This window comes from Streptomyces sp. S465, assembly GCF_026898115.1.
GTDB classification, from domain to species: Bacteria; Actinomycetota; Actinomycetes; order Streptomycetales; family Streptomycetaceae; genus Streptomyces; species Streptomyces luomodiensis.
Window position 1 is genome coordinate 1,087,628 of the sequence record NZ_CP114036.1, and the last position, 224,823, is coordinate 1,312,450.

Below are 224,823 nucleotides of genomic sequence, written 5' to 3' on the forward strand. Positions count from 1 at the left end.
TCGTCATCGGCTTCGCCATGTTCGGGATGTCGCTGGTGCTGCCTCAGCTGCTCCAGATGCCCGAGGCGACGGGGTACGGGCTGGGCCAGTCGATGATGGCCGCCGGGCTGTGCCTGGGCCCGTCCGGTCTGGTGATGATGGCGATCTCGCCGCTGTCGGCGCGGATCACCAGCACCTGGGGCCCCAAGGTGTCGCTGATGCTCGGCGCGGGGGTGATCGCCGCCGGGTACGGGGCGGGTGTCTTCCTGATGGACGCCGTGTGGCAGATCCTGATCGTGTCGTGTGTGATCGGCGCCGGGATCGGCCTCGCGTACTCGGCCATGCCCGCACTGATCATGTCGGCCGTACCGGTGTCCGAGACCGGCGCGGCCAACGGCCTCAACACCCTGATGCGGTCCATCGGCACCTCGACCGCCAGTGCGGTGGTGGGCGTCGTGCTCGCCCATATGACCACCGCCTTCGGACCCGTCGACCTCCCGTCCCTGAACGGCTTCCGCACCGCCTTCGTGATCGGCGGCATCGCCGCGCTGGTGGCGCTCGCGGTCGCCGCGCTGCTGCCGGGCCGCCGCCCGGCCCGGGTCACCGCCGCGCCGGAACGGCCCGGCACCCCGCAGACGGTGGCGGGCGGCTGACCGCGAAACCGGCGGACGAGGTCACTCCGCGGCCGCCCGTATCACCCCGTCCGCTCGCGGGCGCCGGGCTGGTACGGGCGGCTTTGTCGTGGCGGGGTCGCATACGGGCCATCATGTGGACAGCGGTTGACGGAACGGGCTCGTGCGGTGCTGAATGATGCGAGTGAGGACTGAGCTGCCCCTGGTCACGCGCGACCACATCGACTTCGGTCGGGTGTGGTCCGCTTCCTGTTCCGGCTGACCCCGGCAGCGGGCCGTCCCACCGGCCCCTCGCTCTCCCGGTCCCAGGCCCCCTCGCCTGTCTCCCGCGCCTGACGCGCCATCACCCCCGGTACCACGCCCGGACACGCCCGGCGTGTTCCCGCGTCCGGGGCGTCACCCCCTTCCCGCCTTTCCTGCCTTTTCCGCCTTCCGAAAGGTCACCCCATGCCCGTGGAGTTCCTCGGCATCGCCGCCACCAACGACGGCTCGGAGACACATCCGCGCTCCGGCGCGGCCTTCGACAAGGAGTACACCCTGCGGCTCGCCAGGGCCCATGAGGACCACGGCTGGGACCGGGTGCTGTTCGCCTACGGCTCCGGCTCGCCCGATCCCGCGCCCGCCGCCGCGTACATCGCCAGCAGGCTGGACCGGCTCCAGATCCTGCTGGCCCACCGGCCCAACGTGTCGTATCCGACGTACGCCGCCAAGACGTTCGCGACGCTCGACCGGATCAGCGACGGCCGGCTCACCGTGCACTTCATCACCGGCGGCAACGACCATGAGCAGCGGCGCGAGGGCGACACCCGCACCAAGGACGAGCGCTACGCGCGCACCCGTGAGTACATCCGGATCGTCAAGAAGATCTGGACCACCCATGAGCCCTTCGACCACGAGGGCGAGCACTACCGCTTCCACGACTTCGTCAGCGATGTCTTCCCGGTCCAGCAGCCGCGCCCGAACGTCTCCTTCGGCGGCTCCTCCCCCGCGGCCTACGCGGCGGGCGGCGCCGAGGCCGACATCTACTGCCTGTGGGGCGAGCCGCTGGAGCGGACCGCCGAGCAGATCGCGGCGGTGAAGGCGGCGGCCGCCGCGGCCGGGCGGACCGATGTGCCGCGGATCCAGGTGGCGTTCCGGCCGATCATCGCCCCGACCGAGGAGCTGGCCTGGGAGAAGGCGCACCGCACGGTGGACGCCATCCGGACCCGTAAGGAGCGGGGCGATGCGACGACCGTGCGCCACCACCGCCGGGGGGCTCCGGAAAACGTCGGTTCACAGCGGCTGATCTCCATCGCCGAGGCGGGTGAGCGCTACGACCGGGCGCTGTGGACCCCGACCGCCGCCGTCACCGGTGGCGCGGGCAACTCCAACGCGCTGGTGGGCACGCCGGAGACGGTGGCGCAGGCCCTGCTGGACTACTACGACCTGGGCGTGGACATCCTCTCCGCACGCGGCTACGACCTGCTGGACGACGCGATCGACTTCGGCCGGTACGTCATCCCGATCGTCCGCGAAGAGGTCGCCAAACGCGACGCCGAGCGCGCGGCCCGGGGCCCGCAGACCCTCGCGGCGGTGCGGTGATGACCTCCGTGGCCGAACCCCCGCCACAGCTGACGGTGGTCCGGGTGACCGTGGACGATCCGCGGGTCGAACCGCTGCTGCGGGAGCTGGCGTACGAGTACTCCACCCGCTACGGCAGGGCGGCCGACGGTGAGCTGAACCGCTATCCGGCCGAGGAGTTCGCCCCGCCGCACGGGGAGCTGCTGCTGTTGGTGGAGGGCGGCGAGCCGGTCGCCGGGGGCGCGTACCGGCGGTACGACGCGCACACGGCGGAGCTCAAGCGGATCTGGACGCACTCGGGCCATCGGCGGCGCGGGCTGGCCCGCCGGGTGGTGGCGGAGCTGGAGCGGTCGGCCGCCGAGCGCGGCTACCGCCGGATCTACCTCACCACCGGGCCCCGCCAGCCGGAGGCGCGCGGGCTGTACCTGGCCACCGGCTACACCCCGCTGTTCGATATCTCGGCCGATCCGGAGACCATCGGCCCGCTTCCCTTCGAAAAGGCGTTGTAGACCCGGCGGGCCCCGTCCGTGGGCCCATCCGCACACGCATCCGCACGCCCATCCGTCCGCCCGCCCGGCCGCTCCGGGCGGGCGGACGCATTCCCCCGTTTACGGTTGACAGTTCTGTGTCAACTGTTCGCGGACGTCCGCGAACACGGTTTTAGGATGCGGTAATTCTGCCGCGTCCGCGACCGTCCGAAGGCCTGCCATGACCAAAGCCCTGAACGTCGACGCACTCCCCGATCCGGCCGTGCTCAAGCGCGCCCGGCGACGGCGTCCCGGACTGCTGGTGGCCAATGCGATCGTGCTGGTACTGGCCGCGATGGCGGTGACCACGATATGCACCAACCCGCGCTTCGAATGGCATACGGTCGCGAAGTACTTCTTCGAGATCAGGGTATTGAAGGGCATCGGCGTCAGTATCGGAATGACCGCGGCGACCATGGCGCTCTCCCTGGTGTCCGGCACCGTGGTCGCTCTGATGCGCATGGGCGAATCCCGGCTCATGTCCATGGTCGCGGCCGCCTTCATCTGGGTTTTCCGCAGCATTCCGATGCTGGTGCAGCTGCTTTTCTGGTACAACCTGGCGGCTCTTTTTCCCACGCTGTCCCTCGGAATTCCCTGGGGACCGCGTTTCATCACCTTCGACTCGAACACCGTCATCGGCCCGCTGACCGCCGCGGTCATCGGCCTGACGCTCCACGAGACCGCCTACATCGCGGAGTTGATCCGCTCGGGACTGCTCTCCGTGCCCGATGGACAGCGACAGGCGGCGTCCGCACTGGGATTGACGCCGACTCAGGTCTTCTTCCGCATCACCCTTCCCCAGGCGCTGCGGGTGATCGTCCCGCCGATGGGAAATGAGCTGATATCTCTCCTCAAGGCCACCTCCCTGGTCAGCGTGATCACCCTGGCCGACCTGCTCTACTCGGTACAGCTGATTTACGCCAAGAACTTCCAGACCGTTCCCCTGTTGATTGTGGCCGCCATCTGGTACATGATCATCACCGGCGCCATCACCCTTCTACAGCAGCGCCTGGAGCGACGTCTGGGACGACACACCCTGATTGCGGCCGACAAGGCCGGGAAAGTGAAGAGGATCGAGCACTCGGTATGACCATGGCACCGGAAATGACATCGCAGGCCATCGTCTCCCTGCGCGGGATCCGCAAGTCGTTCCGCGGCACCGAGGTGCTGCACGGTATCTCCCTGGATATCCACCGGGGTGAGACGGTCTGCCTCATCGGCCCCTCCGGATCGGGCAAGAGCACGCTGCTGCGCTGCGTCAACCACCTGGAGGTGCCGGACCAGGGCGTGGTGGTGGTCGACGGCAGCGTCATCGGCTACCAGCTGCGCGGCCGCACCCTGCATGAGCTGGGCCCCCGGGAGCTGGCCACCCAGCGTTCGACGATGGGCATGGTGTTCCAGAGCTTCAATCTGTTCCCGCATCTCACCGCCCGCGAGAACATCGTGGAGGCCCCGCGCCGGGTGCTCGGCCTGTCCAAGGCCACGGCCGACGCCCGCGCCGAGGAGCTGATGACCCGGGTGGGGCTCGCGCACAAGCTCGACAGCTATCCGGAGAAGCTCTCGGGCGGCCAGCAACAGCGGGTGGCGATCGCCCGCGCCCTGGCGATGCGCCCCAAGGTGATGCTCTTCGACGAGCCGACCTCCGCCCTCGACCCCGAGATGGTGCAGGAGGTGCTCGGCGTCATCAGGGACCTGGCCCGCGAGGGCATGACGCTGATCGTCGTCACCCATGAGATGCGCTTCGCCGCCGATGTCGCCGACCGGATCGTCTTCATGGACGACGGCCGCATCGTCGAGGAGGGCGCCCCGGAGCGGCTGCTCCGCGCCCCCTCCCACGACCGCACCCGTACGTTCCTGTCGAAGGTCAGCGCATGAGTACCGAACTCCCCCTGCCCGCCAAGACCGTCGAGCGCCTGAAGCTGTGGGACTCCTACCGCTCGTACCAGTACCTGGAGGCCGGGCAGGACTTCCGCGCCTTCGAGCTGGCGCCCGCGCTCGGCCGGGTCCCCGGGGCCGCGCTGGAGTGGAGCGAGGACGTGGAGTCCCGCGCGCGGGACTTCGAGGAGCGTCATCCGGTGGTCTCCGCCCATGACCACCTCTCGCTGCGCCCCGCCGACCCCGGGGACTTCGCCGAGTACCGCCGCCAGGGCCGGGAGTCGATTCCCTACGAGGGCATCGCGCACTCGGGGGTGGACCTGTTCTTCGACGGCGGTCCGGCCGCGGTGAGCATGATCCGCTCCCATGCCCCCTGGGACTGGGACGACACGGTCAGCGATCTGGCCATGCGCCAGGCCGACCTCGCCCACCAGCGGCTGGTGGCGCCCGTCCGCACGCTTCAGGACGCCGATCGGGCGCGGGCCGGCCACCAGGTGGGGGTGGTGCTGACCCTGGAGTCCGCCTCCCCCATCGGCAATGACGTCGACCGGCTGGATCTGCTCTACGGCCTGGGCGTGCGGCTGCTCGGCCTGGTCTACAGCGAGAGCAACCAGCTCGGTTCGGGGCTCGCCGACACCGGCGACACCGGTCTGACCCTGCTCGGCCGCCGCGCGCTGCGCCGGATGAACGACCTCGGCATCATCGTCGACGTCTCGCACAGCGGGGACGCGACGGCCCTGGACGCCGTGCGCCGCTCCACCGCGCCCGTAGTGATCACCCATGCCGGGTCCCGGGCGCTGTGGCCGACCCCGCGGATGAAGCCGGACGATGTGATCCGGGCCTGCGCCGGGTCCGGGGGGTTCATCGGCGTCGAGGCGGCGCCGCACACGACCATCACCGCCCGGCACCCCCGGCACAGCCTGGACTCGGTGATGGAACACGTCGAGCGCTGCATCGATCTGGTCGGCATCGACCATGTGGCCTTCGGCCCGGACACCAACTTCGGCGATCACACGGCCTGGCACCGGACGTTCGCCCCGCTCTTCGGCAAGGACGACGCACACGACGGCAAGGCACCGGAACTGCCGCCGCACGAGCAGGTCGACTACGTACGCGGCTGCGAGAACCCCGCGGAGGCCGTCGGCAACATGATCCGGTGGCTGTTCGACCACGGCTACTCCGAGGCGGACGTGGCCAAGCTGGCCGGGGGCAACGTACGGCGCGTCGCCGAGACCGTGTGGGGTCGCTGACCGGTCCCGCCCTTCCGCTTCCGCTGTCCCCCACCCCCGGAAATGGAGCAAGCCATGCGCAACCGTCCTCATGCCGCCGCGTGCGCCCTGCTGGCCTCGCTGACGCTCACGCTGTCCGCCTGTTCGGTGGACGACACCCCCGGCGACGGCAAGGCCAAGAAGAGCGGTGCGGCGGCGACGCTCGCCCCCGAGCCCAAGGACAGCGCCCTGGCCGCGCAGGTGCCCGCGGCGTACACCAAGAAGACGCTGGTCATGGGCGTCAGCGAGTACGCGCCGTATGTCACCTTCGGCTCCGACGGGAAGATCACCGGGCTGATCCCCGATCTGTCCGCGCAGCTCTCCTCGCTGCTCGATGTGAAGATCAAGGTGGAGCGGACCACCTTCGACGCGGTCATCCCCGGGCTGAAGTCCGGCCGGATCGACCTCAGCGCGCCCTCCGGCGACTTCACCGAGCGCCAGCGGGAGGTCGACTTCGCCGACTTCGCGCAGAGCAGTGTGACGCTGATGGTGACCAAGGACGGCTCCTTCCACCCCGGAAACGGTCTGGAGGTGTGCGGGCACAAGGTCGGCGTGGAGAAGGGCGCCGGAACGCAGAACGTGCTCGCGGCGCAGAACAAGCGGTGTGCCGCGAAGGGCAAGCCGTCGGTGGACGCGAAGCTCTACACCGATCTGCCCGCCGCGACGCTGGCGCTCCAGAGCAAGCGGATCGACGCGGTGGCCGCGCCCAGCGCCTCCAACACCTCGGTGAGCCAGAACTCCGATGACCGCTTCGAGACCATCGAGCTCAAGGACATGCTCGACCTGCCCGCCGCGACGGCCATCTACGGCATCCAGGCCAAGAAGGACTCCGGACTCGCCCCGGTGATCGTCAAGGCGCTGCGGAAGATGTACGAATCGGGCACCTACGCCAAGCTCTTCGGCCAGTGGGGGCTGCCGCTGTCCACGGTCACCAAGGACCAGATCGCCCTCAACGGCTCCACGCAATCCCAGACCCAGTGAGGTCGTCCATGGCACGAACCCGTCAGACCGAACCGGCCGGAGACAGAGCGCGGGCGGCCCGGGAGGAGCCCGCCCGGCTGCTGGACGAGCGGGTGTGGCGACGCACCCTGCGCGTCCCCGTGCGGGACGGAATCGTCCTGGCCGCCGACCTGTTCAGCGCCGAGGAGCACCCCGGGCCCCGCCCGGTCATCCTGGAGCGCACCCCGTACGGCCGGCGCGAGATCCGCGGCTCGGACCGCAGCCGCCACGACGAGCCGGTGCCGACGCCGGAGGAGACCTCCGCGTTCTTCGTCCGCGCGGGCTACCACGTGGTCCGGCAGGACTGCCGGGGCCGCGGCGATTCGCAGGGCACCTTCGTGAAGTACCTGGGCGAGGGGCCGGACGGCGCGGACACCATCGACTGGATCGCCGCCCAGCCCTGGTGCGACGGCCGGGTGGCCATGATGGGGGTGTCCTATTCGGCACACGCCCAGACGGCGGCCGCGGCCGAGTCCCCCGCCGGGCTGGCCGCGATGTTCCTGGACTCCGGCGGCTTCGCCAGCGCGTACGAGGCCGGTATGCGCATGGGCGGCGCCTTTGAGCTGAAGCAGGTCACCTGGGCCTTCCGGCACGGTGAGGAGAGCCCGGAGGCGGCGCGGGACCCGCTGGTCCGCGCGGCGTTCGCGGGGACGGATCTGCGCGACTGGTTCACCGTGCTGCCGTGGCGGACGGGCGTCTCGCCGCTGCGTCAGGTCGGAAGTTACGAGCGCTATCTGCTCGACCAGTGGCGGCATGACGCCTTCGGGGCGTACTGGCGGCAGCCGGCCATCTACGGACGCGGCCACTACGACCGCTTCCCCGATGTGCCGACCCTGCACATGTCGAGCTGGTACGACCCCTATGTGCGCTCCACGATCGAGAACTTCACCGCCATGGGCCGTCTCAAGCGGTCCCCGGCCTATCTGGTGATGGGGCCGTGGACGCACGGGCTGCGCTGTGTCACCTTCGCCGGCGATGTGGACTTCGGCCCCGCCGCCACCTTCAGCGGCAATGTGGACACCTCGTATCTGTCCTTCCGGCAGCGCTGGTTCGACGCGGTGCTGCGGGCCGGCGATCCGGAGTCGATCCCGCGGGTCCAGTACTTCCTGATGGGCGGTGGCGACGGCCGGCGGGACGAGGCCGGGCGGATGCGGCACGGCGGCCGGTGGCACACCGACACCCAGTGGCCCCCGGCCGGGACCCGGGAGACCGCGTTCTACTGCCACCCCTCGGGCGAGCTGAGCCGGGAGCGGCCGACGGCCGAACACGCCTGGGTGGAGTACGACTTCGACCCCAGCGATCCGGTGCCGACCCTGGGCGGTCAGGTCACCTCCGGGGAACCGGTGATGGTCGGCGGCGCCTTCGACCAGGTGCCGGACGAGCGGTTCTACGGCGCCCGCCCGCCCTATCTGCCGCTGAACTCCCGGCCCGATGTGATCTCGCTGGTCACCCCGCCCCTGGCGGAGCCGCTGGAGGTGGCCGGGCCGGTCACGGCGCGGCTGTTCGTGTCCTCGTCCGCGCCGGACACCGACTTCACGGTGAAGCTGGTCGATGTGCACCCGCCGAACGAGGACTATCCGCACGGCTTCGCCATGAACCTCACCGAGGGCATCTTCCGCTGCCGCTTCCACGCGTCGTTCGAGCACCCGGAGCCGCTGGAGCCGGGCGAGGTGTACGAGATCGAGATCCCGGCGCCGGACACCGCCAACCGCTTCGAGGCCGGGCACCGGCTGCGGGTGGACATCTCCTCCAGCGACTTCCCCCGGTTCGACGTCAATTCCAACACCGGGGTGCCGGAAGCGGTGAGCCGCCGCAAGGTGGTCGCCACCAACCGCGTCCACATGGACGCCGGGCGCCCCTCGGCGGTGCTGCTGTGGACCCGGCCGGGCTGAGGGACCTCAGCGCATGATGGTCGCCAGCACGTCCTGCCCCAGCCGGAGCAGAGTGCTGGTGGCCAGCCGGTGGTAGACGTACTTGCCCTCGCGCTCGGACTCGATGAGCCCCGCGTCCCGCAGCTGGCGCAGGGTGCGGGAGACCTGCGTATCGGCGAGCCCCAGCCGCTGGGCCAGTTCGGAGGTGGTGATGGGCTCGCCCAGCAGATGGCGGCACAGCTCCATGCGGCCCAGTGACGCCAGCGCGGACATCCGGGCCCGCAGCTCCGCCTGGGTGAGCTGATCGGCCGCCCCGCCCTCCTGGGCGGCGAACTGGAGCACCACCGGGTGGGACTCCTCGTCCTTGACGGTCAGATGCGGCCAGACGTGGACGGAGGGGATCAGGAAGAGCGGGCGCGGGCCGATCTCGATCTCGGCGACGGCCAGCTTGTCGTAGCGCACCCGCGAGCCGCCCCGGGAGACCACCGCGGTGGGGCTGAGCCCGGCCAGCACCTCGGCCAGACCGCGCCGCCGCACATCGGTGCGCACCTGGGCGGCGGCCGACTCCAGCCGGTCGCGGACGGTGCGCCACTCGGAGGCGAAGAACGCCCCGGCGCAGGAGTCCAGGAAGTCCAGCAGCCGGCCGCGCAGCCCCTCGGGCGAGGCCACCAGGTCATGGGCCAGCTCCCCGCGCCGGAAGGACCGCCGCTCGCACTGGGCCACATAGCGGCCGGCGGCCTCCGGATCGGTGAGCAGACAGCGGGCCGGGGGCACGGCCTCGCGGAAGCCGAGCACTCCTTGTGAGCACAGCCCCACGAACTCCTCGAGCGGCAGCTTCTCCAGATGGCGCAGCTCGTCCTCGAAGGGCTGGTCCAGCGGGAGCTCCAGCGGGAACAGCAGCCGGCAGCGAAGGCGGGCCCACAGCGGCGACAGCGCGCTCATCTCATGGGCGAGGGAGGGGGCGAGCGCCGTCCCGAGCCGCTGCGTCCAGCGCTGGGCCTCGGGGTGGTGATCGGGCTCGGCCATGATGTGCAGCACCGACATGAGCTCGGCCAGCGCCGAGCGGCCGACGTGCACATCGGCCGCTCGTGCGGACTGGAGGTTGAGCGTGATCCCCACACCGGCACATTACTCGGCGGGTGTCTCAGGGGCTGTTCACGGGGCCCGGTCGCGGGGCAGCAGGGGGCCCAGCGGGCCGAGGTCCAGATTCAGGTCGTCCTCGGTCAGCCCGAAGTGTTCCCGCAGCTCGGCCATGTTCCGCTCCAGGGCCATCAGCGTCAGCCCGAGCTTCTCGATCTGCTCGTCGCTGATGCCGCCCTGGTCGACGCGGCGCAGCGCCTGCCGCTCCATGAGCTGCCGCAGCAGCTCCACGATGGTGAGCACCAGACCGGCCAGGCTCTTGCGGACCGACTCCTCGTCCACTTCGATCCGCCGGCCGGGCCGGGGAGCGCGGTCAGCCGTCATAGCGATCCCCCCTCCCCTCGTGCGCCTCCCGTGCCTCGTCCTCCACCCGTACGGAGGCGATCAGGGCGCGCAGGGAGATGCGCACCAGGTCGATGTCGGCGATGGTCAGGGTGATCTCCCCGGCGATCACCACGCCTCCGGCGAGCACCCGGTCGAGCAGATCGACCAGGGCCACCTCGCGCCGCTCGATCGCGCGGGTCATGACGGCGTCTCCGCCCGCCGGACCTCGCCCGCCGGCTGCGGCGGGGCGGTGAAGGAGTACGGCGGCCAGGGGCCGCTGAGCTCCAGGGTGACGGTGGGGTGGCGCTCCTTCAGCGCGGTCACCGCGTCGGTGAACTCCTCGGTGCGGTCGTCGGGCACCAGATAGGAGTTGTTCAGCACCATCCACCCCTCGTACGCGGCCAGCGCGGCGTCCTGCGGTGGGTGCGCGGCCGTGGCCACCGCCAGCGCGGCGAGGGAGGCGTGGATCTCCTCCGCCCGCTCGGTCGCGCGCAGATGCGCGGTCTCCTGGTCCTGCCGCTGGGCCCGCCGGCGCATCAGATAGGCGGTTCCGGGGCTGTCCCCGCCGCTTTCGCCCTCGTCCGGATCGGGCAGGAAGGACGCGGGGTCGACATACGCCTTGACGCCCCACTCGGTGCGGCCCGTCACCCGCCGCAGCGTGGCCGTGAAGTCCTCCCGGCGCTCCTGGAGCATCGCGCGGACCCGGTCGTCGTCGTGGTAGAGCGTGGCGAAGCGCAGCGGGATGACCTGGCCGAGGCGGGCCGCGCCGTTGATCACCCGGTGGTGGGCGCGGGCGGTGCGCTCCAGCCACTCCAGGTCCTCCAGATGGTCGCGCAGCGCGTCCTCGTCGAAGTCCGCCAGCGGTACGGAGCCCACGACGGCGGCCAGTCCCGCGCGCTCGACCAGGCGCACCGGCTCGTCCGCCACACCGGTGAGCCCGTGCGGGGGTGCGCCGCCCACCGGGGCGGCCGTCACCGCGTACAGCCAGGTGGCGAAAGGTTCGGTCACGGTCCGTCCTCCCGCTCCGCGCCGCGCTCTTCCGCTCGCCGTGCGCCGCTTCCGTCCTCCAACTCGCCGACGCGGCGCCGCAGCTGTTCGTTCTCCTCCAGGACGTCCCGGGCGTGGGAGGAGAGCGTGGGATCGTGCTCCCACCAGTCGATGCCCATCTCCTTGGCCCGGTCCACGGAGGCGACCAGCAGCCGGATCTTGATCGTCAGCAGTTCGATGTCCAGCAGGTTGATCTGGATGTCACCGGCGATGACGATGCCCTTGTCCAGCACCCGCTCCAGGATGTCGGCCAGGCTGGAGGGTTCGGCGCCGCGGCCGGCGGGTTCGGGTGCGGCGCCGGCGCGCCGGGCCGGCGCGTTCCAGCCGGGACTCTGGGTCATGTCCGGTTCTCCGCCCTGCCTCGGGGATAGCGCTCGGTGCGGCGGTAGGTGACCAGCTCGCCGTGGTCGTCCAGTTCGACGCGGTACTCGGCGAGGATGTCGGTGGAGTCCGGTATCCGGTGGGTCTCCACGACCTCGATGCCGATGGCCCAGCCGTCCTCCCGGTGCTCCAGCGAGGTGACGCCCTCCGGGTCCCGCCCGGTCAGCTGCGCCACATGGTGCGCGGCGCGCCGCGCGGCGGCGCGGGCGTCCAGCGCGGGGCGGCGCGGGGGCCGCTCCCGCTCCGGGTCGCGGGGCCGTTCCTCGCGGTGGACCTCCTGGCGGGGCCGTTCCTCGCGGTGGCGCTCCTCGCGGTGGCGCTCCTCGTGCGGCCGTTCCTCGCGGGGCACGGTCATACCTCCATGCCCCCGCCGGGCGGGCCCTGGGACATCAGCCTGCGGACCAGTTCGTCCTCCTCCCGGGCCGCCTCCTCCTCGGTGAGCTCTCCGCTCTCCCGCGCCTCCGCGACCTCTTCCAGCCGCTCCTTGATCACCTCGGGGTCGTACAGCTGCCGGTGGGCCTCCTCCCGGAGCCGCTCGGCGACCCAGGCGACCCCGCGCACCGGGGCCAGCGGCAGCGTGGCCAGTCCGGTGAACAGTCCCATGGCTAATCGTCGCCTTCCTTGCGTTCGAGCAGGGCCTCGGCCACGAAGTCGTACGGCGCCAGCGGACCGAGCAGGCGCATCCGCACCCGGCCGTGCCAGTGTTCGGCCAGCTCCTCGGCCGCCGCCTCGAATGCCCGCCGCCTCGCGTCCGCCACCAGGAACGAGGCGTTGACCAGCCCCTCGGCGGACGCCGGCTCCGCCGACGCCGAGGCCAGCGCGTGCGGCGCCAGCCGGCTCTCGACCTCCAGCGCGTCCACGCTCCGCTTCGCGGCGATGCTGTCCATGACGAGCCGGCCGAGCTGGATCCGCTGCTCGTAGCCCGCCTCCTCCGGCAGCCCCCGCAGCTCCTCGCGGAGCCGTGCGGCCTCCGGCTGTTCGGTCACCACCTCGCGCAGCACCGCGTCCTCCTCGTACCGGGCCCGCACGGTGAACTGCGCACTGCCCCGGAGGTGGTTGAGGCCGCGGGCGAAGTCGTCGTGCCCCTCGGTCAGCAGCTCGTCGGTCACCGCGCCGGTGTCGCGCACCACGGTGCCGAACCGGAACGGCAGCACGGGGGGACCCTGCGCGGCCAGGGTGTCCAGCACCCTGGCGTGGGCGCGCAGATCGTCGGGGGTGCCCAGCGGTTTGTCGACGGGCACCTCGCTGACCACGGCGGCCTGGCCGCCGTAGCGGACCAGGGTCACCGGGGCCTCCTGGTCGCCGACCGCGGGCAGGTCCTTGACCGACTCATCGGCCCGGTCGTCCGTGACGACCCCGTAGACGTAGCAGGCACGCTTCTCCTCGGCCATCACCGCTCGCGCTCCCTGTGGCTGGTGGAACCCCTCGTGCGCCGGGGCCGCGCCCGCTCCCCGGCCTCGGGTTCCCGGTCCTCGTCGGCATCGCCCTGGAGCAGATCCGAGACCGACTCCTTGACGCCTTCCAGGGCGCCCTTGGTCTTCTTCTTGCCGCCGCTCTCCTGGAGCTGGTCCATGAGGCCGGGCAGGCCATGGGTCTCGGTGCCGCTGCGGGCGATGTCGAGACGGTTGGTCGCCTCCGCGAACCGCAGATACGTGTCCACGCTGGCGACGACGATCCGGGCGTCGATGGTCAGGATCTCGATGCCCACCAGGGACACCCGCACGTACACATCGATGACCAGGCCCTTGTCCAGGATGAGGTCGACCACGTCGACCAGGGCGCTGGAGCTCGCCCGGTCCAGATACTGGCTCTGCTGCTGGCGTGCTACGGTCACCGCGCTCACCCGTTCCGGGGGCGGGGTCCGTCAGCGGCGGGTGCGCCGCCGCACGGGCTCCTCCTCGTACTCCTCCTCGTCGTATTCGTCCTCGGGCTCCTCGCCCTCCTCGTACTCCTCCTCCGGCTCCTCGTCGTATTCCTCGGACCCCTCGGGCTCCTCGCCCTCCCCCTCGCGTTCCTCTTCGCGGTCCTCGGCGGGCTCCCGCCCCTCTTGGTCCCGCTCGTCCTCCTCCACAACCTCGCCGTCGCGCACCACGCCGCGCCAGCCCACGACCTCGTCGGGGGCGAGCAGCACCTCGCGCATGAGATGACGGCGGAAGTGCTTCATCTCCAGCCGCACCCGGCGGCCCTGGGCGCGCCAGAGGTTGCCGGTGCGCTCCATGAACCCCTGCGGCCAGTACTCCAGGACGAACAGGATCCGGGTGAGCTCCGGGGCCAGCTCGTGGAAGGTGATCGTGCCGTCCACATGGCCCTTGTCGGCCCGCGACGTCCAGATGATCCGCTTGTCCGGCACCTGCTCGACGACCTCCGCCCGCCACTTGCGGTGCGACCAGAAGACCTGGGCCTTCCACTCGGACTCGGTCCGGGCCTCCTCGTCGTCCTCGTTCTCGACGGCTTCGACCTTCTTCATGTACGAGGGGAAGTTCTCCCACTCCGTCCAGAGGTTGTAGGTGAGGGAGAGGGGCGCACCCACATCGATCTGCTCCACGATGTTGGTGACCTTGAGCTTCTTCCCGCCCTTGCCACCACCGTCGCCGCCGCCACCGCCGAGGCCCGGGATCACGCTCTTGACCTTGTCGACGACCTTCTCCTTGACCTGCCCCTTGACCTGTTCCTTGGCCTTGTCGACGACCTTGCCCCTGACCTCGTCCTTGACCTGCTCCAGTCCGCCCTTCAGGGGTTTCAGCGGTCCTTGGAGCCCGCCGCCACCGGGGTTCTTGCCCAGGTGGGTGACCGATTCCAGGGCTCTTTCGCCCAGGGCGGCCAGCAGGCCTTCCGCTTCCTTCAGCAGCCGGTCGGTGGGCAGGTCCCGGGCGCCGCGCCCACCGGCCCGCCCCTTGTGGGTTTCCTCAGCCATGGCCCTCACCTCTGGCGTCGCCGCGCGGACCCTTCGGAGCCGGTCCGCTTCCTGGCCCGCGGCTCCTCCTTGTGCTCTTCAGGTTCCTCGTGTCCCTCGTGTCCCTCGTGCTCCTCGTGCTCCTGGTGCTCCTCGTGCTCCTCGTGCGTCCCGGCCTCCGGCTCGCGGACGCCCGCGGCGTGGCTGCGCAGCGACGATGCGCGCTGCTCCAGCCGGTCGCTCAAGGAGTCGATGCGGTTACTGGCCGCCGACATGGCCGCCTCCCGGCCCGCGGCCACCAGCCGGCCGCCGATCTCCTGGCCGAGCCTGCCGAGCTCGGAGGACTTCAGCTGCTCGGCGCCCGGCGGACTGATACCGGAGGTGAGGCGCTTTCCCGCGGCGAGACCGGCGAGGGCGAGGACCAAGGTCCCCTTATGGCCGCGTCCGAAGAGATAACCGCTGATGAAAGCCAGTGTCACATGGCAGTTCTTCATGATCGCTCCTCCTCCCGGCGGAGAACAGGGAGCCACTTGAGGGCATATAACCGAGTATGGAGCATTTCACCCTATTCAGTGACCTTCTGGATCACGGACGAGGATCCGTCAGGCCGCGAGCACCGGGTGCAGCACCACCTTGGTGTAGCCCTCGACGCGCTTGTCGAACTTCTCGTACGCCTGCGGCGCCTGATCGAGCGGGAGTTCATGCGAGACCACGAAGCTCGGCCTGGCCCGGCCGGCGATGATCAGGTCGCGCAGCTGGCGGTTGTAGCGCTTGACGTTGCACTGGCCCGTGCCCATCCGCTGACCCTTTTCGAACATCCGCCCGATGGAGACCAGCAGCTGACCGTGTTTGGCGTGCTCATCGGGGGCACCGGGGTCGGAGGGGACGTACAGCCCCGGCACGCCGAGCCGTCCGGTCGCCCGCACCGTCTCGACCAGCGAGTTGAGCACCACCGCGGGTTCCTCATGACCGGCGTCGCGCGCCTGGGCCTGGTACCCCACGGCGTCGATGCCCTTGTCGGTGCCCTCGCCCCCGGTGCGGTCCTTGATCTGCGCCACCGGATCGCCCTGGGTGAAGTCGATGGGGATGGCGCCGATCTCCTTGGCCTTGTCCAGCCGCTCGGGGACCCGGTCGACCACGAACACCTTGGCCGCGCCGCGCAGCAGCGCGGAGTAGGCGGCCATCAGTCCGACCGGCCCCGCGCCGTAGACGACCACGCTCTCGCCCGGGGAGACCTCGGCCAGTTCACAGCCGTGGTAGCCGGTCGGGAAGATGTCGGCGAGCAGGATGAAGTCGCTCTCGAACTCCTCGCCCGGGGGCAGTCTCAGGCAGTTGAAGTCGGCGAACGGCACCCGCAGCCGCTCGGCCTGACCACCCGTGTAGGGGCCCATCGCCACATAGCCGTAGGCCCCGCCCGCGAAACCGGGGTTGACGGTGAGGCAGAAGCCGGTGTCGCCCGCGAGGCAGTTCTTGCAGAATCCGCAGGCCACGTTGAACGGCATGACCACGCGATCGCCCTTGGACAGCGAGGTGACGCCGGAACCGGTCTCCTCGACGACGCCGAGGTTCTCATGGCCGAAGACGATGCCGGGCTCGGCCGACGTACGGCCCTCGTACATATGCAGATCCGAGCCGCAGATCGCGCTGGACGTCACGCGCACGATCACATCGTTCGGACGCTCGATCCGGGGATCGTCGACATCCCTCACGGCCACCGAGTAGGGCTTCTCATAGACGACGGCCTTCACCTGGATCACCTCCGCGTCGATCGCCGGCGAGCGGTGGTGGCGGACGTGCCGTAGGTCCCAGGGTGTCTCGGCCACCACCGGGTACTTCCAGCGAACCGCCGTCGGACGCCCGGCGCAAGCGGGTCCCGCCACGGCCCCGACACGGCCCCGCCAGGTCCGCTAGTCGACCGTGACCCAGCCCAGGGTGCGCTGGACGGCCTTCTGCCAGCCCGCGTAGCCCTCCTCCCGGGCCTCCTCGCCCCACTGGGGCTCCCAGCGCCTGGCCTCCCTCCAGTGCGAACGCAGCTCATCGGTGTCCCGCCAGAATCCCGTGGCCAGCCCCGCGGCGTAGGCGGCGCCCAGGGCCGTGGTCTCGGCGATCACCGGGCGGCTGACCGGTACGCCCAGCACATCGGCCTGGATCTGCATGCACAGCTCGTTGTCGGTGACCCCGCCGTCCACCCGCAGCACGTCGAGGTGGATGTCGGCGTCCCGCTCCATGGCCTCCACCACGTCCCGGCTCTGGTAGCAGATCGACTCCAGGGTGGCCCGCGCCAGATGGCCGTTGGTGTTGTAGCGGGTGAGACCGACGATCGCGCCCCGCGCGTCGGAGCGCCAGTACGGCGCGAAGAGGCCGGAGAACGCTGGCACGAAGTACACCCCGCCGTTGTCCTCGACGGTGCGGGCGAGCCGTTCGCTCCCGGCGGCGTCGTCGATCATCTTCATCTGGTCGCGCAGCCACTGGACGGCCGAGCCGGTGACGGCGATCGAGCCCTCCAGGGCGTAGACGGGAGGGCTGTCGCCGAACTGGTACGCCACGGTCGTGAGCAGTCCGCTGGTCGAGCGGATCAGCTCCCGCCCGGTGTTGAGCAGCAGGAAGTTACCGGTGCCGTAGGTGTTCTTGGCCTCGCCGGGGGCGAAGCAGACCTGGCCGACCGTGGCCGCGTGCTGATCGCCGAGGACACCGGTGATGGGGGTCGCGGTGCGCAGCGGACGGGAGGTGCGGGCCTTGCCGTACGCCTCGGGATGGGAGGAGGGGTTGATCGTGGGCAGCATGGCCCGCGGGATCCGGAAGAGCTCCAGCAGCTCGTCGTCCCAGTCCAGCGTCTCCAGGTTCATCAGCATGGTGCGGCTGGCGTTGGTGACATCGGTGGCGTGGATGCCGGCGTTGGGACCACCGGTGAGGTTCCACAGCACCCAGGCGTCGGTGTTGCCGAAGAGGGCGTGGCCGCGCTCGGCGGCCTCGCGGACGCCGTCGACGTTCTCCAGAATCCATTGGATCTTGCCGGCCGAGAAGTAGGTGGCCGGCGGCAGTCCCGCCTTGCGGCGGATGACCTCGCCCTTGCCCTCCCGTTCGAGGGCGGCCGCGATGGCGTCGGTGCGGGTGTCCTGCCAGACGATGGCGTTGTAGTACGGGCGGCCGTCGCGCGGATCCCAGATCACCGTGGTCTCGCGCTGATTGGTGATGCCGATGGCGGCCAGGTCGGTGGGGGAGAGTCCGCAGGCACGGATGGCGTTCTGCATCACGGAGTTGGTGCGCTCGTAGATCTCCACCGGGTCGTGCTCGACCCAGCCGGCGCGCGGCAGGATCTGGCGGTGCTCCAGCTGGTACCGCGACACCTCGTCGCCGTCGTGGTTGAAGATCATGAAACGGGTGCTGGTGGTTCCCTGGTCCACCGCACCGACGAATTCCGGCATGCTGCCGCCTCTCGTGGGTGGGTCCGGCCGGACCGGCTACTCGGGCGCGGGCGCGCGGCCCGGCTCCGGCGGTGCGGGCAACGGGAGGTAGCGGCTGATCAGGACCTTGTACAGGGCGGCACCGACGAGCCCGCCGACCAGCGGGCCCACGATGGGCACCCAGAAGTAGAAGTTCCCGTACTGGTCCCGCCAGGCGCTGTGGTAGCCGGTGATGAAGCTGGCGAGCCGGGGACCGAAGTCACGGGCCGGGTTGATGGCGTACCCCGCGTCGGCGCCGAACGCCATGCCGATCGCGACCACGATCAGGCCGGTGATGAAGGGGCCCATGTTGGCCTTCGGCGCCGCGTTCAGCACATCGGTGACGGCGAAGATGAGCAGCACCAGGATCGCGGTGCCGATGATCTGGTCGCGCAGCGCCCCCCATTCGCTCACCGGGAGTGAGCCGTTGCCGGGCAGGGTGGAGAAGACGAACTGGGTCTTGAAGGTGTGCCCCGGGTCGGCGGCCGCCAGCACCTCGGTGTAGTTCCAGCGCACCAGCAGGGCCGCGACGAACGCGCCCAGCGTCTGGGCCACCGCGTACGGCAGGACCTTGGGCCAGGGGAAGTCCTTGAAGGCCGCCAGCGAGAGGGTGACCGCCGGGTTGATATGGGCCCCGCTGAGCCGCGCCGCCACATACACACCCAAGGTGACGCCCAGACCCCAGGCCCAGGAGATGGAGTCGTGGTCGCCGAGCGCCCCCGGTGGCTTGGTGAGCGCGCCCCCGGCCACGACCTGGGCCACCACGCCGCAGCCGAACAGGATCAGGATCATCGTGCCCGCGAACTCCGCGCAGAGCTCGCCGAGCAGTCCCGGCATCGAGCGGTTTCGCTTGGGGGCCGTCATGGGCCCATCGTGGTCCCGCGGTGATGCGGTGGCCCGTCCTGCTGGGCCGTCCGGGGCACGGACGGCGAAACCGGGTCTGTACGGACCGGGGTGCCGCCCTGTACCAAGGTCATGACAACATCATCATCGCCCTTCCAGACCATCGCCATCATCGCCCTCCAGCGGGAACAGGACGACACGGATGCCGACCACCGGAGCCCCGACGAACTGGGCGGGGAACATCACCTTCGCCGCCGCCCGGCTGCACCGCCCGGACACCGCCGACGAGCTGCGGCGGATCGTCGGCTCCGCCGACCGGGTGCGGGTGCTGGGCACGGGCCACTCCTTCAACCGCATCGCCGACACCGACGGCGATCTGGTGAGCCTGGACCGGCTGCCGCACCGGGTGGAGATCGACCCCGGGAAGCGCACGGCGACCATCGCGGCCGGTATGCGCTACGCCCATGTGGCCGAGGCCCTGCACGCGGAGGGTTTCGCGCTGGCCAACCTGGCCTCGCTGCCGCACATCACGGTCGCGGGGGCCTGTGCCACCGCCACCCACGGCTCGGGGAGCACCCAGCGCTGTCTGGCGGCGGCCGTCGCCGGGCTGGAGATCGTCGGCCCCGGGGGCGAGGTGACCCTGCTGAGCCGGGACGAGGACCCGGACCGGCTGAACGGGGCCGTGGTCGGGCTCGGCGGGCTGGGCGTCGTCACCGCCATGACGCTGGACATCGAGCCCACCTACGACGTGGCCCAGTGGGTGTGGACCGGGCTTCCGCTGGACCGGCTGGACGACAGCTTCGAGGAGATATTCGGCGCCGCCTACAGCGTCAGCGTCTTCACCGACTGGCGCTCGGGCGAGGGGGTGGTGTGGCTGAAGTGCCGCACCGACCTGCCCGACCCCCCGGAGCCGGGGCAGCCGTGGCTGGGGGCCCGCCCGGCCGACCGCCATCACCACCCGGTGCCCGCGATGCCGCCGCGGCACTGCACCGAGCAGTTGGGCGCGCCGGGGCCGTGGCATGAGCGGCTGCCGCACTTCCGCCCGGACTTCACCCCGAGCAACGGCGATGAGCTCCAGTCGGAGCTGCTGCTGCCACGCGAGGCCGCCTCGGCGGCGTTCGCGGCGCTGCGCGGCCTCGGTGACCGGATCGCGCCCGTGGTGCAGGTGTCCGAGATCCGTACGGTGGCGGCGGACGAGCTGTGGCTGAGCCCCGCGTACGGCCGGGACAGCGTCGCCTTCCACTTCACCTGGGTCCCCGACCACGAGGCGGTGATCGAGGTGGTGGCCGCGATGGAGGCGGAGCTGCTGCCGCTGGGTGCGCGGCCGCACTGGGGCAAGCTGACGGCGGCCGCGCCGGAGCGGATCCTCTCCTCCTACGACCGGGCCGCCGACTTCGCCCGGCTGCTGGCCGACCACGACCCGGCGGGGAAGTTCCGCAACGCCTATCTGGAGGACTACTTCCCCACCGGGTGACGCCGCCGGTCCGCCGGGGGACGGCGGCGCCACGCGGCCCTCAGCCGGTCCAGGACCACTCGGCGACCTCGGGCATATCGGTGCCGTGCTCGCGGATCCAGGCGTGGTGGCGGGTGCGGGCGTCCTGCATCCGCTGCCGTACGGCCGTGGCGCGCACCGCGAGGCCCGGGGTCCGGTCGATGACGTCCATCACCAGCCGGTAGCGGTCCAGATCGTTGCGCACCACCATGTCGAACGGCGTGGTGGTGGTGCCCGCCTCCTTGTAGCCGCGCACATGCAGATGCGGGTGGACGGCGCGGCGGTAGGCCAGCCGGTGCACCAGCCACGGATAACCGTGGTAGGCGAAGATGACCGGCCGGTCGCGGGTGAACAGGGCGTCGAACTCGTGGTCCGTCATCCCGTGCGGATGCTCCTCCTTGGGCAGCAGCCGGGTCATGTCGACGACGTTGACCACACGCACGGCCACGTCGGGCAGGTGGCGGCGGAGGATCCCGGCGGCCGCGAGGACCTCCTGGGTGGGCACGTCGCCCGCGGCGGCCAGCACCACGTCCGGCTCCGCCGCGCCGTTCTCGGTGCCGGCCCACTCCCAGGTCCCGGCGCCCCGGGCGCAGTGGGCGCGCGCCTGGTCCAGGTCGAGCCAGTCGAAGCAGGGCTGCTTGCCCGCGACGACCACATTGACGTAGTCACGGGTGCGCAGGATGTGGTCGGTCACGCAGAGCAGGGTGTTGGCGTCCGGCGGCAGATAGACGCGCACCACCGCGGGGCTCTTGTTGAGCACATGGTCGACGAACCCGGGGTCCTGGTGGGAGAAGCCGTTGTGGTCCTGGCGCCACACATGCGAGGTCAGCAGGTAGTTCAGGGAGGCCACCGGGCGCCGCCACGGCAGTGCGCGGGAGGTCTTCAGCCATTTGATGTGCTGGTTGACCATGGAGTCGACGATGTGCACGAACGCCTCGTAGCAGGAGAAGAGGCCGTGCCGCCCGGTCAGCAGATAGCCCTCCAGCCAGCCCTGGCACAGGTGTTCGGAGAGGACCTCCATGACCCGGCCGTGCCGGCCGAGGTGCTCGTCGGTGGGGAGGGTGGCCTCCTGCCACGCCTTGCCGGTGGCCTGGAAGACGGCCTCCAGCCGGTTGGAGGCGGTCTCGTCCGGGCCGACGATCCGGAAGTCGCGGCGGGCCTCGGTGTCCGCCATGACCTTCGCCAGCAGCCCGCCGAGCACCCGGGTCGGCTCGTGCAGGGTCGCCCCGGGGCTGTCGACGGGGACCGCGTACCGCTCCAGGCCGGGCAGCGGCAACGAGCGCAGGCGCAGCCCGCCGTTGGCGTGCGGATTGGCGCCCAGCCGGCGGTCGCCCCGCGGGACCTCGGCGAGGACCTCCGGTACGGGCCGCCCGTCGGCGTCGAAGAGCTCCTCGGGACGGTACGAGCGCAGCCAGCGCTCCAGCTGCCGCAGATGCTCCGGGTTCTCCCGGACGCCCGGCAGGGGCACCTGGTGGGCACGCCAGGTGCCCGCCACGGGAAGTCCGTCGACCTCCTCGGGGCCGGTCCAGCCCTTGGGCGTACGGAGCACGAGCACCGGCCAGCGGGGCCGCTCGGCGATGCCCTCCTCGCGGGCGGTGCGCTGGAGCAGGGCGATCCGGTCCAGCGCCTCGTCCAGGGCGCGCGCCATGGCCCGGTGCACGGCGAACGGTTCGTCCCCGGCGACATGGATCGGCTCATGGCCGTACCCGCGCAGCAGCTCGTCGAGTTCGGTCCGGGGCAGCCGGGCGAGCACCGTGGGGTTGGCGATCTTGTAGCCGTTGAGGTGGAGGATCGGCAGCACGGCGCCGTCATGGACCGGGTCCAGGAACTTGTTCGCGTGCCAGGAGCCGGCCAGCGGCCCGGTCTCGGCCTCGCCGTCGCCGATGACGCAGGCGACCAGCAGCCCGGGGTTGTCCAGCGCGGCCCCGTAGGCGTGGGCGAGGGAGTAGCCGAGCTCGCCGCCCTCGTGGATGGAGCCGGGCGTCTCGGGGGCGACGTGGCTGGGCACCCCGCCGGGGAAGGAGAACTGGCCGAAGAGCCGGGCCATGCCCGCCGCGTCCCGGCCGACGTCCGGGTAGGTCTCGGAGTAGCTGCCGTCCAGCCAGGAGCCGGCGAGCACCGCGGGACCGCCGTGGCCGGGGCCCCAGACGCAGATGGCGTCCAGGTCGCGGTCCTTGATGACGCGGTTCAGGTGGGTGTGGATCAGGTTCAGCCCCGGTGAGGTGCCCCAGTGGCCCAGCAGCCGGGGCTTGATGTGGTCCGGGCGCAGCGGCTCGGTGAGCAGTGGATTGGCCAGCAGGTAGATCTGGCCCGCGGCGAGGTAGTTGGCGGCGCGCCAGTGGGCGTCCAGGGCGCGGATCCGGTCGTCGGAGAGTCCACTTCCCGGCGCGGCCGTCGTGGCCGTCGCGGTCGTCGTGGTCGTCGTGGTCGGTGCGTCTGGCATGGACCCCTCTTTCCCTCGTGGGGTGTACGGACTCGTGGGCGGGGTGTGGTGGGACTGATGTACGGATGTGGGCCGGCTGGTCGCGCCACCGGCCCTTCAGACCCGCTCCGGCACGATCACCACCGGGCAGGGCGCGTGGTGCAGGGCCGCGTGGGCGATGCGGCCGAGTTGCAGTCCGAAGGTGCGACCGTGGCCGCGGCGGGCGCCGAGGACCAGCAGATCGGCGGTGGCCGCCGCCTGGAGCAGCACCTTGCGGGCCGGTCCCTCGGCCGTCTCGGGGTGGACCGTGACCTCGGGGTGGTCCCGTCGGGAGGTCCGCAGGGCGTCGTCCAGCGTCCGCTCCGCCCGTGCCCAGTGGGCACGGACCGGGTCCCCGTCGATCAGCAGATCATCCGTCACCTCGCCGGCCGGGCAGCGCCACGCCCGAACGGCCTCCAGCACTCCGCCGCGCGCCGCGGCCTCGCGGAAGGCGAACCGGGTCGCGGCCGACGGACCGGCCGTCTCGCCCACGCCCAGCACGATCCGGCCGAAGGCGCCGCGCCGGTTGGGCTCCCCGCCGCGTACGACGGTCACCGGGCACGCGGCGCGGCCGGCGAGCGCCAGGCTCACCGAGCCGAGCAGCAGCCCGGCGAGTTCGCCGCGCCCGCGGGAGCCGGTGACCAGGCCCGAGGCGTCCCGGCCCGCGCGCAGCAGCGCGGCGACCGGGTCCTCCGGCAGCACCTCGGCCAGGAGCTTCACATCGGGTCCGTACCGGCGGGCGCGTTCCGCCGCGCAGGCGGCGATCTCCTCGGCCCTGACCTGCTCCCAGGGGCGCTCGGGACCGGCGGCGGGCGCGATGCCCTCGTACCGCTCCCACAGGGAGGCATGGATCAGCCGCAGTGGCACCCCGTACCGGGCCGCCGCGGCCACCGCCCAGTCCACTGCCCGGAGGCTGTGGTGCGAGCCGTCGACGCCCACCACCAGGGGGTGCTCCACCGTTCCCACCACCTTCCGCGCGGCAGTGCCCGTGCTGTCCCGGGGACGCGGTCTCCCGCCCTCGCCCCACCCTCGCGCCCGTGCGGGACCGGGCGCGAGAGGCGGTTCGGCCCCGCCGAGGGTCGTTCGGCCCAGGGCGCCCATGCGGGCCGAACGGTCCCGAGCGGACCCCGGGCAGCCCAAGAGAACCGCCGGGGCGCCGTCCGAAGCTGGGACCGGATCGGGGAGGCAGGGATGAAGCACCGCAAAATCGGCAACGTGATGACCGACGATGTGGTCCGGGTGAGCTCCGGGACCTCGTTCGACGAGGTCGACGCGCTGCTCTCGCGGCACCGCATCAACGGACTGCCGGTGGTGGACGAGGACGACAAGGTGGTCGGCGTGATCACCGGGACCGATCTCAGCGCTCCCGCCCCGACGGCCGGGCAGCTGATGTCCCGGCCCGCGATCACCGTGCGGCCCCAGGACAGCATCGTGGACGCGGCCCGCGCGATGGACCGCCATCGCGTCGAGCGGCTTCCCGTGGTGGACGAGGAGAACCGGCTCATCGGCATCGTCACCCGCCGGGACCTGCTGCGCGTCTTCCTCCGCCCGGACGACGAGATCCGCGCCGAGGTGATCGACGAGGTGCTGGTCCGCTCGCTGTGGCTCGGCCCGCAGTCGGTCGCGGTCACCGTGACCGACGGGGTCGTCCGGCTGGAGGGACAGCTCGACCGGCACAGCGAGATCCCCATCGCGGTCCGGATGGCCGGACAGGTGGACGGCGTGGTGGCCGTCGTCGACCGGCTCACCTACCGGATCGACGACTCCGCCGACCGGGGAGGCGCACGGCGATGACCGATCCGGCCGGGCCGGTGCGGAACGGGCGGGTGCGGTACGGGCGGGTGGTGATCGGCCTGGACGGCTCCGACAGCGCTTGGGCCGCGCTGGACCGCGCGGTCACCGAGGCGCGGAGCCGTGGCGCCGTGCTGGAGATCGTGCACGCCTGGCCGTGGGCCCGTACCGACCCGCTCGCGTTCGACCCGGAGAGCGAACCGCGGCGGCCCCCGGTGGAGATCGCCAGGACCGTGCTGCGGCTGGCCGAGGCGCGGGCCCGGGAGCGGGAGCCGGGGCTGCGGATCGTCCCCACGTTGACCGCGCGGGACGCGGTGCCCGAACTGCTGCGGATCGGCGCGGACGCGGCGCTGATCGTCATCGGCACCCGGGGGCTGGGCGGCTTCACCGGACTGCTGCTCGGCTCGGTCGGACTGCGGCTGGCCGCCCACACCCGGCGCCCACTGCTGGTGGTGCGCGGCGGGGCACCGGCGGCGTACGGGCCCGAGGGCCACGGCAAGGTGCTGGTCGGGCTGGAGAGCGGCACGGACGGGGCGGCGGCCCGGTTCGCCTTCGAGGAGGCGGTCCGGCGCCGGGCCCGGCTGCGAGTGCTCTACGCCTGGTCGCGGCCGCGGGTCCGCGCGGGCAGCGTCGCCGCGGGCGATCACACCCTGCCCGTACCGGGGGTGGCGGCGCCGGGAGCCGAGCCGGAGCAGACGGTGCCCCAGGGCGTGGTGGCCGCCCTGCGCGAGGAGTTCGGCCAGGTACGGGTGCGGGAACACACCGCCCACGGCACCCCCGCGCAGGCGCTGGTGGAGGCGTCACGGGCGGCGGACGTCCTGGTGCTCGCCGTACGACGGCGAACGGCCCGCCTCGGCATGCGCCTCGACCCGGTCACCCACGCGGTACTGCACCACGCGCACTGCCCGGTACTGCTGGTGCCGGTCGCGTAGGCGGGGGCGGGGGCGCGGGCGACGAGGCCAGGGCGAGCTGGGGGGCGGGGCGCGGGTGACGAGGCCGAGGCTGGGGGCGGGGCTGGCGGGGCGACGAGGCTCGCCGGCGGTGTCCGGTGGCACGCTACGCTCCCGGGCGGGGCGACGACGCTTGCCGCGCGGTGCCCGGTGGCACGCGCCCTGGCCGGAGGCGGCGAGGCCGGGGCGACGGCCCGGTGGCACGCGCCCGGTCCCGGGGCGACGAGACCGGGGCGATGGCCCGGTGGCACGCTCCGGACCCAGACCGACCAGGCCGGAGCGGTGCCCGGCGGCGGGCTCCGGGCCGGGGACGGCGAGACCGGAACCGTCCGGCAGCGCGCTCCGGGCCCAAGCCGACCAGACCGGGACGGTGCCCGGCGGCGGGCTCCGGGCCGGGGACGGCGAGACCGGAACCGTCCGGCAGCGCGCTCCGGGCCCAAGCCGACCAGACCGGGACGGTGTCCGGCGGCGGGCTCCGGGTTTCGGAAAGGGCCGGATGACCTGGCCCCGGGGGCTGCCGCGGGACCGGTCGGCCCTGTCGGGCAGGGCCCGGTCATGGTCCGCTGGAAGTGGCACCGGGGGCATCCGGCAGACGCGGAGAAGCGGACGTCCGAGTGCCGCGCACCGCGCAATCAGGGCCCGCGAGAAGCGGGCGCCCCCGGCGTCCCCGGGTGGGCACTTCCCGGCGGTGGCCGGGGGCGAGCCGAAGGGCGGCGCGCCGCCGTCGCCGAGGGGAGCGCGCGGGCCGACGAGGGCCGTGGCCGGTGTGGCAGCGCCGCCGCGTGCGTGGCGGGCACGTCCGACCGGCGGCGCACGGCGGGCTGGAACTCCCCCGGAGGCGAACCGGGCCGCCGAGCCGCCGAGTGGCCCGTGCCGGGAAGAAGGAGGCAGCGATGGCGCGTCCCGTCACCGTCGGACTGGACGGTTCCCCCGAGAGTATGGCCGCCGCCGGCTGGGCGGCCCGCGAAGCCCGTTCGCGCGGGGCGCCGCTGCGGCTGGTGAACGCCTGGCCGGGGCCCGACCAGATGGAGCTGACCCCGGGCCGGGAGGCGGCCTGGCACTACTGGGCCGAGCGCGCCCTGCGTTCGGCGCGCGCCGAGCTGGACGCCGACCACCCGGAGCTGGCGATCCTCACCGACCAGATCCCCGGCTGGCCCGCGCCCGTTCTGCTGGCCGAGGCGGAGCGGGCCCAGCTGCTGGTGGTGGGGTCCCGCTCGATCGGCGCGGTCGCCGGCTTCTTCCTCGGCTCCGTCGGCCTGGAGCTCGCCGCTCGTGCGGTGACCCCCGTGGTCCTGGTGCGGTCGGACGGGCACGAGGCGCGGGACGGCGATGTGGTGGTCGGGGTGGAGCCGGGCGAGCCGGGCGAGGACATCCTGGAGTTCGCCTTCGACGCCGCCGCCCGGCGCGGCGGTGTGCTGCGGGCCGTGTACGCCAGCCGGGTCCCCGCCATCCGGGGCGACGCCCCCTGGGTGGTGGACGTGGGGCTGAACGATGCGCGCAAGGAGGCGGAGCACGCGCTGAACGAGGTGCTGGCGCCGTGGCGGAATACGTTCCCCGAGGTGCGGATCTTCGAGGAGATCGCCTCGGACAGCCCGGCCCGGCGGCTGGTGGGCGCGGCGGCGGGGACGGCGTTGATGGTCGTGGGCCGCGGTCCGCGCCATGTGGGGTTCGGCCCCCGGCTGGGGCCGGTCACCCAGGCGGTGGCACACCACGCCGCCTGCCCGGTGGCGGTGGTGCCCCAGCGATGACACCTCGGGGCGGGCGGCGGCGGACGAACGGCGGGAAGCAGCGACGGCGAACGGCGACGTACAGCGAAGGCAACCGGAGGAAACGGCCATGAAAGCACTCGTCTTCCACGGGCCGGGGCAGTGCGCCTGGCAGGAAGTGCCCGACCCCGAACTCCAGGCCCCCACCGACGCGATCGTACGGATCGGCACCGTGACCGTCTGCGGCACCGATCTGCACATCCTCCGCGGCGAACTGCCGGAGGTGAGCCCCGGCAGGGTGCTCGGCCACGAGGGGGTCGGCGAGGTGGTCGAGACCGGCGCCGACGTCCGCGGGATCCGCCCCGGCGAGCGGGTGCTCATCTCGTGCGTGTCGGCCTGCGGCCACTGCCGCTTCTGCCGGGAGCGCGCCTACGGGCAGTGCCATGGCGGCGGGGGCTGGGTCCTGGGGCGTACGGTCGACGGCACGCAGGCCGAGTACGTCCGGGTGCCGTTCGCCGATCTGTCCACGCATCCGCTGACGGGCGCGGCCGAGCGCCCTGACGCCGTGCTGCTGTCGGATGTCTTCCCCACCGCCTACGAGGTGGGCGTCCTCAACGGCCGGGTGGAGCCGGGCGATACGGTCGTGGTGGTGGGCGCCGGGCCGGTCGGGCTGGCCTCGATCGCCACCGCGCAGTTCTTCTCCCCCGGCCGGATCATCGCCGTCGATCCGGTCCCGGCCCGGCTGGACGCCGCCAAGCGGATCGGCGCCGACGCGGTGGCGGATTCCGCCGAGGGCCCGGAGCGGCTGGTGGACGACCTCACCGAGGGGCTCGGGGCCGATGTGGTGATCGAGGCCGTGGGGAGTCCACGGAGCTTCGAGAGCTGCACCCGTATGGTGCGGCCGGGCGGCAGGATCGCCAACGTCGGGGTGCACTCCCGGCCCGCGACGCTCCACCTCGAAAAGCTGTGGTCCCAGAACGTGACGATCACTACCGGGCTGGTCGACACCTACTCCACCGCCACCCTGCTCTCCCAGCTGGCCGCCGGGCGGCTGCCCGCCGCCATGCTGATCACCCATCTCCTGGAGCTGGACCAGATGGAGGAGGCGTACGACGTCTTCGCCCGCGCGACCGACACCGGCGCGATCAAGATCGCGCTGGGTGAGGCGGCCCGTCCGCTGGTGGCGCGGGAGCGGTGAGCGCGGAGGCGATGCGCATGGGAACGCCCATCACCGTCGGCGTCGACGGTTTCCCCGAGAGCCCGCGGGCCGCGCACTGGGCGGCGCGCGAGGCGCTGCTGCGCGATCTGCGGCTGCGTCTGGTGCACGCCTGGAGCCTGCTGTCGCCCGCGGCCCCGGCCTTCTCCCCCGAGGAGGACCGCAACTACTGGGCGCAGCGCCTGCTGACCGACCTGGTGGGCGAGTTGCGCGACGCCCATCCGGGGCTGCGGGTCACGGCCGAGCTGGTGCCGCGGGAGACCGTGCCGGCGCTGCTGGCCGCGGCCCGGGACGCGGAGATGCTGGTGCTCGGATCGCGCGGGCGCGGCATCCCCGGCGGCTTCCTCCTCGGTTCGACCGGCCGTCACCTCCTGGCGTACGGGGAACGGCCGGTGGTCATGGTGCACGCCGACGACAGCCCGCTGACCGCCGATGTGACCGTCGGGGTGTCCCTGCGGCGGCCGGACGAGGCGGCGCTGCGCTTCGCCTTCGACGCGGCGGCGCGGCGCGGCGGTGTGCTGCGCGCCGTGCACGCGGGCGACGTGCACACGGGCGCCGACGCGGCGGCGGCCGAGGAATCAGGACCGGCGGACGCGGCAAGGGGGCCGACGGACGCGCTCGACGCGGCGCTGCGCCCCTGGCGGGAGAAGTACCCGGGGGTTCCGGTGGCGGAGGTGCTGGTCCCGGAGCGTCCGCCGCCCGGTGTGGTGCACGCCGCACGGGGCTCGGGACTGCTGGTGCTGGGCCGCGAGGAGAGGGAGCCGGGCCCCGTCCCGTATCTGGGCTCGGTGATCCACGCGGCGGTGCACCACGCCCCGTGCCCGGTGGCGGTCGTGCCGTGCGGCTGACGTCCGAAGGGAGCTGATGTCCCAAGGCCCGAAGGAAGCTGATGTCCCAAGCCCGAAGGGAGCCGACGTCCAAGGGGAGCCGATGTTCGCAGGGAGGCGAGAGCGGCCATGTCGGAGGCGATGACCACCGACCTCTACGAGGTCACGATGGCCCTGTCGTATCTGCGCGAGGGCATGACCGCCCCGGCCACCTTCGACCTCTACGCCCGCCGACTGCCGCCCGAGCGGGGCTTCCTGGTCGCCGCGGGCCTGGAGCCCGCGCTGGAGTACCTGTCCGGCTTCCGCGTGGAACCGGAGGACGTGGCGGCGTTCGCCGAGGCGATGCACCGTCCGTACGAGGACCTGGAACCCTTGCTGGGGCTCGGTTTCGACGGCGAGGTGCGCGCGGTGCCCGAGGGGCGGATCGTGCTCGCCGGGGAGCCGCTGCTGGAGCTGACCGCGCCGCTGCCGCAGGCCCAGCTGGTCGAGACGTATCTGTTGGGGCAGCTGAGCCATCAGACCACGATCGCCTCCAAGGCCGCCCGGTGTGTGCTCGCGGCGCGCGGGCGCCCGGTGGTGGACTTCTCTCTGCGCCGCACCCACGGCCCCGGGGCCGGGATGCAGTCGGCGCGGCTGGGCGCGATGGCCGGGTTCACGGCGACCAGCAATGTCGCGGCGGCCCACGCCTACGGGATCGCCGCCACCGGGACGATGGCGCATTCGTACATCGAGGCGTTCCCGGACGAGGAGACCGCGTTCCGCGCGTTCGCCCGGACCCATCCCGGCCCGGTCACCTTCCTGGTGGACACCTACGACACGGCGACCGGAGTGGCCACCGCCGCGCGGGTGCTGCGCGAGCTGGCTCCCGGTCCCGGCAGCGCGATCCGCCTGGACAGCGGCGACCTGGGCGAGCAGGCGGTACGGGCGCGGGAGATCCTCGACGCGGCGGGGCTGCCCGAGGTGCGGATCGTGGCGAGCGGCGGGCTCGACGAATACGCCGTGGCGGAGCTGATCGACTCACAGGCGCCGATCGACGTCTTCGCCGTGGGCACCCGGGTCGGGGTGTCGGCCGACGCCGCCTACCTCGACACCGCGTACAAGCTGGTCGTCTACGACGCGGAACCGGTGATGAAACTGTCCTCGGCCAAGGCCACGGCCCCCGGTACCAAACAGGTGTGGCGCCGCCCCGGCTACGCCGATGTGATCGGCGAGCGGGACGAACTCCCGCCCCACGGCGGGGCGCCGCTGCTGGAGACCGTGATGCGGGAGGGCCGGCGGACCGGAGCGCCCGACACCCTCGACCGCGCGCGGCGGCGGTTCGACGCCGACCTCGCGGGGCTGCCGCCGCAGGCCCGGCGGATCCGCCACCCGGTCCCGCCCCGGCCGGCCACCTCCGCCCGGCTGGCCCGGCTCGCGGGACAGGTGCGGCACCGGCTCGAGCACCGCATCGAGCACCGCATCGAGCACCGGTCGGCGGCCGGCGGCGAGGCCGGCGGACAACAGGCAGCGTGACCAAGGAGGATGCCGTGCCCCGGAGTGCGCACATCGTGAGCGATGTGATGACCCATACCGTCGTCGCCGTCGGCCGCGAAGCGCCGTTCAAGGAGATCGTCAGAACGCTGGAGCAGTGGCGGGTGAGCGCCCTGCCGGTGCTGGAGGGCGAGGGCCGGGTCATCGGCGTGGTCTCCGAGGCCGATCTGCTGCCCAAGGAGGAGTTCCGCGACAGCGACCCGTCCCGGGTGGAGCGGCTGCGCGATCTCCCGGGCGTCGCCAAGGCGGGCGCGGTGACGGCCGACGAGCTGATGACGGCCCCCGCCGTCACCGTGCACGCGGGCGCGACCCTCGCCGAGGCCGCACGGATCATGACCCATCAGCGGGTCAAGCGGCTCCCGGTGGTGGACGAGGAAGGCCGTCTCGAGGGCATCGTCAGCCGCGCCGACCTGCTGAAGGTGTTTCTGCGGCCGGACGAGGACATCGAGGAGGAGGTGCGCCACGAGGTGGTGGCCCACCTCTTCCCGGCCACGGGGGAAACCGTCCGGGTGAGCGTGAACGAGGGCGTGGTCACGCTCACCGGACGGGTCAGGGAAGCCGTCCTCATCCCGGCGGCGGCCCGCCTCATCCGGGCGATCGAGGGCGTGGTGGACTTCGACAACCAGCTCACGGCCGCGCCCCCGGCGACCCGGCGGGACTAAGGTCTGCCGATCTCCGCGAGCCCGCCCCCGACTGGGGGCGCCCAGGTGCCCAGGGCTCCTGGGCCAGGCTCTCGACCGGTCCCCGGCGGCGAGGCGGGCGATCCGCGCGCGGTGCCGCTGCCGCTCCCAGATCTCCGCCCGTAGCCGCTGGTCGATGTCTGCGACTGCCGCGGCGAACTCCGCCTCGTCTGTAGCAGCTCCCGCACACGCGCCGGCGGGACCCCGGCCTCGGCGAGGGTCGGATCCTGATTCGGCGTGATAGTGCCGCACCGCGCGCACCGGCCAGCATGCGCGTGCTCAAGGCGATCGGCCATGATCAATTCCTTGATCGGGAAGAGAAGCGTCGGCGTGAGCGCCCACCCACAACCGGGCCGGACCCCCATGCGTGGTGTCCCGCACGCCGACGGGTCACCCCATGTGGCGGCTCCAGCGTGGGCCGACCTCGGCCCAGGCGCGTCCCCACTCCTGTGCGCGGGCGCGGTCCAGCCGCCAGCGCACCATGCCGCGCCCGGCCAGCGACACCGCGCCCACGCCCGCCGCGGCCGATGTCCCGGCGAGCACCGCGCGGGTCGCGATCTGCTCGGGGGTGGGCGGCTGCTGGACCAGCCGGCCCCGTCCGTCGGTCCACACCTCGGCGGCCGTGCCCGCCCTGCTCCCCTCGTGGACCTTCGCCGCGCCGGTGTGGACGGCGCCGTCCGGGCCGGTCCAGCGGACGACCGCGCGCACCTGGCCGGTGGTGGACCCGTCGGCGGCGGGCTGGGCGGCGGGCGCGTCCTCCTTCAGCACCGCGGGCACCCGGTGCCGGTCCGCCCGCTCCTGCCGCAGTGACGCGTCCACGGCGGTGCCCGCGGCCACCCCGGCCGCCGGGCCGCCGACCGCCATCACCAGGCCGGTCACGAGCACGACCCACGCCTCGATCACGTCCGAGCGGCGTCTGAGCGGATTGCGCCGCCACCGCCACATGCGCCGCCCCCGCACTTCCGTGCCCATGCCGCGACCGTCGCACGAGCGAGGAGGGCGGGACGAGGGCCGGGCAGCCCTCTTGGGGGCCCGTTCGGCCCTGGTACCGCCCTGACCTGCTGCGCCACGATTCCCACCGGGGGCCGGGCGGACGGCGGACGAACAGTGCGAGAGCCATGACCGAGACACGAGGGACACGAGGAACACGGGCGGCACCGGCGACACCCATCAGGGTGTTCGTACTGGACGACCATGAGGTCGTCCGGCGCGGACTGCACGATCTGCTGGACGCCGAACCGGACATCGAGGTGGTCGGCGACGCCGGAACCGTCGACCACGCACTGGCCCGGGGCCCGGCGCTGCGCCCCGACGTGGCCATCCTGGACGTCCGGCTGCCGGACGGGGACGGCGTCACGGTCTGCCGTGAACTGCGCTCCCGCATGCCCCGTCTGGCCTGTCTGATGCTGACCTCGTTCGACGACGACGATGCGCTGCTGGACGCGATCATGGCCGGGGCGGCGGGTTATGTGCTCAAGCAGATCAAGGGGTCGGACCTGGTTTCGGCGGTGCGCACGGTGGCCTCCGGCCAGTCGATGCTGGACCCGGCCACCACCGCCCGGCTGATGAGCACCCTGCGCGGTGACGCCACCCCGCCGGAGCCCAGGGACGAGGTGCTGGCCGGACTGTCACCGCGCGAGCGGGAGATCCTGGTGCTGATCGGTGACGGGCTCACCAACCGGGAGATCGGCAAGCGGCTCTTCCTGTCCGAGAAGACGGTCAAGAACCACATCTCCCGGCTGCTGGCCAAGCTCGGCGTGGAGCGCCGTATCCAGGCGGCGGTGCTGGCGACCCACTCGGCCCCGCACCCGGCCGACGACCATCCCGGATGACCCGGCCCGGGACCGTACGACCCGTACGAGCTGTTCGACCCGCACGATCTGTTCAACCCGTACGACCTGTTCAACCGTACGACCTGTTCAACCCGTTCGACCGTACCGCCAACGGCCCACCCGCGAGGAGGGGACCCCATGCAGCCCGCAGCGCTCGACGCGGCGATCCTGGAGAAGCTCATCTCCGCGGCCGTGGCCGCTCCGTCGATGCACAACACCCAGCCGTGGCGCTACCGGCTGAACCCCGACACCGTCACCCTGGAGGTCCGGGCCGCCCCGGAGCGGGGGCTGCGGTTCACCGACCCCATGGGGCGGGGTCTGAGCGTCTCCGCCGGGGCCGCCGTGTTCAATCTGCGGGTCGCCGTGGCCCACTTCGGCTGGGACCCGGTGGTCCGGCTGCTGCCGTGCCGCTCGCAGCCCGATCTGCTGGCCACGGTGCGCCTGGCCGCCTCTCCTCGTGACGGGGCCGGACGCCACGACGACCCGCACCAGGAGCTGTACGACGTCATCTGGCGGCGGCACAGCAGCCGCTCCCCCTTCTCCGGACGCCGGCTGCCGCCACGGGTGCTGGGCGAGCTGGCGGAGGCGGCGCGGGCAGGCGGCACCACGCTCCGGGTGGCGGACCCCGAGGAGACCGCGCGGCTGTTGCGGCTGACCGTGGAGGCGGAGCGGCGCGCCCACGAGGACCCGCGCCGGCTCGCCGAGAGCCGCGACTGGGTCCGCGACACCGGACCGTACGGAATCCCCCCGGCCGCCCTCGGCCCACGGGACGCCACCGGACGGCTGCCGATGCGCGACTACCTCGGCTATCCGGGCGCGGGACCGGACGGCCACCGGGACAGCCACCAGGACGGCCGTCCGCCCGCCGCGGTCTTCGAGAGCCGCCCGACCATCGCGGTGCTGACCACCGACCAGGACCGGCGCACCGACTGGCTGCGGGCCGGACAGGCGCTGGAACACGTGCTGCTGCTGGCCACCTCGCACACGGTCCGGGCATCCCTGCTGCACCAGGCGCTGGAGTGGTCCGACCTGCGGTGGTCGCTGAGCGACGGCCACCGGACACCGGGCCATGTGCAGATGCTGATCCGGCTGGGTTACGGACCGTCCGGAGCAGCCACCCCTCGTACGGGGGCGGCCGATGTACTCGAGGGAGAGACTCCGGCGCGGGCCGACGACCGGGTCGGCTGAGCGACGGACACCGACACGACCAGGCACGGAGCACCCTCGGGCAACCGGAAGCGCCAGGGTTGGCCGGGTGCCGCCGAAGCCTGCCGAGTCGGCCCAACGCGGCCGGATGCGGCCCGTACGGCCCACGCGGCCGAAAACGCCCCCGAACCGCCGGAGCACCAGGGTCGGCACGGGAACGCCGCCCTCAGGCAGCCGGGAGCGCCAGTGTCAGCCGGAGTCGGCCGGGAGCGGACAGTACGGCAGGAGCGGCGGGAAGCCGGGGTGGCGAGGAGGAGCGGGGCGGGGGCGGCCGCGGCCGCCCCCGCGGTGGGGGCTCGCCGCGGCGGGCGTGTCCTACCGCTCGGCGGGCCCTGTCACTCCGGGAGCGGGACGGCCCACACCAGGCGGGTGCCACCGTTGGGGGGCTCGCCCAGCTTCAGCTCGCCGCCCAGCTTCTCGGCGCGCTCGGCCAGGTTCCGCAGTCCGCTGCGCCGGCCGCCCCCGGGGATGCCCACCCCGTCGTCCGTGACCGTGAGGGTCAGCCGACCGGACGCCACGACCAGCGATATCTCGGCGGCACCGGCCCGTGCGTGGCGTGCGACGTTGGACAGCGCCTCGGCGAGGACGGCCACCATGTCGTCCGCGACCGAGTGCGGCACATCGGTGTCGACCAGTCCCTCGGTGCGCAGCGAGGGGGTGAAGCCGAGCGCGGGCACGGCCTCCTCGATGGTCTTGGCCGTACGGACCCGCAGCCCCTGGACGGCGGGGCCCGCCTCGTGCGAGCGCAGTCCGAAGATGGTCGAGCGGATGATCTTGATGGTGTCGTCCAGGTCGTCCACCACCCGCAGCAGCCGTTCGGAGCCCTCCGGGTGCTGGACGAAGCGCAGGGTGGACTGGAGCGTCATCCCGGCGGCGAACAGCCGCTGGATGGCCAGGTCGTGCAGATCGCGGGCGATCCGGTCGCGGTCCTCGAGCAGGGCGAGCTGCTCGGCGTCACGCCGCCGTTCGGCCAGTTTCATCGCGATCGCCGCCTGGCCGGCGAAGCCCAGCAGGGTGTCGGTCTCGATCTGGGTGAAGGCGGGGCTGTCCGCCGTACGGGCCAGCGAGAGCACCCCGCCCACTCCGTCGCTCGTCCGCATCGGTACCGCGACGGCCGGGCCGAGCCCCTCCCAGCGCTGCGGACCGGCGGTGATCCGCGGATCGTTCTGGACATCGGTGCTGGTGACCGGCTCGGAGGCGGTGAAGGCCGCCCCACCGAAGGTGCCCTCGCGGGGCAGCACCAGACCGCGGTGGGCCTCGGCCTCGGTCCCCGCCGCCAGCGCGACCTGGAGCTCGTCCGAGCCGGCCACCGGCAGCATCAGCACGCCCAGATCGGCGGAGAGGATCCGGCGGGCGTGCTCGACGATCAGCTCCAGGACCGTGGTCTCGTCCACTCCGGACAGCAGACTGCGGGTGACCTCGGCGTTCGCCTCCAGCCAGCGCTGGCGGTGGCGGGTCTCCTCGTACAGCCGGGCGTTCTCGATGGCCACTCCGGCGGCCACGGCCAGGGTGGAGAGCACCGTCTCGTCCTCGCCGTCGAACTCCTCACCGTCCCGCTTCCCGGTGAGGTGGAGATGGCCGAAGACCTCGTCCCGCACCCGGATGGGCACCTCCAAGGAGGAGCGCGCCGGCGGGCGGTTCGGCGGAAGGCCGTGGCAGGCCGGATGCTCCGAGTTCCCGTCCGGCGGCAGCGGATGTGGCAGCGGCTGCGGGTGGCGGATCAGCTCCCCCAGGACGCCGTGGCCGGACGGCAGCCGCCCGGTCGGCTCGGTCCGCTCCTCGACCACGCCCGCCGGTACGGACCCGGCCAGCCGCTGATCGTCGCCGATCACGCCCAGCGCCCCGTGTTCGGCGTCCACCAGCACCACGGCGGCCTCGACGATCCTCCGCAGCACATGCGACAGATCCAGCTCCCGGCCCACCGAAAGAACCGCCTCCAGCAGGCTGTGCACCCGGTCCTGCGTGCCGCGCACACCGTCGATGCGCCCCTGTAGCTCTTCCAGCAGTTCGTCCAGCCGCAGCCGGGGCGGGTACTCCGTACTCCTCGCGCTCTCCATACCCACGGTGCCTCCGTCGGCCTCACCGCGCTCGGCGCGGCATTCCGCACGGCCCTCACTCTCTTCACGGTAGCCGCGCCCGGCGGCCGGTGAGTGCCGTGAACCGGAATGACCTGGTCGTCCGGGTCGCGCCCCCGGTCACCCGAGCGCGGGGCCCGCCCCCTCCGGCCCCTGGACCAGCTCTTCGAGCCGGTCCAGGAAGATCCGCTGCTTCGCCACGATCTTCCGGCGGGCCTCCTCCGGACCGAACCAGGCGACCCGGTCGACCTCGGGGAACTCCCGCATCCGGCCGGAACCCCTCGGCCACTCCATGGCGAACGTGCCGGGAGTGATCCCCTCCGGATCGAGATCGCCCTTCAGCGCCCAGACGGTGACGTACTTGCCCCCGGTCTGGGTCACGGAACCGAGCGGCATCAGCCCACCGTCGGGCGGCGGCGTGCCGAGTTCCTCCTCGAACTCCCGGCGCGCGGCGGCCTCCGGGGTCTCGTCCCCGTCGTACTCCCCCTTGGGCACCGTCCAGGCGCCCTCGTCCTTCGCGGCCCAGAACGGGCCGCCCATATGGGCGAGCAGAACCTCAACGGCCGGGTCGGCCGGGCCCGTACCCCGGTACAGCAGGATTCCGGCACTGCGCTTACGCGTCACAGCGCCCAGTGTGCGCCCACGCGCCCACACGCCACACGTCGGCGGGCCGGGTCCGCCGGTCAGCCCTTGCGGGCGTATCCGAGGTAGGTGACCAGCGGCCGGGCGTCCGGGGCGAGGACGAAGTCGACGATCGGCGGGATCTGCTCATCGCTGATCCGCCCCCGGCGGCGCGCCATGGTGGCCTTGACCAGGCTGCGCGGGTCCTTGGGCTTGAAGTCGCAGATGTCCTCGTTGCGCAGGCCGTGCCGGTCCAGGGCGGCGGTCAGCTCGGCGGGGGTGCGCAGCCGCGCCGCCGTGTAGCGGCCGGCCGGCATGATCCGGGTCATCGGGAGGCGCTGGAAGGCGCCGAGGTAGATCAGCCGGGAGAGCAGGGTGCGGTTGACGGTGTCGTAGATCAGCACACCGCCGGGCCGCAGCACCCGGGCGGCCTCCGCCAGCACCCGGTCCAGCTCCGGGGTGATCTCGAAGGTGTCGGCGTAGTAGGCGAGGTCGAACGCGCCGTCGGCGAGGCCGAGTTCCTCGGCGGGCGCGGTGCGGTACTCGATCCCCGGGCGCCCGCCCTCGCCCGCCTCGCGCGCCATCTCGGTGGCGGTGGCGGAGGGGTCGACGGCGACGACGCCGAAGCCGAGACCGGCCAGCCCGCGGGCCAGCAGCCCGCGGCCGCTGCCCACGGCCAGGGCACGGCTGCCGGACGCGGACAGGCCCACGCGCTCGACGGTGGTGCGGACGTATTCCAGGCGGGTGTCCTGGAAGGAGACGGCCCTGATCTGACGGCCGTCGACGGCCTCGGGCGACCGTGAGTCCAGTTCGATGTGCGGGGCGGCGGCCATCGTCTTCTCCCTCACGCGTGTGCGACACGGGTGTGCGGATTCACCGGTACCCGGGGTCGCCGCCCGGACGGACCGGACGGGTTCCCCGAAGAAACCTAACATCATGAGTTCCCTCAGGGAACTCGGGTAGGCTCGTGTCATGACCCGTACTCCGCTCGCCGACGTGGCCTGTTCGATCGCCCGCGCCACCGATCTGTTCGGCGACGCCTGGACGGCGCTGATCATGCGAGATGTGCTCACCGGGGTCACCCGCTTCGACGACCTCGCCCATGACCTGGGCATTTCGCGCAAAGTCCTGGCCGCCCGGCTGTCCCGGCTGGTCGAGGAGGGGGTGCTGGTCCGGGAGCGGTACCAGGAGCGGCCGCCGCGTGAGCACTACCGCGCCACGCTCAAGGGCGAGGAGCTCTATCCGGTGCTGCTCGCCCTGATGGAGTGGGGCGACCGCTGGTACGCCGGCCCGGCCGGCCCGCCGGCCCGGATCCGTCACCTCGGCTGCGGCCTCGACACCACGCCGGTGTCCGTGTGCGCCCACTGCGGCGAGCCGCTGACGGTGGGCAACACCACCCAGCTCCCGGGCCCCGGCGGGCGCACCGGACCCGGCACCCGCGTCCTGGGGCCGCTGCTGGCCGCCCGGGAGGACGAGGCGTGACCGCGCACCCGGCGGCGACGGAGGTTTGAGACAACGGCAGGGGGCACTCGGCACAGCAGCCGGGCACCCGACCACGAGGAGCGCCGACCATGCGCTACGAAGAACTGACGGGCCTGGTCCAGGCCCGCGCCCAGCTCCCCGACCGTCAGTCGGCCGAACGGACGGTACGGGCGACGCTCGAAACCCTCGCCGAGCGCATCCCGGGCGGGCTGGCGAACCATATGGCCGCACAGCTGCCGCAGGAGGCGGGCGAGCCCCTGCGCCGGATCGCCGCCTCCCAGGAGGGCACCCCTGAGGAGCGGGAATACCGGCGGGAGCACGGCGAGCGGTTCGACCTCACCGGTTTCGCCGGCCGGATCGCCTGGCGCACCGAGCACACCGAGGAGGAGGCGCTGCGCGAGGCGGCCGCCTTCTTCGAGGTGCTGGACTCGGCCGTGGACCCGGAGCTGATGGAGAAGCTCTACGGCGTGCTGCCGAGCGACATCCGGGAGCTGCTGCCGGAGGCGGGGGCCGAACAGGGCACGCGGCGCGAGCAGACGTAAGCACCCCGCGCCACGGCGGGAGCAGACGTAAGTAAGCACCCCGCGCCACGGCGCGAACGGAAGGAAGCACCCCGCGACACCCTCGGCAGGAGTCATCAGCCCGCCGCGAGGAGCAGGCACCGCGCCACCCCGCAGCCTCGCCCCGCCCCTGGTCCCGGGCGTCGTGCCCCTCACTCCGTCTGCCCCGGGTGGTCGGGGTGGCCGTGGCGCGGCGGGGGGCTCGGCTCGGCCGCCGTCTGCGGCGTCACCGGCGAACCGCCGCGCGGCGGCGAGGGCCGTTCGGGGAGCGGCTCGGCACCCGGCTCGCCCGGCGAGGGGGTGGCGCCGCTCTCCAGCTGGCGCAGGCGCGCCGTGAGCACCTCGACGACCGGAAGGCGGTCGGCGTGGGAGCGCTCGTACTCCAGCAGTTGCCCCAGCTGCTCCGCACCGAGGCCGCGGATGCGGTGCTGGAGCGCGCTGAGCGGCAGATGGTCGTAGTCGGCGAGCGGCAGTTCGTCGTGGGTGCTCATCCGTTCTCCTCCCGGGCCCGCCACGGATGGGTGTGCGGGTGGCTTCGCGGACCGGTCTCCGCTGCCGAGGGTCGAGCGGGTACCCGCACACGTCGAACGAAAACGGCATAACGGACGAGCGGTGGCGGGAGGGAACCGCCACCCCGCCGCCCCGCCGCACGCGGCGCGTTGCCGTGGCGTGATCGTCTTGCCAGGCTGTCCCCATGCCGATCACCGACCTGTCCGAGCTCGTCGACGAACTGCTCTCCGGGACCCGCCCGCTGCCGATCATCCCCGCGGGCGTCCCCGTGCTGCGCCAACCGGCCCTGCCGTACGAGGGCCAGCTGCCAGCGGACCAGCTGGACCGGCTGCTGGCGGCGATGCGGGAGGCGATGCACTCCGCGCCCGGCGTGGGGCTCGCCGCCCCGCAGATCGGTGTGCCGCTGCGGCTCGCGGTGATCGAGGACCCGGCGGAGGTGACGGCCGAGGTGCGGGAGGCGCGCGGCCGGGTGCCGCAGCCGTACCGGGTGCTGGTCAACCCCGTGTACGAAGCGGTCGGCGACGGACGGGCAGCGTTCTTCGAGGGGTGTCTGAGCATCCCGGGCTGGCAGGCCGTGGTCAGCCGCCCGGACCGGATCCGGCTGCGCGGGCAGGACGTGAGCGGACGGGAACTGGACGAGGAGTTCACCGGCTGGCCCGCGCGGATCGTCCAGCACGAGACCGACCACCTCGACGGCGTCCTCTATCTGGACCTGGCCGAAACCCGTTCCCTGTCCTCGGCCCAGGCCGTCAGCGACTACTGGTCCCAGCCCACCCCCGCCGCCGCGGCCCGCTCACTGGACTTCCCGCTCCGGACCGCCGCCGACGACGACAGCGGCAACGGCAATGACAACAGGGGTGCTACCGCTCCGTAACCACGGGCCGACCCGCGGCATGTGTTCGTCATCGGCTGGCAGTCGCCGAATCACCACGCGGACACTGTGACGTACGTCGCCACGGCAAGACTGGTGAACGCCGGCGGTACGCGCCGCCTCCGCGTACCGCATCGGCGAGTGAGGCGTTTCTTCCTGCGTTCCTCCCCGCGTTTTTCCGCTGTTCCCCAGTCCCCACCGCTCCTGACGTCCCTCGAACGGAGAACAGGAATGTCCGGAATACCCGTGCTGACGACGTCCACCGCAACGCCGCCCACCAGCTCGTACGTCACCTCGATCGCCCACACCCAGGAGCAGGTCCACGCCGCGCAGCGACTGCGCTACCAGGTGTTCGGTGAGGAGCGGGGAGGCACGCTGGACACGGCGGTCGACGGCCGCGACGTGGACGAGTTCGACGAGGTCATGGACCACCTGATCGTCACGGACACGGCGACGGACACCGTGGTCGGCACCTATCGGCTGCTCCCCCCGGGGCGCAGCGAACGGCTCTACTCGGACACCGAGTTCGATCTGCGCGGGCTTCCGGCCGAGGTCCGCTCGTCCATGGTCGAGGCGGGCCGCGCCTGTGTGCACGCCGACCACCGCTCGGGCGCCGTCATCAACCTCATGTGGGCCGGGCTGGCCCGCTACGTCCTGCTGTCCGGCCACCGCTATCTCGCGGGCTGCGCCTCGGTCCCGCTGGCCGAGGGCGAGCGGGCCGCCGCGGGCGCCTGGCTGCTCGGTACCACCAAGCACGCCGCCCCGCCCGAGTTGCGGGTCCACCCGCACGACCCGTGGGTTCCCTCGCGGCCGCTGGACACCGAGGCCGGCTACGCCGAGCTGCCGCCGCTGCTCCGCGGCTATCTGCGGATCGGCGCCTGGATGTGCGGCTCCCCGCAGCACGACCGGGCCTTCAACGACGCCGACTTCTTCGTGCTGCTGGACACCGAGCGGATGAACGACCGCTACCGACGCTATTTCCTGGGCGCGTCACGGTGACCGTGCCACTCGGGACGCATCTGCCCGCGCACGCCTGGGCGGCCTGGTCACCGTGCACCACCGGCTGTGTCACCCACGCCGCCCGGCGCGTCCCCGCCACCCGCGTCGCCCGGCGGGCCGCGGTCTTCGGCCGGTCGGTGCTGGGCGCGCTGCTGTGCGGCCGGCGGATCGCCGAGCCCGAGACGCTGCGCATCCGTGCGGCGGCGGTCCTGGACTCCCTCGGCATCCGGCTGGAGGTGGCGGGCGGCACCACGCTCAGCGCCCCCGGCGGCACCGGCACGCTCGTCGTGGCGAACCACATCTCCTGGCTGGACATCGTCGCGCTGCTCGCGGTCGAGCCGGTGGTCATGCTGGCCAAACGGGAGATCGCGGGCTGGCCGCTGGTCGGTCCGCTGGCCACCCGTGCGGGAACGCTCTACATCGACCGCGGATCGCTGCGCGAACTCCCCCGTACCGTACGGGAGATGGCGGCGCTGCTGCGCGCGGGCCGGTCGGTGATGGCCTTCCCGCAGGGGATCACCTGGTGTGCGGGGACGGGCGGCAGCTTCCGGCGGGCCACCTTCCAGGCCGCGCTGGACGCGGGCGCGCCGGTGCGTCCGGTGACGCTGGACTACGTCCAGCACGGTGTCCCGACCACGGTGGCCGCCTTCGTCGGCGAGGACGACTTCGGCACCTCGCTGCGCCGGGTGATCCGCGCCGACGGGCTCACGGTGCGGGTGGCCGTGCACCGGCCGCTGCGGCCGGTGCACTCAGCCGACGACCGGCGCGTCCTGGCCGCGCGGGCGCAGGCCACCGTGTGCGGGGCGCGGCTGCCCGTGCACGGCTGACGGTCCGTATGTGCCCCGGACACCGGGTGTCCGGGGCATACCGGCACGGCGGCGGCGAACCGCGCATGCGGAAGGGGATGGGCCCATGGGCCCGCCCCCTTCCGCATGTGGTCACGGCTTCTCGTCCGACTCCGTGACGGTGGGCGCGTCGCCCGAGCCGAAGTCCACCACGACGTCCGCGCCGTCCGGCAGCCGTACGGTGACCGTGAGCCCCTTCACCTCGGCGGTGGCGAGACCGGCGAGGGGGGCGGGGTCGCGTTCCCCGGTGAGCGAGGCCAGTGCCACGAAGAGGGTGCCGGCGGGGTCCTCGGGGCCGGCCGGCTCCTCGCCGACGGTGCCGGTGAGCTCGGGCACGAGGGCCCACGGCCCGTACGCGGTGCCCTGCGGCGCCCGGACCGCGCCGGCGGTCTGCCAGCCGTGCAGTCCGAGGAGCTGGCCGGTCACCTCTTCCCCGGCCAGGCGTATCTCGGGGCCCCGCTCGGTCTCCGCCGGGGTGCCCGGGGGCAGGGCGACGGCCCAGCCGCTGTGGTGGATCCGGGTTCCGGCGGGGACGCCCACGGTGCGGTGGACGCGTACTTCGAGCCGGCCGCGGACGAGGGTGAGGCTGTCGATGCGGGCCGAGGGCAGGATGGGGCCGCCGCCGGGGAACAGCGGGACCTGGGAGGAGGCGATCCAGTCGGGGCCCGCGGCCAGCGGCTGGATGCGCGGCCGCTTGCTGCGCGCTCCGCGCACCTCGAGGGCGATGTGGTTGTCGGGGGTGTTGTCCGCGCTGGTGGGGCCGGTGCGGGTGGAGTAGGCGAGCCGGGCGTAGAGGGGGTCGGGCGCGCTGTCGGCGCCCCAGGTGTAGCTGCCGTGGTTGTGCAGCCGCACCAGCCCGTCCCGTCCCGTGGTCTGGATGAGGAATCCGGCGGCGGGCAGCGCCAGCGCCCGGTCCGGCCCCTCGACGGGCGCGGCCTCCTCGGGCGCGGTCCACACCGGGTGGTCGGGCGGGAGCAGCAGGGCGAGGAACCCCTTCGAGGCCCAGTAGGGCGAGCCGGGCCCGGAGTAGCGCTGGAGAGTGGCCGCGTGCGGCCCGTACCAGCCAAGGCTCAGCACCCCGTCCCGGGTCAGCGCGCCACGGTCCAGGAAGTGGCGCAGCGCGCCGCTGAGGACACGGCGGGTGGCGCCGGGGGCGAGGGGGGTGTGGCCGGTGAGGGCGCCGAGGCCCACCGCGGCACCGGCGGCGAAGCGGTAGGTGAGGGAGCGGCCGTGGTGGATGGGGGCGCCATTGGCGTCGAAGAGCAGCGAGAAGCTCTCGAGGAAGGTGTGCAGCCGGGGGCCGAGCCGGTCCAGCAGCGCGCCGTCGGCGGCGAGATGGGCGTGCAGCAGCGGATACATGTGCAGCGCCCAGCCGTTGTAGTGGTCGAACGACCGGGCGTCGCCGTCGGAGTACCAGCCCTGGCCCCGGTACCAGCCCTCCAGGAGGTCGAGCCCCCGCTCGATGGCGCGCGCCGTCTCGGTGTCGCCGCGGCCGACGGACTCCAGGAAACCGGCGACGGTGAGGGGGAAGAGGTACCAGTTGTTGGGGGCGGGCTGGTGGCGGAGCGCGCCGCGCAGCCATTCCTCGGTGCGGTCCTGGGCGTCGGACGACAGGGCCTGCCAGGTCCACGGCGCGGTGAGCCGCAGGCCCAGGGCCACGGACGCGGACTCCACCATGGGCTGGCCGTGGGCGGGGAAATGGCCGATCACCGGCCAGGACTCGGCGTCGTTCCGTCCGGGGGTGAGGGTGCCGCGGGCGATCCCGGCGGTGTAGCGCTCCAGGACGGAGTGCGGGTCGCTGCCCGCGGACCCGGCGGCGCGTAAGGCGGCGAGGAGGAAGGTGCGGGCGAACCCTTCGAGTCCGTCGGAGCGCACACCGGACTGCGACGGGGGGCCGGGGAGGTCGATCAGGCCGTGGCCGGGGGTGGCGTAGCGGAGGGCGGCGTGCAGCAGACCGTCGGCGACGGCCTCCCAGTGGGCGCGGGTGTAGCCGGTGTGGGGGCTGAGGGCGCGGTCGTCGGCGGGGAGCGGAAAGGGCAGTTCGGGCATGGCGGGGTGGGCCTCCTGGGGGTCGGGCGGGTGACGCCGATCAGTGGATCATCCCCGAGCGTACGGGGTGGGCGCGCTGCACGACCGGCGATGTGGTGCTCAGCGGGTGGTGACACCACGTGCCCGCAGGGCCGTTCGCAGGGCCCGGATCGCGTAGTAACTCCGCGATTTGACGGTTCCGGGTGGCACCCCCAGCACCCGGGCCGCCTGATCGACGCTGCGGCCCAGGTAGTACAGGTGCAGCAGCACCTCCCGCTGCCGGGGCGTCAGATCGGCCATCGCGTCCGTCACCACCTGGGCGGTGAGCGTCCGATCGACCGCGTCCGGTGCGGTCACCCGCGCCATGTCCGCCTCACCGGCCGTCTCCACCGGCCGCCACGCCTGGGACCGGTGGCCGTCGGTCACCAGATCGCCGACCACGGCGAGCAGCCGGGATCGGGCGGTGTCGTCCATGGGGCCGATGTCCGTGGGACGCTGCCAGGCGCGGATGGCCACCTCCTGCACGATGTCCTCGGCCCGGTGCCAGTCCCCGCCCAGCATCCGGGCGGCCAGGCGGTGCAGCGCCGAGCCGTGCCGTTGGTAGAGCGTCCGTAACGACGTGTCGGCGTCGGTCGTCGTGGCCGCCACACGGATGTTCATCGTCCCCCCGGGGTTGATACGTCGGTGGCGCGAGAGTAAAAGGGGCACGACGCCGATTGAGTGACGAAAGACTGACGCCGTCCCGCGGCCGGAAGCACGCCGTGCCCGAAACGGGCTCCACTACGATCCCCCCTTGTGCGATTTACGGTGTTAGGCCCGGTCAGGGCGTGGCGTGCGGACGCCGAACTGGAGCTGGGGCCGCCCAAGCAGCGAGCGCTGCTGGCGTTGTTGCTGGTGCGGGCGGGACAACCGGTGGCGCTCAGCGAGATCGTCGACGTGCTCTGGGGGCAGACTCCGCCGAGCACCGCGGTGAACGTGGTGCACCGCCATGTGGGGTCGGTGCGCCGGCTGCTGGAACCCGGTCTGCCGGCCCGGACCGAGGGCAGCCGGCTGGTGCGCAGCTCCGGCGGCTACCGGCTGAACACGGAGCCGGACACGCTGGATCTGCTGCGCTTCCGGCAGATGAGCGAAACGGCCCGGCGCACCGCCGCCGCGGGGGCACCGGAGCGGGCGGCCGCTCTCTTCACCCAGGCACTCGGCCTGTGGCGGGGGCCGACCGCCACCGGGGTTCCCGCCGACATCCAGGCACATCCGGTCTTCTCCGGCGTCGACCGCGAACTTCTGGCCGTCGCCAAGGAGGCCGCCACGACGGCGCTGGACTCCGAGGTCCCGCAGCGGCTGCCCGCCGTCCTCCAGCAGTTCGCCGCCCACCACGCACTGGACGAGACCCTTCAGGCCCAGCTGATCCGGGTGCTCGCCGCCACCGGACGGCGGGCCGAGGCGCTGGAGGTCTTCGCGGCCGCACGGGACGGGCTGGCGGAGCAGCTCGGCGTGGCCCCCGGCCCCGAACTGCGCGCCGCCCACCGCCGGCTGCTGTCCCGGTCGGCCCCAGCGGTCCCCCTCGCGCCGGCCGAGCCGAGCCATCCGGCGGCGCCGGGCCCTGTGGCCGGGCCGAGCCACCCCGCCGAGCCGAGTCATCCCGCCGAGCCGAGCCGTCCGGCGGCGCCGGCCGCCCCGGCCGTACGGCCCGCCCAACTGCCGCCCGATCTCACGGCGTTCAGCGGACGGCGGGCCGAACTCGCCGGCATCCACGCCCTGCTGCCCGAGGGCGCCGAGACCGGGTCACCGGCTCCCTTGGTGATCAGCGCGATCGACGGGATGGCCGGGGTCGGCAAGACCACGCTGGCCGTGCACTGGGCCCACCGCATCGCCCACCGTTTTCCGGACGGACAGCTCTACGCCAATCTGCGCGGCTTCGATCCGGCCGGTTCGATGGTGTCGCCGAACGAGGCGCTGCGGACGTTCCTGCACGCCCTCGGGATTCCGCCGAACCGGGTGCCCACGGACCTGGACGCCAAGACCGCGCTGTACCGCAGTCTGCTGGCGGGGCGGCGGACGCTGGTCCTGCTGGACAATGTGGTGGACTCCAGCCACGTCCGGCCGCTGCTGCCCGGCTCCCCCGGTTGTCTGACCATCGTCACCAGCCGCAATCAACTCCACGGTCTGATCGCGAGCGAGGGGGCCCGTTCCCTTACTCTGGGCCCGCTGTCCGCCGCCGAGTCCCATGAGGCGCTGGCCCGGCGGCTGGGCGCGGACCGGGTCGGCGCGGAGCCGCGGGCCGTGGCGACCATCGTCCGGCTGTGCGGGCGGCTGCCGCTCGCACTGGCGGTGGTGGCCGCCCGCGCCGCGACCCGCCCGTCCTTTCCCCTTTCTGCCGTCGCCGCGGAGCTGCTCGCAAGCCAGGGAAACCTCGACGCGTTCGCGGGCGCCGATCCGCACACCGACGCGCGGACCGTCTTCTCCTGGTCCTACCGGGCCCTGGACCCGGAGGCCGCCCGGCTGTTCCGGCTGCTGGCCCTGCATCCTGGCCCGGATGTCTCCACGGCGGCGGCCGCGAGCGTGGCCGGGCGCCCGCTCCGCGCCACCCGGGCCCTGCTGGCCGCGCTCACCGGCGCCCATCTGCTGGCCGAGCACGCCCCGGGCCGCTACACCTGCCACGACCTGCTGCGCGCCTACGCCATGGAACTCGTCCAGGACCACGACACGGACGAGACCCGCCGGGCCGCCCGGCACCGCATGTTCGACCACTATCTGCACACCGCGCGCACCGCCGCCACGCTGCTCGCCCCGCACCGGACCGAACCCTTGCCCCTGTCCCCGCCCCGGCCCGACGCCGCACCCGAGCACCTCGACGGCCAGGACCGCGCCGAGGCATGGCTCGCGGCCGAGCGGACCGTTCTGCTGGCGGCCGTCGAGCACGCACGGGATCACCAATTCCCCCGCCACGCCTGGCAGTTGGCCGTGACACTGGAGCTCTTCCTGGACCGGCGCGGCCACTGGCAGGAGCAGACCGCCATCCAGCGCACCGCGCTGGCAGCGGCCCGCGCCCTGTCCGACCGGCTCGGCCAGGCGCACACCCACCGCACCCTGGGGTTCGCCGAGGGCCGGCTGGGCCGGTACGACGAGGCGGACGGCCATCTGGAGCGGGCCCTGGAGCTGTTCGGGAAGCTCGGCGAGGGGGACGGCCGGGCCCGCACCCTGCGCGCCATGGCCTTTCTGGCCAACGCCCGCGGCCGCCACCAGCGGGCGCTGGACCACTACGGGCCCGCGCTCGACCACTACCGCGCCTCGGCACACCTCAGTGGCCAGGCCAGTGTGCTCAATGAGATCGGCTGGACCCATATTCTCCGCGGTGCGTACGAGCGCGCCCTGACCCACTGCCGGCAGGCGGTCGAACTGCACCGGCGGATCGGCGACTCGGCCGGCGAGGCCGCCGCGCTGGACAGCGTGGGATACGCGTACCACCACATGGGCCGGTATGAGCACGCCCTCACCTCCTACCGCCGGGCGGTCGCCATCTACCGGGAGATCAGCGACCGGTATCTGGAGGCCGACACCCTGACCCACCAGGGGGACACCCGGCTGGCCCAGGGCGACCTGGCCACCGCCCTCGCCGACTGGCGGCTGGCCCTGGAGATCCTCCAGGAGCTGAACCACCCCGATGCCCGGGTCCTCGGCGGCAAACTGCGGCAGTACCGGCAGTGGCCGCATCCGGCTCCGGCGCGCGGCGGATGACGGGGCTGGGGGGCGTGGTGTTCCTCGCTGTCGCGGCCACGGCGGGGGCCTTCGGATCGTCGGGACGGTGTGCGACCGGCCCGCTCGGGGCCCGGCCGTGCACCGGGTTCTCCCTGTCGTACGGACGCGCCCGGCGCATCGCTCAACCGGGCGCGGAAAAAACCGTACGGCCCTCCGTACAACCCTCCGGACGGCGGCCGCGCAGAGTACCAGCGATCGATGATCTCTGTCCCGGCTTTATTCACTGGTGATGAGGTCTCCACGGCCAGGCCACACAAGGCACTAGCGTCCGGTGTCACTCCGAACCAAGGAGGGCGCTGTGCGATCCGCGAACCTCACCAGATCCATCGCCTCCAGCCGTACCATCGGCACCGGTCTCATCATCGGTGCGCTCGCCGTCACCCTGGCGGCCATCCTCGTCCCGGTGTCGCTGTTCGGCGAGAGCGGCGCCGCCCTGCCGCGCAACGGCGTCACGGACGACGGCGGGGGGACGGTCAGCACGCAGTACGGACCGCTGACGGCCACTGACCGGGACTTCGTCCGCAAGGTCAGGCTCGCCGGCACATGGGAGCTCCCGGCGGGGCGCCTCGCGCAGGAGCGGAGCGACCGGGACGCCGTGAAGACCGCCGGTGAGCATCTCATCGAGGGACACACCGAACTCGACCGCCGGTCCGAGGAGGCCGGCCGGGCGCTCGGCATCCAGCTGCCCACTCAGCCCAACGCGCAGCAGCAGGGCTGGCTGGGCGAGATGACAGGCGCCGGCAGCAGCGCCGAGTTCGAGCGGGTGTTCGCCAACCGGTTGCGCGCCGCCCACGGCAAGGTGTTCAACCTCGTGGCGCAGGTGCGCGCCGAAAGCCGCAACTCCATGGTCAGATCTCTGGCCACCAGGGCCAATGCCATCGTTCTCGACCACATCACGGTCCTCGAGGACACCGGGCTCGTCGACTTCGACGCCCTCTAACGACTAAGTGAAGTGATCTCATGAGGCAACAGACCCACAAACGCGGGTGGTTCACCAACAAGACCGTCGCCGTCGTCGCCGCTGTGGCACTCGGTGGCGGCGGGGCAGCGATCGTCGCCGCGAACGCGTCGGCCCATGGCGACAGGGGCGGCTCCGGCCGGAACACCACCGTGTCCGCGCGGGCGGGGACGATCCAGTGCCCCGATGTGGGCCAGAAGCTGAGCCATGTGCCGGCCAAGGCCAGGCCCGAGGTCGACAAGAACCTGGCCGAGCTGGACAACCAGGTGGCCACCGCGTACCGGTGGATGAACCGGCAGCGTGGTGCGAGCGAGGCGGTGCTCTCCCGGCTCAACGACGAGCGCTCCCGGACACTGGACGACATCGGCTCGGCCATCGGCGGCGACAACTCCCCGCTGCGGGGGATGACCGACTGCACCTGGCAGGAGGTCGCCACGACCACGGGTGGCAAGGGCAGGTTCGGCCGGCCGGGCGGCGGGCGCGGCGGTCAGCACCAGGGCGACGGCCGGCAGGGCGACCAGCAAGGCGGCGGGCAGGGCGGCGAGGGCGCCAACGAGGTGCCCGGCAACGCGGGCGGCCAGGCGGGCAACGGGCCCTCGCAGGACGACTTCGTCGACATTACCCAGGTGCGGCCGAACGTCCAGGAGCCGCCGCGGGTCCGGAAGAACGGCTCCACCGGCACCTTCACCTCCGACTGCGGCGTCGGTGACCCGGCCCTGCGCAACAGCGACAATGTCATCGTCGCCCCCGGAGTGGGCAACGGCGCCCACCACATGCACGACTACGTGGGCAACGACAGCAACAGCGCCTTCGCCGACAACCAGACCTTCGAGCAGGCGGGCACCTCCTGCGCCAACGGCGACAAGTCGACCTACTACTGGCCGGTCCTGCGCGCCCAGGACGGTACGGACGAGGCGGACGCCGATCAGCTCGGCGGCGGGCAGGAAGGCAACGTCGGCACGATCCTGACCCCCAAGAGCTCCACGCTCGAGTTCCGGGGCAACCCGCGGAGCAAGGTCACGGCGATGCCGAAGTTCCTGCGGATCATCACCGGTGACGCCAAGGCGTTCACCAACGGCGACGCCAACGCCAACGCCTCCTGGAGCTGCACCGGCTTCGAGGACCGGCAGCTGACCGACAAGTACCCGCTCTGCCCCGAAGGCAGCTCCGTCACCCGCACCTTCGACTTCCAGAGCTGCTGGGACGGCAAGAACACCGACAGCGCCAACCACCGTGACCACGTGGCCTTCGCCGCTGAGGACGGCTCCTGCCCCGACGGCTTCCAGGCCATCCCCCAGCTGGTGAACACGATCACCTACGACGTGCCGGCCAACACCCCGTACGCCGTGGACGGCTTCCCCGAGCAGTTGCACAAGCCCATCACCGACCACGACGACTTCATCAACGTGATGCCGGACGACCTGATGAACAAGGCGGTGAACTGCATCAACCGCGGCAAACAGTGCGGCTGATGGACCAGGAACACCAGGACCACCAGGAACACCAGGCGCGCGCCGGCCGGGAGGCCGGCGCGCGCCGCGCTGCCACCGGACCAGCCCCGCGGGGGGCGTCGCCCGCCGGGGCGAGAGGCTGAACCAACCGCCGCCCCCTCGCGCGCGATCCGCCGGCCCTCGCCGACGACGTGAACCGCCGGCCGCGCGAGCGCGGCCGGCGGTTCGCCGTGTTACCGGTCAGAGTCCGTTGACGCGTGCCTCCCGGGCGATGCCGAGCGGCCGGACGCCGGGGGGCGCACCGGTGCGGACCCGGCGGCTCACCCGGGACGCGTGGCGCCGTATCCGGTCCATCTGCGCCATCAGCCTGCGGCCGCGCAACGCCATCTCCAGCTCGAAGCGTATGCGGGGGTCGCGCAGGCCCGGCCCGAAGAGCTTCTCGATCTGGCGCAGCCGGTACCGCACGGTCTGCGGATGCACCTTGAGGGCCTTGGCCGCCTCGGGCGCGCCGCCGCCCTCCAGCCAGGCCAGCAGCGTCATCTGGAGGCGTTCGCTCTGCCGGGGGGTCAGCCCGGCCAGCGGTTTGAGCCACCGCGCGGCCAGCGCCCGGACCAGTGACTCGTCCTGGAGGAGCAGCAGCGTCGACAGATGGTCGTCGACGAAGAGCACCCGGGCCTCGGGGCCCGAGCGGACGGGTGCCAGGGCCAGCAGGCGCCGTGCCCACCGCACCGACGAGGCCACGTCGCCCAGCGGCACCACATGGCCCACGGCCGCGGTGCGGCCGCGCAGCGCGGTCTCCAGCGCCGCCCGGGTGCCGGGCTCGGCGGAAACGTCCCGCTCCGGGTCCCGGTCGCCTTCCCGGTCGCCTTCCTGGGCGGGGGCGGTGGCGGGGTCCGGGGCGGGTCCGGGGTCGGTGTCCGGGTCGGGGACCAGCAGGCACAGCTCGTCGCCGACCGCACCGATGAGCGTGTCTCCCAGCACGGCGGCCGGCTGCGGTGCCTCGCCCGGCGTGGGCAGGGCGATGGCCAGCACCGTCTCGGGAAGCGGCCACCGGGCGGCCCGGGAGAGCTCCATCAGGGTGCGTTCGGAGACCACCACCTCACCGATGAGGGCCTCGAAGAGGTCGCGCCGGGCCCGCTCGGGCGGCACCTCGGCCAGCGCCTCTGCGCAGGCGCCGTCCTGGCCGGTCCTGTCCTCGCCCACCGTGCGGTGGCCGAGTGCCGTCAGGAGAGCCTGCTCGACTCCCCGTCGGACCTTGTCTCGCCCTAAGTTCTCCACAAGTGCGGCGAATCCCGGAATTCCGTGCCGAAGGCTCTCCATCAACTCATCGGCCAGGGAGGGGAGTTCGTCGCGCGGAACGCGGGTCCACTCGCCACGGGGGCGGGACCGGATGCGGTTCACGAGTTCGCCCATCATTACCTCGTTCTTGCCGGGGGGAGACCTGGCCGTTGGGGGGTCGGCCAGGTCCGTGGAGGTTGTCTCCGTCACCGGTTCGTCCAGTACCGGTCGGGAGTCGAGGGTCCTCCGCTACGTCATAGAGGAACCCACCCCCTCCCGGTCCCGGCACTTTGCTGGATCTTTGCCATGGTGATGACAGTGGATCAGCCGGGGACGGGGTGAGCACGGTGCGTCCACGAGAAGTTGTCACGTTACGACAAATCTTATGGAGATCATGTGTACTTCCGAGAAGCTGCTGCCCCCAACACGACGTTGCCGTATCTCGTCACCCGCGCGAATCCGCGCGATCGGGAGGCTCCCATGTCCATGCCCCAAACGCCGCTCCCCTCCCCGCAGGGGCGCCACGGCGGACGCCGGGCCCGTGGCGGACGACGAGCCGCTCGCCGGACTCAGCAGCGTGATCCATCCGGGCTCGGATGGCCGCGCGATGTCCGGATATACGCCATTATCGGCACCGTCGCGCTGTCCCTGTACGTGGCGTGGGACGCCGGCGCGTTCTCCCGGACCTTCGCGTTCCTGGACTTCGGGGCGGGGGTGCTCGCGCTGGTCTGCCTGACATCGGCGGCGCTGTGGGGGCTCGCCGCGACCGACCAGCTGATCCTGCACACCCACCAGCGGCTGATCGCCCAGGCCATCCACCGGGCGGCCGCGGTCGCCGGTCTGCTGTTCCTGGTCCTTCACATCTGGGTCAAGATCGCGGAGAGCCACACCGACGCCACGGCCGTCGCACTGCCGTTCGCTGACGCAAATCAGCCGGTGCTGATCGGGCTCGGCACCATCGCGGGCTATTTGTTCGTGATCGCGGCGGTGACCGGTGCGGTGCGCGGTTCGTTCGCCTCGGCGGGCCACTCCCGCTGGCGGTACCGCTGGTGGCGCGCGCTGCACGTGGGCGCCTACCCCGCGTGGTGCGCGGCGCTGATCCACGGGCTGAAGGCGGGGCGTGCCGCCAAGACCTGGGCGACCTACGGCTACCTCGCGGCCCTGGCCGGTGTCGCCGTCGCGCTGTGGCTGCGGCTGGTGACCCGGCGGCGCCAGGACATCGACCGGGCGGACGGCATCGAGGTCAGGAACCCTCCCGCCCACAGCATGCGGGCGGGCCGGACCCGGCGGACCGACCCCACCGTGCCGCGCCCCCGCCCGGCCGCATCCGGGCGGCGTGAGGGCCGGCCGCTCGGCGCCTCGCGCGGGTGGGGCCGGTGATCACGACAAAACCCGGACTCGCCTGTGTCGATCCGCCCCGGCTGCTGGCCGGGCTCGACGAGGTGTACCGGCTGGACCGGGTCGGCCATCTGACCGTGCACGGCACCATGCCGGCCCTGCGGGCGGACGAACTCGTGGCGCTCGCGGAGAACATCGATCTGCGCGGGCGCGGCGGGGCCGGTTTCCCCTTCGCCAAGAAGGTCTCGGCCGTCGTCGAGTCGGCCGGCCGGCGCGAGGGCCGCTGTGCCGTCGTGGTCAACGGCAGTGAGGGGGAGCCCAGTTGCCTCAAGGACACCGCGCTGCTGCTGCACACCCCGCATCTGGTGATCGACGGTGCCGTACTGGCCGCCGAGGCGATCGGCGCCGAGGAGGTCGCCATCGCGGTGCACCGCCCGGATGTCGAGGAGTCCCTGGCCGCCGCGATCGCCGAGCGCGGTCCCAGCGGGGTCCCGGTCTCGGTGAACCGCACCCCGGACCGGTTCGTCGCCGGTGAGGGCGGCGCCGTCATCAACGGCATCAGCGGCGCCCCGGCCATCCCCAACGGCCGGAAGATCCGGGCCAGCGACAGCGGGCTCGGCGGTCTGCCCACCCTGCTGTCCAACACCGAGACCTTCGCCCAGCTCGCCGTGGCGGCGCGGATGGGCGCCCTGCCGTACCGCTCGGTGGGACTGCCCACCGAACCGGGCACGACGCTGCTGACGGTCGGTGGCACGTATGTGATGGAGACGCCCACCGGAGTGCCGCTGACCTACATCCTGGAGCTGTGCGGCCTCACCCCCGGCCAGGCGGTCCTGGTGGGCGGCTATCACGGCAAGTGGCTGGACCCGGGCAGCATCAACGCCGCCACCATCTCCCGGGAGTCCATGAAGAGGTACGGCGCCCGGCTGGGCGCCGGGGCGGTGCTGCCCATCCCCGAGAACACCTGCCCGCTGGGTGAGACCGCGCGGGTGGCGCGCTGGCTGGCCGCCGAGACGGCCGGTCAGTGCGGGCCCTGCTTCATCGGGCTGCCGGCGCTCGCGGACGCCCTCGGCCAGGTGGAGCGCGGGGGCGGCCAGTCCTCGATCGACAAGGTGCGCGCCTACGTCAACTCGGTGCGCAAGCGCGGGGCGTGCGGCCATCCCGATGGCACCGCCGGTTTCGTGGCCACCGCGCTGGACGCGTTCCCGGAGGAGTTCGAGGCCCATGCGCGCGGCGCCGGCTGCGGACGGCCGACGGTGGGGGTGCTGCCGCTGCCGCCGGACGCGCCACCGTCCGCGCCGCCGTCCGCCCCGTCGAGCTCCGCGGCGCGCGACCGGCGGCCCCAGCGGGGGCCGGCGGAGAAGCTCCTGGTGGACTGGTCGCTGTGTCAGGGCCATGGGCTGTGCGCGGACATCCTGCCGCCCGAGGTGCTGACGCTCGGGATCGACGGCTATCCGGCCTCGGCCACGATGGATGTGCCCCGGCAGCTGCGTGCGCAGGCGGTCCGCGCGGTCCGCCGCTGCCCCGCCCTGGCGCTGCGCATCGAGGAGTAGCGACAGGGCGACGCGCACTCCTGCGGTTTGTGCGTCCGGTGACAAATTCCGCGGCCGCTGAGCGCCGGCCGGCCCGGTCTCCGTATGCACTGGCGTCGGCGTGATCACCGCCGGACCGGTCGAGACTACAGAGGAATGGTCATGGAGAAGCGGCGTCACATCGCCTACGCCGGGGTGTCGGTAGCGATGGTTCTGCTGACGGCGGCGTGCGGCAGCGGCGAGGACAACACAGCGGGCAGCGCCAACGTGCAGCCGGCGGGTGGCAGCCAGACCGTGGGTGCGGGGACCTCCGCGTCGGCGGGTGCGGGTGCGACGGCCGGTGACATCGGCGCCGGCGCGGGTGACGAGGCCGCGCGCACCGGGCCCGCGAAGCGGTTGACGGTCGAGAAGAACGCCGAGCTCGGCTCGTTCGTCACCGACAGCGAGGGCTGGACGCTCTACCGGTTCGACGAGGACACCCCCAAGCCGGCCAAGTCCACCTGCAACGACGACTGCGCCACCAAGTGGCCCGCGGTGCCCGCGGACGACGCCACGGCCACCGCCGGTATCGACTCCGGCGCACTCGGCTCGGTCACCCGCTCCGACGGCACCCAGCAGCTGACGCTGGCGGGCTGGCCGGTCTACCGCTTCGCGGGCGACACCCAGCCGGGTGACACCAAGGGCCAGGGTGTGGGCGGTACGTGGAACGCGCTGGCGCCCGACGGCAAACCGGCCGGCAAGGCCGCGGCCACGGACGACAGCCTCCAGCTGATGGTCAGGAACGACGCCGAACTCGGCAAGGTCATCGTGGACGGCGACGGCATGACCGTCTACCGGTTCGACAAGGACAGCGCCTGGCCGATGAAGACCGGTTGCCTCGGTGCCTGCCTGGACACCTGGAAGCCGGTCAAGGCCGTGGACACCACCAAGGTCGCCGGGGTCGACGCCGCGAAGATCACCTCGTTCAAGCGCCCCGACGGCACCCGGCAGGCGGCGTTCGACTGCTGGCTGCTCTACACCTTCACCGGGGACGAGAAGCCGGGTGACACCAACGGCCAGGGCGTGAAGGGCACCTGGTTCGCGGTCACCGACAAGGGCAAGAAGGCGGGCCGGTAACGATCCGGGTCCGGACCGCCCCACTTCCACCGGGAGGTTGATGTGTCACTCGCACTCCGTGCCGCCACCGTCTGCGCCGCCTTGCTGGTTCTGGGTGGTTGCGGTGGCGGCGGGGCACACGGCACCGCGCACGAGCGGACGGAGACCTCCCCCCTCGCCAAGGCGTTCGCCGAGCCCGGCACCCCGGCGCCGCTGACGAAGATCGCCGACGCCATCGGCTGCGAGGCCACGGTCATCACCGAGGCGGAGGAGCTGCGCCAGGGCGCCTGCGGGTCCGGTGGGAAACGGTTCACGATGGTCACCTTCGCCACCGACAAGGGGCAGCGTGACTGGCTGGCCACGTCGAAGGACTACGGGGGCATATACCTGGTCGGCAAGCGCTGGTCGGTCACCGGTCTGTCCATGGGCTCGCTGGAGCCCCTGCGCCAGAAGATCGGCGGGTCCCTCGAGAAGGGGATGTCCATGTCCCACGACGGATCCCACGGCGGGAACCCGGGGGGCGCGATGGACGGGACGGGAAGACCGGACGGTTCGTCGGGCCATTCCGGGCACGACGGCCGAGAAGTGACCTGGGCGCCCGCCGACCAGGCGATGGGCGCCTAGCGGCTGGTCAGGCCGCGTGCGAATCCGCCCACTTGACCAGCCCTGGATCGGCGAGAGTGGGGACCCACGCGTCGACCGGCGGGGGCTCGTCCAGCGGTTTCCGCGGTCCGACGCCGAGCACCCTCAGCCCGGCGCGCGAGGCGGACAGAAACCCGCAGTGGGAGTCCTCCACCGCCAGGGCGTCCTCGGGGGCCGCCCCGCACAGCCGGGCGGCCTCCAGATAGACATCCGGGTACGGCTTGGGCCGCACCTCCCCCTCGGGGACCAGCACATGGCCGAAGTACCGCAGCAGCCCGGCCTTGGCGAGCCCGTCCTCCACGACGTCCCGCGGGCAGTTGCTGGCCACGGCCAGCGGCGCGAAGGCCGCCGCCTTGGCGACCAGTTGGGGCGCCCCCGGCATGGTGACCGGGTCGTCGGCCACCAACCGGCGAAACGCGTCCAGGAGTTGTCCGGTCATCTGGTCGGCGAGTTCGGGGCGCCCGGCGAATTCGGCCAGCATACGGCCGCATTCGGTGTAGTGGAGCCCCTTCGTGCGCCGGGCGAATTCCTCGTCGGGGGCGGTTCCGTGGTTTCTGAGCACCACTTCGCGCGCCTCTTCCCAGTGTCGTTCGGAATCCATCAGGGTGCCGTCGCAGTCGAAGACGATGGCGGCTGGGGTCCATCCGAGAAGCTTTTCGGCTGTCATCTGTCTGCCGTTCCATGGGAGGTGGAGGAATCGGCGCAGGAGATACCTGTACCTGCGGGGAGCCGTGCGGTGGAAATGACCTGGCGGCTCAGAAGGGCGCTGTGCGCCGACCGCTGCTGTCGTACAGGCCGAGAGTCTCGCCTGCCCGAAACATAACGATCACTACGTTAGTTAGATGACCCGCAGTAAGCAAGAGGTCACTGAGTGTCGGCGTTTTGTTCGTCGGTCAGGCTGTTCGTCGGTCGGCCTGTTCGTCGCCAAAGAGTTCGTCGCACAGTGCGTTCGCCGGTCAGAGGTACTGGAGCACACCGACCGCCGTGCAGATGTCGGCCTGGCGCAGCCGGAAGACGCAGGTTCTGCCGTGGGAGGTGCACTCGATCACGGCCGGTGGAATCGACTCGGTGAACCGGATCGCCTTCATCCGGCAGCCGACGGGCCGGATCAGCGTGGAACCGGTGGCCAGCGCCGCGGCCTGCCGGGCGCCCTCCAGCAGCACCAGGCCCGGCACATGGTCGCTCCAGTGGTCGAAGAAGAACGGATGGCGGGGGTCGGCGGGGTCGAGGTAGACCACTCCCCCGTCCCGCACCACCAGCACGTCCCGGGCCGAGGGAACGGCCAGTTGCGCAGGTGAGGGCCGCACCGCGGCACGCAGCCTGCGGCGCGCGGTGTGCCCGTGGACGGCGGCCCGGGTCTCCGCGTAGGTGGTGCCATCGAGGAAGCGTGCGGTGCCCCCGGCCCAGGCGAACAGCTTGCCACCGGCCGAGAGCACGACGTCCAGCCGCATCCCCGAGACATAGCGTCCGCAGGGCGAGGTGCGGACGTCGGTCACGGCGGCCCGGCAGGTGATGTCGGAGGCGCCGTACGGGGCCCGGGGCTCGGTCTCGGGGTCGAGGCGGTAGGAGAGGTCCCGGATCAGGAAGTGCGCTCCCGCGGGCACCGCGTAGTACCGCGTGGGGATGTAGATCCCCAGCTCGCGCAGGGTTTCGGCGATCATCAGCGGATGGTGCCGGCCGTCCCCGCCGTGCGGGAAGGTGGGATGGGACCTCGGCCACTGGGCGGCGGCCTCGAACCGGCCGTCACCGTGCGTACGCACATCGGTGAGCAGCACCTCGGCCACCGAGACCCGGTGCACCGCCTCCCGCGCCACGGTGCGGGACCAGCTGAGCGGCCGCCCGACGGGATCGGGCGGCTCCGAAAGTCCATGAGCCTCACGAACGATCACCATAAAATACTAATAATGTTTGACCTATCTCGCCTCATCACCATCGCGGGCCGAAAGTCCGCTAAGTTCTCCCCGTCACATCCGACGGGCTGCTGAAGGACGGCGAACACGTGCAAGAACGGGCCGCGCAAACACGCCGATCCCTTCTGGAGGCCGCCGCGTTCCTTTTCGATGAACGGGGATACGCCGGAACGAGCATCAGCGACATCACCTCCCGGTCGGGCCACACCAGCGGCGCCATCTATTTCCATTACACGAGCAAGGAGCGGCTCGCCCTCGCCGTGGTGGAGGAACACTTCGCCACCTGGCCCCCGCTGATCGAGGGATACGCCGCCCTCGATGTGCCTCCCCTGGAGCAACTCGTCCGGCTCAGCTTCGCGGTGGCCCGCGCCTTCCGCGATGACATCGTGGTCCGGGCCGGGGCCCGGCTGTGGGCCGAGCGCACCCTGATCGAGGCGCCCATGCCACCGCCCTTCGTGGGGTGGATCGACGCCGTGGGGCAGCTGTTGGAGAAGGCGCGGGCCGAGGGCGATCTGGCGCCGCACGTCGAGCCGCTGGCCGCCGCCCGGACCGTCGTATGCGCCTTCTTCGGGCTGCACACCGTGTCCGAGGCCCTCGACGGGCGGCGGCTCGTCGAGGACCATCTGGCCGATCTGTGGACGCTGCTGCTGCCCTCGCTCCAGGCCCGGCCCGGGGACACGGCGAGGCTGCTGGCCCTCGCCCGCCCCGGCACCCCGCCGCCGTCAGAGTGAGGCACCCGCGCACATCACCAGCGTCTGGCCGGTGACCGCGCCGCCCTCCGGGCCCAGCAGGAACGACGTCATCCCCGCCACCTCCTCCGGACGCACCAGCCGGCCCAGCGGCGGCATCACCGGCGGGGTGCGGCTGCGGCCGGGGTCCCGCAGCATGGGGGTGTCCGTCGGCCCCGGCGCCACCACGTTCACCGTGACCGCCCGGGGCGCCAGCTCGGCCGCCCAGGACCGGGCCAGGGCGGGCAGCGCCGCCTTGGTCGCGGCGTACTGGCTCTTGCCCGGGACACCCGTCATCGTCCGGCTGCCCACCAGCACCACCCGGCCGCCGTCCGCGATCCGGTCCACCAGCGTGTCGACCAGGACACTCGCCGCCTGCACATGAATCCGCCACATGAGGGCCCCGTCCTCGGCCGCCAGCTCCCCCAGCCGCGCCGAGCGCTGCACACCCGCCGCGTGCACGATGGCGTCCACCCCGGACACCGGGGCGAGCACCTCGGGCAGCGCCTCGGGCCGGGACAGATCGGCCGGGACCCAGTGCAGCCGGGGAGCGGTGTGCGCGGGGGCCGTACGGCTGATCCCGGTGATCCGCCACCCCTCGTCCAGCAGCCGGGCGGCGACGGCGGCGCCGATACCGGAGCTGACCCCGGTGACCACGGCGTGGCGGGGCTCAGGCATCGGCCGCCCAATCGGCGCCGACCCGCACGTACTTGATGGCTTGGCGGTGGTACGTGTACGCGATGTGCAGCGTGCCGTCGGGCCCCTGCCGGATGGTGGGGTACGACAGCTCGCGGTTGAGCCGGTCGCGTGAGTTGTTGGTCAGGCAGTGGCCGTCACCGGTGTCCAGATCGCGCCGTACGGGCCAGGTCAGGCCGTTGTCCGAAGACAGCGCGAGGGTCATCGGGGCCCGCGGCGCGCCCCAGAAGGCGCCGGGTGCCGCGTCGTCGTGTGCGGCGGCCGGGGCCGGGGTCCGGCCGGTGTGTCCCTCGTCGTCGATCTCGTCGTAGAGGGAGACCCGGCGGGCCGTGGCGTCCGCCCGGCTGCTGTGGTTGTAGACCAGCGCGAGTCGTCCGTCGGCGAGCGGGACGTACTGCACGGAGGAGTTGTTGTTGGGCAGTTCGGTGCGGACCGGCTCGCTCCAGGTCTCCCCGCCGTCGGTGCTGTGCGAGCGGTACACCGCGTCCGCCCAGCGGCTGCGGAAGAGGGCCAGCACAGTGGTGTCCGGCAGCTGGTGGACGTTCATGTGCACACAGCCGGTCGAGCCCGGCACCGGCCGCTCACGCCAGGTCCTCCCCTGGTCGTCGCTGATCATCACCGCGCTGGTGTCATGGTCGCCGACCCATTTGACACCGGGGGTGGCCACGCAGTGGAACACCGGCAGCAGCCACCGCCCCGAGTCCAGGACGGCCACCGGCTGACGGATGAACACCCCACCCGCCTCGGTGGCCGGGAAGAGCGTGCGCGGCGCGTCCCAGGTGGCACCCGCGTCGGCGGACACCCGCAGCCGGACCTCCGCCGTGTCCTGGTCACCGGCGCGCTGGGCGGTGTAGAGCAGCCACAGCTCACCGGCCGGGGTGGGGAACAGCAGCGGGTTCTGCTCCGAGCGGGTAGCGTCATCGGAGAGCCGGACCGGCTCCGTCCAGGTGTCGGAGCCCGGGGCGAGCCGGGAGAACCACACGGAGATGTCCGGCACGCCCTCCTGCGTGCCGCCGAACCACACGCATCCGAGGTCCCCTCCGGGCAGCACGGTGAGGTTGGCGGCGTGGTTCTGTACGGCGGGCGCCGGCAGAAACGCCTCGACCCGGGCCGGATCACCGGCCCGGGGCCGCAGCCGTCCGTCGGCCTGTGCACGGATATCGGTGGACACGGGTTCTCCTCAGCGGTGGGTGTGGGTGGGTGGTGCGGTCATGCTCACGGGCGTGGCCGGGCCGCGGATCGGTTGGTTACGCCGGGTGGGTGGACGGGTGCGTGGACGGGAGGGTGGCTCGGTGGGGGCCCGATGGGCGGCCCGGTAGAGGTCCGGTGCGCGCCGGGCACCATCGCACGGCCAGGCGAGGACCCAGCGGGTGGACCGCCGCATGGCCCGGTGCACGGCTCCGCCGAAACCCGGCACGTGCCCCCGACGGAGCCGGCGGGCGGCTCTCCCCGCTCGGCCCTTCCGGCAACCTGTGCGTACGGCCTGCCACGTGTGACCCCGCTGCGTACGACCTGCCACGGTCCGTGGCCGTCCGGCCGGGACCAGTGCGGACCGGTCCGGCCGCGCCGGGGGCCGCGGCCGCAGCCGGGCGGAGCGTCCCACCTCGAGGCGAAGGCGGCGGTGCACAGGCCCCATGGCCGAACCACGACAGCAGGACACCGTGGCCCACGACCGAACCACGCACGGCGGCGGGCCCACCGGCCCACGACGGTAGGACACTGTGGCCCATGGCCGAGCCACGGTGGCGGCGTGGGACACCGTGGCCCACGACCAAGCCACGACGGCGGCGTGGGACACCGTGGCCCATGACCGAGCCACGTACGGCGGCGGGGGCACCGTGGGCATCGCGTCAGCGGTTGTACGCAGGCATGGGGCCGCGCAGCCGGGCCCCCACCTCGTCGCACGCCGCCGTCACATCCGCCGGCAGCGGATCCGCGGCCGCGGCGGCCAGGTTGGCGCGGAGGTGTTCCACGCGCGAGCCGCCGAGCAGCAGCGCGTCCACCCCGTCCCGGCCGAGCAGCCAGCGCAGTGAGAGGTCCACGAGCGGGATGCCCGCCTCCTCGGCGATCCGGGACAGGCTCCGTACGGCCTCGAAGAGCCCGGGGTCCCAGTAGCGCTGCCGGTACATGGCGGCCAGCCGGGAGTCGCCGAAGCGGCCCGACTCCGGCTGCTCCTCGAAGGCATGACGGCCGGTCAGCAGTCCGCCGCCGAGCGGGTTGTAGACCATCGTGCGCAGTCCGCTGGTGGCCGCGTACTCCAGGTACTCCTCCTCAACACGCCGCGCCAGCAGGTTGTAGAGCTGCTGGGCCACCACCGGGCGCGGCGCGCCGACCCGCTCGGCGGTGTGGGTGAGTTCGGCGATCTGCCAGGCGGCGTAGTTGGAGACGCCGAGCGCCCGGATCTTGCCCTCGGCGACGAACTCGGCGACCGTGCCGAGCGTTTCCTCCAGCGGTGTGGAGCGGTCGGGCTGGTGCAGGTAGAACAGGTCGACGTGGTCGGTGCCCAGGCGGCGCAGGCTGCCTTCCAGTGCCGCGCGCATCCCGCGTGCGGACAGTGGCGCGTGGTCGCCGGTGTCGGGGTGCGGCATCCCGGCCTTGGTGGCGAGCACGATACGGTCGCGGCGGCCGGGGAGCAGCTCGGCCAGGATGGTCTCGGTGGTGCCGCCCGCGTAGGCGTTCGCGGTGTCCACCCCGGTCACCCCGGCGTCCAGCGCGGTGTCCAGCATCGCGGCGGCGCCCGCGCGGTCCACCGTGTCACCGAAGGTCATGGTGCCCAGCACCAGTCGCGACAGCGGCACCGGGATTCCGGGCAGGGCCGTCCCGCCGGGCGCTGCCTGGGTGGTGGTGTGGGTCTGAGGCGCATGCGCGTTCACTGCGTTGCTCCTGGTTCCTGGTCGGTGGCGATCGCGGACACGAGGGCGCGCGGTTTGCGTCCCCGCATGGTCGTCGGGTCGAGCGCGGCGCGCCGCAGCGCCCTGGTGTAGGGGGCGGCGGGCGCGGAGAGCACCGTACGGGTCGGCCCGGACTCGATGATCCGCCCACCGCGCATCACCACCACCTCGGAGCTGATCTCGCGGACCACTCCGAGGTTGTGGGAGATGACGATGCAGGCGAGTCCCTGTTCGGCCTGGAGCTCCCGCAGCAGCTGGAGCACCTGGGCCTGTACGGAGACGTCCAGCGCGGAGGTGGCCTCGTCGCACACCAGCAGCTCGGGGCCGCTGGCCAGGGCGCGGGCGATGCCGATCCGCTGCCGCTGGCCGCCGGAGAACTCGGCGGGGCGCCGCTGGAGGGCGGTGGCGGGCAGCCCCACCTGGTCGATGAGGGCGGCGGCGCGGCGGGCGCGGTCGGCCCGGGAGCGCATGCCGTTCAGCCGCAGCGGCTCGGCCACGATCTCCTCGGCCGTCAGATGCGGGTCCAGGGAGCCGTAGGGATCCTGGAAGACCATCTGGACCCGTTTGCGCAGCGGGCGCAGCCGCCGCTGGGGCAGGCCCGCGATATCGGTCCCGTCGAGGAGGATCCGCCCCTGGGTGGGGCGCAGCAGCCGGACGATGGAGCGGGCCACGGTGGACTTGCCGCAGCCGGACTCGCCGACGACACCGAGCGATCCGCCGGGCGGGACGGTGAAGCTGACGCCGTCCACCGCGCGGAAGACACCGTCGGCGACCGGGTACTCGACCACCAGGTCCTCGACGGCCAGCAGGGGTGCGGTCACAGCGCCTCCTCGGCGGCAGAAGCGGCGGATGCCGGAGCGGCGGATGCGGGAGTGGCGGCGGGGGTCTCGTCCCAGGGGCCCAGGGTGGGCACGGCGGCGAGCAGATCGCGGGTGTACCGCTCGCGGGGGTGGTCCACGATCTGTTCGACCGGTCCGGACTCCACGAACCGGCCGCCGCGCATGACGTGGATGCGGTCGGAGACCAGCCGGGCCACGCCCAGATCGTGGGTGATCATCAGGATGCCGACGCCGGTGCGCTCCTGGAGCTCCATCAACAGGTCCAGGACGCCGGCCTGGACGGTGACGTCGAGCGCCGAGGTCGGCTCGTCGGCCACCAGCAGCTGGGGCTCGGCGGCCAGGGCGATGGCGATGAGGACACGTTGCAGCATGCCGCCGGAGAACTGGTGGGGGTAGGCGCCCCAGCGGGTCTCGGGGCGGGGGATGCGTACCCGGCCGAGCAGTTCGACGCCCTTGGCGCGGGCCTCGGCGCGGGACATCCCCGGGTGGCGCAGCCGGAGCGCCTCGCCCAGCTGACGGCCGATGGTGTGCACCGGGCTGAGCGCGGTCATCGGGTCCTGGGGGATCAGGGAGACCCCGCGGCCGCGGATCCGTCCGGCCGCCTTGGGGTCGGCGATGACGTCGACACCCGAGATCCGGGCCGTCCCCGACAGGACGGCGAGCCCTTCGGGCAGCAGCCGCAGCAGTCCCATGGCGGTGGTGGACTTGCCGGAGCCGGACTCGCCGATGATCGTCACCGTCTCGCCGGCGCCGATGGTGAAGCCGACCCCGTCGACCGCGCGCACCACACCGCGGTCGGTGATCAGCTCGATCTGCAGGTCCTCGACCTCCACCAGGGGGGTCGGGGCGCTGGTGTCCCTGGTGTCGCTGGTGTCGCTCATCGGGAGCCCTCCGTCGTACGTCGGCGGGTGCGGTCGCGCAGTCCGTCGCCCAGCAGGTTGACCCCGACCACCAGCAGCACGATGACGAGGCCGGGCAGGGTCACCAGCCACCAGGAGCTGGTGATGTAGTCCTGGCCGTCGGAGATGATCCGGCCCCAGGTGGCGAACGGCCGCTGGGGGCCCGCGCCCAGGTAGCTGAGGGCGCTCTCCAGCAGCACCGCCTGGGCGAGCAGCAGCAGGACCACGAGCGATGCCTGGCGGACGATGTTGGGGATGACATGGCGGGCCAGGATGGCGATCCGGGGCAGGCCCAGCACCTGGGCCGCGGCCACATATGGCTTCTCCCGCTCGACCAGCACCAGCGACCGGGTCAGCCGGGCCACCTCGGGCCACTGGGCGACGGCGATGACGCAGGTGATGACGGTGACGGAGGGACCGAAGAGGGCGACCACGAGCAGCAGCATCATCAGCAGCGGCAGCGACATCTGGGCCTCCAGCAGCCGGGAGACGACGGCGTCCACCCAGCGGCCGTAGTACCCGGCGGCGGCGCCCGCGACGACGCCGATGAGGCCGGAGACCACGACGGCGAGCACACCGATCGACAGCGACACCTGGCCGCCGTGCAGCACCCGGGAGAGCACATCCCGGCCGAGCTGGTCGGTGCCGAAGAGATGGCCGTCGGTCAGCGGGGCGAGCCGGCGCCGGGAGAGGTCCTGGTCGTTCGCGCCGGGCAGGGGCAGCACCTGGGCGAGGGCGACCGGGACCACCACCAGCGCGGTGCACACCGCGCCCACCCACAGTTTGAGGCTCGCGCTGCGGCGGCGCCGGGTGGCGGTGGCGCGGGCCAGGTGCTTGGCGGTGACCGCGCTGGGGCGGGGCGCGGGGCCTGCTTCGGCGGGGGCCGGGGGTTCGAGGGCGCCTTTCATCTCAGGCCGCCTTTCCCAGGCGCACCCGCGGGTCGAGCAGCGGGTAGGCCAGGTCGATGAGGAGTTGGACGAGGACCGCCAGGGCGGCGGTGACCAGGACGGTCGCCTGGATCAGCGGATAGTCGCGGGTTTCCAGGGCGCGGACGACCAGCGAGCCGACACCGGGCCAGCCGAAGACCACCTCGACCACCACGACGCCGTTGAGCATCGCGGCGAACCGGGTGCCGAGCGCGGTGAGCACCGGGATGGCGGAGTTGCCCATGGCGTAGCGCCAGGTCAGCGCCGATTCGGAGACGCCGCGGGAGCGGGCGACGGTGATGTACGGCGAGGCGAGGGCGGACACCATCTCGCGGCGGACCAGCCGGGAGATCAGCGCCATCTGGAGGATGGCCACGGTCACGGTGGGCAGCACCAGCCCGCCCCAGGTGGTGAAGCCGGAGGCGGGCAGCACCGGTATCAGCACGGCGAAGACGGTCAGCAGCATCACGCCGATCCAGAAGTCCGGCATGGACTGCCCGGCGATGGTCAGCACATTGGCGCCCAGCTCCCGCTTGGTGTCGGCGCGGCGGGCCATCCACACCCCGAGTGGCACGGCCACCAGCGCGGTGAGGGCGATCGCGGAGAGGGAGAGGGTGACGGTGTACGGCACCCGGTCGAGCACCACGTCCAGGGCGGGGGCGTGGAAGGAGTAGCTGGTGCCGAGGTCGCCGGTGACCAGGTCGCGCAGGAAGACCCCGTACTGGGTGAGCAGTCCGCGGTCGAGCCCGAACTGCTCCCGGATCCTGGCGAGGTCGGCGCTGGTGGGGTTGGGCCCGGCCAGGGCCGCGGCGGGGTCGCCGGGGGCCATGCGGACCAGGACGAAGACGGTGGAGAGGGTCAGGAAGACGGTCAGGACGCTCTGGCCCAGGCGGCGTATCAGATAGCGCGTCACGGCTCAGCCCTCCAGACGCACGGCGGCGAGGTCGTAGGAGTTGAGCTGGAGCAGCCGCACCTCGCGCACCCGATTGCGGCGGGCCAGCACCACATCGGGGACGAAGGCCCACAGGCAGGGCCGGGTGTCCCAGATCTGCTTCTGGACGGCGGCGAGCTTGTTGTTCCGCGTCTTCTCATCGGTTTCGGAGGAGGCGTCGGCCAGCCGGGCGGCGATCTCGGGGAAGACATAGCCCTGGTAGGTGTCCCGGGTCCGCTCCTTCTCCGGGGTGCCGCCGTACATGCCCTGGAGGCTGGTGGAGGCGTGGCCGGTGGGGACGGAGAAGCCGTTGCCGAGGACGTCCCAGTCGCCGCGGCGGCCCTGCCGCCACTGGAGGATGTCGCCGCCCGGTTCGAACTGCTGGAGGGTGGCGCGGACGCCGACGTCGCGCAGCATCTCCAGGACGGCCTCCATCACCGAGGTGTCCGCGGGGAACTCCCCGGACTCCCAGATGATCTTCACTTTGAGGTCGCTCGCGCCCAGCGCGGCGAGGCGTTTGCGGGCCTCACCGGGATCGTGGACATAACGGCCGGTGCGCACCGAGCCCTTGAGCGCGAGCGGGACGACGCCCTCGGCCTGCTGGGCGGAGCCGGTGAGCACATCGCGCACCAGGGACTCGCCGTCGATGGCGTAGCTGAGCGCCTCGCGCACCCGGGGGTCGGCCAGCGGGTGTCCGCGCGGTTTGCGGAAGTTGAAGAACAGCTGGTTGACGCGGGTGCCCGAGGTGCGGTCCAGCACCACCCCCGGCAACCCCTTGAGCTGCTCGGCGGAGTCGGGGGTGATGGTGTCGATGACGTCCAGCTCACCGCTGCGCACCGCGACGACACGGCTGGACTCCTCGGGTACGAAGCGCACCCGGACCCGGTCGACGGCGGGGCGCCGCCCCCAGTACCGGGGGTTGGCGGCCAGCGTGTACTCACCGGTGCCGGAGTTGGCCGAGGTGACCACGTACGGGCCGGAGCCCACACCGCCGGACAGCTCCCCGGCCCGGTTGGCGGCGGCGGGGCTGATCAGGATGTTGGCCATGAGCTGGTCGAGGATGGGGACCGGGCGCTTGGTGTGCAGCCGGAAGGTGCGCTCGTCGACCGGCTCGACGGTGGGCAGCTCGGGGAAGAGGCCGACGATGAACGAGCCGTTGACCCCCGCGTACATCGTCAGCGCGGTCGAGACGTCCTTGACGGTGACCGGAGTGCCGTCGGAGTAGCGGGCTCCCTGGCGCAGTCGCACCGTCCAGGTGGTGGGCTCGGTCATCTCGAAGCGGTCGGCGAGCACCAACTCGGGCCGGAGCCCCTCGCCGATCCGGGTGAGCGCCTGGCGCACCGCGCGCTGCACCGTGACCGCCGCGTCGAACTGGTTGAGCTTGTTGTCCAGGCTGACCAGTGAGCGGTTCAGCCCGAGGCTGATGGCGCCGGGCCCGGGGGCGCCGGTGGGGCCCGCGCACCCGGTGAGCGGGGCGAGGGCGATACCTGCTGAGGCGCCTGCTGACAGGCGCAGCACGGACCGGCGGCTGAGTGCCGGACCAATGGGGATACGGGTCATCGTTGACCTCTCGGCGGTTCTGAGGCGAGCGACCGGCTCGCTCGATCCGTGCGGCGCCCGGATGAGGGCCGTACGGGTCAAGGTGTCGCGGCGGTCACCGTGACATGACTGCGCGCTTTACGCAATAGCTCTCGCGCACTTCGCGCAACGTATGCCATCATCGGGACCGCGGAGACGGCATCCACGACATCGGATCGCTCCGTCCGTCATGGTCATTTGAGGAGGTACCGGTATGACGACCGGCCGGAGGCTAGTGGCCATCGCGGATGACCTGTCCGGCGCCGCCGAAACGGCCGCCGCCCTTCACTCGCGCACAACGCGCAGCCAGGTGGTGCTCGTTGGGAGCGGTGAGGGGGTTGACGGTGAACGAGTTCGCCGCCGTGAGCGGGTTGACGGTGAACGGGTTCGCCGTGAGCGGGTTGACCGTGAAGGGGTTGGCCGTGAAGGGGTGGTGGCCCTGCGCCCACCCGGTCCCGGCGAGGCCATCGTCCTGGACCTCGACTCCCGCTACCGCCCGGCCGCCGAGGCGGCCGAGGCGGTCCGCGACGCGCTGCGGCTGTCCTCGCCCGGCGGGGACACCCTGGTGCTGAAGAAGATCGACTCGCTGCTGCGGGGCAACCTCGCCGCCGAGGTCGCCGCCCTCGCCGAGGACGGCGCGGGCGTGGTGCTCGCCCCCGCGCTGCCGGTGGCCGGGCGCGTGGTGCGCTCGGGGGTGGTCCACATCGACGGGGTGGCGCTCCACGAGGGCGACGCGTGGCGTTCGGAGACCACGGCCGCGCCGCGTTCGATCGCGGACGCCCTCGGCGGGCTCCCCACCACACCGATCCCGCTCACGACCGTACGGGCCCCCGGCCGCTCCCTGCTGTCCGCGCTGCGGAAGGCCACGGACGACGGACGGGTGGCGGTGTGCGACGCGGAGACCGACGCCGACCTGACCGCGATCGTCGAGGCGTCACTCGCCGCCGGGCCACGGCTACGGCTGGTCGGCTCCGGCGGACTGGCACTGGCCCTCGGCCGCCACCTGGCGGGCGCGCCCGCAGCCACCACGCCCTCCGCCACCGCGCCGTCACCGGCCACGGCGCCCCCTGCCGCCCCGACACCGCCACCGGCCACCGCGCCCTCGGCCACCACCACTGCGCCCAACACCACCACCTCGACACCGCCACCAGCCACGGCATCCCCCGCCACCACACCCGCACCGCCACCAGACACCGCGCCCTCGGCCACCACCACTACGCCGCCACCAGCCACCGCGCCCCACACCACCACCCCGACACCGACACCAGGCACCGCCACCCCGACACCGCCACCAGCCACGGCATCCCCCGCCACCACACCCGCGCCACCACCAGACACCGCGCCCTCGGCCACCACCACTACGCCGCCACCAGCCACCGCGCCCCACACCACCACCCCGACACCAACACCAGCCACCGGCCGCCACGTGCTGGTCGTCGTCGGTACGGCCGAACCGGCGGCCGTCGAGCAGATCCGGCGCCTGGTCGAGGATGGGGCGATCCACCACCCACTCCCGCTCGCCGAGCTGATCGCGGACGGCCCTCCGGTGCGGCTGCCCCCGATGACGGCCCCGGTCACGGTCGTCTCCCTCGCTGCCCCGACCGGCCCGACCGGCCCGACCGGTTCCCCGCCGGCGGCTCCCGCCCCGGCGACGCCGCACGCGCCCGCCGCCGCACCGACCTCCGCACGCGGGCCCCTGCCCGCCGCGACACCACCGTCCGGCGGCGGATCCGACGACCACACAGAGCCGGATCGCACAGAGTCAGGTCACACCGGGCTGGGTCACACCGGGCCGGGTCACACCGGGCCGGGTACGCGGTCCGGGCCCGTGTCCGCCCGGCGGCTGGTGCACGGCCTCGCCCGTGCCGTCGCCGTTGCCGTCGCCGCGCACCCCGGCGCCGTCGATCTCGTACTGACCGGCGGTGAGACGGCCCGCCGGGTGCTGGACGCGCTGGCGGTGACCGAGCTCGCCCCGGTCGGCCAGGTGCACCACGGCGCCGTCCATCTCTCCACCCCCGACGGGCGATCCGTCGTGACCCGACCGGGCAGCTTCGGGTACCCCGACTCCCTGCGCCACATCGTCCGGGCGCTGCGCCCCCACTCGACCGAACGGAAGGTCAGCCCATGAACGCCTCCACCCATCTCACCTCCACCGGGGCCTCCGGCGCGGACGCCGGTGCCCCGCTCCCGCTGATCGCGGTCACCATGGGCGACGGCGCCGGCATCGGGCCCGAGGTGGTCGTCCCCGCGCTGCTCGACCCGGACACCCTGCGGCGCTGCCGCCCGGTGGTCATCGGGGACGCGGAGCGGCTGCGGCAGGCCGCCCGGCTGCGCGGCATCAGCTGCGAGGTCGTCACCGTGGCCACGCCCGGCGAGGCGGTGTTCACCCCGGGCCGGATCAACGTCATCGACCTCGGGCTGCTCCCGGCCGACCTGCCGTGGGGCACGCTCTCGCCAGTGGCCGGGGACGCGGCCTACCAGTACGTACGCACCGCCGCCGAACTCGCCATGAACGGCGAGGTGCAGGGCATCTGCACCGCGCCGCTCAACAAGGAGGCGCTGCACGCGGGCGGCCACGTCTACCCCGGCCACACCGAACTGCTGGCCCGTCTCACCGGGGTCGAGGAGGTGTCGATGATGCTGGCCACTCCCACGGTGAAGGTCATTCACGTCACCACCCACATCGGGCTCATCGACGCGGTGCGGAAGATCGAGCCCGGCCTGGTCGAGCGCACGGTGCGGCGCGGCCATGAGGCGATGGTGCGCGCCGGCACCCCCGAACCGGTGATCGGGGTGTGCGGGATCAATCCGCACGCCGGTGAGAACGGCCTGTTCGGCTACGGCGAGGAGGAGGAGAAGATCGTGCCCGCACTGGAGGTGCTGCGCGCCGACGGCATCGACGCCCGCGGCCCGCTCCCCGCCGACACCGCCTTCTTCCTGGCCGGGCGCGGCGACTACGACCTGATCGTGGCGATGTACCACGACCAGGGGCACGGCCCGGTCAAGGTGCTGGGCCTGGAGGCCGGGGTCAATCTGACCGTGGGTCTGCCCGTCATCCGCACCTCCGTCGACCACGGCACCGCCTTCGACATCGCCGGTACGGGCACCGCCGACGCCGGTAGCATGATCGAGGCGCTCCGGCAGGCCGCCGAGATGTCGCCGACCCCGGCCCGCTGACACCGAACCTACGTTGAGGAACGCGAGTGATATGCCGGTGAACGGAGCGCGGGCCCGGCGCGACCAGATCGTCCACCTCGCCACGACCACGGGCCTGACCAGTGTGGAGGAGCTGTCCCGCGCTTTCGGTGTCACCGCCTCCACCATCCGCCGCGACCTCGCCCAGCTCACCGCGGACGGGCGGCTGGCGCGTACGTACGGCGGGGCGATGGCCCTGGTCGCCCACCCGGAGGCATCGCTGCGCCAGCGCACCGGCGAGGCGTTCGAGGCCAAGCGGGCCATCGCGCGCTGGGCGGCGTCGAGGGTCCGCGCCGGGGAGACGGTGCTGCTCGACGCCGGGTCGACGGTCGGCGCCCTCGCCCATGAGCTGCGCACCGCCGAGGGGCTCACGGTGGCCACGACCGGGCTCACCGCGCTACAGGAGCTGGCCGATGTGGAGACCGTGCGAGTGGAATGCCTCGGCGGCACGCTCCGGCCGCTGAGCCAGAGCTTCCTCGGCCCGCTCACCGAGGCCGCCCTGGAGCGCATGACCTTCGACCGGGTCTTCCTGGGCGCGGACGGGGTGACGGCGGAGCACGGCATCTGCGAGGCGGAGCTGCGCCAGACCCGGCTCAAGGAACTGATGGCCCGCCGGGCGGAGGCGGTGTACGTGCTGGCGCACTCCGCGAAGATCGGCCGCCGCCCCTTCCACACCTGGGTGCGGCTGCCGCCCGGCTGGACGCTGGTGACCGACGGGGGCGCCGACGCCGACGAGATCCGGGCGCTGCGCGCCCAAGGGGTCGAGGTCGTCGAGGCGGCGTAGCCGGACATAGAGGGCACAGGCCCCAAAAGCGGGCATTTTACCAGATACGATGTGGGTAGCCGCCGGTCCGGAGCTACCGGTCCGGACCAGGAGAACGTCGCATGGCGACGGCGACGCCGGCGACGCCGCTTCCGCCGGGCGGAGGACTTCGTGCCCGCCTTCCCCGCCGCCCCCGCGTTCGGCGCCGAGGCCATGCGTACATCCCAGGGGACCGGGGCACCCGCCCCGGAGATGACGTGGCCACCCGTCGTACAGCATTGGAGGACACCGTGGCACGGCAGACCGACCCGACCCCCATCCACTCGGCGCAGCGAGAACCCGGGCCGCCGTCTCCGACCCCCTCGCCCGGTCCGGGTGGCCCGGAACCGGGTCCCGCACCGGGCCCCGTGCCCGGACCGCCCCCGGGCCCGCCGCCCGACCCGATTCCCACCCCTCCGCCCGAGCCGCCGCCGAACCCCACACCCGGCCCCACCCCGGGCCCGTCCCCCGACCCGGTGCCCAAGCCGCCGGGCCCCGATCCGGTCCCGGACCCCTCACCGGCACCGGGCCCCCTGACCTGACGTCGTCGTCCAGGAGCCCAGGAGTCCAGGAGTCCAGGGACCCGGGGGCCCAGGGAACCCGGACACCCAGGGAGCCCGAGGCCGGAACGCCGAGGTCCAGGGATGCGCCCGAGTGGCGTAACAGCGGTGGGTGCCGTGGCGGCCGAGGTGGGATCGTCGGAGCGGAAAAGGAGGAGCCGATGTCCACCACCGCTCCGGTCCGTCCCGTCCTCGAGCCCGCCGCCGCGGCGTTCGCCGAGGCCACCGCCAAGCCGCCGTACCTGTACCAGATGACGCCCGCCGAGGGCCGTCGCACGGTCGACGAGGTGCAGTCCGGTGAGGTGCCCAAGCCGGAGGTGGACGAGGAGTGGATCAGCGTCGGCGGGATTCCGGCGGGCGGTGTGAAGGCGCGGATCGTCCGTCCGCCGGAGGCCGTCGGCACCCTTCCGGTGATTCTCTACATCCACGGCGCGGGCTGGGTGTTCGGCAACGCCCACACCCATGACCGGCTGGTCCGGGAGCTGGCGGTCCGGGTCGGCGCCGCCGTGGTCTTCCCCGAGTACGACCTCTCCCCCGAGGCCCACTACCCGGTGGCACTGGAGCAGAGCTACGCCGTGGGCCAGTGGATCGTGGCCCACGGCGAGGGGGCGGGGCTCGACGCCTCCCGGATCGCGGTGGCAGGGGACTCGGTGGGCGGCAACATGGCCACCGTCCTCACCCTGCTCGCCAGGGAGCGCGGCGATCTGTCGCTGGTCCGGCAGGTGCTCTTCTACCCGGTGACCGACGCGCGCTTCGACACCGACTCCTACGAGCAGTTCGCCGAGGGCTACTTCCTCACCCGCGAGGCCATGAAGTGGTTCTGGGACCAGTACACCACCGACCCGGCACAGCGCTCCGAGATCACCGCCTCCCCGCTGCGCGCCACCCCCGACCAGCTCGCCGGGCTGCCGCCCGCCCTGGTCATCACCGGTGAGGCGGATGTGCTGCGCGACGAGGGCGAGGCGTACGCGGCGCGGCTGCGGGAGGCCGGGGTACCGGTCACCGCCCTGCGGATGCAGGGGATCATCCATGACTTCCTGATGCTCGACGCGCTCCGCGACACCCGGGCCGCACGGGCCGCGCTCACCCTGGCCGTGGACACCCTGCGGGACGCGCTGGGCACCGCCTCGCCGGACACCCCCGCACCCGGCGCCCCCTGAAAAGTCCCCGCTCAGCTCGCGGCGCCACCCTTGGCCTGCTTGGCCTGCCGTTTGAGCTCCTGCTTGTGGGCGCGGACCTTGTCCAGCGACTCGGGTCCGGTGATGTCGGCCACCGAGCGGTACGCCCCCTCCTCCCCGTAGGCCCCGGCGGCCTCGCGCCAGCCCGTGGGCCGCACCCCCAACCGCTTGCCAGCAGCGCGAGGAAGATCTGCGCCTTCTGCCTGCCGAAACCGGGCAGCTCGTGCAGCCGCTCGAGCAACTCCGCACCGGAGGAGACGTCGCGCCACAGGGCCGTCGGGTCGCCGTCGCAGTGCTCGGCCAGATACCGGCACAGCTGCTGCACGCGCCCCGCCATCGCGCCCGGGTAGCGGTGCACGGCGGGCTTCTCGGACAGCAGCGCGGCGAACCCCTCGGGGTCGTGGGCGGCGATCTCATGGGCGTCCAGATCCTCCCGGCCCAGGCGCCGCGCGATGGTGTACGGACCGGAGAACGCCCACTCCATGGGCACCTGCTGATCGAGCAGCATCCCGATCATCAGGGCCAGCGGGTCGCGTTCGAGCAGGGCGTCCGCCTCGGGCCGCTGGGCGAGACGAAGGCGTACGTTCATCCCCTGCGCATACCCGCCCACAACCGGGCTGAACCGAAGAAAGAACGCATCCAACCCAAAGGCAGGCACTCGGTCACCAATTTGGTCGAATTGCGAGGTGTGAGGGCTCATGCGAACCTGGTGGCGACCGCCGTGACATCGGACCACGGAGGCGAGTGACCATGTCAGCAACCGCGACTCGCCAACGACGCCATGACGACACTCCCGACACCGGCGGTGCCTTCCTGCGTCTGGCCCGGCTCCCGTCCGGGCCCGAACGCGACGCGCTGCGCGAGGCGATCATCTGCGCCTGGCTGCCCGTCGCCAAACGCCTGGCGCTGCGCTTCCGCAACAAGGGCGAGAACATGGAGGACCTCACCCAGGTGGCCTCGCTGGCCCTGGTGAAGGCCGTCGACCGCTACAACCCCGAGCTCGGACACGCCTTCCCCTCCTATGCGATCCCCGTCATCACCGGTGAGCTCAAGCGCCACTTCCGCGACTATCTGTGGACGCTGCACATCCCGCGCAACATCCAGGAGGTCCGCTCCCGCACCCGCTCCGCGCGCGACGCGCTGGAGCAGGAGCTGGGCGGACGCACCCCCACCGTCACCGAGATCTGCGTCCGCACCGGTATGCCCCAGGAGGATGTGAAGGCCGGTCTGGAGGCCAGCGCCTCCTGCACCCCGCTCTCCCTCAACGCCGCCGTCCAGGGCGCGGAGGAGCGGCTGCTCGCCGAGACGGTGGGCGCGGACGACGCCGCGATCGAACGCGTCGTCAACCGCGAGGCGCTGCGGGTGCTGATCGCCGAGCTGTCGGAGCAGGACCGCTACGTCCTCTACCTGCGGTTCTTCGCCGGGCTTTCGCAGAGCCAGATCGGCGAGATCCTGGGCTTCTCGCAGATGCACATATCCCGCAGGCTCTCCCGGCTCTACAGCGAACTGCGGCAAGGGCTCATGGCCTACACGTAGCAGTACCACCAGCCCCGCGACCCCCGGCAGGAGGTGGCCGATGCGCTCCGAGACCGCCCGGATCGCCGCGGACGACGCCACGCTCGTGGGCGATCTGGCCCTTCCCGGCCACCCCCTCGGCGTCGTCGCGTTCGCCCACGGCAGCGGCAGCTCCCGGCACAGTCCGCGCAACCGCGCGGTGGCCCGGGTGCTCCAGGACGCGGATCTGGCCACCTTGCTGTTCGACCTGCTCACCGAGGCCGAGGAGCGGGTGGACGCGATCACCGCCGAGCTGCGCTTCGACATCCCGCTGCTGGGCCGGCGGCTGGTGGCCGCGGTGGACTGGCTCGCCGGGCACCCGGCCGTCTCCGGGCTGCCGGCGGGGCTGTTCGGCGCCAGTACGGGCGCGGCCGCGGCGCTGACGGCCGCGGCGGAGCGGCCGGAGCGGGTGGCCGCGGTGGTCTCCCGCGGCGGCCGGCCCGATCTCGCGGGCGGCGCGCTGAACCGGGTGCGGGCACCGGTGTTGCTGATCGTGGGCGGTGACGACCACGAGGTGCTGCGGCTCAACCAGCAGGCGGCCGCCATGCTCGCCGCCCCGCACGAGATCCATGTGGTGCCCGGGGCGAGCCATCTGTTCGAGGAGCCCGGAACCCTGGAGCAGGCCGCCGAGGCGGCGCGCGACTGGTTCACCCGGATGGCCAAGCGCCCGGCCCGGGGCGCCAAGCGGTGACCCCCGGTCAGGAAGGCTCGGTCAGGAAGGCTGGGACGGGGAAGGTCAGGACCCTGGGGGCCGGGAACCGAGCACCTGGCGCAGGTCGAAGGAGACCGGCTCCTCCAGCTGTTCGTAGGTGCACTGACCGGGCTCCCGGTCCGGCCGCCAGCGCCGGAAGCGGGCGGTGTGCCGGAAGCGGTCGCCCTGCATGTGGTCGTAGGCCACCTCGCACACCCGCTCGGGGCGCAGCGGCACCCACGACAGGTCCTTGACCCCGGTCCAGCGGCTGGGCGCGCCCGGCATCCGGCCCTGGGCATGGGCCTCCTCACGCGCCCAGTCGGCCCACGGGTGGCCTTCGACGGTGTCCATGCGCAGCGGCTCCAGTTCGGCCAGCAGCTCCTGGCGGCGGCGCGTGGAGAAGGCGGCGCAGACGCCCACGTGCTGGAGGCGGCCGGCACCGTCGTGCAGGCCGAGCAGCAGGGAGCCGATGCCCTGGCCGGACTTGTGTATGCGGTAACCGGCCACCACGCAGTCGGCGGTGCGCTCGTGCTTGACCTTGACCATCACGCGTTCACCGGGCCGGTAGCCGAGGTCCGGGCGTTTGGCCACGATTCCGTCCAGCCCCGCCCCCTCGTACTGCTCGAACCACTGCCGGGCCAGGTCCGGATCGTCGGTGCAGGGGGCGATGTGCACCGGGTCCGGGGCGTCGCGCAGCGCCTCGGTCAGCGCCTCGCGGCGCTCGCTCAGCGGGGCGTCCATCAGCGAGGCGTCGCCGAGTGCGAGGAGGTCGAAGGCGACGAAGCTCGCCGGGGTGCGCTCCGCCAGGAGCCGCACCCGGGAGTCGGCGGGGTGGATCCGCTCCAGGAGGGCGTCGAAGTCCAGCCGTGCGCCGCGCACGATGACGATCTCGCCGTCCAGGACGCAGCGCGGCGGGAGGTGGGCGAGCAGCGCCTGGACCAGCTCGGGGAAGTAGCGGGTGAGCGGCTTGGTGGTGCGGCTGCCGATCTCGATCTCGTCGCCGTCGCGGAAGACGATGGCCCGGAAGCCGTCCCATTTGCCCTCGTAACGCATTCCGGGCGGGATCCTGGCCACGGCCTTGGCCAGCATCGGCTCGACGGGAGGCATCACCGGAAGGTCCATGATGTCCGATTGTGCGCCTGTGGCGGGCCGCGCGCCCGTCGCGGCGGTGCGCGCCGGGAGGCGGCCCGGGGCGGGCGGGCCTAGCGTGGCCGTATGGGAGAGTCGGTGGAGCTCACGGTCGGCGGGCGCACGGTGCGGGTGACCAACCCGGGGAAGGTGTACTTCCCGGAGCGCGGGTTCACCAAGCTCGATCTCGCCCGCTACTACCTGGCCGTCGGCGAGGGCGCGCTGCGGGCGCTGCGGGACCGGCCGACGACGCTGGAGCGCTACCCGGACGGGGTGGACGGGGAGTCGTTCTTCCAGAAGCGGGCGCCGAAGAACCTCCCGGAGTGGATTCCGACCGGCCGTATCTCCTTCCCCAGCGGGCGGCACGCGGACGAGATCTGCCCCACCGAGCCGGCCGCCGTCGTATGGGCGGCGAACCTGGGATGTCTGACCTTCCATCCGTGGCCGGTGCGGCGCTGGGACACCGAACACCCCGACGAGCTGCGGATCGACCTGGATCCCCAGCCGGGCACCGACTACGCCGACGCGGTACGGGCCGCCGGCGAGCTGCGCGAGGTGCTGGACGGGCTGGGGCTGCGGGGGTGGCCCAAGACCTCGGGCGGCCGGGGGCTGCACGTCTTCGTCCCGATCGCGCCGGAGTGGACCTTCACCCAGGTGCGGCGGTCCGCGATCGCGATCGCGCGGGAGCTGGAGCGGCGGGCTCCGGAGCGGGTGACCACCGCGTGGTGGAAGGAGGAGCGCGGCCGGAAGATCTTCGTGGACTACAACCAGACCGCCCGGGACCGCACCATCGCCGGCGCCTACTCGGTACGCCCCCGCCCCCATGCCCCGGTCTCCGCGCCGCTGTGCTGGGAGGAGGTGCCCGACGCCCGGCCGCGCGACTTCGACGTGGCCACCATGCCGGTGCGCTACCGCGAGCGGGGCGATGTGCACGCGGACATGGAGCGGCACGCCTTCCGTCTGGAGGCCGCGCTGGAGCTGGCCGCGCGGGACGAGCGGGAGCACGGTCTCGGCGACCTGCCCTATCCGCCGGAGCATCCGAAGATGAAGGGCGAGCCGAAGCGGGTGCAGCCGAGCCGGGCCAAGAAGTGATGGCCGGATCCGCGCGACGGCGGGAATCGCGCCCCTGTCCGTCTTCGCGCGCCCCGGCCGCCATCGGGTGGCGGTGCGTCCGCACACCGCCCCCGGCCTCTCCCCGGGCGCCTACCGCGGCACGTTCCGGGGCGGCGCACCCCGGTCGGCACCGTCCCGGACATGGTCGGTGCGGTGCGCGGTGTCGCGGTCGCTGTCCACCGTGAGCACGGGCCTCTCCGGCGGCCGGGGGCGGCGCAGCCGGGCCAGCAGCAGGGCCACATCGTCGTCGGGTGCCCCGTGCAGCGCGGCCAGCACCTGGTCGCAGATCCGCTCCAGCGGGCCCTGGTGCCGGCGCAGCAGCTGGACCAGGGCGTGCAGTCCGACGTCGAGGGACTGATGGCGTTGTTCCACCAGGCCGTCGGTGAACAGGGCGAGCAGCGCGCCTTCGGCCAGCTCCCGTTCGACCGAGGCGAAGGGAACGCCGCCGACGCCGAGCGGTGCGCCGGTGGGGAGGTCGATGAGCTCGGCGTCGCCGCCGGGCTGCACCAGCACCGGGGGCAGATGGCCGGCGGTGGACATCTCGCACCGCCCGGTGCGCGGGTCGCAGACCGCGTAGAGGCAGGTGGCGATGGACTCCCCCAGGCTGGGCGTGATCTCGTCGAGATGGCACAGCAGCTTGGCCGGGGGCAGATCGAGCCGGGAGAAGGCCCGGGTAGCGGTGCGCAGCTGGCCCATGATCGCCGCGGCGTGGATGCCCTTGCCCATCACATCGCCGACCACCAGCCCGACCTTGCCGTCCGGGAGGGGCAGCACATCGAACCAGTCGCCGCCGGCGGTGCTGACCGCGGGCAGATACCGGGAGGCGATCTCCAGGCCGTCCATATCGCGTGGCTGCTGGGAGAGCAGGCTGCGCTGGAGGGTGAGCGCGGCGTCCCGTTCGCGGGCGTAGAGCCGGGCGTTGTCGATGCACATGGCGGCGCGGATGGCCAGTTCGCAGGCGAGGGTGCGGTCCTCCTCGTCGAAGGGCTTGGGGTTGATGGTGCGGTGCAGGCTGAGGGTGCCGAGCACACTGCCGCGGGCGATCAGCGGGGCGGCGATGTAGGAGTGGACGCCCTCGCGGATCAGCACCTCGGCGGCGGTGTCGTCACGGGCGATCCGCCGCACGTCCCGCTCGGTCACGTACGGCAGCAGCATCGACCGGCCGTCGCGGACGCACTGGGTGATCAGCCGGGTGGGGTCGTAGCGGGCGATCTCCCCGACCGGGTCCGCCGCGTGGACGGCGTCGGTGGGATAGCCGGCGGCGACGGCGAGCGCCCGGAAGCGGGCGGAGCCGTCGGTCCACACCCGGGGCGTGGCCTCGCGGTGCACCACGGAGTCCAGGACGTCGACGGCCGCGAGGTCGGCGAGCCGGGGCACCGTGACATCCGCGAGTTCCTGGGCGGTCTGCCGCAGATCCAGCGTGGTGCCGATGCGGACGCTCGCGTCGGCGATCACGGCGAGCCGCTCCCGCGCCTCGGCGACCTCGCTGGCCTCCCGGTGGCGCCGGGAGATGTCCATGACCGAGGCGGCGATGCCCAGGATCCGGCCGCTGGGGTCCTCCAGCCGGTAGTACGACTCCGACCAGGCGTGGTCATGGTCGGGGTCGGCGGGGGTCCGGCCGACGCTCTGCTGGTCCAGCAGCGGTTGACCGGACTCCAGCACATGCCGCATGGCGGCCTCGATGGCCTCGCTGTCGAGTCCCGGCAGCACCTCCCCGATGCGGCGGCCGCGCACCTGGGACTCGGTGGTGGCGTTCATCTGCTCCAGGGCCGGGTTGGCGCGCAGCCAGCGCAGCTCGGTGTCGAACACCGCGAGTCCCACCGGCGACTGTTTGACCAGAAAACCGGATACGGCCAGATCGGTCTCCAGCCGCCGCACGGTCCCCTCGTCGGCGGCCAGCCCGAGGGCGTAGACATCGCCGTGCACATCGCGCAGCCCCATGGTGCGGAACTCCACCTTGAGGGTGGAGCCGTCCGGGAGGCGGACCGGGAACACACCGGCCCAGGTGTCGCCCGCCCGTACCCGCGCGAAGAGCTCCACGGCCGCCCGCCGGTCCTGCGGGTGGACCAGCAGCTTGTCCGCACGGCGCCCCAGCGCCTCGGCCGCGGAGAAGCCGAACAGCTGCTCGGCCTCCGGGCTCCACAGGGCGATCCGTCCGTCGGCGTCCAGTACCACGGCGGCGACCCGCAGCAGGTCGAGCACCCCTCCCGGGCCGGCCGCCAGGCTGCTGGCGCCCGCCTCGCTCCCCTGGTCAACACGGTCATGCGTGGTCATACCGGCACCTCACCGGCTCGCCGTGTCCTCCTACTGTCATACCTCGCCCGGCGGGCCACCGCACATGGATGGGCCACGGGCGCGGTGCGGATTCCGGGCTCCGGCTCAGATGGTGAAGGGCCGCTGCCGGGCGAAGGCGGTGTTCGGCGCACCCGCCTGGAAGAGGTTGGGCGTCTGGTCGGGCGGCATCCGCTTGACGATCTCCCGGTGCAGTCCGCGGTAGCTTCCCGCGAAGGCGCCGCCCCGCCAGACCTCCAGCAGGGTGCCGGTGAACAGGCCGTTGACGATCCCGTCGGCGGAGGTCTGGTTGTCCTGGCAGCCGGAGATCTCCAGCACGCTGGCGTCGATCCTGGCGAGGTCCTTGGCGGTGCGGGTGTTCTGGATGCGGTCGTAGACCTCGCGGTCGCGCCGGTAGACGGCGGACTGCACCGACTGGGGCATGGCCCGGATCCTGCGGCCGACCTCCTCGGGATCGGTGGTGCTGAAGCGCCGGTCGAGCTCCTGGGGGCTGAGCATCTCGGTCAGCAGCCGGGCCACCGTGCCGCTGTGGCAGCTGTCGGAGAGCAGCCAGATCCGCACCCCCTTGGCGAACTTCCCGAAGAGCTCGAAGAGCTCGTCGTCGACCAGCTGCCGGTCGTAGAGCACCCAGGTCTCGTCGAGGCGGTCGCCGGTCTCGTCGTGGTTGAGATCGGGCACCTGGCCGCCGTGGCCCGAGTAGGTGAGGAAGAGGATGTCCCCCTCGGCCAGCCGCCCGGCGGCGGCCTCCAGGGTGGCGGTGACCGTCTCGGCGGTGGCGGCCTGGCTCAGCAGCGGATCGGTCACATCGAACCCGGCGGCGTCGGCGAGGCGGGCCATGTCCATGGCGTCCTGCTCACAGGCGCCCAACTCACCGTTCCAGCCGCCGTACGCGGCCGCGTCGACCTGGTTGAGTCCGATATGGACGGAGAGACCGGTTGCCATGGGGGGGCTCCTTGGGTCGAGGACGGGCGGCGGCTCACCACCACTCGCCCCGAAGCGATGAGTCGCCACGAAGCGATGATGAGGCGCCGCGCCCCGCCGTGCCCTGTTCTCCGGCCCCATCCGGAGGAGGCCCGCGGTACGGCCTCAGCCCTTCCCGCACCCTTTCCGGACCCTTCGCACGCCCCTCGTACGCCCTCGGCGCCCTCCCGGCCGTCAGGCCCGGCGCGGCCGCAGCACATCCGGGAGGCCGGGCCGGTCGACGGCCTCCTCGAGCGCGGCGCGCAGGGTACGGCTGTCGGTGAGGCCGCCGCCGGGCCGGATCAGCCAGACATGGCCCTGCCGGACGCAGCCGGGCCTGGGGCAGCGCAGCACCCGGCCCGGTCCGGCGGCGGCCACCGTGCGGCGGCGGGCGTACGCCGTCCCGACCAGCCAGCCCTTCCACTCGGCCGCGGCTCCCGGCGGCACGAGGAAGGAGAGCACATGGCTGGCGGTGGCGAGCATCACCGGCCCCGCCGCGTCGCGCCGCCGCAGCGCCTGGACCACCGCGCTGCCGATGTCGCCGGACATCCGCACCAGATCGAAGACCCGGCCCACCGGCAGATCGGCGAGGCCGTTGCCGCTGGCCCACTGCAGCCGCACCCGCCCCGGGTCGTCGCTCGCGGCCAGCAGCCATTCGGCCGCGTCGGCCTCCACCGTGACCCGCATCCGGCGGTCACCATGCGCGCCCGCGGTCATGAGGCGGTCCCCAGCGGCAGGGTGAACCACACCTTCTTCCCCCCGGCTCCCGGATCGGGCGGTTCGGTGCCCCAGTCGCCCGCCAGGTCGTCCACGATGGCCAGCCCCCGTCCGGACTCCTCGGTCGGCTCGGGCTGACGGACGACCGGGATCACGGGCGAGCCATCGGCCACCTCCACCCGCAGCTCACGGCCGTAGCGTTCCAGCGAGACGGTGATGGTGACGGTGTCGGCGGGGCCGGAGCTGCCGTGTTCCACGGCGTTGGCGAACAGTTCGTTGGTGGCGAGGACGACATGGTCCACGACCCCGCCGAGCCGCCAGTCGCGCAGATGCGCGGCGACCATCCGGCGTACGGCGGCGGCGCGGTCGGGGAGGGCGGGGAACTCCGCCCGGAAGAGCCGGCGGGTGTCCAGCGGGATCACCGTCCTCTCCCCTCCGGACAGGGGAACGGGGATCGCCGCACCGGCCGGCCCGGTAACCGGCCCGGTAACCGGAGCGATGACCGGCCCGGTGGCCGAAGGGGTTCGCGGGCGGTTCGCGGAGACCGCGACACCGCGGGTCGCGCCCATCGTCTCGGCCTCCTCATCGGCCGACGCCGGCCGGTGTGACAGTCCTGGAAAGGATCGGCTCACGGTGTCGGTCCTCACGGTCCTCGGCGGTCTGTGGGCTCTGATGGCATACATGCACCTGGAGTGATTGATGTTCCGGCGAGCGGGTAAGCGCATTCTGGCGACCGACGGCGTGGCATCTGGGCTGGTGACAGGTGGTGCGCGCACCCCGCCCGACCCGCCTGGACCAGCTGCCACGGACGGAGACGGCCCGGTCGCGGTGAGTGCCGGATACCGGCATGGTTCCTCCTTCGAAGGCAGCGCAAAGCGCCATCGGTCGCCGTTCATGTAGACAAACGGTTGGACCGGCCGGTGGGGGAGAGGGCATGGGGGTTGTCCGGTTGTACGGGCGTAGTGGTTCGGGCTGTACGGTCCGGACGTGGCAAGCGTGAGCGACGACCGCGAGAGGCGGCTCCGCCCGGGGGAACGGTCCGGTGTGGACGGCAAACGGGTCCTGGTGACCGGAGGCTCCCGGGGACTGGGTGAACAGATCGTACGGCTACTCGCCGCGGACGGGGCGCGGTTGGCCACCTGTGCGCGGACGCCGGAGGGGCTGCGCTCCCTCACGGCGTCCCTGAGCGCCGAGGGACACGGGGAGCTGTTCACCCGTACGCTGGACGTCACCGAGCCGGAGATGCTGGAGGAGTTCGTCACCGCGGCGGCGGAACGTTTCAGCGGGCTGGACGGCGTGGTGGCCTGCGCCGGCGGCGCCCGCGGCCGCGGCATCGAGGAGGCCGACGCCCAGGACTGGTCGCTGACCTGGGAGATGAACGTCGGCCATACGGCCCGGCTGGTGAAGGCCGCGGTACCGCATCTGCGCCGCGCGGGCGGCGGCTCCGTGGTGGTGATCGCCTCCATCTCCGGCTGGAAGCCGGGCCCCCAGGCCCAGTACGGAGCGGCGAAGGCCGCCCAGATCCACCTCGCGGCCTCACTCGCCCGCGAACTGGGCCCGGACGGCATCCGGGTGAACACCGTCTCCCCGGGGTCCATGCTGATCCCGGGGAAGCGGTGGGACCGGATGCGCACCGAAGACCCCGAGGCCTGGGCCCGGTTCACGGCCGAGCTCCCGGGCGGTGAACCGGTCACCCCGCAGGAGGTCGCCCGCGTCGTGGCGTTCCTGCTCTCGGACGCCTCGAGCGGGGTCTCCGGTGCGCATCTGCCGGTGGACCGAGCCCAGAACGCCCCCACACCGGGAGGCTATTGACCCCCTTGTGGGGAACGAGGGAGGCCCAACCCCTCAGGCGGCCGCCCCCAGCACCGTCCGGGAGCGCTGCTCGAAGTCCCGGACCATGGGCTCCCCGCGGTGTGGCCGCAGCCGGGTGCGGAAGTCGCGCAGGGCCTGGATCGAGCGCTCGCTGTGCACCCCGCTGAGCGTGTCCAGCGCCTCGCCCGCGGTGCCGATGGCCTCGTCCAGCCGGTTCTGCTGGAGATAGGCCGTGGCCAGCACGGATCTGCTGATGGCCTGGCGCCGGCGCCGATCGGCGTTGGCGCGTACGGACTCGGCGGCGGAGTGCTCGGCCGCGGACGCGTTGCCCAGGTCGCGGAAGCACAGCGCCGCCTCGGCCGCCAGATAGTGGTGGTCGAGGAAGCGCACCCAGGGCGACTCCTGTTCGGGGCCCTGGCTGGCCTCCAGCCGGGCTTCGGCCGTGCGGAGCGACTTGGACGCCTCCCGGGGCTGGTCCAGTGCGGCGTAGCCACGGGCGGCCATGGCGTGCAGCCGCATCAGCCCCAGCGGGCTTCCGGCGTGCTTGGCCGTGGCGATACCGACCCGGGCCAGTTCGACCCCCGCCTCGGGCTGGCCCAGGTTGGTCGCCAGATGGGAGAGACCGGCCAGGATCTGACCGCCCAGGACCCGGTCGCCGCCCTCGGCGCACAGCCGCAGCGCCTGGGTCATATAACGCTGGGCCAGGCCGTATTCGGCGTTGTCGTAGCTGCTCCAGCCGGCCATCGCGGCCAGCTTGGCCGCGGCGGTGAACAGCTGGCGCCGCTCCTGCGGTGGCGCGCCGCGCTGCTGGAGCATGGGCACGACCTCGGTCGACAGATAGAGCACGATGCTGGCGCGGACCTGGCCGCCGCCGAAGCGATTGTCCATCTCGTCGAACATGTTGATCGCTGCGTGGACCTGTTCGACGCGGCCGCCTTCGGCCGCTGGGGTGAGCCGGGCGGTGTCCTGGTTCTCGACCAGCCACAGCAGCCATTCGCGCTGCGGGGTCACCAGCGCGCCGGCGACGAAGGGCACCGCACCCAGCAGGCTGCGGCGGGATATGTCGGTGGAGCCGAGTTCGGCGAGCGTGTGCAAGGTTTCTGCTACGTCCTCCCGGTAGGCCAGCGCGCGGGCGACGACCGGGCGCTGTCGGTCGGAGATGAATCCCAGCTCGGCGGGGGCCACGGGCCTGCCGAGCCGGTGGGAGAGCACGGCGGCGATCAGCTCCGGCGTGGTGCCACGCGGCTGTCCGCCTTGCAGCCAGCGGGTGACGGACGCCTTGTCGTAGTTCGACTCGCGCCCCTGCCTACGGCCCAGTTCATTGACCCGGTGGGCCAATGAGGCGTAGGAGCACCCGGATTCCTTCAGCGCGGCGGCCAACGCGGCGTTGACCGCGGCGCCTTGGCGCCCGCTTACCGGCTGTGCGTGATGCGTCACCGTGACCGTCCCTGGTTCGAGCCACGGCAGTGCACGGGATCCCCGCCGTGCGGCGCCGACCCGTCGGCCGGTGACCTCAACGACGCTGTGGACATGGGTAGTTGGGAGCCCTCGCCATGGAGGGTGAGATGGGTCACGTGCTCACTATGAGTGGTGATGCCGTCACGCCGCAAGCTTCGTTCTGATAATTTCAAAGCGATCCACTCGCTCTGTCTGTGTCATCCATCGCGTGGCACACTGTGCAGGCATATGACAGCCATTCCTCCGGGAGGCGGGACGTGAGCGAGGCACGGCCGGCCGGCGCCGCCCCCACCGTTCTGCGCAGAGTCCTGGGCAAGCGTCTGCGGTTTCTGCGCGAACGGGCGAAGGTGTCGTTCGAGGAAGCCGCGAAAGCCATCGAGGTCACCCCGTTGACCGTGCGCAGGATGGAGAAGGCGGAAGTCGGACTCAAGATCCCGTATGTGAAGGAGCTGCTGCGGAACTACGGCGTCCGCGGTGCGGAGATCGATGATTTCCTGGCCCTGGCGCGGGAGGCCAACCAGCCGGGGTGGTGGCATCAGTTCCGCGATGTGCTCCCGGACTGGTTCAGTGCCTACGTCAGCCTGGAGAGTGAGGCCACCGTCATCCGGGCGTACGAGCCCCACTACGTCCCCGGGCTGCTTCAGACAGAGGACTACGCACGAGCGGTCCTGCGCATGGGCTTCCCCCATGACACCGAGGAGGAGCTGGAGCGCCGGATCGCGCTGCGCGTCAAGCGCCAGAGTTTGTTCACCAAGCCGGACGCGCCGACCATCTGGGCGATCCTCGACGAGACGGTGCTGCGCCGCCCGGTCGGCGGCCTGCCGGTGATGCGCGACCAGATCGACCATCTGATCGGCACCTTGGAGATCCCCAAGGTCAGGCTGCAGATCATGCGGTTCACGGCGGGGCCGCACCCCGGAGCCTTCGGCCCCTTCCACTACTTCCGCTTCGGATTCTCCGAACTGCCGGACGTCGTCTACACCGAGAGCCTCACCGGGGCGGTCTATGTCGACAAGCCGGCCGAAGTCGTCGCCTATCTCGAGGTCCTGGACCGGATGGCGATCCAGGCCGAGCCGATCGGCGACACCAGCACCATCCTGGCCGAACTGCGTAAGGAGATCTGAGATGCACGACCCCGTCTACAGCGGAATGCCGGCCACGGACCTGGGCACGGAGGGCTGGGAGAAGCCCTGGAGCGGGTCCAACGGCGGCACCTGCCTCGAGGCCAAGCGGCTGCCGGACGGGCGGGTGGCGCTGCGCCAGTCCACCGACCCGACCGGGCCCGCGCTGATCTACACCCGCTCGGAGATGGCGTCCTTCCTGGCGGCGGCGAAGGCCGGCGAGGCGGACTTCCTCATCTCGTAGCGCGGGCCCGCGCACGGCCGGCCGCCCCGGTCGGCCTCGTCCCCGTCGAAAACCACTACGCCCGCACAACCGCACAACCCCGCAGCGCACTCCCGTCCCCGCCGTCCCGCCACGCACACTGAAGACGCCGTGGCGGGCGGCGGTGTCGTCCCCTCTTGCGCAGCGACGGGACCAATGGGACGACGGGATGCCGGAATGAACCTCGACCACGCGGTGGCACGGCACCGCACCCTGATCGTCGAGGGCTGCGACGGGGTCAGCAGGGACGCGTTGCTGACCGGGCTCGCCCGCCGGCACGGCTACACCGTCACCCGCGCCTCCCCCGACCTCCCCCATGTCGATCCGGTCCGGCCCTACCGCGAGCTCCTCCAGCACCACGGGGCGCTCGCCGTCGACGCCGGTCTGGTCGGCGAGCTCGTCTACGGGCCGCTGCGCCGCGGGCACTCCCGGGTGACCTGGATCCAGGCGTTCGACTTCGCCGAGGCGGTGGCCGAGCGCCACGGCGCCTTCGTCCATATGACGGCCCCGGTGCCGTTGCTGGCGGACCGGCTGGCCGCGTGCGGCGCCCCACCGGCGGCGCTCGCGGAGATCGACGCCGCGGTGACCGGCTATGACCACGCCTTCTCCACCCTCGCCGAGCACGCCCCGGTGCTCACCGTCGAGGAGCGGCCGGCCTCCGGCGGCGGCCCGGACCCCGATCCGGGCCGCGACGAGGCGGTGGCCGAGCCCCCGGTGGCCTCGTTCGCCCGGCGCCTGCCTCGCATCCGCTCCCCCGTGCCGTTCTGCGCCCCGCATCGCTGAACTCTCCGGCACCGGCCTTACGTTGGTGCCCCACGACCCGCAGACACACGGCAGGAGACCGGCTCCATGACAGACGGCTCGTCCACCCCCGACCCGCAGGCCCTGACCAAGATCGACACCACGGTGCCGCATTCGGCCCGGATCTGGAACTACTGGATGGGCGGCAAGGACAACTACGAGGTCGACCGGATCGCCGGTGACCAGTACCGGGAGGTCGCCCCGAACATCGAGACCATGGCCCGCGCCTCGCGCGCCTACCTCATCCGCACCGTCACCCATGTGGCGGGCGCCTGCGGCATCCGGCAGTTCCTGGACATCGGCACCGGGCTGCCCACCTACGACAACACCCACCAGGTCGCCCAGCGGGTGGCGCCCGAGGCCCGCATCGTCTACGTCGACAACGACCCCCTGGTGCTCCGGCACGCCCAGGCGCTGCTCACCAGCACCCGGGAGGGGGTGACCGACTACATCGACGCGGATCTGCACGAGCCCGAGCGGATCCTGGAGGCCGCGGCCAGGACACTCGACTTCGACCGGCCCATCGCCCTGATGCTGATGGGCATCCTCGGCCATATCCAGAACTATGCCGAGGCGGTGTCGATCGTGCGCCGGCTGCACGAGGCGTTACCGTCCGGCAGCTACTTCGTGCACTACGACAGCACCGACACCGACCAGGCGCTCAAGCGGGCCCAGCAGGGCTACGACGACACCGGCGCCGTTCCGTACGTGCTGCGCAGCGTGGCGCAGATCAGCCGCTTCTACGAGGGCCTGGAGCTGATCGAGCCCGGTATCGTGTCCTGTCCGCTGTGGCGGCCCGGCCACGCCGAGACGGCCATCGAGACCACCGATGTCCACGGGGGCGTGGCGCGCAAGCCGTGACGGCGGTGACGACCAAACGAATGGTTCGGCCACCGGGGAGGTAACCCCCGCCCCCGTCGCGTCGTCAGACACGGCGCCGGGAAGCCGAGGCGGAGGGACGCGGGTGTTCGACGTCGGAGCCTGGAGAGTGCCCTCCGTCAAGCGGCTGCTGCGGGAGTCGGTCGCCGATGCGCCCGCGGTGGTACGGCAGCGCCGCGGCTCCCGGGACGAGGCCCCGGGGCGGCCGCGGCACCTGGCCATCATCATGGACGGCAACGGCCGCTGGGCCGCGCTGCGCGGCCTCTCCCGCACCCAGGGCCATCAGGCGGGGATCCTGGCGCTGCCGCGGGTGGTGGACACCGCCCTGGAGGAGGGCATCGAGCACCTGTCGCTGTTCTTCTTCTCCACCGAGAACTGGAACCGGCCGCGCGGCGAGGTGGCCGCCCTGATGCGGCTCACCGCCCAGCTGGCGGACGTCTTCCGTGGCTACGGCGAGCGGGGGGTGCGGCTGCGCTGGCTGGGCTCGGAGGCCCGGCTGCCCGGGGCCACGCTGGCCGCGCTGCGCCGCGCGGAGGCCGAGACGCGGCACAACCGCGCCATGACACTGGCCTTCTGCTTCAACCACGGCGGCCGGGAGGAGATCGCCCGCGCCGCCGGCTCGCTGGCCCGCGCCACGGCGGACGGCGCGCTGGACCCCGGGCTCATCGACGAGGCGCTGTTCACCCGCCATCTGCCGCACGCCGATCTGCCGGACATCGACATGCTGGTGCGCACCTCCGGGGAGCGGCGCATCTCCAACTTCATGCTCTGGCGGGCGGCCTACGCGGAGCTCTTCTTCGTCGACACCCTCTGGCCCGACTTCACCGGTGAGGAGCTCCGCGCGCTGCTGGCCGCCTTCGCCGCCCGTGACCGGCGCTTCGGCGCCGGCGTGGGCTCTCGTTAGCGGATCTGGACGCCGGAGACGGTGCGGGCGATGACCAGGCGCTGGATCTCGCTGGTGCCCTCGAAGATCGTATAAATCGCCGCGTCCCGGTGCATCCGCTCGACCGGGTACTCACGGGTGAAACCGTTGCCGCCGAGGATCTGCACCGCCTGGGCGGTGACCTGCTTGGCGGTCTCGCTGGCGAACAGCTTGGACATGGAGCCCTCGGCCGACTCGAACGGCTTGCCGTTCACGGCCATCCACGACGCGCGCCACACCAGCAGCCGCGCGGCGTCGATCCGCGTGCGCATGTCGGCGAGCTGGAAGGCGACGCCCTGGTTGTCGATGATGGGGCGGCCGAACTGCTGCCGGGTCCTGGCGTAGTCGAGGGCGACCTCGTACGCGGCGCGGGCGGTGCCGACGGCCATGGCGCCGACGGCCGGGCGGGACGCCTCGAAGGTGGCCATCGCGGCGTTCTTCAGGCGCTCCCCGCCCGTCTTGGCCTTCTCGCGGGCGCGCGCGAGGCGTTCGTCCAGCTTCTCCTTGCCGCCGAGCAGGCAGCTGCCGGGCACCCGCACCTGGTCGAGGACCACCTCGGCGGTGTGCGAGGCGCGGATGCCGTGCTTCTTGAACTTCTGCCCCTGGGAGAGCCCGGGGGTGTTCGGCGGGACGATGAAGGACGCGTGGCCCTTGGAGCCGAGTTCGGGGTCGACGACCGCGACCACCACGTGGACGCCTGCGATTCCGCCGTTGGTGGCCCAGGTCTTGGTGCCGTTGAGGACCCATTCGTCCTTGGCCTCGTCGTAGACGGCGCGGGTGCGCATCGAGGCCACGTCGGAGCCCGCGTCGGGCTCGGAGGAGCAGAAGGCGGCGACCTTCACATCGTCCGGGTCGCCGTACATCTGCGGGATCCAGGTGCCGATCTGCTCCTCGGTGCCGTTGGCGAGGACGCCGACGGCGGCGAGGCCGGTGCCGACGATGGACAGCGCGATGCCCGCGTCGCCCCAGAACAGCTCCTCCATGGTCATGGGGATGCCGAGGCCGCTGGGGTCGAAGTACTGCTGGGCGTAGAAGTCCAGGGAGTACAGGCCGATCTTGGCGGCCTCCTGGATAATCGGCCAGGGGGTCTCCTCACGCTCGTCCCATTCGGCGGCGGCGGGGCGCATGACGTCCGCGGCGAAGCCGTGGATCCAGTCGCGCACCGCCTTCTGATCGTCATTGAGCTCGAACGAGAACTCCGCCATGACCCCTCCACGTGCTTATTACCTGCGGTAACCGCAGTCTGTTACCGACGAGTAGGCGATGTCAACTCCCCCAGGCATCCGGGCCCCGCGGCCCCCGCGGGTGTTACGTTGCGCAGTGCGCGGAGCGCGATCGCGCGTACGACATCGGGGGCGGGGAGGCAACCTCATGCAGACCGGAACCAGTCAGCGAGCCGATCAGCGACAGGCGGCCCAGCGCAGGCGCAAGGAGCTGCTGGAGGCCGCGGACCGGGTGGTGCTGCGCGACGGACCAGAAGCCTCGATGAACGCCATCGCCGCCGAAGCGGGCATCACCAAGCCCATTCTCTACCGCCACTTCGGCGACAAGGGCGGGCTCTACCGCGCGCTCGCCAAGCGGCACACCGACGCCCTGCTCGCCTCGCTGCGCGCGGCCCTGGACGCGCCCGCCGACGACCGCCGGCAGCGCGTGGAGGCCACGCTGGACACCTATCTGGCGGCGATCGAGGCGCGGCCCCAGGTGTACCGCTTCCTGATGCACCCCGCCGACCACGGCCAGCCGGAGCTGGAGCAGAACTTCGACGTCGGCCACCACTCCGCCCCGCTGCTGCGCCGGCTCGGCGAGGAGCTCGCCACGGTGATCGCCGAGCGGCTGGAGCTGGGCCCCGGCGGCGACGAGGTGGCCCGGGTCTGGGGCCATGGGATCGTCGGCATGATGCACGCGGCCGGCGACTGGTGGCTGCGCGACCGCCCCTGCGCGCGCGACCAGTTGGTGCGCCATCTCACCGATCTGCTGTGGGGGCGGCTGTCCCTGGCGGACGACCGGGTCGGCGCACCGGGCTTCTGAGCACACCGGGTCGGCGCACCGGGCTTCTGAGCCCCCGCCGCCCCGCCCGCCACTCGCACTCCGCCGGAATCCCGCTGTCGTCCCGCCGAACCGGCCCTGGGGGCCGTCCGGCGGATCCACGCACCCAGGACATCAGCGGCGCGCCCGTGACATCGGCGGCCCGCCGGACAGGCGCTACGCGTCCGCCGGCGCCGCCCAGGGGGCGCGGCGGGCCGCCCGCAGCGCCCTGCGCCGCCGCAGACCGGTGAGCCGGTCGGTGAACAGCCCGCCGTCCAGGTGGTCGCTCTCGTGCTGAAGACAGCGCGCGAAGAAGCCGGTGCCCTCGATCCGCACCGGCTCCCCGGTCATCGTCACGCCCTCGATCACCGCACGGTCGTACCGCGGCGTGCCCGCCTCGATGCCCGGCAGCGACAGACAGCCCTCCGGCCCCCGCACCGTCACCCCGTCGGCCGCCACCAGCCGGGGGTTGACGACATGCCCCAGATGGCGGTGGTCCTCGTCGTCCGGGCAGTCGTAGACGAAGACCCGCAGTCCCACACCGACCTGGTTGGCGGCGAGCCCCACCCCGTGCGCCGCGTACATCGTGGCGTACATGTCCTCGACCAGCAGCGCGAGTTCGGCGTCGAACGCGGTGACCTCCTCGCACGGTGCGCGCAGCCCCGGATCGCCGAGGAGCCGCAGGGGCCGCACCGCTCCGCGGCTGCCCGGGATCGCACCATGTCGCATGGCAGTCAAGCGTACGGGGCCCGACGGAGGGGGCCGGTGCGGGTGACGGAATTCGGGACCGCGGCCGGATCTCGATAGGCTGCTCCCCGACCGTGGCCTCCCGGCTGGCGATTCGGCGCGGAGGGGGCGTACCACCGGTGCTCGGGGGGCAGGAACGGCGCCGGTATGCGAGGAGGATCGAGAGACGATGGCAGGCAACTCGGAGCCGCTGTCACCGCGGGCCAAGCTGGCCGTGACGGCGGGCAAGGCCGCGGCGGCGGTATCACGGGCCGCGGGCCGCGGCAGTGGATCGGTGATCGGCGGCAAGGTGGCCCTGCGGCTCGACCCCGATCTGCTGAGCAGGCTGGCGCAGCACCTGGACGTGATCCTGGTGTCGGCGACCAACGGCAAGACCACGACCACCCGGCTGATCGCCGAGGCGCTGCGGGCGGCCGGCCCGGTCGTCTCGAACGCGCTGGGCGCCAATATGCCGGCCGGTATCACCTCCGCCCTGGCCGGCGGCTCCGACGCCCGCTACGGCGTCATCGAGGTCGACGAGAAGTACCTGGCCGGTGTGGCGCGCGACACGGAGCCCAAGGCCATCGCGCTGCTCAACCTCTCCCGTGACCAGCTCGACCGCGCCGCCGAGACCCGGATGCTCGCCGAGAAGTGGCGCGAGGGCCTGACCGGCAGCAAGGCCGTCGTGATCGCCAACGCCGACGACCCGCTGATCGTCTGGGCCGCCTCCTCCAGCCCCAATGTGGTGTGGGTCGCGGCCGGGCAGGAGTGGAAGGACGACGCCTGGTCCTGCCCGTCCTGCGGCGGTGTGCTCCAGCGCCCCGGCGACGACTGGGTCTGCGCGGAGTGCGGATTCCGCCGGCCGATCCCCAGCTGGGCGCTGAACGGCGACTACGTCCTCGACCCGCACGGCGCGGCCTGGCCGATCCACCTCCAGCTCCCCGGCCGTGCCAACAAGGCCAACGCGGCCACCTCGGCGGCCGTCGCCGCCGCCTTCGGGGTGCCCCCGCAGGTCGCGCTGGAGCGGATGTACCACGTCCAGGCCGTCGCCGGCCGGTACGACGTGGTCACGTTCCAGCAGCGCCAGATGCGGCTGCTGCTGGCGAAGAACCCGGCCGGCTGGCTGGAGACCTTCTCGCTGATCGACCCGCCGCCCACCCCGGTGATCCTCTCGGTGAACGCGCGCGGCGCCGACGGCACCGACACCTCCTGGCTGTGGGACGTGGACTACACCCGGCTCGCCGGGCACCCGATCTGCGTGATCGGCGACCGCAAGCTGGACCTCGCGGTGCGGCTGGAGGTCGCCGGGCTGGACTTCCGGGTCTGCGCGGACGTGGACGAGGCGGTGCGGATCTGCCCGCCCGGCCGGATCGAGACCATCGCCAACTACACCGCGTTCCAGGACCTGCGCCGCCGGGTCGGCAACTGACCTGCGAGTACGAGAGGCACGAAGATGCGTAGCACGAGCCAGAACGGCCTGCGTCTGGTGTGGGTCTACCCCGACCTGCTGAGCACGTACGGCGACCAGGGCAACGTCCTGGTGGTGGAGCGCCGGGCGCGTCAGCGCGGGCTGGACGTCTCCCGGCTGGACGTCCGCTCCGACCAGCAGATTCCCACCTCCGGGGACATCTACCTGGTCGGCGGCGGTGAGGACCGCCCGCAGCGGCTCGCCGCCGAGCGGCTGATCCGGGACGGCGGGCTGAACCGCGCGGTCTCCAACGGGGCCATCGTCTTCTCGGTGTGCGCCGGGTACCAGATCCTCGGCCATGAGTTCATCAACGACCTCGGCCAGCGCCAGCAGGGCCTGGGGCTGCTGGATGTGATCAGCACCCGCGGCGAGGGCGCCCGGTGCGTCGGGGACGTGCTGGCCGACATCGACGAGCGGCTGGGGCTGCCCCCGCTGACCGGTTTCGAGAACCACCAGGGCGTCACCCACCTCGGCCCGACCGCCCGCCCCTTCGCCCGGGTCCGGTTCGGCAACGGCAACGGCAGCGGCGACGGCTTCGAGGGCGCGTACAACGACACCGTCTTCGGGACGTACATGCACGGCCCGGTGATGGCCCGCAACCCGCACATCGCGGACCACCTGCTGAAGCTGGCCCTCGATGTGAACGCGCTGCCGCCGGTCGACGACCAGTGGTACGAGGCGCTGCGCAACGAGCGGATCGCGGCCGCGACCCAGCCCGCCTGAGCCGCGGCCCGCTCGCTCGGGCGCCGCTCAGGCCCGGGATGCCCGTATGGCGGACATCCGGCGGACGACCGCGCCCCCGCCGCCCGCTCGCTTGTAGGGTGGCGGGGTTCCGCCGGACGACGCGGTCCGGCCGTCAGCCCCCATCGCAGACAGAGGTATGCGTGCCATGCGCATTGGTGTGCTCACGTCCGGCGGCGACTGCCCCGGCCTGAACGCGGTCATCAGGTCAGTCGTCCACCGCGCCACCGTCGACCACGGCGACGAGGTGATCGGCTTCCAGGACGGCTGGAAGGGCCTGCTGGAGGGTGACTACCGCAAGCTGGACCTGGACGCCGTGAGCGGCATCCTGGCCCTCGGCGGCACCATCCTCGGCTCCACCCGGGTGCGCCCGGAGCATCTGCGGGACGGTGTGGAGCGGGCCAAGGGGCATGTGGCGGAGCTCGGCCTGGACGCGGTCATCCCCATCGGCGGGGAGGGCACGCTGAAGGCCGCCCGGCTGCTCTCGGACGCCGGGCTGCCGATCGTCGGCGTGCCGAAGACCATCGACAACGACATCGCCTCGACCGATGTGACCTTCGGCTTCGACACCGCGGTCGGGGTCGCCACCGAGGCCCTGGACCGGCTGAAGACCACCGCGGAGTCGCATCAGCGGGTGCTGATCGTCGAGGTCATGGGGCGGCACACCGGCTGGATCGCGCTGCATTCGGGTATGGCCGCGGGCGCCCACGCCATCGTCGTCCCCGAGCGCCCGTTCGACATCGAGGAGCTCACCAAGACCGTCGGGGCGCGGTTCGAGGCGGGCAAGAAATTCGCGATCGTGGTGGTGGCGGAGGGCGCCAAACCGCGCGAGGGCACGATGGACTACGAGGCCGGCGGCAAGGACGTCTACGGCCATGAGCGCTTCGCGGGCATCGCCCGTCACCTCTCCGTCGAGCTCGAGCGGCGGCTGGGCAAGGAGGCGCGGCCGGTCATCCTGGGCCATGTGCAGCGCGGCGGCACCCCTACGGCGTACGACAGGGTGCTGGCCACCCGCTTCGGCTGGCACGCGGTCGAGGCGGCCCACCGCGGCGCGTTCGGCACGATCACGGCGCTGCGCGGTACGGACATCGCGCTGGTGCCGCTCGCGGAGGCCGTGGCGCAGCTGAAGACGGTTCCCGCCGAGCGGTACGCCGAGGCCGAGTGCGTGCTCTGAGCTGACGGGTTCTACGCTGGTGCGGGCACATATGGTGCGCACCGGGTAGGAGCAGGAAGGCCGGGGATACTCGATGGATCACGGCGGACACGGCATGACCATGGATCTGCCGCCGTTCACCCTCGCACGCGGGTTGGAGTTCGGTGGCGATCCGTTCTTCCTGGTCGGCTGTGTGCTGGCGCTCGGGTTGTACGGCTGGGGCGCCGCGCGGCTGTGGCGGCGCGGTGACGCCTGGCCGGTGGGGCGCCTGGTCTCCTTCGCGATCGGAGTGGTGACCATCGCGATCGCGATGTGCACCAAGCTGAACGACTACGGCATGGTCATGTTCAGCGTCCATATGGTGCAGCACATGATCATCAGCATGGTCTCGCCGATCCTGCTGCTGCTGGGCGCGCCGGTGACGCTGACCCTGCGGGCCCTCCCGGCGGCCGGGCGCGGCCGCAAGGGGCCACGGGAGCTGCTGGTCGCGCTGTTGCACAGCCGCTATGTGCGGATCATCAGCCATCCGGCGTTCACGATCCCGCTGTTCATCGCGAGCCTGTACGCGCTGTACTTCACCCCGCTCTTCGACTTCCTGATGGAGAGCAAGGCCGGGCACATCGCGATGATGGTCCACTTCCTCGCGGTGGGTCTGGTCTTCTTCTGGCCGATCATGGGTGTGGATCCGGGTCCGCACCGGCCCGGCTATGTGATGCGGATGCTGGAGCTGTTCGCGGGCATGCCCTTCCACGCGTTCTTCGGCATCGCGCTGATGATGGCGTCCGAGCCCATGGTCGGCGTCTACGAGCACCCGCCCGCCTCGCTGGGCATCGACGCGCTGTCGGACCAGACCTGGGCGGGCGGTATCGCCTGGGCCTTCAGCGAGATCCCGTCGGTGATCGTCCTGGTGGCGCTGGTCCACCAGTGGTACAAGTCCGAGCAGCGCCAGGCGCGGCGGATCGACCGCACCGCGGACCGCGACGGCGACCAGGAGCTCGCGGCGTACAACGCCTATCTCGCCTCGCTCCAGTCCCGTAGCGGCTGAGGGCGGGGCCCCGCGGTCTGCTGGCGTCCGGACCCCCGGCCGCGAGACCATGGACCCGGGCCTGGCGGCCCGGGTCCTGGCGAAGGGGCGTCAGGACCGCCGTGAGGAGGTCGGGGATGCCCGGATCCGCGAAGACGATGACGGTGGCCACGGTGGGGGGCCTGGTGCTGGTGACCGCCTACACCGTGACCCTGGGGAGCAACGGCTGGCTGTGGTTCAGCTGGGTGGTGCTCGGACTGCTGACCGTGGGGGTCGTGGTGGCCCGGGGCTGAGGAAACGCGCGCGGAACACGCCACGACGAGCCGGCCCGCCAGGGGCCGTGCGTGAGCCCAGCGGCGTGGAATCTGCCCGTGGCGAAGGAATGTGGGCAGCGGGGCACCAGGCCCGTAGCGTCCCGGCATGACCACAGGAAGCGTATGTGTGATCGGGGCCACGGGACAGATCGGCCGGGCGGCGGTGCGCGCGCTCGCCGCCGAGGGATGGCGGGTGCGGGCCGCCTCACGCGGCGGGGGCCGCGACGAGAGCTGGCCCGCCGAGGTGGTGAGCGTGGCCGTGGACCGGGACGACGACGCCGCGGTGGCCGCGCTGATCGGGGACGGCTGCGACGTGGTGCTGGACTGCGTCGCCTACGGCCGGGCGCACGCACGGCAGTTGCTGGGGCTCGCGGACCGGATCGGATCGGCGGTGGTGATATCCACGGCAGCGGTGTACGAGGACGACCAGGGCCGTGGCTTCGGCACCCAGGACCGGCCCGACGGCGCCCCGCGCTATCCGCTGCCGCTCACCGAGTCCCAGCGGACCGTCCCGCCGGGCGACGGCTACGGCGGCCGGAAGGTCGCGCTGGAGCGGGAGCTGCTGGCCGCCGGGGACCGGCTGCCGACGACGCTGCTGCGCGCCGGGGCGATCCACGGCCCGCACTGCCGTACCCCTCGTGAGCTGTACTTCGTCAAGCGGGCCCTGGACGGGCGGCCGGTGCGGATCCTGGCCTACGGCGGCCGCAGCCGGTTCCATCCGGTGCATGTGGACAACCTCGCGGAGCTGGTGCGGCTGGCCGCCCACCGGCCCGGCTCACGGGTACTCAACGCGGGTGATCCGCAGGCCCCGACGGTCGCCGACATCGCCGCCGCCGTGGACGGGGTGCTGGGGGTGCGCGGCGAGCAGGTGCTGATCGCCGGAGAGCCGCCCAATCCGCAGGTCGGCAGCACCCCCTGGAGCCTGGCCCACCCCATGGTCTTCGACATGTCGGCCGCCGAGCGGGAGTTGGGCTACCGCCCGGTGACCGGCTACCCGGAGTCGCTGCCCGCGACCGTCGCCTGGCTCGCCGACCGGCTGGCGGACACCCCGGACTGGCGCGCGGCCTTCCCCGACATGGCCGCGGCCTACGACCCGATGTGCGATCTGTTCGACTACGCGGCCGAGGACGCATGGCTGCGCGGCGGCGGACATTCCCTCGCGCCCTGACCACCGGGGCTCGTAGTCTCGGGCGGCCATGACAGAGGTACGGATACGAGCGCCCGGCCGCGCGCGCTCGACAAGGAGACCGAGCGGATCGTCGCGTCCGGCGGCTGGACCGTCCGGCCGGGGAAACGGCACCGGGCCCGTGCGGGGTGCGCACGGGCCCGGCTCACCACCACGCGCTACTTGACGACCGCCGCGGCGGCCGCCTCCTTGGCGGCCTTCGCGTCCTTCGCGGCCGCGCCGGACTTCGCGGGTACCGGCGTGGCGTGCGGGGCGCAGGTCACGTCCTGGGCGTCCACCGTGCCCTTGAGCAGGTAGGCGTCCACCCGGTCGTTGACGCACGCGTTGACCAGACCGGTGACGCCGTGCGAACCGGCGTCCTTCTCGGTGATCAGACGCGAGCCCTTCAGCCGCTTGTGCAGCTCCACCGCACCCTCGTACGGGGTCGCGGCGTCACGGGTGCTCTGCACGATCAGCGTCTTGGGCAGCCCCTTGGCGGCTCCCACCTCCAGCGGGGTGTGCTGCTTGCTGCCCCAGGTGGCGCACGGCAGGTTCATCCAGGCGTTGGACCAGGTGAGGAAGGGGTAGTCGCGGTCCAGCCGGGTGTTGTCCCGGTCCCACTTCGACCAGCTGGTCGGCCACTTGGCGTCGGCGCACTCCACGGCGGTGTAGACGGCGTTGCCGTTCTCCGAGGCGATGTTGCCCGCGGTGTCGGACAGATCGGGGCCCGCGGCCTCGACCAGGGCCGTCTCGTCACCGGCGAGGTAGTCGCTCCACACCTGGGCGACCGTGGCCCACGAGGAGTCGTAGTACGGGGCACTCTGGAAGAACCCGAGCAGCTCGGCCGGGCCCACGACGCCGCCGATGGGGCTCTTCTTGGCGGTCGCGCGCAGCTTCTCCCACTGCTTCTGGACCTTCGCCGGGGTGTCGCCGATGTGGTAGGCGGCGTCGTTCTCGGCGACCCACGCCTTCCAGTCGTTCCAGCGCGTCTCGAAGGCGACGTCCTGGTCCAGATTGGCCTGGTACCAGATCTTCTCCCGCGAGGGGTTGACCACGCTGTCCACGATCAGCCGGCGCACATGGGTCGGGAAGAGCGTCGCGTAGACCCCGCCGATGTACGTCCCGTAGGACACGCCCAGGTAGTTGAGCTTCTTGTCGCCGAGCGCGGCCCGGATGACGTCGATGTCACGGGCGGTGTTGGGCGTCGTCATATGCGGCAGCATCCAGCCGCTGCGCTCCTCGCACCCCTTGGCGTACTCCCGGGCCAGCGTGCGCTGGACGCGCTTGTCCGCCTCGCTGTCGGGCACCGGGTCGAGCTTGGGCGCCTTGGCGTACTCCTGGGGATCCACACAGGAGATGGGCGCGGAGTGGCCCACCCCGCGCGGGTCGAAGCCGACGAAGTCGTACGCCTTCGAGACCTTCGTCCACAGCGGGTTCTCGTTGGTGACCCGGGTCGGGAAGCGGAGCCCGGAGCCGCCGGGCCCGCCCGGGTTGTAGATCAGCGAACCCTGCCGCTCATCGGCGGTACCGGTGTTGCCGACGCGGTCCACGGCGAGCTTGATGGTGCGGCCGCCCGGCTTGGCGTAGTCGAGCGGCACGGTGACATAGCCGCACTGAATCGGCTTGGCCAGCCCCCAGTCGGCCGGGCAGTCCGTCCAGTCGATGCCCTGCTTGGCGGCCTTGGCCGCGGCCACCGCCACCCCACGGGCCTCGGCGGCCCCTCCCGGAATCCGCTCCGAGGCCCCGGCCGTCGGGGCGGCCAGCGCACCGGTTATCAGCGCACCGGTGATCACACCGCCGACCACGCCGAAGAGTGCTGTGCGTCTCACGTAGGAATCCCCCTGCATTGTTGTGCCGCTGAGGCGACGATGATCACAGAGTGCCAGGAGAATTCTTCTGGCCCGCTTACCGCCGAGTACAGGGCAAACCGCCGTTTCTTTATCAAGACGTGAACATCAACCCAAGGGCAGCGGTCGCCTCGTCGAGGATCCGGCGGAGCCGGAGGGCGTCCGGCGCCAGCGCGGTGACCAGGACGGCGGGCCCGGCCAGGGGGGTGAGGACGGCGGTTTCGGCGAGCGGCCGGGGCTCGACGGGGCGGGTGTCGTACACCGGGTCGGCCACGAGGAGTTGACCCACCGCGCGATGGCCGCCGAGTACCGCGCCGCCGTCCCAGCCCGGGGCGCCGGGGCCGTGGCGAAGTTCCTGGTCGAGGAGGTGGCGGCCGGCCCGGTGGACGGTGAGGCGGGAGGTCAGCCGGCCCGGGGATTCGCCGGTACGGCCCAGGATCTGCTCCTCGCGCAGGACGAGGCGGGCGGTGGCCGCGAGGTCGACGCGGGTGGTCATGCGCAGATCGCTGCCGTGGGCGGAGATCAGGGGCTCGGGCAGCCAGTGCAGGACCGCGCCGTCGGCGACGGTCAGCCGGATGTCGTAGTGGGCGGGCTCGGCCGTCCGGCCGGGCAGGGCGATCGTGGCCGCGGCGGAGCCGACGCGCAGCCGGGTGCCCACGCCGGCCGTCGCCTCCAGGGCGATCCGGTCGCCGCCGAGGGGCGCGCTCATCGCGCCGACCACCGTGACGCGCGCCTGGCCGCCGGTGGCCCGGGTGCGGCGCAGGGCGAGCGGGCCGTCCCCGGCGAGCACGGGCAGCGCGGTGCCGCCGCGTCCGTCCGCCTCGGCCCGCAGCCGCGCGACGGCCCGTACGCCCGTGCCCGAGTTGGCCGTCGTACCTGGGGTGGCCGTTGTTGTACCTGGGGTGGCCGTCGTCGTGCCTGGGGAGTCCGCACCGCGCCCCGTGGTCGGGGCTTCTCGTGCCGGGGTGCGCCCGGAGGGGGTCATGCCGGGGCCGCCGTCCAGGCGGCGAGGCGTTCGCGGACCCAGTCGGCGATCGGGCGGACGCCGTCCTCGGCAACCAGGGAGGTGAAGACGACGGGGAGCGCACCGCGCTGGGCCTTGGCGTCCCGAGCCATGCGCTCGAGGTCGGAGCCGACGTAGGGCGCGAGGTCGGTCTTGTTGACCACGAGCAGATCGGCGGTGGTCACACCGGGGCCGCCCTTGCGGGGGATGTCGTCGCCGCCCGCGACGTCTATGACGAACACCTGCGCGTCGACCAGGCCCTTGGAGAAGGTCGCGGTGAGGTTGTCGCCGCCGGACTCGACGAGGACCAGGTCGAGCGGGCCCACGGTCTCCTCGAGGTCCTCGACCGCCTCCAGGTTGGCGGAGATGTCGTCGCGGATCGCGGTGTGCGGACAGGCGCCGGTCTCCACGGCGGTGATGCGGGCCGTCGGCAGTACCGCGTTGCGCAGCAGGAAGTCGGCGTCCTCACGGGTGTAGATGTCATTGGTGACCACGGCGATGGAGAGCTGGTCGCGCAGCGCCCGGCACAGTGCGGCGACGGTCGCGGTCTTGCCCGAGCCCACCGGTCCGCCGAGGCCGATGCGCAGCGCCCGGCGGGTGCCGTCGGGGCGGTGGGGTTCGGCGGCGCCGTGGGTGTGGCGCTGGGGGTAGGTGTCCGCGTGGTCGAGATGCATGACGGCTCCGGTGTTCCAGCGGGGGGCGGGGGATGCGGGGTTCGCTCTTCGCGGTTACGAGGCGAAGAGGCGTACGGACCAGGTGGCGTGCTGTTCGGCGGCGATGTCGAGCAGCGGTGCGGAGGCGGCGGGCAGCGCGCCCGGACCCTCGTCGAGGGCCCGCCGCGCCGCCTCGGCGGCCCGCGCCGCGATCCGGTCGAGTTCGGGGGCGAGGCGGGCCAGGACGGCGGTGGCGTCGAAGGGGTCCAGGCTCAGCAGCCGTACGGTCGCGGTGGCGGGCCCGCTCACCGCCTCGTACCCGGCGGCGTACGCGGCGTCCCGCGGCCCCAGGCCGGCGGCGCGCGCGGCGAGTCCGAGCACCACGGGCTGGTGCGCCCCGCGCGGCCGGGCGGCGGCCAGGGCGTCCAGTTCGGGCGACGGCCAGGTGGCGCGGGCGGCGCGGATCAGCTGACGGCCGAGCCGCCGTGCGGTCATGCGCAGCGCGGGGGCGGGGGTACGGGCGTCCGCCGCCTCGTCGAGCGTGAGCGGGTCGAGCCCGGCGGCGGCCGCGGCGGCGAGCCCGGCCGCGGTGAGCCCGGCGGTGTGCAGCCGGCCCCGGCAGAACGCCTCCAGAGAGGCAGGGTCGTGGATCCGGCCCGCCGCGACGGCGGCCTCGGCGCCGCCGGAGTGGGCATGGCCTCCGGCCGGGAAGCGGCCGTCGGTGAGGATGAGCAGCGCGGCGGCCCCGCCGGGGGCTTCGCCTCCGGGCCCGTGTCGCCTGGCCTGCGCCCCGGCCCCCGCCGCGGGCCCTGCGAACGGTCCTTCCGCCCCCGGACGTGCCCGGTTCGGCCCATCCGCGGCCGGACCTCGGCCGGGCCGGGCCGTGGGCGGGGTCTCGTTCGTGGTCATGACGGTCCGCTCAGAAGAGGAAGTACCGCTGGGCCATGGGGAGTTCGGCCGCCGGGGCCGGTTCCACGGGCTCGCCGTCGATGGTCACCGTGAAGGTGTCGGGGTCGACCTCGACCCGCGGCAGGGCGTCGTTCTCCCGCATGTCCGCCTTGGTGACGCCGCGTGTGCCACGGATGGGGGCGAACCGCTTGCCGAGGTCCAGCCGGTCCACGAGACCGTCGTCGAGGGCCGTCTGGGTCACGAAGTTGACCGAGCCCGTGGCCGCCGCGCGGCCGAGCGCGCCGAACATGGGGCGCGGCAGGACCGGCTGCGGGGTCGGGATGGAGGCGTTGGCGTCGCCCATCTGCGCGTAGGCGATCTGCCCGCCCTTGATCACCAGGTGTGGTTTGACGCCGAAGAACGCCGGTTCCCACAGCACGAGGTCGGCGAGCTTCCCGGTCTCGACCGAGCCGATCTCCCCGTCCAGGCCCTGGGCCACCGCCGGGTTGATGGTGTATTTGGCGACGTAGCGACGTGCCCGCTGGTTGTCGGCGCGGCCGTCGCCGGGGAGGGCGCCGCGGCGCCGCTTCATGACGTGCGCGGTCTGCCAGGTGCGCAGCACGACCTCGCCCACCCGTCCCATGGCCTGGGCGTCGGAGGAGATGATCGAGATCGCGCCGAGGTCGTGCAGCACGTCCTCGGCGGCGATGGTGCTGGGCCGGATGCGGGACTCGGCGAAGGCGAGGTCCTCGGGGACGGCCGGGTTGAGGTGGTGGCAGACCATCAGCATGTCGAGGTGTTCCTCGACGGTGTTGACGGTGTGCGGGCGGGTCGGATTGGTGGAGCTGGGCAGCACGTTCGGCTGGGAGACCACGGTGATGATGTCGGGTGCGTGCCCGCCGCCCGCGCCCTCGGTGTGGTACGCGTGGATGGAGCGCCCGGCGATGGCGGCGAGGGTGTCGCCGACGAAGCCCGCCTCGTTGAGGGTGTCGGTGTGGATGGCGAGCTGGGCGCCGCTCTCCTCGCAGACGCCGAGGCAGGCGTCGATGGCGGCGGGGGTGGCCCCCCAGTCCTCATGGATCTTGAATCCGAGGGCCCCGCCGCGCAGTTGGGACCACATCGCCTCGCGCGAGACGGTGTTGCCCTTGCCGAGGAGTCCGATGTTGACCGGATACCCCTCCAACGCCTCGAACATCCGGGCGAGGTGCCAGGGGCCGGGGGTGACGGTGGTCGCCTTGGTGCCCTCGGCGGGTCCGGTGCCGCCGCCCACCAGGGTGGTGATCCCGCAGGAGAGCGCCTGGTCCACGATGGTCGGGGAGATGAAGTGGACATGGGCGTCGATGGCGCCCGCGGTGAGGATCCTGCCGTTGCCCGCGATGACCTCGGTTTCCGGGCCGATGACGAGGTCGGGGTGGACGCCGTCCATGGTGTCGGGGTTCCCGGCCTTGCCGATACCGGTGATACGGCCGTCACGCAGGCCGATATCCGCCTTGACGACGCCCCAGTGGTCGAGCACGACGGCGCCGGTGATCACGGTGTCGGGGGTGCCCTCGGCGCGGGTGGCGCGGGACTGGCCCATGGATTCCCGGATCACCTTGCCGCCGCCGAAGACCGCCTCGTCCCCGGCCCGGCCGGGCCCGCCGCTGCGGTCCTCCTCGATCTCGATGAGCAGGTCGGTGTCGGCGAGCCGTATACGATCCCCCGTCGTCGGGCCGAAGAGATCGGCGTATCCCGCGCGGTCGAGCTCAGCCATCGAGCGGTCCTTTCGTCTCGCCCCTGAGCCCCGGCACGATCCGGGCCCCCGCGATCGGGACCAGGGCCACCTCGACAGGGATGCCCGGTTCGAAGCGCACGGCGGTGCCCGCGGCGATGTCCAGCCGCTTGCCGTGGGCGGCGGCGCGGTCGAAGTCGAGCCCGGGGTTGGCCTCGGCGAAGTGGTAGTGGGAGCCGACCTGGACGGGCCGGTCGGCGGCGTTGAGCACGGTGAGACGGGTGACCGGCCGCCCCTCGTTGCAGGTCACCGGCTCATCGGCGTAGAGGATCTCTCCGGGGATCACGGGACGCCCCTTCGGTCAGACGATCGGCTGATGGACGGTGACGAGCTTGGTGCCATCGGGGAAGGTGGCCTCGACCTGGACGTCGTGGAGCATTTCGGGGACACCCTCCATGACCTCGTCACGGGTGAGCACCTGCCGGCCGGAGGCCATCAGTTCGGCGACACCGCGGCCGTCGCGGGCGCCCTCCAGGATGTGCGCGGTGATCAGCGCCGTCGCCTCGGGGTGGTTGAGGAGCACGCCTCGGGCCCGTCGCTTCTCGGCCACATCGGCGGCCACATGGATGAGCAGGCGTTCCTGCTCATGCGGGGTCAATCGCATGCTTCCCACCTCATCGTCGTCCTGTCCGGCGGAAACCATCCGCTCAGCACGGTGCGGGGCGGCTGGTGCCCGGCCTCCGCGGGCCAGGGCCCTTGCGACGGACCCTAGTTCCGTGTCGTTTCGGTGGCGTTAACGGATCAGTCCCGATCTCAGTCCCGGTCCCAGTCGTGGTCCCAGTCCTGATGCGGTCCTGATGCGGTCCTGATCGCTGCTGGTCACACCGGCCGCGCGGTCCCTCGAACACGCCCTGACGCCCCCGCCCCTGGCGCCCGTCAATCCGCTGGGCGGACCCCCGCGTCCGGCTATCGCGCTTGACGGCCCCACCGGATACCCCCGATTCTCGTCTCCGCAACACCATGATTCACCCGTTCCGCTCCAACCCCCCACATCACAACGGAGCCCAACTGTGAAGCGAATAACGTCATTCCGCCGTGGCACGCTCGCGGCCGGAACCGGTGCCGCGCTCGCCGTGGCCCTGCTGACCGGCGCCGCGAGCGCCGGCGCCACCGTCACCCCCCACGCCGCGGCCCCCGACGTGGACGTCGCGGCCGTCAAGGCCGACCTGAGTGAACTTCAGTCCATCGCGGACGACAACGGCGGCAACCGCGCCCATGGCGAGGCCGGCTACCAGAAGTCCGTGGACTTCATCAAGGGCAAGCTGGACGAGGCCGGATTCACCACCTCCGTCCAGGAGTTCACCTCCGGCGGCGAGACGGGCTACAACCTCATCGCCGACTGGCCGGGCGGCGACGACGGCAAGGTGGTGATGGTCGGCGCCCATCTGGACTCGGTCCAGGCCGGCCCCGGTATCAACGACAACGGCTCCGGTTCGGCCGCGATCCTCGAGGTCGCGCTCGCCGTGGCCAAGGCCGACCTCCAGCCCGCCAAGCACCTGCGGTTCGCGTGGTGGGGCGACGAGGAGGACGGCATGGTCGGCTCGACGCACTACGTCGACAACCTGGCCTCCGACGAGACGTCGAAGATCGACAGCTACCTCAACTTCGACATGCTCGGCTCCCCCAACCCGGGCTACTTCGTCTATGACGACGACCCCGAGCTGGAGAAGGTCTTCACGGACTGGTACGCGGCGAAGGACATCACGACCGAGCCGGAGACCGAGGGCGACGGCCGCTCGGACCACGCCCCCTTCAAGGACGCCGGGGTGCGGGTCGGCGGTCTGTTCAGCGGCGCCGAGGCCACCAAGAGCCAGGCGCAGGCCGATCAGTGGGGCGGTACGGCGGGCGAGGCGTTCGACCCGTGCTACCACTCCGCATGCGACAAGACGTCGAACATCGACGACAAGGCGCTGGACCTGAACACCGACGCCATCGCCAACGCGATCTGGGAGCTCAGCTCCTAGTACCCGCCCGTCACTTCCCGTCCGTCACTTCTCGCGGCCCGGACGCCGATCCCCGGCGTCCGGGCCGCTGTGTTCCGCCGCGATGCCGAAGCGCCGCCGTTCGCCCGGAGCGGACGACGAGGTGCGCATCGACGACACGGTACTGATCACCTGCTCCTCCGCGCCGGTTTCGATCTCCTCCAGTCGCCGCAGGTCAGCAGCGGATACCAGGGCGACCAGCGGCTTCCCGTGGCGTGTGACGACCACCCGCTCGCCGCCGTACACCACGCGGTTGATCAGCTCCGCGAGCTCCGCACGGGCTTGCGTCACCGGAATTTCGTAAGCCATGCTCCCATCATATCCGGATGTACGTCCTGTACATTTTTTACGGAGCCCACGACGCCGAGAGGTGACGCGATGGAACGACCGACCGCGCGCTATGTCCTGCCCGAGCTCACCGAACGCACCAGCTCGGGGGTCCGCACCATGGACCCGTACGCCAAGCTGCTCTCCGAGCGCATCGTGCTCCTCGGCACCCCGCTCGACGACACCGCCGCCAACGATGTGATCGCCCAGCTGATCCACCTCGAACACGCCGCGCCCGACCAGGACATCTCGCTCTACATCAACTCGCCCGGCGGCTCGTTCGGCGCCATGACGGCGGTCTACGACACGATGCGCTTCGTCACCTGCGACATCGAGACGGTCTGCCTGGGCCAGGCCGCCTCGGCCGCCGCCGTGCTGCTGGCCGCCGGCGCCCCCGGCAAGCGTCTGGCCCTGCCGGGCGCGCGGATCCTCCTCCACCAGATCGGGTTCGACGAGCCGGTCGAGGGCACCACCTCGGACCTGCGCATCCAGGCCGATGAACTGCAACGGACCCAGGCGATGCTCGAGGAGATGCTGGTGCGGCACACCGGCCGGAGCGCCGAGCGGATCCGCGCCGACATCGACCGCGACAAGATCTTCGACGCCGCGGGCGCGGTGGCGTACGGGCTGGTGGACAAGGTCACCCGGAGCCGTAAGCGGCCCGGCGCGCCGCTGCGGGCGAGGTGAGCGCGGTGCTGCCACCGGAGCTGCCCCCGCTGCCCGCGCTCACCCGCGCGGAGGGGGAGGTCGTCGACGGCTATCTGGACGTGGTCGATCTGCTGGGCCGGATCAATCCGGCCCGCGGCCGTGACACCTACGGGAGTCTGCGGGCCGCCCAGGCGCTGGTGGGGAAGGCCACCGCGCTGCGCGACGCGCTGGCGCTGATGCATGAGCGCGGGGAGAGCGAACTGCACACCGCGACCCTGGCCCGTGCGCTGCGGGTGCTGGACGGGGAGCGGCGCGCGGCGCGGGTCACACTGCCCCCGGCGCTGCGGACCTGAGCCGGGTCCCGTACGGCGCCGGGGCCTGGGCCGCGCCCGTGGGGACGGGGCCGGGGCGGCGCCCGTACGGAGGCATGGGCCGCGCCCGTACGGGGAAACCTGGGGCGGCCCGTACGGGGACCTGAGCGGCGCTCGTGCCGGAGCCGGGGCCATCGCCCGAACGGCGGAGCCGGACTCCGGCGGTCCGGGCGCGGTCGGCTTGCGCCCCGCGGGCGCCCCGGGTTCGTACCGCCATCCGCACCACCAGCCTCGGCATGGCCGTTCGGGCAGGTCACGGACGTGGTGCGGGGCGGCCGGTATCACCCGAACGGGCCAGCCGTGACCACCGTCACACCGTGCCGTCCCGACTCGGAACCGGGGCGCGGCTGCGTGACCATCCCTGGGGACGACAGGACTCCGCCGCCGTACCGGGGCGGGGTCGGCTCACGAAGGGTGGCGCATGATGTCCGCGCACATACGTATCCCCAGGATGTTCTCCCGAGCGAGCGCCGTCTCCGCCCTCACCGTCGCCGCCGTCGGAGGCACCGTGGCGACGCCGGGGTGTCCACCGGAGGCCGAGGCGGCGACCGCCGCGGCCAAGGCGCTGCGGATCGCGGCCTCGAAGAAGGGCGCGCCGTACCGATACGGCGCGGCGGGGCCGAGGCGCTTCGACTGCTCCGGTCTGACGCAGTACGCGTACAAGCGGGCCGGGAAGCGGCTGCCGCGCACCGCGGCCGCGCAGTACAACCGGACGCGCCATATCAAGGCCGGCTCCCGCAAAGGCGGGGACCTGGTGTTCTTCCACTCCGGAGGCGCGGTGTACCACGTCGGTGTGTACGCGGGCGGCGGGCGGATCTGGCACGCCCCCAAGACCGGTGAGGTGGTGCGGCTGGAGCGGATCTGGACCAGCAAGGTCTGGTACGGCCATGTGCGCTGACCCGCTGTAGGTGTCAGTGGCCATGGGTAGGTTGACGGGGCCGGGACACGGTTGTGGACCGGCCCCGTCCCGACCACCGAAAGGCACCTCATGACCTATCTCAACCCGGTCCGGCACATCACCTTCGACGCCCATGACCCCTACGCCCTGGCGCGGTTCTGGTCCGGGCTGACCGGCTACCCGCTGGAGGACGACGCCAAGCCGGACGACGACGACGTGCTGATCAGCCCGGGTCAGCCCGGGGTGCCGGGGCTGCTGTTCCTGCGGGTCCCGGACACCAAGACCGTCAAGAACCGTGTGCACCTGGACATCCAGCCGCCGTCGGGCACCCGGGACGCTGAGGTGGAGCGGCTGATCGGGCTCGGCGCGAGAGTGGTGGACGACCGGCGCACGGACGACGGGCTGGGGTGGGTGGTGATGTCCGACATCGAGGGCAATGAGTTCTGTGTGGAGCGCGGCGCCGTCGAGCGCGGTGTGGTGCCGGCATGAGCGAGCCGTTCCAGCCGGACCGGATCTACGACCAGGTGTATCTGCTCTTCGTCGACACCTCCGGGTATTCGACGATCGTCCGCTCGAACCCCAGGGACCGGGCCGCGCACGCCTTCGATCTGCTGCGCGAGCGGATGCGGGCCCGGATCGGGCAGCTCTCGGCGCAGCACCGCTGCGCCCGCAGCGACTTATGGAGCTGGCGCGGCGACGGGGGCTTCTTCGCGGTCCACGACGACAGCGAGAGCGTGGCCCGCGATGTGGCGCTGGAGGCGGCCCGCGCCTTTCTCACCCTGGATCTGCGCCATCTGCGGGACGAGTTCGCCCAGGCGGGGGTGGACGGGGAGCTGCATGTGCGGATGGCGGTGCACAAGGGGGCGATACGGCACACCGGCGAGGGCCGGACCGGCGCCATCCACTCCCCCGACATCAATCTGGCGGCGCATCTGGAGAAGGCGACTCCGCCGGACTGTCTGGCCGTCTCGGAGGATGTGTACCGCACCGCGGGGGCGTACGCGAAGCTGTTCGCCCATGTGGGAAGCCATGAGGGCAAGGACGTCTATCTGATGGCGGGCGACGGCGGGCCGGACGGGGCGGCCAAGGCGTGGCTGGCGGGCCAGGGGCTCGCGGACGGCTCCCCCGTGCACGCGTATCCGGAGCGGCCGAGCCCCCAGGAGAAGGCGCGGCTGCTGGACGCGGCGGCCGAGGAGGTGCTCGACATGGGGACGGCGCTGCGCACCTCCTCCAGCCGGCTGGTCACCACCGAGCGCCCGGCCCGCTATCGTGACGCGGTCCTCACACTGCTGCGCCGGGGCGGCACCTACCGCTGCTATCTGCTGGACCCGTCCTCGGACGCGGCGGCCACGCTCTCCCGCCAGTACCAGGAGGACATGACGCGGAAGATCAAGGATTCGCTGGAGCGGTTCGGCCGCTTCAAGGAGCGCTACGGGGCGGAGGCCGAGGGCCTGCGGGTCTACCAGACCGATGAGTTCCCGGGGTTCTCGGCGCTCGGCGTCGATATGCGCCGGCCCAGCGGGCTGATTCTGTACTGCTCGTATCTGATGGGCACGAGCCGGTACGGGGTGATCGAGCGTGGCGACATGCCGCACTATCTGGTCGGTGCGGGCGCCGGGCGGGTCTTCACCCGCATCCGTGAGCTGGCCGAGGACCGTGCCTCGGCGGGGCGGGTCCAGCGCGTGCTGTGAGCAGGCCGGGCTCAGCGGACCGGCACGATCCACGGCAGGGCGATCCATACGGTTTTGCCGCCCTCCGCGGTCGGGGTGACGAACACCTCGCCGCCCGACTCCGCGGCCAGACAGCGGACGATGACCATCCCGCGCCCGCTGTCCTGCTGGGTGGCCAGCGGCAGCCATCTGGGCCATCTGGGATGACTGTCGGTGACCCCGATCTCCAGCCGCTGCTCGCGGTCGAGCCGCAGGTCCACGGTGAAGGTGGGCGACTGGCCCACGGTGTGCTCCACGGCGTTGGTGGCGAGCTCGGAGACGATCAGCCGCACCGTGTCGGCGGCCTCCGCTCCCGTCCCGAGCCCCCATTCGGCGAGCACGTCCGTGACATAGGCGCGTGCCGCGGGAACCGACTCCGGTGCGCTCGGCAGAGTGACGGATGCTTCCTGATGGTCTGCCATGACGGCCTGTCCCTTTCCCGCCGGGGCGCGGCTGCGGACGCGTTCGACGTGGGTGCTGCGAAGCCGGCGAAGTCGTGGGCTGCCCCGGCGGCTCTACGCGTCAGACTGCCACCGATGCCCTCCGTAACGGGGGCGATCCACCGAGTTATGCATATATCTGTCGCCCGAAGCGGTGAACTCTGCTACGGAAGACCGGATTTGGACGGCACACTGGGCCACTGGTGCGACACGCGCGGTGCGCGGCGCACCACCGATGAAGCCGGTGGGAGGGAGAACCGATGCGGTACGGCCCGGCGGTGCGCCGCCGCAAGCTCGGCGCGGAGCTGCGCCGCCAGCGCGATCTGGCCGGGCTCACCAGTGGTGAGGCCGCCCGCCGACTGGGCTGGCACCAGTCGAAGGTGAGCCGGATCGAGACCGGCCGGAGCGGGGCCAAGCCCGCGGACGTGGCGCGGCTGCTGGAGCTCTACCAGGTCGCCGACCCCGAGCTGCGCGCCCTGCTGGAGGCGCTGTGCGGCGGGGGCGCCTCGGATCCGGAGGGGTCACGGCGCGGCTGGTGGTACGCGTACCGGGATCTGCTGCCGCCCGCCTACCGGGACTTCATCAGCCTGGAGGCGGAGGCGTCCGACGCGTACACCCTGGAGACCACAGTGGTGCCCGGTCTGCTCCAGACCCCCAACTACGCACGGGCGGTGACCCGCGCGGCGCTCCCGGATCTGCCGGGGCCCCAGGTGGACGCGTTGGTGGAGGTGCGGATCGCCCGTCAGTCGGTGCTGCACGGCGAGCGGCCGCTGCGGCTGCACGCGGTGCTCGACGAGGCGGCGCTGCGGCGCGAGGTGGGCGGACCCGAGGTCATGGCGGCGCAATTGCGTCATCTGGCCGAACTCTGCGCACTGCCTCAGGTGCGACTGCAAGTGCTGCCATATTCCGCCGGAATGCCCATCGGTATGACTGGTCCTTTCATTATTTTCTCTTTTCCGCACATTAGTGACCTGGACGTAGTAGTTCTCGACCATTTGACGAGTAGCCTCTATCTGGAGCGGAAAGAAGACCTCCGGGCGTACAGCGCCGCATTCGATGTACTGCGGTCCCACGCCCTGGCACCTGAGGAATCGTTGACCTTCATCGACAAAATCGGGGGCGGCGCCTGAGGGGGCACCATGTCCAGTATGTCCGCCAACTCCGTCGACTGGCTGCGCAGCAGTTACAGCGTCGGCATGAACAATTGCGTCGAGACGGCCCTGCTGGGGCCTGACCGGCTCGGCGTGCGCGATTCGAAGAACACGGCGGGCCCCGTCCTGCTGTTCACCCCGTCGGCCTGGGCCTCCTTCCTCGAGGGGCTCAAGGACGACGGTCCCGGCTCCGGCACCTCCTACCCGGCCGGAGGCTGATCCGTCCACGATCCGCCGGTGAGCGGACGACATCCGCTCACCGCCCTGTCAGTGACCCATCAGGCGGCCGGCGCGGTTCTCACGATCACGTCGGCCGCCTCCTCGACCTGCTGTTCCGTCAGGTCCCCGCGCGCGGTCAGCCGCAGCCGGGAGACGCCGTCCGGGACGGACGGCGGACGGAAGCACCCCACCATCAGCCCGGCCGAGCGGCAGTCCGCGGCCCAGCGCACCGCCCGCTCCGGCGACGGGGCCCGCACCGACACCACCGACGCGTCCGGCCGCACCGCGGCCAGCCCGGCGGCGGCCAGCCGCCCGTACAGCCCCATGGCGACCTCACGGACCCGGTCGGCGCGCTCCGGCTCCCGGCGCAGCAGCCGCAGACTCGCCAGGGCGGCGCCCACCGCAGCCGGGTTGAGCCCGGTGTCGAAGATGAACGTCCGTGCGGTGTTCACCAGATGCTCGATGACCCGGGCGGGACCCAGCACCACCCCGCCCTGGCTGCCCAGCGACTTGGAGAGAGTGGCCGTGGCCACCACGTCCGACGCGCCGGCGAGCCCGGCCCGGTGCACCGCGCCGCGCCCGCCCTCGCCGAGCACCCCCAGGCCGTGCGCCTCGTCCACCACCAGCGCCGCCCCGTACGCGCGGCAGGCCCCGGCGAGGGCGGACAGCGGGGCGGCGTCGCCGTCCACGGAGAAGACCGCGTCGCTGACGGCGAGGGCGCGCCGGCGCGCCGGGTCCGCTCCGGTCCCGCCCGCGGCCTGATCCCACGCGTCCGCCGCGGCCGCGTCCAGCACCTTGCGCACCGCGTCCGGGTCGGCGTGCGGGACGACGGCGACCTCGGCCCGGGAGAGCCGGCAGCCGTCGATGAGCGAGGCGTGATTGCCCGCGTCGGAGACGATGAGGGCGTCCCGGCCGCTCAGCGCGGAGACGGCGGCCAGATTCGCGGCGTAGCCGGAGGAGAACACCAGGGCCGCCTCGAATCCGCAGAAGTCCGCCAGCTCCCGCTCCAGCGTGGTGTGCAGCTCGGTCGAGCCGGTGACCAGGCGCGATCCGGTCGATCCGGCGCCCCAGCGGCGCGCCGCCCCGGCCGCGGCGGCCGTCACCTCCGGATGCCGGGCCAGCCCCAGATAGTCGTTGCTCGCCAGGTCGAGGAGCGGGAAGTCGGCGGGCCGTGGGGTGAGCCGGCGCACCAGCCCGGCCCGGTCGCGTCGCTCCCGCTGTGCCTCGATCCATGCGAACGCGTCGTCCGGGCGGTCCTGGGTCATCGGCTGCCTCGCCTTCCGTTGCCTCGTCAAGGGCACCGATGCCTCGTCAAGGGCACCGACTGTCGGGTCCGGATAGAACGTAGCCTCGTCCATGCCCGGTCATGGTGTGGCAATACCCACACCTCGACGAGCGCGTGTTGTGCGGTTCCTCCTTGGCCCGGGACGGTGGGGTAGGACAGGATCAACGCCATGGATCTGCTGAACACGCTGGTGGACAAGGGGTTGCGACGCGAGTCGCCGACCCGCGAAGAGGCACTCGCCGTCCTGGCGACCTCCGATGACGAGGTGCTCGACGTGGTGGCCGCGGCGGGCAAGGTGCGCCGCGCCTGGTTCGGGCGGCGGGTGAAGCTCAACTACCTGGTGAACCTCAAGTCGGGACTGTGCCCCGAGGACTGTTCCTACTGCTCACAGCGGCTGGGCTCGACGTCCGGGATCCTCAAGTACACCTGGCTGAAGCCGGACCAGGCGGCGGCCGCGGCGAGCGCCGGGGTCGCGGGCGGCGCCAAGCGGGTGTGCCTGGTCGCCAGCGGACGCGGGCCCACCGACCGGGACGTGGACCGGGTCTCCCAGACCATCGCCGCCATCAAGGAGCAGCACGCGGACGTCGAGATCTGCGCCTGTCTGGGGCTGCTGTCCGACGGTCAGGCGGAGCGGCTGAAGGAGGTGGGTGCGAACGCCTACAACCACAACCTCAACACGTCCGAGGCGACGTACGGCGACATCACCACCACCCACACCTACGCCGACCGGGTCTCGACCGTGCGGCAGGCCCAGGCGGCGGGGATGTCCGCCTGCTCCGGGCTGATCGCGGGCATGGGCGAGTCCGACGAGGACCTGGTGGACGTGGTCTTCTCGCTGCGCGAGCTGGACCCGGACTCGGTTCCGGTCAACTTCCTCATCCCCATCGACGGCACCCCGCTGGCCGGGAAGTGGAGCCTCACCCCGCAGCGCTGCCTGCGCATCCTGGCCATGGTGCGGTTCGTCTGCCCGGACGTGGAGGTGCGGCTCGCGGGCGGGCGCGAGATCCATCTGCGGACGCTTCAGCCGCTGGCCCTGCACCTGGCGAACTCGATCTTCCTCGGCGACTATCTGACCACCGAGGGCCAGGCCGGCAAGGACGATCTGGCGATGATCGCCGACGCGGGCTTCGAGGTGGAGGGCGCCGACACCACGACGCTGCCCGCGCACCGTGCGGGCGTGGCTGCCGCCGCCGGGGCCGGCTGCGGCGGTCACGGTGAGGCGGGCGGCGGCTGCGGCCCGTGCGGCGAGGCGGCGCCCGCCGACGCCGTACCCGCCCAGACGGCGGCCGTCGCACCGGTCTCGGCGCCGGCGGCCACCGAGGAGTCCCACGCCGCCCTGGTGGCGGTGCGCCGCCGCGGGGCGGGCACGGATCTGCCGCCCAATGCCTGAGCCGCTGACCCCGGCCGAGCTGCGGGCACTGGACCGGCAGCACGTCTGGCATCCGTACGGACCGATGCCCGGCCGTCAGGACCCCCTGGTCGTGGAGTCCGCGGCCGGGGTCCGGCTGCGGCTGGCCGAACCGGTGGAGGGTGTCGGCGAGCTGGTGGACGGGATGTCGTCGTGGTGGTCCGCCATCCACGGCTACAACCACCCGGCGCTCAACGACGCGGCCCGCGGTCAGCTGGACCGGATGAGCCATGTGATGTTCGGCGGCCTCACCCATGAACCCGCCGTCCGGCTGGCCACCCGTCTGGTGGAGATCACGCCGGAGCCGCTGCGCCATGTCTTCCTGGCCGACTCCGGTTCGGTGTCGGTCGAGGTCGCGGTGAAGATGTGCCTCCAGTACTGGCGCTCCCTCGGCCGCCCCGCCAAGCGGCGGCTGCTGACCTGGCGCGGCGGCTACCACGGCGACACCTGGCAGCCGATGGCGGTGTGCGACCCGGACGGCGGAATGCACCGGCTGTGGTCCGGTGTGCTGCCCGAGCAGATCTTCGCGGACGCGCCGCCGCCCGGTTTCGACGCGGACCCCGACCCCGCGTACGAAGCGCATCTGCGGGAGCTGGTGGCCCGGCACGCCCATGAGCTGGCCGCGGTGATCGTGGAGCCGGTGGTGCAGGGCGCGGGAGGGATGCGCTTCCACTCCCCCGCGCTGCTGCGGGTGCTGCGCGAGGCGTGCGACGAGCACGATGTGCTGCTGGTGTTCGACGAGATCGCCACCGGCTTCGGCCGCTCGGGCACGCTGTTCGCGGCCGAGCACGCGGCGGTGTGCCCCGATGTGATGTGTGTGGGCAAGGCGCTGACCGGCGGTTATCTGACCCTGGCCGGCACGCTGTGCACTCCGCGGGTGGCGGAGGGCATCTCGCGCGGCGAGGTCCCGGTGCTGGCCCACGGTCCGACCTTCATGGGCAATCCGCTGGCCACGGCCGTCGCCAACGCCTCGATCGATCTGCTGCTCTCCTACGACTGGCGGCAGGAGGTCAAGCGGATCGAGATCGGGCTGCGGGAGGGCCTCGCGGAGGCGGCCGACCTGCCCGGCGTCCGGGACGTACGGGTGCTCGGCGCCATCGGCGTCGTCCAGCTGGACCGTCCGCTGGACGACGCGGGGATGGCCGCGGCGACCCGGGCCGCGGTGCGCGAGGGCGTATGGCTGCGCCCGTTCCGCGATCTGCTGTACACCATGCCGCCGTACATCACGGGCGACCACGATCTGGCCCGGATCTGCGCGGCGGTACGGGCGGCGGCGGGCGCGGCCGGCTGACCCCGCCCGCGCCCGCGTGACGGCCGGCCCCACGCGGAACCGGCCGTCCGCGGGTGCGGCGGCTTGAACGAAAGCGAAAGGCAACGGAAACGAAGATGTCAGTACTGGTCGTCACCGGCACGGGCACCGAGGTCGGAAAGACCGTCAGCACGGCGGCCGTCGCCGCCGCGGCGCTCGCGCGCGGCCGCTCAGTGGCGGTGCTCAAACCCGCCCAGACCGGTGTCGCCGAGGGCGAGCCGGGCGACGCCGCGGAGGTGGCCCGGCTCGCCGGCGCGGTGACCCTGCTCGAACTCGCCCGCTACCCCGAGCCGCTGGCCCCCGCCACGGCCGCCCGCCGCGCCGGACGGCCGCCGGTGCGGCCGCAGGAGGTGGCGGAGGCGGCCGAGAAGCTGGCCACCGAGCACGATCTGGTGCTGGTCGAGGGCGCGGGCGGGCTGCTCGTACGGTTCGACGAGTCCGGGGCGACGCTCGCCGACGCGGCCCGGCTGCTCGGCGCCCCCGTCCTCGTCGTCGCCCAGGCGGGCCTGGGCACGCTCAACGCGACCACCCTCACCACCGAGGCCCTGCACGCCCGCGGGCTGGAGTGCCCCGGCGTCGTCATCGGCAGCTGGCCCGCCACCGTGGACCTCGCCTCCCGCTGCAATCTGGCCGATCTGCCGGAGTCCGCGGGCGTGCCGCTGCTGGGCGCCGTCCCCGAGGGCGCCGCGGCCCTTCCGCCGGCCGAGTTCCGCGCCGCCGCGCCCGGCTGGCTGGCGCCCCGGCTGGGCGGGACCTGGGACGCGGAGCGGCCGGCCCGCTGACGGCTCCGCGCCGCGTAGCGACACCTCCCGCCTGGGCAGAATCCCGGTATCGGTCCATCGTCCGTCACCTCGGACACGTATCCGGGACACGTACCTGGGACAAGGGGGTCTCCCATGCCCGTACGCCGCCGCACACCGCCGCGTGACGCCGTCCATCACCCGCTCTTCGCCCGCTGTTACGCCCGGCTCGGCCCGCTGGCCGACGAGCGGGCCGGGCTCGGCGAGCTGCGCGCCGAGCTGCTGGCCGGGCTGTCCGGCCGGGTCATCGAGATCGGCGCGGGCAGCGGGCTGAACTTCCCCCACTACCCCGCGACCGTCTCCGAGGTGGTCGCCATCGAGCCGGAGCGCCACATGCGGCGGCTGGCCACCCGGGCGGGGCTGCGGGCCGGGGTGCCGGTGGACGTGGTGCCGGGCGTCGCCGAGGCGCTGCCGGTCAAGAGCGAGGCGTTCGACGCGGCGGTGGCCTGTCTGGTGCTGTGCTCGGTACGCGATGTGCGGCGCGCCCTCGCCGAGCTGTTGCGCGTGCTGCGCCCCGGCGGTGAGCTGCGCTTCCTGGAGCACGGCCGCGCCGACGGGCGCGTCCTGGCGACGGCCCAGCGGGCGCTGGACCGCACGGTGTGGCCGCTGGTGTTCGGTGGCTGCCACACCGCGCGCGAGGTGCGGTCCGAGATCGTGGCCGCGGGCTTCGAGCCGATCGGCCACCGCGGACTGCGCGTTCCCGACCGGGGCCCCACGCTGCCGACGTCGCCCTGTGTGCTCGGCACCGCGCGCCGTCCGTCACCGGATTCCCCCCGGCCGTTCCCGTCCGCCGTCTGACTCCGGCGGCCGGAGACGCGCGCACCGGCGGCCGGAGACGCGCGCACTGGCGGCCGGAGACGCGCGCACTGGCGGCCGGATCCCTACCATCGAGGGCACGACGTTCCGATACGGGGAGGCATCGTGTCCACACCGGCGGCAACGAAGACGGACGGGTACGCGGAGGGCGGCGCCCGTGCGGCGGCCCGCGCCCAGTCCCTGACCAAGGCGTACGGCAGCGGCGAGACGGCCGTCCTCGCGCTGGACGCGGTGGACGTGGAGATCGAACGGGGCAGGTTCACCGCGGTGATGGGCCCGTCCGGGTCCGGCAAGTCCACCCTGATGCACTGTCTGGCGGGTCTCGACACGGTCTCGTCGGGCCGGGCCTGGCTGGGCGACACCGAGATCACCGGGCTGCGCGACAAGGAGCTGACCCGGCTGCGCCGCGACCGGATCGGCTTCATGTTCCAGTCGTTCAATCTGCTGCCCACGCTCAACGCGGCCGAGAACATCACCCTGCCCATGGACATCGCGGGCCACAAGCCCGATCCCGAGTGGCTGGACCGGGTCATCGACACCCTCGGGCTGCGGGACCGGCTGCGGCACCGCCCCGCCCAGCTGTCCGGCGGACAGCAGCAGCGGGTGGCGTGCGCGCGGGCGCTCGCCTCCCGTCCGGAGCTGATCTTCGCGGACGAGCCGACCGGCAACCTGGACTCACGGGCGGGCCTGGAGGTGCTGCGCTTCCTGCGGGAGGCCGTCGACGAACTCGGCCAGACGGTCGTCATGGTCACCCACGACCCGAGCGCCGCCGCCCACTCCGACCTGGTGCTCTTCCTCGCCGACGGCCGGATCGTGGACCGGATGGAGCAGCCCACGGCCGAGTCGGTGCTGGAGCGGATGCGCCTGTTCACCAGGACCGGCACCGCGTCCTCCGGAACCGGAGCGGCCGAATGAGGACGATGGGCCCCGAACGGAGCCGATCTCGGATACGTTCGCGATATCCGCGATCAAGGAGGGCTCATGGCAAGGCCGTTCCGTTTCGGAGTCAATCTGCTCACCCTTGAATCGGCCGAGGCATGGCGGGAGAAGTGCCGCCGCGCCGAGCGGCTCGGCTACGACGTGCTGCTGGTCCCCGACCACCTCGGCAACCCCGCCCCGTTCCCGGCCCTGGCCACCGCCGCCGAGGTGACCGAGCGCCCGCGGCTGGGCACCTTCGTGCTCAACGCCGGCCTCTGGAACCCCGCACTGCTCGCCCGGGAGGTGGCCACCTGCGACGCGCTCACCGGCGGACGGCTGGAGCTCGGCCTGGGCGCCGGCTACGTCAAGGCCGAGCACGACAGCGCCGGGCTGCCCTTCGGCTCACCACGGGAGCGGGTGGACCATCTGGCGCACACCGTGGCCGAGTTGGAGCGTCTGCTGACCGATGCCGAGTACAGACCGCGTCCCGCCCAGTCCCCGCGCCCGCCGCTGCTGCTCGGCGGCAACGGTGACCGGCTGCTGCGGCTGGCCGCGCGCCATGCGCAGATCGCGGCCTTCACCGGAGCGGTGCAGGCCCCCGGCGGACCCGAGGGCGCCCTCCAGCTGATCAGCCCCGAGGCGCTGGAGGAGCGGGTGGGCGCCTTCCACCGCTTCGCCGCCGAAGCGGGGCGCCCCACCGCCGACGCCCAGGCGGCGGGCGAGGAGACCACCGGGGCCCAGGGCGCGGGCGAGGAGACCGCCGAGCTGAACTACCTCATCCAGATGGTCGGGCCCACCGGTGACCGGCGCGCCAAGGTGCGTGAGCTGGCCGCCTACGCACCGGACCTCACCGAGGACCAGCTGCTGGAGCACCCCGCGCTGCTGCTCGGCGACGCCAAGGAGATGGCGGAGCAGCTGCGGGCCCACCGCGAGCGGTTCGGCTTCTCGTACTTCACCGTGCTGGAGCACAACATGGACGCGCTCGCCCCGGTGATCGAGCAGCTGCACGGCTGCTGACCGGGCCGTATTCGCGTCGACGCCGCGGTCCGCCCGATGATGGGATGCGACCATGAATGATCTTCGGATACGGACCGCGGCCCCCGCCGACCTCGACACCGTGCTCGCCTTCTGGAAGGAGGCGGCGGAAGGCACCAGCATCAGCGACGACCGGGACGGGGTGGCCCGGCTGCTCGACCGCGACCCGGAGTCGCTGCTGCTGGCCGAACGGGGCGGTGAACTCGCCGGGACCGTGATCGCCGGCTTCGACGGCTGGCGCTGCCATCTGTACCGGCTGGCCGTCCACCCCGGGCACCGCCGCCGGGGCGTGGCGACGGCCCTTCTGGCGGCGGCCGAGGAGCGGTTCGCCGCCCTGGGCGGACGGCGCGGGGATGCGATGGTGCTCGACGAGAACGAGCTCGCCCACCACGCGTGGAGCGCGGCCGGCTACGCACCCCAGCCGCAGTGGAGCCGCTGGGTCAAGCCGCTGCGCTCCTGATAGTGGCCCCGGCCCCGGCGGCCCGCCGGGGCCGCCCAGCACGGACGGATCCACTGAGCGCGGATGTATCCACTTAGCATGGACGTAAGTCACGCCCCAAGCCTCCGAGCCTCCGAGCCGTGAAAGGTGTGAACGTCCGCCGATGGGCGAGCCCGCCGAGCCTCCCCGTGGTCGACATCGCGCGATCCTCCGGTCCCTGCCGGATCATGGGACGGAGGTGAACCGATGACCGAAGTCCTCCTCCTGGCCGTGGCGCTCCTCCTCGCGGTCGCCTGTGGCGCCTTCGTCGCGGCGGAGTTCTCCCTGACCACGGTCGAGCGCGGCGAGCTGGAACGGGCGGCGAGAGCCGGGGAGCGCGGTGCGGCCGGGGCCTGGAAGGCCGTACGGAGCCTCACCTACCAGCTGTCCGGCGCACAGCTCGGCATCACCGTGACCAATCTGGTCGTCGGCATGCTGGCCGAGCCCTCCGTCGCGGCCCTGCTGGCCGGGCCGCTCGCCGCGATCGGCGTGCCCGAGTCGGCCGTCCGGTCGGTGGCGCTGGTGCTCGGCACCTTCCTGTCGACCGTGGTGCTGATGGTCGTCGGCGAGCTGGTGCCCAAGAACTGGGCGATCTCCCGGCCGCTGCCGGTCGCCAAGGCCGTCGCCACCCCGCAGCGCGCCTTCAGCTCCCTCTTCCGGCCGCTGATCACCCATCTCAACAACACCGCCAACCGCACCGTGCGCCGGATGGGCCTGGAGCCCGCCGAGGAACTGGCCTCCGCGCGCGGTCCGCAGGAGCTGATCGCCCTCGCCCGCCACTCCGCCAAGGAGGGCGCGCTGGAGAAGGACACCGCCGAGCTGTTCGTCCGCACCCTCAACCTCGCCGGGCTCACCGCGCAGAACGTGATGACCCCGAGGGTGCGGGTGATGGCGCTGGACGTACGGGCCACCGCCGAGGACGTGGCCAACGCGACCCGCGCCACCGGGCTGTCCCGCTTCCCCGTCTACCAGGGCAGCCTGGACACCGTCACCGGCCTCGTCCACATCAAGGACGTCCTGTCGATCCCCGCCGAGGTACGGCCCCGCCACCCGGTGTCCGAGCTGGCCCGCGAACCGCTGTTCGTTCCGGAGACGCTCAGCGTGGACCGGCTGCTGGACCGGCTCTCGGCCCAGCGCAGCATGGCCGTGGTCATCGACGAGTACGGCGGTACGGCCGGCGTCGTCACCCTGGAGGACATCGTCGAGGAGGTGGTCGGCGAGGTCCGCGACGAGCACGATCCGCATGAGGCCCCCCGCCTGGTCCCGATGGGCCTGGACGCGCAGGGCCACGCACTGTACGACACGGACGGCGCGGTCCGGGTCGATCAGCTGGCGGACATCGGGCTGCGGGTGCCCCCGGGCCCGTACGAGACCCTGGCCGGGCTGATCGCGGCCGAGCTGGGCCGGATCCCGACCGTCGGCGACACCGTCGAGCCGGAGGGCTGGCGGCTCGAGGTGCGGAAGGTGTCCCGCCACCGGGCCGCCCGGGTGCGGCTGCGGGCGCCGCTGCGCGGTGCCGCGGCCGACAGCGACCTGGGCCGCCACGGTGACGAGGGGGGCCACCGTGACGAGGGGGCGGCGGGCCGATGATCGCGCTGCAACTGCTGATCGCCCTGCTGACGCTGGTGCTCAACGCCTTCTTCGTGGGTGCCGAGTTCGCCCTGATCTCGGTGCGCCGCAGCCAGATCGAGCCGCGCGCCCAGCAGGGCGACCGGCGGGCGCGGGCCGTGCTGTGGGGCCTGGAGCATGTGTCCGCGCTGCTGGCCGCGGCCCAGCTCGGCATCACGCTGTGCACGCTGGTACTGGGCGCCGTCGCGGAACCAGCCATCGCCCATCTGCTGGAGCCGGTCTTCCACCTGGTGGGTCTGCCGCTGGAACTGGTGCACCCGGTCTCGTTCGTCATCGCGCTGTCCCTGGCGACCTATCTGCACATGCTGTTCGGCGAGATGGTGCCGAAGAACGTGGCGCTGGCCGAGCCGGTGCGCACCGCGCTGCTGCTCGGCCCGCCCCTGGTGACCCTCGCCCGCGCACTGCGCCCGGTGATCCTCGCGGTGAACGCCTTCGCGAACGCGCTGCTGAAGCTGTTGCGCGTGGAGCCCCGGGGCGAGGTCGCGGCGACCTTCTCGGACGACCAGCTGGCCCGGATGGTGTCCGACTCCAGCGAGGCCGGGCTGCTGGACGACCGCGCCACCGAGCGGCTGCGGGACGCGCTGGAGCTGGGCCGGCGACGGGTGCGGGACGTGGTGCTGCCCATGGACCGGGTGGTCACGGCGCGGCTCGGGGTGACCGCCGAGGAACTGGAACTGCTGGCGGCCAGGACGGGCTTCTCCCGGTTCCCGGTGGTCGACGACTCCGGGCGGATCCCCGGCTATCTGCATGTGAAGGACGCGCTGGACGCCCGGCCACGGGATGTGCCGTTCCGCCCCGACCAGCTGCGGCCGATCCCCCGGGTGCGGTCCCATACGCCGCTGGACGACGTCCTCACCGCGATGCGCGACAGCCGCACCCACCTCGCGGCGGTGATCGCCGCGGACGGCCGGCTGGAGGGGCTGGTCACCATGGAGGACGTGCTGCGTGAGCTGGTCGCCTGACCACATCCGGCCACACCTGGACGTGCCCGGTCACGCCCGACCCGACCGCCCACACCTGGACCTGCCCGGTCACACCTGACCCGACCGGCCACACCTGGACGTGCCCGGTCACCCCTGTCCCCGACCGGTCACGCCTGGATCTGCCCGGTCACCCCTGTCCCCGACCGGTCGCTCCTCCCCCGACGGTCACTCCTCGTCGCGTCTGGACTCATGGGCGATGATGCACGCCTGCCAGTGGGCCAGCGCCTCCTCCCGGCCGCCGCCGCCCTCCTCGGCCACCGCCACCAGCGCATGGGCGGCCATCGCGGCGAGCCGCACGGCGACCCGGCACACATCGCGCGTCTCGAGCGGCTCCAGGAGAGCGGCCGCGCCCTCCCCGTCGTCGGCGAGCGCGGCGGCGACGATGGCCATGGTCGTACGGTCGCATTCGAAGGCATCCACGCCGACCAGACTGCCCCGCCGCGCGGCGCGCGGAACCCCGTACGGGCCAACCGGGGTACCGGCCGGGTGGTCGCGCGAGGACTCACGCGAGGACTCAGTGGCGGGGACCGGGGCCGGGAGCTGGGCCGGTGCCGGGCCGGGACCCGGCCGGGTCGTACCGAAAGATCACGTATTCGATCCGTCCGATGACCTTGGTGCGGTTCGTCCGCCGGTACAGCTCCGGCGGCCGGAAGATGTTGTCGTCGTAGATATCCGCGCCGGGCTCCACATTCCAGCTGGCGGTCGTCCCGTTCCGCGCTCCGCCCTCGAAGTAGATGTGGGTCATCGCCATGCCGCTCATCATGCTCGTGCTCGGCGGTCCACGCAGCCCGCGTACCGGGATAAGATCGCCCGAGCCATGCAGACGGACATCACCTACAGCAGCTTTGTCGCAGTCGGCGACTCCTTCACCGAGGGCATGTCGGACGAACTTCCCGACGGCACCTACCGGGGCTGGGCGGATCTGCTCGCCGGGCGGCTCGCGGCCCGTGCCCCCGGATTCCGCTACGCCAATCTCGCGGTGCGCGGCAAGCTCATCGGGCAGATCGTCGAGGAGCAGACGGGCCCGGCGGCGGCCATGGGCGCCGATCTGATCACTCTGGTCGGCGGGCTGAACGACGTACTGCGGCCGAAATGCGACGTCGGCCGGGTGTGCGGACTGCTGGAGGAAGCCGTCGAGCGGCTGGCGCCCACCTGCAAACGGCTGGTGCTGATGCGCAGTCCGGGGCGGCGCGGACCGGTGCTGGAGCGGTTCCAGCCACGGATGGAGCGGCTGTTCTCGGTCATCGACGAGCTGGGCGCCCGGCATGACGCGACCGTGGTGGACCTGTTCTCCTCCGAAGTCGTCGGGGACCCCCGGATGTGGGCCGAGGACCGGCTGCATCTGAACACCGAGGGGCACCGGCGGGTCGCCGAGGCCGTATGGCAGGCGCTGGGCCATGAGCCGGAGGACGACTGGAACGCGCCCCTGCCGCCCGCCGTGCCCGTCGGGTGGCTGACCCGCCGCACCGCGGACGCGCGGTTCGCCCGCCGGCACCTCGGACCGTGGATCGGCAGGCGGCTGACCAGCCGTTCCTCGGGCGACGGACGCGCCCCCAAGCGCGCCGAGTTGCTGCCGTACGAGGACTGATCCACGGGCCCGCGCCCGGGACCCTTCCGTCCCCGGCCGGGCCGGGGTGCTTCGGCCACCGGTCTGGCCTGCGAGGACGGCCAGTAGACTCTGTCCACGTGACTGGTAAGCCGCGCATTCCGAACGTCCTGGCCAACCGCTACGCCTCCGCGGAGCTGGCCGTCCTGTGGTCCCCCGAGTACAAAGTGACGCTGGAGCGGCGGCTGTGGCTCGCCGTGCTCCGCGCTCAGAAGGACCTCGGAATCGAGGTGCCGGACGCCGCGCTCGCCGACTACGAGCGGGTCCTGGAGACCGTCGACCTGGCCTCGATCGCCGAGCGGGAGAAGGTCACCCGCCACGATGTGAAGGCCCGGATCGAGGAGTTCAACGCCCTCGCCGGCCATGAGCACGTGCACAAGGGCATGACCTCCCGCGATCTCACCGAGAACGTGGAGCAGCTCCAGATCCGGCTCTCCCTGGAGCTGGTCCGGGACCGTACGGTCGCGGTGCTGGCCCGGCTCGGCAAGCTGGCCGCCGAGCACGCGGAGCTGGTGATGGCCGGCCGGTCGCACAATGTGGCGGCGCAGGCCACCACGCTCGGCAAGCGGTTCGCCACGGCCGCGGACGAGCTGCTGGTGGCGTACGGGCGGCTGGAGGACCTGCTGGGCCGCTATCCGCTGCGGGGCATCAAGGGCCCGGTGGGCACCGCGCAGGACATGCTGGACCTCCTCGGCGGCGACGCGGAGAAGCTGGCCGAGCTGGAGCGGCGGATCGCCGCCCACCTCGGCTTCGCCCAGGCGTTCACCTCCGTCGGCCAGGTCTATCCGCGCTCCCTGGACTACGACGTCGTCACCACGCTGGTGCAGCTGGCCGCGGCCCCGTCCTCGCTGGCGAAGACCATCCGGCTGATGGCCGGGCACGAGCTGGTGACCGAGGGCTTCAAGCCCGGCCAGGTCGGCTCCTCCGCGATGCCGCACAAGATGAACACCCGCTCCTGCGAGCGCGTCAACGGCCTCGCGGTGATCCTGCGCGGCTATGCCTCGATGGCCGGTGAGCTGGCGGGCGACCAGTGGAACGAGGGGGATGTCTCCTGCTCGGTGGTGCGCCGGGTCGCGCTGCCGGACGCGTTCTTCGCCTTCGACGGGCTGCTGGAGACCTTCCTGACGGTGCTCGACGAGTTCGGCGCCTTCCCCGCCGTCGTCGCCCGTGAGCTGGACCGTTACCTGCCCTTCCTGGCCACGACGAAGGTGCTGATGGGCGCCGTGCGGGCCGGGGTGGGCCGCGAGGTCGCCCATGAGGCGATCAAGGAGAACGCGGTGGCCGCTGCGCTGGCGATGCGCGAGCGCGGCGCCGAGCGCAATGAGCTGCTGGACTCCCTCGCCGCCGATGAGCGGATCCCGCTGGACCGGGCCGCGCTGGACGCGCTGATGGACGACAAGCTGTCGTTCACGGGCGCGGCCGCGGACCAGGTCGGCGCGGTGGCCTCGCGGATCGAGGAGATCGTCAAGCGGCATCCGGAGGCCGCGGCCTACACCCCCGGCTCGATCCTCTGACGCCGACGATGACCCCCGCCGAACTGGAGGCCGCCCGCGACCGCCTCGTCCCCGATGTGGTCGCGGACGGTCTGCGGGTCCTCTTCTGCGGTATCAACCCCGGGCTCATGACGGCCGCCACCGGTCACCACTTCGCCCGCCCCGGCAACCGGTTCTGGCCCGCCCTGCACGCCTCGGGCTTCACCCCCCGCCGGCTGCACCCGTCCGAACAGGCGGAACTGGTGCGGTACGGGCTGGGCATCACCAATGTGGTGGCGCGCGCCAGCGCGCGGGCCGATGAGCTGAGCGACGAGGAGTACCGGGAGGGCGGCCGGATCCTGGAGGAGAAGGTGCGGCGTCTGCGGCCGCGCTGGCTGGCGGTGGCGGGGGTCACCGCCTACCGGGTCGCGTTCGGCGACAAGCGGGCGAAGATCGGGCCGCAGCCCCGCACCATCGGCGAGACCCGGATCTGGGCCCTGCCGAACCCGAGCGGGCTCAACGCGCACTGGACCCTGCCGGCCATGGCGGAGGAGTTCGGCCGGCTCAGGGCGGCGGCCGCGGCGGAGGACAGGTCCTAGGACCCCGGCCGACGGATCGGAAGGGGCGTCATATCGTGTCCTCCTCCCCTATGGCCACCAGCAGCTGGAACGGCAGCTCCCGGTCGCCCTGCCCCACCCCCAGCCCGACCCAGCGGCCGTCGACGCGCCAGATGTGCAGCTCGGGCACGTAACCGCACAGGGTGTCCAGCGGGGGCGGGACCGGCTCGCCCATCGCCGACCGCTCCAGGGCGTCCGTGAGGTCGAGGACCTCGGGGGCGCCCCACCGTAAGGTCAGCACCTGGACCAGCGCGCTCAGCTCCGCTTCGAACTCCTCCAGCACCTCCTCGACCCGGGTGAGGTCCGCGTCCCAGAAGTCCTCGCTGACGCGGAGGTCGGCGACATGGAAGCCGGGGCCGCCGGCCACCCGCCCGTGCACGGTCCGCTGCCCGGGGAAGTCCCGGGCGCGCAGCCGGTCGATCGAGGCCACATGGTCCGCCGTACTGGTCATGGTGTCAGTAAACCGCGCGGGTCGGACATCTGACGGCCCGGCGGCTGGCGTACGCGCGGCCGGGCGGCCCGGGAGCGGGAGGGGGCACTCGCCGCGTCCGCGCCCAGCGGATACGATCCGGCAGATACGCACTGGGAGGGAGGCCGACGTTGGGGCGGCTCACCGGCGGGGATCCGTCTTTGCTGCGACGCATCAACTCCGCCGTGGTTCTGCACGCGTTGCGCGCGGCGACCGCGTCCGGCACCGCCGCCGGGGGTGGCGGGGACGACACGGGCGGCTGCGCGGGAAGCGCGAGCCTGACCGATCTCACCCGGGTGACCGGACTGTCCCGGCCCACCGTGGAGGGCGTGATCGACGGGCTGACCGACAGCGGTCTGGTGGTCGAGGTGCCCGCCGAGGAGGGCGGCGTCCGCCGCCAGGGCCGCCCCGCGCGCCGCTTCCGGTTCCGGGCCGAGGCCGGGCATCTGCTGGGCATCGAGATAGGGGCGCACCGGGTCGCCGCGCTCCTGTCGGACCTCGACGGCCGTGCGCTCGGCTCGATCGTGCGCGAGGTGTCCGAGAAGGCGTCGGCGGACGAGCGGCTGGAGCGGGTGCGGACCGCGGTCGCGGATCTGCTGCGGCGCGCGGGGGTGGCCCGGTTCTCACTGCGCGCGGTCGGGGTGGCCAGTCCCGGCGTCGTCGAGGCGGATGGCACCGTCCATCTGTGTACCGCCCTCCCCGGCTGGACCGGGCTGCCGCTGGGTGAGCGGCTGCGGCGGTCCTTCCGCTGTCCGGTGCTGGTCGAGAACGACGCGAACACCGCCGCGGTGGCCGAGCACTGGAAGGGCGCGGCCGCCGGTTCGGACGATGTGGTCTTCGTCCTGGCCGGGTTGAGCCCGGGTGCGGGGTCGCTGATCGGCGGCCGGCTCCACCGCGGCTTCGGCGGCGCCGCCGGGGAGATAGGGGCGCTGCATCTGCTGGGCCGCGAGGCCACCCCGGAGGAGGTGCTCTCCACGACCGGGGAGCCGCTGAACCCGCTGGACGAGGCGCAGGTCGCGCATGTCTTCGCGCTGGCCCGCGACGGCGACGCGCGGGCCCGCGCGGCCGTGGACCGCTTCGTGCGCAGGCTGGTGCACGACACGGCGGCCCTGGTGCTGGCGATGGACCCCGAGATCGTGGTGGTCGGCGGCTGGGCCGCCGGACTGGACGGTGTGCTGGGCCCGCTGCGCGACGAGCTGGCCCGTTACTGCCTGCGGCCCCCGCAGGTCGCGCTCTCGCTGCTCGGCGAGGCGGCGGTGACCACGGGGGCGCTGCGGCTGGCCCTGGACCATGTGGAACAGGAGCTGTTCGCGGTGGACAGCACGGTGACGACCCGCCGGGCGAGCCGCTGACGCGGGGCGTACGGCGGCGCTGCCGCGGGGCATTTACGCGGCGGGTGGTTCCGCGGCGCGTGGGGCGCCTGGGGACTGGACTCCTACGGCGCGGGGGCGCGGGGCGGGCCGCGGGGGCGCGGGAAGCGCGGGGCGGGCCGCTGGGGGGTGCGGGGCCGGCCGCTGGGGGTGCGGGGCGGGCCCGGATCAGCCCGCCAGAAGCTCCTCGCCCGCGCCGTCGCCGAAGGTGAGCCGGCAGGTGTCGGCCCGGTAGGTGGCCACCGCGACGGCCGCCGTACGGTCCTCGGTCACATAGCGGGTGGTCACCACGAGGACAGGGGCGCCGGGCAGCCGGTCGAGCTCCTTGGCGTCGTCCGCGCGGGCCGAGCCGAGCTCCACGGACCGCTCACCGCCCTCCAGTTCCAGCCGGCGCAGCTCGCGCAGCACGGCGCGGGCGCGGGCCGGCCCGCTGGAGGTCTCGATGGCGGCGAGGCCGGGGACGGACTCGGCCGGTACGTACAGCAGCTCGGCGGCGAGCGGCCGGCCGTGGCTCATCCGGGTGCGGCGCACGCGGTGGACCGGGGTGTCCGGGGCGGTCTCCAGCAGCCGGGCGACCGCGGCGGGCGGCACGGCCTCGACGCTGTCGACGGTCCGCCAGCTGTCCTCGCCGGAGGTGTCGGTCCAGCCGTGGGCGTAGTCCCCGACGGCCACGCCGACGCGGGGCGGGGCGACGGTGGTGCCGACGCCGCGGCGGCGCTGGAGCCTGCCCTCCAGCTCCAGCTGCTCGAGGGCCTGCCGGAGGGTGGCGCGGGCGACGCCGAAGCGGGCCGCCAGCTCACGCTCGTTGGGCAGCACCTCTCCGACCGCGAACTCCGAGTCGAGCGCGTCGCTCAGCACGGTCTTCAGATGCCAGTACTTGGGCTCAGGCACCGTTTCCAGCTGCGTGGTCCCCACCCTGTCCCCCTCGGTTCCTACGGCGTGTACTACGGCTGACAGTGGTGCGCGCGGCGGGCGCTGTGCCACGTGTTATGCGCGCTTCTTTATTAAAGGTTGTTGCAGTATCAATGCGACCATAAGGCGGCGAACGGACTTGGTCAAGACCAATCCCTTGGTCGGTTATCGTCTGTGATCACCACAGCGAGAAGCGTCACGGGGCGGGAGCTGAGAACACTGATGGAGACCAACCAGGTCACGGTGGTCACCGGGGGCAGTCGCGGCATCGGCGCGGCGGTGGCGGTGCGGCTCGCCCGCGCCGGGCACAGCGTCGCCATCGGCTACGAGCACGCCCGGGACGCGGCCGAGCGGTGGGCGGCGGCGGTGCGCGCGGAGGGTGCCCGGTCGATGGTGGTCCAGGCGGACACCAGCGACGCGGAGCAGGTCGAGGCGATGTTCGACCGGGTGCGGGAGGAGCTGGGCCCGATCACCGGCCTGGTCAACAACGCCGGGATCACGGGCCCGTTGGGCCGTTTCACCGAGACCTCGCCGGAGGTGATGCGCCGCGTGGTGGACGTCAATGTCACCGGGGCCCTGCTGTGCGCCCGGCGGGCGGCCCGCGAGATGTCCACCCGCCACGGCGGCCAGGGCGGCGCCATCGTCAACATCTCCTCGGGCGCGGCGACGACCGGCAGCCCCGGTGAGTATGTGCACTACGCGGCCAGCAAGGCGGCGGTCGACGCGATGACGGTGGGCCTGTCGAAGGAGCTGGCGGCGGAGGGCATCCGGGTCAACTCGGTCCAGCCGGGCATGACGCTGACCGATATCCACGCCCGGATGGGCGACCCCGAGCGGCCCTGGCGCGATCCGGGCCGGGTGCCGATGGGGCGTCCGGGCGAGCCGGAGGAGATCGCGGGCGCGGTGGCGTGGCTGCTGTCGCCGGAGGCGTCGTACACGACGGGGGCGGTGCTGCGGGTCGCGGGCGGGCTGTAGCCGCGTCGCACCCCGGGCGCCGTAAGGAGACCCGAGTCCCCTTACGGCGCGCGAAGGCCACGGGGCGTCGGCACGGAAAGGCCCCGGCCGGTGGCCGTTGTCCGGCCCGGCCCGCGGCTGCCGCGCCGCTACAGGGCCGGAGCCGGACTTCCTCGCGCGGGCGCGGGGGCCGGCGGGGGGCCGGGTCGCACCCGTCCGCTCGCCGACTACGGGGCCCGCCGGACGACGGCCGGGTGCGGCTGATGCTGGGGTACGCCCATCAACCGCCCGCCCGGATCGCGCGCACCGTGGGTCTCCTCGCCGGGGTGGCGCCCGGCACTTCCCCGGCAGCGCCGCCCAGTTGTTCACTGGGCGTTCGGCAAAGTGGCACCTGGCGCCGATAACACAGAACCGCACAGCGGTTCCATCAGCACGAGGAGGGTCCACCATGACGCGGGAATCCGGCAGAGGGATCGGGCGGCGCAGGGTACTTCAGGGGTCGGCGGCCGCGTCGGCGGCGCTCGCGGTGCCCACCGTGGCGTCGGCCGCGTCCGGGGCGCCCGCCCAGGCCCTGTCGGGACGTCCCAGTGCCCAGTGGGGCGTGCAGGTGGGCGATGTGACGACGTCGTCGGGGCTGGTGTGGGTCCGCTCCGACCGTCCGGCCCGGATGATCGTGGAGACCTCCGCGACCGAGTCCTTCGCGCGGGCCAAGCGCTGGCACGGCCCGCTGGTCGGCCCCGGTACGGACTTCACCGGGCGCACCGCACTGCACGGCCTGCCCGCCGGGAGCCAGGTGCACTACCGGGTGCTGCTCGCCGACCCGGACGATCCGCGCCGCACCGGGGAGCCGGTGCACGGCACCTTCCGTACGGTTCCCGAGCGCCGTAAGGGCGTGCGTTTCGTCTGGTCGGGCGATCTGGCGGGCCAGGGCTGGGGCATCAACCCGGACCACGGCGGCTACCGCATCTTCGAGGAGATGCGCCGCCGCGAGCCGGACTTCTTCCTGTGCAGCGGCGACAACATCTACGCCGACGGGCCGATGACCGAGACCGTCACGCTGCCCGACGGCTCCACCTGGCGCAACCTCATCACCCCGGAGAAGACCAAGGTCGCCGAGACGCTCGACGAGTACCGCGGCAACTTCCGCTACAACCTCCTCGACGCCAATCTGCGCCGCTTCCACGCCGAGGTGCCGACCATCACCCAGTGGGACGACCACGAGGTGCTCAACAACTGGTACCCCGGCGAGATCCTGGCCGACGACCGCTACGCCGAGAAGAACGTGAACGTGCTGGCGGCCCGCGCGCGCCAGGCGTTCGCCGAGTACTTCCCGATCAGCACGCTGCGGCCGGACGCGAGCGGCCGGGTCTACCGGGTCCAGCACCACGGCCCGCTGCTGGACGTCTTCGTCCTGGACTGCCGTACGTACCGGGACGCCAACTCGCCGAACCGGCAGCCGGAGGACACCCGGGGCATCCTCGGCGCCGAGCAGCTGGCCTGGCTCAAGCGCGAGCTGTCGCGGTCGCGCGCGGTGTGGAAGGTGATCGCCTGCGATATGCCGCTGGGCCTGGTGGTGCCGGACGGGAACACCGACTTCGAGGCCGTCGCGCAGGGCGACCCGGGCGCCCCGCTCGGCCGGGAGCTCCAGATGGCCGAACTGCTCCGGTACATCAAGCACCGGAAGATCACCGGCACGGTGTGGCTGACGGCGGACGTCCACTACACCTCGGCGCAGCACTACGACCCCTCGCGGGCGGCGTTCAAGGACTTCGCACCGTTCTGGGAGTTCGTCAGCGGTCCGCTGAACGCGGGCGCCTTCCCCTCGGTGAAGCTGGACGGCACGTTCGGCCCCGAGCAGTCCTTCGTCAAGGCACCCGCCCGGTCGAACGTCTCACCCGCCGAGGGCTACCAGTTCTACGGCGAGGTGGACATCGACGGCGACAGCGCCGAGATGACCGTCCGGCTGCGTGAGGACGGCGGAAAGGTGCTGTTCACCAAGGTGCTGAGGCCGGGTCTGGTCGGCCAGTAGCCCGCGCGCCATGCGCGGCCTGAGGCGGCGTCCTTACGGTGCCCGGCCGGGGCCGCGCACCGTAAGGACGCCGCGTACGGTACGGGTATGGGATCCTCCGACGCTCCCGGCCCGGCCTCCCGGCTCACCTATCCGGAGGTGGGCGCCACCCGGCGGTGGCCGCTGCCCTCCGGCTACCGCCATCTGCGGGTGCGCACCCGCGTCGGCCACGGCCGCGCCACGCTCGAGGCGGCCGGGCGGGCGGTCATGGACTGGCGGATGCACCGGGCGGTGGGGGTCTCGATCCAGGCCGCGGATCCGGTCGCCACGCCGGGACGGCCGGTCGTGGTGGGCCTGGGCGCCGGGCGGCTGCGGCTGCGCGCGCCCTGCGAGGTGGTGTGGACGGTCGCGGAGGAGACCCGGACCGGCTTCGCCTACGGCACGCTGCCCGGCCATCCGGAGCAGGGGGAGGAGTCGTTCGTGGTGAGCCTGGAGCCGGATGGCGCGGTGGTGCTGACGGTGACGGCGTTCAGCCGCCCGGACTCCTGGTACAGCCGGATCGGAGGGCGGCTGGTACCGCTGTTCCAGCGGGCGTACGCACGGCGCTGCGGCAGGGTACTGCGCCGATGGGCGGTAGGGTGAGGGAAATTCCCGGCTTCAACAATTTGATTTCGGACAAAATAAGCTTCTGTTATCAGATGCGTCCTTAACCCATCGGTCACAATCCGTTTGTGATCACGCAACACCCTTGCGCAAGGGTGTTTGCATGACATTTCGAGCGAGCCCCGAGTCCCCCTCCCCGCACCGTCCCCACCGGTGGCACGATCTGCTCGCACGGTGGTCACGACGCCAGGGCCACGCGCCGCCGGGCACCTCACCCTCGCCCGCGGCCGGCCCGCACACCGCCGACGCCGCGGGCGCCCCGGAGACCACGCCCCCCGAGGCCACGACCCTGTGGCGGATGCGGACGACCGTACGGGACCAGCCGGGCACCCTCGCCGCGCTGTGCGCGGCGCTGGCCGAGTACCGGGTGGACATCCTGGCCCTCCAGACCCACCCGCTGACCGACGGCACGGTGGACGAGTTCCTGCTGCGCGCCCCCGAGTCCCTGGCCTCCACCGAGCTGGCCGATGTCGTCACGGCCGGGGGCGGCAGTGACACCTGGGTCGAACGGGCCGACACCCACGACCTGGTGGACGCGCCGACCCGGGCGCTGACCCTGGCCACCCGCACCGCTCTGGACGCGGCCGAACTGCCGCTCGCCCTGCGCCAGCTGTTCGGCCGCTGCACCATCCACTCGGTGCCCGCCACGTCCCTGGGCGGCCGGTCCCTGGACAGCACACCGCCGTCCGAGGGCGTCCTGGAGGAGACCGTGATGCGGCTGCGCGACCCGTCGGGCGGCGCGATCGTCATCGAACGGCCGTACCTGCCGTTCACCCCGACCGAGTTCGCGCGGGCCCGCGCACTGGTCGAGCTGGACGCCCGGCTCGGCCCGCGGGTCCCGCACGGCGGCGATGTGCTGACGCTGCCCGAGGGCAACGCCATCACCGTGCGCCGCGCCGACACCGGCGACCTGGCCGCGGCGCGCGAGATGCACGCCCGCTGCTCCCCCACGACACTGGGGCTGCGCTACCACGGCCCGGTCGGCGACGCCGACCGCTACCTCGACCATCTGCTGAGCCCGCGCTTCGGCCGCACCCTGGCCGCCCACACCGCCTCCGGGCGGCTGGTCGCCCTCGGCCATCTGCTGTGGGACGGGGACGAGACCGAGGTCGCGCTGATCGTCGAGGACGAGTGGCAGCGGCGGGGCGTCGGCGGGGAGCTGCTGCGGCGGCTGGTCGCGATGGCCGCCGAGACCGGCTGCGCGAGCGTCTACGCCGTCACCCAGTCGGCCAACACCGGCATGGTGGCCGCGATGCGCTCCCTCGAACTGCCGCTTGACTACCAGATCGAGCAGGGCACCCTGGTGATCAGCGCCCGGCTCGACCCGGCACCGGCGCCCGCCCAGGTCCCGCCACTGCCGCTGCCGGCCCCACCGCACGGGCACTGAGGAGTCCATGCCCACCGCCGTCCGCCGGGGCGGCCGGCCCACCGGCCCCGTCGCCCATCTCACTCCCCGGACGTCACATCACCATGTTGCTGACGCCGCGCTGGGAAACGTACGAGGATGGCCGCATGTCCGACACCAAGAACGCTCTGCTGCCCCGCCAGGTCGCCGACAACTATGTCGACGCCCTCATCGAACTCGACCCGATCACCGGCACCTATCTGGGCGTTCCCGAGAGCTCCCGGCGCCTCCCGGACTACTCCCCCGAGGGGGCGAAGGCCACTGCCGACCTCGCCCGCACCACCCTGGAGCGGCTGGCCGAGGCCGAGGCGCGCCCCGGCGCGGACACCGACGCCGAGCGCCGCTGCGCACGGCTGCTGCGCGAACGGCTGACCGCCGAGCTCGCCGTGCACGACGCCGATGAGGGGCTGCGCGCGGTCAGCAACCTGAGCTCCCCGCTGCATTCGGTGCGCGGCATCTTCACCGTGATGCCCGCCCGGACCGAGGAGGACTGGTCGGCGATCGTGGCCCGGCTGCGCGCCGTACCGGCCGCGCTGGAGGGGTACCGCGCCTCGCTCGCCGAAGGGCTGCGGCGGAACCTGCCGGCCGGCCCCCGGCAGGTGGCCACGGTCCTCGAGCAGCTGGCGGAGTGGATCGGCACGGACGGCGGCTGGTTCGCCGACTTCACCGCCGAGGGCCCCGACGCGCTGCGCGCCGAGCTGGACGAGGCGGCCGCGGCGGCGACGGGCGCGCTGGTCGCGCTCCGCGACTGGCTGCGTGACGTCTACGCCCCGGCCGTCGAGGGCGCCCCCGATGTGGTGGGACGTGAGCGCTACCTGCGCTGGGCCCGGATGTGGAACGGCACCGACCTCGACCTGGACGAGGCGTACGCGTACGGCTGGTCGGAATTCCACCGCATCCACGCCGAGATGCGCGTCGAGGCCGAGAAGATCCTCCCCGGCGCCACCCCATGGGAGGCGCTGCGCCACCTCGACACCCACGGTGTCCACATCGAAGGCGTCGAGGAGACGCGGGTGTGGCTCCAGGAGCTGATGGACGAGGCCATCGAGAAGCTGAATGGCACCCACTTCGACCTGGCCGAGCGGGTCAAGCGGGTCGAGTCGATGATCGCCCCGCCGGGCAGCGCGGCGGCGCCGTACTACACCCAGCCGTCGGTGGACTTCTCCCGCCCCGGCCGGACCTGGCTGCCCACGATGGGCGAGACCCGCTTCCCGGTGTACGACCTGGTCTCCACCTGGTACCACGAGGGCGTCCCGGGCCACCATCTCCAGCTCGCCCAGTGGGCGCACGTCGCCGACCAGCTCTCCCGCTACCAGGCCACGGTCGGCATGGTCAGCGCCAACGCCGAGGGCTGGGCGCTGTACGCCGAGCGGCTCATGGACGAGCTGGGCTTCCTGTCCGACCCGGAGCGGCGGCTGGGCTATCTGGACGCGCAGATGATGCGGGCGCTGCGGGTGATCGTCGACATCGGGATGCATCTGGAGCTGGAGATCCCCGCCCATTCGCCCTTCCACCCCGGTGAGCGGTGGACCCCGGAGCTGGCGCGCGAGTTCTTCGGGCTGCACTGCGGCCGCCCCGCGGACTTCCTCGACAGCGAGCTGGTGCGCTATCTGGGCATGCCGGGTCAGGCCATCGGCTACAAGCTGGGCGAGCGGGCCTGGCTGACGGGCCGGGACGCCGCCCGTAAGGCGCACGGTGACGCCTTCGACGCCAAGAAGTGGCACATGGCGGCGCTGTCGCAGGGGTCGCTGGGGCTTGACGACCTGGTGGATGAGCTGTCGGCGCTCTGACCCTTCGCCGGGGGCGCGCCTGTGATCTCCCGCTGGAGGGGGACGCTGGAAGGGGGGCGCTGGAGGGGGTCGCTGGAAGGAGACGCGCCTCTGCTCCTCCCCAGGGGGCACGGGACGGCCACATCCGTGAGGGTGCGGTCCGTCCCGCTTCAGGGCTTCGGCGCGGCGGCCGGTGCCGTCGTCAGCGTGCGGCGGCGGTGCGGTGGCGTACGGCCGAGCCCGCACGGTCCTTGACCACCTCCAGCTGGGCCGGGATCCGCCGGCGCAGATCGGCGACATGGCTGACGATGCCGACCGTACGGTCCCGCTCGCGCAGCGAGTCCAGGACGTCCATGACCTCGTCCAGGGTCTGCTCGTCCAGGCTGCCGAACCCCTCGTCGATGAAGAGGGTGTCCAGTCGGACCCCGCCCGCCTCGTCGGTGACCACGTCGGCGAGGCCGAGCGCGAGGGCGAGCGAGGCGAAGAAGGTCTCGCCGCCGGAGAGGGTGGCCGTGTCGCGTTCGCTGCCGGTCCAGGCGTCGATGACGTGCAGACCGAGACCGGAGCGGCCGCGGCCGCCGGACCGGGCGTCGGAGTGCACCAGCGTGTAGCGCCCGGAGGACATGTGGCGCAGCCGCGCGCTGGCCGCCGCCGCGACCTGTTCCAGCCGGGCCGCGAGCACATACGCCTCCAGCCGCATCCTGCGCTCGTTGTCGGCGGAGGTGCCCGCCGCGAGTGCGGCGAGGCGGGCGATCCGGTCGTGCTCCGCGCGCAGCGGGGCGAGCCGCCGGGCGTCGGCGACCGCCTGCGCGGAGAGCGCGTCGAGCTCCTCGCAGCGGGTGCGGGCGGCGGCGTCCGCGGCCGAGACCTCGCGCAGCGCGCGGGTGGCCGCGTCGGCCGCCGCCTGCGCCGCCGCCGGGTCGGCGGGCGGCGCCTGGGCCGCGGCGAGCACCCTCGGGTCGGACAGCTCGGCCGCGACCGCCGCCGACTCCGTCTGCCACGCGTCGAGACGGCGGCGCGCCTCGCGCTGCCGGTCCGGGGGCAGTACGGCCTCGGCGGCCTGCTCCGGGGTTTCGAATCCGGCCCGGTACGCGGCGTCGGCGAGCCGGGCGTCGGCCTCCTTCAGCCGGTCCGCGGCCGCCTCGGCGTTCCGCGCCGCCTCGGCGGCGTGGGCCAGCAGCCCCGCCTGCCGCTCCAGCCGCGCCGCGCGCTCCGCGACGGTCGCGTCCGCGCCGCGCGCCTGCTCCAGCTCCGCCAGCAGCGCGGCCCGCTCCCGGACCAGGGCCTCCCGGTGCGAGGTACGGGCGGCCGCCCGCCGTTCGGCCTCCTGCCGCTGGGCCGTGCGCCGTGCGTGCTCGCGCTCGGCCCGGTCCAGGGCCTCCCGGGCGGCGTGCCCGTCGGCCGCCGCGTCGCGGGCCTCGGCGTACGCGGCCCGCAACCCGGCCAGGGTCCGGTCGAGTCCGTCCGCGTCCTCGCCCTCGGCCGTGGCCTCCGCGCCCGCGCGGGCCTCCCGCAGCGCGTTCCGCGCGCGCTCGGCCTCCTCACGGGCCTCCTCGGCGCGCTGGTAGTCCGCCAGCGCGGCCTCCTCCGCCGTACGGTCCACATGCCCGGCCCCGGGCCGGGCCGGGCTCGGGTGCTCGGTCGCCCCGCACACCGCGCAGGGCTCTCCCGGGCGCAGCCCGGCCGCCAGCTCGGCGGCGATCCCGCGCAGCCGGCGCTCCTTGAGGTCGAGCCAGTTCTGCCGCGCGGCGGCGGCGCCCTCCCGGGCCCGCAGCAGCGCTTCCCGCGCCTGCCGCTCCCGCCCGGCGAGCCGGTCCCGCTGCCGGGCCGCCTCCAGGCGCCGCTCGGCGGGTTCGATCCGCCCGCCGAGCTGCTCGGCCCGGGTGGCGGCCTCCTGAGCCGCCTCGATCCGCCGCTGATGCGCCCGGTGGCTCTCCTCCCACCCGGCGAGCCACTCGGCGGCCTCCTCGATCGCCTCCTCGTCGGCACGGGCTTCCCGGTCGAGCGCGGCGATCTCGGCGGCGACGGCCTTGGCCCGCGCCTCGCCCCGCCGCGCGGCGCCCAACGCCCCGAGCTCCTCCCGCACCCGCCGCTCGACCCGTCCCAGCCACTCGGCATCGGCCTCGGCGAGCGTCGCGGGCAGCGTGGTGGTGGCGGTGGGGGCGGCGTGGGAGTCGACTCGGCCGTCCCGCACACCGGCCGGGCCGGCCGCCGTCCCGCCGCCGTGCGCACCGGACGCGGTCCGCCCGACAGCCTCCGACGACACGCCCGAGGCCCCCGTGACAGCGGCCTCGGCACCGGACCGTGCTCCCTGCGCACCGCGCCTGTCCGCGCGCTCCGCGTCCGGCCCCTGCGACGATGCGTCCGCGGGGCCCGCCGGGCCGAACGGCGCCGAGCCCGGCACTCCAGCAGCGTCCCCGCACCGGGCACCCTCCGCACCCGACCCGGCAATGGCGCGCCGCTCGGAGACACTGACGCCCTCCCCCGAGGGAGCCGCCTGCAACGGCACACCCGAAGGACCCACCACTCCGGGCGACGCCGAGTCCGACACTCCAACAGCGCCCCCGCGCCCGGCATCACCCACCGCACCCGACCCGGCGACAGCACGCCGGTCAGAAACACCGACGCCCTCCCCCGACGGCGCGGCCTGCGACGGCACGCCGCCCGGGGGACCCACCACTCCGGGCCGCGCCGGGGCCGGCGAGTCCGGGGCGGTGCCCCGCGCGGGCGGGGGCACGCCGGGGGCGGCGGAGTCGTGGTCCGACGGGCCTGGGCCGGGGGAGGTCCGCTGGTCGGGGATCTCCGCGATCGTGGCCAGGCCGGGCTCGGCGGACAGCCGGGCGCGGGCCTGGCGTTCGGCGGTTTCGGCGGTGCGGTGGTCGCGGGCGGCGGCGGTGCGCAGGTCGAGCGCGGGGGCCACCGCGTCGGCCGCGCGGGCGCGTTCCAGCAGCTCGCGCAGCCGGTCGTGGTCGGGCCGCCGCCGTTCCAGGTCGTCCGCCCGGCGGCGGGCCTCGGTGTGGCGGCGCTGTAGCCCGGCCCGTTCGCGGTCGGCGTCGGCGGCCCGTTGGGCGGCGTCGTGGGCCGCTTCGGCGGCCCGTACGGCGGAGAGCGCGATGTCCCGCCGTTCGCGGGCGCCCGTGCGGGCGATGGCGGCCCACTCCAGGACGGCGTCGGCCAGCCCCGGCTCACCGGGGGCCGGCTCGGGCAGTGGATACCCGTCGAGTTCCGTGGTACGGCCCGCCGCCTGCGCCATCCGGTGGGCGAGCGCGAGCAGCCGTTCGTCCCCGGCCGCGACCCGTTTCTCGGCCGCTCGCCGCAGCTCTCCCAGCCGCTCCTCGACTGCGGCGAAACGGCCGGTGTCGAACAGCTTGCCCAGCAGCTTGCCGCGCGCCAGCTCGTCCGCGCGCAGAAAGCGGGCGAAGTCGCCCTGTGGCAACAGCACCACCTGGCAGAACTGCTCCCTGCTCATGCCGAGCAGCTGCCCGATCTCCTCGCCGATCTCCTGGTGCGAGCGGCTGAGCGCCTTCCACTCCCCCGCCCCGGAAGCCGCCCCGGCAGCGGAGCGGGAGTATTCGCGCAGCAGGGTTTGCGCCTTCTCCCGCGTCATTCCCGTGCCCCGCTTCTTGGGGCGCGGCTGCTCGGGGCGCCGGGTGATCTCCAAGCGCCGCCCGCCGACGGTGAATTCGAGCACGACCTCGGTCGGGGTCAGCGGTTCGGCGTGGTCGCTGCGCAGCGAGAGTCCGCTGCCCTGGCGGGCGCCGGGCACCTGGCCGTACAGGGCGTAGCAGACCGCGTCCAGGACGGACGTCTTGCCGGCGCCGGTCGGCCCGTGCAGCAGGAAGAGCCCGGCGGCGGACAGCTCGGCGAAGTCGATCTCCTGGGTGGCGCCGAACGGGCCGAAGGCCGTGACGGCGAGCCGGTGCAGCCTCATCGCGCCGCCTCCCCGGCCGTCGCCCCAGCCGCCGCCTTCGCGGTGCCGTTCCGCCCGCTCCGCACACCGTCCTCGTGCGCCTCACCCCGTACCGCCTCCAGCGCGTCGCCGAGCAGCGCGCGCTCCGCCTCGTCCGGGCCGCGGCCGCCCCGCACATGCGCCACGAAGTCCTCGGTGATCTGCCGGTCCGAGCGGCCGCGCAGCCGCTGTGCGTACGAGGCGAGCGGGTCCTCGGGGGGCCGCTCGGGGTCGAAGACCAGCGTGAGCACATGGGGGAAACGCCGGGTCAGCCGGGCCATCGGCTCATGCGGCCGCACCGCGTCGGTCAGCGTCGCCTCCACCCACGCCTCCTCATGGCGGTCGAGGTCCGGGTCGGCCAGCAGTTCCTCGATCCGGCCGCGGATCCGGGCCAGCGGCCGCGGCACCGGGCACGCCACCCGTTCGCAGGACGGCGGCTCGCCCGCCGCCCCCAGCTCCACCACCCACATGGACTTGTGGTGCGCCGCCTCGGAGAAGGAGTACGCGAGCGGGGAGCCCGAGTAGCGGATGCGCTCGGTGATGGCCTGGCAGCCGTGCAGATGGCCGAGTGCGACATAGTCGGCGCCGTCGAAGACCTCGGCGGGTACGGAGGCGACTCCGCCGACCGTGATGTCCCGCTCGCTGTCGCTGACCGCGCCGCCGGTGACGAAGGCGTGCGCGAGGACGACGGACCGGGTGCCGGACGGCCGGGCGGCGAGGTCGGCGCGCACCCGGTCCATGGCGGCGCCCAGCACCGCCGTATGACCGGCCGCCGAGGCGCCCAGCTCCTCGCGCACCAGAGCGGGTTCGAGATACGGCAGCCCGTAGAAGGCCACCTCGCCGTGGTCGTCGGAGAGGACGACGGGGGTGGCGCATCCGGCCGGGTCGGTGCGCAGATGGATGCCGGCCCGGTCGATCAGTCCGGCCCCGACGCCGAGGCGGCGGGCCGAGTCATGGTTGCCCGAGATCATGACCGTGGGCACCCCGAGGTCCGCGAGCCGGTGGAGGGCGTCGTCGAAGAGTTCGACGGCGGCGAGCGGTGGCACGGCGCGGTCGTAGATGTCGCCCGCGACGACCACCGCGTCGATGTGCCGTTCCCGCACGGTGGTGACGAGGTGGTCGATGAACGCGCGCTGCGCGGCAAGCAGGCTGACCCGGTGAAAGGACCGTCCGAGGTGCCAGTCGGAGGTGTGCAGAATTCTCACAAGCGGGCTCCGACCTGCACTTCTGTCCTTCCTCCACCCCGATGGCCGACATCGCGCCCGCAGCGTGCGCACGGTGCGGGCACCGACCACGTTAGCCGCGGTCGGTGCCCCGTCTCTCACGGACCTCGTATTTTCCCGTCCGTGCCGTGCCCCGCGCCGCCCGGACTCCCCTCACGCCGTGGGGGTGACCGGTTCCGGTGTCCCGGCACGGACGGCGAGCTCGACGGTGCCGCCCCGGCGCAGGGTGTTGTAGATCGGACAGCTTCCGGCGAAGAGTCCGGCCAGGGTCTCGGCCTCCTCCTGGGTGACGCCGTGCAGCAGCAGATCGAGCCGGAGGTACTCGTACCGTGTGGGGTCCCGGCGGTCCCGTAGGTAGCTGATGTCGGCCCGTGCACCGGTCAGGCCCGACCCGCGCTCCAGGGCGTGGAGCTGGATGTTGCCGAGGGAGCAGGAGGCCAGGGAGGACAGCAGCAGCTCCCCCGCCTGGACGGCTTCCGCCGGTCCGGTGCGCGCGTCGGAGACGAAGTGGTTCGTCCTGGCGGTCACCAGGAAACGCCCCGTGGTGTCGGTGGTGCGGCCGGTGATGCTGACGACATCGCCTGCTGTGGTCATCGTCCTCATGTCCTCATGTCCTCGTGTCCTCGTGGTCGTCGATGCGGGGGGGGCGGGCCGGGCGCGGGAGGCCGCCCGCGCCCGGTCGGTGTCCGGTCAGCCGCCGTAGCGGCGCTCGCGCCACGCCCCGGCCCGGGGGCGGTCCAGGCCCAGGTTGTCGCGCAGGGACTTCCCGGCGTACTCGGTGCGGAACACGCCCCGGCGCTGGAGCTCGGGCACCACCTGCCGGACGAAGTCCTCGAACGCCCCCGGGGTGTGGACGGCGCCCACGGTGAAGCCGTCGCAGCCGCCCTCGGTGAACCACCGTTCCATGCTGTCGGCGACCTCGGCGGCGGTGCCGATGAACTCGCCCTCGGTCCGGCCCCCGTACCGCTTGCCCAGCTCACGCAGGGTCAGACCGTCCCGCCGGGTCATCTCCACCACCTCCTTGTAGTGGCCCTGGACTCCGGGTACGTCGACATCGGGCAGGGGCTCGTCGAGCGGCAGCCCGGAGAGGTCGACGTCCAGGTGGTAGGAGAGGGTCGACAGTCCGGCCAGCGGCGGCACCAGGTCCGTCAGCCGCCGCTCGGCCTCGCGTGCGGCCTCGCTGGTGGGGCCGACGATGGGGGTCGCCATGGGGAGGATCTTGATGTCCTCGGCGCGGCGGCCGTGGCGCACGGCGCGCTCCTTGATCTCCCGGTAGAACTCCTGGGCCGACTCCAGGGAGGCGTGGCTGCAGAAGATGACGTCCGACCAGCGGGCGGCGAAGTCACGGCCCTTGGGCGAGGCCCCGGCCTGGATGATCACCGGGTAGCCCTGCGGCGGTCGGGAGACGTTCAGCGGGCCGCGGACGCTGAACCACTGGCCCTCGTGGTCGATGCGGTGCACCCGCTCGGGGTCGGCGAAGAGCGGGGCGGCCGGGTCCATGACGAGGGCGTCGTCCTCCCAGCTGTCCCAGAGCTTGCAGGCGACCTCGAGGAACTCGTCGGCCCGCTCGTAGCGCTGGTCGCGGGCGATGTGCCGGTCGTTGCCGAAGTTGCGGGCCTCGGAGTCCTGGAAGGAGGTGACCACGTTCCAGGCCGCACGGCCGTGGCTGAGGTGGTCGACCGTGGCGAAGGAGCGCGCCACCGGGAAGGGCTCCAGGTAGCTGGTGGAGACCGTGGCGGCGAGCCCGAGGTGGTCGGTGACGGCGGCGATCGAGGCCAGCACGGGCGTCGGGTCCAGGCGGAGGGAGCCGAGCGCGCCGTAACGGAGCTGGCTGTCCATGCTGCCGCCGAGGCGGTCCGGCACGGACAGGATGTCCGCGAAGAACATCAGGTCGAACTTGCCCTGTTCGAGGACCCGGCCGATGTGCTGGTAGTAGGAGGCGGACAGCCAGCCCGGTTCGGAGCCGGGGTAGCGCCAGCCCCCGGGGCGGCCGGGCCCCGCGGTCACGAAGGCGGCCAGGTGCATCTGGTGGTGAGGAGTGCTCATCGCAAGGTCTTTCTGCTGTGGGCGGGGGCCCTGAGTGCCGGACGGGCGCCCGCTGCCGCCGTGGCGTGCGGACGATGCCGCCGTGGCGTGCGGGCGGGGCGCCGGGGCGGCTCGGTCATGTCGCCAGTTCGGCGGCGACGGTCTTCCTGATCGAGTCGAAACGGGAGTCCCGCAGGAACCCGGCCACGTCGATCTTCGACGGATAGACGCCGAGGGCCTGGAAGTTGTCGGCGAGGTCCTGGGTGCTCTCGACGGCCGCGCGGTCCACCGGTGCCAGGGCATCGGCCGGGGAGTCGGACAGGCGCTTGTCGCGGGTCAGCTCCAGGTAGACCTCGCGCTCCAGGCTCTGGGAGCCGAACCCGCCGATCTTGTCGAAGAACGCGACGCTCTTGGCCGGGTCGGCGTTGATGGCGCGCTGGGCGTCGCGGACGACCCGCACGGCCTTCGCCACGGCCTCCGGGTACTCCTTGGCGAAGGACTCGCTCGCCACGTAGAAGCTGTAGTCGTAGGTCTTCACCTTGGGCAGACTGCGGGCCTTGTGCCGGGCTCGGGCCAGGCCGATGGCGGGCTGCCAGCTGATCCAGGCGTCCACCTTGCCGCCTGCGAAGGCGGACTCGGCGTCGGCGGCGGGCAGGTTGACGTACTCGACGTCGTCCAGCCGCAGACCGGCGGTCTCCAGGTACTTGATGAGGCTGTAGGTGCCGGTGGTGCCCTTCTGGTCGGCGATCCGCTTGCCCTTGAGGTCGCTCGCGCCGCGGATGGGCGAGTCCTTCGGGACGAGGATCTCGACCTCGTCGCCGGGGAGCGGATAGGCGGCGAGCGGCACGATGGGGACACCGCCGCCGACCGCATAGGCCACGGCGGTGGCGGTGGCGAAGGAGAAGTCCACGCTGCCCGAGGAGAACGCCTCCATCACCGGCAGCGAGGCGGTGAACCCGGCCGGCCAGGTGACGGTGGTGCCGCCGAGTTCCTTGCCGAGGTCGAGGCCGTTCAGCCGGTGGCGCAGGGCCGCGGGCACCCCGGTCTTCCCGCTGCCGATGACCGCGAAGCGGAGCTTCTCCGGCACTCCGTCGGCGATCGCCCGGCTCTTCGGTTGCGCACCGCCACCGCAGGCGGACAGGGCGGGGGCGAGGGCCGCGGCGGCGCCGAGGGCGAGGAGGCCGCGGCGCGGGAGCGCGCCGGACAGGGAGGTTCCGGCAGGTGAGCGGGAGGAGGTGCGGTGCACGGTCACGATGAGGTCCTTCACGTTCGTGGGAGCGTCAGGGGCGGGCGGGCGAGGAGGCAAGGCGGCGGGGCGGGATGACGGCCGCCGGTCAGGCGGCAGCGGATTCCGGTCGCCGGTCAGGCGGCGGGGCTCCGGTCCCCGATCAGGTGGCGGCGGGCCCTGGCCACCGGCCGGAGGGGCGGCGGGGCGTGGTGCCGGCCGTCCGTCAGGCGGCGCCGGGGGCGGCGGAAGCGGGTTCGACCAGATCCCTGAGGAGTTCCTCCTTCCAGGAGACGAGGCGGGGGTGGCCGCGCCTGTCCCCCCGGGGCAGGTCGATCGACAGATCGCGGCCGACCGAGCCGTCGGCCAGTACCAGTACGCGGTCGGAGAGCACCAGCGCCTCCTCCACGTCATGGGTGACCAGCAGGACGGTGCGCGGCTGGTCCAGCCACATGCGCTCCAGGAGCCGCTGCATCGCGATCCGGGTGATCGCGTCCAGGGCGCCGAACGGCTCGTCCAGGAGCAGCAGTTCGGGGTGGTGCAGCAGGGCGCGGGCCAGGGCGACGCGCTGCCGCTGCCCGCCGGAGAGCGCGGAGGGCCAGGCATCGCCCCGGTCGGCCAGTCCCACGGCGTTCAGCAGGGCGCGCGCCTCCTCCCTGCGGCCCCTGACACCCAGCAGGACGTTGTCCTCGGCGCTGCGCCAGGGCAGCAGCCGGTCCTCCTGGAACATCATCCGTGCCATGGGCGGCCGCGGTCCGGATCCGTGCAGCCGGGCGGTTCCCGAGCTCGGCCGCTCCAGTCCGGCGACGATCCGCAGCAGGGTGCTCTTGCCCGCGCCGCTGGGCCCGAGGAAGGAGACGAACGAACCGGGTTCCACCTCCAGGTCGAGGTCCTTCAGCACCCAGCGGTCGCCGTACCGCCTCCCCACCCCCTCCAGCGACAGCCGGGCCCCTGCCCGATCGGGGGTCACCGGGACCCCGGACGGCGGTAGTTGGGGTGCCATCGCAGAACTTTCCTTTCGACGAGCCTGGTGAGGAGATCGGCGAACAGGCCGGCCAGCGCGTACAGCAGGATGGCGAGCACGAGCTGGTCGGTGCGCAGAAGCTGGCGGGCGTCCTGGGCGAGGTAGCCGATCCCGTCGTCGGCCGAGATGGTCTCGGCGACGACGAGGGTCATCCAGGCGACGCCCAGGGAGTAGCGGATACCGGCCAGAACGGTGGGCATGGCCCCGGGGATGGCGATGTCGCGCACCAGGCGCCACCGGCCCAGCCCGTAGGAACGCCCGAGTTGCAGCAGCTTGGGGTCCACACCGCGGATGCCGGTGACGGTGTTGAGGTAGACGGGGAAGAACGTGCCCAGCGCCACCAGCAGGAGCTTCGGCTCCTCCCCGATGCCGAACCAGGCGATCATCAGCGGCACCAGAGCCAGGTGCGGGATGGTGCGCACCATCTGCAGGGAGCGGTCGAGGAGGATCTCGGCCGCCTTCGACATCCCGACCCCGAACCCCAGGAGCAGGCCGGTGGCCGCGCCCAGGGCGAATCCCTGGGCGATGCGCCGCAGGCTGGTGAGGATGTGGTGCTGGAGTTCGCCGGTGGCGGCCAGGTCGGTGCCCGCCCGCAGGACCGCCTCGGGAGCGGGCAGGATCCGCGGCGGGAGGGCACCGGTTCGTGCGGTGGTCTGCCACACCGCCAAGACCAGCAGCGGCACGACCCAGGGGCCGATCGCGCGGCCGGTGCGCGGCAGTGCCCGGCCGATCCACCCGGCGGCGAATCGTCCGGTGGCGCGGGTTTTTGTGGGACCGGCCTCGGCCGTGGGATCCGAGCGCGGTTCCCGGTCCTTGGTGAGCAGCGGCTGCTCGGGCATGGGGCTCCCTTTCAGGAGTGGTTGATCGGGCCGCGCGGCGGGCCGTGGCGGGCCGGTGCGCGGCGAAGCGGGAACTCCTCCGTCCGCGCCGGCGAGAGGCGGTCCTGACGAAGGGCGCCGGGACAGCGGTGGCGGAACGCCGGGGCGGGCGAGGGGAGGACGTCAGGCGCGGGTCGTACGGCCGCGGCGTGACGGCCGGGAAGCGTGCGGGGTCAGCGACAGCCCGCGCTGAAGACGCGCATCAGATCGACATGCCGACGGTACGTCAGGCCGGTGTCCGGAAGGGGAGCGGACGCGAGCGCCGGGCGGGCGGAACGCCGCCTCGTCTGCGCATCGCGGTACATACCGGAACTCCCGTGGACGTGTGAAGAGTCGTGCGGCCTGGGCCCGAGCCCGGCCACGTCTGGAAGGAGACCATAACCGGAGATGGATTCAGCTGCAAGCAGGTGTATACAGCTGTACTCAATGGCAGACTTCGGGTATCGAGTCAATGGTGTGACGGGGAAACGCGACCGGAAGCGCGGCAGGAAGCGCGGCGGAAAGGGGAGAACGGACGTGACCACTTCACGGGGAGGTGGGGATGCGGGTGGCCACTACACCCGGATCCGGCAGAGCATCGTCGGCGGGCAGGCACCGCCCGGAACCGTCCTGATCCCCGCGGCCCTCAGCGCGCAGTACAACGTCTCCCGCACCCCGGTGCGGGAGGCCCTGATCAGGCTCGAGCAGGAGGGCCTGGTGCGGCAGGCGACCCGGGGCTATGTGGTCCGCGCCCGCACCCCGGAGGAGATCCTGGAGATCTGCGAGGCGCGGATCGCGCTGGAGTCCTCGGCCGCGCAGGCCGCCGCCACCCGCCGGACCGAACTCGACCTCGCCCGCCTCGTCCACGTCCACGAGAGCACCGCGGCGTCCTCGGACCCCGGCGAACTGCGGGCGCTGAACCACGAGTGGCATCTGGCGCTGCGCGAGGCGGGCCACAACGCCACCATCGCCGAACTGATGGACCGTCTGGACGCCCAGCTGAAGGTCTACGACGCCGACACCTCCGCGGCCACCGACCACCCGGACAACCTCAAGCTGATCCTCGAGGAACACACCGGGATCCTGGACGCGGTGCGCCGCCGCGACGCGGAGGCGGCCCGCGACCGCATGATCGAGCATCAGAGCCGCACCCGTGACCTGCGCATCGGAGCCCTGGCCCGGTCGGGCAGCGGTCTGCGGGGCGCTTCTCCTCCGTCCTGAACCGGCGGATGCCGGTCCCGGACGGCGCGTGCCCGTCCTGAAGAGCGCGCGCCCGTCCTGAAGCGCAGGGCGCCGCGACCTGCCCCGCCGCCGGAGCGTTGGTTCGTCACATGTCCTGGTACGCCTCGCCGCCCAGCTCCAGGACGGCGGTTCCGGCGGTGGTGTCCGCCAGCCAGTCGCGGAAGGCGGCCACATCCGCCTCGGGCAGCCCCAGTTCGATCGTCACGGCCTCGGCGTAGCGCACCTCCCGGACCGCCCGTCCCGTCGCCCGCAGATCGTTCTCCAGCTTTCCGGCCCGCTGGTGGTCGACGGTGACGGTCGCCAGCCGGAACCGCTGCCGGGTGACAGTGCCCAGGGCGTCCAGCGCCTCGCCGACCGCGCCGCCGTAGGCCCGGATCAGGCCGCCCGCGCCGAGCTTCACGCCCCCGTAGTAGCGGGTGACCACGGCCACTACGTACCGGACCTCGCGGCGCAGCAGCATCTGAAGCATCGGCCCGCCGGCCGTACCGCCCGGCTCCCCGTCGTCGCTCGCCTTCTGCACCGCGCCGTCCGCGCCGATGACATAGGCGAAGCAGTTGTGGGTGGCGGTGGGGTGCTGCCGCCTGATGCGCTGGATGACCTCCTGCGCCTCCCGCTCACTCGCGGCGGGCGCGAGCGTGCAGAGGAAGCGCGATCGGTTGATCTCGATCTCGTGCACGCCTTCGCGCGCGACCGTCCGGTACCGCTCCTGCATCAGGCCACCTTATGTCCCGGCCGCGGTGGCGGTGGTCACGCGTGTGCCGCCGCCGATCGGGTGGACGGCGGCCGTGCGCGGCGAGCGGGCCGACGGCCACGGGTACGGATCCGGTTCCCGCCCCAAGGAGCTCGCATGACGTTCAACCCGCTGGAGCAGCGTGGCATCCCGCTCGACCGCCAGATGCGTACCTGGCGTGAGCTGGACGTGTCACCGATCGACCCGGATCGCTGCGACCCCTACACACGCTGCCGGATCATCACGATGAACGGCATCGAGATCGAGGCGATCCTGTTCAGCCACCAGATGGCCCGCCACTGCCCGGACCAGGACGTGCGGCGGCAGCTGGCACAGACGCGCGCCGTCGAGGCGCAGCAGCAGAAGGCGGTGAACTGGCTGCTGCCGGGGGTGGCCTCGGTGCTGGAGACCACGATCGCCTATGAGCAGGTGGCGGTGGACCTGACCGCATGGGTGGCGCGGATGGAGCCCGATCCGTACCTCACCCAGGCGTATCAGTTCGGGGTGCTGGAGGACTTCGACCATCTCTACCGGTACGCCAATCTCTACGAGATGATCGAGCACCGCAAGGCGGAGGAGATCGTCCAGGGGCTGACGGAGATCATGCCGGGCCGGCCGACGAAGTACCACCACCGCAACCCGGTGGACAACGTCCGCGACCCCTACGACCGGAACCGGGCCGATCCGCTCTCCAAGCTGCACGCGCTGACGATCATGTCGGCGGAGCAGCAGACCATGAACCTGTACCTGAACGTCGGCCCGCAGTACATGGAGCCGATCGCCCGGCAGCTCTACCAGGAGATCGGGCTGGTCGAGGAGGAGCACGTCACCCACTACGAGTCCCTGGTCGACCCGGGCGAGACCTGGTGGGAGCAGCTGGTCAACCACGAGTACAACGAGTGCTACCTCTACTACTCCTTCATGGAGCAGGAGCCGGACCCCAAGGTGAAGGCCATCTGGGAGCTGCACCTGAACATGGAACTGGAGCATCTGCGCATCGCCTGCGATCTGATGCGCCGCAACGACGGCCGGGAACCGGAGGAGGTCGTCGCCCCGGAGCTGCCGAACGTGCTCACCTTCGAGCCCAACAAGAGTTACATCCGCGAACTGCTGGCCACGCAGATGGACCTCACCACGCTCGGTACCGGCTATGTACGCGAGGCCCACGAGCGCTTCCAGGCGATGCAGACCATGCTCAACGACGGCGACCGGCCGCCGAGCGAGCGGGTGATGGAGCAGCACCGGGACATGTTCGGCCGGGAATACCGGCTGGAGACCGAGGGTGAGCACCCCGAGCCGTCCCTGCGCTCACACTGACCGAATTCCCGGCCCTCATTCCCGGCCCTACGGAGGACAGACATCGTGGCAGACCGATCCGGATCCGGCGCCATCGGCGGCGAGGACGATGTGGTGGCGCTGCTGATGCGCCAGCACGGCGATATCCGCAACCTCTTCGACGAGGTGGAGCGGGCCCCCGGCGACCAGCGGCAGGACGCCTTCCGCAGGCTCGTCCGGCTGCTGGCCGTCCATGAGACCGCGGAGGAGGAGGTCGTCCACCCGGTGGCGCGCCGCTCCTTCGACGGTGGTGAGGGGGTGGTGGAAGACCGTCTGCGGGAGGAGAGGCAGGCCAAGGAGAAGCTCAGCCGGCTCGACGAGATGGACACCGGCTCCCCCGAGTTCCTGCCGCTCCTCAGGGAGCTGCGCACCGAGGTCATGGAACACGCGCGGGCCGAGGAGCGCTACGAGTTCATCCAGCTGCGGCGGCGCACCGACCCCGGTCAGCTCGCCACCATGGCCAAGGCGGTCAGGGCGGCCGAGGCGATGGCCCCGACCCGGCCGCACCCGGGCGCGGAGACGGCGGCGAAGAACATCGCCCTGGGGCCGATGGCCGCCACGATCGACCGCGCCCGGGACACGGTCCGCAAGGCCATGGGGAAGGAGGGCTGACCGGACGCCGGGCAGGGGCCGAGACCCGGTGCGCGGGCGGCTAAGGTCCGGAGCGGGAACGGCGGAGCGCGGGGCGGGAGCGGCGGACCGCCGGGCCCGCCGGGTCCGCCACACCCGTCACCCGTCGTCTTCGCCGTGTGTGTACCGGGTCGGTCGGTGCAACGGCCCCCACGCGCCGCGCTGGCGGGCCACCACCTCCTCGGCTTCGGCGATCACGCTCTCGGCGATCCAGGCAACCGGCCGCACATCGCGTACCAGGGGTTCGTTGTCCGGGCCCCGGCCGATCTCCTCCCCCTTGAGCACCCAGGGGTGGACATCGTCGGGGCCCTGGTCCTGCTCCCGGAGGTGGATGTAGTCGCACAGCCGCCGGGCCACCCACAGCGCGGTGGGCAGGTCCTTCGCCCATTCCTCGAAGACCAGGGGGTTGGCCGACAGGCCCGGCATCTTCGTACCGGTGAGTCCGTCCCGGCTGACCGGGCTCCCTTCCCCCAGGTCCGCCTGGGGCCCTCGGGACCAGCGGACGAAGACCGGGGGACCCTCCTCGATCAGCTCCACGAGCTGGTGCAGAGCGGTGTAGGTGGGAAGCGTCTGGCCTGGCATGATCGCCCTTGAGTACCCGGAACCGGCCTGGTCAATCACCCGGCCCGGCCCCGACGCGCGGACGCCGCCCGGCCCCGCTCTCTCGCGAGGTGGGCGGCGCCTTGTGCGTCAGCGGCCAAGTGCCTTGGCCAGCTGGTCCTTGGTCATGTTCGAGCGGCCCTCGATGCCCCGCTGCTTCGCCTCGTTGTACAGCTGATCGCGGGTCGGGCCCTTGGGGCCGGTCCGATTGCCGGAGCGCTGGCCGCCACGCTGCGGCGCCGACTTCCGGTCCTGCGTCGAGGTCTTGCTGGCGGTCTTGGACTCTCCCGAGCGGGCGCGCTCCTTGTTGACCGTGCGGGCGGCCATTTCCTTCGCCCGGCCGCTGGAGGCTCCGCGCTGCTCGGCGCCTTCCTTGATGTGCTCGTACTGCCGTTCACGCTTACGGCTGGATCCTGCGGGCATGGTTCCTTCTCTCCTTCCGCCCCCTCGGTCGGACACGGTCCGCGGTTCCTGTCCACCGACCGCAGCGGTCGGGTTCCCCCCACTTCCGCCCCTATAACCAGCATGCGTCTCCTGGGCGTCGTCCGGGATGTGTGGCGCGCATCCGGCGGTATGGGGCCCGGCCGGCCGAGTCCGCCGATCCACCGTTTCGTCGGTCCGCACGACAACACCCTGCGATCGGTGGTACCGCTCCAGGAAGGAGGCGACTTCGGCGCCAGCCCCCGAGCCAAGACCTGTCGAACCCGTACCCGCGTACAATCGAGACGCTACCGTACACATTTTCCCGATAGCACTGCTGAAGCATTGCCCATTTGGACATCCTCGCGATACGGTCCCGTACACACTGATGTTATGGACGAGGACGACTGGAGTGCGGCTGCGCCAGGCCTTCCCCTGACCTCCCAGCTCTCGATACGCACCCGTACACATCATGCCCCCTGAGAGTTGCTCACCCGCTGCTCACCATGCGTCTAGTGCTTGCCGCAGGCCAAGTCGAAGGATACGGTTACGTACACTATGCCCGAGGAAACAGCACGTCCCGGCCGCGCCACGGCACGGACGGCGGCGATCATCAAGGCCACGCACGAGCTGCTGCACGAAGTGGGCTATGAGCGATTGTCGATCGACGCGGTGGCGGCTCGGGCCGGCGCCAGCAAGACCACCATTTATCGACGCTGGGACGACAAATGCGCCTTGGTCTGCGCGGCGCTGCTCGACCGCTCCGCATCCGTCACAGAGCTGTCTTCCGCGGCCCGGGACCTGCGCGAGGACCTCATCGCGCTGACGGCTCTGGTGGCCAAGCTGACTGCCCGGGAGGACGTTCCCGGTTTCGTGAGCCTCCTGGCGGCGGCGCAGAAGGAGCCTGCCATCGCCGACGTTCTGGGAAGGGGAGCCCTCGCCCCGATGCGCCGCAACTGTCGAGATGTCGTGCAGCGCGCCATCGGCCGGGGCGAACTCGACGACGCCGAGCTGTCCGATGTGCTGTTCGAGTTGGTCCTGGGGCACGCGCTCGCGCGTGGGGTGGTCCAACGGAAGACACTCTCCGCTGACGACCAGCAGTTCTTCGTGGACAGGGTGCTGCTGCCCGTACTGATGTCGCACGGAAAGCCGGCGCCCCCGATCACAGGGTGAGGGCCGAAGCCGATCTGATCGGCCCACTGTCCGGTCCGGTGGGCGTCGGGGACCGGCCCCGGTTCCGGCTGCCCGCTTTCGGGCGCGTGGACGGGTCTTTGCGCCAGAGGGCTGTCCAACTGGGGGCCGCCTCCTCCGCTCTCGTTCATCCAACCCGACGATCTCGCGGGCCTCATGACCAACTCGCACGGCATCCGACCATCCACCATCAAGGAGTTCGCATGATCCAGCTCAACGATCTCGACCGCTCGACCCCCTTCCTGGCACAGCTGCAGGGGCCGGACGACGGCCGGCCCGTCACCCTCATCAACACCTTCCTCGCCCCCGAAGGGCAGGTCGACGAGGTCATCGACGTCTGGCGCCAGGACTCCCTGATCATGAAGGCGCAGCCCGGGTTCGTCTCCGCGCAGCTGTACCGCGGCACCGCGGACAGCCGCGTCCTGACGAACGTGGCGGTCTGGGAGACCCTGACCTCCCTCAAGGACGCCTTTGCGCGTGAGGAGTTCCAGGGCACGCTGACGCTCTACCCGGACGGCTCGTTGTCGCAGCCGGTCGTCACGCGTGCCGTGGCGGTCCCGGGAGTGTGTGTCGCATGACGCGCGGCCTGGCCGGCCCGGAGCGACACCGCTACATCCGGAGACGGGACGCGGGCTCCGTTCGCCGGCCGGGCCCTTTATCGGCGGTCCGGGTGGGCCGCCCTGACCACCGCGCGTCGCGGGTTCCCCGCCGTGGGGTGCTGACGACCGCCGGCGCGGACGGCGATGGGCGGGCGGGGGCGGCCCGGTCACGCTCCACAGGCCTTGCCGGTGAGCCGGCGGCGGGGCGCTCGCCGGGTTGTCGTCAGTCGCCGACAACGGCCAACTGACCGCTGATGTCCTCGGCGGCGCGACGGACCGCCGCGACCACCTCGCCGAGCCGACGGTCGGAAACGCGGTGTTCGAGCGCGGCGACGCTCACGGCGGCGATCACGCCTGTGGAAGGTCCGTGCACCGGGGCCGCGATGCCGAGAATGTCCACGTCGAGTTCGCCCCGGCTGACGCTGTGCCCGTCCTCGCGGATCTGGGCAAGCCGTTCCATCAGCACGTCGATGTCCGTGATCGTGCGTGCGGTGAACCGCTGCAGGCGCTGGGCGGCCAACAGCTCACGGCACTGCTGTTCGGGCAGCCACGCCAGCAGTGCCAGGGCGGAGGCGCCGGCATTGGCCGGGAGCACACTTCCGCGTTCGTAGGAGATCCGCACCGGGTGGTGCGCCTCGCAGCGTTCCAGGCATATCGCGGCCCCTCCAGCGCGGCGGGTCAGCAGCACCGTCTCACCGACCGTGTCACGCAGCCGCTCCATCACCGGCAGGGCGACCTCCGAGAGACCGTACCCGCGCCGCGCCAGGCGAGCCAGCTCCAGGACGCGCATGCCCAGCCGGAAACCACCCCCGGGGTCCTCCTCGAGGAAATCGGTCCTGACCAGGCTCTGCAGATAGCGGTACGCGGTCGAGCGAGCAGTGCCCAGGGCGGTGGCCACCTCCTGGCCGGAAACGGAGAGCTTGCTCTCCGAGAACAGCCCGAGGATGTCCAGCGCCCGGTCCGCGGTGGAGTTGCGCTCCCGGTACTGCCCAGTCGGAGCAGCCGTGTCTGACGTGCGTCCTGTCATGCAGGACATCTTAGCCGGACAAGGGAACCGGAGGCATGACGGTCGGCTCCCGAAGGGGCAGGCAGGGGGTCGGTGGGCGGTCGCCCGCGGAGCCGGCGGAGCTACTGCACGGGCTGGTAGGCGTTACCGCCGTCACCGAGCAGTCTCTCGGCTTCGGCGTGGATCTCCTCGGGCGAGAGGCCGAAGTCGATGGACTTGCGGAAGGGCTGGCGGACGTCGCGCTCGATACGCAGGTAGACCTCGTTGCGGTTGCCCTCGGGGTCGAAGAAGTAGATGCCGAAGGCGTTGCCGTGGGTCACTTCCTGCTGCACCTTGACGCCCTCCTCCTGGAAGCGCCGGTGGAAGGCCCGCAGGTCTTCCAGGGATTCGACACGCCAGGAGATCTGATGCTGCTGCTTGTCGCCGATGGGCGACGTGCGGCCGGTCTGGAGGACGAACTCGTGGTGTTCCTCATCGGGCCGGGCACTGAAGAACACGATCTGCAGTTCCTCGTCCTCGTCGGTCACGGTCAGACCCATGACGCGCTCGTAGAAGTCCCGCATCCTCGGCAGGTCGTACACCCACAGTCCGGTGTGACCGAGTCCGGTGATAGCCATGGTCGCCACCCTCTCCAGTTGTCTCACTAAACAGGACACCTATCCTGTATTTCGCAACTAGCGTACGATCGGCGATGACAATGGTCAATGAAGAAAGAGGTGTGCAGGCATGCGACTTGCTACTTTGCGAATGGCCGAGGGAACCCGGGCGGCCAGACGCGACGGGGAGTCCTATGTACTGCTCCCCCACTCCGATGTGGGCGGCCTGCTCAACTCGGGGGAGAACTGGCTCGAGGCGGCCGCCGCGGCCGATGGTGAGCGGCTGACCGGTACCGAGGTCGAGTTCGCTCCGGTGGTACCCCACCCGAACAAAATCATCTGCCTCGGGCTGAACTACGCCACGCACATCAAGGAGATGGGGCGGGACACGCCCCGGTATCCCACGCTGTTCGCGAAGTACGACGGTTCCCTCATCGGCGCACACGACCCCATCACCCTGCCGAAGGTCAGCGGCACGGTCGACTGGGAGGCGGAGCTGGCGTTCGTGATCGGCCGGGCCGCCCGCCACGTGCCCAGGAGCGACGCTCTGGGCTTCGTCGCCGGCTACAGCGTCGCCAACGACGTGACGGTGCGCGAATACCAGCGGCGCACCCGCGAGTTCCTGGCCGGCAAGACATTCGAGGGGACCACCCCGATCGGTCCCGAGCTGGTGACCGCCGACGAGTTCGGCGGCAAGGAGCCGGACCTGGAGATCCGCTGCGAGGTGGACGGCGAGGTGATGCAGCACTCCCGCACGTCCGACCTGCTGTTCGGCATCGCTGACATCGTCGCGTACGTCAGCGGCATCATCACGTTGCTGCCGGGCGATGTCATCTGCACCGGCACACCGGGTGGGGTCGGCGACGGCCGTGACCCCAAGGTCTACCTCAAGGAAGGCCAGACCCTGCGCACCGTCGTCGAGGGCCTGGGCGAGACGGTGAACGTGTGCGTCGGGGAGGCCCGCGGTTCTTAGGTACCGGGCTTGAGCAGGATGCGCCCGACGACCCCCGTGCCGTTCTCCATGAGGTCGTGTGCCTGGGCGGCCCTGGACAGCGGGAAGCGCGCCGCGATCGGCGGGCGCAGCCGGCCGTCGGCGAGGGGGGACATCACGCGCAGGGCGTCGTCGTGCCGTGCCCCGCGCACGCCGACGATGTCGGCTTCCCGACGGGTGAGATCGAAGACGGTGAACGGCAGCGGACCGGGCGGACTCTGCTCGCCGGCGGCCGGGCAGAGGCGGCCTCCGAGGCCGAGGGCCGGCAGGGGCTTTCGCTCGTGGACAAGCCGGTCCGGGCCGCCGTGCTCGTAGGCCCACACGGCGGCGGTGGTCGTGGGCAGCGTGGTCACCGGGTCTCGTTGCGCAGGACCGCCGCGACGGCGGGGATGTCGTCGGGGCCCAGGACGGCTGCGATGTACCGGTCGGGTTTGACCAGGACGAACCGATGACGGGCAGGGGCGAGGGCCCGTTCGAGGCGGCCGTCGGCGTCCGCGACGGCCTCCCGGGGGCCGGCGGCCGGCGGCAGCCGGTCGCCCAGAAGGATGTCGATCCGTTTGATGTCCAGGACGTCGTCCGGCCAGTTCGGGCTGTCGAAGTGCTGCCAGGCGGCGTCGGGGACGTCGACGCCCAGCAGGGCGAACGACTGGCCGAGGACCTCGTCGAGGAGCCGCGGACGCAGACTCGGTGGTACCAACACCCGCGGCTGGGGCAGCTGGGTGCCCGTCAGTCGGTGGGCGCCCATGACCAGGCCGGCCTCGTGCCGGGCGCGGGGCCGGAACCGCATCTCGGTGAGGTAGCGCCGTCCGGGCGGGGTGCGCAGGAGCGTACGGGCGGCCACGTCGCGCAGCAGCGCGCGGCGCCGGTCGGTGGTCATGACGATGTCGCCGAGTCGTTGGGAGTGACGGACCATCGCGGTGGCGTGCTCGCGCCGCTCCGCCTCGTAGGTGTCGAGCAGGCTCTCCCGCGCGCGCCCGTGCCACACGACGTCGATCTTCCAGGCCAGGTTCGCGGCGTCGCGTATGCCGGAGTTGAGCCCCTGGCCGGCGAAGGGCGGCATCATGTGGGCGGCGTCGCCCAGGAGCAGGACGTGCCCGTCACGCCAGCGGTCGGCGACGACGGCGTTGAAGGTGTAGGTGGTGCAGCGCTCTACCTGGTCCTCGGCGAGGGGCCGGTAGGGCGCGACGAGCCGTCGGAGGGTTTCGAAGTCGGGGCGGACGCCCTTTTCGCCTTCGCCGGAGTGGAGGAGGAACTCGTAACGGCAGCGGCCGCCGCGGCCGGGGACGATGACGGTGGGCCGGTCGGGAGTGCCGTGGTGCATGCCGTAGCGCTCGTCATGATGGTCCCCGGTGGTGTCGGCGACCATCCAGACCTGCTGGTGGCTGGTGCCGGTCATGCCGATGCCGCGCAGATCCCGCACGGCGGAGCGGCCGCCATCGCACGCCAGGACCCAGCTGGCCCGGATGCTCTGGGTGCGGGTGTCGCCGGGCGTACGGACGGTGGCGGTGGCGCCGGCCGCGTCGGGGTCCTCGTCCACGGTGAGCAGTTCGGTGGAAAAGCGGATGTCCGCCTCGGGACGGGATGTCACCTCGTCCAGCAGGAGCTTTTCCAGTTCGGGCTGGACGAACTGGTTCTTGAAGGGGAAGCCGAGCCGGTAGGGGTGCGGGCCGCGGGCGTGGAACAGGGGGCGGCCCTTGCGGTCGTAGTAGCGGGTACCGGTGCCGGGAACAACGATCTCCAGGACCTTGTCCGCCAGTCCCGCCGCCTGCAGGGCGCGCAGGGATTCGTCGTCCAGGCTGATGGCCTTGGCCTCGTCGCTGGTGGAAGGGTTGCGTTCCACCAGGATGAGCGGCACGCCGCGGGCGGCCAGGAGGTTGGCGACGGTGAGGCCGACGGGGCCTCCGCCGACAACGAGTACGGGGTGTCGCGGGTTCACGGGTTGACCACCACCATCCATAGGGGTTCCGTCCTGCTCCGCAGGGCGGCGATGGCCTCGGCCGCTTCGGTGAGCGGGTATCGGTGGGTGATGAGTTCGTCGGCCCGCAGCGTGTTCCGGGCGAGGAGGGCGAGGACCTGCTGGGCGTCCGTGCGCGTGCAGGCGCGGGTCCCGATGACACGCCAGCAATTGACCATGATGGCGGCCGTGGGCAGCGTCAGCGGGCTGGGGTTGGCGCCCATGTGGACGAGGGCGCCGCCGGTGGTGAGCGCGGCGAGTGCCTGGGAGGTGGCCGGGCCTTCCGGGACGAAGTCGAGAACCGCGTCGGCTCCCCGCGGGGCGAGGCGGCGCAGGGCACGGGTGAGTCCACCGTCCTCGGCCCAGGTGGCGGGCAGTTCCTCGAGCGCCACCAGGTCGGTGGCCACGCCCCCGGCGAGCCTGCCGACGGCTCGCAGCCGTTCGGCGCTGCGCCCGACGAGGATGAGACGGGCGACGCCGAAGTGGCGGGCGAGTGTGATGGTGGCCGTGCCCATCGTGCCGGTGGCGGCGGTCACCACGAGGGTGGATCCCAGGGGCAGGTCGGCGAGTTTGAGGGCTCGCACGGCATTGGCCAGGTCGTGGACCTTGGCGCCCACGTCGAAGGACACGTTGTCGGGCAGGGGGTCCACCAGCCAGTGCGGGACCCGGATGTACTCGGCGAGGCCGCCGTCGTGGTAGCGCTCGTAGAGCGGCAAGGGGCCGTCGCTGAAGGCGGCGTGTCCTATGAGCGCCTGCTGCGGGCACATCATGTCCCGGTCGGATCGGCAATACGCGCATGCGCGGCAGTTGAGGTTGGGATGCACGCGCACACGCGTGCCGACGGCGAGGGTGTCGGCCTCGTTGCCGGTGGCGACAATGGTGCCGGCCGCCTCATGGCCGAGGGTGGTGGGGAGGTTCTTGAAGGCTCCCTGGGCAAGCAGGGTCATCATGCCGGGAGCGAGTCCCGCGGATGCCACCTTGACCAGGACGTCCTGCGGTCCGGGCTCAGGTATGTCGATCTCGTGCAGGTGCAGAGCGTCAGAGCCCTGCTGGGCGCGGACTGCGAGCATGGTGGTCGTCATGGGATGCGGCTCCTGTGTGTCAGGGCTGGAGGGCGGCCAGGCGTTCGGGGGTGTACGGCTCCGCGGTCCTGGTCGTCTCGGCGATCTGCGGGAGATCTCGGTCGGAGAAGACAGTGAGGTACTCATTCGGCTCACGGCATACGCTGGTGCAGGCGATGCCGAGCGGGATGCGGACGAAGTCTCCCGGCCCCAGTTCGACGATTCCACGCTGGCTGACGAGGGTTCGGTGCCCGCTGATCTGGTACTGGACCTCGTCCGCGTCGAGGGTGCGGCGGTAGGTGCGCTCCGCGGCGGGTTCACGGCGCACCATGCCCAGGCGAAAGCCCGGGGAGCGGTACATCCAGCAAACGCCGGGGGCTCCCGTGCCGGTCAGGACCCGGAGGCGTTCCTCCTCGGCGTGCGCCTGTGCCAGCAACCGCGACTCGTCGACGGGCGCCACGACGATGTCGTGCCCGGGGGTCCCCAGGCACTGGGTGACCGCCTCGTTGACCGGGCCCGGTTCCCAGCCGGGGAACGGCGGAGAGACGATCTCGGATTGCCTGGCGGGGGAGCGTTCCTCCGTCACCGGCGCGGGTGCGTAGAAGAGCAGGTGACTCTCGCGTCGTCCGTAGTTGTCATGAGCGACACCACGAGGGATCCGGGAGAACTCTCCGGGCCGGTGTTCGACGACGCCCAGCTCCGTCATCAGGGTGCGCTCGCCGTCGATCTGGTAGGAGACTTCGTCGACGTCGCAGTTGCGGTGGTAGAAGGGCTGACGGTTGTCCATCGTCTGCCATTCGACGCGCAGTTGTGCGCTTTCGTAGACCCCGCGCGGTGGCGCGAACGGTACGGCTTTGTACTGCTGCGAGATGTGCACCACGCTCAGCGGCTCGTGGTCCCGCCACAGCGTGACCGGGAAGGGATTGCTGTGTGGCGGCGACAGCAGGAGGTGCTCGTCGCGTTCGATGAGTCGGGACGGCGCGGGGGAACAGGCGAGGGAGACGACTTCATTGACGGTGCCCATGAAACTTCCTTGTTCCGTCGGGTGGATGCGTCAGGCGCTGCGGGAGATGTGCTTGTCCAGAAAGCGGTGAGTGCGCTCCCAGGCGGTCTCCGCGCTGTCCTGGACGTACATGTGCGGGCGGGCGTCGCAGGCGAAGGCGTGTCCGGCACCCGCGTACACGTGGCTTTCGAAGGTGACTCCGGCGGAGGTCAGGGCCTTGTCGATGGCCGCGACCTGTTCGCTGGGGATGGTGGGGTCGTCCGAGCCGACGTGCAGCAGCATGGGGGCGTCGATGCTCACGGCGCGGTCCACGACCGCATGCGGGCCGGCCGCGATGCCGGGACCGTAGAAGACCACCACGGCCCCCAGGCCGCTGATGCGGGTGGCGGCGGTGAAGGCGGCCCGGCCGCCGAAACAGAAGCCGTTGATCGCGGTGCGGAACGCGGGGACGTGTTCGCGCTGCTGGAGGTGGTCAAGCACCGCCTCGACGTCTGTGGTGATCGCATCCGGACCGATGGCACCGATCAGGGGCATCGCTTCGGCGTGCTGCTCGTAACCCAGAGTGCCCACTCCGCTGCGGTGGAAGAGGTCGGGAGCCAGAGCCAGGAAGCCGCGAGCGGCATAGCGACGCGCGATGTCCTGGATGTGGTCGTTGACGCCGAATGCCTCCTGCAACACGATCACAGCCCGGTCGGCGGGCCCGTCGGGGCGGGCGAGGTAGACCCGCATCGGACCGTCAGCTGTGGGGACGGTCGTCCAGTCGGTCGTCGCGGGGGCAGTGGTGCGATGGTCGTTCACGGCGGAGAGTCCTTCAGCTGTTACGGGGTGGTCTTGGGCGTGCGCACACTGACTCAGCAACCTGGGAGCGCACGGGCGGATCGGCGCACGAGGTAGCGGTATCCGGCCTCCAGCTGGCTGTCCGGCCAGCATTCGGCGCGTTTGTCCATGGCTTCGGTGCGGCTGGACTGAACGCGGATCTCACCGGCCGCCATGGCCTTGAGCTGGACCGCACAGGCGCGTTCGAGAAGCACGGCGTGCATCACGGCGGCCGGTACGGACTTTCCGGCAGCGACCAGGCCGTGTCCGGGCATGAGTGCGGCCGGCGCGTTGCCCAGTTCCGCGGCGAGCGCCTTGCCCAGTGCGGGTGTGCTCACCAGTCCGCCTGTGCTCCGGAAGCGGGGCACATCCTCCCCGGCCAAGAGCGCGCCTTCGTGGGAGATGGGCCGAAGTCGGCGTCCGAGGGACGCGAAGGCGATCGCCGATACCGCGTGGGTGTGCACGGTGCAGATCAGATCCGGGGTGGCTTTCAGCAGTTCGAGGTGGATGTGGCACTCCTTGTGCGGAGCGCCGGTTCCCTGGAGGACCTCGGCTTCGTAGGAGACGAGTTGAAGCCGCTGCTCATAGACCTCTTCCACCTCTTCCCATCCCCAGCCGGGTGCCTTGATCCAGATGCCGCGGCCCTCGGGGTCTCGTACGGCGACGTGGCCCCAGACCATGTCACCCTGCCCCGCGGCACTGAGCGCGTGGGAAGCCTCGATGACGAGGCGGCGGGCCTCGCCGGCGTTCACGAGATACGCAGGGCGTTGTAGTAGCGGGCTGCCCCGGGATGAAGGGGGACGGGCGTCTCGCCCATCGTCACCGGGTCGAGCGGGTAGGTGATCGGGCTGCGCTCCGGGGCCAGGTGGCGGTACTGCCCTTCGATGACGTGGCGTGTCTCACCCAGCACCCAGGCAATCGCGTAGGCCAGATCATCGGCGAGATCGGCGCGGGTCAGTACGAGGAAGTCGGAGAAGTCAAGGGTCCGGAAAGCCCTGCACCCCGGGAAGTAGCCGTCGTCGACGACAGCGGCCGGCCATGCGAAGTCCTCGTACAGGCCGTCGAGAACGTCCTGCTCGACCTCCAGGAAGTTCATGAAGCGTCCGAGCTCCTGCCATGGCGGCAGCATGACCGCTTCGTGGACGATGGCATTGGCGCGGCCTTCCCTCACGTGATCGAGGGACGCGAAAGGCCGCTCGTCCTCGAGCAGTTCGCCGCCCCAGCCGGTGATGTCGACTCCCGATCGCGTCAGGACCTCATGCGCGGCGAGTCCCACGTGGTTGACACCGTCATGAACGGAGGTGGCGAGACGCAGAGCGGGCTTGCTTTCCCGCAGCTCGGCAAAGGTGTGGATGCCGAGATCCCTGTGGACCGCAACCACCAGGCGGTCACGTTGGGGCACCACTCCCAGAGCGCGAAGATCAGGAAAGGACTCGTCCGCGTACCCGCCACGGCCTTCGAGCGCCGCGACAGCGAAGGCCGTCGGGGTGGTCATCGCGACGTGGACTTCGCCGCGGCCGACAGCGCGCACGGCGTCGCTGAAGCCCCTGCTGTTCCAGGTCGCGATACGGGTGTGGGGACCGCACCGGTCGGTCAGCTCCTGAGCGATCCAACCGCACACTCGGTGAAGGTTGGCACCGCCCCAGTCACCTCGAAGGTGCAACGTCACGGAGCGATCGATCTTCGGCTCGACGGGCCTGCCGGGCTGGATACGGCACTTTGCGGGCTCCACAGTGGCTCCTGTCCTGAAATAGAGGACGCATGTCCTGCTCTTCAATAGAGCATAGAAGGTACGACGGCGAGACGCGAGAGGAGAGCGAAACTAAGTCTAGAGCTATACCTTTAGACCTATACTCAATTGAGTCACCGAAGGGCAGGCCCGACCGAACGCGGTTGCGCCGGGACGCGTCACGCCACCTCTAGCAGTAGAGGTATGCTCGTCGGCGTGAGTGCCGGTGAGCCCAACCAACTGCCCGACGAGTTGATCCGCCTTACCTGGACGCTGCATCGCACGCTGCGCCAGCGGCAGACGCCACCAGCGGGCGAAACACGGCGCCCCCTGTCACAGGTGGAAGTGCTGCGTCTCGTCAGCAGCCAACCCGGCATCAGCGTCCGCGAGATCAGCACAGCACTGGGCATGCAACCCAACAACGTGAGCACGCTCGTCACCCGGCTGACCCGCGCAGGCTTCATCGAGCGCCGCCCCAGCACTCACGACCGGCGTTTCGTCGAACTGCATCCCACGGGAAAGATGATCACAGCGGGCGCCGAGGTCGACGACAGTCTCACCAAGGTCATTACGGAGGCCCTGAGCCGGCTTCCACCACAATCAGCGGAACGCATCGCCGCCGCCCTTCCCGACCTGTGGGACCTGGCACGCGCCCTCGCCCCCGCCCCATGAGCAGCGCGAACAGACCTCCGAGACCTCCGCGCACACAGCTACGCGGCAGGGTCGTCCTATTTTTCGAAGCACCCGTCCTGTTATTTTGAACCTGCCGCAGACCGGGAAAGTGCTCGCACTTTGTCCTGGATCCGCTCCTGGGCAACTCAGCGGCGGCTCGGCAGCAGCTTCGACTTCTCCCACTGAAGGGCAGAGCCATGTGGTACCTGACACTGCATCGCTGGACCGGTGACCGCCAACGCGCCATCGCCGAGGTCCTGCCGTCCCATCTGGCATGGATGCGAGAACGGCAACGCGCCGGCCAGGTCTTGATGGCAGGTCCAAGTCCCGACCGGGAGCTGGGAATCATCGTCGTGGGCCACATGTCCCGGGACGCGGTTGACGACCTCTTCCGCGATGAGCCCCTGGTCGCCGGCGGCTTCCGCGGCTACGACGTCATCCCCTGGGAAGTGCATCATGTGCTCGGTGTCGGAGGCTTCGACGTGCCCGCAGTCACCGCCATGCTGGCCGGTGAGCACAGCTGACACTCGGGGCGCCGGGCACAAGCCTCCGACGCCACCCCGGGAATCCCCGGACCGCGGTCCCCGTTGCAGCGAACAGGTTGTGTGTCGTACCCACAGGAGGCAGGTATGTACGGCGACCCGGCGACAGTCCGCAAGATTCTCACGGAGCTGGGAGACACTTGGGCGGTAGTCGGTCTGTCCTCCAACCAGGGGCGGGCGGCCTACGGCGTGGCCGGTGTCCTCCAGCGGTTCGGGAAGCGGATCGTGCCGGTGCACCCCAAGGCCGAGACGGTGCACGGCGAGCGGGGGTACGCCTCGCTCGCCGAGATTCCCTTCCCGGTCGACGTGGTCGATGTGTTCGTCAACAGCGATCTGGCGGGTCCCGTCGCCGACGAGGCCGTCGCCATCGGCGCCAAGGCCGTCTGGTTCCAGCTGGGCGTCATCGACCCGGCGGCGTACGAACGCACCCGCGCCGCCGGGCTCGCCATGGTGATGGATCGCTGCCCGGCCATTGAGATCCCCAGGCTGGACTGAAGCGCACAAGGGTCGGGGGCTCGGGAGCGTCGAGTCAGACGCCGAGGCCCTCCAGGACGACCGCGCCCGGCAGCCCGGCGAGCACCTTGCCCGGCACGATGAGCTTGCCGCGCCGGCTGCCGCTGCCGATGAGCGCGTACGGGATGTCGGCCACGGCGGCGTCCACCAGGATCGGCCAGCTCCCGGGCAGTCCGATCGGGGTGATGCCGCCGAACTCCATGCCGCTCTCCCCCGTGGCCGTGTCCATCGGGGCGAACGACGCCTTGCGCGCGCCCAGGTGGCGGCGGACCACGCCGTTGACGTCCGCCCGGGTGTGGGCGAGGACGAGGCAGGCGGCCAGGGTGACCTCGCCACCGCGCTTGCCCGCGACGACCACGCAGTTCGCGGACTGCTCCAGCAGCGAGGCCCCGTAGTGCTCGACGAGTACGGCGGTGTCGGCCTTGTCCGGGTCCGTGTCCACGAACAGCACCCGCTCCACCGGCTCCGAGCCGCGCCAGGTGCGCAGCGCCTCGGCGACGGGGGCGGTCAGCAGGTCCAGGCACTCGACGGCGGGACGGACCTCGTCGAAGGCATCCATCGGCGTACTCATGCCGACAAACTAGCAGTTCGGGCCGGGCCGGGCCCGGCGGTCTCAGCGCGCGGGCGGCACCGACACCGCCATGGTCATCTCCACCGGAACCTCCCCCTCGTTGCGGTAGGTGTGCGGGGTGTTCGCCTCGAACGCCGCGGAGGTGCCGGCCGGGACGGTGTGGTTCTCACCGCCGATCTCCAGGGTGAGCTCGCCCGCCGTCACATGGATCAGCTCCACCGTGCCGGACGGGTGCGGATCGGAGGCGCTGCCGTCGCCGGGCATCAGCCGCCATCCCCACATCTCCAGCGGGCCGTCCGCCTCGGTGCCGACGAGCAGCGCGGTGTAGCTGCCCGCCTCGGTGGACCACATCCGCACCGCCTGCTCGGGAGGGACGACGGTCACCCGTGGCCCCTGCTCGTAGTCGAGCAGGGTGGTGATGCTCACACCGAGGGCGTCCGCGAGTTTGACCGTGGTGCCCACGCTCGGGTTCGTACGGGCCTGCTCAATCTGGATGATCATGCCCCGGCTGACCCCGGCGCGGGCCGCGAGGGCGTCGAGGGTGAAGCCGCGTTCATTGCGCCACCGCTTGAGGTTGCGGGCGAGCGACTGGGTGAGCTGATCGAGGTCCGTCACGATCCGGTCCGTCCAATATAGTGAATGGCGTAGTCGAGTACATTGAACTACCGTGGGTTGTACTCCCACGTCCATCACACTGTACGGCGAGGTTTCACCATGTCCGCGCTCTTCGCTCTGGCCACCAGCCTGCTCTGGGGGCTGGCCGACTTCGGCGGAGGGCTGCTCACCCGCCGCACCCCCGCGCTCACCGTGGTCGTGGTCTCCCAGACCATCGCGGTGGCCGTCCTCGGCGCCATCGTGGTGGCCACCGGCGGATGGTCCGAGGCGGGACCGCAGCTGTGGTTCGCCGCGGCGGCCGGTGTGGTGGGCCCGGCCGCGATGCTGTGCTTCTACCGGGCCCTCGCGCTCGGCCCGATGGGCGTCGTCTCCCCGCTCGGCGCGCTCGGCGGGGTCATCGTGCCGCTCTGTGTCGCGCTGGTGCTCGGCGAGCGGCCGGGGGTGCTCCAGGTCTCGGGGATCGTGGTGGCGGTCGCCGGTGTGGTCCTGGCCAGCGGCCCGCAGACCGGCGGTACGCCCGTCCAGCGGCAGACGCTGCTGCTCACCGCGGTCGCCGCGCTGGGCTTCGGCTCGGTGATGGCGCTGATCGCCGAGGCGTCGACCACGCTGACCGGGCTGTTCCTCGCGCTGTTCGTCCAGCGGGTGTGCAATGTGGCGGTCGGCGGCGCCGCGCTCTGGGTCTCCGTGCGGCGCGGTGATCCCGGGCTGCCCGAGGGCGGGATGGGCGTGGTGTGGGCGTCGCTGCCCACGCTGGCCTTCGTGGGCCTGGCCGATGTGGCCGCGAACGGCACGTACAGCCTCGCCGCCCACCACGGCCCGGTCACCGTCGCCGCGGTGCTCGCCTCCCTCTACCCGGTGGTGACCGCGCTCGCCGCCCGCGGACTGCTCGGCGAGCGGCTGCGCGTGGTCCAGGCGACGGGCGCCGGGCTCGCCTTGGTGGGGACGCTGCTGCTGGCCACCGGCTGAGCGGACCGCGGACGGTCCCCGGCCATGCATAACCGGGCCCGTCTCAGGAACCCACTACGCCATGGGGCACGTGATCGAGAAGCTGTATGTGATCCGCGTCGAAGTCCGCGGGATCGCGGATGCGGCGGGCCGGGCCTGGCGGGCACCGGGACGGGAGCGGGACCTGGTCGTACAGTCCCTGAAGGCGGCCGCGGCGGCCACGCTCGCCTGGGCGGTCTCGGGATGGTGGCTGAAGGATCCGGTGGCGCTGATGGCGCCGTGGGTGGCGGTGGTGCTGGTCCAGGCCACCGTCTACCGTTCGCTGTTCAAGGGGCTCCAGCAACTGGTGGCCATCGCCGTCGGCACGCTGCTGGCGGCGGGAGCCGAGGCCCTGACGGGGAACACCCTGATCGCGGTGGCCCTGGTCCTGCCGGTCGTGATGCTGCTCAGCAACTGGCCCCGCCTCGGCGACCAGGGCATCTACGGGCCCACCACCGCGCTGTTCACCCTCACCTCGGCGCCCGTGTCCAGCCTCACCGTCTCCCACCGGCTGCTTCAGGCCGTGCTGGGCGCCGCGATCGGCATCGCGGTCAACGCCCTGGTCCTGCCGCCGGTCCATCTGCGCAACGTTCCGGAGAACCTCAGCGGCCTGGCGCGCGGCACCGAGGAGACGCTGGCGAGCATCGCCGAGGGGCTGACCCAGGAGGACTGGTCCGGGGACACGGCCGCCGAATGGCGGCGGCTGACCGGCCGGCTCCGGCAGCGGCTGGACAGCCTGCGGTCCGCACGGCTGTGGAGCCATGAGAGCCTCCGGCTGAACCCGAGTCTCCCGGGAAAGCGGCGCAGGAAGCTGCCACCGCTTCCGGACGAGAGCGAGGACCAGCGGTGGGGCTCGATCGTCGCCCAGGTCGACGCGGTCGCCGCCACCATGATCGACATCGCCGACGAGAACCGCACCATCCCCGTCCCCGACCGGCAGCCGCTGCACGACTACGGCCGCCTCCTCGCCGATCTGGCGGCCGCCTGCAAGGTCCGGGCCGATCTGATCCGCCGGCCCGCCGCCTCCGAGTCCGCGCGCGGTGAACTGGACGAGGTGCTGGACGCGGTGGAACGGCGCCATGGTGCCCTGCACAAGCAGCTCACCGACGAGCGCAGCGTCTCCCCCGCCACCGTCGCCGTCCTGGGCACCCTGCTGATCCAGGCCCAGAACATCTGGCACGACATCGCCCCGGACACCTGGCCCCGCGCCACTCAGGCATAGCTCCGGGCACGCGGGGTACACCGCTGCCGTCCCCGCGCTGGTCGGGGCGGAGAGTGAGGAGTGGTGCCCATGAAGCCGGTCGGCCAGGCACGGCCGGGATTCCCCTGCTGGGTGAGTCTCGCCGCCCGCAGCCTCCAGGCGGCGCAGGAGTTCTACACCGCGGTGCTGGGGTGGACCTGGCGTTCCACCAGGCTGGATGAGGAGTTCCGTACGGCGCTGTTCGGCGGGGCGCCGGTGGCCGGGATCGGTGAGCTGGCGAACAGCCTCCGGGGCGCGGTCGCCTGGACGCCGTTCTTCGCGGTGGCGGACGCGGACGCCACCGCGGCCCGGATCCACGAGCGGGGCGGCACCGTCGGGGTCGGCCCGCTCGCGTTCGGTCCGGGCCGCCGCGCCGCGCTGGCCGCCGACCCCGACGGCGCCGTCTTCGGCTTCTGGGAGGGAGAGGCGCTGCCCGGCTGGGCGGCGGGACAAGACAGCGCCCCGGCCTGGCTGGAGCTGCGGACCCGTGACGCGTTCGCGGCGGCCCTCTTCTACGGCGAGGTGTTCGGCTGGGCGGCGCCGGAGGGCCCCTGTTCCGTGGAGTACGAGAACGACGAGGTGATCGTGGGCGAGGCGGAGCGCAAGCTCGCGGTGATCCGCGGCGGCGCCGTCGAGCAGGCCCCCGACCCGCGGGTCCGGCCGCGCTGGTACGTCCACTTCCGCGTCCCCGATGTGACGGCGGCCGTGGCGGCGGCCCGCGCCGCCGGGGGCACCGTCGCCCTCCCGCCGGCCCCTTCCGCCGCGGGCCGTCAGGCGACCCTGCGCGACCCCGACGGAGGGCTGTTCACCGTCACCGCCGCCTGACGGGGAGTCCGGCCGGTCCCGGGCGGAACGCCCCGGCCCGGTTCGGCGAGATGGCGGAAAGACGGCGCGGACAGGTGAGGGATCCGGGCCGGCCGGGAAGCCGTGGTGGCGGAGGGCGCGGGAGAAGCGCGGGAGACACGGCGGCGTCAGGACGGAGCGCGGTGATGGCCACCACAGCGGACGAAGCCCGAGCCGGGCCGTCGGCCCCGCGCACCATCCGGCTGCCGGGGATCGTGCTGGGGGTGGGGCTCGGCGGCTTCCTCGACGGAATCCTGCTGCACCAGCTGCTCCAGTGGCACCACATGCTCAGCAGCACCGACCACGACCGCATCGGGGTGCGCTACTACAACCCGCACACCGTCCCCGGCCTGCGGATGAACACCGTATGGGACGGCATCTTCCACGCCGTGTGCTGGATCGCGGTGCTGCTGGGCCTGGCCCTCCTCTACGCCCGGGTCACCCACGACCGGCGCCGGGTGTGGGGCTCGCGTGTGCTGTGGGGCTGGATCCTGGTCGGCTGGGGCCTGTTCAACCTCGTCGAGGGCCTGCTGGACCACCAGATCCTCGGCATCCACCATGTCCGCGGCGGCCCGGAACAGCCCTGGTGGGACGCGGGCTTCCTGGTCCTGGGCGCCCTTTTGGTGGCCGGCGGCTTTTCGCTCCAGCGCGGCGGGGCGTCCTTCGACCCCGGCGCGCCCCGCGCCACCGGGCGCGGGTGATGGGTGGCGGCGCGGCGCATCCGGCCCATGGCCACGGCGGGGGCGGCGACGCCCTGGAGGTATGGCTGCCGGCCCTCGCCCTGCTGGCGGGCGCCGTCGGCTACGCGCTGGCGGTCCGCCGTGCCCGGCGCCGGCACCCCGCCCAGGGCTGGCCGCCCGCGCGGTCGATCAGCTTCGCGGCCGGGCTGGTCCTGCTGGCCGTGGCGCTGCTGCCGCCGCTCGCGCCGTTCGGCCATGAGGACTTCCGCGGCCATATGGTCCAGCATCTGCTGATGGGGATGTACGCGCCCCTCGCGCTGGTGCTCGCCGCCCCGGTCACCCTGCTGCTGCGCGCCCTGCCCCCGGGCCACGGCCGCCGGCTGACCGCCGTGCTCCGCTCGCGTCCCGCGCGGCTGCTCGCCCACCCCGTCACCGCCCTGCTGCTGAGCACCGGCGGGCTGGTGCTGCTGTACTTCACCCCGCTCTACGACACCGCCCTGAGCCGACCGGGGTGGCACTGGCCGGTGCATGCCCATTTCCTGCTCTCCGGCTGGCTGTTCGCCCATGTCATCGCCGGCCCCGACCCGGCCCCCGGCCGGCCCGGCGTACCGGCCCGGCTGTGGGTCCTCGGCGTCGCCATCGCGGCGCACGCCGCCATCGCCCAGTTGATGTACGGGGGCTTCTGGGTCCGGGTGCACGCCCCGATCGCCGAGGTCCAGGGCGGTGCGGAGATCATGTACTACGGCGGTGACCTCGCCGAACTCCTCCTGGCCGCGGCCCTCGTCACCACCTGGCGCCCCGTCCGCGCCCCTCGGGACCCGCACCGGGTCCGGCCGCGCTCCGGGCGGGATCTGCGCGAGGTGTGGTGAACCGGACGGCTGGGTACCCGGCCCGCAAGCCATCGGCGTCACCCCCGGGGGAACTCGATGGTCAGGCCCTTCCGGTCCAGACCGCGGGCCGGAAGGAGCCGTCCCACCGTTCGGGGGCGTGAGCCCTCGAACGGCGCGTCAGCCGTCGAGGCCGCCGCTTACGCAGATCTGCCGGGCGATGTCGCGCAGCTTGACGTTGCGTTCCTGGGAGACCCGCCGCATCAGCGCGAAGGCGTCGTCCTCGGTGATCTTGAGGCGTTCCATGAGGATACCCATGGCCTCCCCGATGGTGTGCCGGGTCTCGAGCGCCTGCTGGAGCTGGTCGGCGGTGCGGGCGCTGGAGAAGGCGACCGCGGCGTGCGAGGCGAGCAGCCAGCCGGCCGTCTCACTGGCCTTGGTGAAGGCGGCGGGGCGGCGGGAGTAGAGGTTCAGGGCACCCAGGTTCTCCTGCCACGTGTAGAGCAGGAACCCCATCATGCTGCCGATGCCGAGCTCACGGGCCCGGCCGACGTACGTCGCCCATCGCTCCTGGGGCCGGGTGAAGTCCTGGATCCGGAACGCCCGCTCGCCGCTCAGACGGACCGCGGCGTCGAAACAGGGCCCCTCGCCGAGCCGCTGCTGGAGCCGGTCGGAGCGGACCACCATCGACTCGGTGGGGGCGAGGGTCTCCACCCGCTCGCCGTGGAGCACCAGGATGCCGGCCGCGTCGCAGCCCTCCACGATCTCCACCGCGCACGCGCTGATCCGCTCCAGCGTGGCGTCCAAGGACTCCTGCGCCAGCAGGTCCCGCGCCATGGTGGCCATGCGTTCGGCGAAGGCTTCCCAGTCCATGACCACCGTCCGATCACATCGGGTCACATCGCGGGCCGGCCCCGGAGCGCTTCGCGGTACTGCTTCGCCCGGTCCGCGTACACCTGGGCGTTCAGCTTGATGCCCTCTCGTTCCTCGTCGGTGAGGGTGCGCTTCACCTTCGCGGGCACCCCGGCCACCAGCGAGCCGGGCGGTATCCGCATCCCCTGCGGCACCAGGGACTGCGCGGCGATCAGCGATCCGGCACCGATCCGGGCGCCGTTGAGGACCGTGGCACCCATCCCGATGAGCACATCGTCTCCGACCGTACAGCCGTGCACGACCGCGTTGTGCCCGATGGAGACCCGCTCACCGATCGAGACCGGGAACCCGGGGTCGACATGCACGGTGCAATTGTCCTGGATGTTGGTGTCCGCGCCGACGACGATGGGGCCGCCGTCGGCGCGCAGCACCGCCTGGTACCAGACGCTCGAGCCCGCCGCCAGCTCGACTTCGCCGATCACCACCGACGTGGGGGCCAGGAACGCCTCGGGGGCGACCTGCGGCTCCTTCCCGCCGATCCCATGGACCAACGCCTGCACTGTCTCTCCCACCTGGTCGTCCTCTTCGCCGTGCCAGCAGTTTTGACCGTCTCGGCCGTCCCGGCCCTGAGTCTCGGTCCTGGTCGCCCTAGTCGCCGGCCGGGACCGGCTCCGGCTCGGCCGTCTCGGAACCGGTCGCTGCGGCCGGGACGGGCTTGGTCTTCTTGGAGCGCCACTTCATGACGAGCATCGAGCCGAGGCCGAAGAGCAGGGCCAGCACGAGCCCGAGCCAGGAGAAGCGCTTGAGCCAGTCCTCCGCGACCTTGCCCACGGAGTAGATGACCGCGGTGGTGCCGCCGGCCCAGACGATGCCGCCGGACACATTGGCGATGAGGAACTTCCAGTACGGCATGCGCAGCACGCCGGCCAGGGGCCCCGCGAAGATGCGCAGCAGGGCGATGAAACGGCCGATGAAGACCGCCCACATGCCCCACTTCTGGAAGGAGCGCTCGGCGGTCGCCACATGCTCGGCGCTGAAGTGCTTGGGGAATTTGCGGCCCAGCCAGTCGAGCAGCGGCTGTCCGCCCTTGCGGCCGATGAGATAGCCGATGGAGTCGCCGATCACCGCGCCCGCGATGGCGCTGGCCCCCAGGATGTAGGGGTTGATGTGGTCCTGGGAGGCCGCCAGCAGCGTCGCGCTGACGAGGACGATCTCACCGGGAAGCGGGATTCCCAGACTCTCCAGACCGATCACGAGACCCACGAGCAGATACACGCTGACCGCGGGTACGGTCTCGAGCCATTCCTCGATATGCAACGCCGGTTCCTCCCCGTGTGGCGATCGCTTCCCGGCGTGCGCCGGACGGGAACGCGGCGCACGCCGGGAAGCCTACTCAATCGGCGCGCGGTCGCCATCATCCCCAGGTCGTGCTCCCGTTCGCGTCGACTCCGACGTGGGGAGGACCGGTCAGGACTGGGGGCGCAGGGTCCACACGATGGACATCTCGCCGGTCACCGCGCCGTCCTCGCGTGTGATCGCGACGTTCACCGGGAATTCGGGACGCTCCCCCGCGTCCAGCTCCGCGACCACCTCGGCGGCGGGCCGGCCGAGGGTGGCGGTGGCGGTGACGGGTCCCTTGGCGAGCTTCTTGTAGCCGATCTCGGCGCGCACGGCCAGCGGTACGGCACGGCCGAGCTGATCGCCGAACGCGGACAGCACGACGGCCCCGCTCGCGGACTCCGCCAGGGTGAACATCGCGCCCGCGTGGGGGCCGCCGACGTGGTTGTGGAAGTCGGGCTGGTCCGGCAGGCGCAGCACCGCGCGCTCCGGTGTGGCCTCGACGAACTCCAGGTTCAGGGTGCGCACCATGGGCACCGTGGCGGCGAGCATCTCACCGACGGAGGGCAGGGTCTCTGACATGCCCCCGGAAGCTACCACCGAGTAGCCAACGGGGAAAGGGGCGGCCGACAGGGCGGACGTAGCAGCCGTCCTCGGCCCCCTCTATCGTTACTGGCCATGTGGCCAGGACAGCAGCCGCCCGGGGGCGAGCAGAACAACCCACACGATCAGAACCCCTATCAGCAGCCGGGGTATCAGCAGCCGGGGCACCACACGCCCAACCCGTACCAGCAGCCGGGGTACCACACACCGAATCCCTATCAGCAGCCGCAGCAGCCACCCCCACCACCCCAGCCGCCGCAGCAGCAGCCGGGACACCCCGGCCAGTCGGGGCAGCAGCCCGCTTACGGCCCGCCGCAGGGTGCACCGCAGGGGCCGCCGCAGGGCCCGCCCGGCCAGCAGTGGGGCACCCCGTCCGGCCCGCCCGGCGCCCCGCAGCCGCCGCGGAACGACAAGAAGCGCACGACCACCATCGCGGTCGTCGCCGCGATCGCGGTGGTCGCGGCGGCCGCCATCACCGGTGCGGTGGTCCTGGGCAAGGACGACGACAGCGGTGACGAGTCCAAGGGCAAGGACACGCCCGCCACCTCCGCGTCCGCTCCGGCCTCCACCGAGCCGACCGAGGACCCGGCCGGCGGCGACGAGGACAACCCGCGGGCCGGCGGCGACGCCACCGACGTCAAGGCGGTCATACCCGGCTGGAAGCCGGTGGTCAGCGCCAAGCGGCACAACGCCTTCGACGTCCCGCCGGAGTGGACGGTCGAATCGCCGGGGCTGAGCACCGGTTTCGAGGACGACGACGGCAAGCCGCTCGTTGTCATGTCCGCTCCGGCCAGATACAAGAAGGACTACTGCTCGGTCACGGACAAGGACGGCTACACCAACAAGAGCCACGCCGCCGGGGCGGGCTCGAAGGGTGCGCAGGGCGCCAAGAGCGAGGCGTCGGCCGCCAAGATCGAGGCCGAGAACTGGGTCTTCGCCGCCTTCGACCAGGACCAGACCGGGACCCGCAAGGTCACCGAGGCCAAGAAGTTCACCAGCGACCACGGCCTGGAGGGCTACACCGCGTCGGCCACCGTCACCGGGGTGAAGAAGACCGACAAGTGCACCACCGACGGCAAGGCCGTCACGGTGACCTACACCGACACCAATGGCGACTTCGCGACCTGGGTCCTGTACTCGGTCAAGGGCACCAAGGAAGAGGTCCCGGACTCCACCATCAAAAAGATCATGAGCTCGTTGCGGCCGCTGAAGGAAGAGAGTTCCTGAACCGCTGATCCACCGGCTGACGACGGCTGGAATCCGGTTGGACTCCGGGGCCCGCCCCCAGGGATAGTCCCGATGTGACGACTCCCCCGGCCCCGCGCCTCCGACCGGGCCGCCCCGCATGGGCCGGCCGCAACTACACACTGCTGACCACCGCCGCCGTGGTGACGGGTCTCGGAAACGCCGGGGCCCTCATCGCGGCGGCGTTCGCCGTACTGGAGGCCGGCGGGGACGGCGGCGACGTCGGGCTGGTGGCGGCGGCGCGTACGCTTCCGCTGGTCGTCTTCCTGCTGATCGGCGGCGCGTTGGCGGACCGGCTGCCCCGGCACCGGGTGATGGTCGCCGCCAACAGCCTCAACTGTGTCTCGCAGGCCGCCTTCGCCGTGCTCGTCCTGTCCGGTGAGGCACGGCTGTGGCAGATGGCCGTGCTCTCCGCGCTGGGCGGCACCGGGCAGGCGTTCTTCGCCCCCGCCGCCGAGGGCATGCTGCTCTCCAGCGTCGACGGCGAACAGGCCGCCCGCGCCTTCGCGCTGTTCCGGATGGGCATGAACGGTGCGCAGATCGGCGGTGCCGCGCTCGGCGGCGCCCTGATCGCGGTGGTCGGCCCCGGCTGGGTGCTGGCGGTCGACGCCGCCGCGTTCGCGATCGCGGGCGCCTTGCGCGCCCTGCTCGACGTCGGCGCCGTGCCCCGGCGGGAACCCGGCGGCGGAATGCTCCAGGATCTGCGCGAAGGATGGCGCGAATTCACCGGCCGGCCCTGGCTGTGGTCGATCGTCGTCCAGTTCTCCGTCGTCAACGCGGTGGTGGGGGCGGCCGAGGCGGTGTTCGGGCCGCTGGTCGCCGAGGAGCATCTGGGCGGGGCACGTCCCTGGGGGCTCGCGCTCGCGGCGTTCGGCGTGGGCACCCTCCTGGGCGGACTGCTGATGATGCGCTGGCGGCCGCGCCGGCTGCTGCTCGCGGGCTCCCTGTGCGTTCTGCCGCTCGCCCTGCCGTCGGCCGCGCTCGCCGTTCCGGTGCCGGTTCCGGCGCTGGTCGCGGTGATGTTCCTGGTCGGGGTGTCGATGGAGGTGTTCGGGGTGTCCTGGATGACCGCGCTGCGCCAGGAGATCCCCGAGGACAAGCTGTCGCGGGTCTCGGCGTACGACTGGTTCGGCTCCGTCGCCATGCTGCCGCTCGCCACGGCGCTCGCGGGCCCGGCCGAGCAGGCGTTCGGCCGGTCGGCCTCGCTGTGGGGCTGTGCGGCGCTGATCCTGGCGCTGACGCTGGCGGTGCTGACCGTCCCGGACGTACGGGGGCTGCGGCGGCGCGAGACCACCACCCCCGTCACCGGGACCACCCCCGTCACCGAGGGCGGGCCCGTCGCCGCCACGGACGCCGGTCCGGAGCCGGTCAGCCCACGCTGAACGTCCCGCTCGGGGGCTCGGGCGACGGCGTGGCGTCCTCGTCCCGTACCGGCGCCGCCGCGCCCGTGAAGCGCTCCAGCGCCGCCCCGTACTCGACCCTGGCCGGGAAGGCGTCGGCCGCGGCGCGGCGGGCCAGCGCGGCGACCGGCAGTTCGGACTGGGAGGCCACCAGCACGGCATTGCCGAACCGGCGGCCGCGCAGCATGGACGGCTCCGCGATCAGGGCGAGGTGCGCGAACACCGTGCGGTAGGTGGCCAGCTGGGAGCGGAGGAAGGTGAACGGCGCCCCGTCGGCCAGGTTCGCGGTGTACCGCCCGCCCGGCCGCAGCGCGCGGGCCGCGGCGCGGGCGTACTCGACGGAGGTCAGATGCGCGGGCACCCGCGAACCGCCGAAGACATCGGCCACGATGACATCCGCGGACCCCTCGGGCGCGGCCTCCAGGGCGGTCCTGGCGTCCTGTGGCCGCACGGTGACGTCCGTCCCGGCCGGCAGCGGGAGGTGCTCGGCGACCAGCGCCAGCAGTCCCCGGTCGGCCTCGATCACCACCTGGCGGGAGCCGGGGCGGGTGGCGGCCAGGTAGCGGGGCAGCGTCAGCGCCCCGCCGCCCAGATGCAGCGCGTCGAGCGGGGCGCCGGGCTCGGCGGCCGCGTCCAGGACATGGGCCATCCGTCGCGCGTACTCGAATTCGAGATGGGCCGGGTCGTCCAGGTCGACGTACGACTGCGGGGCGCCGTCCACCGTGAGCAGCCACGCCCGCGGACGGTCCAGGTCCGGCATCAGCTTGGCGGTTCCGCCGTCCACGGCCCGGGTCACGGGTATCGGCTCGTTCACCCTCTCATTGTGCCGTCACGGGCTTCGCGGTCCCGCCCGCCGCCACGGGGCCGGCCGGCCCCGCCCGGCCGCCTCCCGTCGGGGCGGGGGCGGGCGGGGCCGGCCGTGGTCACGGCTGGTCGGGCAGCACGGTGATCACCGTGCCGGCGCCCACCGTGCGGCCGCCCTCGCGGATCGCGAAGCCCAGGCCCGGCTCCAGCGGTACGGCGCGGCCGAGCTCGACCGTCATGGTGACGGTGTCCCCGGGGCGCGCCGCCACGGCGTCCCCGACGTCCACCGCGCCGACCACATCGGCCGTACGCAGGTGGAACTGCGGACGGTAGCCGGTGGACACCGGTGTCCGGCGGCCGCCCTCGGCCGCCGACAGGACGTACACCCGCGCGGTGAAGCGCCGCCGCGGTACGACGCTGCCGGGCGCGGCCACCACATGGCCGCGGCGCACCGCGTCCCGCGCCACCCCGCGCAGCAGCAGCGCGACGTTGTCGCCCGCCTCGGCCGCCACCATGGGCTTGCCGAAGGTCTCCACTCCGGTGACCACCGTGGCCACCTCGGTGCCGGGCACCTCGATCCGGTCGCCGGTCCGTACCGTGCCGCGCTCGATGGCGCCGGTGACCACCGTGCCGCGTCCGGTGATGGTCAGCACGTTCTCCACCGGCAGCAGAAACGGCGCGTCGGTGGAGCGCACGGGTGTGGGCACATAGATGTCCACGGCGTCCAGCAGCGCCTCGATCGCCCCGGTCCAGCGCGGGTCGCCGGCCAGCGCCCGCAGTCCGGAGACCCGTACGACGGGCGTGGTGTCGCCGGGGTAGCCGTGCGCCGTGAGCAGCTCGCGCACCTCGAGTTCGACGAGGTCGGTGAGTTCGGGGTCGCCCGCGTCGGCCTTGTTGAGGGCCACCACGATGTGGTCGACACCGACCTGACGGGCCAGCAGCACATGCTCGGCGGTCTGCGGCATCACGCCGTCGAGCGCGGAGACGACGAGGATCGCCCCGTCGAGCTGGGCGGCGCCGGTCATCATGTTCTTGATGAAGTCGGCGTGGCCGGGCATGTCGACATGCGCGTAGTGGCGGGTGTCGGTCTCGTACTCGACGTGCGCGAGGTTGATGGTGATGCCGCGCGCGGCCTCCTCCGGCGCCCGGTCGATGCGCTCGAACGGCACATAGCCGCCGGTGCCGCGCTCGCTCAGCACCTTGGTGATGGCGGCGGTCAGCGTGGTCTTGCCGTGGTCGACATGGCCCATGGTGCCGATGTTCAGATGCGGTTTGGTGCGCACATACGTCTGCTTGGACATGCGACGGTCTCTCCTCGTCGGCGCGGGTGGGAGGCGCGGACCCCGAGTGCCTGGCCGACCCTCCCCCCAAGGGGTCCGTCGGAGTCGTCCGAGGAGGGTCAGCTTCGGGCGCCGTCGAGGCAGGCGGCGGGAACGGCGGCGGGCGGGTCCGTGGTGAGGGCGACGGCCGCGGCCGGAGTGGGAGAGGGGACGGCAGCCTTCGGCGCGTCCGCGACCGCGGACGTCGGCGTGAGGAAGGCGAGCCGGAACATGCTGTGATCTTCGCGCACTGTACGGTCCGCGTCGAATGGTTTTCGGTGCGCGCGGGGGACCGAAGTGCTCGTTCCTGACGTTCGGCCAAGGACCCGACGGCGCGTTACCGACGGTCCGGGGACCGTATGTCGACGGTCTGCCGACAATCGGGAGACAAGCCGACGACATCGCAGCGTCCGCCGATCCCGGTCGGTTACGCTCCAGCGATGCTCGATGTCGCCGCCCCGCCCGCGAACCCGGCCGTGCGCCGTGCCCGCGCCGTGCTGCTCTCGCCGTGGTCGCGGCTGGCGCTGCTCGCCGCGCTGCTCACCGGCTCCGCGATCGCGGTCTGGCTGTGGCAGCCGCAGCGGCTGCTGGTCCATGGCTGGCCGCCGCAGCTGTCGGGGGTGACGGCCGCGGCGCTGTTCACGGCCGCGTACGGGGTGGGCACCGCCGCGCTGGTGCCCAGGCCGCTGCTGAATCTGGCGGCCGGTGCGCTCTTCGGCGTCCAGACCGGGCTGGTCACGGCCGTCGGCGGCACGGTGATCGGCGCCGGGATCGCCTTCGGTCTGGGGCGGCTGCTGGGGCAGGAGGCGCTGCGCCGGCTGCTGCGGGGCCGCTGGCTGACGGCGGCGGACCGGCAGCTGAGCGACCACGGGTTCCGGTCCATGCTGGCGATCCGGCTGTTCCCCGGCGTACCGTTCGCCGCCGCCAACTACTGCGCGGCCGTCTCACGGATGGGCTGGCTGTCCTTCCTGCTGGCCACGGGGCTGGGCAGCGTGCCGAACACCGCCGCGTACGTGGTCGCGGGCAGCCACGCCACCACCCCCACCTCACCCGCCTTCCTCCTCGCGCTGGCGTTCATCGCGGTGCCCGCCGTGGCCGGTGCGCTGGTGGCCTGGCGCAAACGCGGCCGGATGCGGCCCGCGTGGGGCGGGCAGGACCCGGCCGGGCACGAGACACCGCCCAAGACGCCGCCGGGGGTCTGACGGGCGGACCTGCCCGCGGTGCCTCCGGCAGGCGGTCTCAGCCGTCGGCCGGCCCGGAGGCGGGGGCCGAGGCGGTCGCGGCGCGGGCGGACAGCGGTTCGGCGATGTCCTCGAGCGAGCGCCGTTCCGCCGGGGTGGCGAGGAAGGCGGCGACGAGTCCGGCGGCGACCATCAGCGACGCCCCGATGGAGAAGGCCAGCACGGTGTCGGCGACGACTCCGCTCTGCGTCAGGTCCGAGAAGATCAGCGGGCCGCTGATGCCTCCGGCCGCCGTGCCGATGGCGTAGAAGAAGGCGATGGCCAGGGCGCGCGTCTCCATCGGGAAGACCTCGCTGACCGTCAGATACGCGGCGCTGGCACCGGCCGAGGCGAAGAAGAGGACCGCGCACCAGCAGGCGGTCATCGTGGTCGCGCCGAGCCGGCCGTCGCCGAACATCCAGGCGGTGAGGAAGAGCAGCACACCGGAGAGGAGGTAGGTGCTCGAGATCATCGGGCGGCGGCCGACGGTGTCGAAGAGCCGGCCCAGCAGCAGCGGCCCGAGGAAGTTGCCGAACGCGATGACCGCGAAGTAGTAGCCGGTGGCGCCGCTGGGCACGCCGAAGAACCTCACCAGGATCGAGCCGAACCCGAAGGTGATGGCGTTGTAGAGGAACGCCTGTCCGATGAAGAGGGCCAGCCCCAGGAACGCGCGCCGGGGATAGGTCCGCAAGAGCGTCCGGGCGATCTCGACGAAGCCGGTGCTCTTCCGCGTTCTGACGGTGATGGCCTGGTCCGGCTCGGGGAGGCGCCGCCCGGTCCGGGCCTCGATCCGCCGTTCGGCCTCCGCGACCAGCTCCTCGGCGCCCGCCGCCCGGCCGTGGATGAACATCCAGCGCGGGCTCTCGGGGACGTTCCGGCGGACCAGCAGGATGGCCAGGCCGAGGACGACGCCGAAGGCGAAGGTGAGCCGCCAGCCGACGTTCAGCGGGAAGACGCCGGTGTTCAGCATCAGCACGGAGAGCAGCGAGCCGCCCATCGCGCCGAGCCAGAAGCTGCCGTTGATGATCAGGTCGACGCGGCCCCGGTAGATCCTGGGGATCAGCTCGTCGATCGCGGAGTTGATGGCCGCGTACTCCCCGCCGATGCCGAAGCCGGTGAGAAAGCGGAAAAGGAAGAACCACCAGGCGGAGAAGGAGACGGCGGTGAGCGCGGTGGCGGCCAGATAGACCCCGAGCGTGACGAGGAAGAGCTTCTTGCGGCCGTGACGGTCGGTGAGCCAGCCGAAGACCAGCGCCCCGGTGCAGGCCCCGGCCACATAGAGGGCCGCCGCCACACCGGTGACCTGCGCGTCGGTGATGGACAGACCGCTGCCGGGCTCGGAGAGGCGGCTGGCGATGTTGCCGACGACGGTGACCTCGAGGCCGTCCAGGATCCATACGGTGCCGAGACCGATCACGATCATCCAGTGCCAGCGCGACCAGGGCAGCCGGTCCAGCCGTGCCGGGACATCGGTGGTGATCGTCCCGCCGGTCCCGCCGGTCCCGCCCCCTCGGCCTCCCCGACCTCCGTCGGGCCCGAACGCGGTCATACGGCGCGGCTCCTCGGCTGTCCACGACTGTCCATGGCTGTCCACACCTGATCGTCGGCACGGCCCCCCACGGCCGGGCGGCCACCGCCGAGTACCCCTGGCCGATGTGATCAACCGATGCTCCGACCGGGCCCTTGATAAGCCGCGCACCCGGGGACGCTACGCTGCCCCACAACCGGCAGTTGATCCTCGACCGCCGGCCTACCCAACGACCACCCGCCTGCATCGGTCACGCATGGCCATTCACGGCCATGCACCGATCAGCGCACGATCAGCCTTTGGATAGCGAAGACTCAATGTCGTGGTTTGAATCACTCATCCTCGGGCTGGTCCAGGGGTTGACTGAGTTTCTCCCGATCTCCTCCAGCGCCCATCTGCGGCTCACGGCCGCGTTCGCCGGCTGGAACGACCCTGGGCCCGCCTTCACCGCGATCACCCAGATCGGCACGGAGCTCGCGGTGCTCATCTACTTCCGCAAGGACATCGTCACCATCGTCTCGTCCTGGTTCCGCTCGCTCTTCAGCAAGGAGTGGCGCGGCAACCACGACGCCCAGATGGGCTGGCTGGTGATCGTCGGCTCCATACCCATCGGCGTGCTCGGCCTCACACTTCAGGACGCGATCGAGGGTCCGTTCCGCGATCTGCGCCTCATCGCCACGACCCTCGTGGTCCTGGGCCTCGTTCTCGGCTTCGCGGACCGGCGCGCGGCGCGCGATGAGACGGGCGGCCGGCACCGTGTCGCCAACCAGCGCAAGACGCTGCGGGAACTGAGCATCCGGGACGGCCTGATATTCGGCGTCTGCCAGGCGATGGCGCTGGTGCCGGGCGTCTCCCGGTCAGGCGCGACGATCAGCGGCGGGCTGCTGATGGGCTACACCCGCGAGGCGGCGGCCCGGTACTCCTTCCTGCTCGCGGTGCCGGCGGTGCTGGCCTCGGGCGTTTTCGAGCTGAAGGACGCGTCCGAGGGGCATACGGAGTGGGGTCCGACGCTCTTCGCCACGGTCGTGGCCTTCGTGGTCGGCTATGCGGTCATCGCATGGTTCATGAAATTCATCTCCAGCAAGAGCTTCATGCCGTTCGTGATCTACCGGGTGCTGCTGGGTCTCGCGCTCTTCGCCCTGGTCGGCTTCGGCGTGCTGAGCGCCCACGCGGCCGAGTCGGCGGGCTGAGGCATGGGGATGGGCCGCCGGCCGAGGAGGGAGGAGTCCGGCGGCCCCTTCGCTCAGGTCTGGCGCCCCCTGAGCGGTATGGGACGAGTCAATCGCCATGCGGAGCGCCAGGGAAGGGTGTGCGGTAGATATATGCGAGCATTCGCAGCACACCGGGTGTGAATTTCCCACCCACCGCGCACCCCTCCCCTCACCGGCGGTCCGGTGAAGGCGCTCACACCGGCGGTCCGGCGACGATCTCCACCAGCTGGTCCAACGAGTCGATCCGCCAGTCCGCCATCGCCGCGTCGGCCGTATCGGCCCACAGACACCCCCACGGCCCCCGGCGGATATGCGCGGCCCGCAGCCCGGCGGCCTTCGCCGGCCGGATGTCGAGGGCCGGATAGTCACCCACGTACACCGTCCGCCGCGGCGCGGCACCGCCGAGCTCCAGCACCCGCCGGAAGAACTCCGGATCGGGCTTGACGACCCCCCATTGGCTGGACGTGGCCACGGCGTCGACGGGCAGCTCCAGTCCGCGCAGCAGCTCACCCGCCCGCAGCGACTGGTTCCCGGCCAGCACGATCCGCAGCCCCGACTCCCGCAGCGCGCCGAGCGCGGACCGCACATCCGGGTACAGATCGGTCTCGTCCAGCCACTCCCCCCGCCCGGCCGCCTCCCGCGCCCGCCGCTCGGCCTCGATGTCCACCCCCGGCCGCACCAGGCGGATCGCGTCCCCGTCGTCCCGTCCCCTCGCGACGACGGCCCCCACCAGCGCCGACAGGGTGTGCCGCGGCACACCGAGCCAGTCGGCCCAGGCGCCCCAGTAGCGGTCCTCACGGACCAGGGTCGAGCCGATGTCGAACACCACGGTCTCGATCATCGCGCGCGCCCGCGACCCCGGGCCCTCACGCCTCCCCCGGCCGCTCGCCCTCCCAGTCGGCGTACCGGATCCGGGCGATGTCCCGCACCTCGCCGACCGTGCCCCATTCGTCCTTCCCCAGCCGGGACAGCGGCCGCAGCCTGCTGATCTCCGCATGCCCGTCGACCATCACCGCGTCGTCGATCGCGGCATGCACCACCCTCCCGAAGACCACCGTGGAGTTCCCGAACCCCACCGTGCCGTGTACCACGCACTCCAGCGCCACCGGCGACCCCGCCACCCGAGGCGGCTTCACCCGCGCACTCGGCTCCTGCGCCACCCCCACCATCTCGAACTCGCTCACCCCGTGCGGAAAGTCCGTCCCGGTCGCGTTGACCTGCTCGAAGAGTCCCTCGGGCGCGAGGCTCACCACGAACTCCCCGGTGTCCTCGGCGTTCCGCAGCGAATCCTTCCGCCCCACGGAGGTGAACTGCACGATCGGCGGGGCCACGGACGAGACGGTGAAGAACGAGTGCGGGGCGAGGTTCGCCGAAAGGTGGTCTCGGCTGATCGTCGAGACCCAGGCGATCGGCCGGGGCACGACGACCGAGGTCAGCAGTTTGTAGAAGGGAGTGGAGCCCATGGCCTCGGGGTCGAAATCGATACGCATGCCGCCCAGTATCCGCGCAGCCGGCGGCGCGTCCTCACGAGGGATCGCAGCATCACCCAGCCCCTGCGTTGCACGGAACATCGCGATCCCGGCCAGTGGACCGGTCACAACCTCAGGCGGTACGGCATCATGCAGACAACCGCATCGGTGCGTGCCTGGAGGACCGCGGCCAGCAGCAGGCCGCGCTGGTTCTGGAGAAGCGCGTAGCGCCGGTGCCGGGGCTCGACCTCGGGGATGAGCACGGCGACCTCGCGGCCGGACTCCGTCTCGCGCCGCACGTAGGCGACCATCGGCTGCGCCAAAGAGCGGTGCGGACTGTCGACGATCTCCAGACGCACCCCGGGATTCCAGCGCTCCCAGGCGTACCGCAGCGCCAGCGCCTTCTCGGCCTCGGCCTGGACGCTGACCGCCACGACCTCGTCGCCCAGGGCCAGCGCCGCCGTCAGCGCACGCTGCGCGAGCCTGCTGACCTCGCCGACTGGGACGATGACCAGGCTCATGGTGTGCACCGGCGGGGGCGGGATCCGTCCGAGCCCCAGTTCCTCGCAGGCCGCCGTGTAATAGCGCTGGATGCGGGTGAACAGCAGCATCAGCAGTGGCACCGCGACCATGACCAGCCAGGCCCCTTCGAGGAACTTGGTGGTCAGCAGGACCAGCCCGGCCACGGTCGTCAGCACGGCCCCCAGGCCGTTGATCGCGGCCCGGCGAAGCCACCCTTCGGGCTGCTCGGTCGCCCAGTGGCGGACCAGGCCGACCTGGCTGATGGTGAAGCCGGTGAACACCCCGATGGCGAACAGCGGGATCAGCCGGTGGGTCTCGGCCGCGGCCGCGATGAGCAGCAGCGCCGACAGCACCGCCAGCGCTACCACCCCGTACCGGTACACCGGCCGCTCGGCGCGCAGCCCGAACAGGTGGGGCAGCCGGTTGTCCCGCGCCAGCACGCTCATCAGGACGGGGAGACCGCCGAAGCTGGTGTTCGCGGCGAGCGCGAGGACGAGGGTGACGATGAGGCTGGTGGCGTAGTACTCCCATCCGGTTCCGTACGCGCCGGCGGCGAGTTGGGCGAGGACCGTCACCCCGCGGCGCGGCGCCACCTGGTCGCGGCGGATGAGATACGCCATCCCGAGAAGCATCGCGCCGAGGAGCACGCCCAGCATCAGCTCGGTGTGCTGGGCCCGCTTGACGCGTGGCTCACGGAACATCGGTACGCCGTTGGCGATGGCCTCCACACCGGTCAGGGCGGAGCAGCCCGAGGAGAACGCCTTGAGAATGAGCAGAATGCCCAGCGACTCGGTGGCCCGGACGGAGTGGGCGGTGCCGACGACGGCCGCGGGGTGCGAGCGCAGGATCCCCATGACGACGATGCCGAGCATGCTGACGATGAACAGAACGGCCGGCAGCATCAGCACCCGAGCACTCTCGGCCACTCCCCACAGATTCACCGTGGTGAGCAGGACGAGCAGCACGAGGCAGACGGCGAGCAGATGTGTGGAGAGGGCCGGAAAGGCGGAGGCGAGGCTGGCGGCGCCGGCGGCCAGGCTGACAGCGACGGTGAGGACGTAGTCGACGATCAGGGCCGCTGCGGCGAGCAGGCTCAGCCGTGGCCCGAGGCTCTTCTTCGCCACCGCGTAGGCGCCGCCTCCGTCCGGATGGACGGCGATCACCTGGCAGTAGGAGATCACCAGCACGGTGAGCAGAACGACGATGACCACGGTGATGGGCAGCGTGGCGGTCAGCGTCCCGGTTCCGGCGGCGATCAGGACGACCACGATGGCCTCGGGGCCGTACGCGACCGAACTCAGCGCGTCCAGGGACAGCGCGGCCAGCCCCTCACCGCTGGTGAGCCGGTGTTTGTCGCCCTCCCCGTGGCGCAGCGGTACCCGGGGCCGTTCCTTGCGGTGTGCCAGTCCGAACGCCATGGGCAACCTCGGGGCGGGATATCGGGGGCGTCACGCGACAGTGTGCCCCGCCGTGGCGCCCGGCCATCCGAGGCGTGCCCGAACCGCCGCCAGTTCTCCGCCGCTCCCCGGGCACCCCTGGGCCGACGGAGTGTTCCTGGCGGTGCTCCCCGAGTGTCGCCGACGGGGCGGTGCCCGCGACCGTAAGGTGAGCTGGCGCGGGCACCGGCCTGTCGACAGGAAAGCGGTCCGCGCGATTGTTCCCGCGGACCCGTGCGGTCGCGCGTCCGGCGAGCGAGGGTGGCGCTGACGAGGCGCGCCGGGTTGCCGCCAAGCGCCGGACGACTGGAGGTTGGTGACCATGACGGTGATGTCCGTGCCCAGGTTCGAACGGTTCTTCCGGGCAGCGGCGGGGCTTGACGTCGACAAGAACGACCTCAAGCGCTACAGCGACTTCGTGAACGGCAAACTCTACGAGCTGCTGCTCATCGCCGAGGCGACCGCGAAGGCCAACACCCGAGACGTGATCTTGCCATGGGACCTGCCGATCACCAAGGGGCTCCAGGAGAGCATCCACCGCTTCCGCACCCTCGACCAGGAGATCGAGCTGAAGCCCATCCTCGACCAGCTCGCCACCCATCCGGTCCTGGACCGCACGCCCGACGCCGACACCGAGGCAAGGTATCCCGAGATCATCGGGGGGCTCAGCCTCGCGCTGGCCCAGACGTTCAAGATCGTCTACCCGGACCTGAAGAACCCTCAGACCGAGCACTGGGAGAGGGCCGGGCGGCTCTTCGATCTCCTGCTGTGACACCTGCTGATGCTGGGCCCGCTGCGGCTATGCCGGGATGACGGTGGCCAGGTCGGCGGGCATCCGTCCCCGAAGGTCGTCGTGTCGAACACGGGAAAGCCTGTGGCGACCATCGTGTTCGTCCTTCCGGTGCCCGCGGCGGCCGCCCGGCGGAGCGGGGGCCGCCGCGGGGTGAGAGAGCCGGTTCGCGGCCGGCAGGCGCGTGGTCTCAGGGGCCGCCCTGCGACTGCTGCGGCGGCTGTTGTTGTTGCTGGGGTTCCTGCTGCCGCCGGCTTTCGCCTTGAACGCTCTCGGTGATCTCTATATGGCGGGGCTTGGCGATCTCCGCCTTGGGAACGGTGATCGTGAGGACGCCCTCGGACATGGCCGCCCTGACACCCTCGGTGTTCACCTCGCTCGGGAGCAGCAGCCGGTACTCGAAACGGCCGGTGCGGCGGCCGCCGCGGCGCAGGACGCCCTTGCGCTCCCGTTCCTTGATCTCCCCGGAGACGGTCAACTCCTGGCCGTTGACCTCGAGGTCGATGTCCTGGCGCTTGACGCCGGGGAGTTCGAGTTCGATGTGGTACGCCTCGTCGCCTTCGGTCACATCGGCGGCGGGCGTCCACGTCGCCAGACCGGGCGTCGCCGCTCCGCCGACCGTGGATTCGAGCAGACCGCCCATCTGGTTGAGCAGATCGTCGAACTCCGCCAGCGGATTGCGCGCCCACACCCGGGGTCGGTCCATCGCGCCTTGGCGCTGCTGTTGCTGTCGTCGGACGGGTGTGCTCATCGTCCTTCACCTCCGGTCATGTGTAGCGGATGCGTGCGGGTCACCGCCCGGCGCGGCGGACCGGCCGGACGGAGCTTGGATGTCACCGTTCGGGCGAGTGGGGTCGGCGGTGGTGTGGTCGAGGTGGTCATGGACGTGATGGATGGCCATCGCCCCCTCGCCGGCCGCCGAGGCCACCCGCTTGACCGAGCCGCTGCGCACATCACCGGCGGCGAAGACCCCCGGCAGCGTGGTCTCCAGGCTCAGACAGCCGCGGCTCTGGCCCTGCCAGACGCCGACGGCCGACCGGGCCTCGGCCTCGGCGCCGGTGAGCACGAAACCCCGGTCGTCCAGGGCCAGGACGTCGGCGAGCCAGTCGGTGCACGGCTTGGCCCCGATGAAGACGAACAGCGCGCGGACGTCCACAGTGCGGCGCTCCCCGGTGCGGGTCTGCTCCACCACGATCGACCGCAGGACGTCATCGCCGCGCACCTCGCGGATCTCGGTGTCCACAGCCACGCTCACCCGGGGATGGCGCTCGATCTGGTCGACCAGATAGCGGGACATCCGGGCCCCCGGGTCCGAGCCCCTGATCAGCAGATGTACCCGGGGCACCCGCTCGGCGAGGAAGAGCACCGCCTGGCCCGCGGAGTTGCCGCCGCCGACCACGGCGACGGGGTCCGAGCCGCACTGCTGCGCCTCGTAGACGGTGGCCGCGTAGTAGACGCTCGACCCCTCCAGCCGCTCGATCCCGGGGACCTTGAGTCTGCGGTACCGGGCGCCGGTGGCCAGGACGACGGTACGGCACAGCGTTTCGCTGCCGTCGGCGAAGGTGACGCGGTAGTGGCCGTCGTCCGGTTCCAGGGACGTCGCCTCGGCCGGGATCCGCACCTGCGCCCCGAACTTGCGGGCCTGCAGCACACCCCGCTCGGCCAGTTCGGAGCCGGAGACCCCCGCCGGGAAGCCGAAGTAGTTCTCGATCAGGGACGAGGTACCGGCCTGACCGCCGGTGGCCACCGCGTCCACAACCGTGGTGGCCAGCCCGTCGGAAGAGCCGTAGACGGCGGCGGCGATCCCCGCCGGGCCACAGCCGACGACCAGCAGATCGTTTTGGCTGCGGTCGGGGACTGGTGGGGAGAGGCCGATGAGCCGGGCCAGTTCGGCGTTGTCGGGGTTGCGCAGCACCTGGTGCTCACGCCAGATGACGATGGGGGTGTCCTCCGGGCCGACGGAGAAGCGGCGCAGCAGCGCCTCGGCCTCCTTATCCGTCTCCAGGTCGATCCAGCGGTGCGGCAGCCGGTTGCGGGCCGCGAACTCCCGCAGCCGCCGGGTGTCGGGCGAGTAGCGCGAGCCGAGGATGCGGAAGCCGGCACCGGCCCCGACCAGCAGGGCACGGCGGCCCAGATAGGCGCGGAGGATGAGGTCGCCGAGGACCGGGTCGCGAGCGACCAGCACCCGCAGCCGGTCCACCGGGACGGCCAGCACCTCCCCGGCCTGGCGGGAGCGGGCGGTGTAGAAGGCCACCTGCCCCTGGAGCAGGCCCAGTTCGCCCAGGAAGCGCCCCGGGCCGTGCACTCTCAGCACCCGCTCCTCCGGGGTGCCGTAGTCCTCGATGATCGCGATCGAGCCGCTGAGGATGACATAGAAGTCCGTGCACTGGTCGCCCTCGCGGATCAGCACCTGGCCGGGCACCACCGGATGGCGGGTGCCATGCCCGGCGAGGAACGTGATCTGCTCGTCCGTCAGCCGCGGATACGCGCCGTACACATCCGGGGTCTCGTCCGGAACCGCTCCCTCGGGTGCGGTGCCTGCGGACCAGTCCTCGCTCGTCATCAGGCCATGGCCTCGTGGGCGTAGCACCACCGCCAGGTCTCGCCCGGTTCCATGGGCTCGACGATGGGGTGCTGTTCGGCGTACGCGTGCGCACGGGCGTGCTTGAGCGGCGAGGAGTCGCAGCATCCAACGTGTCCGCAGGTCAGGCAGAGCCGCAGATGGACCCAGGGGGACCCCAGGCGCAGGCACTCCTCGCACCCCTCGGGGCTGCGCGGGGTGACCTGGCGCACCATCGACAGGTGTGGATCGGGCTCGATGGCCATGGCGTTCACCCTTTCTTGCTGTCGCGGCCCGTCATCACCTGCTCGATCCACGAACGCAGGGTGCCCGCGGGCGCCGCGCCCGCGCGGCGGGCGACCAGCTCCCCCTTGTCCAGGATGAGCAGGGTCGGCACGGCCTGCACCTCGAACCGCTGGGCGAGCCGGGGGTTACGGTCGATGTCGACCTTGACGAGTTTGATCTCTCCGGCGAGTTCCCGGGCCACCTGCTCCAGCGCGGGGCTGACCATGCGGCACGGCCCGCACCAGGTGGCCCACAGGTCGACGACGACGAGGGGGTCGGAGTGCTCGGCGACCTCGGCGAAGTCCCGCTCCTCGGCGTCCACGATCCATGGCAGCGGGTTCTTGCAGTTGCCGCAGCGCGGACGGCCCTCCGACGCCGCGGGCACCTTGTTGGTCTTCCCGCAGGTCGGGCAGGTGATGGTGGGGGCCTTGACGGTCTGGCTCGGCATCGTTCTCACGCGGCCTTTCCGAGTGCTGCGGTCTCCGGCTGCCGTTCGTAGGTGACGACGAGTTCGCCGTGCTGGGCGTCGACCTTGACGGTGGCGCCCTCCTCGACGTCGCCGCGCAGCAGGGCGCGTCCGATGAGGGTCTCCACCTCGTGCGAGATGAAGCGGCGCAGCGGGCGGGCGCCGTAGACGGGGTCGTAGCCTTCGTGGGCGATGACCTGGCGGCCGGCGGGGGTCAGCTCGACGGCGATGAGGCGTTCGGCCAGGCGTTTGCGCAGTTCGTCGAGTTGGAGTTCCACGATCCGCTCGATCTGGGACTCGCCGAGCGGCTTGAACAGCACGATGTCATCGACCCGGTTGAGGAATTCGGGGCGGAAGTGGCCGCGCAGCTCGCTCATCACCAGGCCCCGGGCGTCCGGCTTGAGCTCGCCGTCGGTGGTGACGCCGTCGAGCAGGTGCGTCGAGCCGATGTTGGAGGTCATGATGATCACGGTGTTGCGGAAGTCCACCAGCCGCCCCTGGGCGTCGGTGATCCGGCCGTCGTCCAGGACCTGGAGCAGGGTGTTGAAGACATCGGCGTGCGCCTTCTCGATCTCGTCGAAGAGCACCACCGAGTACGGCTTGCGCCGCACCGCCTCGGTGAGCTGACCGCCCTCCTCGTAGCCGACGTATCCCGGCGGTGCGCCGACCAGCCGGCTGACGGTGTGCCGCTCCTGGTACTCGCTCATGTCCAGGCGGATCATGTTCTCCTCGGTGTCGAAGAGCGCCGCGGCCAGCGCCTTGGCCAGCTCGGTCTTGCCGACCCCGGTGGGGCCGAGGAAGATGAACGAGCCGATCGGGCGGCGCGGATCCCGGATGCCCGAGCGGGCCCGGATGATGGCGTCGGAGACCAGCTTGACCGCCTCGTCCTGGCCGATGACCCGCTCCTGGAGGATCTCGTCCAGGCGCAGCAGCTTCTCCCGTTCGCCCTCCTTCAGCCTGGAGACGGGGATACCGGTCCAGGCGGAGACGATGTCGGCGATCTCCTCCTCGGTGACCACCTCGCGCAGCAGCCGGTGCGCCCCCTGCTTGGCGGCCAGTTGCTCCTCCTCGGCGGTCAGCCTGCGCTGAAGCTCCTGGAGCCTGCCGTAGCGCAGTTCGGCGGCGCGGTTGAGGTCGTAGGTGCGCTCGGCCTCCTCGGCCTCGCGGCGCACCTCCTCCAGCTCCCGGCGCAGGTCCTGCACGCGGCGGATGGACTGCCGCTCGGCCTCCCACTGGGCGTGCTTGGCGTCGGCCTCGGCGCGCAGATCGGCCAGCTCCCGGCGCAGCTCCTCCAGCCGTTGCCGGCTGGCGGGGTCGGTTTCCTTGGCGAGTGCGGCCTCCTCGATCTCCAGCCGGGTGACCCGGCGGGTGATCTCGTCCAGTTCGGCGGGCATGGAGTCGATCTCGGTACGCAGCCGGGCGCATGCCTCGTCCACCAGGTCGATGGCCTTGTCCGGCAGGAACCGGTCGCTGATGTAGCGGTGGCTGAGGGTGGCGGCGGAGACCAGGGCGGTGTCCTGGATCTTGACGCCGTGGAAGACCTCCAGCCGCTCGCGCAGACCCCGCAGGATGGAGATGGTGTCCTCCACGCTGGGTTCGTCCACCAGCACCATCTGGAAGCGGCGCTCCAGCGCGGCGTCCTTCTCGATGTGCTTGCGGTACTCGGCGAGGGTGGTCGCGCCGATCATGTGCAGCTCGCCGCGGGCCAGCATCGGCTTGAGCATGTTCCCGGCGTCCATGGCGCCCTCGGCGGCCCCGGCGCCGACCACGGTGTGCAACTCGTCGACGAACAGCAGGATGCGCCCCTGGGCGGACGTGACCTCGCTGAGCACGGCCTTGAGCCGTTCCTCGAACTCCCCGCGGTACTTCGCGCCGGCCACCAGGGAGCCCATGTCCAGGGCGAAGATGGTCTTGTCGCGCAGCCCCTCGGGCACGTCGCCGTGGACGATGCGCTGGGCCAGGCCCTCCACGACGGCGGTCTTGCCGACGCCGGGGTCGCCGATGAGCACGGGGTTGTTCTTCGTCTTGCGGCTGAGGATCTGGGTCACCCGGCGGATCTCGGCGTCCCGGCCGATCACCGGGTCCAGCTTGCCCGCACGGGCCTCCAGCACCAGATCCCGGCCGTACTTCTCCAGCGCCTCGTACGCCACCTCCGGGTTGGCCGAGGTCACCCGCTGACTGCCACGCACCTGGGTCAGGGCACCCAGGAACGCCTCCTTGGTGACGCCGTGCTCCTTGAGCACCCGCCCCGCCGCGGTGGCGGACCCCTCCTCGGTGAGCGCGAGCACCAGGTGCTCCACCGAGACGTACTCGTCCTTCAGACGTTTCGCCTCCCGCTCGGCGGCATCGAGCAGTTGGGCCAGCCGCTGGGTGACGAAGACCTGCCCCGGCGTCGCCCCCGGGCCGGTGACCTTGGGCTTACGGGCCACCTCCGCCTCCAGCAGGGTACGCACCGCCTCCGGGTCGGCGCCCAACTGGCCGATCAGCCGGGGCACCAGCCCCTCGGGCTGTTCGAGCAGGGCCAGCAGCAGATGCTCGCCGTCGACCTCGGTGTGGCCGTACCGCTGGGCCCTGGTCTGGGCGTCCTGGAGGGCTTCCTGGGACTTCTGGGTGAGGCGGTTCATGTCCATGGCGGTTCTTCACTCCTCACGCCACTGCGGCGCAGTGCGGCTTCCAGCAGGTCGATACGGTCCAGCAGATCGAGCACCAGACCGATGGAGGCGTAGTTCAGGCAGAGCCCGGTGCGCAGCCGCTCGACGCGGCCCAGCGCCGCCGGGGCGTCGGGGGCGAACACCAGCCGCCCGGCGGCGTCGCGTTCGGCGTCGATCAGGCCGAGGGCGACGAAGCGCCGGATCAGGTCGGGGTGGAGCCCGGTGCGGTCGGCCACGGTCTCCAGGGTCAGCCTGCGCGCGGGCACCAGCTCATGGTGGACGGACGTCACGGGCGGGTAGTGGGTGGCCGTGACGGTCCCGGGTACGTGAGTGCTCATCGCTCCCTCCCGGGTGTGGGAGTGCTCCCAGCTGTGGGGGTGCTCATCGCTCGCTCCTGGGGTCGAAGGAGGAGGTGCGGCCCAGCTCCTCGAACAGCTCCCGCTCCCGGGCGCTGAGGCTGGGCGGCACCATGACGCGGATCTCCGCGTACAGATCGCCGCCGGGTCCGCGCGGGTTGGGCATGCCCTCACCGCGCAGCCGCAGCCGGCGGCCGCTGGAGGACCCGGGCGGGACGGTCACCTTGGCGGTGCCGCCGGGCGTGGGCACCGGGACGGTCGCGCCGAGCGCGGCCTCCCAGGGCGCCACCGGGAGCGTCACATGGATGTTCCGGCCCTCCAGCCGGAACCGGGGATGGGGCTGGATCCGCACCCGTAGGTACAGATCCCCCGCCGGTGCGTCACCCGTGCCCCGGCCGCCCTGCCCGGCCAGCCGGATCCGCTGCCCGTCGGTGACGCCCGGCGGGACGTTCACCTCGAAGGTGCGCTGCCCCGTGGGCCCGGCCAAAGTGACGGTGCGGTGGCCGCCGTGGAAGGCGTCCTCGAGGGTGAGCGGCAACTCCGCCTCCTGGTCGGCCCCGGGGATGGTGATACGGCCCGCGCCCGGCCCCGCGCCGCCACCGCCGAAGAACGCGCCGAACAGATCCTCGAAGTCCACGCCCCCGCCCCCGGCGTCCTCCCCGAAACCACGCGTGAACCGCACCCGGCCGCCGTCGCCGGCCGTCGTCCAGCCGCGGAAGCCACCGCCCCCGCCTCCGGTACCGGCCCCGACGCGCTCCTCCCAGTCTTCGGGAATCTTGCGGAAGTCCTCGCCGAACCGGTCGTAGCGGGCACGCGTCTTGGGGTCGGACAGTACGCTGTAGGCGTCGTTGAGCTCCTTGAACCGCTCCTCCGCGTCCGGGTCCTTGTTCACATCGGGGTGAAGGCGACGGGCCCGGGTGCGGAACGCCTGCTGAATCTCGTCCTGGCCGGCACCCCGTGAGACACCGAGCACCTCGTAGTAGTCCCGTGCCATGGCCGTCTCACTCCCGCTTGGCCACGGCCACGGCCACCGGCCTGAGCTGGTTGCCGGGATCCCCGTAACCGGGGCGCAGGACCTGGACCACCGTGCCCGGTTCGGCCTCGGGGTCCTCGACCACGCCGACCACCTCGTGCCGGGCCGGGTCGAACGGCACCCCCGTCTTCCCCTGCCGCTCGTAGCCCAGCTGGGCCAGGGTGTTCACGGCCTGGTCACGGATGGCCTTGACCCCCTCCACGATCGAGCCGGGGTCCGCCTCGGCGTGCGAGAGGGCGAGTTCGAGATTGTCGATGACAGGCAACAAAGCCGCCGCCGTACGCGCCCGCTCCGCCGCCCGCTCCCGCTCCACCTCCCTGGCATGGCGCTTGCGCAGATTCTCCAGATCGGCCAGGGCCCGCCGCCAGCGATCCTCCAGCTCCGCCAGCGCGGCGGCCTGCTCATCCAATACGGCGAGAGCGGGGCCGCCGGCCGCGTCCGGACCCGGGCCCTCCCCGCCCGTCCCGCGCGCCTCCGCGGCGCCCGGGGCGGGCAGATCCCGCTCCTGCTCCGGCTCCTCCGTCACGGCGCCCTCCGGCACCGGGTCGGGCTGCTGCGGTTGAGTGGACATCGCTGCCTCTCCGTCAGCCTTCCTCTGGGCCTACCGGTCGTACCGGTCAGCCCTTGTCGAACTCGGCGTCGATGACGTCCTCGTCGCCCCCGCCGCCTCCGGCCCCGGTGTCCTGGGCGCCGCCCGCCGCGGCCTCACCGGCCGCGCCGCCCGCGCCCGGACCGCCGGCACCGGCCGTCTCATGCGCGGCCAGGCCCGCGTAGACCTGCTGGAGCTCGGAGACCAGCGGCCTGGTCCGGTCGACACCGGCCTCGTTCCTGACCGCCTCACGGGCGTCGTTGACCAGCATCTCGGCGCGCGACCGCTCATGGGAGGGCGCCGCATCACCCAGCTCAGCAAGGCGCTTCTCGACCTGGTAAGCGATGGCATCCAGCTCATTACGCGCGTCCACGGCCTCGCGCAGCGCCTGGTCCTCGCCACGGTTGCGCTCGGCCTCCTGCACCATCCGCTCGACCTCGCCACGGTCGAGGTTGCCCGTCTCACTGATCTGGACGGACTGCTCCTTACCGGTGTCCCGGTCGCGCGCGGTGACGTTCAGGATGCCATTGGCGTCGATATCGAAGGTCACCTCGACCTGCGGCTCACCCCGCGGCGCCGGACGGATACCGGTCAGCTGGAAACGCCCGAGGACCCGGTTGTCGGCGGCCCGCTCCCGCTCACCCTGGAGGATCACGATGTCCACGGCCTGCTGATTGTCCTCAGCCGTGGAGAACGTCTCGGTACGCCGCACCGGAATCGTGGTGTTCCGATCGATGATCTTCGTCATGACGCCGCCGCGGGTCTCGACGCCCAACGACAGCGGGGTGACATCGAGCAGCAGCACATCCTTGACCTCGCCCTTGAGCACCCCGGCCTGGATCGCGGCGCCCAGCGCCACCACCTCGTCGGGATTGACGCTCATATTGGGCTCCTTGCCGCCGGTCAGCCGGCGGACCAGGGACTGTACGGCGGGCATCCGGGTCGACCCGCCAACCAGGATCACCTCGTCGATGTCACTCTCGCCGACCTTGGCGTCGGCCATCGCCTGCTGCACCGGGCCCAGACAGCGCTCCACCAGATCGCCGGTGATCTGCTCGAACGTGGACCGCATCACCGTCTCGGTCAGATGCTTGGGCCCGGCGGCGTCCGCCGTGATGAACGGCAGACTGACCTGGGTCTGGGTCACCGAGCTCAGCTCGGTCTTGGCCTTCTCCGCGGCCTCGAAGAGCCGCTGCAGCGCCTGCGGATCCCGGCGCAGATCGATGCCGTTCTCCTGCTGGAACCTGTCGGCGAGGTGGTCGACCAGCCGGCGGTCGAAGTCGTCGCCGCCCAGGTGGCTGTCGCCCGCGGTGGAGCGGACCTCCACCACCCCGTCCCCGACGTCGAGGATGGACACGTCGAAGGTGCCACCGCCGAGGTCGAAGACAAGGACGGTCTCATGGCCCTTCTTGTCCAGCCCGTAGGCGAGGGCGGCCGCGGTCGGCTCGTTGATGATCCGCAGCACGTTCAGACCGGCGATCTCACCGGCGTCCTTGGTGGCACTGCGCTGGGCGTCGTTGAAGTACGCGGGCACCGTGATGACCGCCTCGGTCACCCGCTCGCCCAGCTGCTTCCCGGCGTCGTCGGCCAGCTTCCGCAGCACCTGCGCGCTGATCTCCTCCGGCGAGTACAGCTTGTCGCGCACCGTGAAGCGGGCCAGGCCCTGCTCGTCCGGGACGACGTCGTAGGCGACCGCCTTGGCCTCGTCGGTGACCTCGTCGTAGTGCCGGCCGATGAACCGCTTGGCCGAGTAGATGGTGCCCTTGGGGTTCAGGATCGCCTGGCGCCGGGCCAGCTGCCCCACCAGCCGTTCACCGGTGTCAGTGAAGGCCACCACCGACGGTGTGGTGCGGCTTCCCTCGGAGTTCGGAACGACCGAGGACTCACCACCCTCCCACGCGGCGATCACCGAGTTGGTGGTGCCCAGGTCGATACCGACTGCCTTGGCCATGGCAACTCCTTCCAGGGCGACCGCGGGCCACAGTCAGCGCCCGCTCAGCCGCGGGAGTGGGATCGATGAACGAGCCTCTACCACAAAGGGTGACAAACAGGACAGCCGCCGGTCCAGCGATCCGGGGACGAATATCGGCGCCTCGAGCGCGCCCCGGGACGGGGGCCCGTCAGCGCGAGCCATCCGGGTGCGGGACGACCTTGGTCCAGCCCTCGTCGCAGCGGTCGACGTGCTGATAGCCGCTCGGGGCCTCGTCCAGCCCGAGCCCATGGGAGCCCTTGCCCTGGGCCTCGAGTTCACCCTGGACGTCCTTCCCGGCCGGGTCCTTGGGGGCGAGGGGTGGCCCCGATCTCCTCGGCCTTTCGCCCGGTCGCGGTGGAAGTCCACCGACCGCACCCGGCCGGCGCCCTTGAGTACCGCCGAATAGGCCGCCATCAGCCCGACCGGGCCCGCGCCGAAGATCACGATCTGGTCCCCGGGCTTGACGCCGGCCATCTCGGCTCGACCGTCACCGTACGCGGTCCCTCGTACACGGCTGCTTTCATGGCCGCTCCTCGAATCGGGAATTTCCGCTCCCTTCGTCACCGTCCCACTCGTAACGCCCGCCCGCGACCGGGGAGTTATCGGTCCAGGTCAGTCCGGGGAGAGGTCCTGCTCGACCCAGACCGTCTTGCCTTCCGTGCTCTGCCGGGTGCCCCAGCGCGTCGCCATCTGGGCGACCAGCATCAGACCGCGGCCGCCCTCGTCGAAGACCGGGGCTCGCCGCAGATGGGGCGCCGTGCTGTTGGCGTCGGAGACCTCGCAGACGAGGCCGCCGCGGTCGCGGATCAACCGCAGCCGCATGGGTGGGCGGCCGTAGCGGATCGCGTTGGTGACCAGTTCGCTGACGATCAGCTCGGTGGTGAAGAGCGTCTCCTCGAGACCCCAGGCGAGCAGTTGCCCGGGCCAGCGTTCCCGGCGGTCCGCTCCGCGCGCAGCTCGGCCGCCGCCCGCCCTACGACCTCCTCGGCGCGGTAGTCCAGCAGCCGCCGGGCATCCTCGCTCCACCCGGTCACCACGCCGTGGTCGTCGACGGTGGCCGTGGCCAGGCCGGGGGCGCCGGGCGAGGGGTTCCGGCCGGACGCGGCGGGCGGTGGCGTCGGGGGCGTCATCGAACATCGTCCCGCGGCCCGCACCATCTCGGTGGGCAGCTCCATGGACCGGGTCCGGGTGCGCTGCGCGAAGCTGTCGATAGACGTCCGCTTGGACGTGATGATCAGGGCCAGGAGCGAGGCCGGCGTCCGGCAGCGCCAGAGCCTGAGCCCGTCCGGGGAGTCCATCCGCAGCTGCACCCCCAGCCGCTCCGCGCCGTTCATCAGCGGCAGCCAGACGGACAAGCCGCCCGCGTCCTCGTCCTCGATCCGCACCGAATCGGTGCGGAAGGCGAGTCCGGCCAGGGAGTCGTCGAGCTCCAGCCGCGATACGTCCTCCTCGATCGGCATCAGCAGCCGCTGCTCGAGGCCGACCAGGTAGATCACCGCGTGGCCGGTACCCATGGCCTCGGCATAGCGGTCCAGGGCCACCGGGAGCTCCACCGGTGATGCCTCGTGGGTGGCCCGGAGCAGCTCGTCCAGCGACTGCTCAGCAGTCTCGGCCGAGGTTCGACACACTCGCGTCCACCATGCGCTCCGCCATACGGCGGCGGGCCGCCCGGCGCCCTGGGGACGGCGGCCGGCTCGCGCACGGCCGCCTCCGGCTTCGGCGACCCCGCCGACGTCGAAGCGCTCACTCACCGGATGCCGATGACGGCTCAAGGAGCTTGCTCACGACAGCCGGGTCGATTCCGTAGCCCCCGACCCACTCCGCCCGCCGGCGCTGAGCAGCGCCGGCGACGGTCCATTCGGCCTCGAAGCCGGGCCGCCCCCGCCGAACTGGAGCGTGGCGAGGTGCTTGTTGATCGTCATGCGGTTGCTCCTCACTTGCGTGCTCCAGTTCGTCTCCGTCATCTCGCTCGCCCCGGCCCACCGGGACTCAGCCAAGAGGGGGCGCGGTGCCGGACTCGGCCTCTTCGCGTCTGCGCTCCACCTGCTCGCGGCGCAGCCTCTCCCGTTTGCCGTAGGCGGCGCGGCGGACCGCTTCGTCGCTTTCGAACTCCGAGCCGAGCGCTCCGCCGACGATGGCCGCCGAGCTCGCCAGCCACGCCAGACGCGCGTAGTCGCCGAATCCCACCGGGCGCTTCACCTGATTCGCCAGCACTCCGCCCTCGATGAGGAACGACGCCACCGCGAAGTCCACCACGAAGAGCCCGAGGAGACCCCCCAGGACGCCCAGGGAGAGGGTCACCACCGTGGAGGCGTTGTAGAGCGCGGCCTTCTCCCGCTCCTGGCGGGATGGGGAGTCGGGGCGCTCCCACAGATGCCGGTGGACGATGAGCCAGGCCACCATGGTCGCCGTGGAGAAGACCGACACCACCGCGAGCCGCTCGATGGCGATCGCGGTGGACACGTTCCAGAGGGTTCCGTTGACCAGGACGACGGCGCTGGTGGCCAGGGCGGCGGCGAGCGCCTTCGCCAGGGCGGGAATCAGCCGCCAGGGGGTGTTGGCCCGCACCATGCCCAGCAGCAGGCGCAGCCGCCCCCGCGCGGCGGATCCCACGATCCGTAGATCGATGAGGTCCTTGTCCGCCACCGCGCGCTTCAGCGGGGCGGTCCGCTCCGGGACCACAGGGCCCCTGTCCACCCGCATCAGATCCCTCACCAGCCGGACGATCGAGCGGCGCAGCCGCCGTCGCAGAAGGATCCCGCCGAGCGCGGGCATGGACACCAGGGCCACCCGGTCCGCCGTGTCCGCGTCGACCGCCAGTGGCCTGCCATCGCCGTACAGGGGAAGATCGGTGAGGCAGATGGCGATGTCCCAGGCAGCGCGGATCTTCCGCTCCCGCGTCACATCGAGGATGCTCGCGCTGTCGAGCAGGGCGGCGGGCATGGGATCGCGGACGACCTGCACGGACCACCTGACGTTCGGGTCGATCTGCTCGGAGAGCAGGCCGGGCAGGTCCCCGGCCAGTTCCTCCGCCAGCTCCGCGGGTGCGTCCGGATCGGCGACGAGGCCCACTGTCATCTGCGGTGGCGGCTCACCTCCGGCGTCGTGAGTTGGCTCGCTCAACCCGTCCCGCCTTCCGCTACGTCATGGCCAGGCCCGCGCCGCCTCACGGTAACGGGACGTCCCCGCGGTGGCGCGGAGACACGGCGCCTCTCCCACGGTTCGGCGAACCATTCGCTCCGCCCCGGGGACCCAGCCCGCCGCGGTGCTGGTGCCCGCCGGTCTGCTGACGGCACTGTGGCCGCCCTGGGCGTGCTCACCTGTCGCCGGGACGCACCACCACGGCGCTGGCCTCGACACGTCCGCTGTGTTCGAAGCGGAGGGTGAAGGGCACCCGGTCCCCGGCCCGCCAGCGGGCCGTGGCCGGGACGGTCACATCGCTGGTGAACGGTGACATGTCGAGCGTGCCGCCCGCCGGAACCGGCAAGGAGTCCGCGATCTGCCCGGAGGCGGCTCCCCGCGCGGCCGCATGTCGTGACCAAGACGTGGGCCGCCCAACCGGACAACCGGTAGTCCGGCCCGGCGGAGCCCCCGCCCGTCCCGCCGAAATACGTTTGTCCAGCCTTCCGGCGTCGCACTACCGTGCCGCCGTGGATGCCTTCTCACGATCGTGGACGGCGTTGCGCACGGCGGTCGCCGCCCTCGCGGACGGGGATTTCGAGCGGTCGTCCGGCTGCTCCGGCTGGCTTGTGCGGGACCTCGTCTGCCACCTGATCATCGACGCGCAGGACGTCCTGATCACCCTCGTCACGCCCGCCGGAACGGAGCCGACCGTGGACGCGGTGACCTACTGGACCGTCGCGGACCAGGCGCCCACCGGCAAGGACCCGCTCGACGCGCTGACCGTCCGGCTGGCCGCCGCGTACCAGGAACCGCGCCTGCTCACCTTCCACCTCGACGACGTCGGCTCCGCCGCCGGACGCGCCGCGGAACTCGCCGACCCGGACGCCCGGGTGGGCACCCGCGGCGAGGTCATCACCGTGGGCGACTACCTCACCACGTACGTCCTGGAATGGACGCTGCACCACCTCGACCTGATCGCCCACCTCCCGGACGCGGCGGAACCGCCCGCGGAGGGTCTGGCCCGGTCCCGAGCGCTGCTGGAGAAGATCGCCGACGGCGCGTTCCCCGCGTCGTTCAGCGACCAGGACGCCCTGCTGGTCGGCACCGGCCGCCGGGCACCGACCGGCGCGGAGCGGGCCGAACTCGGCGCACTGGCCGCGAGGCTGCCGCTCTACCTGGGCTGAGCCTCGCTACCCCGGCGCAGCCGCTCCACCTGGACCTGTACCGCACCCGTGCCGCCCCATCGCGTCACGTGGGGAGGCTCAGGCCCGCCGTGACCAGGGCGGCCAGCTCGGCGTAGGCCTCGCTGTCCGACAGGCCCGTGCTCGCGGCCACCGCGCGGCGCTGGATGCGGACCATCTGCGCCGCCACGAGGTCGGCGACGAATCCGGCGTGCGCGTCACGGAACGCACCCTCGGTCACGCCGTCGTCGATCAGCTCGCCGATCCTGCGCGCCGCGGCCCGGGTGTTGCGCTCGTAGACCTCGGCGGCCGGCGCGAACGAGGCGAGATCGTCGAAGAACCGGGGCGAGGCGACGGCGAGTTCGGCCGCGACCGCGTTCAGGTACGCGGTGATCCGGGCGGCCGGGGACAGGCCCTCGGCCGCGACGGCCCGTTCGACCCGCTCGGTCGCGAAGCGGAAGAACCGCACCACGGCCGCGCGGACCAGTTGTTCCTTGCTGCCCGCCAGCGTGTAGAGCGTCCGCTTCGAGCAGTGCAGGCGTGCGGCGATGTCGTCCAGGGTCAGCTGGGCGAAGCCTTCGGACAGGATCAGCCGCACGACGCCGTTCTCGAGCTCTACGCGGCGGGCTTCTCCACGGCGTACAGGGGCGCTGCTGGTCACCTTCCGATCGTCTCATGGACGGCGAGTGAGCCTTATCGGTACCCTTGTGAACACCTCAGTACCGATGACGGTACCGATATGGAGGCTTCCATGAGCGTGGACCGACTCCTCCCCACCCAAGAGGCCGAGGACCTCATCGCGTTGACCCGCGATATCGCCGACAAGGAGCTCGCGCCCCGGGCCGACCAGTACGAGCGCCGGGAGACCTATCCGGAAGGGCTGTTCACGACCTTGGGCAAGGCCGGTCTGCTCGGCCTCCCCTACCCCGAGGAGTTCGGCGGCGGCGGTCAGCCGTACGAGGTCTACCTCCAGGTTCTCGAGGAGCTGGCGGCCCGGTGGGCCGCGGTCGCCGTGGCCACCAGCGTGCACGGCCTCGCCTGCTTCCCGCTGGCCACCTTCGGCACCGAGGAGCAGCGGCAGCGGTGGCTGCCCGGCATGCTCACGGGAGAGGTCGTGGGCGGCTACAGCCTCTCCGAGCCGCAGGCCGGCTCCGACGCCGCCGCCCTCGCCTGCCGCGCCGACAAGGAGGGCGACGGCTACCGGATCACCGGCACCAAGTCCTGGATCACCCACGGCGGGCGCGCCGACTTCTACGCACTGTTCGCGCGCACCGGCGAGGGCAGCCACGGCGTCTCCTGCCTGCTCGCCCCCGGCCGGGCCGACGGCCTGTCGTTCGGCAAGCCGGAGGAGAAGATGGGCCTGCACGCCATCCCCACCACCACCGCCCACTGGGACGGCGCCCTGCTCGACCACGACCGCCTCATCGGCGCCGAGGGCCAGGGCCTCCAGATCGCCTTCAGCGCGCTCGACTCCGGCCGGCTCGGCATCGCCGCCTGTGCCACCGGGCTCGCCCAGGCCGCCCTCGATGTCGCCGTCGACTACGCCAACGAGCGCACCACCTTCGGAAAGAAGATCATCGACCATCAGGGCCTCGGGTTCCTGCTCGCCGACATGGCCGCCGCCGTCGACTCCGCCCGCGCGACCTACCTCGACGCCGCTCGCCGCCGCGACCTCGGCCGTCCCTACAGCCGGCAGGCCAGCGTCGCCAAGCTCATCGCCACCGACGCCGCCATGAAGGTCACCACCGACGCCGTCCAGGTCCTCGGCGGCTATGGCTACACCCGTGACTTCCCGGTCGAGCGCTATATGCGCGAGGCCAAGATCATGCAGATCTTCGAGGGCACGAACCAGATCCAGCGCCTGGTCATCAGCCGCGGCTTCGCCCGCTGACCCCGCCCCGTCCTGGCGAGGAGGTGGTGCGGGGAGTCTGGGTGCGGTAGCTGTGGCCGAGTTCCGGGCCGAGTCCGAAGTAGTGCCGGAAGTTGTAGATGAGCGGGCTCCAGGCGGCCGGGTCGATGTAGTCGGTGCCGGGCACGACGATCCGGGGGTCGGCGTGGACCTTCGCCACCCCGGCCTCGACGATGACGAATTCCCCGGCGACGTCCGGCCGCACCCGCTCGGCGCGGGCCTCCAGCTGGACGGGGCATTCGGCGACGCGAGGCGGCCGGACCACATGGGACGGCTCCTCGGTCAGGCCGGCCGCACCGAACTTGTCCGGTGCGAATCGACACCCCTCCGCCTTGGTCGGGGGCACCGGGTTCCGGCCGGTCAGCGGCGCCAGCCGCTCCACCGCCCGCCACTGGCCCGGGGCGGGCAGATTGATCACCAGCTCGGGCCGGCTGCGCAGGTTCCGGGCCGTCTGTCCGTCACGGCCCAGTCCGAGCACCACCGTGTGCCCCAGCGCCCACGCGGAGGAGATCGGGGCGAGATTGGCCGAGCCGTCCATGTTCTCCGTCGACAGGAGCACCACGGGTGTCCCGAAGTACAGGACACTGGGCTCGATCGCCATGTGGCGGGCGGCCTCCCGTGCGGTGTGCCGGGGTGCGGTGTGCTGGGGTGCGGTGTTCATGGCGTGGAGCCTAGGAGCCGGACGTTTCGGCGGCCGCCGAAGTCCGGGTGACCGGTTCCGGGGCGGTGTCGACGACCGGCCGCCGGGCTTTGTGTACCGGCCCTCGAGCGGGACACGGGAGGCTGTGAGGACCGCCGGGGCAGCGGCCCCGCCGTCCTCGAACGGAGTCGACCATGGCCTATACGCTCGACCCCGAGCTCGCCGCGGTGCTGCGAGTCCTCGCCGAGCAGAGCGGTCCCACTCCCCCTCCCCCGCCCGAGCGCGACGACTGGCGGGCGCTGCGCGCCCGGGGAACCGCCTCGATGGCGTGGCTGGCCTCCCTGCTCCCCGCCTATCCCTCCGGCTATCCCCTGGTGAAGGCGGTCGCGCACACCGTGCGCTCCCGGGACGGGGCGGAGATCCCCGTCCGCTGGTACGAGAAGGCCGACTCCACGCCCGGTTCGGCGGTCGTCTACGCCCACGGCGGAGGGATGGTCGCCGGCAGCGTCGACCTCTACGACTCCGTCATCGCCGGGTACGTCGAGGCGACCGGCGTGCCGTTCCTGTCCGTGGACTACCGCCTGGCCCCCGACGGGGCCACCGGCACCGGCCCGGTCGAGGATGTGTTCGCCGCGCTGGCCTGGCTCTCCGACCGGTCGGCCGGGTTCGGGGTCGACCCCGGTCGCATCGCCGTCATGGGGGACAGCGCCGGGGGCGGACTCGCCGCGGGCACGGCGGTCCTCGCCCGGGACCGAGGGGTTCCGCCCGCTCGTCAAATCCTGCTCTATCCCATGCTCGACGACCGCAACCTCACCCCGGATCCCCTGCTGTCGCCCTACGTCGCCTGGACCTGGGACGACAACTGGACCGGCTGGCACGCCCTGCTCGGCGAGGCGTTCGGCACCGATGACGTGCCGCCGGCGGCGGCGCCGGCCCGGGTCGCCTCCGTCGAGGGGCTGGCGCCCGCCTATGTCGAGGTCGGAGAGCTCGACATCTTCCGCGCCGAGGCCGTCGGCTACGCCCAGCGGCTCGCCGACGCCGACGTCCCCGCCGAACTGCACGTCCACAGCGGGGCCATCCATGAGTACGACCGTCTCGCCCCCGACTCTCTCCTGGCGCGCCGGGCCATGGCCGACCGCCGGCGGGTGATCTCCGCGCTGTGAGAGCCCGTTCCGGGGCGGAGCCGGGACCTGGTCAGGCTCCCCGCTCCGGGTCGCTTCGCCGGCCCGCCGCGCTCTCGCGCAGGGAGCCGATGAAGACCCCGGCGGCGGGGGGTGAGGGCGTGGTCGGCCATGCGGACGGGCCGGATGCGGCGCACCGGGGCGGGCGGCCGCGGCGGCGGCACGCCGACGCCGGGCCGGATGCCCCCCAGGGCCAGGGCCAGGGTCGGGGCCTGCACCACGTCCAGACCGGCGGCCACCATGGCCCGCGCCTCCTGGTCGTCGTGTGCCTCATAGGCGCTCTGCGGTGCGCAGCCGACCGCCCGGCAGCCGCGGACCAGGGCCTCGGCCGCCGGATGGCGGTCGGCACGGTCCGCCACGGGCGCCGCGCACGGTCAGCCGCGCCTCCGGGTGGGTGTCGCGGAAGGCGATGACGGCGGGCGGCAGCAGCCGCGCCCTGGCCGACCGCGGGGAGCGGTGGCGGTCATCGAACCGCGCCGGGCCACCTGGGCGAGGAGCGGGATGCCCGTCCCCGCCATCGGCTGAGCCGGGCAGGCATGGTGTCCGCCCTCTCGGGCATCCGATGATCAAGCCGGTCCGGCCCCATGGCACGACAAAGGGGACGTCAACGTGAGTATCGTCAGCTGGATCATCCTCGGCCTGCTCGCCGGGGTGATCGCCAAGATCCTTCTCCCCGGACGTGACCCCGGCGGGCTGGTCGGTACCACGGTCATCGGCATCGCGGGGGCGTTCGTGGGCGGGTGGATTTCCGCGCGGTTCTTCGACCGTCCGGTCCAGAAGGAGTTCTACGACCCCACCACCTGGGGCGCGGCGATCGGCGGCGCCTTCGTCCTGCTGGTCGTCTACCGCCTTCTGTTCGGCCATTCACGGAACTGACGGCTGACGGCGCCACCCGGCACAGGGACGGGCGCGGGGCGTCAGGACGCCGCCGCGCCCGCGAGCCGGCGGATCGTACGGGCGGAGGGGGATCCGGGGTCGGCCGTGATCAGGACCACCTCCTGGTCGTCCTCGGGCACGAGCAGCACATCGCAGTTCAGCCGGAGCGGGCCGGCCGTGGGGTGGGCGACGGTCTTGGACCGGTGTCCGGGCGCGTGGACCGGACGCTCCTCCCAGATCTGCCGGAACTCCTCGCTGCCGGCGCGCAGCTCGCCCAGCAGTCCGGTGAGCGCCGCGTCATGGGGGTAGCGGTCGGCGGCCCGGCGCAGCCGTGCGACCACGATGTGTCCGAACTCCTCGGCGCTGGAGCTCTCGTACGCGTGGCCCTGGCCCAGGAAGCGGCGGCGGGCGAGGTTGGGGTGGCGGCCGAGGTCGTCGCCGAACAGGGCCTGCGCCAGCGGGTTCCAGGCGACCACGTCGTAGGCGGCGTCGGTGACGATCGCCCCGGTGTCGGGCAGCCGCCGCAGCAGCTGGGCGACGTGCGGACGCACCCGCCGCACCGCCCGGACGCCCGGCGGTGCGCTCGTCCCCGCGAGCCGGAACAGATGGCTGCGCTCGGCGGACGCGAGCCGCAGCGCCTGCGCGAGCCCGTCCAGGATGCGCGGTGACGGCCGGGGGCCCCGGGCCTGTTCGAGGCGGGTGTAGTAGTCGACCGACATATGGGCCAGCTCCGCCACCTCCTCCCGCCGCAGCCCCGGGGTGCGGCGGTGCGGGTCGGCGGGCAGACCGATGTCCTGGGGGCGCAGTCCCTCGCGGCGGTCCCGCAGGAAGCGGGCCAGTTCCTGTCTCGCCATGCTGCCTCCTTCGGCTGCCTGGTACAGGTTGTCCCTGGCAGGGGCGGCACGGCCAGGGAATCGTTGCTGTCATGAACGATCGCACAGCACTGGTCACCGGTGCCAACAAGGGCATCGGCAAGGAGATCGCACGCCAGCTCGTCGCCGAGGGCTTCACCGTCCACGTGGGGTCCCGCGACGCCGACCGGGGGCGGCGGGCCGTCCAGGAGATCGGCGGCGACGCCCGGCTCCTGGTGCTCGACGTGACCGACCCCGACAGCATCGCCACGGCCGCGGCGCGGGTGGAGCGGCTGGACGTGCTGGTCAACAACGCGGGCATCATGGTGGACGGCAAGACGGCGCCCGAGGCGGACCTCGACAGCTTCCGCCGGACCTACGAGACCAACGTCTTCGGTGTGCTCGCCGTCACCAACGCCTTTCTGCCGGCCCTGCGCCGCTCGGCGGCGCCCCGGATCGTCAATGTCTCCAGCGGCACCGCCTCGCTGACCTGGAGCGCGGATCCGGAGCACCAGTTCGCCGTCGCCGCCGGATCGGCTGCGGCCTACCGCTCGTCCAAGACCGCCCTGAACGCCCTGACCCTCTTCTCCGCGCAGACCCTGGCCGCCGAGGGGTTCAAGGTCAACGCGCTGGCCCCCGGGCTGCGCGCGACCGATCTGAACGCCCGCGCCGCCGCGAGCGACGGTGACCCGGCCGAGGGCGCGGCGGGCGCGGTCCGGCTCGCCCTCCTCCCGGACACCGGGCCCACCGGCGGCTTCTTCTCCTGGGACGGCACACCGGCGGCCTGGTAGACCGCCGGTGTCACGCGGACCGCGCGGCGGCGGGGGCGCCACCGCGCGGTGTCCGCCGCCGGTCCCGTCGGCTCGGGTCAGTCGGCGGAGAGCTGGGTGTTCGGCACCCGCCAGGCGGCGATCACGAAGGCGATCAGCGCCACCGCGGCGCCGGCGAGGAAGACCACGCGCATGGCGCTGACATAGCCCTCCAGGAACGGCTGCGCCACGCCCGGGTCGAGGTGGCCGAGGAAGGCCGAGTCCTCCAGGTTCACCCCGCCGTCGGCCCGTACGACACCCTTCAGCGCGTCGGCGTTCGCCGGTTCCTCGGCGAGCCTGCGGAACGACGCGTCCTGACGGGCGGCGGCCCAGTGCTCGCTGATCCGGGAACCGGCCAGGGAGAAGAGGATGGACAGGAAGGCGGCGGCGCCCACCGTGCCGCCGTTGGAGCGGAAGAAGTTCACCGACGCGGTGGCCGCCCCCATGTCCCGGCCGGGCACCTCGGACTGGGCCAGTGTGGTGATCGTCTGCATCGCCGCGCCGAGGCCCGCTCCCATGAACAGCATGCCGATGGAGACGTACCACAGCGGGCTGTCGTCCCGCAGCGTGGCGAAGACCAGCATGGCGACGGTGAGCGAGCCGACGCCCGCCACCAGATGGACCTTGAACCGGCCGGTCCGGGACATCAGCCGGCCCACCACCAGGGTCACCGTCACGTTCGCCGCCATGGTGGGCAGCGTGGCCAGGCCCGCCCCCATCGGGCTCATCCCCTTGGCCAGTTGGAGATAGAGCGGGAGCGTGGTCATGGCGCCGAACATGGCGATGCCCACGGTGAAGTGCAGCACGGTGCCCAGCCGGAACGCGCGGATGCGGAACAGCCGGACCGGTAGCAGCGCGGCGTCTCCCATCCGCCGCTCCAGCAGGACGAAGGAGACCAGGCCGGCCAGCCCGATCGCGTACATCGTCAGCGCCCGCGGCGAGCCCCAGCCCCAGCCGCGCCCCTGTTCGGCGACGAGGAGCAGCGGCACGATCCCGACCGCGAGGGTCAGCGCCCCGCCGTAGTCCAGGCGGTGGCGTACGGGGCGGTGGGGTACGTGCAGCACACGCAGGATCACCACGATGGCGAGGATCGCCAGCGGCACGTTGACCAGGAAGATCCAGCGCCATCCGTCGATGCCCAGCAGGCTGGCGCGCTCGGCGAACACCCCGCCCACCAGGGGGCCGACCACGCTGGAACTGGCGAACACCGCCGTGATGTAGCCCTGGTAGCGGCCGCGCTCCCGGGGCGAGGTGATGTCGGCGATGATCGTCATGGCGAGGGACATCAGCCCGCCACCGCCGAGGCCCTGGACCGCCCGGAAGGCCGCGAGCTGGTGGATGGAGGTGGCGAACCCGCACAGCAGCGATCCGAAGGTGAACAGCACAATCGCGCTCAGATAGACCGGCCGGCGGCCGTAGATGTCGGACAGCTTCCCGTACAGCGGGGTGACGATGGTGGCGGTGACGAGGTAGGCGGTGGTCACCCACGCCTGGGCGGTGAGGCCGTGCAGATCGTCGGCGATGGTGCGCAGCGCCGAGGAGACCACGGTCTGGTCGAGCGCGGCGAGGAACATGCCGAGCACCAGCCCGGACAGCACGGTGACGACCTGACGGTGTGTCAGCCGGGCCGGGGCCTCGGGCTCGGTGGTGGTGGATGAGGACGACATACGTACTACCTGCGTACCTTCTCTGCCGCGCGTGGGAAGCGGGGGAAACGCCGCGCGTGGGGGGAGCGGGGGAAACCGGGACCGGAGCCCGGACGCGGGGTCCGGGCTCCGGCGGCGGGGTGTTATCCGGCGATCTTCTCCAGGTCGGGGACCGCGCTCTCGATCTCCGGCAGCGCCAGCATCTCCAGCCGCGCCCGGCGGGCCGTGGCCCGGATGCCGTCGTCGGCCAGCACCTCACGGCAGACGGCGGCGATGCCGTCCGGTGTGGTGTCGGTGATGTGCCGGCCGAGGCCGAGCTCCTGGACCCGCCGTGCGTTGCCGGGCTGGTCGCCGAACTGGGGCAGCACCGCCAGCGGGGTCGCGGTGCGCATCGCTTCGCGGATGCTGTTGAAGCCGCCGTGGGTGAGGAACAGGTCCACGGACTCCAGCAGCAGGGGCTGCGGCAGCCGGTCGGTGATGTGCACGTGCGCGGGCACCCCGTCGGTGTCCACGGGGATGCCGGAGGTGGAGAGGACGACGGTGCACCCCTCCAGTTGGGATATGCCCTGGACCATGGCGCGCAGCGTGTCCACCGGGTCCGGCATCGGCATGACCGACGCGGAGGCGTCCGCCTCGCGTGCCTGGTCGCGGATCATGGGCATCGCGGTGCCGATGGCGGCGAACACCAGCGGGCGGTCGGTGGGCAGTTCGGCGACCCAGCGCGGCAGCACGGCACCGCGGTCCACGTCCACCGTCTGCCGGTAGGCCCAGGACGCCGGCAGGTGCTGGGAGAAGGAGAAGGCCGGCGGTACGTAGTCGATGCGTCCGTGCGGGACGAGTGACGCCGGGTCGTCCGAGGTGGCCAGTCCGTGCCGGTCCCGCAGGACGTTGAGACCCGGCAACAGCACCGCCGGATCATAGGTGTTGGCGCTCCCGGACGGGGTGGACAGCTGGGGTATGCCGAGGGTTTCGGCGACGAGACAGGAGCCGAGGTCCATGCCGTCGCGGAGAATGAGGTCGGGGCGGAAGTCGCGGGCCTGCGGGAGCACGGCGTCCAGCAGCGTCGAGGCCATCTGGCCGGACAGGACCTTGGTGATGACGCGCACCTGGAACGCCTGCCGCTCCTGGGCCTCCATCCGGTCCAGGTCCGGCGGACCGTCGGGGCCGGCCTCCTCGGCCAGCGCGGAGCCGAGGAAGGACCCCGGGTTGAGGTCGTCGAAGCCCGCGGTCACCCGCACATCGTCGCGTTCGAAGACGGGGGCGAGGGTGGGGGTGGTGACCACCAGCACCTCGTGGCCGGCCGCCGCGAGGGCTCGGGCCAGGGGGAGTTGGGCGCGGCCGTGGGAAGGGCTGCCGAGCGTGGTGAACAGAACCCGCAACGCAGGGGCCTTTCTGTGGGAAGGGTCTCGGGTCGAGAGGATGGAGCGGGAATTCTCGAAAGTGGTCAGCGCGCCATCGCGGGCGTGCGGCCGATGCCCTCACAGGTCAGTCCGGCGCGGCGCAGCTCGTCCGGGTCCAGCAGGTTGCGGAAGTCGTAGACGACCGGGGTCTCCAGCAGCCCGGCGAGGTGCTCCCAGTCGAGGTCGCGGAATTCCGGCCACTCGGTGAGGACCAGGCAGGCGCGCGCTCCCCGCAGGGCTTCCTCGGGAGTGTCCGCGATCGTGAGCAGATCGCTGAGATCGGGGCGGGTCTCGCTGAGCGCGGGGTCGTAGGCGTGGAGCTCGGCGCCGCGCTCCTTGAGCAGCCGGGCGATGGCCAGGGCCGGTGAGTCGCGCAGATCGGAGGTGCCCGCCTTGAAGGCCAGGCCCAGCACGGCCAGCCGTACGCCGTGCAGCGAACCGTCGCCCGGGGTGCACCCGGCCACCACCCGCTCCACGAGCAGCCGCTGGTGTTCGACGTTGGTCTCGATGGTGGCGCGCAGCAGCGGGAACTCCACGCCCGACTCCTGGCAGATCGTCAGCAGGGCGTGGGTGTCCTTGGGCAGGCAGGAGCCGCCCCATCCGGGGCCCGGCTTGAGGAAGGCCGAGCCGATGCGGGGGTCGTGGCCGATACCGGCCAGCACATCGTCCACCTCGGCGCCGAAGTGCTCGCACAGGGTGGCGAGGTTGTTGGCGAAGGAGAGCTTCATGGCCAGGAAGAAGTTGGCCGCGTACTTGGCGAGTTCGGCGCCCGCGGCGTCGGTGAGCACCAGCGGGGCGTCGAGCCCGGCGTAGAGGCCGGCCACCCGCCGCGCCGCGTCCCGGTCGGCGGCGCCGACCACGATGCGGTCGGGGTTGAGGAAGTCGCGCACCGCGTAACCCTCCCGGAGGAACTCCGGGTTGCTCACCACGGTCACGTCGGGGCGGTCGAGCAGGGCCGCGACGCGCTCGGCGGTGCCGACGGGCACGGTGGACTTGTTCACCACCACGCTGCCGTGCGGCAGATCCGTGCGGATCTCGTCCGCCACGGCCTCGACGGCGGCCAGGTCGGCGGCGCCGCCGACGCCCATCGGAGTCGGCAGGCACAGGAACACCACGTCGGCGTCGGCGACCGCGGCCCGGGTGTCCTGGACGAACTCCAGCCGCCCGGAGTCCAGTCCCTCCCGGACCAGTTCGGGCAGGCGGGGTTCGAGGATGTCGACCTGTCCGCGGCTCAGCCGTTCGACCTTGTTGCGGTCGGTGTCCGCGCACACCACTCGATGGCCGAGAGAGGCCAGGCAGGCGCCGGTGGTCAGTCCGACGTAGCCGGTGCCCACCACGGCGACGCGTCGTATCTGCAAGGGGATCACCACTTCTGCTGGGGGGGTTCAGCGGGTAGCCAAAGTCACCACGCGTTGACAAAACATAACGCGTCGGCCCTGATCTTGGTCAACATGTGATGACAACAAGGGATGACTTCTGGACATGCGCCACTGAACCGGCAGCATGGAGGGACGGTCCAGGCGGAGGTTACGACAGGTGAACAGAGCAGATGACACGCGACGAGGCGATGCCCTCCCCCCGCGTCCCCGCAAGCACGACGCGGCGGGCACGCGCACCGCGCTGCTGAGCGCCGCGGCGCTGCGGTTCGCGCGGTACGGCTACGACGGCTGCGGCGTGCGCGACATCGCCAAGGACGCCGGAGTGGACGCCGCCCTGGTCTACCGCTATTTCGGCTCAAAAAAGGGGCTGTTCGACACCGTGTCGGGAAACACCGCCAATGTGTTCGAACCACTGCGCCATCTGCCGCTGGACGAGGTGTCGGGGTGGATCTGCGAGCTCGTCTCCAAGGCCCCCACGGAGGAGCAGGCCCCGCATCCGCTGCTGACCAAGCTGCGCTCCTCCAACCGGGAGGAGAGCCTGGGGCGGCTCCGCGAGGACATCGCCGAGGTGTTCTCGGAGCGGTTCGCCCGGCGTCTGGGGGGCGAGGACGCCGAGGTGCGGGCGGAGTTGCTGGGGGCGTGGATGATGGGCATCACCCTCATGCGCCTGTCCATCCGCTCACCGGCGCTGTCCGCCGCGTCGCACGACACACTGTTGCGTTACCTCCAGGCGGGTCTTGGCCCGCTGCTGCACACGTGCTGCCCCGAGGCCAGCGACGAGGGTGGCGGCGAGGGCCGCTGACCCTCTCCCCGTTCCGGCCCCGGGGCAGCGGACGCCGGCGTGGCGGCGGCTACACGTTGGGCACGCGCAGCTTGTCCCAGCTGGTCCTGCCGGGAACGCCGTCCGCGTCGTCGCCGGAGTAGCCCAGTTTGCGCTGCCAGGCCGCGTAGGACGTGCGGTCCGCCTCGGTCCACTCGGGGCCCGGCCCCTCCTCGTAGCGTCCGCAGCCCTCGGCCACCAGCCGCTTGCCCATGGCCGTGATGATCTTGCTTTCGCGGCCGGTACGGAAGAAGTCGGCGCCCGGGAACGGCTCGTAGCCGGCCGGTGGTTGGGGAGCGGGGCCGTCCGGCTTGGCGCCGAGCCGCTTGGCGATGCGGCCGCGCATGGTGTCCATCGAGAAGCCACGCGGGTCCACCTTGCCCGGCTGCCACTCCAGATGACCGATCACCGAGCGCTCGGTCCAGCCGTGGGCACGGCAGATGGCCGCGGACACCTTCTCGATCGCCAGCTTCTGCGCCTCCGGCCAGGGGTCCTCGCCATCGCCGAGGTTGACGCACTCGAAGCCGTAGAAGTGACGGTTGCCGTCGGTGTCGGCCTCGTTGTCACGGGGCAGCGCGGACTCGTTGACGACGGCTTTGAGCACATCGCCGTCGCCGAGCCCCGCGTGGTTGGCGCGGCCGTTGCCGACCAGGTGGACCGCGCCGGACTTGTCGATGACGCCGTGGCACAGCGGCCCCGGCAGCGAGGAGTGTCCCTCGTAGCACAGCTCCACGGAGGAGGCCGTGCCCTGGGTGACGGTGTGATGGATCATCACCCCGTTGACCGGGCCCCAGGGGCCCTTGGCGTTGCGGTGGTGAGTGCGCCAGTCGCGGTACTCGTGGACGTCCAGTCCCTCGTCGCGCAGCGCCTTGAGCAGACGGTCGGCGGTGAGCGGTGTGGCCATGGTGATGTGCTCCTTATGGGTGGGGCATGGTGATGTACGGATGCGCGGGGCGGGGGGCTCGACCGGTCCCGCACCGGGCCTACGCCTCCTCGGCCCTGGCCTCGGCCTCCGCTTCGGCCTCCGCTTCGGCCTCCGCCGCGAGCGCCGCCGCGTCCGCCGCCGGGGCGGGCGTGGCCAGCGGCCCGAACACCATCCGCAGATCCAGCTCCGCCTGCTCGGCCGTCACCCACGCCAGTGGCGCGTAGTGCACCTCGATCCCGGCCGGGGGCTGGAGCAGCGGTGTGCGGGCCGCGTTCACCGGCCACTCCACGGCGCCCGTGGCGGTACGCGCCGGGATCAGCCAGTGGTCCCCGGCGCGGTAGGTGCCATCGGCGGCGAAGTACACCTCGACCCCGTCCTCCAGCGGCAGCCAGCGGCCCTCCTCGACCCGCAGCGCACCGCGCTTCAGCCGCGCCGCCGCGCCCTTGCGGGGGCGCCGGGTGCCCTCCCGGTGGTCCCAGCGGCGCAGGAACGGCCGCAGCTCCGGGCGGCGCCCGACCCCCGGCTCCGGCTCACCGGACAGCCGCACCCGCCGCCCCGGCGGGTCGACCTCCTCCACCCGCAGCAGCGGCAGCGGTTCACCACGGCTGGTGGAGGCCGTGTCCGCGAACTCCACCAGGTCCCCGACGTTCAGATCCAGTTTGTCGTCGCCGCCCAGGGTCGCCAACTCCACCCAGGTGCCGTCCAGTTCGTCGACGGGGAAGACCACCGAGCCGTTCTCCCGCGACCACTTGAAGGTCGCCTCCCGCGCCGTGCCGCCCTCGTGGATCTCCACCCGGTACAGCTGGTTCTCCGGCCCCCGGTAGCGGGCGTCCGGCCGCACCGGACAAGGGTCCTGGTCGGCGTGTTCCGGCCGCTCGGCGCGGGCCGCCAGCCGGGACGCGGGCGCCGTCGCCTTCCCCGCCCACGCCTCGAACGCCTTGCCGACCTGGTCCTTGGTCGCCCCGTCCGGATTCTCCAGCCCCAGGGCCGAGCCCTCCAGCGGCAGCACCTGCCAGACCACCTTGACCCGCGCCGCCGTGTCCGGCATGGCCGGGCCGAGGGCCACCTCGCGCAGCGCCGGGTCCTCGGCCGCGGAGACCGACCGCTCCCACACCTTGAGGCAGACCAGGAACGGCCGCTGCTCCGGCAGCCGGTCGCCCGGCCGCTCCGGGTCCCGGTAGGCGTCCGGCTGGTCCCAGTAGGTCCAGGTGGCGGGCGGCTCGTCCGGTTCGGACGCGTCCGCCTCGCCCTCCTTGCCCGGGGCCCCCTCCGGCGCCTCGTGGTCGACCGCGGCGGCGGGCCGCGGCCGGGTCGCGTCGCACAGGATGCCGTCGACGTAGTAGCGGCCGCCCTCGATGATCAGGTCGTCCAGATCGCGGCTGCCGCCCTTGAAGGTGATGTGGAAACCGGCGTCCGCGGCCGGGCCGCCGTGCCGCCCGATCAGGTCGGCGGCGAGCGTACGGGCCTGGTGGAGCTGGATGGCGGTCTGCTCGTTGGCGTCGGCGTCGAGCTGGACGCGGCCCTGCTGGGCGACGACGGCGGAGTAGTGCCGCTCGGGCCGGAAGGTGAGCCGGGACAGATCGGCGTGCATGGCAGGGGTCCCCCTCGATCAGGTTCGGAAGTCTGGCGGGCGCGGGCTCAGGCGGGTGGGCCGGGTTCGGCGGTGTCAGGTCGGCTCAGGTCACGGCGATGACTCCGGCGTCCGTGCCGGCCGGCGTGTACTCCGCGAGCCGTGCCCGCAGGCTGTCCTCGCGCTGCGGCTGGTACAGGTCGTGGAAGGCGCCCATCTCGGCGCCGTCCTCGGCGCCCCGGCGGATCTCCTCCGCGCATCCGGCCGCCAGCTGCCCGTACACCGGCGTCCCGTACCGCTCGCCGCTGAACCGCGGCCGCACCCGCCCCGCCTCCTCGGCCCCCACCAGGTCCGGCTGGCAGCGGTGGCGGCGCGGGGTGCGCGAGCCCGGCGGCACATAGCTGAACCGCAGACACCCGATCCCGCGCCGTGCCACGTGCATCCGCCCGGTGAAGAGGCTGTTCTCGCCGATCTCGACGGCATGGGTGTGCACTTCGCCGATGACGGTGGTGCGGTGGGCGTGCAGCACGGCGTGGGCGTGGCGGCAGTCCGGGGCGGCCAGCGCCGGGCGGTCGTGCCCGGTGGCGTCCAGGATGGAGTCGCGGATGTGCAGGGCGAGCGGGTCGGTGTGCACCTCCTCGCCGATGACCTCGATGGTGCCGAGGACGCTGTGCTCGATCTGGACGCAGGCGGTGGTGCGCTCCAGGACCAGGCTGGGCTCGTCGGGCGAGCGCGGCGCGCACTCCGGCTCCAGGGACCAGCCGGGGACGAGTGTGCAGTGGCGCAGCACCACGGTGCCGACCGGCCCGGTGACGTTGAGGCCGCGCCCCGCGATCAGCAGCCCGTCCAGCACGATGCGCGGCGCCGCGCCACCGGTGTGCCCGCCGTCCTCCCGCGCCCGGATGTTCAGCGCGTCGGGGCGGTTGCTGTACCAGTCCAGCAGCCGGATCACCGGCCGGGTCCCCTCGGCGGCGCGCAGTTCGAGCCGGTCGCCGGGGTCCAGGTCGAAGTCCAGCTGCTCCTGGTAGGCGCCGCTGTGGGTGATCTCGATGATGCCCTCGGGGCCGCATCGCCCGCCCCGCCGGTCGTGCCGCCACTGCCGGTACGCGTCCATGATCCGCTGGTGGGCGCGGCCCGGCCCGACCCGGTAGACGGTCGCGTCCGGGGCGGTCTCGCGGTCGTCCCGGTCGTACTCCCCGCCGCCCATGTCGTCGGCGTACGCGTAGTGGTAGGTGACCCATACGCCGTGGCGCGGTGCCGTGCGCGAGCCGAAGGCGATCCGGCCGAGCTCGGGGTCGACGACCACCTGACCGCGCCCCGCCCGGTAGCGCCAGTCCGTCAGATCGGCCACCACGATGTCCGACGGCGGCACGGGCTCGTCGTGGCCGTCCCGCCGGATGGAAAAGCTCTTACCGGGCCCGTAGTAGTCGAGGAACCGGTCCGCGAGCTGCCTGCGGCGGATGGCGGCGGGCACGTTGTCCATGGTGGCGATGTGGGCGGCCGACGGCTCGGGTTCGGGGCGGGTCACCAGCGGGGTGTCGTTGCCGAGGATGGAGAACGTGTAGAGGTTGCGGGCCCGGTCCACGCAGTACGCGGGCGCGTGCCGCACGTGGTACGGCTTGAGCCGCCACACGAACAGCCCGACCCCGGCCGGGGTGTGACCGCCCTGCCCGCGCCGGGAGCCCGCGCGCCGTACGTCCACCGAGCGCGCCACCGTCCCGAACGGCCCGCCCGCCAGGTCCAGCGCCGCCCCGTCCCGCAGATCGGCGAGCCGGCCGCGGGAGAGCCTGCGGAGGTCGGCCGCCGCGCCGCCCGTCCCCCCGTACAGCCTGACCGGCTGGTGGTGTGCGGTGAGCCGGGAGAACTCCACAGCGCGGGCGGGCCATCCGGCCACCGACGCGGAGAGCTCCTCCAGCAGCGCGAGCGTGCCCTTGCGCCGCCGGTTGGCCACGGTGGCGGCGACGTCGCGGCGCGGTGCCAGCGCCTCGGCCAGCAGCCGTGGCCGGGACGCGTCCGGCGGCCGGCCGTCGCGCAGTCCGGTGGCCAGGACCCGTTCGTAGCCGGGCAGCGGGCGGTAGCCGACCAGATCGCCCAGGTAGGGCAGCACCCAGGCGGCGGCGGTCTCCACGAACCAGTCGTCGTAACCGCGCTCGACCCCCTCGCGTACCCGGTCCACCTGTTCGGCGAGTACGGCGAGCAGGGCGCGCAGGGGCTCGCCCGCCTCCTCGTCCCTGAGGCGGTGCCACTGCGGAAGCAGTTCCGCCAGCCCGTCCGGCTCCCTGCTCATGAGGTGACCTCCGTAAGGATCAGCGTGTCCGGGACGTCCGGTGAGAACAGCGCGAGCCGCGCCGGGCGGATGCCGCGGAAGACGGACACCGTGCGGCCCCGGGGAAGCCGGCGGGTGTCGGTGATGTCGGGGTTGAGGCGCAGCAGTTCGGCGAGCGGGATGCCATGGCGCCCGGCGATGTCGGTGAGCGTCTCGCCGTCCGGCGCGGTGACCCGGTAGGTGTCCTCGGCGTACTCGGCGGACCGGGCGGGAACCACGGCGCTGGGCTCGGTGAGCCGGGCGGCCGCCTCGGCCAGTTGCCGCGGGGTGCTGGAGGCCGGGACACCGGTGAAGACGTCCACGTCCACGTAGTCCACGCCGGGCACCGAGTGGGCGGTGGCGAGCACCTCGGAGAGCACCGCCGGCTGCCCCAACTCCCGTCCCGGATAGCCCAGTTCGCGCAGGAGTGCCTGGCGCAGGCGGGGTTCGACCAGCTCCCAGGAGTGGTCCGGCGCCACTTTCACCCGCGCCACCAGCACCAGCAGCACCAGCTCGCGCACCTGCACCCGGACCGGCAGCCGGGCGTCGCCGTAGGCGGCCAGTGCGGAGCGCAGGGCGCGCAGCACCTCCGCGTCCTCGCCGATCGGAGCGTCGTCCACGCCGGCCACCGTCACATGGAGCACCGTGCGCCGCCCGTCGAAGAGTTCCCGGGCGGCGGCCCGGCCGATGCCGGCGCGGGACCGGGCGAAGTCCTCGTAGTCCTGGAGGGACACCAGCCGGTCCAGCGCGGAGACCGCGAGCGGGATGGTGCGGCGGGTCATCCCGGGGCCGTCGCCGTCCGCGCCACCGGTGGCGGGCTGCGGGTTGGTGACGGCGGTGACACCGAGGGGCCGGGTCAGGGCCTGGGTGATGCGGTCCGCGGGGACGTTGGCGGCCGCTCCGGTGCCGAAGCGGTAGCGGGCCCGGACGTTCTCGTGGCCGCTGGGCAGCCGCGCACCGTGCACCCCGTCGCCGAAGGTCACCGTGGTCCGTCCGTCCCCGGTGGTGCCGGTGACGTACACGCGCTCCCGCGGGCCGCGGCCGGCCAGGCTGTCCACCCGGTGCCAGAGCAGTCCGTCGACCCGCACCTCCAGGGCGGGGACGGCGCCCAGTGGGTTGTCGGCGGGGAGCCAGGTCAGCGGCGACTGCCACAGCGTGAAGCTCTGGTGGGCCAGGGCCGGGTCACCGCTGCCGATGGGCTCGTCGCGGCTCTCGCCGTGGGTGGCGGGCACGACGTTGCCCTGGACGCGGACCGTCTCCCGGCGGTAGCGGTGGGCCAGGTCGGCGGTGAGGGTGAGGGTGGTGTGGACGTGGTCGCCGGGGAGTTCCGGGTCGACCCGCTGGTCCACGGCGGCGATCACCGCGAGCTCGGTGCCCCGGACACCGCTCGCCCGGGAGATGTCGGTGCGCTCACCGGAGACGACGATCCGGCGGCCGGGCCGCAGCCCGTCGTACAGCTCGGCGAGCTCGATCTCATTGCCGTGCACATCCTCGCCCAGCGGCTCGTCCGCCGGGCGCAGCGGCTCCCCGCCCGCGTGCACGGTGGTGTCGCGGATGGCGGAGAGCACCACGTCGTGTTCGTCGAGCCAGGGGTCGGCGAGCGTCAGCTGGGTGCCCCGGCCGGTGATGCCGTAGTTGGTGTACGCGGCGGTGCGCACGGCGGTGACGCGGGTGGTGACGAGGGCCAGCTCGCGGTCGCCGGGGATGCCGTCCGGCTCGCCGGAGCCCTTGCGGGGGCGCTCGATGGCCACCCAGCTGCCGACCGTGATGGAGTCCTGGACCGAATCCAGCGGCAGGACGTAGCGGTTGGCGGGCTCGGGCACGGTCGCGATGCCGATCTCGACGGCGGCGGGCTCGCTGCCGGAGGTGTACCGCAGCGTCAGTTCGTGGCTTCCGTAGGTGATCTGTTTCGGTGCTTCGCCCCGGCTCAGCATCCACTGCCGCTGCTCGCCACCGTCCACGACCACGTGCACCCGCCCGTCCTCGGCGGGCCGGGACACGAACAGGGTGAGCGCGGGCAGACCGGGCAGCAGCGTGGCGGTGACCCCGGGCTCCTGGGAGTCGGTGGGGCGGCTCCTGAGCCAGCCCAGGTCGTGGTCCTGGCCGGTGCGGGTGGACAGTTGGACCTTTCCCGGGCCGAGGTCGAACTCGGCGCTCTGCGGCAGGTTCTCGGTGCGCTGCCACGACGTCCCGGTCTCGATGTGCTGGAACTCCGCCTTCACCGGCACCTTGCCCGCCGTGTCGTAGACGATCCGCACCGCGGTCAGCTCACCTCCGGTCAGCGGCCAGTCGGTCTGCCGGATGACCCGGCCCCGGTCGTCCTGCACGGGCTTGAGCGGCGCCGTCGCCCCGAAGGGCGCGGCCGTCACCCGCAGGGCGAGCAGCTCGCGCAGGAGCGCGGGCGCGGTGGCCTTCGACGGTGCGGCGGCGGCCGGGGCGGCCCGGCGCCACGCCGCGTACATCCCGCTCTCCAGCCGCGGATCGAGGGCGGACAGCAGCCCGGCGGCCACGTCGGACCCCGGTCCGAAGAGCCGCCGCGGATCGTGCGCCGCCGTGGCGCGGGCACCGGACGGGGGCCGTACCACGCGGGTGCGCAGGGCGGGGAGCACGGCGCCGAGCGCGGTCGCGGCCGCGAGGCCGTGCGCGGACTCGGCGGCGGTGGCCGAGAGGGTCTCGGGGGTGGGCCGGTCCTCGGCGAGCTGGGACCTCGGCCGCACCTCGGCGGGCCCGGCGGCGGCCAGCTCCCCGGCCCGCTCCCCCAGGTCGCCGATCACCGCTTCCAGCCGCTCGAACCAGGCGGCGACCTCCGCGTACGGGGCGGCCAGCACCTGTGCCTCCGCCAGCCGGTCATGGGGTTCGGCGAGCCGCCGGGCGAGCTGGCCGGGCGTGGTGATCCCGTCCAGATCGCCTCGTAGGGGGGCCAGGACCTGCGCGTCGAACTCCTCGATCAGACGGCTGACGGGGCGCGGCGCGGGGTGGTCCGGCACGGGCTCGGCGTCCCCCCGGTCGTCCGGGTCCTCGTCCGCCTCCGGGTCGGTGATCCACCGGCGTACCTCGTCCACCAGCTCCTCCAGGGAGGGCGGGGCGGACCGCGGCAGTCCGATCGCCGTCACGTCCTCCTCGCGGTCGACGGTCACCCGCGCGACCGGCACCAGCATCCGGCCGCCGCTCCCGGACTCCGGTGTCCCGTCGAAGACGAAGAGCAGCTTGTCGCCGGCGGTCAGCCCGAGCGCGGTCCCGGACACCAGCAGTTCCGACCGGCGCTCCAGGTCGCCGGGGCCGATCAGGGCCGGGCGACGGCGGCGCACCGCCAGTTCGTTCCAGGCCCAGCGAGCCGTCAGGTCCTCACTGGTCTGATAAGTCCGCGGCTCCTCGTCGGAGGCCGCCGGGACGCTGTGGCTGATGGCCCCGCGCGGAATCGTCACCACGACGTCCTCGGCGCGCGGGTCCCGGTCCAGGGTGTAGGCGAGGTGGGTGTCGGCGGCCACGCCCGGCCGTGGCACATGCCCGACCAGCCGTCCCAGGAGGGTGAGTGAGCGGTGGTCGTGCGCGGTGCGCAGATAGCCCTCGTCGGCGATCCGCTCGGAGTGGAAGGTGAGCAGGTCGGCCAGGACCGCCCAGGCGTCCAGCAGCCCGATGGCCGGGTCGTCCGGGGTGCGTACGGTCAGGCCGCGCAGCGCGGGGTAGGCGGGCGAGGCGAGCCGGTCGAGCATGGCGGCCAGGAAGGAGCCGTACTCGCCGACGCGGTAGTCCAGGGCGGTGCGGCCGGGCGGGTTGTGCGGGACGCCGGGCGCCGCCCGGCGCTCGTCGTGGCCGCCGCAGCCGCAGCCGCGGCCGCGGGTGGTGGGGCGGTCGGGGTGGTCGGGGTGGTCGCTCATCGGGCCCCCTTCAGCTCGATGACCAGGCGGCCGTTCTCGGGCCGGTCGGGGTCGTTGTCGCATTGGGCGATCTCCAGGGGGCCGATGCGCAGGATGCCCTCCTCCAGCGCCTCGCCGTGTGTCGTCTCGTACGAGGTGCCGTCATCGGGCTCCTTCGGCCCCTCCAGCCCCTCGTGCCACAGCCGTCGCAACCGGGTGACCTCGACGCCCAGCACCCCCGGCACCGCCGCGGCGACGGCCACCAGCCGGCTGAGCCGCACCGGTTCGCCGAAGGTCAGCGCGTCGGGGTGGAAGAAGCCGAGCCGCCCGCCGGGCAGCCGGTGGCGGCCCAGCACCCGGTACAGCTCGGCGAGGATCTGCCCGTGCTGGTGTCCGGGCGCGGCGCACACCGCGATCGCGATGTCCAGCGGCACGGCGCGGGCCGGACCGACCACCAGGTCGTGTCCGATGCGGCGGTAGCCCTCCAGGGCGTGCGCGACCGAGCCGAGGAGGGCGGGGGACGGTGCCCCGGTCCCGTACGCGTCGACCGCGACATGGGCCTCCCGCACGCTGCCGGTCCAGCGGATCTCCGCCGCCGCGCGCCGGACGCCGGGCAGCTGGGCCGCGAGCGCCGCATAGTCCTCGGCGGTGACGGCCCGCTGCCGGGTGCGCCTGAGGTCCAGCGGGGCGAGCCGGCGGACCTGCTCGACCGGTTCCGGTTCGGTGCCGCCGACGGCGGGGAGCGGATTGCGCACCCCGGCCACGGGCATCGGCCGCCCGGAACCGGCGGCGTCCGGGTCCCGGCACAGCACGAGGTGGTTGATGGCCTCCGCCCCCACGTTGCCCGCCGTCCCGCCGCCCACCCGGTAGTGGGCCGCCAGGCGCGCCCCCGGCTCGGGCCTGGCGCCGTGCCGTCCGTCGCCGAAGCGCAGCGTGAGCCGCCCGTCGTCCGCCGGCTCCCCGACGAAGTGCCGGTCGCGGGGGCGGGAGTCGAGCAGATCGCGGCGCGGTGTCCAGGTGTCGTCCCCGTCGGTGAGGCGTACGGCGGGGAGCGCGGCCCGTGGGTCCTGGACGAGCGCGGCGGCCGGCCCGTGCAGCACCGGGTCCTCGGGGCGCAGTCCGGCCGCGTACGCCCGGCCCCAACTGTGCGCGATCTCCCAGGCGATGCGCTCGTCCAGGACGGTGCCCGACCGGGCCCTGGCGGTCAGGACGTCAAGGCGCCGCAGCTTGGCGTGGAGCAGCCGGTCGGAGCGGTGCAGCAGCTCGCGCAGGGCGCGCACGGGATGGCGGGCGAGTTCGAGGCGCTCCGGGACGCGCGGCCCGAACAGGACGGTGAGCTCGGCGATCTCCCCGTCGGAGAGCCCGTCGCGGTCGCGGGCAGCGCGCCACAGCTCCGTCAGCCGCCGCCGCACCCGGTCCGGGACGGCGGCCAGGCGCTCGGCCTGTCCGGCGGCGATGTGGCGGGGGTCGGGGAAGGGCACGGCCTGGGTGACGGGCGCGTGGTGCAGTACGGGCCGGAAGCGCGGCACGATGCCCGGGTAGACGGACTGGGCGAGCAGTGTCCGCAGCGCCTCGGCCTGGGCGTACGCGGTGCCGGGCACCACCTTCTCGCGCCGCTGCCCGGCCGGCTCCAGCCCGATCCCGGCCCGGCCGGTCGCCTCCGGGCCGACCGTGGTGAACAGCCGCCGTACCTCGTCGGCGGTCAGCGGACGTCCGTGGCGGGTGGTGTCCAGCAGGGCGCCGATGAGCCGCGCGGGCGCGTTCCCGGTGTCCTTCTCGAAGCAGCCGAACGCGGGGGGCGCGCAGGAGCCGACGACGGCCGGGACGGGCGGCACGGCGTGGACCTCCGGTGTGCCGCGGCAGAAGGTCAGCGAGCGGCCGTGGTCGACGAGCACCACATTGCCGCGCGCCACGCTCACGTCTTCGACGGGCGCGCAGTCCGTACCGCCCCTGGTGGCCAGGCACAGCGGGAAGGCGAGCGCGTCGTCCGAGGCCCAGGTGACCTCCAGTACGGGCTGTTCGGCCAGCCGGTCGACGGCGGGGGTGACGGAGGTGAGGCGCACGGCCTGCCGGTGGGACGGGTCCGCGTCGCCGGACGTACCGGAGCGCGGCCCCAGCACCTCCTCGAAGAGCAGCAGATCGCCGGGGCGCAGCTCGAGGGCGCGGGTCCGGCACTCCTCGTCGGTCCACTCGTCGCGCAACGTCGCGGACGTGGCGCCGCTCGGCAGCGAGCGCACCTCGCCGCCCCAGGTCCACAGGCGGACGCGGTTGTGTTCCGGCCGCAGCCGTAAGGGTTCATCGGGGACGACGGGCTCGAACACCTCCACCGATCCGCGTTCGTCGAGCGCGGCCAGCTCCCGGTCGTCCAGCACGGCCCCGAGGTCCGGCCGGTCCAGCGGGCCGAGGTGGCGGACGTCGACGGCGGCGAAGCGGTACTCCCCGGGGCGCAGGGTCAGTGGCGCGGCCGTCTCCACGGTGACGAAGGCGCGCGCGTTGCAGCCCTCGTGCATCGGATAGTCGATGAGCCGCACATGGCGGCGTACGGACACCCGGCGGCGGGCGGTGTCGAGGTACGCCTCGGTGGCCACCGCGTCCTGCTGGTAGCTGATCTGGTCGGCGGTGTGGGCGAGCAGTTCGACCAGGGTGGTGCCCAGATCGGCGGCGTTGCGCTCGATCCAGTCGGGGGTGGTGAGGCGGAGCCGGTCCAGGACGACCTGGCGGAGGGTGTCGTAGTCGCGGGCGGTGTAGTCGATGACGGGGGCGGGCGCGGGGCGGACGGTGGGCGGGCGGCCGGGCTCACCGGTCGTGTGGTCGAAGGGGGTCGGGCAGTCGGGCCGGAAGGTGAACTCGGCGGAGAAGTACCGCTGGTCGAAGCCGGGGAAGGGCTCGGTGCCGGGCCGCCCGTAGGGGTCGGTGCCGACGATGGAGAGCCGGTAGGCGGAGGTGTCCCCGGCGCGGTCCACGGTGACGTACAGCTTGTCGTCGAGCTCGGGGTCCTCCTCTCGCTCGACGGAGATCTCCAGGACCTCGATACCGGTGATCCGGCGGCCGCCGTCGACGCGTACGTTCTCCGGGCACAGGCCGTGCGGGGCCTTGCCGAGGAAGGTGACGGTGAGGGTGGTGCCCTGCCGGGTGCTGTCGCCGGCCTCGACGGCGTCGATGCCATGGAGGTGGGCGGCCCTGACGCGGCTGCGCCGCGACGCGGTGGCCGGGTCGCTCATGCGGCGCCCCTCCCCTCGAACACCTCGTCGCGCAGGCCGGCGGTGGAGCGCACCACGTACCGCAGATGGACGCGTACGACGTTCTCCTCGCTCACCACGTCCAGGGACGCCACCTCGATCAGCTCGCCGAGCCAGCGCTGCAACGACGCCTGGACGGACAGTTCGACGGCGGAGGCCAGCTCGGGGCTGGTGGGCGTGAAGACGAGGTCGAGGAGCCCGCACCCGAAGTCGGGCCGCATGACGCGTTCGCCGGGACTGGTGAAGAGCACCTGCTCGATCAGATCGCGTACGTGGTCGTCGTGGTCGGCGTGCGCGGTCCGCCCGCGCCGGTCGATCCGGAACGGGAAGGCGATGTCGGTCCGCACGGTGCGCGTCCTCATCCGCACCTCACCCCCTGCCGCGCGGTGGGGACGACGGGTGGCCCCTGCGGCACGAGCCCCGCGCTGAAGCACTGTGCCGAGGAGGTGTCGAGCAGTACGGGCACGCCGTCGATCAGCACCCCGTCGCGGTCCGGAGTCCACCGGACGGTGGTGCACGGCGACGGGACGCGGTCGACGGTGTGCGGGCAGCCGACGACCGTGAAGGTGTCGTCGGCGGTCGGCACGGGCTGCCCGTCGAGCCGTACTCCGGACGCCGACGGCGCGGATACCGGCCGTACGCGTCCGCCGTGCGGGCAACTGATCACGGCGGTGTGGCTGACGAGATTCCCGGAATTCCCGGACACGTCCCTGGTCCCTCCCCGTTCGCTGCTGTTTCTCGGTCGGCTATCGCTTTTTGGGCACGGTCAGCCGGCCCTCGTTGAGATCGACCTGAGTTCCGACCAGGGAAACGGACGCCCCCTGGCCGTTGTCGATATGCACCCCGGTCGCGTCGATCTTTATGGACGCACCGCCGGGCGCCTCCAGCAGAATGCCCTCGGCCGGAATGTCGGACATCACGATCTTGTGCTTTCCCGGCGTCTGGATCACCACGGGGTGGGACGTCGCCGGATCGCCGCGCGCGTCCTCCGGCAGCTGGTCCCTGACGCCGAACCAGCACCCCGTCCAGATGGGAAAGCTCGGGTCCCCCTGCTCGAACTCCACCCACACACCCGCCCCGACGGACGGCACGACGTAACTCCCGGCGGGCCGCTGCTGGTCCCCGGTGAAGGGAAAGCAGGGCATGGCCCAGGTGGACGGCTCGTCGCCGAGGACATCGGGCACCTCGACGGTGATCCGGCCGATTCCGAGCGGGTCCTGGTTGTCCCGCACCCGGCCCCGGAATTTGCCGAGGAAGCGCTGGTTGGGCGTTGCCGCCATGGAGGCTCCTGATCCTTGTGCGGCCTACGGCCGGACGACGTCGTTACGGGCGATCAGCCCTTCGCGGGTGAGCGTGAAGTTCTGCTGGAACGAGCCGGGCCGGAGGTTATGGGTGACGGATTTGACGAAGTACTCCCCGTCGTAGGTGACCCCCGCGCCCCGGACGCCGACGAGCTGACGCGGCTGGAGGATGTACCCGTGCCGGCTGACGTCGAGCGAGCCGGACCCGGAGATGGCGTCGGCCGACGTGGCGGCGCGCGCGAGCGCCTCCGCCTCGGCCTGCGCCCGGTCCTTCTTGGCGGTGCCGGAGAGCGTCTTGCGCTTGAGGGCGGGCGTGGCCCGTTTGCCCAGGGGCGGGCGGAGCGGACTGATGTCGGGCTGGGCGAGGAGGGTGGCGGTGCGGGTGGCCGGGTCCTGCACCCGGGCCTGCGGCTCCTCGCGGGCGGTCCCGTCATAGGCGAACGTCAGCTGGTCGACGGTGGAATTGACGTCCATGTTGACGGTGAGGGCGTGCTGGGGTGTGCCGATGCGCTTCTCGGGTCCCCAGTAGGCGGTGGAGACCTCGGGGACGGGCCCGGGGATGAGGTAGAAGACATAGCCGTTGGCCTGGGCCAGGTCGGTGACGTACTGGAGGTCGGTGCCGGTCTGGTAGTCCACGCGGCGCTGCGCGTTGGGCGGCTGGA

217 protein-coding genes and 3 pseudogenes (2 of these 220 only partly in view) are annotated in these 224,823 nt (G+C 72.5%); 102 read left to right on the forward strand and 118 right to left on the reverse strand.

Features of this window, described 5'->3' with window-relative positions:
• The 8 genes from N6H00_RS04440 to N6H00_RS04475 form a co-directional block, all read left to right on the forward strand.
• Positions 1–632, forward strand: partial view of an MFS transporter gene (locus N6H00_RS04440; protein WP_268970221.1) — the 3' portion only. The gene continues 634 nt to the left of window position 1, outside the view; 632 of the gene's 1,266 nt are visible here — the last part of the coding sequence; its start codon lies beyond the left edge, outside the window; the stop codon is at positions 630–632.
• A 426-nt stretch (positions 633–1,058) separates the two neighbouring features.
• Positions 1,059–2,192, forward strand: coding sequence for an LLM class flavin-dependent oxidoreductase (locus N6H00_RS04445; protein WP_268970222.1), 1,134 nt, complete (start codon positions 1,059–1,061; stop codon positions 2,190–2,192).
• Positions 2,192–2,680, forward strand: coding sequence for a GNAT family N-acetyltransferase (locus tag N6H00_RS04450; RefSeq protein ID WP_268970223.1), 489 nt, complete (start codon positions 2,192–2,194; stop codon positions 2,678–2,680). Before N6H00_RS04445 ends, N6H00_RS04450 begins: the two co-directional genes overlap by 1 nt.
• 199 nt (positions 2,681–2,879) lie before the next feature.
• On the forward strand, positions 2,880–3,788 hold the full coding sequence (locus tag N6H00_RS04455) for an amino acid ABC transporter permease (protein WP_268970224.1): 909 nt from the start codon (positions 2,880–2,882) through the stop codon (positions 3,786–3,788).
• Positions 3,785–4,573, forward strand: coding sequence for an amino acid ABC transporter ATP-binding protein (locus N6H00_RS04460; RefSeq protein ID WP_329618501.1), 789 nt, complete (start codon positions 3,785–3,787; stop codon positions 4,571–4,573). Before N6H00_RS04455 ends, N6H00_RS04460 begins: the two co-directional genes overlap by 4 nt.
• On the forward strand, positions 4,570–5,823 hold the full coding sequence (locus N6H00_RS04465; RefSeq protein WP_268970225.1) for a dipeptidase: 1,254 nt from the start codon (positions 4,570–4,572) through the stop codon (positions 5,821–5,823). The genes N6H00_RS04460 and N6H00_RS04465 overlap by 4 nt, the downstream gene beginning before the upstream one ends.
• A 54-nt stretch (positions 5,824–5,877) precedes the next feature.
• The gene (locus N6H00_RS04470; protein WP_268970226.1) at positions 5,878–6,822 is read left to right on the forward strand and encodes a transporter substrate-binding domain-containing protein; all 945 of its coding nucleotides are present in this window, start codon (positions 5,878–5,880) and stop codon (positions 6,820–6,822) included.
• An 8-nt stretch (positions 6,823–6,830) separates the two neighbouring features.
• Positions 6,831–8,732 carry a CocE/NonD family hydrolase gene (locus N6H00_RS04475; protein WP_268970227.1) on the forward strand — a complete coding sequence of 634 codons (1,902 nt, stop codon included), beginning with the start codon at positions 6,831–6,833 and terminating at the stop codon, positions 8,730–8,732.
• A 6-nt stretch (positions 8,733–8,738) separates the two neighbouring features.
• On the opposite strand, the gene N6H00_RS04480 is transcribed toward N6H00_RS04475, so the two are convergent.
• From N6H00_RS04480 to N6H00_RS04545, 14 genes are all read right to left on the reverse strand, one after another.
• The gene (locus tag N6H00_RS04480) at positions 8,739–9,830 is read right to left on the reverse strand and encodes a helix-turn-helix domain-containing protein (RefSeq protein ID WP_268970228.1); all 1,092 of its coding nucleotides are present in this window, start codon (positions 9,828–9,830) and stop codon (positions 8,739–8,741) included.
• 36 nt (positions 9,831–9,866) lie between these two features.
• Positions 9,867–10,175: a gas vesicle protein K gene (locus N6H00_RS04485; RefSeq protein WP_268970229.1), complete on the reverse strand. Its 309-nt coding sequence runs from the start codon at positions 10,173–10,175 to the stop codon at positions 9,867–9,869.
• Positions 10,165–10,377, reverse strand: a complete 213-nt coding sequence (locus N6H00_RS04490; protein ID WP_268970230.1) for a gas vesicle protein — start codon at positions 10,375–10,377, stop codon at positions 10,165–10,167. Before N6H00_RS04490 ends, N6H00_RS04485 begins: the two co-directional genes overlap by 11 nt.
• On the reverse strand, positions 10,374–11,183 hold the full coding sequence (locus N6H00_RS04495; protein ID WP_268970231.1) for a GvpL/GvpF family gas vesicle protein: 810 nt from the start codon (positions 11,181–11,183) through the stop codon (positions 10,374–10,376). The genes N6H00_RS04490 and N6H00_RS04495 overlap by 4 nt, the downstream gene beginning before the upstream one ends.
• Positions 11,180–11,563 carry a gas vesicle protein gene (locus N6H00_RS04500; protein WP_268970232.1) on the reverse strand — a complete coding sequence of 128 codons (384 nt, stop codon included), beginning with the start codon at positions 11,561–11,563 and terminating at the stop codon, positions 11,180–11,182. Before N6H00_RS04500 ends, N6H00_RS04495 begins: the two co-directional genes overlap by 4 nt.
• Entirely contained in the window at positions 11,560–11,958 is a 399-nt protein-coding gene (locus tag N6H00_RS04505; RefSeq protein WP_268970233.1) for a gas vesicle protein GvpO, read from the reverse strand. The genes N6H00_RS04500 and N6H00_RS04505 overlap by 4 nt, the downstream gene beginning before the upstream one ends.
• Positions 11,955–12,206 carry a gas vesicle protein GvpG gene (locus N6H00_RS04510; RefSeq protein ID WP_268970234.1) on the reverse strand — a complete coding sequence of 84 codons (252 nt, stop codon included), beginning with the start codon at positions 12,204–12,206 and terminating at the stop codon, positions 11,955–11,957. The genes N6H00_RS04505 and N6H00_RS04510 overlap by 4 nt, the downstream gene beginning before the upstream one ends.
• Before the next feature lie 2 nt (positions 12,207–12,208).
• Complete coding sequence (locus N6H00_RS04515; protein WP_268970235.1) at positions 12,209–12,994, reverse strand: GvpL/GvpF family gas vesicle protein; 786 nt, start codon at positions 12,992–12,994, stop codon at positions 12,209–12,211.
• Positions 12,994–13,437, reverse strand: coding sequence for a gas vesicle protein GvpJ (gene gvpJ / locus N6H00_RS04520; RefSeq protein ID WP_268970236.1), 444 nt, complete (start codon positions 13,435–13,437; stop codon positions 12,994–12,996). Before gvpJ ends, N6H00_RS04515 begins: the two co-directional genes overlap by 1 nt.
• A gap of 30 nt (positions 13,438–13,467) precedes the next feature.
• Entirely contained in the window at positions 13,468–14,517 is a 1,050-nt protein-coding gene (locus tag N6H00_RS04525) for an SRPBCC family protein (protein ID WP_268970237.1), read from the reverse strand.
• A 5-nt stretch (positions 14,518–14,522) separates the two neighbouring features.
• Positions 14,523–14,990 (reverse strand): hypothetical protein, encoded by a 468-nt coding sequence (locus N6H00_RS04530; protein WP_268970238.1) that lies wholly within the window; start codon positions 14,988–14,990, stop codon positions 14,523–14,525.
• A gap of 108 nt (positions 14,991–15,098) precedes the next feature.
• Positions 15,099–16,244 (reverse strand): glutathione-independent formaldehyde dehydrogenase, encoded by a 1,146-nt coding sequence (locus tag N6H00_RS04535; protein ID WP_268976843.1) that lies wholly within the window; start codon positions 16,242–16,244, stop codon positions 15,099–15,101.
• Positions 16,245–16,403: 159 nt separating this feature from the next.
• Positions 16,404–17,921, reverse strand: a complete 1,518-nt coding sequence (gene glpK / locus N6H00_RS04540; protein WP_268970240.1) for a glycerol kinase GlpK — start codon at positions 17,919–17,921, stop codon at positions 16,404–16,406.
• 36 nt (positions 17,922–17,957) lie between these two features.
• Entirely contained in the window at positions 17,958–18,803 is an 846-nt protein-coding gene (locus tag N6H00_RS04545; RefSeq protein ID WP_268970241.1) for an MIP/aquaporin family protein, read from the reverse strand.
• A gap of 181 nt (positions 18,804–18,984) precedes the next feature.
• Between N6H00_RS04545 and N6H00_RS04550 the strand changes: the two genes are divergently transcribed.
• Positions 18,985–20,256, forward strand: a complete 1,272-nt coding sequence (locus N6H00_RS04550; protein ID WP_268970242.1) for an FAD-binding protein — start codon at positions 18,985–18,987, stop codon at positions 20,254–20,256.
• A gap of 40 nt (positions 20,257–20,296) precedes the next feature.
• Here N6H00_RS04550 and N6H00_RS04555 read toward each other — a convergent pair whose 3' ends face one another.
• Together N6H00_RS04555 and N6H00_RS04560 are read right to left on the reverse strand one after the other, a co-directional pair.
• Positions 20,297–22,717: a phosphoketolase family protein gene (locus tag N6H00_RS04555; RefSeq protein WP_268970243.1), complete on the reverse strand. Its 2,421-nt coding sequence runs from the start codon at positions 22,715–22,717 to the stop codon at positions 20,297–20,299.
• A 96-nt stretch (positions 22,718–22,813) separates the two neighbouring features.
• Positions 22,814–23,692: a universal stress protein gene (locus tag N6H00_RS04560; RefSeq protein ID WP_268970244.1), complete on the reverse strand. Its 879-nt coding sequence runs from the start codon at positions 23,690–23,692 to the stop codon at positions 22,814–22,816.
• A gap of 234 nt (positions 23,693–23,926) precedes the next feature.
• Here N6H00_RS04560 and N6H00_RS04565 point away from each other — a divergent pair, with 234 nt between their 5' ends.
• The 7 genes from N6H00_RS04565 (at position 23,927) to N6H00_RS04595 (ending at position 31,417) form a co-directional block, all read left to right on the forward strand.
• Positions 23,927–24,529, forward strand: coding sequence for a CBS domain-containing protein (locus N6H00_RS04565; protein WP_268970245.1), 603 nt, complete (start codon positions 23,927–23,929; stop codon positions 24,527–24,529).
• Positions 24,526–25,458, forward strand: coding sequence for a universal stress protein (locus N6H00_RS04570; RefSeq protein WP_268970246.1), 933 nt, complete (start codon positions 24,526–24,528; stop codon positions 25,456–25,458). Before N6H00_RS04565 ends, N6H00_RS04570 begins: the two co-directional genes overlap by 4 nt.
• 911 nt (positions 25,459–26,369) lie before the next feature.
• Complete coding sequence (locus N6H00_RS04575) at positions 26,370–27,224, forward strand: universal stress protein (RefSeq protein ID WP_268970247.1); 855 nt, start codon at positions 26,370–26,372, stop codon at positions 27,222–27,224.
• Positions 27,225–27,312: 88 nt separating this feature from the next.
• Positions 27,313–28,380, forward strand: a complete 1,068-nt coding sequence (locus N6H00_RS04580) for an alcohol dehydrogenase catalytic domain-containing protein (RefSeq protein ID WP_268970248.1) — start codon at positions 27,313–27,315, stop codon at positions 28,378–28,380.
• A gap of 17 nt (positions 28,381–28,397) precedes the next feature.
• The gene (locus N6H00_RS04585; protein WP_268970249.1) at positions 28,398–29,246 is read left to right on the forward strand and encodes a universal stress protein; all 849 of its coding nucleotides are present in this window, start codon (positions 28,398–28,400) and stop codon (positions 29,244–29,246) included.
• Between the two features lie 108 nt (positions 29,247–29,354).
• Positions 29,355–30,737: a nicotinate phosphoribosyltransferase gene (locus N6H00_RS04590; RefSeq protein ID WP_268970250.1), complete on the forward strand. Its 1,383-nt coding sequence runs from the start codon at positions 29,355–29,357 to the stop codon at positions 30,735–30,737.
• A 14-nt stretch (positions 30,738–30,751) separates the two neighbouring features.
• Complete coding sequence (locus tag N6H00_RS04595; protein WP_268970251.1) at positions 30,752–31,417, forward strand: CBS domain-containing protein; 666 nt, start codon at positions 30,752–30,754, stop codon at positions 31,415–31,417.
• A gap of 408 nt (positions 31,418–31,825) precedes the next feature.
• Here the strand turns inward: N6H00_RS04595 and N6H00_RS04600 are convergent, their stop codons facing one another.
• Positions 31,826–32,407: an Rv1733c family protein gene (locus N6H00_RS04600; RefSeq protein ID WP_268970252.1), complete on the reverse strand. Its 582-nt coding sequence runs from the start codon at positions 32,405–32,407 to the stop codon at positions 31,826–31,828.
• A 146-nt stretch (positions 32,408–32,553) separates the two neighbouring features.
• On the opposite strand from N6H00_RS04600, the gene N6H00_RS04605 reads away from it, so the two are divergent.
• Entirely contained in the window at positions 32,554–33,267 is a 714-nt protein-coding gene (locus N6H00_RS04605) for a response regulator (protein ID WP_268970253.1), read from the forward strand.
• A gap of 138 nt (positions 33,268–33,405) precedes the next feature.
• Complete coding sequence (locus tag N6H00_RS04610) at positions 33,406–34,455, forward strand: Acg family FMN-binding oxidoreductase (protein WP_268970254.1); 1,050 nt, start codon at positions 33,406–33,408, stop codon at positions 34,453–34,455.
• A 353-nt stretch (positions 34,456–34,808) separates the two neighbouring features.
• Here the strand turns inward: N6H00_RS04610 and N6H00_RS04615 are convergent, their stop codons facing one another.
• From N6H00_RS04615 to N6H00_RS04625, 3 genes are all read right to left on the reverse strand, one after another.
• A complete protein-coding gene (locus N6H00_RS04615) occupies positions 34,809–36,530 on the reverse strand; it encodes a GAF domain-containing sensor histidine kinase (protein ID WP_268970255.1) in 1,722 nt (573 codons plus the stop codon).
• 138 nt (positions 36,531–36,668) lie between these two features.
• A complete protein-coding gene (locus tag N6H00_RS04620; protein WP_268970256.1) occupies positions 36,669–37,172 on the reverse strand; it encodes an NUDIX domain-containing protein in 504 nt (167 codons plus the stop codon).
• Positions 37,173–37,231: 59 nt separating this feature from the next.
• On the reverse strand, positions 37,232–38,002 hold the full coding sequence (locus N6H00_RS04625; RefSeq protein WP_268970257.1) for a methyltransferase domain-containing protein: 771 nt from the start codon (positions 38,000–38,002) through the stop codon (positions 37,232–37,234).
• A gap of 139 nt (positions 38,003–38,141) precedes the next feature.
• On the opposite strand from N6H00_RS04625, the gene N6H00_RS04630 reads away from it, so the two are divergent.
• Positions 38,142–38,651 carry a winged helix-turn-helix transcriptional regulator gene (locus tag N6H00_RS04630; protein ID WP_268970258.1) on the forward strand — a complete coding sequence of 170 codons (510 nt, stop codon included), beginning with the start codon at positions 38,142–38,144 and terminating at the stop codon, positions 38,649–38,651.
• A gap of 89 nt (positions 38,652–38,740) precedes the next feature.
• Positions 38,741–39,193 (forward strand): DUF2267 domain-containing protein, encoded by a 453-nt coding sequence (locus N6H00_RS04635; RefSeq protein ID WP_268970259.1) that lies wholly within the window; start codon positions 38,741–38,743, stop codon positions 39,191–39,193.
• Positions 39,194–39,363: 170 nt separating this feature from the next.
• Here the strand turns inward: N6H00_RS04635 and N6H00_RS04640 are convergent, their stop codons facing one another.
• Positions 39,364–39,702 carry a hypothetical protein gene (locus N6H00_RS04640; protein WP_268970260.1) on the reverse strand — a complete coding sequence of 113 codons (339 nt, stop codon included), beginning with the start codon at positions 39,700–39,702 and terminating at the stop codon, positions 39,364–39,366.
• A 203-nt stretch (positions 39,703–39,905) separates the two neighbouring features.
• Here N6H00_RS04640 and N6H00_RS04645 point away from each other — a divergent pair, with 203 nt between their 5' ends.
• From N6H00_RS04645 to N6H00_RS04655, 3 genes are all read left to right on the forward strand, one after another.
• A complete protein-coding gene (locus tag N6H00_RS04645; RefSeq protein ID WP_268970261.1) occupies positions 39,906–40,595 on the forward strand; it encodes a peptide deformylase in 690 nt (229 codons plus the stop codon).
• A 228-nt stretch (positions 40,596–40,823) separates the two neighbouring features.
• A complete protein-coding gene (locus N6H00_RS04650) occupies positions 40,824–41,591 on the forward strand; it encodes a GNAT family N-acetyltransferase (protein ID WP_443072898.1) in 768 nt (255 codons plus the stop codon).
• Complete coding sequence (locus N6H00_RS04655; RefSeq protein ID WP_268970262.1) at positions 41,588–42,418, forward strand: lysophospholipid acyltransferase family protein; 831 nt, start codon at positions 41,588–41,590, stop codon at positions 42,416–42,418. Before N6H00_RS04650 ends, N6H00_RS04655 begins: the two co-directional genes overlap by 4 nt.
• Before the next feature lie 111 nt (positions 42,419–42,529).
• Here the strand turns inward: N6H00_RS04655 and N6H00_RS04660 are convergent, their stop codons facing one another.
• Positions 42,530–44,485 (reverse strand): DUF2264 domain-containing protein, encoded by a 1,956-nt coding sequence (locus N6H00_RS04660; protein ID WP_268970263.1) that lies wholly within the window; start codon positions 44,483–44,485, stop codon positions 42,530–42,532.
• A 99-nt stretch (positions 44,486–44,584) separates the two neighbouring features.
• Positions 44,585–45,124 (reverse strand): sigma-70 family RNA polymerase sigma factor, encoded by a 540-nt coding sequence (locus tag N6H00_RS04665; protein ID WP_268970264.1) that lies wholly within the window; start codon positions 45,122–45,124, stop codon positions 44,585–44,587.
• A 135-nt stretch (positions 45,125–45,259) separates the two neighbouring features.
• Between N6H00_RS04665 and N6H00_RS04670 the strand changes: the two genes are divergently transcribed.
• The 3 genes from N6H00_RS04670 to N6H00_RS04680 all read left to right on the forward strand — a co-directional run bounded on the left by N6H00_RS04670 (position 45,260) and on the right by N6H00_RS04680 (position 50,650).
• Positions 45,260–48,199, forward strand: a complete 2,940-nt coding sequence (locus N6H00_RS04670; protein ID WP_268970265.1) for an AfsR/SARP family transcriptional regulator — start codon at positions 45,260–45,262, stop codon at positions 48,197–48,199.
• Positions 48,200–48,518: 319 nt separating this feature from the next.
• A complete protein-coding gene (locus N6H00_RS04675; RefSeq protein WP_268970266.1) occupies positions 48,519–49,160 on the forward strand; it encodes a DUF4142 domain-containing protein in 642 nt (213 codons plus the stop codon).
• Positions 49,161–49,180: 20 nt separating this feature from the next.
• Positions 49,181–50,650 (forward strand): DUF1996 domain-containing protein, encoded by a 1,470-nt coding sequence (locus tag N6H00_RS04680; RefSeq protein WP_268970267.1) that lies wholly within the window; start codon positions 49,181–49,183, stop codon positions 50,648–50,650.
• Between the two features lie 219 nt (positions 50,651–50,869).
• On the opposite strand, the gene N6H00_RS04685 is transcribed toward N6H00_RS04680, so the two are convergent.
• Entirely contained in the window at positions 50,870–52,045 is a 1,176-nt protein-coding gene (locus N6H00_RS04685) for a PucR family transcriptional regulator (protein WP_443073195.1), read from the reverse strand.
• Positions 52,046–52,387: 342 nt separating this feature from the next.
• Here N6H00_RS04685 and N6H00_RS04690 point away from each other — a divergent pair, with 342 nt between their 5' ends.
• The 4 genes from N6H00_RS04690 to N6H00_RS04705 all read left to right on the forward strand — a co-directional run bounded on the left by N6H00_RS04690 (position 52,388) and on the right by N6H00_RS04705 (position 56,496).
• Positions 52,388–53,287 carry a hypothetical protein gene (locus tag N6H00_RS04690; protein WP_268970269.1) on the forward strand — a complete coding sequence of 300 codons (900 nt, stop codon included), beginning with the start codon at positions 52,388–52,390 and terminating at the stop codon, positions 53,285–53,287.
• Entirely contained in the window at positions 53,284–54,798 is a 1,515-nt protein-coding gene (locus tag N6H00_RS04695) for an NADH-quinone oxidoreductase subunit NuoF family protein (protein ID WP_268970270.1), read from the forward strand. The genes N6H00_RS04690 and N6H00_RS04695 overlap by 4 nt, the downstream gene beginning before the upstream one ends.
• A gap of 141 nt (positions 54,799–54,939) precedes the next feature.
• Positions 54,940–55,893, forward strand: a complete 954-nt coding sequence (locus N6H00_RS04700; protein ID WP_268970271.1) for an SCO0930 family lipoprotein — start codon at positions 54,940–54,942, stop codon at positions 55,891–55,893.
• Positions 55,894–55,935: 42 nt separating this feature from the next.
• Complete coding sequence (locus tag N6H00_RS04705; protein WP_268970272.1) at positions 55,936–56,496, forward strand: hypothetical protein; 561 nt, start codon at positions 55,936–55,938, stop codon at positions 56,494–56,496.
• Positions 56,497–56,503: 7 nt separating this feature from the next.
• Here the strand turns inward: N6H00_RS04705 and N6H00_RS04710 are convergent, their stop codons facing one another.
• Positions 56,504–57,181 (reverse strand): HAD family hydrolase, encoded by a 678-nt coding sequence (locus tag N6H00_RS04710; protein ID WP_268970273.1) that lies wholly within the window; start codon positions 57,179–57,181, stop codon positions 56,504–56,506.
• Between the two features lie 289 nt (positions 57,182–57,470).
• A complete protein-coding gene (locus N6H00_RS04715; protein ID WP_268970274.1) occupies positions 57,471–58,406 on the reverse strand; it encodes a ScbA/BarX family gamma-butyrolactone biosynthesis protein in 936 nt (311 codons plus the stop codon).
• 107 nt (positions 58,407–58,513) lie between these two features.
• On the opposite strand from N6H00_RS04715, the gene N6H00_RS04720 reads away from it, so the two are divergent.
• Positions 58,514–59,155: a ScbR family autoregulator-binding transcription factor gene (locus tag N6H00_RS04720; protein ID WP_268970275.1), complete on the forward strand. Its 642-nt coding sequence runs from the start codon at positions 58,514–58,516 to the stop codon at positions 59,153–59,155.
• Here N6H00_RS04720 and N6H00_RS04725 read toward each other — a convergent pair.
• From N6H00_RS04725 to N6H00_RS04760, 8 genes are all read right to left on the reverse strand, one after another.
• Entirely contained in the window at positions 59,147–59,830 is a 684-nt protein-coding gene (locus N6H00_RS04725) for an SDR family NAD(P)-dependent oxidoreductase (RefSeq protein WP_268970276.1), read from the reverse strand. The genes N6H00_RS04720 and N6H00_RS04725 overlap by 9 nt on opposite strands.
• Complete coding sequence (locus N6H00_RS04730) at positions 59,823–61,019, reverse strand: sialidase family protein (protein WP_268970277.1); 1,197 nt, start codon at positions 61,017–61,019, stop codon at positions 59,823–59,825. Before N6H00_RS04730 ends, N6H00_RS04725 begins: the two co-directional genes overlap by 8 nt.
• A 679-nt stretch (positions 61,020–61,698) precedes the next feature.
• Positions 61,699–62,721 carry an aldo/keto reductase gene (locus N6H00_RS04735; protein WP_268970278.1) on the reverse strand — a complete coding sequence of 341 codons (1,023 nt, stop codon included), beginning with the start codon at positions 62,719–62,721 and terminating at the stop codon, positions 61,699–61,701.
• On the reverse strand, positions 62,718–63,560 hold the full coding sequence (locus N6H00_RS04740) for an ATP-binding cassette domain-containing protein (protein ID WP_268970279.1): 843 nt from the start codon (positions 63,558–63,560) through the stop codon (positions 62,718–62,720). Before N6H00_RS04740 ends, N6H00_RS04735 begins: the two co-directional genes overlap by 4 nt.
• A complete protein-coding gene (locus N6H00_RS04745; protein WP_268970280.1) occupies positions 63,557–64,459 on the reverse strand; it encodes an ABC transporter ATP-binding protein in 903 nt (300 codons plus the stop codon). Before N6H00_RS04745 ends, N6H00_RS04740 begins: the two co-directional genes overlap by 4 nt.
• The gene (locus N6H00_RS04750) at positions 64,456–65,385 is read right to left on the reverse strand and encodes an ABC transporter permease (protein WP_268970281.1); all 930 of its coding nucleotides are present in this window, start codon (positions 65,383–65,385) and stop codon (positions 64,456–64,458) included. The genes N6H00_RS04745 and N6H00_RS04750 overlap by 4 nt, the downstream gene beginning before the upstream one ends.
• Before the next feature lies 1 nt (position 65,386).
• Complete coding sequence (locus tag N6H00_RS04755) at positions 65,387–66,316, reverse strand: ABC transporter permease (RefSeq protein WP_268970282.1); 930 nt, start codon at positions 66,314–66,316, stop codon at positions 65,387–65,389.
• 3 nt (positions 66,317–66,319) lie between these two features.
• Positions 66,320–67,894, reverse strand: coding sequence for an ABC transporter substrate-binding protein (locus tag N6H00_RS04760; protein ID WP_268970283.1), 1,575 nt, complete (start codon positions 67,892–67,894; stop codon positions 66,320–66,322).
• 232 nt (positions 67,895–68,126) lie between these two features.
• Here N6H00_RS04760 and N6H00_RS04765 point away from each other — a divergent pair, with 232 nt between their 5' ends.
• The 4 genes from N6H00_RS04765 (at position 68,127) to N6H00_RS04780 (ending at position 73,629) form a co-directional block, all read left to right on the forward strand.
• A complete protein-coding gene (locus N6H00_RS04765) occupies positions 68,127–70,040 on the forward strand; it encodes a four-carbon acid sugar kinase family protein (RefSeq protein ID WP_268970284.1) in 1,914 nt (637 codons plus the stop codon).
• Positions 70,037–71,089: a 4-hydroxythreonine-4-phosphate dehydrogenase PdxA gene (gene pdxA, locus N6H00_RS04770; RefSeq protein WP_268970285.1), complete on the forward strand. Its 1,053-nt coding sequence runs from the start codon at positions 70,037–70,039 to the stop codon at positions 71,087–71,089. Before N6H00_RS04765 ends, pdxA begins: the two co-directional genes overlap by 4 nt.
• A 31-nt stretch (positions 71,090–71,120) precedes the next feature.
• Positions 71,121–71,891: a DeoR/GlpR family DNA-binding transcription regulator gene (locus N6H00_RS04775; RefSeq protein ID WP_268970286.1), complete on the forward strand. Its 771-nt coding sequence runs from the start codon at positions 71,121–71,123 to the stop codon at positions 71,889–71,891.
• Between the two features lie 739 nt (positions 71,892–72,630).
• Entirely contained in the window at positions 72,631–73,629 is a 999-nt protein-coding gene (locus tag N6H00_RS04780; protein ID WP_268970287.1) for an alpha/beta hydrolase, read from the forward strand.
• 11 nt (positions 73,630–73,640) lie between these two features.
• Here N6H00_RS04780 and N6H00_RS04785 read toward each other — a convergent pair.
• Positions 73,641–74,236 (reverse strand): annotated as a pseudogene (locus N6H00_RS04785) (HhH-GPD-type base excision DNA repair protein).
• Positions 74,237–74,397: 161 nt separating this feature from the next.
• Between N6H00_RS04785 and N6H00_RS04790 the strand changes: the two are divergent.
• On the forward strand, positions 74,398–75,183 hold the full coding sequence (locus tag N6H00_RS04790; protein WP_268970288.1) for a SigB/SigF/SigG family RNA polymerase sigma factor: 786 nt from the start codon (positions 74,398–74,400) through the stop codon (positions 75,181–75,183).
• Positions 75,184–75,223: 40 nt separating this feature from the next.
• Positions 75,224–75,892 carry a dienelactone hydrolase family protein gene (locus tag N6H00_RS04795; protein WP_268970289.1) on the forward strand — a complete coding sequence of 223 codons (669 nt, stop codon included), beginning with the start codon at positions 75,224–75,226 and terminating at the stop codon, positions 75,890–75,892.
• Positions 75,893–75,937: 45 nt separating this feature from the next.
• Here N6H00_RS04795 and N6H00_RS04800 read toward each other — a convergent pair whose 3' ends face one another.
• Positions 75,938–77,014, reverse strand: a complete 1,077-nt coding sequence (locus N6H00_RS04800; protein ID WP_268970290.1) for an ATP-dependent DNA ligase — start codon at positions 77,012–77,014, stop codon at positions 75,938–75,940.
• A 93-nt stretch (positions 77,015–77,107) separates the two neighbouring features.
• On the opposite strand from N6H00_RS04800, the gene ligD reads away from it, so the two are divergent.
• Positions 77,108–78,112, forward strand: coding sequence for a non-homologous end-joining DNA ligase (gene ligD, locus N6H00_RS04805; RefSeq protein ID WP_268970291.1), 1,005 nt, complete (start codon positions 77,108–77,110; stop codon positions 78,110–78,112).
• A gap of 111 nt (positions 78,113–78,223) precedes the next feature.
• Here ligD and N6H00_RS04810 read toward each other — a convergent pair whose 3' ends face one another.
• The 4 genes from N6H00_RS04810 to N6H00_RS04825 all read right to left on the reverse strand — a co-directional run bounded on the left by N6H00_RS04810 (position 78,224) and on the right by N6H00_RS04825 (position 82,524).
• On the reverse strand, positions 78,224–80,407 hold the full coding sequence (locus N6H00_RS04810) for a SpoIIE family protein phosphatase (protein WP_268970292.1): 2,184 nt from the start codon (positions 80,405–80,407) through the stop codon (positions 78,224–78,226).
• Between the two features lie 105 nt (positions 80,408–80,512).
• Positions 80,513–81,367, reverse strand: a complete 855-nt coding sequence (locus tag N6H00_RS04815) for a caspase family protein (protein ID WP_268970293.1) — start codon at positions 81,365–81,367, stop codon at positions 80,513–80,515.
• Between the two features lie 213 nt (positions 81,368–81,580).
• On the reverse strand, positions 81,581–82,102 hold the full coding sequence (locus tag N6H00_RS04820) for a hypothetical protein (protein ID WP_268970294.1): 522 nt from the start codon (positions 82,100–82,102) through the stop codon (positions 81,581–81,583).
• Positions 82,099–82,524, reverse strand: coding sequence for an ATP-binding protein (locus N6H00_RS04825; RefSeq protein ID WP_268970295.1), 426 nt, complete (start codon positions 82,522–82,524; stop codon positions 82,099–82,101). The genes N6H00_RS04820 and N6H00_RS04825 overlap by 4 nt, the downstream gene beginning before the upstream one ends.
• Before the next feature lie 574 nt (positions 82,525–83,098).
• On the opposite strand from N6H00_RS04825, the gene N6H00_RS04830 reads away from it, so the two are divergent.
• On the forward strand, positions 83,099–83,914 hold the full coding sequence (locus tag N6H00_RS04830) for an SDR family NAD(P)-dependent oxidoreductase (RefSeq protein ID WP_268976845.1): 816 nt from the start codon (positions 83,099–83,101) through the stop codon (positions 83,912–83,914).
• 33 nt (positions 83,915–83,947) lie between these two features.
• On the opposite strand, the gene N6H00_RS04835 is transcribed toward N6H00_RS04830, so the two are convergent.
• Entirely contained in the window at positions 83,948–85,351 is a 1,404-nt protein-coding gene (locus N6H00_RS04835) for a hypothetical protein (protein ID WP_268970296.1), read from the reverse strand.
• Between the two features lie 278 nt (positions 85,352–85,629).
• On the opposite strand from N6H00_RS04835, the gene N6H00_RS04840 reads away from it, so the two are divergent.
• From N6H00_RS04840 to uppS, 5 genes are all read left to right on the forward strand, one after another.
• Entirely contained in the window at positions 85,630–86,496 is an 867-nt protein-coding gene (locus N6H00_RS04840) for a helix-turn-helix domain-containing protein (RefSeq protein WP_268970297.1), read from the forward strand.
• A 1-nt stretch (position 86,497) separates the two neighbouring features.
• Positions 86,498–86,737, forward strand: a complete 240-nt coding sequence (locus tag N6H00_RS04845) for a DUF397 domain-containing protein (protein ID WP_268970298.1) — start codon at positions 86,498–86,500, stop codon at positions 86,735–86,737.
• 195 nt (positions 86,738–86,932) lie between these two features.
• The gene (locus tag N6H00_RS04850; protein ID WP_268970299.1) at positions 86,933–87,538 is read left to right on the forward strand and encodes a hypothetical protein; all 606 of its coding nucleotides are present in this window, start codon (positions 86,933–86,935) and stop codon (positions 87,536–87,538) included.
• A gap of 66 nt (positions 87,539–87,604) precedes the next feature.
• Entirely contained in the window at positions 87,605–88,417 is an 813-nt protein-coding gene (locus N6H00_RS04855) for an SAM-dependent methyltransferase (RefSeq protein ID WP_268970301.1), read from the forward strand.
• Between the two features lie 103 nt (positions 88,418–88,520).
• Positions 88,521–89,339, forward strand: coding sequence for a polyprenyl diphosphate synthase (uppS, locus tag N6H00_RS04860; protein WP_268970302.1), 819 nt, complete (start codon positions 88,521–88,523; stop codon positions 89,337–89,339).
• Here the strand turns inward: uppS and N6H00_RS04865 are convergent.
• Positions 89,336–90,562: an acyl-CoA dehydrogenase family protein gene (locus N6H00_RS04865; protein WP_268970303.1), complete on the reverse strand. Its 1,227-nt coding sequence runs from the start codon at positions 90,560–90,562 to the stop codon at positions 89,336–89,338. The two genes, uppS and N6H00_RS04865, sit on opposite strands and share 4 nt — an antisense overlap.
• Positions 90,563–90,728: 166 nt before the next feature.
• Here N6H00_RS04865 and N6H00_RS04870 point away from each other — a divergent pair, with 166 nt between their 5' ends.
• Positions 90,729–91,385, forward strand: coding sequence for a TetR family transcriptional regulator (locus tag N6H00_RS04870; RefSeq protein WP_268970304.1), 657 nt, complete (start codon positions 90,729–90,731; stop codon positions 91,383–91,385).
• Positions 91,386–91,559: 174 nt separating this feature from the next.
• Here N6H00_RS04870 and def read toward each other — a convergent pair whose 3' ends face one another.
• Positions 91,560–92,111 carry a peptide deformylase gene (gene def / locus N6H00_RS04875; RefSeq protein ID WP_268970305.1) on the reverse strand — a complete coding sequence of 184 codons (552 nt, stop codon included), beginning with the start codon at positions 92,109–92,111 and terminating at the stop codon, positions 91,560–91,562.
• Positions 92,112–92,298: 187 nt separating this feature from the next.
• On the opposite strand from def, the gene N6H00_RS04880 reads away from it, so the two are divergent.
• The 6 genes from N6H00_RS04880 (at position 92,299) to N6H00_RS04905 (ending at position 97,976) form a co-directional block, all read left to right on the forward strand.
• Positions 92,299–93,537 carry a Mur ligase family protein gene (locus tag N6H00_RS04880; protein WP_268970306.1) on the forward strand — a complete coding sequence of 413 codons (1,239 nt, stop codon included), beginning with the start codon at positions 92,299–92,301 and terminating at the stop codon, positions 93,535–93,537.
• 24 nt (positions 93,538–93,561) lie between these two features.
• Positions 93,562–94,299: a type 1 glutamine amidotransferase gene (locus N6H00_RS04885; RefSeq protein ID WP_268970307.1), complete on the forward strand. Its 738-nt coding sequence runs from the start codon at positions 93,562–93,564 to the stop codon at positions 94,297–94,299.
• Between the two features lie 166 nt (positions 94,300–94,465).
• On the forward strand, positions 94,466–95,491 hold the full coding sequence (locus tag N6H00_RS04890) for a 6-phosphofructokinase (protein ID WP_268970309.1): 1,026 nt from the start codon (positions 94,466–94,468) through the stop codon (positions 95,489–95,491).
• A gap of 73 nt (positions 95,492–95,564) precedes the next feature.
• On the forward strand, positions 95,565–96,515 hold the full coding sequence (locus N6H00_RS04895) for a cytochrome c oxidase assembly protein (RefSeq protein WP_268970310.1): 951 nt from the start codon (positions 95,565–95,567) through the stop codon (positions 96,513–96,515).
• A gap of 116 nt (positions 96,516–96,631) precedes the next feature.
• Complete coding sequence (locus N6H00_RS04900) at positions 96,632–96,787, forward strand: hypothetical protein (protein WP_268970311.1); 156 nt, start codon at positions 96,632–96,634, stop codon at positions 96,785–96,787.
• A gap of 127 nt (positions 96,788–96,914) precedes the next feature.
• On the forward strand, positions 96,915–97,976 hold the full coding sequence (locus N6H00_RS04905; RefSeq protein ID WP_268970312.1) for an NAD-dependent epimerase/dehydratase family protein: 1,062 nt from the start codon (positions 96,915–96,917) through the stop codon (positions 97,974–97,976).
• A gap of 176 nt (positions 97,977–98,152) precedes the next feature.
• Here the strand turns inward: N6H00_RS04905 and N6H00_RS04910 are convergent, their stop codons facing one another.
• The 7 genes from N6H00_RS04910 to N6H00_RS04940 all read right to left on the reverse strand — a co-directional run bounded on the left by N6H00_RS04910 (position 98,153) and on the right by N6H00_RS04940 (position 104,739).
• A complete protein-coding gene (locus N6H00_RS04910) occupies positions 98,153–99,820 on the reverse strand; it encodes an alpha/beta hydrolase (RefSeq protein ID WP_268970313.1) in 1,668 nt (555 codons plus the stop codon).
• 94 nt (positions 99,821–99,914) lie between these two features.
• Positions 99,915–100,805 (reverse strand): urease accessory protein UreD, encoded by an 891-nt coding sequence (locus N6H00_RS04915; RefSeq protein WP_268970314.1) that lies wholly within the window; start codon positions 100,803–100,805, stop codon positions 99,915–99,917.
• Positions 100,802–101,497 carry an urease accessory protein UreG gene (gene ureG, locus N6H00_RS04920; protein WP_268970315.1) on the reverse strand — a complete coding sequence of 232 codons (696 nt, stop codon included), beginning with the start codon at positions 101,495–101,497 and terminating at the stop codon, positions 100,802–100,804. The genes N6H00_RS04915 and ureG overlap by 4 nt, the downstream gene beginning before the upstream one ends.
• A gap of 54 nt (positions 101,498–101,551) precedes the next feature.
• Positions 101,552–102,385 (reverse strand): urease accessory protein UreF, encoded by an 834-nt coding sequence (locus tag N6H00_RS04925; protein ID WP_268970316.1) that lies wholly within the window; start codon positions 102,383–102,385, stop codon positions 101,552–101,554.
• A gap of 10 nt (positions 102,386–102,395) precedes the next feature.
• Positions 102,396–104,117, reverse strand: a complete 1,722-nt coding sequence (locus tag N6H00_RS04930) for an urease subunit alpha (RefSeq protein WP_268970317.1) — start codon at positions 104,115–104,117, stop codon at positions 102,396–102,398.
• Positions 104,110–104,421, reverse strand: coding sequence for an urease subunit beta (locus tag N6H00_RS04935; protein WP_268970319.1), 312 nt, complete (start codon positions 104,419–104,421; stop codon positions 104,110–104,112). The genes N6H00_RS04930 and N6H00_RS04935 overlap by 8 nt, the downstream gene beginning before the upstream one ends.
• Positions 104,422–104,436: 15 nt before the next feature.
• On the reverse strand, positions 104,437–104,739 hold the full coding sequence (locus tag N6H00_RS04940; protein WP_268970320.1) for an urease subunit gamma: 303 nt from the start codon (positions 104,737–104,739) through the stop codon (positions 104,437–104,439).
• 406 nt (positions 104,740–105,145) lie between these two features.
• Between N6H00_RS04940 and N6H00_RS04945 the strand changes: the two genes are divergently transcribed.
• On the forward strand, positions 105,146–106,099 hold the full coding sequence (locus tag N6H00_RS04945) for a M28 family metallopeptidase (RefSeq protein ID WP_268970321.1): 954 nt from the start codon (positions 105,146–105,148) through the stop codon (positions 106,097–106,099).
• Positions 106,100–106,123: 24 nt separating this feature from the next.
• On the opposite strand, the gene N6H00_RS04950 is transcribed toward N6H00_RS04945, so the two are convergent.
• Positions 106,124–106,426, reverse strand: coding sequence for a type II toxin-antitoxin system Phd/YefM family antitoxin (locus N6H00_RS04950; protein ID WP_268970322.1), 303 nt, complete (start codon positions 106,424–106,426; stop codon positions 106,124–106,126).
• A 69-nt stretch (positions 106,427–106,495) separates the two neighbouring features.
• On the opposite strand from N6H00_RS04950, the gene N6H00_RS04955 reads away from it, so the two are divergent.
• From N6H00_RS04955 to N6H00_RS04975, 5 genes are all read left to right on the forward strand, one after another.
• Entirely contained in the window at positions 106,496–107,131 is a 636-nt protein-coding gene (locus N6H00_RS04955) for an ATP-dependent Clp protease proteolytic subunit (RefSeq protein WP_268970323.1), read from the forward strand.
• A 5-nt stretch (positions 107,132–107,136) separates the two neighbouring features.
• Positions 107,137–107,445 carry a hypothetical protein gene (locus N6H00_RS04960; RefSeq protein ID WP_268970324.1) on the forward strand — a complete coding sequence of 103 codons (309 nt, stop codon included), beginning with the start codon at positions 107,137–107,139 and terminating at the stop codon, positions 107,443–107,445.
• Between the two features lie 442 nt (positions 107,446–107,887).
• Positions 107,888–108,361 (forward strand): C40 family peptidase, encoded by a 474-nt coding sequence (locus N6H00_RS04965; RefSeq protein ID WP_268970325.1) that lies wholly within the window; start codon positions 107,888–107,890, stop codon positions 108,359–108,361.
• A gap of 90 nt (positions 108,362–108,451) precedes the next feature.
• Positions 108,452–108,850, forward strand: coding sequence for a VOC family protein (locus N6H00_RS04970; protein ID WP_268970326.1), 399 nt, complete (start codon positions 108,452–108,454; stop codon positions 108,848–108,850).
• Complete coding sequence (locus tag N6H00_RS04975) at positions 108,847–110,052, forward strand: hypothetical protein (protein WP_268970327.1); 1,206 nt, start codon at positions 108,847–108,849, stop codon at positions 110,050–110,052. The genes N6H00_RS04970 and N6H00_RS04975 overlap by 4 nt, the downstream gene beginning before the upstream one ends.
• Positions 110,053–110,063: 11 nt before the next feature.
• Here N6H00_RS04975 and N6H00_RS04980 read toward each other — a convergent pair whose 3' ends face one another.
• Positions 110,064–110,492, reverse strand: coding sequence for an ATP-binding protein (locus N6H00_RS04980; protein WP_268970328.1), 429 nt, complete (start codon positions 110,490–110,492; stop codon positions 110,064–110,066).
• A 278-nt stretch (positions 110,493–110,770) separates the two neighbouring features.
• Between N6H00_RS04980 and N6H00_RS04985 the strand changes: the two genes are divergently transcribed.
• Both N6H00_RS04985 and N6H00_RS04990 read left to right on the forward strand, forming a co-directional pair.
• A complete protein-coding gene (locus tag N6H00_RS04985) occupies positions 110,771–111,640 on the forward strand; it encodes a helix-turn-helix domain-containing protein (RefSeq protein WP_268970329.1) in 870 nt (289 codons plus the stop codon).
• Positions 111,641–111,658: 18 nt separating this feature from the next.
• Entirely contained in the window at positions 111,659–111,880 is a 222-nt protein-coding gene (locus N6H00_RS04990; protein ID WP_443072899.1) for a DUF397 domain-containing protein, read from the forward strand.
• A 59-nt stretch (positions 111,881–111,939) separates the two neighbouring features.
• On the opposite strand, the gene N6H00_RS04995 is transcribed toward N6H00_RS04990, so the two are convergent.
• A complete protein-coding gene (locus N6H00_RS04995) occupies positions 111,940–113,145 on the reverse strand; it encodes an 8-amino-7-oxononanoate synthase (RefSeq protein WP_268970331.1) in 1,206 nt (401 codons plus the stop codon).
• 189 nt (positions 113,146–113,334) lie between these two features.
• On the opposite strand from N6H00_RS04995, the gene bioB reads away from it, so the two are divergent.
• From bioB to N6H00_RS05040, 9 genes are all read left to right on the forward strand, one after another.
• On the forward strand, positions 113,335–114,555 hold the full coding sequence (gene bioB, locus N6H00_RS05000) for a biotin synthase BioB (RefSeq protein ID WP_268970332.1): 1,221 nt from the start codon (positions 113,335–113,337) through the stop codon (positions 114,553–114,555).
• Positions 114,548–115,864 carry an adenosylmethionine--8-amino-7-oxononanoate transaminase gene (locus tag N6H00_RS05005; RefSeq protein WP_268970333.1) on the forward strand — a complete coding sequence of 439 codons (1,317 nt, stop codon included), beginning with the start codon at positions 114,548–114,550 and terminating at the stop codon, positions 115,862–115,864. Before bioB ends, N6H00_RS05005 begins: the two co-directional genes overlap by 8 nt.
• 95 nt (positions 115,865–115,959) lie before the next feature.
• Positions 115,960–116,664, forward strand: coding sequence for a dethiobiotin synthase (bioD, locus tag N6H00_RS05010; RefSeq protein ID WP_268970334.1), 705 nt, complete (start codon positions 115,960–115,962; stop codon positions 116,662–116,664).
• A 114-nt stretch (positions 116,665–116,778) separates the two neighbouring features.
• Entirely contained in the window at positions 116,779–117,480 is a 702-nt protein-coding gene (locus tag N6H00_RS05015) for a class I SAM-dependent methyltransferase (protein ID WP_268970335.1), read from the forward strand.
• Positions 117,481–117,603: 123 nt separating this feature from the next.
• Complete coding sequence (locus N6H00_RS05020; protein ID WP_268970336.1) at positions 117,604–118,413, forward strand: ABC transporter ATP-binding protein; 810 nt, start codon at positions 117,604–117,606, stop codon at positions 118,411–118,413.
• Between the two features lie 66 nt (positions 118,414–118,479).
• Positions 118,480–119,433: an LLM class F420-dependent oxidoreductase gene (locus tag N6H00_RS05025; RefSeq protein ID WP_268970337.1), complete on the forward strand. Its 954-nt coding sequence runs from the start codon at positions 118,480–118,482 to the stop codon at positions 119,431–119,433.
• 52 nt (positions 119,434–119,485) lie between these two features.
• On the forward strand, positions 119,486–119,911 hold the full coding sequence (locus tag N6H00_RS05030; RefSeq protein WP_268970338.1) for a GNAT family N-acetyltransferase: 426 nt from the start codon (positions 119,486–119,488) through the stop codon (positions 119,909–119,911).
• Between the two features lie 225 nt (positions 119,912–120,136).
• On the forward strand, positions 120,137–121,519 hold the full coding sequence (locus N6H00_RS05035) for a hemolysin family protein (protein ID WP_268970339.1): 1,383 nt from the start codon (positions 120,137–120,139) through the stop codon (positions 121,517–121,519).
• Entirely contained in the window at positions 121,516–122,520 is a 1,005-nt protein-coding gene (locus N6H00_RS05040; RefSeq protein ID WP_268970340.1) for a hemolysin family protein, read from the forward strand. Before N6H00_RS05035 ends, N6H00_RS05040 begins: the two co-directional genes overlap by 4 nt.
• Positions 122,521–122,706: 186 nt before the next feature.
• Here the strand turns inward: N6H00_RS05040 and N6H00_RS05045 are convergent, their stop codons facing one another.
• Both N6H00_RS05045 and N6H00_RS05050 read right to left on the reverse strand, forming a co-directional pair.
• Positions 122,707–122,961 carry a hypothetical protein gene (locus N6H00_RS05045; protein WP_370595145.1) on the reverse strand — a complete coding sequence of 85 codons (255 nt, stop codon included), beginning with the start codon at positions 122,959–122,961 and terminating at the stop codon, positions 122,707–122,709.
• A gap of 94 nt (positions 122,962–123,055) precedes the next feature.
• Positions 123,056–123,292, reverse strand: coding sequence for a hypothetical protein (locus tag N6H00_RS05050; protein ID WP_268970341.1), 237 nt, complete (start codon positions 123,290–123,292; stop codon positions 123,056–123,058).
• Between the two features lie 66 nt (positions 123,293–123,358).
• On the opposite strand from N6H00_RS05050, the gene N6H00_RS05055 reads away from it, so the two are divergent.
• From N6H00_RS05055 to mug, 3 genes are all read left to right on the forward strand, one after another.
• Positions 123,359–124,129: an SGNH/GDSL hydrolase family protein gene (locus tag N6H00_RS05055; RefSeq protein ID WP_268970342.1), complete on the forward strand. Its 771-nt coding sequence runs from the start codon at positions 123,359–123,361 to the stop codon at positions 124,127–124,129.
• Between the two features lie 98 nt (positions 124,130–124,227).
• On the forward strand, positions 124,228–125,661 hold the full coding sequence (gene purB, locus N6H00_RS05060; protein ID WP_268970343.1) for an adenylosuccinate lyase: 1,434 nt from the start codon (positions 124,228–124,230) through the stop codon (positions 125,659–125,661).
• 8 nt (positions 125,662–125,669) lie between these two features.
• Complete coding sequence (gene mug / locus N6H00_RS05065; RefSeq protein ID WP_268970344.1) at positions 125,670–126,218, forward strand: G/U mismatch-specific DNA glycosylase; 549 nt, start codon at positions 125,670–125,672, stop codon at positions 126,216–126,218.
• A gap of 28 nt (positions 126,219–126,246) precedes the next feature.
• Here the strand turns inward: mug and N6H00_RS05070 are convergent, their stop codons facing one another.
• Positions 126,247–126,687 carry a hypothetical protein gene (locus N6H00_RS05070; protein ID WP_268970345.1) on the reverse strand — a complete coding sequence of 147 codons (441 nt, stop codon included), beginning with the start codon at positions 126,685–126,687 and terminating at the stop codon, positions 126,247–126,249.
• 149 nt (positions 126,688–126,836) lie between these two features.
• Between N6H00_RS05070 and N6H00_RS05075 the strand changes: the two genes are divergently transcribed.
• The gene (locus N6H00_RS05075) at positions 126,837–128,057 is read left to right on the forward strand and encodes an ROK family protein (RefSeq protein ID WP_268970346.1); all 1,221 of its coding nucleotides are present in this window, start codon (positions 126,837–126,839) and stop codon (positions 128,055–128,057) included.
• Positions 128,058–128,243: 186 nt separating this feature from the next.
• Here the strand turns inward: N6H00_RS05075 and N6H00_RS05080 are convergent, their stop codons facing one another.
• A complete protein-coding gene (locus tag N6H00_RS05080; RefSeq protein WP_268970347.1) occupies positions 128,244–128,990 on the reverse strand; it encodes a GntR family transcriptional regulator in 747 nt (248 codons plus the stop codon).
• 219 nt (positions 128,991–129,209) lie between these two features.
• Between N6H00_RS05080 and N6H00_RS05085 the strand changes: the two genes are divergently transcribed.
• The 5 genes from N6H00_RS05085 (at position 129,210) to N6H00_RS05105 (ending at position 135,807) form a co-directional block, all read left to right on the forward strand.
• Positions 129,210–129,962 carry an SDR family oxidoreductase gene (locus tag N6H00_RS05085; protein WP_268970348.1) on the forward strand — a complete coding sequence of 251 codons (753 nt, stop codon included), beginning with the start codon at positions 129,210–129,212 and terminating at the stop codon, positions 129,960–129,962.
• A 427-nt stretch (positions 129,963–130,389) separates the two neighbouring features.
• Positions 130,390–131,970 carry an alkaline phosphatase D family protein gene (locus N6H00_RS05090; RefSeq protein WP_268970349.1) on the forward strand — a complete coding sequence of 527 codons (1,581 nt, stop codon included), beginning with the start codon at positions 130,390–130,392 and terminating at the stop codon, positions 131,968–131,970.
• A gap of 87 nt (positions 131,971–132,057) precedes the next feature.
• Positions 132,058–132,591 (forward strand): DUF1990 family protein, encoded by a 534-nt coding sequence (locus tag N6H00_RS05095; RefSeq protein WP_268970350.1) that lies wholly within the window; start codon positions 132,058–132,060, stop codon positions 132,589–132,591.
• Positions 132,592–132,715: 124 nt separating this feature from the next.
• Positions 132,716–133,999 carry a GNAT family N-acetyltransferase gene (locus N6H00_RS05100; RefSeq protein WP_268970351.1) on the forward strand — a complete coding sequence of 428 codons (1,284 nt, stop codon included), beginning with the start codon at positions 132,716–132,718 and terminating at the stop codon, positions 133,997–133,999.
• 125 nt (positions 134,000–134,124) lie between these two features.
• Positions 134,125–135,807 carry a DUF885 domain-containing protein gene (locus tag N6H00_RS05105; protein ID WP_268970352.1) on the forward strand — a complete coding sequence of 561 codons (1,683 nt, stop codon included), beginning with the start codon at positions 134,125–134,127 and terminating at the stop codon, positions 135,805–135,807.
• Positions 135,808–135,988: 181 nt separating this feature from the next.
• Here the strand turns inward: N6H00_RS05105 and N6H00_RS05110 are convergent, their stop codons facing one another.
• The 7 genes from N6H00_RS05110 to N6H00_RS05140 all read right to left on the reverse strand — a co-directional run bounded on the left by N6H00_RS05110 (position 135,989) and on the right by N6H00_RS05140 (position 146,071).
• Entirely contained in the window at positions 135,989–139,717 is a 3,729-nt protein-coding gene (locus tag N6H00_RS05110; protein WP_268970353.1) for an AAA family ATPase, read from the reverse strand.
• Positions 139,714–140,940: an exonuclease SbcCD subunit D gene (locus tag N6H00_RS05115; RefSeq protein ID WP_268970354.1), complete on the reverse strand. Its 1,227-nt coding sequence runs from the start codon at positions 140,938–140,940 to the stop codon at positions 139,714–139,716. Before N6H00_RS05115 ends, N6H00_RS05110 begins: the two co-directional genes overlap by 4 nt.
• Before the next feature lie 171 nt (positions 140,941–141,111).
• On the reverse strand, positions 141,112–141,552 hold the full coding sequence (locus tag N6H00_RS05120) for an OsmC family protein (RefSeq protein WP_268970355.1): 441 nt from the start codon (positions 141,550–141,552) through the stop codon (positions 141,112–141,114).
• A gap of 96 nt (positions 141,553–141,648) precedes the next feature.
• Complete coding sequence (locus N6H00_RS05125; protein ID WP_268970356.1) at positions 141,649–143,004, reverse strand: LLM class flavin-dependent oxidoreductase; 1,356 nt, start codon at positions 143,002–143,004, stop codon at positions 141,649–141,651.
• A gap of 115 nt (positions 143,005–143,119) precedes the next feature.
• Positions 143,120–144,235: an ABC transporter substrate-binding protein gene (locus N6H00_RS05130; protein ID WP_268970357.1), complete on the reverse strand. Its 1,116-nt coding sequence runs from the start codon at positions 144,233–144,235 to the stop codon at positions 143,120–143,122.
• Positions 144,236–144,434: 199 nt separating this feature from the next.
• Complete coding sequence (locus N6H00_RS05135) at positions 144,435–145,211, reverse strand: ABC transporter ATP-binding protein (RefSeq protein ID WP_268970358.1); 777 nt, start codon at positions 145,209–145,211, stop codon at positions 144,435–144,437.
• Positions 145,175–146,071, reverse strand: coding sequence for an ABC transporter permease (locus tag N6H00_RS05140; RefSeq protein ID WP_268970359.1), 897 nt, complete (start codon positions 146,069–146,071; stop codon positions 145,175–145,177). Before N6H00_RS05140 ends, N6H00_RS05135 begins: the two co-directional genes overlap by 37 nt.
• Positions 146,072–146,626: 555 nt before the next feature.
• On the opposite strand from N6H00_RS05140, the gene N6H00_RS05145 reads away from it, so the two are divergent.
• Positions 146,627–147,310, forward strand: coding sequence for a GntR family transcriptional regulator (locus N6H00_RS05145; protein WP_268970360.1), 684 nt, complete (start codon positions 146,627–146,629; stop codon positions 147,308–147,310).
• A gap of 106 nt (positions 147,311–147,416) precedes the next feature.
• On the opposite strand, the gene N6H00_RS05150 is transcribed toward N6H00_RS05145, so the two are convergent.
• Positions 147,417–148,043 carry a YigZ family protein gene (locus N6H00_RS05150; RefSeq protein WP_268970361.1) on the reverse strand — a complete coding sequence of 209 codons (627 nt, stop codon included), beginning with the start codon at positions 148,041–148,043 and terminating at the stop codon, positions 147,417–147,419.
• 135 nt (positions 148,044–148,178) lie between these two features.
• Here N6H00_RS05150 and N6H00_RS05155 point away from each other — a divergent pair, with 135 nt between their 5' ends.
• Both N6H00_RS05155 and N6H00_RS05160 read left to right on the forward strand, forming a co-directional pair.
• The gene (locus N6H00_RS05155) at positions 148,179–149,378 is read left to right on the forward strand and encodes a hypothetical protein (RefSeq protein ID WP_268970362.1); all 1,200 of its coding nucleotides are present in this window, start codon (positions 148,179–148,181) and stop codon (positions 149,376–149,378) included.
• Between the two features lie 45 nt (positions 149,379–149,423).
• Entirely contained in the window at positions 149,424–150,008 is a 585-nt protein-coding gene (locus N6H00_RS05160) for a hemerythrin domain-containing protein (protein ID WP_268970363.1), read from the forward strand.
• A gap of 117 nt (positions 150,009–150,125) precedes the next feature.
• Here the strand turns inward: N6H00_RS05160 and N6H00_RS05165 are convergent, their stop codons facing one another.
• Together N6H00_RS05165 and N6H00_RS05170 are read right to left on the reverse strand one after the other, a co-directional pair.
• Entirely contained in the window at positions 150,126–150,608 is a 483-nt protein-coding gene (locus tag N6H00_RS05165; RefSeq protein ID WP_268970364.1) for a DUF6098 family protein, read from the reverse strand.
• A 108-nt stretch (positions 150,609–150,716) separates the two neighbouring features.
• A complete protein-coding gene (locus N6H00_RS05170) occupies positions 150,717–151,049 on the reverse strand; it encodes a plasmid stabilization protein (protein ID WP_268970365.1) in 333 nt (110 codons plus the stop codon).
• A gap of 555 nt (positions 151,050–151,604) precedes the next feature.
• Here N6H00_RS05170 and N6H00_RS05175 point away from each other — a divergent pair.
• Both N6H00_RS05175 and N6H00_RS05180 read left to right on the forward strand, forming a co-directional pair.
• On the forward strand, positions 151,605–152,219 hold the full coding sequence (locus N6H00_RS05175; RefSeq protein WP_268970366.1) for a TetR/AcrR family transcriptional regulator: 615 nt from the start codon (positions 151,605–151,607) through the stop codon (positions 152,217–152,219).
• A 221-nt stretch (positions 152,220–152,440) separates the two neighbouring features.
• Complete coding sequence (locus tag N6H00_RS05180; protein WP_030841958.1) at positions 152,441–152,815, forward strand: antibiotic biosynthesis monooxygenase family protein; 375 nt, start codon at positions 152,441–152,443, stop codon at positions 152,813–152,815.
• Positions 152,816–153,059: 244 nt separating this feature from the next.
• Here N6H00_RS05180 and N6H00_RS05185 read toward each other — a convergent pair whose 3' ends face one another.
• Together N6H00_RS05185 and N6H00_RS05190 are read right to left on the reverse strand one after the other, a co-directional pair.
• Positions 153,060–153,863, reverse strand: a complete 804-nt coding sequence (locus N6H00_RS05185; RefSeq protein WP_268970367.1) for an IclR family transcriptional regulator — start codon at positions 153,861–153,863, stop codon at positions 153,060–153,062.
• 101 nt (positions 153,864–153,964) lie between these two features.
• Positions 153,965–154,459 carry a VOC family protein gene (locus N6H00_RS05190; RefSeq protein ID WP_268970368.1) on the reverse strand — a complete coding sequence of 165 codons (495 nt, stop codon included), beginning with the start codon at positions 154,457–154,459 and terminating at the stop codon, positions 153,965–153,967.
• Between the two features lie 130 nt (positions 154,460–154,589).
• On the opposite strand from N6H00_RS05190, the gene N6H00_RS05195 reads away from it, so the two are divergent.
• The gene (locus N6H00_RS05195; RefSeq protein WP_329618502.1) at positions 154,590–155,411 is read left to right on the forward strand and encodes a fumarylacetoacetate hydrolase family protein; all 822 of its coding nucleotides are present in this window, start codon (positions 154,590–154,592) and stop codon (positions 155,409–155,411) included.
• Here the strand turns inward: N6H00_RS05195 and N6H00_RS05200 are convergent.
• From N6H00_RS05200 to N6H00_RS05230, 7 genes are read right to left on the reverse strand one after another with little or no spacing between them, the layout of a single operon-like run.
• A complete protein-coding gene (locus N6H00_RS05200; protein ID WP_268970370.1) occupies positions 155,408–155,782 on the reverse strand; it encodes a zinc-binding dehydrogenase in 375 nt (124 codons plus the stop codon). The genes N6H00_RS05195 and N6H00_RS05200 overlap by 4 nt on opposite strands.
• Positions 155,779–157,365 carry a bifunctional 3-(3-hydroxy-phenyl)propionate/3-hydroxycinnamic acid hydroxylase gene (locus tag N6H00_RS05205; RefSeq protein WP_268970371.1) on the reverse strand — a complete coding sequence of 529 codons (1,587 nt, stop codon included), beginning with the start codon at positions 157,363–157,365 and terminating at the stop codon, positions 155,779–155,781. Before N6H00_RS05205 ends, N6H00_RS05200 begins: the two co-directional genes overlap by 4 nt.
• Positions 157,362–158,465: an alcohol dehydrogenase catalytic domain-containing protein gene (locus tag N6H00_RS05210; RefSeq protein ID WP_268970372.1), complete on the reverse strand. Its 1,104-nt coding sequence runs from the start codon at positions 158,463–158,465 to the stop codon at positions 157,362–157,364. Before N6H00_RS05210 ends, N6H00_RS05205 begins: the two co-directional genes overlap by 4 nt.
• Before the next feature lie 19 nt (positions 158,466–158,484).
• Complete coding sequence (locus N6H00_RS05215) at positions 158,485–159,468, reverse strand: hypothetical protein (protein ID WP_268970373.1); 984 nt, start codon at positions 159,466–159,468, stop codon at positions 158,485–158,487.
• Between the two features lie 30 nt (positions 159,469–159,498).
• Positions 159,499–160,245 carry a dienelactone hydrolase family protein gene (locus N6H00_RS05220; RefSeq protein WP_268970374.1) on the reverse strand — a complete coding sequence of 249 codons (747 nt, stop codon included), beginning with the start codon at positions 160,243–160,245 and terminating at the stop codon, positions 159,499–159,501.
• 53 nt (positions 160,246–160,298) lie between these two features.
• On the reverse strand, positions 160,299–161,015 hold the full coding sequence (locus tag N6H00_RS05225; protein ID WP_268970375.1) for a class II aldolase/adducin family protein: 717 nt from the start codon (positions 161,013–161,015) through the stop codon (positions 160,299–160,301).
• A complete protein-coding gene (locus N6H00_RS05230) occupies positions 161,012–161,995 on the reverse strand; it encodes a TAXI family TRAP transporter solute-binding subunit (RefSeq protein ID WP_268970376.1) in 984 nt (327 codons plus the stop codon). Before N6H00_RS05230 ends, N6H00_RS05225 begins: the two co-directional genes overlap by 4 nt.
• 213 nt (positions 161,996–162,208) lie before the next feature.
• Between N6H00_RS05230 and N6H00_RS05235 the strand changes: the two genes are divergently transcribed.
• The 3 genes from N6H00_RS05235 (at position 162,209) to N6H00_RS05245 (ending at position 163,701) form a co-directional block, all read left to right on the forward strand.
• Positions 162,209–162,664: a MarR family winged helix-turn-helix transcriptional regulator gene (locus tag N6H00_RS05235; RefSeq protein WP_268970377.1), complete on the forward strand. Its 456-nt coding sequence runs from the start codon at positions 162,209–162,211 to the stop codon at positions 162,662–162,664.
• Between the two features lie 197 nt (positions 162,665–162,861).
• Complete coding sequence (locus N6H00_RS05240; protein ID WP_268970378.1) at positions 162,862–163,188, forward strand: YciI family protein; 327 nt, start codon at positions 162,862–162,864, stop codon at positions 163,186–163,188.
• Between the two features lie 105 nt (positions 163,189–163,293).
• Positions 163,294–163,701: a CoA-binding protein gene (locus N6H00_RS05245; protein ID WP_268970379.1), complete on the forward strand. Its 408-nt coding sequence runs from the start codon at positions 163,294–163,296 to the stop codon at positions 163,699–163,701.
• Between the two features lie 34 nt (positions 163,702–163,735).
• Here N6H00_RS05245 and N6H00_RS05250 read toward each other — a convergent pair whose 3' ends face one another.
• Entirely contained in the window at positions 163,736–164,290 is a 555-nt protein-coding gene (locus N6H00_RS05250) for a YbaK/EbsC family protein (protein ID WP_268970380.1), read from the reverse strand.
• A 42-nt stretch (positions 164,291–164,332) separates the two neighbouring features.
• Positions 164,333–164,905 carry a helix-turn-helix domain-containing protein gene (locus N6H00_RS05255; RefSeq protein WP_268970381.1) on the reverse strand — a complete coding sequence of 191 codons (573 nt, stop codon included), beginning with the start codon at positions 164,903–164,905 and terminating at the stop codon, positions 164,333–164,335.
• Positions 164,906–165,004: 99 nt separating this feature from the next.
• Between N6H00_RS05255 and N6H00_RS05260 the strand changes: the two genes are divergently transcribed.
• From N6H00_RS05260 to N6H00_RS05280, 5 genes are all read left to right on the forward strand, one after another.
• Complete coding sequence (locus tag N6H00_RS05260; protein ID WP_268970382.1) at positions 165,005–165,871, forward strand: EamA family transporter; 867 nt, start codon at positions 165,005–165,007, stop codon at positions 165,869–165,871.
• A 61-nt stretch (positions 165,872–165,932) separates the two neighbouring features.
• Positions 165,933–167,111, forward strand: coding sequence for an FUSC family protein (locus N6H00_RS05265; RefSeq protein ID WP_268970383.1), 1,179 nt, complete (start codon positions 165,933–165,935; stop codon positions 167,109–167,111).
• 69 nt (positions 167,112–167,180) lie between these two features.
• Positions 167,181–167,954, forward strand: a complete 774-nt coding sequence (locus N6H00_RS05270; RefSeq protein ID WP_268970384.1) for a VOC family protein — start codon at positions 167,181–167,183, stop codon at positions 167,952–167,954.
• A 164-nt stretch (positions 167,955–168,118) separates the two neighbouring features.
• Complete coding sequence (locus N6H00_RS05275) at positions 168,119–168,673, forward strand: DUF2243 domain-containing protein (RefSeq protein WP_268970385.1); 555 nt, start codon at positions 168,119–168,121, stop codon at positions 168,671–168,673.
• A complete protein-coding gene (locus tag N6H00_RS05280) occupies positions 168,673–169,521 on the forward strand; it encodes a cytochrome c oxidase assembly protein (protein ID WP_268970386.1) in 849 nt (282 codons plus the stop codon). The genes N6H00_RS05275 and N6H00_RS05280 overlap by 1 nt, the downstream gene beginning before the upstream one ends.
• A 138-nt stretch (positions 169,522–169,659) precedes the next feature.
• On the opposite strand, the gene N6H00_RS05285 is transcribed toward N6H00_RS05280, so the two are convergent.
• The 4 genes from N6H00_RS05285 to N6H00_RS05300 form a co-directional block, all read right to left on the reverse strand.
• Positions 169,660–170,352 carry a GAF and ANTAR domain-containing protein gene (locus N6H00_RS05285; protein WP_268970387.1) on the reverse strand — a complete coding sequence of 231 codons (693 nt, stop codon included), beginning with the start codon at positions 170,350–170,352 and terminating at the stop codon, positions 169,660–169,662.
• A gap of 23 nt (positions 170,353–170,375) precedes the next feature.
• Positions 170,376–170,924: a gamma carbonic anhydrase family protein gene (locus N6H00_RS05290; RefSeq protein ID WP_268970388.1), complete on the reverse strand. Its 549-nt coding sequence runs from the start codon at positions 170,922–170,924 to the stop codon at positions 170,376–170,378.
• A 76-nt stretch (positions 170,925–171,000) separates the two neighbouring features.
• Complete coding sequence (locus N6H00_RS05295; RefSeq protein ID WP_268970389.1) at positions 171,001–171,669, reverse strand: DedA family protein; 669 nt, start codon at positions 171,667–171,669, stop codon at positions 171,001–171,003.
• Between the two features lie 150 nt (positions 171,670–171,819).
• Entirely contained in the window at positions 171,820–172,272 is a 453-nt protein-coding gene (locus N6H00_RS05300) for a DUF4442 domain-containing protein (protein ID WP_268970390.1), read from the reverse strand.
• A gap of 96 nt (positions 172,273–172,368) precedes the next feature.
• Here N6H00_RS05300 and N6H00_RS05305 point away from each other — a divergent pair, with 96 nt between their 5' ends.
• Both N6H00_RS05305 and N6H00_RS05310 read left to right on the forward strand, forming a co-directional pair.
• A complete protein-coding gene (locus N6H00_RS05305) occupies positions 172,369–173,520 on the forward strand; it encodes a hypothetical protein (protein WP_268970391.1) in 1,152 nt (383 codons plus the stop codon).
• A 74-nt stretch (positions 173,521–173,594) separates the two neighbouring features.
• Positions 173,595–174,920 carry an MFS transporter gene (locus N6H00_RS05310; protein WP_268970392.1) on the forward strand — a complete coding sequence of 442 codons (1,326 nt, stop codon included), beginning with the start codon at positions 173,595–173,597 and terminating at the stop codon, positions 174,918–174,920.
• Here N6H00_RS05310 and N6H00_RS05315 read toward each other — a convergent pair.
• The 3 genes from N6H00_RS05315 to N6H00_RS05325 all read right to left on the reverse strand — a co-directional run bounded on the left by N6H00_RS05315 (position 174,907) and on the right by N6H00_RS05325 (position 177,294).
• Complete coding sequence (locus N6H00_RS05315; RefSeq protein WP_268970393.1) at positions 174,907–175,752, reverse strand: spermidine synthase; 846 nt, start codon at positions 175,750–175,752, stop codon at positions 174,907–174,909. The two genes, N6H00_RS05310 and N6H00_RS05315, sit on opposite strands and share 14 nt — an antisense overlap.
• A gap of 109 nt (positions 175,753–175,861) precedes the next feature.
• Positions 175,862–177,043 carry an elongation factor Tu gene (tuf, locus tag N6H00_RS05320; protein WP_268970394.1) on the reverse strand — a complete coding sequence of 394 codons (1,182 nt, stop codon included), beginning with the start codon at positions 177,041–177,043 and terminating at the stop codon, positions 175,862–175,864.
• A 98-nt stretch (positions 177,044–177,141) separates the two neighbouring features.
• Entirely contained in the window at positions 177,142–177,294 is a 153-nt protein-coding gene (locus N6H00_RS05325) for a hypothetical protein (protein WP_268970396.1), read from the reverse strand.
• A gap of 207 nt (positions 177,295–177,501) precedes the next feature.
• Here N6H00_RS05325 and N6H00_RS05330 point away from each other — a divergent pair, with 207 nt between their 5' ends.
• Complete coding sequence (locus N6H00_RS05330; protein ID WP_268970397.1) at positions 177,502–178,263, forward strand: TVP38/TMEM64 family protein; 762 nt, start codon at positions 177,502–177,504, stop codon at positions 178,261–178,263.
• 37 nt (positions 178,264–178,300) lie between these two features.
• Here the strand turns inward: N6H00_RS05330 and N6H00_RS05335 are convergent, their stop codons facing one another.
• Positions 178,301–179,830 (reverse strand): MFS transporter, encoded by a 1,530-nt coding sequence (locus tag N6H00_RS05335; protein WP_268970398.1) that lies wholly within the window; start codon positions 179,828–179,830, stop codon positions 178,301–178,303.
• Positions 179,831–180,126: 296 nt separating this feature from the next.
• Between N6H00_RS05335 and N6H00_RS05340 the strand changes: the two genes are divergently transcribed.
• A complete protein-coding gene (locus tag N6H00_RS05340) occupies positions 180,127–180,999 on the forward strand; it encodes an undecaprenyl-diphosphate phosphatase (protein WP_268970399.1) in 873 nt (290 codons plus the stop codon).
• 214 nt (positions 181,000–181,213) lie between these two features.
• Here N6H00_RS05340 and N6H00_RS05345 read toward each other — a convergent pair whose 3' ends face one another.
• The 3 genes from N6H00_RS05345 to N6H00_RS05355 all read right to left on the reverse strand — a co-directional run bounded on the left by N6H00_RS05345 (position 181,214) and on the right by N6H00_RS05355 (position 184,429).
• Complete coding sequence (locus tag N6H00_RS05345) at positions 181,214–181,861, reverse strand: HAD family hydrolase (protein ID WP_268970400.1); 648 nt, start codon at positions 181,859–181,861, stop codon at positions 181,214–181,216.
• Between the two features lie 25 nt (positions 181,862–181,886).
• Positions 181,887–182,510, reverse strand: a complete 624-nt coding sequence (locus tag N6H00_RS05350; RefSeq protein WP_268970401.1) for a flavin reductase family protein — start codon at positions 182,508–182,510, stop codon at positions 181,887–181,889.
• A 104-nt stretch (positions 182,511–182,614) separates the two neighbouring features.
• Positions 182,615–184,429 (reverse strand): APC family permease, encoded by a 1,815-nt coding sequence (locus N6H00_RS05355; protein WP_268970402.1) that lies wholly within the window; start codon positions 184,427–184,429, stop codon positions 182,615–182,617.
• Positions 184,430–184,769: 340 nt separating this feature from the next.
• Here N6H00_RS05355 and N6H00_RS05360 point away from each other — a divergent pair, with 340 nt between their 5' ends.
• Positions 184,770–185,219: a DUF1931 family protein gene (locus tag N6H00_RS05360; RefSeq protein ID WP_329618503.1), complete on the forward strand. Its 450-nt coding sequence runs from the start codon at positions 184,770–184,772 to the stop codon at positions 185,217–185,219.
• 208 nt (positions 185,220–185,427) lie between these two features.
• Here N6H00_RS05360 and N6H00_RS05365 read toward each other — a convergent pair whose 3' ends face one another.
• The 14 genes and pseudogenes from N6H00_RS05365 to N6H00_RS05430 all read right to left on the reverse strand — a co-directional run bounded on the left by N6H00_RS05365 (position 185,428) and on the right by N6H00_RS05430 (position 198,771).
• A complete protein-coding gene (locus N6H00_RS05365) occupies positions 185,428–185,988 on the reverse strand; it encodes an Hsp20/alpha crystallin family protein (protein WP_268970404.1) in 561 nt (186 codons plus the stop codon).
• Positions 185,989–185,994: 6 nt separating this feature from the next.
• Positions 185,995–187,800, reverse strand: coding sequence for an FAD-dependent oxidoreductase (locus N6H00_RS05370; protein WP_268970405.1), 1,806 nt, complete (start codon positions 187,798–187,800; stop codon positions 185,995–185,997).
• Positions 187,800–188,063 (reverse strand): UBP-type zinc finger domain-containing protein, encoded by a 264-nt coding sequence (locus tag N6H00_RS05375; protein WP_268970406.1) that lies wholly within the window; start codon positions 188,061–188,063, stop codon positions 187,800–187,802. Before N6H00_RS05375 ends, N6H00_RS05370 begins: the two co-directional genes overlap by 1 nt.
• A 5-nt stretch (positions 188,064–188,068) precedes the next feature.
• Complete coding sequence (trxA, locus tag N6H00_RS05380) at positions 188,069–188,530, reverse strand: thioredoxin (protein WP_268970407.1); 462 nt, start codon at positions 188,528–188,530, stop codon at positions 188,069–188,071.
• A gap of 5 nt (positions 188,531–188,535) precedes the next feature.
• The gene (gene clpB, locus N6H00_RS05385; protein WP_268970408.1) at positions 188,536–191,178 is read right to left on the reverse strand and encodes an ATP-dependent chaperone ClpB; all 2,643 of its coding nucleotides are present in this window, start codon (positions 191,176–191,178) and stop codon (positions 188,536–188,538) included.
• Positions 191,169–191,537, reverse strand: coding sequence for a chaperone modulator CbpM (locus tag N6H00_RS05390; protein WP_268970409.1), 369 nt, complete (start codon positions 191,535–191,537; stop codon positions 191,169–191,171). The genes clpB and N6H00_RS05390 overlap by 10 nt, the downstream gene beginning before the upstream one ends.
• Before the next feature lie 43 nt (positions 191,538–191,580).
• Positions 191,581–192,549 (reverse strand): DnaJ C-terminal domain-containing protein, encoded by a 969-nt coding sequence (locus N6H00_RS05395; protein WP_268970410.1) that lies wholly within the window; start codon positions 192,547–192,549, stop codon positions 191,581–191,583.
• Between the two features lie 7 nt (positions 192,550–192,556).
• Entirely contained in the window at positions 192,557–193,159 is a 603-nt protein-coding gene (locus N6H00_RS05400; protein WP_268970411.1) for a nucleotide exchange factor GrpE, read from the reverse strand.
• A 46-nt stretch (positions 193,160–193,205) separates the two neighbouring features.
• Positions 193,206–195,128, reverse strand: a complete 1,923-nt coding sequence (dnaK, locus tag N6H00_RS05405; RefSeq protein WP_268970412.1) for a molecular chaperone DnaK — start codon at positions 195,126–195,128, stop codon at positions 193,206–193,208.
• 335 nt (positions 195,129–195,463) lie between these two features.
• Positions 195,464–195,626 (reverse strand): annotated as a pseudogene (locus N6H00_RS40415) (aldehyde dehydrogenase); the annotation flags it as partial.
• Between the two features lie 135 nt (positions 195,627–195,761).
• A pseudogene (locus tag N6H00_RS05415) lies at positions 195,762–196,067 on the reverse strand (ATP-binding protein); the annotation flags it as partial.
• A complete protein-coding gene (locus N6H00_RS05420) occupies positions 196,019–196,777 on the reverse strand; it encodes a hypothetical protein (RefSeq protein WP_268970413.1) in 759 nt (252 codons plus the stop codon). The gene N6H00_RS05420 and the pseudogene N6H00_RS05415, both read right to left, overlap by 49 nt.
• Positions 196,778–197,138: 361 nt before the next feature.
• Positions 197,139–198,227, reverse strand: a complete 1,089-nt coding sequence (locus tag N6H00_RS05425) for a hypothetical protein (protein WP_268970414.1) — start codon at positions 198,225–198,227, stop codon at positions 197,139–197,141.
• A 238-nt stretch (positions 198,228–198,465) separates the two neighbouring features.
• Positions 198,466–198,771 carry a copper chaperone PCu(A)C gene (locus tag N6H00_RS05430; protein WP_329618660.1) on the reverse strand — a complete coding sequence of 102 codons (306 nt, stop codon included), beginning with the start codon at positions 198,769–198,771 and terminating at the stop codon, positions 198,466–198,468.
• Between the two features lie 28 nt (positions 198,772–198,799).
• Between N6H00_RS05430 and N6H00_RS05435 the strand changes: the two genes are divergently transcribed.
• On the forward strand, positions 198,800–199,456 hold the full coding sequence (locus tag N6H00_RS05435; protein ID WP_268970415.1) for a maleylpyruvate isomerase N-terminal domain-containing protein: 657 nt from the start codon (positions 198,800–198,802) through the stop codon (positions 199,454–199,456).
• 64 nt (positions 199,457–199,520) lie between these two features.
• On the opposite strand, the gene N6H00_RS05440 is transcribed toward N6H00_RS05435, so the two are convergent.
• A complete protein-coding gene (locus tag N6H00_RS05440) occupies positions 199,521–200,114 on the reverse strand; it encodes a TetR/AcrR family transcriptional regulator (RefSeq protein ID WP_268970416.1) in 594 nt (197 codons plus the stop codon).
• A gap of 90 nt (positions 200,115–200,204) precedes the next feature.
• Here N6H00_RS05440 and N6H00_RS05445 point away from each other — a divergent pair, with 90 nt between their 5' ends.
• Complete coding sequence (locus N6H00_RS05445; RefSeq protein ID WP_268970417.1) at positions 200,205–201,344, forward strand: acyl-CoA dehydrogenase family protein; 1,140 nt, start codon at positions 200,205–200,207, stop codon at positions 201,342–201,344.
• Here the strand turns inward: N6H00_RS05445 and N6H00_RS05450 are convergent.
• Complete coding sequence (locus tag N6H00_RS05450) at positions 201,322–202,023, reverse strand: flavin reductase family protein (RefSeq protein ID WP_268970418.1); 702 nt, start codon at positions 202,021–202,023, stop codon at positions 201,322–201,324. The two genes, N6H00_RS05445 and N6H00_RS05450, sit on opposite strands and share 23 nt — an antisense overlap.
• 173 nt (positions 202,024–202,196) lie before the next feature.
• On the opposite strand from N6H00_RS05450, the gene N6H00_RS05455 reads away from it, so the two are divergent.
• Positions 202,197–203,165 (forward strand): alpha/beta hydrolase fold domain-containing protein, encoded by a 969-nt coding sequence (locus N6H00_RS05455; protein WP_268970419.1) that lies wholly within the window; start codon positions 202,197–202,199, stop codon positions 203,163–203,165.
• Between the two features lie 627 nt (positions 203,166–203,792).
• On the forward strand, positions 203,793–204,059 hold the full coding sequence (locus tag N6H00_RS05460; protein ID WP_268970420.1) for a GlsB/YeaQ/YmgE family stress response membrane protein: 267 nt from the start codon (positions 203,793–203,795) through the stop codon (positions 204,057–204,059).
• 41 nt (positions 204,060–204,100) lie between these two features.
• Here N6H00_RS05460 and N6H00_RS05465 read toward each other — a convergent pair whose 3' ends face one another.
• Complete coding sequence (locus tag N6H00_RS05465) at positions 204,101–204,913, reverse strand: helix-turn-helix transcriptional regulator (protein WP_268970421.1); 813 nt, start codon at positions 204,911–204,913, stop codon at positions 204,101–204,103.
• Between the two features lie 71 nt (positions 204,914–204,984).
• Here N6H00_RS05465 and N6H00_RS05470 point away from each other — a divergent pair, with 71 nt between their 5' ends.
• Positions 204,985–205,701, forward strand: a complete 717-nt coding sequence (locus N6H00_RS05470) for an SDR family oxidoreductase (protein ID WP_268970422.1) — start codon at positions 204,985–204,987, stop codon at positions 205,699–205,701.
• Between the two features lie 77 nt (positions 205,702–205,778).
• Here N6H00_RS05470 and N6H00_RS05475 read toward each other — a convergent pair whose 3' ends face one another.
• The 3 genes from N6H00_RS05475 to N6H00_RS05485 form a co-directional block, all read right to left on the reverse strand.
• Positions 205,779–207,386 carry an MDR family MFS transporter gene (locus N6H00_RS05475; protein ID WP_268970423.1) on the reverse strand — a complete coding sequence of 536 codons (1,608 nt, stop codon included), beginning with the start codon at positions 207,384–207,386 and terminating at the stop codon, positions 205,779–205,781.
• 122 nt (positions 207,387–207,508) lie between these two features.
• Positions 207,509–208,744, reverse strand: a complete 1,236-nt coding sequence (locus tag N6H00_RS05480; protein WP_268970424.1) for a glycosyltransferase — start codon at positions 208,742–208,744, stop codon at positions 207,509–207,511.
• 65 nt (positions 208,745–208,809) lie between these two features.
• On the reverse strand, positions 208,810–210,123 hold the full coding sequence (locus N6H00_RS05485; protein ID WP_268970425.1) for a UDP-glucose dehydrogenase family protein: 1,314 nt from the start codon (positions 210,121–210,123) through the stop codon (positions 208,810–208,812).
• 178 nt (positions 210,124–210,301) lie between these two features.
• Between N6H00_RS05485 and N6H00_RS05490 the strand changes: the two genes are divergently transcribed.
• On the forward strand, positions 210,302–210,946 hold the full coding sequence (locus tag N6H00_RS05490) for a TetR/AcrR family transcriptional regulator (protein WP_268970426.1): 645 nt from the start codon (positions 210,302–210,304) through the stop codon (positions 210,944–210,946).
• A gap of 49 nt (positions 210,947–210,995) precedes the next feature.
• Here N6H00_RS05490 and N6H00_RS05495 read toward each other — a convergent pair whose 3' ends face one another.
• The 9 genes from N6H00_RS05495 to N6H00_RS05535 form a co-directional block, all read right to left on the reverse strand.
• Entirely contained in the window at positions 210,996–211,868 is an 873-nt protein-coding gene (locus N6H00_RS05495; RefSeq protein ID WP_268970427.1) for a peptidoglycan-binding protein, read from the reverse strand.
• A gap of 79 nt (positions 211,869–211,947) precedes the next feature.
• The gene (locus N6H00_RS05500) at positions 211,948–213,480 is read right to left on the reverse strand and encodes a DUF6519 domain-containing protein (RefSeq protein WP_268970428.1); all 1,533 of its coding nucleotides are present in this window, start codon (positions 213,478–213,480) and stop codon (positions 211,948–211,950) included.
• 85 nt (positions 213,481–213,565) lie between these two features.
• Positions 213,566–215,746, reverse strand: a complete 2,181-nt coding sequence (locus N6H00_RS05505) for a hypothetical protein (protein WP_268970429.1) — start codon at positions 215,744–215,746, stop codon at positions 213,566–213,568.
• Positions 215,743–219,642, reverse strand: a complete 3,900-nt coding sequence (locus tag N6H00_RS05510) for a putative baseplate assembly protein (RefSeq protein ID WP_268970430.1) — start codon at positions 219,640–219,642, stop codon at positions 215,743–215,745. Before N6H00_RS05510 ends, N6H00_RS05505 begins: the two co-directional genes overlap by 4 nt.
• On the reverse strand, positions 219,639–222,842 hold the full coding sequence (locus tag N6H00_RS05515) for a putative baseplate assembly protein (protein WP_268970431.1): 3,204 nt from the start codon (positions 222,840–222,842) through the stop codon (positions 219,639–219,641). The genes N6H00_RS05510 and N6H00_RS05515 overlap by 4 nt, the downstream gene beginning before the upstream one ends.
• The gene (locus N6H00_RS05520) at positions 222,839–223,222 is read right to left on the reverse strand and encodes a GPW/gp25 family protein (RefSeq protein ID WP_268970432.1); all 384 of its coding nucleotides are present in this window, start codon (positions 223,220–223,222) and stop codon (positions 222,839–222,841) included. Before N6H00_RS05520 ends, N6H00_RS05515 begins: the two co-directional genes overlap by 4 nt.
• A complete protein-coding gene (locus tag N6H00_RS05525) occupies positions 223,219–223,566 on the reverse strand; it encodes a hypothetical protein (protein ID WP_268970433.1) in 348 nt (115 codons plus the stop codon). Before N6H00_RS05525 ends, N6H00_RS05520 begins: the two co-directional genes overlap by 4 nt.
• Before the next feature lie 40 nt (positions 223,567–223,606).
• Positions 223,607–224,140: a phage baseplate assembly protein V gene (locus N6H00_RS05530; protein WP_268970434.1), complete on the reverse strand. Its 534-nt coding sequence runs from the start codon at positions 224,138–224,140 to the stop codon at positions 223,607–223,609.
• 24 nt (positions 224,141–224,164) lie between these two features.
• A protein-coding gene (locus tag N6H00_RS05535) for a hypothetical protein (protein ID WP_268970435.1) crosses the window boundary here: on the reverse strand, positions 224,165–224,823 show its 3' portion. Its footprint extends 481 nt past the window's final position; only the last 659 of its 1,140 coding nucleotides appear in the window; its start codon lies beyond the right edge, outside the window — the gene reads right to left on this strand; it ends in the stop codon at positions 224,165–224,167.

Coding starts and splice junctions, on each gene's coding strand:
- N6H00_RS04445 (WP_268970222.1), top strand. CDS start 1,059: ATGCCCGTGGAGTTCCTCGGCATCGCCGCCACCAACGACGGCTCGGAG.
- N6H00_RS04450 (WP_268970223.1), top strand. CDS start 2,192: ATGACCTCCGTGGCCGAACCCCCGCCACAGCTGACGGTGGTCCGGGTG.
- N6H00_RS04455 (WP_268970224.1), top strand. CDS start 2,880: ATGACCAAAGCCCTGAACGTCGACGCACTCCCCGATCCGGCCGTGCTC.
- N6H00_RS04460 (WP_329618501.1), top strand. CDS start 3,785: ATGACCATGGCACCGGAAATGACATCGCAGGCCATCGTCTCCCTGCGC.
- N6H00_RS04465 (WP_268970225.1), top strand. CDS start 4,570: ATGAGTACCGAACTCCCCCTGCCCGCCAAGACCGTCGAGCGCCTGAAG.
- N6H00_RS04470 (WP_268970226.1), top strand. CDS start 5,878: ATGCGCAACCGTCCTCATGCCGCCGCGTGCGCCCTGCTGGCCTCGCTG.
- N6H00_RS04475 (WP_268970227.1), top strand. CDS start 6,831: ATGGCACGAACCCGTCAGACCGAACCGGCCGGAGACAGAGCGCGGGCG.
- N6H00_RS04485 (WP_268970229.1), bottom strand. CDS start 10,175: ATGACGGCTGACCGCGCTCCCCGGCCCGGCCGGCGGATCGAAGTGGAC.
- N6H00_RS04490 (WP_268970230.1), bottom strand. CDS start 10,377: ATGACCCGCGCGATCGAGCGGCGCGAGGTGGCCCTGGTCGATCTGCTC.
- N6H00_RS04500 (WP_268970232.1), bottom strand. CDS start 11,563: ATGACCCAGAGTCCCGGCTGGAACGCGCCGGCCCGGCGCGCCGGCGCC.
- N6H00_RS04505 (WP_268970233.1), bottom strand. CDS start 11,958: ATGACCGTGCCCCGCGAGGAACGGCCGCACGAGGAGCGCCACCGCGAG.
- N6H00_RS04510 (WP_268970234.1), bottom strand. CDS start 12,206: ATGGGACTGTTCACCGGACTGGCCACGCTGCCGCTGGCCCCGGTGCGC.
- N6H00_RS04515 (WP_268970235.1), bottom strand. CDS start 12,994: ATGGCCGAGGAGAAGCGTGCCTGCTACGTCTACGGGGTCGTCACGGAC.
- N6H00_RS04525 (WP_268970237.1), bottom strand. CDS start 14,517: ATGGCTGAGGAAACCCACAAGGGGCGGGCCGGTGGGCGCGGCGCCCGG.
- N6H00_RS04530 (WP_268970238.1), bottom strand. CDS start 14,990: ATGAAGAACTGCCATGTGACACTGGCTTTCATCAGCGGTTATCTCTTC.
- glpK (WP_268970240.1), bottom strand. CDS start 17,921: ATGCCGGAATTCGTCGGTGCGGTGGACCAGGGAACCACCAGCACCCGT.
- N6H00_RS04545 (WP_268970241.1), bottom strand. CDS start 18,803: ATGACGGCCCCCAAGCGAAACCGCTCGATGCCGGGACTGCTCGGCGAG.
- N6H00_RS04550 (WP_268970242.1), top strand. CDS start 18,985: ATGCCGACCACCGGAGCCCCGACGAACTGGGCGGGGAACATCACCTTC.
- N6H00_RS04555 (WP_268970243.1), bottom strand. CDS start 22,717: ATGCCAGACGCACCGACCACGACGACCACGACGACCGCGACGGCCACG.
- N6H00_RS04565 (WP_268970245.1), top strand. CDS start 23,927: ATGAAGCACCGCAAAATCGGCAACGTGATGACCGACGATGTGGTCCGG.
- N6H00_RS04570 (WP_268970246.1), top strand. CDS start 24,526: ATGACCGATCCGGCCGGGCCGGTGCGGAACGGGCGGGTGCGGTACGGG.
- N6H00_RS04575 (WP_268970247.1), top strand. CDS start 26,370: ATGGCGCGTCCCGTCACCGTCGGACTGGACGGTTCCCCCGAGAGTATG.
- N6H00_RS04580 (WP_268970248.1), top strand. CDS start 27,313: ATGAAAGCACTCGTCTTCCACGGGCCGGGGCAGTGCGCCTGGCAGGAA.
- N6H00_RS04585 (WP_268970249.1), top strand. CDS start 28,398: ATGGGAACGCCCATCACCGTCGGCGTCGACGGTTTCCCCGAGAGCCCG.
- N6H00_RS04590 (WP_268970250.1), top strand. CDS start 29,355: ATGTCGGAGGCGATGACCACCGACCTCTACGAGGTCACGATGGCCCTG.
- N6H00_RS04600 (WP_268970252.1), bottom strand. CDS start 32,407: ATGGGCACGGAAGTGCGGGGGCGGCGCATGTGGCGGTGGCGGCGCAAT.
- N6H00_RS04605 (WP_268970253.1), top strand. CDS start 32,554: ATGACCGAGACACGAGGGACACGAGGAACACGGGCGGCACCGGCGACA.
- N6H00_RS04610 (WP_268970254.1), top strand. CDS start 33,406: ATGCAGCCCGCAGCGCTCGACGCGGCGATCCTGGAGAAGCTCATCTCC.
- N6H00_RS04615 (WP_268970255.1), bottom strand. CDS start 36,530: ATGGAGAGCGCGAGGAGTACGGAGTACCCGCCCCGGCTGCGGCTGGAC.
- N6H00_RS04625 (WP_268970257.1), bottom strand. CDS start 38,002: ATGGCCGCCGCCCCGCACATCGAACTGGACTCACGGTCGCCCGAGGCC.
- N6H00_RS04630 (WP_268970258.1), top strand. CDS start 38,142: ATGACCCGTACTCCGCTCGCCGACGTGGCCTGTTCGATCGCCCGCGCC.
- N6H00_RS04635 (WP_268970259.1), top strand. CDS start 38,741: ATGCGCTACGAAGAACTGACGGGCCTGGTCCAGGCCCGCGCCCAGCTC.
- N6H00_RS04640 (WP_268970260.1), bottom strand. CDS start 39,702: ATGAGCACCCACGACGAACTGCCGCTCGCCGACTACGACCATCTGCCG.
- N6H00_RS04645 (WP_268970261.1), top strand. CDS start 39,906: ATGCCGATCACCGACCTGTCCGAGCTCGTCGACGAACTGCTCTCCGGG.
- N6H00_RS04650 (WP_443072898.1), top strand. CDS start 40,824: ATGTCCGGAATACCCGTGCTGACGACGTCCACCGCAACGCCGCCCACC.
- N6H00_RS04660 (WP_268970263.1), bottom strand. CDS start 44,485: ATGCCCGAACTGCCCTTTCCGCTCCCCGCCGACGACCGCGCCCTCAGC.
- N6H00_RS04665 (WP_268970264.1), bottom strand. CDS start 45,124: ATGAACATCCGTGTGGCGGCCACGACGACCGACGCCGACACGTCGTTA.
- N6H00_RS04680 (WP_268970267.1), top strand. CDS start 49,181: ATGAGGCAACAGACCCACAAACGCGGGTGGTTCACCAACAAGACCGTC.
- N6H00_RS04685 (WP_443073195.1), bottom strand. CDS start 52,045: ATGATGGGCGAACTCGTGAACCGCATCCGGTCCCGCCCCCGTGGCGAG.
- N6H00_RS04690 (WP_268970269.1), top strand. CDS start 52,388: ATGTCCATGCCCCAAACGCCGCTCCCCTCCCCGCAGGGGCGCCACGGC.
- N6H00_RS04700 (WP_268970271.1), top strand. CDS start 54,940: ATGGAGAAGCGGCGTCACATCGCCTACGCCGGGGTGTCGGTAGCGATG.
- N6H00_RS04710 (WP_268970273.1), bottom strand. CDS start 57,181: ATGACAGCCGAAAAGCTTCTCGGATGGACCCCAGCCGCCATCGTCTTC.
- N6H00_RS04715 (WP_268970274.1), bottom strand. CDS start 58,406: ATGGTGATCGTTCGTGAGGCTCATGGACTTTCGGAGCCGCCCGATCCC.
- N6H00_RS04725 (WP_268970276.1), bottom strand. CDS start 59,830: ATGCCTGAGCCCCGCCACGCCGTGGTCACCGGGGTCAGCTCCGGTATC.
- N6H00_RS04745 (WP_268970280.1), bottom strand. CDS start 64,459: ATGAGCGACACCAGCGACACCAGGGACACCAGCGCCCCGACCCCCCTG.
- N6H00_RS04750 (WP_268970281.1), bottom strand. CDS start 65,385: ATGAAAGGCGCCCTCGAACCCCCGGCCCCCGCCGAAGCAGGCCCCGCG.
- N6H00_RS04760 (WP_268970283.1), bottom strand. CDS start 67,894: ATGACCCGTATCCCCATTGGTCCGGCACTCAGCCGCCGGTCCGTGCTG.
- N6H00_RS04765 (WP_268970284.1), top strand. CDS start 68,127: ATGACGACCGGCCGGAGGCTAGTGGCCATCGCGGATGACCTGTCCGGC.
- pdxA (WP_268970285.1), top strand. CDS start 70,037: ATGAACGCCTCCACCCATCTCACCTCCACCGGGGCCTCCGGCGCGGAC.
- N6H00_RS04775 (WP_268970286.1), top strand. CDS start 71,121: ATGCCGGTGAACGGAGCGCGGGCCCGGCGCGACCAGATCGTCCACCTC.
- N6H00_RS04780 (WP_268970287.1), top strand. CDS start 72,631: ATGTCCACCACCGCTCCGGTCCGTCCCGTCCTCGAGCCCGCCGCCGCG.
- N6H00_RS04790 (WP_268970288.1), top strand. CDS start 74,398: ATGTCAGCAACCGCGACTCGCCAACGACGCCATGACGACACTCCCGAC.
- N6H00_RS04795 (WP_268970289.1), top strand. CDS start 75,224: ATGCGCTCCGAGACCGCCCGGATCGCCGCGGACGACGCCACGCTCGTG.
- N6H00_RS04800 (WP_268970290.1), bottom strand. CDS start 77,014: ATGGACCTTCCGGTGATGCCTCCCGTCGAGCCGATGCTGGCCAAGGCC.
- ligD (WP_268970291.1), top strand. CDS start 77,108: ATGGGAGAGTCGGTGGAGCTCACGGTCGGCGGGCGCACGGTGCGGGTG.
- N6H00_RS04810 (WP_268970292.1), bottom strand. CDS start 80,407: ATGACCACGCATGACCGTGTTGACCAGGGGAGCGAGGCGGGCGCCAGC.
- N6H00_RS04815 (WP_268970293.1), bottom strand. CDS start 81,367: ATGGCAACCGGTCTCTCCGTCCATATCGGACTCAACCAGGTCGACGCG.
- N6H00_RS04820 (WP_268970294.1), bottom strand. CDS start 82,102: ATGACCGCGGGCGCGCATGGTGACCGCCGGATGCGGGTCACGGTGGAG.
- N6H00_RS04845 (WP_268970298.1), top strand. CDS start 86,498: ATGCACGACCCCGTCTACAGCGGAATGCCGGCCACGGACCTGGGCACG.
- N6H00_RS04850 (WP_268970299.1), top strand. CDS start 86,933: ATGAACCTCGACCACGCGGTGGCACGGCACCGCACCCTGATCGTCGAG.
- N6H00_RS04855 (WP_268970301.1), top strand. CDS start 87,605: ATGACAGACGGCTCGTCCACCCCCGACCCGCAGGCCCTGACCAAGATC.
- N6H00_RS04865 (WP_268970303.1), bottom strand. CDS start 90,562: ATGGCGGAGTTCTCGTTCGAGCTCAATGACGATCAGAAGGCGGTGCGC.
- N6H00_RS04870 (WP_268970304.1), top strand. CDS start 90,729: ATGCAGACCGGAACCAGTCAGCGAGCCGATCAGCGACAGGCGGCCCAG.
- def (WP_268970305.1), bottom strand. CDS start 92,111: ATGCGACATGGTGCGATCCCGGGCAGCCGCGGAGCGGTGCGGCCCCTG.
- N6H00_RS04880 (WP_268970306.1), top strand. CDS start 92,299: ATGGCAGGCAACTCGGAGCCGCTGTCACCGCGGGCCAAGCTGGCCGTG.
- N6H00_RS04885 (WP_268970307.1), top strand. CDS start 93,562: ATGCGTAGCACGAGCCAGAACGGCCTGCGTCTGGTGTGGGTCTACCCC.
- N6H00_RS04890 (WP_268970309.1), top strand. CDS start 94,466: ATGCGCATTGGTGTGCTCACGTCCGGCGGCGACTGCCCCGGCCTGAAC.
- N6H00_RS04895 (WP_268970310.1), top strand. CDS start 95,565: ATGGATCACGGCGGACACGGCATGACCATGGATCTGCCGCCGTTCACC.
- N6H00_RS04900 (WP_268970311.1), top strand. CDS start 96,632: ATGCCCGGATCCGCGAAGACGATGACGGTGGCCACGGTGGGGGGCCTG.
- N6H00_RS04905 (WP_268970312.1), top strand. CDS start 96,915: ATGACCACAGGAAGCGTATGTGTGATCGGGGCCACGGGACAGATCGGC.
- N6H00_RS04910 (WP_268970313.1), bottom strand. CDS start 99,820: ATGCAGGGGGATTCCTACGTGAGACGCACAGCACTCTTCGGCGTGGTC.
- N6H00_RS04915 (WP_268970314.1), bottom strand. CDS start 100,805: ATGACCCCCTCCGGGCGCACCCCGGCACGAGAAGCCCCGACCACGGGG.
- ureG (WP_268970315.1), bottom strand. CDS start 101,497: ATGCATCTCGACCACGCGGACACCTACCCCCAGCGCCACACCCACGGC.
- N6H00_RS04925 (WP_268970316.1), bottom strand. CDS start 102,385: ATGACCACGAACGAGACCCCGCCCACGGCCCGGCCCGGCCGAGGTCCG.
- N6H00_RS04930 (WP_268970317.1), bottom strand. CDS start 104,117: ATGGCTGAGCTCGACCGCGCGGGATACGCCGATCTCTTCGGCCCGACG.
- N6H00_RS04940 (WP_268970320.1), bottom strand. CDS start 104,739: ATGCGATTGACCCCGCATGAGCAGGAACGCCTGCTCATCCATGTGGCC.
- N6H00_RS04950 (WP_268970322.1), bottom strand. CDS start 106,426: ATGGCTTACGAAATTCCGGTGACGCAAGCCCGTGCGGAGCTCGCGGAG.
- N6H00_RS04955 (WP_268970323.1), top strand. CDS start 106,496: ATGGAACGACCGACCGCGCGCTATGTCCTGCCCGAGCTCACCGAACGC.
- N6H00_RS04965 (WP_268970325.1), top strand. CDS start 107,888: ATGTCCGCGCACATACGTATCCCCAGGATGTTCTCCCGAGCGAGCGCC.
- N6H00_RS04970 (WP_268970326.1), top strand. CDS start 108,452: ATGACCTATCTCAACCCGGTCCGGCACATCACCTTCGACGCCCATGAC.
- N6H00_RS04975 (WP_268970327.1), top strand. CDS start 108,847: ATGAGCGAGCCGTTCCAGCCGGACCGGATCTACGACCAGGTGTATCTG.
- N6H00_RS04980 (WP_268970328.1), bottom strand. CDS start 110,492: ATGGCAGACCATCAGGAAGCATCCGTCACTCTGCCGAGCGCACCGGAG.
- N6H00_RS04985 (WP_268970329.1), top strand. CDS start 110,771: ATGCGGTACGGCCCGGCGGTGCGCCGCCGCAAGCTCGGCGCGGAGCTG.
- N6H00_RS04990 (WP_443072899.1), top strand. CDS start 111,659: ATGTCCGCCAACTCCGTCGACTGGCTGCGCAGCAGTTACAGCGTCGGC.
- N6H00_RS04995 (WP_268970331.1), bottom strand. CDS start 113,145: ATGACCCAGGACCGCCCGGACGACGCGTTCGCATGGATCGAGGCACAG.
- bioB (WP_268970332.1), top strand. CDS start 113,335: ATGGATCTGCTGAACACGCTGGTGGACAAGGGGTTGCGACGCGAGTCG.
- N6H00_RS05005 (WP_268970333.1), top strand. CDS start 114,548: ATGCCTGAGCCGCTGACCCCGGCCGAGCTGCGGGCACTGGACCGGCAG.
- bioD (WP_268970334.1), top strand. CDS start 115,960: ATGTCAGTACTGGTCGTCACCGGCACGGGCACCGAGGTCGGAAAGACC.
- N6H00_RS05015 (WP_268970335.1), top strand. CDS start 116,779: ATGCCCGTACGCCGCCGCACACCGCCGCGTGACGCCGTCCATCACCCG.
- N6H00_RS05025 (WP_268970337.1), top strand. CDS start 118,480: ATGGCAAGGCCGTTCCGTTTCGGAGTCAATCTGCTCACCCTTGAATCG.
- N6H00_RS05030 (WP_268970338.1), top strand. CDS start 119,486: ATGAATGATCTTCGGATACGGACCGCGGCCCCCGCCGACCTCGACACC.
- N6H00_RS05035 (WP_268970339.1), top strand. CDS start 120,137: ATGACCGAAGTCCTCCTCCTGGCCGTGGCGCTCCTCCTCGCGGTCGCC.
- N6H00_RS05040 (WP_268970340.1), top strand. CDS start 121,516: ATGATCGCGCTGCAACTGCTGATCGCCCTGCTGACGCTGGTGCTCAAC.
- N6H00_RS05050 (WP_268970341.1), bottom strand. CDS start 123,292: ATGGCGATGACCCACATCTACTTCGAGGGCGGAGCGCGGAACGGGACG.
- N6H00_RS05055 (WP_268970342.1), top strand. CDS start 123,359: ATGCAGACGGACATCACCTACAGCAGCTTTGTCGCAGTCGGCGACTCC.
- mug (WP_268970344.1), top strand. CDS start 125,670: ATGACCCCCGCCGAACTGGAGGCCGCCCGCGACCGCCTCGTCCCCGAT.
- N6H00_RS05070 (WP_268970345.1), bottom strand. CDS start 126,687: ATGACCAGTACGGCGGACCATGTGGCCTCGATCGACCGGCTGCGCGCC.
- N6H00_RS05085 (WP_268970348.1), top strand. CDS start 129,210: ATGGAGACCAACCAGGTCACGGTGGTCACCGGGGGCAGTCGCGGCATC.
- N6H00_RS05090 (WP_268970349.1), top strand. CDS start 130,390: ATGACGCGGGAATCCGGCAGAGGGATCGGGCGGCGCAGGGTACTTCAG.
- N6H00_RS05095 (WP_268970350.1), top strand. CDS start 132,058: ATGGGATCCTCCGACGCTCCCGGCCCGGCCTCCCGGCTCACCTATCCG.
- N6H00_RS05100 (WP_268970351.1), top strand. CDS start 132,716: ATGACATTTCGAGCGAGCCCCGAGTCCCCCTCCCCGCACCGTCCCCAC.
- N6H00_RS05105 (WP_268970352.1), top strand. CDS start 134,125: ATGTCCGACACCAAGAACGCTCTGCTGCCCCGCCAGGTCGCCGACAAC.
- N6H00_RS05110 (WP_268970353.1), bottom strand. CDS start 139,717: ATGAGGCTGCACCGGCTCGCCGTCACGGCCTTCGGCCCGTTCGGCGCC.
- N6H00_RS05120 (WP_268970355.1), bottom strand. CDS start 141,552: ATGACCACAGCAGGCGATGTCGTCAGCATCACCGGCCGCACCACCGAC.
- N6H00_RS05125 (WP_268970356.1), bottom strand. CDS start 143,004: ATGAGCACTCCTCACCACCAGATGCACCTGGCCGCCTTCGTGACCGCG.
- N6H00_RS05135 (WP_268970358.1), bottom strand. CDS start 145,211: ATGGCACCCCAACTACCGCCGTCCGGGGTCCCGGTGACCCCCGATCGG.
- N6H00_RS05140 (WP_268970359.1), bottom strand. CDS start 146,071: ATGCCCGAGCAGCCGCTGCTCACCAAGGACCGGGAACCGCGCTCGGAT.
- N6H00_RS05150 (WP_268970361.1), bottom strand. CDS start 148,043: ATGCAGGAGCGGTACCGGACGGTCGCGCGCGAAGGCGTGCACGAGATC.
- N6H00_RS05155 (WP_268970362.1), top strand. CDS start 148,179: ATGACGTTCAACCCGCTGGAGCAGCGTGGCATCCCGCTCGACCGCCAG.
- N6H00_RS05165 (WP_268970364.1), bottom strand. CDS start 150,608: ATGCCAGGCCAGACGCTTCCCACCTACACCGCTCTGCACCAGCTCGTG.
- N6H00_RS05170 (WP_268970365.1), bottom strand. CDS start 151,049: ATGCCCGCAGGATCCAGCCGTAAGCGTGAACGGCAGTACGAGCACATC.
- N6H00_RS05175 (WP_268970366.1), top strand. CDS start 151,605: ATGCCCGAGGAAACAGCACGTCCCGGCCGCGCCACGGCACGGACGGCG.
- N6H00_RS05180 (WP_030841958.1), top strand. CDS start 152,441: ATGATCCAGCTCAACGATCTCGACCGCTCGACCCCCTTCCTGGCACAG.
- N6H00_RS05185 (WP_268970367.1), bottom strand. CDS start 153,863: ATGACAGGACGCACGTCAGACACGGCTGCTCCGACTGGGCAGTACCGG.
- N6H00_RS05190 (WP_268970368.1), bottom strand. CDS start 154,459: ATGGCTATCACCGGACTCGGTCACACCGGACTGTGGGTGTACGACCTG.
- N6H00_RS05195 (WP_329618502.1), top strand. CDS start 154,590: ATGGCCGAGGGAACCCGGGCGGCCAGACGCGACGGGGAGTCCTATGTA.
- N6H00_RS05210 (WP_268970372.1), bottom strand. CDS start 158,465: ATGACGACCACCATGCTCGCAGTCCGCGCCCAGCAGGGCTCTGACGCT.
- N6H00_RS05215 (WP_268970373.1), bottom strand. CDS start 159,468: ATGGGCACCGTCAATGAAGTCGTCTCCCTCGCCTGTTCCCCCGCGCCG.
- N6H00_RS05240 (WP_268970378.1), top strand. CDS start 162,862: ATGTGGTACCTGACACTGCATCGCTGGACCGGTGACCGCCAACGCGCC.
- N6H00_RS05245 (WP_268970379.1), top strand. CDS start 163,294: ATGTACGGCGACCCGGCGACAGTCCGCAAGATTCTCACGGAGCTGGGA.
- N6H00_RS05250 (WP_268970380.1), bottom strand. CDS start 164,290: ATGAGTACGCCGATGGATGCCTTCGACGAGGTCCGTCCCGCCGTCGAG.
- N6H00_RS05260 (WP_268970382.1), top strand. CDS start 165,005: ATGTCCGCGCTCTTCGCTCTGGCCACCAGCCTGCTCTGGGGGCTGGCC.
- N6H00_RS05265 (WP_268970383.1), top strand. CDS start 165,933: ATGGGGCACGTGATCGAGAAGCTGTATGTGATCCGCGTCGAAGTCCGC.
- N6H00_RS05270 (WP_268970384.1), top strand. CDS start 167,181: ATGAAGCCGGTCGGCCAGGCACGGCCGGGATTCCCCTGCTGGGTGAGT.
- N6H00_RS05275 (WP_268970385.1), top strand. CDS start 168,119: ATGGCCACCACAGCGGACGAAGCCCGAGCCGGGCCGTCGGCCCCGCGC.
- N6H00_RS05280 (WP_268970386.1), top strand. CDS start 168,673: ATGGGTGGCGGCGCGGCGCATCCGGCCCATGGCCACGGCGGGGGCGGC.
- N6H00_RS05285 (WP_268970387.1), bottom strand. CDS start 170,352: ATGGACTGGGAAGCCTTCGCCGAACGCATGGCCACCATGGCGCGGGAC.
- N6H00_RS05300 (WP_268970390.1), bottom strand. CDS start 172,272: ATGTCAGAGACCCTGCCCTCCGTCGGTGAGATGCTCGCCGCCACGGTG.
- N6H00_RS05305 (WP_268970391.1), top strand. CDS start 172,369: ATGTGGCCAGGACAGCAGCCGCCCGGGGGCGAGCAGAACAACCCACAC.
- tuf (WP_268970394.1), bottom strand. CDS start 177,043: ATGTCCAAGCAGACGTATGTGCGCACCAAACCGCATCTGAACATCGGC.
- N6H00_RS05325 (WP_268970396.1), bottom strand. CDS start 177,294: ATGTTCCGGCTCGCCTTCCTCACGCCGACGTCCGCGGTCGCGGACGCG.
- N6H00_RS05330 (WP_268970397.1), top strand. CDS start 177,502: ATGCTCGATGTCGCCGCCCCGCCCGCGAACCCGGCCGTGCGCCGTGCC.
- N6H00_RS05335 (WP_268970398.1), bottom strand. CDS start 179,830: ATGACCGCGTTCGGGCCCGACGGAGGTCGGGGAGGCCGAGGGGGCGGG.
- N6H00_RS05340 (WP_268970399.1), top strand. CDS start 180,127: ATGTCGTGGTTTGAATCACTCATCCTCGGGCTGGTCCAGGGGTTGACT.
- N6H00_RS05345 (WP_268970400.1), bottom strand. CDS start 181,861: ATGATCGAGACCGTGGTGTTCGACATCGGCTCGACCCTGGTCCGTGAG.
- N6H00_RS05350 (WP_268970401.1), bottom strand. CDS start 182,510: ATGCGTATCGATTTCGACCCCGAGGCCATGGGCTCCACTCCCTTCTAC.
- N6H00_RS05355 (WP_268970402.1), bottom strand. CDS start 184,429: ATGGCGTTCGGACTGGCACACCGCAAGGAACGGCCCCGGGTACCGCTG.
- N6H00_RS05360 (WP_329618503.1), top strand. CDS start 184,770: ATGACGGTGATGTCCGTGCCCAGGTTCGAACGGTTCTTCCGGGCAGCG.
- N6H00_RS05365 (WP_268970404.1), bottom strand. CDS start 185,988: ATGAGCACACCCGTCCGACGACAGCAACAGCAGCGCCAAGGCGCGATG.
- N6H00_RS05370 (WP_268970405.1), bottom strand. CDS start 187,800: ATGACGAGCGAGGACTGGTCCGCAGGCACCGCACCCGAGGGAGCGGTT.
- N6H00_RS05375 (WP_268970406.1), bottom strand. CDS start 188,063: ATGGCCATCGAGCCCGATCCACACCTGTCGATGGTGCGCCAGGTCACC.
- trxA (WP_268970407.1), bottom strand. CDS start 188,530: ATGCCGAGCCAGACCGTCAAGGCCCCCACCATCACCTGCCCGACCTGC.
- clpB (WP_268970408.1), bottom strand. CDS start 191,178: ATGGACATGAACCGCCTCACCCAGAAGTCCCAGGAAGCCCTCCAGGAC.
- N6H00_RS05390 (WP_268970409.1), bottom strand. CDS start 191,537: ATGAGCACTCACGTACCCGGGACCGTCACGGCCACCCACTACCCGCCC.
- N6H00_RS05395 (WP_268970410.1), bottom strand. CDS start 192,549: ATGGCACGGGACTACTACGAGGTGCTCGGTGTCTCACGGGGTGCCGGC.
- N6H00_RS05400 (WP_268970411.1), bottom strand. CDS start 193,159: ATGTCCACTCAACCGCAGCAGCCCGACCCGGTGCCGGAGGGCGCCGTG.
- dnaK (WP_268970412.1), bottom strand. CDS start 195,128: ATGGCCAAGGCAGTCGGTATCGACCTGGGCACCACCAACTCGGTGATC.
- N6H00_RS05425 (WP_268970414.1), bottom strand. CDS start 198,227: ATGACAGTGGGCCTCGTCGCCGATCCGGACGCACCCGCGGAGCTGGCG.
- N6H00_RS05445 (WP_268970417.1), top strand. CDS start 200,205: ATGAGCGTGGACCGACTCCTCCCCACCCAAGAGGCCGAGGACCTCATC.
- N6H00_RS05450 (WP_268970418.1), bottom strand. CDS start 202,023: ATGAACACCGCACCCCAGCACACCGCACCCCGGCACACCGCACGGGAG.
- N6H00_RS05455 (WP_268970419.1), top strand. CDS start 202,197: ATGGCCTATACGCTCGACCCCGAGCTCGCCGCGGTGCTGCGAGTCCTC.
- N6H00_RS05465 (WP_268970421.1), bottom strand. CDS start 204,913: ATGGCGAGACAGGAACTGGCCCGCTTCCTGCGGGACCGCCGCGAGGGA.
- N6H00_RS05470 (WP_268970422.1), top strand. CDS start 204,985: ATGAACGATCGCACAGCACTGGTCACCGGTGCCAACAAGGGCATCGGC.
- N6H00_RS05475 (WP_268970423.1), bottom strand. CDS start 207,386: ATGTCGTCCTCATCCACCACCACCGAGCCCGAGGCCCCGGCCCGGCTG.
- N6H00_RS05495 (WP_268970427.1), bottom strand. CDS start 211,868: ATGGCCACACCGCTCACCGCCGACCGTCTGCTCAAGGCGCTGCGCGAC.
- N6H00_RS05500 (WP_268970428.1), bottom strand. CDS start 213,480: ATGCACGCCGATCTGTCCCGGCTCACCTTCCGGCCCGAGCGGCACTAC.
- N6H00_RS05505 (WP_268970429.1), bottom strand. CDS start 215,746: ATGAGCAGGGAGCCGGACGGGCTGGCGGAACTGCTTCCGCAGTGGCAC.
- N6H00_RS05510 (WP_268970430.1), bottom strand. CDS start 219,642: ATGAGCGACCACCCCGACCACCCCGACCGCCCCACCACCCGCGGCCGC.
- N6H00_RS05515 (WP_268970431.1), bottom strand. CDS start 222,842: ATGAGCGACCCGGCCACCGCGTCGCGGCGCAGCCGCGTCAGGGCCGCC.
- N6H00_RS05520 (WP_268970432.1), bottom strand. CDS start 223,222: ATGAGGACGCGCACCGTGCGGACCGACATCGCCTTCCCGTTCCGGATC.
- N6H00_RS05530 (WP_268970434.1), bottom strand. CDS start 224,140: ATGGCGGCAACGCCCAACCAGCGCTTCCTCGGCAAATTCCGGGGCCGG.